Raw genomic sequence first — 230,686 nt, 5'->3', positions numbered from 1 at the left:
TGAAATTAAACACTTTAGCTACAGTTTTCTTTTTGGAAGAAATTGCAATCCACACCGTACCTACCGGTTTATCTGCTGTTCCTCCATCCGGACCGGCAATGCCGCTTACAGCAATGGAATAATCGGTTTTAAAATGTTTTATTGCACCTTCGGCCATTTCTGTAACGGTTTGTTCACTTACGGCGCCGAAAGTGCTTAGCGTATGCGCTTTTACACCCAGGATAGATTCTTTTAACTCGTAAGCATAGGCTACTGCCCCGCCCCAATATACTGATGAGCAGCCCGGATGTTGGGTAATTAAATGTGCAATATAACCACCTGTACAACTTTCTGCTGTCGATAGAGTTAAACCCTTACTTTCCATGAGGTTCAGTATCGCTTTTTCAAGGGCAATATCTTCATCAATTACTACAAACTTATTTACTTTGGTAATAATCTGTCGGGCATAAACTTCAACTTCTGCTTTTAGTTTTGCTTCATCATCTCCTTTGGCCGATAAACGTAAACGAACATGGCCTAATTTTGGCAGATAAGCCAGTTTAATATGTACTGGAAGGCTATTCTCTATTTCCTCTATCTCTTTGGCTAAAAATGATTCACCTATATTTGCTGTAAGTATTGTTTTATGCACAATAAACGGCAGCTTAAACCTGGTTTTGATTCTGGGCAGAATCTCATCATCCATCAGGTACATCATTTCGTAAGGTACGCCGGGCATCGATATAAAAATAGTGTTATTTTGCTCAAACCACATACATGGGGCAGTGCCATTTTTGTTTACAATAACCTCGCAACCATCCGGAACATCAGCTTGTGCAATGTTAACATCCAATAAAGGGCGTTTGTATTTTTCGAAAATCTGACGAACCATTTCCAATGCACCGGCATCATTACGAAAGCCCATGTTAAAATATTTTGCCAAAGTTTTCTTGGTAATATCATCTTTGGTTGGCCCTAATCCACCAGTAATTAAAACAATATCTGCACGGTTTTCGGCAAGTTTGAGCGCTTCCAAAATATGTTGCTCATCATCAGAAACAGAAGTAATCTGTTTAACGGAAACACCAATTAAATTTAACTGCTTTGCCATCCAGGCAGAGTTTGTATCAACGATCTGGCCAATGAGAATCTCGTCGCCAATGGTAATAATTTCGGCTAGCATAAATTTATCGGTATGTATTGTAAAAACCTTGTCTTTTGCTCAATTTCAAATCCTGTAATATCGATGCCTTAACTTTTATGGTCAGAGAGTAACTTCTATAGGCGCCAAATGGAACCCAGTTTACACTCATATCCCAGCAGTGCAGATCACGGTAAATGGCTAAATTCATTGGCGTTAAACCATTATTCTTGAAATCGTAACCCGAATTAAATGTAACTTTCCATTTAGGGGTTAAATTAACATCGCCATTGAAATTTAGCGTATTCGATATTGTACTGATATTCCCATCGTTCGCATATTGAAAGCTGTAGGAGAACGAGAAATTCCATGGAATGTTAAAATCAACAAAAGCATTCGGGTCGCGGCTTATGGCAGCCAACTGCTCCGATTGTATATCCGTCATTCCTTTTTTGTTTGCTGCCTCTCCCAATTTATCGTTTGCCGCATTTTTACGTTTTAATGCCTCTGGGTTTAAACTGTAGTCAAATGAGAAACCAAAATTGGTTAAACGTGGCAGAAATTTATTCTTTTGGAAAAATAAGCGGTCTTCTCTTATTTTCATGATCTGGCCGTTAACCGTTGTGTCTTTTAAAGCATAGGGATCTAATGTTCCGTTATAGTTTATCCCTAGCTTATCGGTAAACTGCGACCGGCCACTAAAGCCAATTGTAGATAATTTATAAGATGGGGCCAGGAAGTTGTAGGAGCCGCTAAAACTCAAACCCTGAATAATCGGAATCTTTTTTGAGCCTGTTCCGGTTGTATCGTTTTTATTCCTCACCTTTAATTCTACTGTATTATCCAGTCCGAAACCAATAGATGCATTGGGGCCACCAAAAGAACCTGGTTGTGCCATACCATCAAAAATAGAATATTTTAAAGGTTGCCCGCTGGTATAAATTTGATTACCATTCTGGTCTATTGCCGGTCTGAAAGGCCCGGCTCCTGCTTTGGTAAAATCAGGAGAGTAAGAGAAGGAAACATTGGGAGTCATTACATGCCTCAACGCCTGTATTTTACCGGTAGGGCTAAAATCTCTTCTTCCATAAATTTTAGTAGACATACTTGTTGAGAAGCTGTAACTGCCTGCTCTTTTAAACCCACTGATGGTATCTTCCCTGAAAGAATAAGTATTATCGGCATAACTCGTATATCTTCTGGTTACACTCTGGAAATTCCACACTTCATTATAGGTTCCACCCAGGCTAAAGTTTAGGTATTTAAGCGCGGTGAAAGACATATTTATAGGAATGTTATGCGAAAAACCACTCCTTAAACGCTTTAAACCATCATTTTGAAAAAGCAAACTATCGAAAGTATCAATCCGGTTGGTTCCCTGTAAACTGTAACCTACCGTAATTTTTTGATACCACTTTTGCTCTCCAACAGCATTTTTGGAACTAAATGGGTTAAATGTTGGCACGTTAAAGGTCATTTCGGGTAACCTTAACGATATGGCCCTTGTACTTAAAGTCTGATCACTTGAAGCAGCTAAAGAGAAGTTCATCCCGTTCGAATAGGCCTTTGCATAACTGATACTACTACTGGTTGAGTTGGTAGCGATGGTATTAATATCGTAGGTAGTACCTGCTGCTGTATTTTTATAGTATCCTTTTCTACCTGTCGACACCAATCTTACACTGGCACTAAATGTGGTACCGGGATTGGCATTGGCATTTTGACTATGGCTCCAATTGATGCTGAAGTTTTTGGTAGGGTTTTTAAAAGCTTCGGTGCCTTCAAGGCCATCCTTAAAACTAGCGTAGGCTAAATTAATATTACCATTATATTTATACCTTTTGGTGTAATTACTCAGTAAATTTGTTTCATAAGAGCCATTGGTATAGATGGAACCTAACAGTTTGGCATCCCAGTAATCGTTCAATCCGATATAATAACCACCGTTTTGTAGAAAGAAGCCTCTTGTTGCATCTTCACCGGGGGTGGGAAGTATAACACCAGATGTTCTTTTATTTTGTTTTGGGAAAAAAGCAAAAGGTAGACCCAAAAAAGTCGGAATATCTTCAATAATCATGTAAACCGGCCCTGTAATAATCTGTTTCTCGGTTACCACTCCTTTCGAAATCATTAATCCGAAGTGTGGGTGCGGAAGATTACAGGTACTGTACATTACATTTTTAATGTGCAGTTCATCATCTATTTGTTTTTTACTCTGTCCGCCAGAGAAAAAACCTCCCTCTTGCTCGGAGAAAACCCCATATACCTTAGCCTTGGTTGTTTCTGAATTGTAAAAAATAGAATCGGCAATTGCTGTTCCATCTGTGCCCGATTTGAAGATTGGTCTTCCGGCGTACCTGCCGGTTTTCGGATCTTTTACACCACGGGCGAAAATCGAATTTTGCTTTTTATCGTATCTGATATAACCTGCATCCAACTCAAAATCACCGTATACAACCCTTGCGTTTCCATATAAATAAACAATGTTTTTATCAGCGCTCATTTTAACCGAATCATTCGCCTTGTATTCTACTTTCTGGTCGAGACTGCTATTGTTTTTGCCGGTCTTATTAGACTTATCCTTTTTGGTAGTATCCAGTTTGATTATCTGTTGCAATGAAAATCGCGAAAATGCGTTAGCTTTACCAACAACAAGTGTTAATAAAATGACAGAAATTAGTAAAATAGAGCTCTTAAGAAGTTTCAAATTCGTATTTGAATGTTATTTTTGCACATATGTTTAATCAAAAACGTTCAAAATTAGTGAAAAATATACCATTGATGTATCTTAAATCTATTTTAACAATTATTATTTATTTAGTGTTATCAAATGCAGTTGATAATCAGTTGTTTGCGCAAGAATATAAAATTAAAACAATCGTGATTGATGCCGGTCACGGTGGTAAGGACGGTGCTACACATGGCCTGTATTCCAAGGAAAAAGATGTGGCGCTTAAAACAGCATTGAACCTTGGCCGTGCGCTCCAGGATAGTTTGAAAGATATCAGGGTTATTTATACCCGCGAGTCGGATGTATTTATCCCTTTATATGAGCGTATTAATATTGCAAATAACGCAAAGGCCGATTTATTTATTTCCATTCACTTAAATGATATGCCTGTTAGGGTATCGAGAGTTGTTGATTATTACAAAAAAGTAAGAGGCAGGAAAGTACCGGTTTACAGAACGGTTACTTCCAAAAGCACTTCAACACGAGGAACAGAAACCTTTGTATCCGGAACCGGTCGTTTAGGCGAACAGGATGAAGTAATTAAGAGGGAGAATGCCTCTATGTTTTTGGAAGACAATTACCAGAAAAATTATGAAGGATTTATTGCTAACACACCTGAAAGCGACATTATGTTATCTTTAATGAAACAAACCAATAGAGATAGGAGTTTAAAGTTTGCTTCAATGCTTCAACAGGAATATGTTAATGCCGGCCGTATCAACAGGGGTGTGCAAGAGAAAAGCCTCGCGGTATTGGCCCGTGCAGCTATGCCCGCGGTGTTAACTGAAATAGGTTTTGTGAGCAATCCGGAGGAAGAAGATTACATGAACTCTGCTGAAGGACAAAATGAAATCGTAAGGGGAATCATTAAAGCAATTAAAAATTATAAACGAATAGCTGAAACATCATTTTAATATCCTTCATGAATGAAGATTAAACTTCTGATTACCATACTTTTACTTTCGTTACTGGTTACTGAAAAAGTGCCAGCTCAGGGTTATAGGATCAAAACAATTGTGATTGATCCGGGACATGGGGGGAGAAAACCGGGAGCTTCTGGTAGTTTTTCAAAGGAAAAAGATGTTTCGTTGAAGATCGCATTAAAATTAGGTGCATTGCTGAAGGAGGAAATGCCCAATATTAAAATAATTTTCACGCGCAAAACAGATATAGATGTTGATTTGTACAGACGTGCTGAAATAGCAAACGAAGCCAATGCAGATCTTTTTATATCAGTACACTGTAATTCAATGCCTCCAGGCAATAAGCATATTAAAGGAGTAGAAACATTGGTTGCAGGTTCGCATCGTTTAAAAGAACAGGATGCAGCTATAAGGGAGAATGCGGATATTAAATTGGAAAAGAATTACAAAAGCAAGTACGATGGGTATGATCCGGCCGATCCAAGTAGCTTTATTCTTTTGTCGCTTTTAAAAAATACCTTCAGAGATAAAAGTATTAAATTTGCCAAATTAATACAGAACAGTTATATCAGCAGAGATAAGCGCTTGAGCCGTGGAGTTAAAGAACAGGGAGTTTTGGTATTGCAGCGCTGTGGCATGCCTGCCGTTTTAACAGAGGTTGGTTTTATCTCGAATACGGAGGAGGAAAAATACATTAATTCGCAAAATGGACAAAACGAGATCGCTGATTCTATTTTAGAAGCAATAAAAACATACAAAAAAAATATTGAGGTTAAATAAGTGGCATTATAAATGATAGTTATTTTAACTTTACAAAAAATATAAACAGGGACCAGACAAACAATTGCGTATACTTTGTGTATATATAGAGTTTAACCTAAAAAAATTGCGCTCCAGCAGATTCTAAAAAAATTAATCTGCAGCCACTAAATAAAAACACTTATGAAGATTAAGAACGAGACCAAAGTAGGTATTTTAGCTGCATTTGCGATAGCTTTACTAATTATTGGATATAATTTTTTAAAGGGTAATTCCATTTTCTCAAGCGAAACAACATTATTTGCAAGATATACAAGGGTTGATGGTTTGACGGTTTCTAAACCGGTACTAATTAACGGTTACCAGATTGGCCGGGTAGCAAAACTGCAATTGGAACCAGGCGGCACTATTTTGGCTACTTTGAGCATCAACAGCAAATATGAAATTCCTGAAAATAGTATTGCCCGTTTAGAGGGTACGGATTTATTGGGAAGTAAAGCAATTGTGATGTCATTAGGTAACTCCAAAAAAATGGCTGAGGATGGTTACACCCTAAATGCCAACGTAGAAAAAGGATTAATGGAGCAGGTTCAGCCGGTACAGAAAAAAGCTGAATTGATTATTGGCAAAATGGATTCGATTTTGAGCAGTGTTAATTCCATATTGAACCCTAACTTCCAAAAAAATGTAGATAAAAGTTTTAACAGCATTGCAGGTACATTGGCTTCGTTAGAAACTACTTCTAAAAAGGTTGATGGCCTGGTAGGATCAGAAAGTAAACGTATTCAGGCAATTCTTAAGAATGTTGAAGGTATTACTGCTAATTTAAATAACAATAACCAAAAAATTACCGATATCTTGGCCAATATCAACACGGTTACTGATAAGTTTGCTGCTGCTAATTTTAAACAGACCTTAGATAACGCAAACAATGCCATTGCCGATTTACAAAGTGTAATTTCGGGTATTAAGAATGGAAAAGGTAGTTTAGGCTTATTGCTGAACGATGATAAAATGTATCAGAATTTAAATAACGCTTCCAAAAATCTGGATGAGTTAATGATCGATTTAAAGGCAAATCCTAAACGTTATGTACACTTCTCTGTATTCGGAGGCGGAAACAAAAAAGATAAGTAATTAATTTTAATCAAGTTGAAAGCCTTACATTTTTAAATGGTAAGGCTTTTTTTATGGTTTTTTAATTTATGTACCTGCTTTTTTGCCACACATGCACAGACAGCACGGAAGATTGAATATTAATATTTTATTCTTTAGTCATCCTGAATGCCATGATGGTCTTAAACTATCGAAAAATGTAAGTTAGATAGAATTAATTTAGCGACGATTTGCGTTATCAGCGGGAAAATCTCTGATTAGATCCCGCAGATTGTATTAACAACTATTTTGCCGCCAACCCTGTAACTCTTCGTGTATGCCTTAGTATACTCTGTGGTAAAAAATAATATCTCTAAAGCTGAAAGGTTCTCCCTTCTACTGCCAGTTCTGTATTTTCAAAAACAGACTGCGCTTCTTCCAAAAGCATCTGTAAAGTTTTATAACGTGAAGAAAAATGCCCGATTAATAATTTCTTTGCCCCGGTAATTTTAGCCACCTCTCCTGCTTGTAAAGCTGTGGTATGGTGTGTTTCAACCGCGCGGTCTAAAAGGTCATGCATAAAGGTGGCTTCGTGGTATAGCGTATCGCAATCTTTTATGACAGGAAAGTACTTCTCATCAAATAAAGTATCAGAACAATAAGCATAACAGCGTGGAGGATCGGCTTCCGTGGTATAATCATTACTACGCAAAATATCACCGTTAGGAAGTTCTACATCAATTCCTTTTTTTAATGCAGTATAGTAAGCCATAGGTACTTGGTCTGCTTTTTCCTTGATGAGTTTGCGCTGCCTTTTCTTTTGTTGAAAAATGAACCCCGTAGTTGGAATACGATGATTTAAAATTATGGTTTTTACGATCAGATCGCTATTTTCAAAAATCTGCTTCGGTTCATCTGCCTCAATTGGAAAAAATGAGATGGGGTAGCGTAAAACGGTGTCGGAGTATTTAAACTGGATCTCGAGGATTTCTAACAGAGGCTTGGGACCGAATATCTGTATAGGTTTTACCCTTCCGTTTAAATGCAAGCTTGAAAGTAGTCCTATCAATCCAAAATAATGATCGCCGTGTAAATGGCTGATGAAAATATAATCTATCCGCGCCGCCTTCAAGTTAAATTTGGCCAATTGTTGCTGTGTACCTTCGCCACAATCAATTAGATAACATTTTTCGTTACAATTTAAAAGCTGTGCCGATGGATTCCGGTTAAAAACAGGAGTGGCTGAACTGCTTCCTAAAATGGTAACTTCAAACTTCATAATGATGAGATATAAAAAGCCCCGTAGATTTTTAAAAACTACGAGGCCATAGTATTATTGGATAATATAGATTATTTAGCGCCTCTGAATTCTTTTTCCAGTTCATCCATAAAGATGAAATCGGTTGCCTCTTCTATTGTATTAACAAACGTTACAGATTGGAATATGTTTGATAATTCTATAATTGTAGCCAGTTCATCGCTGATTCCGGTTACGATAAACAATCCACCGGCTGCTTTGCAAAGCCTGTCGCCAACCAATAAACTGCTCAAATCTTGCGCATCATTACATTCGGTAACATGGCTAAGATCAACTATAATATTTTTAAAACCTTCTGCATTAAGTAAATACAGCTCAGATTTTAAACCAGGTGCATTATCGTTGGTAAACTTGGTTTCTTCTAAACTCAGGCTTACATATTTATCGTGTTTATCTACTGAAAATTTCATCTCTCTAATCTTTATTGCACTAATGTATAAATTTCTTCCGGATTTTATAAAGTTTCTAGAGCCTTTAATACATTGCTTTCGATACGGCTCGAAATCTCATCAGCATCGGCTTTTATAAACTTCTCTCCTACAATATGCTCGTAAAGTTCGATATAACGCTCAGAAATAGAGTCTACAATTTCGGGTGTCATTTTTGGGACTACTTGTCCGTCTTTGCCCTGAAATCCGTTTTCGATTAGCCATTTACGTACAAATTCTTTAGATAGCTGTTTCTGTGGTTCATTGTTGTTTTGACGAGCTTCATAACCTTCGGCATAAAAATACCGCGACGAATCTGGAGTATGAATTTCATCAATCAGGTAAATTACGCCATCGGCCTTACCGAATTCATATTTTGTATCTACCAGGATTAATCCGCTTTTGGATGCAATCTCTGTTCCGCGCTGATACAGTGCATAGGTATATTCTTCCAATTTTTCGTAATCAGCAACAGAAACAATGCCTTTGGCTAAAATATCTTCTTTTGAGATATCCTCGTCATGCCCTACCGAAGCTTTTGTTGTTGGTGTAATAATGGGATGTGGCAGCTTATCATTTTCTTTCAAACCTTCAGGCAATGCAACGCCACAAACAGAGCGTCTTCCTGCGCTGTATTCTCTCCACGCATGTCCGGCTAAATACCCCCTGATAACCATTTCTACTTTAAAAGGCTCGCAGATTCGCCCGATTGTTACCATTGGATCCGGAACAGCTAAAACCCAGTTCGGAACAATATCTTCTGTAGCAGACAAAAATTTAGCTGCAATCTGATTCAAAACCTGCCCTTTAAAAGGAATAGCCTCTGGCAATACAACATCAAAGGCAGAAATACGGTCAGATACTACCATCACCATCAATTGATCGGCAATTGTGTATACATCACGTACTTTTCCTTTGTAAAAATTACTTTGATTCGGGAAATTGAAATGGGTTTCTTTTAGTGCTTTCATGAGGACGTAAAAATAGGAAAAAAGTCGGAAAGCCCGAAAGTCTTTAACCCCAAGACCGGAATATGAGGCACAAACATAAAATACGATAAAGAATCCCGCAGTGCATAAACTGCGGGATTCTTTATTTCAGATTACTTAATGCTTGCTTAAATTTTTCTACTGTAGTGCTACCCACGTGTTTATTTTTAACCTGAATCTTGATTTGGTTATCCGATTTAACGAGCTGAAGTCGTCCTTTAAAAGCATGGGCCTCATCAATATCAATAAATGTCAACAAATTTTTAAGCTTTTCTTTCCTGCAAACCCACTCCTCGTTGCTTTTTGAAACAATTAACCGAATAGTATGCGGCAATTTCTCAAAAGAAAGGCTAAGATCATTCTCAAAAAAAATACTTTCCATATGTTTTAACCATTAAATGAAAAAAGATTTATTCCTTGCCTAATAACTGCAAACTTGAGGCTTTTAACCTTGCTACTGAATATCTCCGTAGGCTTTCAGGATATCTTTTACCAGCTTGTGCCTCACCACGTCTTCTCCGCTTAAATAAATAATATCTATTCCTTTAATATCTTCTAAGATCCTTAAGGCGTTAAATAATCCCGACATTTGTTTTTTAGGCAAATCTACCTGTGTAACATCACCTGTAACAATAAATTTAGCAGTTGGCCCCATACGCGTCAAAAACATTTTGAGCTGCATATCAGTGGCATTTTGGGCCTCATCTAAAATCACAAAGCAATTATCTAAAGTACGGCCACGCATAAATGCCAGCGGGGCAATTTCAATGGTGCGGTTTTCGATATAGAATTTCAATTTCTCTGCCGGGATCATATCGTCCAGCGCGTCGTAAAGCGGGCGTAAATACGGATCGATCTTTTCTTTTAAATCACCAGGCAGGAAACCAAGATTTTCGCCTGCTTCAACCGCCGGACGTGTTAAAATGATCCGTTTAATCTCTTTATTTTTTAAAGCCCTAACTGCTAAAGCCACTGCTGTATAGGTTTTACCTGTTCCGGCAGGACCGATGGCAAAAAGGATGTCATTTTTAGCAATACTGCTTACCATTTTACGCTGATTTGCGGTTCTTGCTTTTACCAGTAAGCCGTTAGTGCCAAAAACAATCACTTCTCCACCACCTCCGGTTGGTTGTTCTGCATCTTTTTTTGCAACACCTGTTGCCTTTGCACCGAGTATTGTTTCTACATCATTATTGCTCAACGAACTATATTTTTCAAGGTGTGCAATCAGTTGGTTAAACTTTTCTTCGAAAGCCTTAAGTTCTTGTTCATCACCAAGAACCTTAACATCACTGCCTCTCGCTACCAGTTTTAACTTTGCGAAAGCACCTTTAATCATTTCGTAATTCTCGTTGTTAGGCCCCCAAAAGTGAGCAGGATTTACGGTATCCAGGGTTAATTTTAATTCGTTCAAACTGTAGTATTTTAAAAAGTTATCGGGGTATATTAATTAAAATTTGAATATTTGCAGACGCTTAGGTCTGTACACAAGAATAAGCAATAATAATGAATTTTTAATGGCGATAATTACTTTAACAACAGATTTAGGTTCAAAAGATTTTTACCAGAGCGCACTAAAAGGTAGCCTGTTGAGTCTTATGCCTGGTGTTAATTTAATCGACATTACCCATGAAGTTCCTTCGTTCAATATCTCTTATGCGGCTTTTGTTTTAAAAAATGCTTATCCGTATTTTCCAAAAAATACCGTACACTTAATTGGAATCGATTCTGTATATAGTGAAAACACCAAATACATCGCCGTAAAGCACCGCGATCATTATTTTGTAGGTGCAGACAATGGTATTTTCTCACTTTTGTTTGATGATGTTCCTGAGGATGTGGTAGAACTGAACATTATGCAGGATCTAAAATATCTTCATTTCCCACTCGTTGATATTTTTGTTAAAGCAGCTACACACCTGGCCAAAGGAGGCAAACTGAAAGAGATTGGTTTACCTGTAGCGGAGATTGAACAGAAGATGCTTTTGCACCCTGTAATTGAGCGGGATGTGATCCGTGGAAGTGTCGTGTATATCGATACCTTTTGCAATGTGATTACCAATATCACCAAGGATCTTTTTACCAAAATTCAAAAAAACCGCGATTTTACCTTACACTTTAGGAAAAGTGAAATCATTACCCAGCTGAGCTGGCATTATAACGAGGTACCGGAAGGTGAAAAACTATGCTTGTTCGGTATCAGCAATCACCTCGAAATCGCCATTAATAAAGGTAAGGCAAGTGGCTTACTCGGATTGCACTTAGGCGATATTGTGCGGGTTGAGTTTCATTCTTAGAAAGGTAAAGATAAAAGACCAAGCTGAGAAAAGATTTCCACTTTAGCCAGGATGAAGAATATTTTTGGCGCTTTGCATTACCAATGAATCAACGACGACTGAACCAGTAAAACAACTTTCACTCTTTTCACGTTTATATACACATGAAAAAATATTCTTATCTGCTCTTGGGTATCTTATTAAGTTTTCAGGGCTTTGCTCAACAGGATACTGCTGCGTATGCAGCACAACGTCTAAAAATAAACGGCCTACTTTCCGAAAGAAGTACAAGGTTTGGACAATATGAGGAAAGTTTAAACCAGCGAACCGGAATATTTGGATGGCAAACCAAACGTGACATTAAAAATTCCAATGAAATTTTGCGTCAGGTTGTATTAACGGATAACAATATTTTTAAAGAGTTGAAAATCCTGATGGATTATAAAGATCTGCAGAACCAGCAGAAAGTTGCCATTTCAGAAAATTCCCAGGTAAGGATTGAAGCTTATATGGGCACTATTAAAAGACTCCAGGATCAAAATGCACAGCTTAAGGAAGATTTAGATAAAAGGAATAAAGGAAATTTATCAAACTACATCATTGTATTTCTGATTTTGGTGATGGCTGGTGGATTTTACTTCTTTTATAAAAAACTACAGCGATATAAAAGGTATGAAAAAAGCACTGTTTAAAATCTTGGCGAAGATAAATAAACTGATTTTGCCAAGTTTGTATAAAAAGGACCCAAATAAGCTAACTACTTTTCAGAAAGCGATATTGGGTTATCGGTATTGGGTATTAATGAAAGCGTTGGATTAAAGATGTAAAGACCAATCGATTGATTGGTCTTTACAAAATCCGTCAAGCTGAATTTATTTTAAAAAGTAGAAAGTGTGTTATCAATTATCTTATAACTACTTTGCAGTCAGCGCCTATCTTGAGTGAAAAACCCTGAAACAAGTTCAGTTGACGAAAAGAATATTATTTCTTAAAATGCTCAATAATCAATGTTGCCAGTTCTGTACCAATACGTTCCTGTGCTTCATTTGTTGAGGCACCGATATGCGGTGTTAAAGAGATTTTTGGATGGGTTAAAATCTCTGCCAGTGGCGTAGGTTCATTGTCAAAAACATCTAAACCTGCAAAAGAAACCTTGCCTGAGTTTAAGGCTTCAATTAAAGCCAGCTCATCAATTGTTCCTCCGCGTGAGCAGTTTACAATACCCACACCATTTTTCATTTTTGCAAATTCTTCTGCGCCTAAAATTGGCTTATCAGCAAATGGGGTATGTAAGCTAAAGAAATCACTACCGGTAATCACTTCATCTAATGAAACCGTTTTAACTGGAATACTTACTGATTTTCCTCCCTGAAATTCTAAAGTAATTTCAGACTCAGATGGATATAAATCATAAGCCAAAACATTCATTCCCAAGCCTAAAGCCACTTTAGCTGTTGCCCGGCCAATACGCCCGAAACCTATAATACCAATGGTCTTGCCACTTAATTCGGTTCCTTTGGCATAAGATTTTTTTAGGTTATTGAATTGCGTAGCACCTTCAACAGGCATTTTACGGTTAGCATCCTGTAAGAACCTGATACCGGTGAATAAGTGCGAAAACACAAGTTCGGCCACTGATAATGAAGATGCAGCCGGTGTATTTACCACTGCAACGCCTTTACTACGTGCATATTCAACATCGATATTATCCATACCTACCCCACCTCTGCCAATTAATTTGATATTTGGAACGGCATCAATTAATTCTTTTCTCACTTTTGTTGCACTACGAACGGTAATGGCGTCATAGTTTTTTAAGGCTTCGGCTAGCTGATCTTGTGGAATGGTTTCGGTATCAACCTGAAAACCTGCTTTTTCTAACAATTCTTTTCCGATCGGATCAATCCCATCGTTTGCTAATATCTTAATCATGGTATATATTTCACTTAGTGGATTAATAACACGGATTAACGTGAATCAATCACCTATTAAATTTAAATTAGTTTGCTTTTGCTTGTTGTTCTTCAAATGATTGCATGGCGTCTATCAAGGCATGAACACTTGTAATTGGCAGTGCATTATACATCGAAGCGCGGAAACCACCTACACTTCTATGGCCTTTAATGCCTACAATGCCTTGCCCTTCAGCGTATTTCAAAAATGGTTTTTCCAGCTCAGGGTTTTCCATTACGAAACAAACATTCATTCTGGAGCGGTCTTCAACTGCACATGTTCCTTTAAATAAGGAATTGCGGTCAATTTCTCTGTAAAGTGCTTCAGCTTTTTGTTTGTTTTCTTTTTCAATTTCGGCAACGCCACCTTTCGATTTTAACCAGCGAAGATTTAATAAAGCCACATAAATAGAGAAAACCGGCGGTGTATTGTACATTGAACCATTATCGATATGCGATTGATAATTCAACATAGAAGGGATTTTACGGTCTATTTTAACTAAAATCTCATTCTTAACAATAGCAATGGTTAAACCGGCAGGACCTACATTTTTTTGAGCTCCGGCATAGATTAAATCGAATTTAGAAACATCGATAACGCGGCTCATAATATCAGAAGACATATCGCAAACAACAGGAATGTTCGTTTCAGGTACTTCGAAAAGCTCGGTTCCGTAAATGGTATTGTTTGAAGTATAGTGGAAATAAGCACTATCTGCAGGGATTTCATAATCTTTTGGAATGAAGGTATAATTTGCATCCTTAGATGATGCAACTACATTCACGTTACCGATAAATTTAGCTTCTTTTAATGCTTTGCTTGCCCAAACACCAGTATCTAAATAACTTGCTGTTTGTCCATCGCCTAATAAGTTCATCGGCACCATGGCAAACTGTAAACTTGCACCGCCCTGTAAAAATAAAACGGAATAACCCGACGGCACATTTAATAATTCCTTTACCAACTTATCAGCCTCGGCAACAACTGCCTCAAATTCGGTTGTTCTGTGCGAAATTTCTAAAATTGATAATCCATCGTTAAAATCTAAAACAGCCTGAGCTGCTTGTTTAAACACTTCTTGAGGTAAAATACAAGGGCCTGCGCCAAAATTATGCTTCATCTTATTATATAATGTTTTATGGGCGTAAATGTAAAATTTTTAAAGCAGTTATGCCCATAAAATCGTTACTTAAAAAATTAAATTTTGTTAAAAAAAGACCATAAATCGATCAATTTATTGCTGTTTTCGCAAAAGAATTCATTAATCAGAAAGGCCAAAAGATAAAGATTGTTTTGTCAAGCCTATCAGGTTTTTAAAACCTGATAGGTTTAGTAGCTTACAGCTTATTTTTTCAGTTTCACAATCAACTTTAAATTAAATTGCCTGCCGGTTAAATAATTTGGAATGGCATATTGTACGTTATCTACATCTTTTAGCCAAAGGTAGGAAACCGTATTATTAATATTCAGCATATTGAAAACCTCAAAGAACAGGATAACTGAGCTGAAATTTTTATCCAGAAATTTAGGTTTGTGCAAGGCTGCATCGTCGAGCAGATCTTTTGAAAAACCAATATCTACCCGTTTATATGAGGGTATAAAAAACTTATCTAAATAACGGGGTGTTTGTGATGGGCCGATCGGCAACCTTGAACCATAAAGTGCATTTAAGTGTACTTTATAAGTTGGGCTGTTGAGCAGTTTATCTTGAAAGAATATAGAAAAATTTAAGCGTTGATCAGTTGGCCGTTTTAAAAATCCCGGGTAAAAGGTCGTTCCGTTTTCGACATAACTATCGCCGATAATATCTTCATTGGCATGCATTACCGACATCCTGAAATAAGAAACCAGGTCCTTTACAAATTCGCCGCCTATACTGAAATCGGCACCATAGGCGTAACCCCGTGATACTTCGTTTGCGAGGTATTTAATCCTAAGGTTATCAATTTTATAGGGAATCAACCGGTCAGAATATTTAAAATAGGCTTCTGAAGTAAATTTTAGTCGTGTTCCAAAAGCATCAAAGGCATATTCGTAACCCAAGGAGGTATTGTAAGAACTCTGTGCTTTTTGGTCAATATATAATTTTCCTGAAAAGTCCCTTATGGTACGGTAAGAAGGCGGTTGTTTGTAAACCCCTGCCGTAAATCTTAAAATTTTATTATTTGAATTTGGACGGTATGCGAGCAGTAACCTTGGGCTCACCAACAACTGCCTGCTTAATGAATTATAGGTAGCCCTTGCCCCCAACTGTAATTCGGCATAATCGGAAAGCGAATAACTGTCCTGGATATAGGCACTGTAATTTTTGATATCGATGTTGTTTTTTACATTGATTACATTCTGTAAAACGATGTTCTTTGAGTTGTTGGGCAGAATGAAACCAGCAGAATCGGTATAATTATATTCATTTAACTGATCGTTGTATTTAGATTTATCGAATTTTAAACCCCATGAAAAAACATGACTGTTAAAATTCTGATCAACCTTTATTTCTGATGCAAAAACCTGTGTGTTCAGGCTGTTTCTTCCATAATTATAGTAGCTTCCAATGCCCCTGTTTTTAGTTACCGGTCCAAAATTTTCCCCTTGAAAAGCATTATCTACCTCGGCAAAAGTGTAACTTCCCTTAATATCAAAGCGCTCTCTTTCTATGGTATTGAAATAGCTGTTTATAAACTTGATTACCAGATTAGGTCGTGGAGAATAAGTAGCGGTTATGGCATTTCCTAGGCTTTGGTAATCATCAATTTCCTGCCCCGTATAATCAACATTTAGCCTTAAAGTGGTGTTTAATGTTCCAAACTGTGTTTCCCTGTTGGTTGGCACCAGTTTAAACTGGCCAAGGTTAAAACTTCCGAGATAACTGATATTGAATTTTTGAGAGAAATCGTATTGATACAACAGTTGTGCATCGGCAAAATTAGGATTATAGCTTCCCTTTTCATCCTGTTTGATTAATACGCTCGAATTGTTCTTATATCTTAAACCTGCCAATAAAAAACTGTTTTTAAATAACTTTTTTGTGGTTAACGAAGTGTTTAAAAGACTGGTACTAAGGGTGGTCTGACTACTATCGGGTTTATCATATTTAATATCCAGCACAGAAGAAAGCTTATCGCCATACCTGGCTTCAAAACCACCTGCAGAAAACTTTGCCTTACTCACCAGGTCCGAGTTGATAAAGCTTAACCCCTCCTGCTGTCCATTACGGATCAATACGGGCCGGTTAATTTCTACATCATTAATATAAATCAGATTTTCGTCGAAATTACCTCCGCGAACGCTATACTGGGCACTTAACTCATTATTGGTAGATACTCCCGGAAGGGTTTTGAGCATGGTTTCAAAATTTCCAGAAACCAACGGCATGGAAGGTACATCGGCAATATTGATGGTAGTAGTATTGCTTAACTGATTTTGTTTGTTGGTGATGTTCACCTGCTCTAATTCGTTGGTGTTGGCAATTAAATTTACTTGTTTGACGATTCTTGCGCCAGAGCGTTCGTTAAATTTGATTGTTTGAGGCAGATAGCCCAGGAGTGAATATTTAATACTAAAAGTTTTTGTTTTGGAATAAATGGTGTAAACCCCGAATTCATCCGTAACTGTTGTTTGTGCCTGACCTAAAACAATAACCGTAACCTGCGATAGTGGCTGTTTCTCATCGCTGTAAACTATTCCGGAAACCCTAACCAATGGCTGTGCCACAGCAAAACTGTAACTAGCAATCAAAAAGAGAAGGATTAGCCGAAATTTGAGCATTTTTAGTATCAAGGCAAAAGTATAAGGCATTAAGACTGTATGCGCCTTATCCTAAAAACAATTTAGCAATAAACATTCAACAATTTAAATATTTATAGCGGTAGTTGTCAAGCTTTTCATTTTAGAAATGGTTTCTGTTGGATTATCTGCTGCAAAAATTGCATTTCCAGCCACGAAAGCGTTGGCACCGGCAGATACTAATGCGGCAATATTCTGCAACCCTACACCACCATCTACTTCAACAACTAACTCTTCGTTAACCCCCTGCATTAAAGCCTTTAAATCCTGTATTTTTTTATACGTGTTATGAATAAAAGCCTGACCGCCAAAGCCTGGATTAACTGACATGATGAGTACTAAATCCAGGTCTTCAATTACATCCTGTAGCAGCGTAACCGGTGTGTGCGGGTTTAAAGCAACACCAGCTTTACAGCCCGATGCTTTGATTAATTGGATAGTTCTGTGTAAATGAGTACAAGCCTCATAATGTACCGTGATCCGGTCTGCCCCTGCTTTAGCAAAGTCCTCAATATACTTATCAGGCTCTACAATCATTAAATGTACATCTAGAGGTTTGGTTGCGTGTTTTTTAACTGCAGCCATAACCGGAAAGCCAAAAGAGATATTGGGCACAAAAACACCATCCATTACATCAACATGGAACCAATCGGCTTCACTGTGGTTAATCATTTCAATATCGCGCTGCAAATTGCCAAAATCGGCCGAAAGTATGGATGGGGCTATAATGTATTTCATTTAATTATCTTTTAGTCTTTTAATTTTAAATTCCACTATTAGTTTTTAAAGCAGTATTTATCAACGGTCATCACCCTGAATTGATTTCATGGGCTTAATAGCATGAAAGATGCTGACCATGAAGTAGCTACAAGACAATTGAAAATACTATTTCTACTTGTAATAAATTCAGCATGACGCTACGATGCAAGTTACAAAAGATGTGCGAATCTTTTTAGTCAGAAAAGCCGAAGTTATATTCTATAAACGAAAAACCCTTTCAGATTACTGAAAGGGTTTTATTATGGTGATGCCGAAACAGGTTCAGCATGACGATTACCAATTAAGCTTGTGGCGCAGCTGGTTTTTCTGGCTTAGGTAATAAAACTTTACGAGAAAGTTTCATTTTACCTTGCTTATCGATGTCTAATAATTTAACCTCGATTTTATCGCCTTCTTTCAGTACACCATCCATGGTTTCTAAACGCTGCCATGAAATTTCAGAGATATGCAATAAACCGTCTTTACCCGGCATAATTTCCACAAATGCTCCAAATGGCATAATCGATTTCACTTTACCCTGGTAAATTTCGCCAATTTCTGGTTTGGCTACAATGTTACGGATACGGGTAACAGCTGCATCGATTGATGCTTTATTATCGGCAAATACTTCAACTATACCTTTTCCGTCAACTTCCTCAATTGAGATTGTTGCACCGGTTTCACGTTGCATTTCCTGAATAATCTTACCTCCAGGGCCGATAATTGCACCGATAAATTCTTTATCAATAGTTAAAGAAACAATACGTGGTGCATGTGGTTTGTAATCCTCGTTCGGCTGGCTGATGGTTTTCTTCATCTCGTTTAAGATGTGTAAACGACCATCTTTAGCCTGCAATAAAGCTTTAGTTAAAACTTCGTACGATAAACCATTGATCTTTAAGTCCATCTGACAGGCAACGATACCATTTTCAGTACCGGTTACCTTAAAGTCCATATCACCTAAGTGGTCTTCATCACCTAAGATATCAGAAAGAATAGCATATTTACCTGTTTTTTCGTCGGTGATTAAACCCATTGCAATACCTGAAACCGGCGCTTTGATTTTAATACCGGCATCCATTAATGCTAATGTACCTGCACAAACCGTTGCCATTGACGATGAACCGTTTGATTCTAAAATATCAGAAACTACACGGATGGTATATGGATTAGCTTCGCCCTGAGGTAAAACTTTTTTCAGTGAACGTTGTGCCAGGTTACCATGTCCGATTTCGCGACGACCAGCGCCTCTGTTAGGTCTAACCTCGCCGGTAGAGAAACCTGGGAAATTATAGTGCAATAAGAATTTCTGGAAACCATTAAAGAAAGCGCCATCAATCATTTGTTCATCATCTTTACCACCTAAAGTAACCGATGTTAAAGATTGAGTTTCGCCACGGGTAAATACTGCTGAACCGTGTGCTGCAGGTAAATAACCTACTTCACTCCAGATTGGACGGATTTCGGTTGTTTTACGGCCATCTAAACGGATACCTTCATCTAACAATAAATTTCTGATGGCATCGTACTGAACATCATGGTAATAATGTTTAGCCATTGCTTTGGTTAAATCATCCGTATCTTCAGGCATCGCTTCGAAGAATTCGTTAATAATAGCTGTAAAACCCTCTTTGCGAACATCTTTATTGCCACCAGCTTTTGCCACAGCATAAACTTTATCGTAAGTATCAGCGTAAACCTTAGCTTTTAAATCAGCGTCGTGTTCTTCATGACTGTATTCACGTTTTATGGTTTTGCCAGTAGCTTCGGTTAATTCAACCTGAACAGCGCATTGAACTTTAATTGCATCATGTGCAAATTTTAAAGCCTCAACCATTTCATCTTCCTGAATCTCGTCGCTTTCACCTTCTACCATACAGATATCGTTAGCAGAACCGGCAACCATAAATTCAAGTGTGGCACGCTCCAGATCGCTGGCATATGGATTGATTACCAGTTTACCGTCAATTTTAGCTACACGCACTTCAGAAATTGGACCGTTGAAAGGAATATCAGAAACTGATAGCGCAGCTGATGCAGCTAAACCAGCCAAACAATCTGGCATGATATTTTTATCAGCAGAGATTAAAGAAATCATCACCTGTGTATCAGAGTGATAATCTGAAGGGAACTGTGGACGCAAAGCCCTATCTACCAAACGGGAAATTAATACCTCATAATCAGATAATCTTGCTTCACGACGTAAAAAGCCACCTGGGATACGGCCTGTAGCTGCATATTTTTCCTGATAATCAACCGATAATGGTAAAAAATCAGTACCTGGTTTAGCACCAACAGTAGATACGACTGTTGCCAACAACATGGTATCGCCCATTTTTACTACAACCGAACCATCAGCCTGTTTAGCCAGTTTACCTGTTTCAATTTCTACAATTCTGCCATCGCCCAAATCGAACGATTTTTTTATTACATTCATTTAATTAGAATTATGGTGTGTTTTCCTCTTTCTACACACCGTTGTTTATATATGTTTTTGTTTTTGCAAACGAAGATAAGATTAAAAAAACCTATCTGTAATAAATCCCGCTAAAAAAAAATATTGGGGAATTAAAAAGCCATTCTCTAAAGAATGGCTTTCGCTGATAAAATTCGCTTATTTTTGTTTAATGATATCACGAAGCGATAAAGCTTTGATGATAGCACGATAGCGCTCAATATCTTTTTTGTATAGGTAAGCTAAAATACCGCGGCGTTTACCTACCAATTTTTGAAGTGACAACTGCGTAGAAAAATCCTTGCGGTTTTTCTTTAAGTGTTCTGTTAAGTGCGCAATACGGTATGTAAATAACGCTACTTGACCTTCTGCAGAACCAGTATTGGTTTCTACTTCGCCGTGTTGTTTAAAGATTTCGGCTTTCTTTTCTGGACTTAAATACATTCTTGAATAATATTAAAGCAATAAATTAATTAATTGTGGCGCAAAGATAAGGTTATTCCTAATTATAAACAAATGATGAGGCAGATAATTTTATGATCTTAATGTCTTGATTATTAAGGTAAATATTAATAGTGTTTAAGAATCAATCCTGAAGTTTTTCTTACTTTAGAAGTGGATATACTAATTTAAGAAAATGCAGAAACCCAAAGTTAACAAAGAATCCCGATTATCATTAAACAACCTGGTAGGTGTGTGTGCCATTGTAACCAGTATTTGTGCAATTATTATAACACTATATCAAACAAGATTACAGCGAATACAGCAATATGCATCGGTAAAACCGCTATTAATGAGCTATTCAAATAGCTTTTCTGATAATAAAAACTCCAGTGGCCAAACTTATCATTACGAGCTGGTGATTACAAATCAAGGTTTAGGGCCGGCAATTGTATCTGATTATGCATTTTATTATAAATCAAAATCTTATCAAAACATAGCTCAAATTCTTAAACAAATCAAAACTGAAAATAAATTAGATTCAACCAAAACAGTAATACTTACCAATTTATGGAAAAATGAGGTGCTGCCAGTTGGTGAAAAATTAAGCTTGATAAAAATAGAGGATGAACGGCTAGGGCCATTGGTTGAAAAGTATGATATTAAAATAATGGTTCAATATAAATCTTTATATGGGCAAGAATGGCGCTTTGTAAACAACGATAAATCGGGACCAAAGGAAGTTGAATAAGTTTTTTCTTTTGAAAAGCAATTTTCAGTTTCAACCAGTTAGCCTACTCCCACCCTTGCTGCAATCTTTTAAAAATTTCTGTCATGCTGAGGTGCGAAGCATCTGTTTCATAGCCTGCAAATGCTTCGTACCTCGGCATGACAGTTTATTCAGGGTTACTGCATATTTTAAAAGGATTTCCGCTAAATCGGGTTTAGAAAACTTAATGCCGAACAAAAAACTTAGTTTTTTTTATTAATGCGTTCCAATTCTAAAACATCGAGCTGATCTTTAGGCCTGTTGGTGGCTCGCTTATTATCCAAAAGATGATTATAATGCAGAAATCTTGCTTTTATTCCATTAATTTCATCTACGGTAGCCATTTGAAAATAATCATCGAACTTTTGTTTATCCAACCCAGGAATATCTGTCATCAAATCGGCATACATGCCATCATCCATTAAAACTTCACAATAACCAGCAATTATAGGTACATCTAATAACATATCATATCTGCCATAGCCCATTTTATCAAGAGCATAAATTAGATTTTGTCTGTTATCTTTAGTATCCTTAAGATAAATATCTAAATCACCTGTAGTACGATTATAACCATATCGGTTAACAGCAAAACCTCTAACAATTAGATAATTAACATTAAACTGCTCAAATGTTTCCAACAACAAAAGCATTTCAGGATTTTCTTTATCAAAAGACATAAAGCAAATTATATGGCAGGCTTACGGATTACAAGTCCTTTGCCTTGAGGAGATTTTAATGGCTTACCACCATTCATGGTAACTGAAATGTAATTAAGCTGTATAACGTTAAAAAAACGCTGCTCGGGGGTACGATTCAAATAAATGGCATCACGTTCCTCAACAATTGTTTCGCGTGGAGTATTTATATCATATATTTTAAGTTTCCCCATTTCATGTCAAAAATACGAAAAATAGACGATATATCTTTACGTCAATACATCTTTATATAAAGATATCAAAAGCTTACTTTTGCACAAAACATTTACCCTTGGAAAAGAATCAATACAGCATTTTCGAAAGCGAATTACGTGTCCGCCCAGATGATATAGATATGTTTAACCATGTGCATAATAGCAAATATTTAGATTATGTACTGGCAGCACGTTATGAGCAGATGGAAAAGTTCTATGGTATGACCTGGGAGCATTTTACCCAACAAGGTTTAGGCTGGGTGGTAAGCCATGTTGATATCAAATTTAAGCGGCCACTATTGATGAATGATTTAATGTTGATCAGGACCGGGGTGTTATCCATGAATGATAAAGGTTGTTCGGTTCAGTTCGAAATTATTAACCAGAAAACCGGAAAAATTGCTTCAGATGGTGTTTTTGATTATGTTCTCATTGATTTAAATACGGGTAGAAGTACACCGGTTACCGATGAAATGATTAAAGCCTATAGTATATAGCAGGATGTTATAAAATTGGCGTTTTTTTGCCTACATGGTAAAAAAACAACAGGAAGTTAATCAATTTCATAAAATCAGTCATCAAAACTTGACAATTAAAAATTTTCTCTATATTTGGTTTATCAAAAAGACCAGAGCCATGAAAGTATCTGCAATCCGTTTGAGGTTCTAAATAACCGAGGATTCCCCTCCCGATTTTAATTTAGGTATGTACGCTTAATGGCGTACCGTTTGGTTTATTACACACAATTATTTATATTTATATGTCACAGTCTACAAAGACAAAGGGCAAGTTATCGTCTTTTTTCGATATCCTGATTCAGTCTTTAAAAGGTCATGAAGTAGACCTCACTTCCATTAGTATTAAACGCGCAATTATTTTATTGGCCATCCCGATGATGTTGGAAATGGCTATGGAATCGGTTTTTGCCCTGGTAGATTTATATTTTGTCGGCCACCTAGAAAACAGTAGTAATGCCATCCAGACTGTTGGTTTAACCGAATCGGTTTTAACTATTATTTATTCGCTGGCCATTGGTTTAAGTATGGCGGCTACAGCTGTTGTTGCCAGGAGAATTGGTGAGAAAAACCCGGAAGCAGCCTCGAAAGCAGGTATGCAGACCATTGTAATTGCAGTTGCGGCTAATGTTCTGATCAGTATCGCCGGATTGGTTTATGCACGAGAAATTCTATTGTTGATGGGTGCTTCAGCAGAAACTGCAGATCATGGTACCACCTTTGTTCGTATTATGATGGGGGGAAGTATTATTATTGTCCTCCTGTTTTTAATTAACGGGATTTTTCGCGGTGCAGGTAATGCGGCTATCGCAATGAGAAGTTTATGGATCGCCAATATTGCAAACATCATCCTTTGTCCTATTTTTATTAATGGCTTAGGACCAGTGCCTGCATTTGGTTTAACAGGGGCTGCAATTGCCACTACCATAGGTCGCGGTTTGGGTGTTACTTATCAGGTTTACAATTTGTTTAGCGGCAAAAACATACTAAAAATATGTATTAGCCACTTTTTACCTGATTTTACACAGATTAAGGCTATCATAAAAATTGCAGCTCCAGCCATTTTTCAATTCGTAATTGCAAGTTGTAGCTGGGTGTTTTTAGCCGAACTGGTTGCTACTACGGGTGGCGATATAGGATCGGCAGGATACCAAACATCATTACGCCTGATGATGTTTTTTATGCTACCGGCTTGGGGTTTAAGTAACGCAGCTGCTACTTTGGTTGGCCAGAATTTAGGTGCTGGTCACATAGACCGTGCAGAAAAATCGGTATTTCAAACCTTGAAATACATCATCATCTTCATGGCCGTGGTGAGTGTACTGTTCTTAACCTGCGGACATTTGTTCGCGGCATTTTTTACAGCCGATGAAAATGTGATTGCCGTTGCAAGTCAAGCATTAAAAATTTTGAGCATTGGTTTTGTGATTTATGGTGCCGCTATGGTATTCAGCAGTGCATTTAATGGTGCCGGCGATACCTGGACGCCTACTAAAATTAATGTTTTTGCTTTTTGGCTCTTCCAGATTCCTTTAGCTTACTTTTTAGCTAAATATTTGGATATGGGTCCGACAGGAGTCTTTATTGCCATCCCCATTGCCGAGGCGGGTATTGCAATAGCTGCATTTATTCACTTCAAAAAGGGTAAGTGGAAGAAAACAATGGTTTAATTTTTTAACCACATATAGGTGCTGATAAACACAGATGTTTTACTAAACTGAAGATTGTTATACCGCCTATTTGTGGTTAATTTAAGCATCAGGCATGCCCCACTTCAAAAGAATTGCTGCTATTGGTTAAATAAACCTGATTGAAACGAACATCCCGGTTTTCTGCCGCCCGAACACCATTGAACCAGTATTGGGATAAAGTGGAAAGCAGGACTATAGTAACCGAAAAACCATTGCTTTTGCTTTTCAAAACAGTAAAAATTCAGCCTTTTCAGCATTCCATTTTCCCTCTTATATTTTCCATTAAAAACTATATCTTTGCGCAAAGATGAAGCATATACGTAATTTTTGCATTATTGCACACATCGACCATGGTAAAAGTACCCTGGCTGATCGGTTATTAGAATATACAGCGACAATTTCGCAGCGTGAAGCTCAGGCGCAATTGCTCGATAATATGGATTTGGAGCGCGAGCGGGGCATTACAATTAAAAGTCATGCCATACAAATGAACTATAAAGTTGGTGGCGAAGAATATATTTTCAACTTAATTGACACACCCGGACACGTAGATTTTTCGTACGAGGTTTCGCGTTCAATTGCCGCCTGCGAAGGTGCCTTATTAATTGTTGATGCTTCTCAAGGTATCCAGGCACAAACCATTTCGAACTTATATCTGGCTTTAGAGCACGATCTTGAAATTATCCCGATCCTGAATAAAATGGACTTACCAGGCGCCATGCCAGAGGAAGTTAAAGACCAGATTATTGATTTGATTGGCTGCGATCGCGATGATATTATTCCTGCTTCAGGTAAAACAGGGATGGGAATTCCTGAAATTTTACAAGCTATTGTAGATAGAGTTCCGGCTCCTGTTGGTGATACTGAAGCGCCATTGCAGGCATTAATTTTCGACTCTGTATTTAATTCATTCAGGGGGATCATTGCTTATTTTAAAGTAGTAAACGGCGAAATTAAAAAAGGCGACAAAGTAAAGTTTATTAATACCGGTAAAGAATACCTGGCTGATGAAGTTGGTATTTTGAAACTGGATATGGCTCCAAGGAATGTGGTTAAAACCGGTGATGTGGGCTATATTATCTCGGGAATTAAGGAAGCACGCGAAGTAAAAGTTGGTGATACGATAACAACAGTTGCCAGGCCAGCAGATGATGCCATTCAAGGTTTTGAAGAGGTTAAGCCAATGGTTTTTGCCGGTATTTATCCTGTTGATACTGATGATTTTGAAGAACTACGCGAAGCGATGCATAAACTGCAGCTAAATGATGCATCTATCGTTTTCGAACCGGAAAGTTCTGCAGCTTTAGGCTTTGGTTTCCGTTGCGGTTTCCTGGGCATGTTGCACATGGAGATTATTCAGGAACGTTTGGAACGTGAATTTGACATGACGGTAATTACAACCGTACCTAACGTTTCGTACATTGCACATACGACCAAAGGTGTCGAAATTACTGTAAATAACCCGTCTGATTTACCAGATCCAAGCAAATTGGATTCTGTTGAAGAGCCTTTTATCAAAGCAAATATTATTACCAAAGCAGAATTTGTTGGCCCGGTAATGTCGCTTTGTATTCAAAAACGTGGTATTATCGTTAACCAATCGTATTTAACGTCTGATCGTGTTGAATTGATTTTTGAAATGCCAATGGGCGAGATTGTATTCGATTTTTATGATAAACTGAAGACCATTTCCAAGGGTTATGCCTCATTCGATTATCATCAGGTAGGCTATCGTAAATCGGATCTGGTTCGTTTAGATATGTTAATTAATGAAGAGCCTGTTGATGCATTATCTTCATTAATCCATCGCAGTAACGCTTACGATTTCGGCAAGAAAATCTGCGAGAAATTAAAAGAACTGATCCCACGTCAGCAGTTTGAAATTAAAATCCAGGCTTCAATCGGTGCTAAAGTTATTGCCCGCGAAACATTAAGTGCTCTACGTAAAGACGTAACCGCGAAATGTTATGGCGGTGATATTTCCCGTAAGCGTAAATTGTTGGAGAAACAGAAAAAAGGTAAAAAACGCATGCGCCAGGTGGGTAACGTAGAAATCCCGCAATCTGCATTTATGGCGGTGCTCAAACTTGATTGATGAGAAATAAAACGAATCCTTTAACAACAATTTTATCATGTTTAGTCCTAGGTACAATTTGTTATTTAGGGTATTTCCTTATAATTAGGTTAAAGGATTATTTAAAGTTAATAGACCCAAACATAATTGTAGCAGTTATAGCTGGTTTAGTTACTGTTACAGGATATTTTCTTACACGTAATTTCGAAAGAAAAAAGATAATTGAACAACAAATTAGAGAGAAGAAACTCCCTGTATATGAGGAGTTCATTTCTTTCTTATTTAACGTTTTAATGGCTTCTAAATTAGAACAACCAATTTCAAATATTGAAATGGAAAAATTTATGGTTGATTTTAATAAAAAAAGCATAGTTTGGCTATCCGATAAAAGTTTGAAAGCTTATGTTAAATGGAAAGAATCAGCTGCTATTGCATCAGATGATAAAGAATCATCTATAGCTAATCTATTTATACTCGAAGAACTTCTATTGGAATTCCGTAAAGATATTGGCCATGAAAACAAAGATTTTAAAAAGGGAGACCTTTTAAAATTATTTGTTAATGATTTAGATAATCATTTATAAGTAACATAATGAAATTATTAGACGGTAAATACGTATCAGAAAAAGTTAAGATCCAGATTGCAGAAGAGGCAGCTGAGTTTTTAAATAAAACAGGCCGGAAACCGCACCTTGTAGCCATTTTAGTGGGTAACGATGGCGGCAGCGAAACTTATGTGGCCAGCAAGATGAAAAACTGCGAAAAGGTAGGTTTTAAATCTTCACTTCACCGTTACGATAACTCGGTAACAGAAGCAGAATTATTGGCTAAAATTGAAGAAATTAATCAGGATGATGATGTGGATGGATTAATTGTTCAGTTACCGCTTCCAAAACACATTGATCCCGAAAAAGTAACCGAAAAAATAGATTATCGTAAAGATGTAGACGGTTTCCACCCGATAAATCTGGGCCGGATGATGCGCAATTTACCTTGCTTTATCCCGGCAACACCTTATGGCATTTTATTAATGTTGCAGGAATACAATATTGATACAACCGGTAAACACTGTGTAGTAGTTGGCCGCAGTAACATTGTTGGAAGCCCGATGAGTATTTTAATGGCACGCAATGCCAATCCAGGCAATTGTACCGTAACACTTACCCACTCACGCACAAAAGACTTAAAAGAACAGGTATTACAGGCCGACATTGTAATTGCGGCAATTGGTAAAAAGAATTTTGTTACAGCCGATATGGTGAAACCTGGCGCTATTATTATAGATGTTGGTATTAACCGCGAAAATTCAACTGAAACCAAATCAGGCTTTAAGCTATATGGCGATGTAGATTTTGAAAATGTGGCTCCAAAGTCTTCTTACATTACCCCTGTTCCGGGTGGTGTGGGTTTGATGACTATTGTAGGTTTATTAAAAAATACGCTGGCATCGGCCAGGAAAGAAATATATTCTTAAGATCAAAGGCGAAAGCTTAGAGCATTAAAAGCGGTTCATTTTTGAACCGCTTTTTTTACGTATGAAATTTATTTATTACACGTATTCTTTAGTATATTTGTTTATAATACAATTCGAAAATGGATGCTAAACTAACCTTGAGCTTTAATCAGGATGTAGTAAATAAAGCTAAAAAATATGCTGCTGATTACAACATCAGCCTTTCGCGCTTAATTGAGCATTTATTAATTCAGGTTACTGCCAGCAACTATAAATCATTAGAAGATTACCCCATTTCTGATTGGGTAAGTATGGTAGCGGAGGGTGAGGTAGAATATAAAAAAACACCAAAAAAAACACGCAAAGGCTCAAAGAATGAATTCTTCTCTCTCAGAAGTAATAAATGAAAGTGTTTTTAGATGCCAATATTTTAGTTTCGGTATTAAATAAGGAATATCCGCTTTATACCTATTCATCAAGAATTTTAAGTTTGGCTTCTCATCCAAAATTTGAAGTTTATACTTCCCCATGTGTCTGGCCATAGCATTTTATTTTGCTGAAAAAAAACATAAATCCCAGTTGGCCAAACAAAAAATCGATTTGCTTTGCCAGCACATAAAAATTGCAGAGAATTCCTCAAAAAGCGTTTTAGATACATTATCGAATAAGAAAATACACGATTTTGAAGACGGCTTGGAATATTACGCTGCCAAACAACAAGATTGCAATTGTATTATTACCGAAGAAGTGGAGGATTTTTATTTTTCTGAGATTGAAGTTTTAAACTGTCAGGATTTTTTTTAAAGACATTTACTCCCTTAGTTCTCCACTGATCTGTCATTCTGAATGCAATGAAGAATCTTTAGTAAGTAGATTTTCTATTTCGCTCCACTCCCATCTGAATGCCACTTTTCTTTCTACTCTTGTTATTTCGTCAGCCATTCATCGCTGAACAAATGACTAATAAACCAATTGCGAATGAACTAACCTAATTATCCCCAAAGTTTACTCCACCAGCTTTCTTCAAAACCGATATAAAGTCCGTCTTCGCGTAATTCTGTCGGATAGATGTTGATATAATCTCCCTGACCTTCTGCTCCCCTCCCCGTTTCCAGACTGTATTCATACCGGTGAATCGGACATACGAGGTTCCCGTTTTTGCACCAGCCTCCGCTAAAGTGACCGCCGGCATGGGGACAATGTGATTGGGTAGCGCTAATTTTATCCTCGTTGTTGATTATGCACAGCTGTTTCCCGTTAACCGAAATGGTTTTAATGTTACCGGCATGGGGAATCTGGTTGTTGTTTAACGCTTTAAACCATTTCATTCTGCTAAAATACGGCAAATAAATATCACTATTATTTCATCTTTCTATTAATTTTTGAATTAGGAACAGCTTCACCATATTTTTTTAGGATATTTGCATCCTCAAAAATGAAACAGGAAATTCCAGACGACGGCACATTACTTCCTTTAATGGAAGAATTTTACACTATACAGGGCGAAGGATTTAATACCGGAAAAGCGGCTTATTTTATCCGTTTGGGCGGTTGTGATGTGGGCTGTCACTGGTGCGACGTAAAAGAAAGCTGGGATGCCGAAATGCACCCGCTTACCGCTTCGGATGTGATTGTTGAAAATGCTGACCGCTTTCCGGGCAGAGCCGTAGTAATTACAGGTGGCGAACCTTTAATCTATAATCTCGATTACCTGACCAATAAACTTAAAGAAAGGGGAATCCTGACATTTATTGAAACGTCTGGTGCCTACCCGCTTTCGGGTAACTGGGACTGGATTTGTTTATCACCTAAAAAATTTAAAGCACCACGGCCAGATATTGCACCCTTTGCCAATGAGCTGAAGGTAATTGTTTTCAATAAAAGTGATTTTAAATGGGCAGAAGAATATGCGGCAATGGTATCTCCTACCTGTAAATTATATCTTCAACCCGAGTGGTCTAAATCAAAGGAAATTACTCCAATGATCATTGATTATGTAATGGCAAATCCTAAATGGGAAATTTCTTTACAAACACACAAATTTTTAAATATTCCTTAAAAACAATACATTAGCTTTATAACCAAATGTTAATGTAATGAAATTTTGCCTTGTCCTCTTTTTTAGTATACTGAGTATTTATTGTTTAGGGCAAAATTCCCCTAATAAAAAAGCACAGGTTTACTTTGAAAAAGCAGGCCCGCTTATTGATAAATTAGACTACGCTGCTGCCGAACAGGTATTAAAAAGTGCAGTTGAAGCTGATCCGTTATTTCAGAATGCCTATATCGTACTTGCCGGCGTTTATAAAGCACAAAAAAAATATCCCGAGTCCAGAGGCGCTTACGAAAAGGCCATGTTAATTAATAAAACAGCGGTACCCGCTGTAATTTATGGCTTGGCTGAAACCGAATTTGCTACACAGGATTATGCAAAGGCTAAACAGCATTTTAATGAATTTTTAACACTTGATGAGGCATCAGATAGAGCTAAAAAAGCAAAAAAATACCTTTTGGATTGCGATTTTGCCTCAGCAGCCATAAAAAAACCGGTAAAATATGCACCAATCAATTTAGGCCCTGGTGTTAACACAACAGATGCTGAGTATTTCCCTGCTTTAACTGCCGATGGCGAAACCCTGGTTTTTACGCGTCAAATGAATGGAAATGAGGATTTCTGGACCTCTCAGCTTAAAAATGATAAATGGAGTGTTGCTACTCCTTTATCCAGCAGCATAAATACTACCCGGTATAACGAGGGCGCCCAAACTATCTCTCCGGATGGTAAATATTTATTTTTTACCGGTTGCAATCGTCCTGATGGATTAGGCCGATGCGATATTTATGTTTCGCACCGCGAAGGCAAAGATTGGGGTGAACCTTATAATATTGGGAAGCCTGTTAATTCAGAATATTGGGAATCGCAGCCGGCAATCAGCCCGGACGGTAGGACGTTATATTTCATCAGTAACCGGCCAGGCGGATCAGGTGGCTACGACGTTTGGAAAAGCACTATTACTGATGATGCCAAATGGGGACCAGCGATAAACCTGGGCCCTGATATCAATACCATTTACGATGAAAATACCCCTTTCCTGCATGCCGATGGCCGAACTTTATACTTCTCTTCAGATGGATGGCCAGGGTTCGGAAACAAGGATATTTTTTATAGCCGGATGGACAACGATGGTAAATGGCAAAAACCAGTTAATATGGGGTATCCAATCAACTCCTTTGAAGATGAAAGCGGTTTAGTGGTAAGCGCTGATGGAAATTTCGGGCTGTTCTCTTCAAATTTAAAGGGTGGTTTCGGCCTGCAGGATATTTACAGCTTTGCTATTCCCGAAACAGCCAGGCCATTAAAAGTTTCTTATGTAAAAGGAATTGTTAGGGATAAGGATACCAAAAAAACGATCGAGAGCAATGTACAGGTAGTGGATTTAAAAACAAATAAAACAGTTTTTGATGACTATACGGACCCTGAAACAGGTCAGTTTTTAGCCGTAATGCCGGTCGGGAGCGATTATCTGTTCAATGTAAATGCAGAGGGTTATATGTTTTATTCAGAAAATTTCGAACTTAAAACGGGAGACATTAATAAACCCTATCAAATCGAGGTATACATTGAAAAGATAAAACAAGGTGGAAATGTTACGCTTAGAAATATATTTTTCGATACCAATAAATTTAATCTTTTGCCTGCTTCCATTCGTGAGCTCGATTTACTGATCGATTTTCTGCATCAAAATGAATCGGTATATATTGAAATTCAAGGACATACCGATAATGTAGGAGATGATAAGCTGAATGAGAAATTATCTTTTAACCGCGCCAATGCAGTTTACGATTACCTGATTAAAAACCAGATTGATGCCAAAAGACTTACCTTTAAAGGTTTTGGTGCAAGTAAGCCGATTGCTGATAATAAAACTGAACTGGGTAGGAAAAACAACAGAAGAACATCTTTCGTGATTACGAAAGTTTGATTTTTTATAGCTGTCATTCTGAACGCAGTGAAGAATCCTTCCATATGGTGATCGTTTCAATTGAAGCTAAGCGAAATGCCCGCCTGCTACGGGCAGTGAGAAATCTATATACAAATCCCTCCGCTATGGTCGAAATGAAGATTTCAATTAAAATTTCCTCTTTTTTAATACCCTGATCGCCGATCCTTCTGCAAGTATTACTGAATCGGGTTTAGCATCGTTTAAGAAAGCGAAATCACTTCCATAATTTATTCCAAAATCAACATTGATTTTATAAGATTTTATTGGGTAAGCCTTCCAGCGCGGATGCTCAACACCATATTCAGATGTATTGTTTACACCGATTTTAGTGTAACCCCAATAATGCTCTGTAATAAATTCTTCTTCACTACCGGTTAAAATGTCTTTCGCTCTTGAGCCAGCAGTTACAGAAAAATTATGCCAACTACCGTTCTTCCAGATGTACTCCACTTCGAGCTGTTGATCTTGTTCAGTCCAAACGTGTTTCATCGGTAAAGTTTGGTAATTTTCTTGGTAAAAGGTATTGGCTACAAAGGTAATTGCTGGCTTTGGTACAAATTCTTTAATAAAAACTACCCCCCGTTTCCAATTATCACCTTCTTTAAACTTAACGTAAAACCTTAAGTTAACCTCTTCAAAATTGGTATGGAATGGGATATTGAAACCCAGTAATTTCACGTCAATAAACATAAAACCAACCAAACTAACATAATATTTTCCCTGCCAGTCATCCAGCTCGGTATGTGGGGGCAAATATCGCGAAAGTATTTCTTTGTCTACGGTATATTGTACCAAAGCCAGTTTTCGCCATTCGGCAGTGAGAAATACTTTCGGATGAGTCAAAATTATAGTATGGCTTGTCTGATACGGATCAATTTGGTCAAAGTTTCTTCCAACAGATCTAAGTGTAACATATTGGCCCCATCTGATTTCGCATTTGCAGGATCAGGGTGAGTTTCAATAAATAAACCATCGGCTCCCACTGCAATTGCAGCTTTGGCAATAGTAGAAATCAATTCCGGTTTACCTCCGGTAACTCCGCTGCTTTGATTGGGCTGTTGTAAGGAGTGCGTACAATCCATCACCACAGGCACACCAAAACTTTGCATTTCTGGTAAACCACGATAATCGACAATTAAATCCTGGTAACCGAAAGTATTACCTCTGTCTGTTAAAATTACTTTGTTGTTGCCTGCTTCCTTAACTTTTTCAACCGCAAATTTCATTGAACCTGCAGAAAGGAACTGTCCTTTTTTAACGTTTACCACTTTACCGGTTTGTGCAGCTGCAATCAATAAATCTGTTTGGCGACATAAAAATGCGGGAATCTGCAATACATCAACATAAGCTGCAGCCATTGCAGCTTCGCCACTTTCGTGAATGTCGGTAACCGTTGGCACACCAAATTCCCTGCCTATTCTTTCTAAGATCCTTAAGGCTTTCTCATCGCCTATTCCTGTAAAAGAACTGCCTTTACTTCGGTTCGCTTTGCGATACGAACCTTTAAAAATATATGGAATCTGTAATTTATCGGTAATGGTAATAATCTTTTCAGCAATTCTCATGGCGATATCCTCGCCTTCAATAGCGCAGGGACCTGCCATTAAAAAGAAATTTCCTGAATCTGTATTTTTTAATTTATCTAAGTAGTTAAGCATAGTTGAGATATGAGACGTGAGATATAAGACATGAGATTTGAGGGATGAGTTGTTCTCAAATCTAATGACTCATATCTCAAATCTAGTTTTTAGTTTCCAAGTTCTGACATGAATTTAATCCGCATCAGTTGAATTTCTTCGCGGGTATAGTCGGTTTCGCCTAATTCGTTCAGGGCCTCATCAATAGAATCGCTCTCTGCTGCCCTGAAATAATCGAAAACTTCGTCCTGCCGGTCATCATCAATGATCTCATCGATGAAATAATTCAGATTTAGCTTGGTGCCGGAATTTACAATTGATTCTACTTCTTTCAGAATTTCCTCGTAGGTAATACCTTTTGAATCAGCAATGTCCTCCAAACCAATCTGCCGGTCGATATTTTGAATAATCGATACCTTCATTTGCGATTTATTGGCCTGGGTTTTAATAATCAGGTCAATAGGACGCTCGATATCGTTGTCTTCCACGTATTTTTTGATCAATTCGATAAAAGGACTTCCGAATTTCATGGCTTTACCTGAACCTACACCCGAAATCTGGCGAAGTTCTTCCATCGTAACCGGATAATGTGTACACATTTCTTCTAGAGACGGATCCTGGAAAACAACGAAAGGCGGAACACTTTTCTGCTTCGCAATTTTCTTGCGTAAATCTTTAAGTAACGATAAAAGATGCGTGTCTAACGCGCCGGTGCCTTGTTTTACATCGTCATCATCATCATCGGCACCACTTTCTATCGGCTCGTTTAATATAAATTTAAGGTGATAAGGATTTACGATAAAATCTCTCCCCTGTTTAGTTAATTTTAAGAGGCCATAATTATCAATATCTTTATAGAGGTAGTTGTTTAGTACAGCCTGGCGGATAATCGATTTCCATACCAGTTCGCCTTCTTCCTTTCCGATGCCAAACTCTGGCACTTTGCTGTGTTCATAAGCAATAGTTTGTGCGGTTTCTAAACCTAGAAAAACATTTAACAAGTGTGCATCATCAAATTTTTCCCCCGATTTTTCTATAAACTTTAATAAGGTTGACAATTGGTTTTCGGCATCAAACTGTTTTTTAGGTTTTTTGCAGTTATCGCACATGCAGTTACAACCTGTTTCGTTAAAGTTTTCGCCAAAATAATGCAAAATCTGTTTACGGCGGCAAACACCGGATTCGGCATAATCAATCACCTCTTTTAATATCTGGGTACCAATTTCACGTTCCGAAACCGGTTTATCTTTCATAAACTTTGCCAGCTTATCTACATCTTTTTGAGAGTAAAAAGCGATACACACGCCTTCGCCACCATCACGTCCGGCCCTGCCAGTTTCCTGATAATAGCCTTCCATGCTTTTAGGCACATCGTGGTGGATTACAAAACGTACATCGGGTTTATCGATACCCATACCAAAGGCAATGGTTGCTACAATTACCTCAGCATCTTCCATCAAAAATTTATCCTGAGTTTCTGCCCGTACTTTTGGATCTAAACCCGCATGATAAGGCAAAGCACTGATTCCGTTCAGGTTAAGGGCTTCGGCAACTTCCTCTACTTTTTTACGGCTAAGGCAATAGATAATCCCTGATTTACCTGGATTCGATTTGATATACTTAATAATTTCTTTGGTTATATCACGTTTCGGGCGGATTTCATAAAACAGATTTGGCCTGTTAAACGACGATTTGAACAGTGTTGCTTCCGTCATGCCCAGGTTTTTCATGATGTCATGCTGTACTTTTGGCGTAGCGGTAGCAGTTAAGGCAATAATTGGGATATTGTTTCCTAAACCTGCAATAACCTGTTTAATCTTACGGTATTCTGGTCTGAAATCATGTCCCCATTCAGAGATACAATGTGCTTCATCAACCGCTACAAACGAGATTTTAATTAGATTTAAAAACTCAATATTGTCCTGCTTTGCCAGAGACTCGGGTGCAACGTACAATAACTTGGTCTGACCGCTTAAAAGATCAGATTTAACCTGGGTAATTTCAGATTTGTTTAGGGATGAATTAAGAAAATGTGCAATACTGTCATTTCCACCAAAAGCCCTTAATTGGTCTACCTGGTTTTTCATCAATGCAATTAATGGAGAAATAACAATTGCTGTTCCTTCGCTCATTAAAGCAGGTAACTGATAGCAAATAGACTTCCCTCCACCTGTAGGCATAATAACAAAAGTGTTATTGCCTTCTAAAATATTTGTAATGATCGACTCCTGATCACCCTTGAAATTATCAAACCCGAAGAAATTTTGCAGGTTATCAAATAACGACTTTTTCACGTCCATTTTGTGTAATAAAATATGCGATGCTATTTTTGTATCCAAAATAACATAATTTTACAAGAATTTCAAGTATTAACAGACAATTATTTTCTCTTTGAAAAGTAAAAAATCAATAATTCAATCGGCTGTACGCACATTAGAGCTCGAAGCAGCAGCAATATTAAATGTTGCCAGGAATATCAATCACGATTTTGAAAAAGTCGTGTCAAGTATTTTACAGGGTAAAGGGCGGGTGATTGTAACGGGTATAGGAAAAAGTGCCATCATAGCACAAAAAATTGTAGCCACTTTTAACTCTACTGGCACGCCTGCTATTTTTATGCATGCTGCCGATGCCATCCATGGCGACCTGGGTATGATACAGGTTGATGATATTGTAATCTGTTTATCCAAAAGCGGTAATACACCCGAAATTAAGGTACTGGTTCCGCTGCTGAAAACTTCAAACAATCTTTTAATTGGAATGGTTGGCGAATTGAATTCGTTTTTGGCTGAGCAGGCTGACCTGATTTTAAATACTTCATTTGAAAAAGAGGCCTGTCCGCACAATTTAGCCCCTACCACCAGCACTACCGCACAGTTGGCAATGGGCGATGCACTGGCCATTTGCCTGTTAGAATGCAGGGAATTTAATGAAGCCGATTTTGCAAAATACCATCCTGGTGGATCGCTAGGAAAAAAACTTTATCTAAAAGCCCGTGATTTAGCCTTATCAAATGAAAAACCATCTATAAGCCCTGCTGCTTCCGTAAAAGATGTATTGATTGAAATTAGTAAAAACCGTTTGGGGGCTGTTGCTGTTGTTGATTCAGCTAACCAGGTATTAGGGGTAATTACCGATGGAGACATCAGGAGGATGCTGGAGAACAATGATTCCATAGCCGGTTTAAAAGCAGAGGATATTATGGGTAGAAATCCAAAAAGCATACAATTTAATGCGCTAGCTGTTGAGGCTTTAGATATAATTAAACAAAATAACATTACCCAGTTGTTAGTTCTAGAACAAAATACTTACTTTGGCATCATCCATTTACACGACCTCCTTAACGAAGGCATTGTGTAATTTTTAAAATATAAAATGAATAAAAATTATTATGCATTAATTATGGCGGGCGGTGTCGGAAGTCGCTTTTGGCCAGTAAGCAGAACAGAGTATCCAAAACAATTTATCGACTTTTTCGGTGTAGGCAAAACCCTTATCCAAAGCACGTATGAAAGATTTTTAAATATTTGTCCTCCCGAAAATATTTTCATCGTTACAAACGAATTATACTCAGACCTCATTAAGGAACAATTGCCTCAGTTATCCGATAACCAGATTTTGGCAGAACCTTTAATGCGGAATACCGCACCTTGTATTGTTTACGGTAGTTTAAAAATAGCTGAATTAAATCCAAATGCCACCATAGTAGTTGCACCTTCAGATCATACCATTGCTAATCTAGATGGCTTTGTGCAATCTATTGAGCAATCATTAGATGCTGCTTCCAAGAACGACTGTTTAATTACTCTGGGAATTAAACCTAACCGGCCAGACACAGGTTATGGTTATATTCAGCATACTGATTACGTGCTCAATACAGATACTGATCTGCACAAGGTTAAAACCTTTACCGAAAAACCAAACCTGGAACTGGCAAAATCATTTTTGCAGAGCGGCGATTTTTTATGGAATGCCGGAATTTTTATTTGGTCGGCAAAAACAATTCTGAGCGCTTTTGAGAAACACCTGCCTGATATGTATGAAATATTCAATGTGGGTAGATCGGAACTTAATACCGAAAATGAAAAAACATTTATCAATAATGCCTACCTGCAATGCACCAATATTTCAATCGATTTTGGCATTATGGAAAAAGCAGAAAATGTGTATGTGCTCCCTTCTGATTTTGGATGGTCTGACCTGGGAACCTGGGCGTCTATTTATGAAATGGCAGAAAAAGATTATGTTGGTAATGCTGTTATTCCTCCTGACCAGGTAATTATGTTCGATTCGTCAAACTGCATGGTAAATGTACCAAAAGATAAATTGGTGATCCTGCAGGGCTTACATGACTACATTGTAGTAGAAAATAACAATATGCTGATGATTTGTGCGAGAAACGAGGAGCAACGCGTTAAAGAATTTGTTGCAGAGGTTAAATCGCGTTTCGGAAATAAGTTTATCTAGAGATGGGTGATATAAGATGTAAAATGGACATGTAGCCTAGTTGCCGATGATCCATTTTACATCTCCCGCTTTCCATCTTACATCCTTTGCCTTACTGCTTCGTATAAGATTACGCCTGCAGCAACAGAAACGTTTAATGATTCGATTTTGCCCGACATCGGTATTTTAGCCAGATGATCGGCTACACGTAAAAGCTCATTAGAAATACCTTCATCTTCTGATCCCATTACAATTGCAGTAGGGACGGTATAATCTGGTGTATAAATAAAATCGTTGGTTTTTTCGGTACAGGCAACAATCTGTAAACCACTTTCCTGTAAAAAAAGGCAGGTTTTATGGAGATTGCTGTGTCGGCATATAGGAATACTGAAAAGTGCGCCAGCCGAAGTTTTAATAGCATCAGCGTTAATTTGTGCAGCATTTTTTAAAGGTACTACAATGGCATGTACGCCTACGCACGCAGCTGTACGGGCAATTGCTCCCATATTACGTACATCGGTTACACTATCCAAAACCAATATCAACGGCACCTCTCCTTTTTCGAAAACCGCCGGAACAATATCTTCAATATTTTGATACGTGATTGGTGAAATAACTGCAATTATACCCTGATGGTTTTTCTGCGACATCCGGTTGAGTTTCTCTACCGGAACCGAATTTAAAGGGATCAGTGTATCTTTTAAAAGCGCTTTTAACTCTAAGAACAATTCGCCGCTCAAACCACGCTGCTGATAAATGGTTTCAATGTCTCTTCCTGCTTTAATGGCTTCTATTACGGCTCTGATGCCAAATATAAACTCATTATTCTCTTTTGCGCGTTGCGGTCTTCTAAAATTATCCATGTTTTGAAATTGTTAGGCAAAAGTATTCAAATAAATGTTTTAGCCCTAATCTATTACCTCCCTTATTAACATTTAATTGTTTAAAAAAATATTAAGATCATAAAACCTTAAAAAAATAATCTGATTATACTTCAATTTGTTAACAAACTACTAGTAACTAATTCAAACAACCACGTCAAAATTTGATTACTTTTGTTGAATGAGTATCGATAATGAACAAGGCGGAAAGAACAGTTTGGCTGCTAGAAAAAGCAGGTTAAGTAACACCATTAGTTCACAGGGAAAAATCCCTCCACAGGCACTTGACCTGGAAGAAGCCGTTTTAGGTGCATTGATGCTCGAAAAAGATGCCCTCTCTGCAGTAATCGACGTTCTAAAACCAGAAGTTTTTTATAATGTAGCGCACCAGAAAATTTTCGAAGCCATCCATATTTTATTCCAGAAATCTAAACCGGTAGATATTTTAACCGTAACTTCGGAGCTGCGTACCTTAGGGGCTTTAGAAATGGTTGGTGGAGCTTATTATATTACCCATTTAACCAACCGCGTTGCTTCGGCAGCGAATATTGAATTTCACGCGAGGATTATATCCCAAAAATATATTCAGCGCGAACTGATCCGGATTTCGACTGAAATCATTACCAATGCCTACGAAGACACTACCGATATTTTCGACCTATTGGATCATGCTGAAAAAGGCCTTTTTGAAATCGCCCAAAATAACCTGCGTAGAGATACCCAGAAAATGGACGATATCATCAAGCAATCTTTGGCTACACTTGAAGAACTCCGTACCAAAACAGATGGTTTAACCGGTGTGCCAACAGGTTTTACCGGGTTAGACCGGATTACCGGTGGATGGCAAAAACAGGACCTGGTAATTATTGCAGCCCGTCCGGCGATGGGAAAGACCGCATTCGTATTAACATGTGCACGTAATGCTACAGTTGATTTCCAGAGGCCTTGCGTGGTATTCTCGCTCGAGATGTCGTCTGTTCAGTTGGTTAATCGTTTAATTTCAGGAGAAGCCGAAATTGAGCAGGAAAAAATCAGGAAAGGGAATTTGCAGGAATGGGAATGGCAGCAATTACACAGCAAAATTGGCCGTTTAACCGAAGCACCGCTCTTAATTGATGATACCCCGGCGCTCAATATATTTGAGTTCAGGGCGAAATGCCGAAGATTAAAATCCCAGTATGATATACAGCTGGTAATAGTCGATTACTTACAGTTAATGCATGGTAAAGGCGAAGGAAAAGGTGGTGGTAACCGTGAGCAGGAAATTGGTAGTATTTCAAGGGCATTAAAATCAGTTGCAAAAGAGCTTGATGTTCCTGTATTGGCACTTTCGCAGTTAAGCCGTGCGGTAGAAAGCAGGCCTGGTTTACAGGGAAAAAGACCAATGTTATCCGATTTGCGTGAGTCGGGTTCAATTGAGCAGGATGCAGATATGGTATTATTCCTGTACCGTCCTGAATATTACGGTATTACCGAGGATGAGCAAGGAAGATCTCAGGCTGGTATTGGTGAGGTAATTATCGCCAAACACCGTAACGGTGAAACCGGAATTGTTCCACTTAAATTCGTAGGTAAATTTGTGAAATTCCAGGATTTGGAAGATGATTTTAACGCGCCGCCAAGTTCATTTGCAGCCGATCCATCTGCAGGAATGTACCCTTCACAGGATTTTGAAAAGCAGAGCAATGTAATTATCCGCCCGTCAAAAATGGATGATTATAACGATGATGATCCACCATTTTAATAAAAAATCAGCGTAAAGAAACCTTAAAAAAGGTATCCAACCAGGATTCCGGCCAGTACAATTAATGGAGGGCTTACCTTAGTGAAATTGAGCAATAGAAAAGTTGCCAACATAATGCCTAAAAACAACCAGTTAAAACCCATAGGGATTAATAGCAGTACAAATGCAGCAATAATGAAACCTACACTCACTGCGTTGATTCCAGATAAGCTATAACGGATCCTCGATATCTTCTTCAGATCGTCCCAAAATGGTACAATAAACAGCACTAAGATCAATCCGGGTAAATTAATCCCGATTACACCAATTAGTCCACCTAAAACCTGCCCCCAGATACCGTAACCAAAATTTTTCATACTCAGCGCGCCAAGGTAGCTTGTAAAAGAAAAAGTGGGGCCTGGTAGGGCTTGCTGGAGTGCAAAGCCAGATAAAAAACCAGATGAAGGCAGATAATGTTTCATCTCTACAAACTCTGTAAACATCAAAGGCACAAGCACCTGTCCGCCCCCAAAAACCAGTATTCCGTTACGGTAAAAGTTTTCAAGTAAGCGGATCGGTAAACTAAAAGGTGATGTTCTATTGATGATGGCACCAACCAGTGCAAATAGCAATAGTGCGCCTAAAAAATAAATCAATTTTTTAGGGTTGATGTTCGAAAAAAGTTTCACCCTTAATTCTGTTTCTTCCCGTGGTGTTTCTATAGCGGATGATATCATACCACCGATCAAAATAGAAAGCGGAAATACATAGGCATTTCTTAAAACCAGTGTGGCAATTACCGATGCAATAGCTAAAAAGATGGAAACCTGCGTAGACAGCACTTTTTTCCCTAGTTTCCAGGCCCCGTAGGCTACAATCCCCAAAGCAATAGGCTGTATGTATTCCAAAATCGCATTAAATTTTTGTTTCTGATCAAGCAGCGCATAGCTAATGGCTGCAAAAGTCATGATTGCTGCCGTTGGCAAAATCCATATCAGGAAGGTAATAATAGCCAGTTTTAGCTTACCAACCTTCCAGGCAATCCCTACCAGCGTTTGAGTGGATGCCGGGCCGGGTAAAACCTGTGCCAGTGCATTCAGTTCCAGAAGTTCTTCTTCAGAAATAAACTTTGCACTTTGAACAAAATACTTTAATAACAATGCCAGGTGTGCCTGTGCACCGCCAAAAGAAGTGAATGTAAAAAAGATTACGTTTCTAATAAACAGCCACTGCCTTTTAGCAGCTATGGGTTTGTTTTGCATTAGTTCAAAGCTAATAACTGTACATTGAAAACTGACAACTGATAAAATGGTTTAATCATCTTCATAATCTAATCCGGCGGCAGAATTGTAAGCACCCTGTAATTCAGAAAAGGCATGCATATCGCGTTTAGTCCGGGCTACCTGCATTCCTTTCTGATAGGTTTCGATTGCTTTCTCTTTTTCTCCGTCTTTTTCCAACAATTTTCCCAAATGGTAGTAAGTACCTACATAATCGGGATGTTTATCAGTTAACTGAAGGTAAAAAGAATAAGCTTTTTCCTTATCATTTAGATTGTTATACTCTGTGGCTAAGGCATATAGTATAAACGGATCGTTAGGATCACTTTCCAAAAACTCCAATAACTTGCTTAAACGGGTAGATGACATTTTATTTCCTTGCTTTTTTAATTAAATTTGCAGAAAGACCTTATATATAATAATGATATCATATATGAATAAATTAACAGCGAACAATTGTCGTTGTTAATCGTTCATTAAACAAAAACCACTATTAACATATGAAAATATTAGTTTGTATCAGTAACGTGCCAGACACGACGACAAAAATAACTTTTACCAACGATAATACCGAATTCAATACATCAGGAGTGCAATATATTGTTAATCCTTATGATGAAATTGCTTTATCAAGGGCGATCGAGCTAACCGAGGGCGGTAAGGGGACAGTAACGGTAATTAATGTTGGTGAAGCAGCCAACGATCCTACCATTAGAAAAGCGCTGGCAATCGGTGCTGACGATGCTGTTAGGGTAAATGCAGCGCCTAGAGATGCTTATTTTGTAGCCAAACAGATTGCTGAATATGCTAAAGATAAAGATTTTAATGTGATTTTAACAGGCCGCGAATCGATTGATTATAATGGTAACCAGGTTGCTGCCATGGTTGGCGAATTTTTAGATATCCCATCAGTATCCATCATCAAAAAATTAACATTCGATGGCGATACCGCAACTATCGAAAGAGAAATTGAAGGTGGTAAAGAAGTATTAACGGTTTCCGGTAAATTTGTGGCAAGCTGCGCCGAAGGTGTTGCAGAGCCAAAAATACCGAATATGCGTGGTATCATGAGCGCCAGGACTAAACCTTTAACTGTTGTAGAAGCAGTTGCTGTTGAAGAAGTGAGCAAAGTAACAAAATACGAAACCCCTGCCCCACGTGGTACGGTAAAGTTAATTCCAGCCGATCAAACAGAACAATTGATCAACTTGTTACACAGCGAAGCTAAGGTGATATAATTGGCAGATAGGAGTTTCCAGTTGCCAAATAAATAAAGAGATAATTAATCGAATTAATTCAATATAAAATTTAATTCCCGTATAAGGGAATTCAGGGATAAATATATGTCAGTATTAGTATATGTAGAACAGGCTGAAGGTAAATTCAAGAAATCTGTTTTTGAAGCAGTTTCTTATGCCAAAGCTATTGCCGATCAGCAATCAACCAACTTAACAGCTATTTCCATCGGTGATGTTGCAGAGAGTGATTTAAAAGAATTGGGTAAGTATGGTGCGTCCAAAGTATTAAATGTAAGTGCCGATCAGTTAAAAACTTTTGTAAACCAGGCTTATGCAAGTGTTATTGCAGCAGCTTCAGAAAAAGAAAGTGCTGATATTGTTGTTTTGTCTAACTCCTTCTCAGGAAAAGGTTTAGCGCCGCGTATTGCAGTAAAACTTAAAGCAGGTTTGGCTGATGGCGCTGTTGAATTACCTAGTACCGATGGAAAATTTACGGTAAAGAAGACCGCTTTTTCAGGTAAGGCATTTGCGATTACCGAATTAACTTCTGCAAATAAAGTAATTGCTTTAAATCCAAATGCTTTTGGTGTTAAAGAAAATGCAACGGATGCAGTTATAGAGAACTTTGCTGCTGATATTAAACAGTCAGATTTAGGCACTGTTATTAAGGATATTGTAAGGGCTACAGATAAAGTATCGCTGCCAGATGCAGAATTAGTGGTATCAGCAGGAAGAGGATTAAAAGGACCGGAAAACTGGGGAATGATCGAGGAGCTTGCTGATTTATTAGGCGCAGCTACCGCATGCTCTAAACCCGTTTCAGATGCAGACTGGAGGCCTCATTCAGAGCACGTTGGCCAAACGGGTATTGCTATCAGTCCAAACCTCTACATTGCAATCGGTATTTCGGGTGCCATCCAGCATTTAGCTGGTGTAAGCTCTTCAAAAGTTATTGTGGTAATCAATAAAGACCCTGAAGCGCCTTTCTTTAAAGTGGCTGATTATGGTATTGTTGGCGATGCTTTTGAAGTGGTACCAAAATTAATTGAAGCATTAAAAGCACATAAGGGATAATTCATTCTTGTCATCCTGAGCTTGTCGAAGGCTCTAACTAAGTTTTTTCGACAAGCTCAACATGACATCCACAAATATGAAAAAAGTTAAATTAGATATTGTAGGTTTATCTTACAGCCAGACTCAATCTGGTGCTTATGCCCTTGTTTTAGGAGAAGTAAATGGTCGCCGTCGTTTGCCAATAATTATTGGTGCTTTTGAGGCTCAGGCCATTGCAATAGAAATTGAGAAGATGACTCCTAGTAGGCCATTAACGCACGATCTGTTTAAATCGATGGCTGATACTTTTCATATCAATATACAGGAAGTTATAATTTATAACCTGGTTGATGGTGTCTTTTACGCAAAACTGATATGCAGTGATGGCAAAAACACCCACGAGGTTGATGCCCGTACTTCAGATGCTATTGCCTTGGCTGTGAGGTTTAATGCCCTAATTTATACCTACGAATTTATACTTGCCTCTGCAGGGATTGTTATTGAAGGGAATGATTTCCTTTTCCTCGAAAACATGGATTCCTTAACAAAAGAATCTGAAGCAGATAGCTTGCCAAGCGCCAGCAAACAACAGGGCTTTGGCGATCTTAGCCTGGAAGAACTTCAGCAAAAGCTGAAAGAGGCTATAGCAGAAGAAGCCTACGAAAAAGCGGCAAGGTTGCGCGATGAACTTAATAAGCGTGGCATATCCTAATTTTTTTTGAGAAATCATTTAACAGTTCAAAATTCCTGTAGATTTTCCTAAAAATCAATAAATAAAAAGCTAAACACCAAAATGAGCCCCGATTTTTCAAAATAATTTAAGCTCATTTTGGATTATGACTTAAAATAATTCTATATTCAGCTTTTACTTTCAATAATCAAACTAAACAACTATTATGAACGTTAAGTTTCGCTTAACTATAATGAGTTTCATGCAATTCTTTGTATGGGCTGCCTGGTTAATTACGATTGCAAATTACTGGTTTGGAACCAAACAATGGGATGGTGCAGATTTTGGCGTTATTTTTTCTACAATGGGTATTTCATCCCTTTTTATGCCCACCATAACAGGTATCATAGCCGATAAATGGATCAATGCAGAAAAACTCTATGCTATTTTGCATATTCTTTATGCCGCCGCCATGTTTTATCTGCCACAGGTAGATGATCCTCATACATTTTTTTGGGTAATATTGGTTGCCATGTGTTTTTATATGCCAACCATTGCCTTAAGTAATTCGATCAGTTATACTACATTAAAAAATGGCAATTTTGATGTAGTAAAGAACTTTCCACCCATCCGTGTTTGGGGTACGGTTGGTTTTATAGCAGCCATGTGGATTACCAATTTAACAGGAAGCAAAGCAAGTGCAAATCAATTTTACATTGCGGGGGTTAGCGCTTTGTTTTTGGGCATATATTCTTTTACACTCCCGGCTTGTAAACCACAAAATCTAATCAGTGATAAGAAAACATTTGCCCAAAAATTGGGCCTGGAGTCGTTTAAGCTGTTTGCTGATTACAAAATGGCCCTGTTTTTTATTTTCTCGATGTTTTTAGGGGCTGCCTTGCAATTAACCAATGCCTATGGCGATGTGTTTTTAGATGAATTTAAATTGTTTCCTGTTTTTGCAGAATCTTTTGTAATCAAATATTCAACCATTATTTTATCTATTTCGCAGATATCTGAAACACTTTTCATCCTTGCCATTCCATTCTTTTTGAAACGGTTTGGTATTAAATGGGTAATTGCTATCGCCATGTTTGCCTGGGTACTTCGTTTTGGTTTATTCGCTTTTGGCGATCCTTCAGCAAATTTATGGATGATTATTACTTCCTGCATTGTTTACGGAATGGCTTTCGATTTCTTCAATATATCCGGATCGCTATTTGTTGAAACGTCAACCACACCAAAAATACGCTCATCGGCCCAGGGGTTGTTTATGATGATGACAAATGGATTTGGTGCTGTATTCGGAAGCTTGATATCAGGATGGATGATTAGTAAATATTTTACCACTTATTATACCAACATCGGCTCCTTATCAAAATATGTCAATAGCGAAGCTGACAATGCCCATTTGTTAACATTTTTAAAAAATAAGGGGATTACTGTCTTGCAAAATGGTGATTTAAGCAGGGCTTTGGATGTAAAAGACTGGCACAATATCTGGCTTGCCTTTACCATTTATGTTTTAGTCATTGCTATTGTTTTTGTAGTTATTTTTAAGCACAAACATACCCGTGCAGAAGTAGAAGCCATTAACCATTTATAATTTGTGATTAACCTCTTATGTCAGCTGGTAAGTATAGAAAAGAACATAACTGTTTAAACTGCGGTTTTCACGTTGAGAAACATTATTGCAGCAACTGCGGTCAGCCTAACTTAGAATTGAAAGAAAGCTTCTGGACTTTTATTAGTCACAGCATTGCACACTATTTTCATTTCGACAATAAATTTTTTCAAACCCTCACCCCTCTTTTAACAAAGCCTGGCCAGGTTACGCTCGATTATTTGGCAGGTAAAAGAGCACGTTATATCAACCCGGTGAGTATGTACATCTTTGTATCCATTGTATACTTTTTGGTGGTTTATTCTCCAAAACAGCATACAAAACAAAAGGAGCACCATGATGTAGAAACTGTAGAGAATTTTAAAAAAGGCGAAAAGGTAAGCGACAGTGTAAAAAATGCACTGCAGCAAGCCGGTGTACCTAACAATGACATTATAAACAGAGCAGTAAAGTCTATCGATAAAGAGCTTGAGGTTAAAAACTTTAAAAAAATGAGCTTTACCGATCAGGAAAAAGAACTGAATAGATTAAAAACGGAGAATACTACACTCAAATCAGATTCATTAAACGAAGTTATCGAAGATTTTGAAGACATCCATATCCAAAGAAATGACAGTACTTATTCGGCGTACCTGGCCAGGCAGAAAAAGCTACCTGCCGCTGAACAGGATAGTTGGTACCAGAGACTGATTAAAAAGAGAGCAATTACTATCGGTGAAAAATCGGAAGTGATACAGGAAACCCTTGAACATAACCGCCCTAAGCAGTATTTTCTGCTAATGCCTTTATTGGCCTGGTTTATCATGCTCAATTTCAGGAAAAACCACATCTATTATTTGGATCACCTTATTTTTACGATCCATGGCATGATGACTTATTTTATTGTATCGATTTTCACTCAGCCCATAATGAAATATGTTTTTGGAGAAGATTCGTGGGTAAGCAATATTTTTGAATATGCAGTTACCATTTACCTTGCCTGGTATATGTTCAAAGCGTTAACTGTTTTTTACAAACGTAAAACATGGAGTACCATCTTTAAAATGTTCTGGATATTGATTCTGTATTCAGTTGCATTTAAGATCTCTGAAATGGTAATGATCAACCTCATTTATTACGTAGCTACGTAATATTTCACACCGTCTCGCCTGGAATGCCTGCCTTACAGGCGGGGAGAGATCTATTTCAATAAATCTCCNGGTTGCACTCCTCCGGAGATGATGGTTAGTGCATAAAATAACCGCATAAAAAAAACACCCGAAAATTTCGGGTGTTTTTTTTATGCGGTTTATAGCCTTATTTTCTGTCTTTCAGCTCAACGAATTCCCTGCCCGTTTCACCAACATAAATTTGACGTGGACGACCAATAGGTTCTTTATTTTCGTGCATTTCTTTCCACTGAGCAATCCATCCCGGTAAACGACCTAAAGCAAACAGAACTGTAAACATTTCTGAAGGGAAACCTAAAGCACGGTAAATAATACCTGAATAGAAATCTACATTTGGATATAGTTTGCGTTCAATAAAGTATTGATCGGTTAAGGCTGCTTCTTCCAGTTTTTTAGCAATATCCAGGATTGGATCATCGATACCTAAATTTTCTAAAATATCATCACAGGCTTTTTTAATGATTTTAGCCCTTGGATCGAAGTTTTTGTACACCCTGTGCCCAAAGCCCATCATACGGAAAGGATCATTTTTGTCTTTGGCTTTGTTAATCCATTTCTCTGTATCGCCACCATCAGCTTTAATCAGCTCGAGCATATCGATAACAGCCTGGTTGGCACCACCGTGCAGTGGCCCCCAAAGTGCTGCAATACCTGCTGCTACTGAAGCATACAAATTACAGTCAGAAGAACCAACAATACGTACCGTAGAGGCTGAACAGTTTTGCTCATGATCTGCATGCAGGATCAGTAATTTGTTCATCGCATTTACGACGATTGGGTTTACATCGTAATCTTCCGTACGTTGACCAAATGTCATCCAAAGGAAATTGGTCACATAATCGTATTTGTTTTTTGGATAAATAAGCGGGTGGCCTAATGATTTTTTATATACAAAAGAAACAATAGTAGGGAATTTAGCCAATAATTTAATGATGGTTAAATTCTGCTCTTCTGCAGTTTGGTTTGGCTTTAAACATTCAGGATAAAATGTAGACAGCGAGAAAATCAGTGAACCCAGTTGCCCCATCGGGTGCGATCTTGAGGGATAACCATCGAAGAATTTTTTCATGTCTTCGTGAATCAGCGTATGTTTGCTGATTTCAGCCTGCAGGTCTTCCAGCTGTTTCTGTGTTGGCAGGTCGCCGTAAATAATCAGATAAATCACTTCTAAAAAACTTGATTTTGCTGCAAGCTCTTCAATAGAATAACCCCTGTATTTTAAAATGCCTTTTTCACCATCTAAAAAAGTGATTTTACTTTTTGTAGAACCAGTATTTTTAAAACCAGTATCTAAAGTTACAAAGCCTGTAAGATCTCTTAATTTCGAAATATCAATGGCCTTCTCATCTTCCGTTCCTGTTATTACTGGCAATTCTATTGTCTTACCATCAACTTTAATCTCTGCAATATCTGACATATTATTGTATTGTGTTTATAGCTTTCTAAATTATATAAAATTAATATACATGCATAACAAATCTGTTAAATTAATATGAATAATTGGTCAAAATGACGTAACAATCATGCTTAATTAAACATCTTTTGTAATCTTATTTGGCCTTAATCTCTTCGGTTACCCTTCCACATTCCAGCATCTCTTTTCCATAATAAGGATTTTTGATTTCCTTTTCGGTTGATAACCAGTCTCCTCCATCCCCTTTGTTGGCCATTAGGCAATGCTGTACATAAATTGTGCCTTTTTCAATATCGGCACCTTTCAGCAACGCAATTAAATCTGCACTCAAAACCGTAAAATCTTTTCTTTGCGAAACAAGATCATTGCTTGTTGAAATTTTAGCTGCTACTGCTGCAGTTGGTTCGCATCCTTTATAAGCTGCCAAACTGGTTTGTAATAGAGCGGCCGATTTCTGTGCACTCACCGAATCTGATTTTACCAAAGCATCTTTTAAAGCCACGTATTGGCCAAAAATCTCTGATTTCTGTTTGTCTTTAATCGCAACTTGAGGCTTAACAGTGGTGGAGTCTACTTTTGTTGAATCTTTGCTTTCTGTAGAATTTTTATTTGCCTGGTTGCAGGCCATTAAAGCAGTAAGTATGGCTATTCCGAATATCCTTTTCATTGTATTTGGTTTTCGGCTCAAAATAGCAATTAAAATATTAAATCAATAAAAAAGTCCCGATTTTCATCGGGACTTTAGAAATATATGATGTTTCCATTATAATTTGAAATTATAACCCAATCTAAGGTTAAACTGACCGGTTTTCATGAAATAAAGATCCGAAGCACTATTGTTTACATAACCTTCATATTTAATGCCCAGATCCAAGCCGTTTTTCCATTCATAACCCAAACCGCCGGTGTAAATAAAGTTCATGTTAGCACCTTCTTTAATGGCCAAACCAGAACCAAGCTCTGTAGATAAGTACATTCTTTCAATCGGGAATACCCTAACACCACCCATTACCGGGATGAATTCGAATTTCAGTGGGCTGCCTTTCCATTTTAAACGGGTGTAACCGCCAGAAGCTGTAACGGCAACGTAAGGACTTAAATCATACTGAAGTCTTACATCTGCACCATAACCGTAATCCATTTCAGAACGGTCTGGGAACAACCCACCGTTTATACCTACACCAATTTTGAAAGCCATGCCACTTCCGGTCGTCATTGGTTCTGTAGAACCCGTTGTTTGTGCTTTTAAGTTTGAAGTGGTTAAGATGGCAAGTGCAGTTAAGCTTGTTGCAAAAAGTTTAGTAATTGTTTTCATTGTTAGATATTTTAAGTTATCAATTAAGGGTTTGATATACTTACGTTAAAATATCTGTTACGGATTTTTAAATTTTCATTTTTTTCAGGATATTATGAAATAAAAAAGCCTCCGTTAAAGGAAGCTTTTTACATTATTTTGGAATAGACTGATTATAAGCTGAATCCGTAAGCTAAACGCAGACCAAAAAATCCGGTGCTTGTTCCATTTTGTGCTAAACCTTCGTATTTAACACCTAAATCTAATCCGTTACTCCAAGCATAGCCAACTGCTGGTGAATATACAAATGAAGTTCCACTACCCGATTTAGTACCAAAGCCGGCACCAAGTTCAGCTAAACCATAAATACCAGAGCCAGAATCGTTAAAGAAATATTTAACACCCGCTTTTACCGGAATGTAACCGTAACTTGGGTAATCAACACCTGTGTTACCGATTTCTTTACCACTTAAATGTGTGTAACCCGCTGTAATTGGAATAGATAATTGTTTATCAATATCAAATTGGTAACGTAAATCCGCACCTAATGCAACGCCATAAGCGTCGCTGGTTGGGATACCAGCTGTTATTCCTACTCCGAGTTTTTGTGTAGATTGGGCGTTGGCATTTGTGGTAAAGAATAAAGCCACAGCAGCTGCTGATGTAGCAATAATTTTTGTAATTGTTTTCATGTTTAAGATATTGTTCTTGAGTTAAATTTTAAACCATAACAGGAACAAAGGTTGTGCCAAAAGGGCTTTTTTGATACTGTTTTGGCCTTAATCCAACGTTAAGATGACCAAGTCGAGTTAATTTTCGGTAAGTAAAACTTTTTCAATTACCAGCTGTTTTATTAGGTTTGAAGGTGCAGAGGCATCAAGCCAAATGATCTTAACATTATCTTTTTCCATTTTCCTGAAAAACGTATTTTGCCTCTTGGCGTATTGACAAATGGCAATGCCGAGCCTTAGCTTTAATTCTTCAAAAGTTAATAACCCATCCAGGTAATTAACAATGAATTTATATTCCAGTCCGTAGAAAACCAATACTTCTTTACTAATACCCTCTTTAAGTAACTGGGCTACCTCTTCTATTAAGCCTGCTTTAAATCTTTCTTCCAATCTGGCCAGGATTTTAGCCCGGGTTATTTCCACTTCATTCTTTAATCCAAAGATGATGGGTTTAATTTCAGGCCTTTCAACTGTTTCTAAATCATGACCTTTTAAATATTCAGCTATTTCTATGGCCCTGATCAATCTTTTTTTTGAAGATAGATCGACATGCTCCGTATTTTGATTTTTTTCATGCCGTATTTTCAATACCAGCTCTTCTTTGGATAATAAATCCAGCCTGTTTCTTAACGCCTGGTTAACAGGTATCGATGTAAAAGTTTGATTTTGGAGCAGGCTATGGATATACATTCCTGTACCGCCACAAAGGATAGGCAGTTTTTGTTTTGCAGTAATGGTTTCAAAGGCTTTATAAAAGTCGTTTTTAAAAGCATCTACATGATAACGTTCGCCCGGCTCTAAAATATCGATCAAATGATAAGGAATGATTTTTCCGTTTATTTCATATTCCTGCAGGTCTTTACCCGTACCAATATCCATCCGTTTAAAAATCTGGCGGCTATCGGCACTGATAATCTCTCCATTTAAAGCATCTGCTATACTAACCGCCAGCTTAGTTTTACCTGAGGCTGTTGCCCCTAAAATAATGATAAGGTTATGTTTAGCCATTAAAATTTGAGAATAAATTTTAAACTTCCTGTATTGAACACTTCCGTGGCCGAAAGTTGATTATCTTTTTTAAGCTGACGGTTTAAATTCCCGTCGAGCATATAAATTTGAGGTTCCAAAATGGTGGTTTGAATAAATCCCAATGCAAGGTAGGCCTCTCCTGCCGACCAATCGCGGTCTGCATAGGTCATCACATCATTTGGCTGGTGTTTTTCTACAAAATAAGCAATTAATTTACTCAATCCGCCAGTAATAGAATAACCTGCTTTAACCGAAAACCTGATCAGTTCTGCCGATTTGTAATTTTCGCTATGATTCATTTTACGCAGTGCCGAAAAAGTAGCAACAGCAACAAGATCTTCTTTTTCGAAAAGCCCAATTTTATAACGGCTGCTTACCGGGCCTTGCAAATGATTTTCTTTCAAAAAAGCATCGGCAACGGGTTTTGTTATTTTAGTAGCCTTTGTTTTACGTCCATGTATCCTGGTATTTAGTCCAAGCAGTGATTTAATCCTGGCCAAAACCTGATCTGGTTTCGATAGCCAGACATCCTCCCAAAGGTGAATGAGCCTGATGTTTTTTTGATGATAATTTTCCTGGAGTGCGATTAAATCGTCCGGTATAAATTGGTTGTCCAATTTCACCAGGTTTATAATTAGGTTTCGACTGGTCTTTAAAAGCTGGAATTCATTCTCCCAAAAAAAATGGCATTCAATTTTATAGTCAGCCAATGCTAAACTTAATTGATGATGCCAGTTATAATTAAGACTTAAAATGTTCAATCAGCAGTTGGTTATTCAGAATAAATTATCTGCTGCAAATTTAACTATCAAATTTTTAAATCCATTCTTTTTCTTTAAAGTGGGTATGGATGATCTCCACCAATGTTTCTACTTCCTTTAATTTAGTATCATCCAACTGTACAATTTTTAATCCTGCGGTGTTTTCTCCGAAAGGACTAAGCTGTTGGTTCTTCGCAGAAAATTCTTCTGTATTCACCTTAACTTCTACCTCGCTGCCGTTAATATAAACCCCGGTAAAAAAACGCTCAGTGATCTTTTTACCATTTAGTTCTATATTTTTCTCACTGTATAAATCGTAACCTGTTTCAGAATTTTCATGTACAGTATATCCCCTGGTTGCGTAAGGTTGTATTCCCGCCCTAATGGTCTGAAAAATTTCTACAAGATCAGTTTTCATAATTGCATTTGATTTTAGAATTAAACACCATAGTACAATTATTGTTTAACTTTATTCTTTAATCCCACCAATTTTCTGTTGGTAAATATTCATTTATAATTATGGTTTCACCCAATTTCGGGGTAACCAGGGGAAGCTGCTTTGCCGCTGCAGCCAAAACCACTCTTTTAACAGGCTCATTCCAGGGGTGCATGGCCAGGCTAAATTTGCCCCAATGCACAGGCATTAAAACCTTGGCTTTTAAGTCGATTGCAGCCTGCACAGTTTCTTCAGGAAACATGTGGATATAAGGCCAGTAAGCATCGTATTGTCCGCACTCCAGTAAGGCTAAATCAAAAGGACCAAATTGCTCACCTATTTTAGCGAAATGGGCATCATAACCAGAATCGCCACCTAAAAATAGCTGGTAATTTGGAGTTTTCAGTACGAAGGCCGACCACAGGGTTTGATTTCTTTTAAACTTCCTGCCGGTGAAATGTCGGGAAGGAACAGCCGTTAATTGCAGGTTGTTAAACAATATTAATGATTCGTTCCAGCACAGTTCATTTATCTTTTCTTTTTTAATCCCCCATCGCTCCAGGTGTGAACCTACTCCAAGGGAAGTGACAATGCTTTTAACCTGTGGAGCAATTTTTAAAACACTTTTGTAATCCAGGTGATCATAATGGTCATGTGTGATGATCAGGATATCGATATTGTTAAATTCTTCTGCTTTTATGACATCAGTACCCCAAAAAGCCTTACTGCCGATAAATGAAAACGGAGAAGGAGTTTTGCTAAAAACAGGATCGACCAGTATCCTTAATCCGTTTATTTTGATCAGGTATGATGAATGTCCAAACCAGATAATTTCAGGAGCATTGCTTTTAGGCTCGCCGTTTAAATTTGGTGAAACATAAGGAAGTGCTTTATCTGGAGTCTTATCGGGGTGTTTTTCGAAAAGGAATGCCCTTAACACCTTAAAAAAGCTCACGCCTTCAGGTTGCATTAATGTAACCGACTGGTTTTGCAGGGCCCCATCCCGATAATTTTCCAGGTGACGGATTTTTTCCAGGCGTAATCCCTTTGGCAAACGCCCAAAAACAGGAAGATTGGTTATAATGAAGAATGCGGTTATAATAAAAGGTAAAATGTATATTCCTGTCATTTTTAGAATTAATAAAAACCAAATTATGAATATGATTTTAAAAAAACAGCCCGGATGGTATATATGACTTATGGATTACTTCTTAGGGTTTAAACAGCAATGCCCCAATTGACTGGGACATTGCTGCAAAACTTAGCAGAATAAGGCACAACTTTATTTATAACATGCGTAAATTTTATACCTTTGAAAAGGGTTAAACATATAGCTTAGATAACTTTTGTACCTGCATGCAGGAAAATAACCCAATTTGGCGGGGAGTGGTACGAACACTTCCCGTCTTTTTGTTAAATACCCCTCCAAATTGAGGGGTACTTCTGTTAATCATTGGGGGTGTGCTTTACTTATTGTCTATCAATTTTTATTTTTTTCAACACTAAAATTGCTTACCATTCATAATTTTTATATAATTATTTTTTAGAACGGCGCATCATTAGTTTTTCCGAAAATATTGATATTTGTATAACCGGGAAAAGAAATGAGGAAAAAAAACAACGCAAACGTTTGATTAATTTTGTAATATTATATATTGAAGAAATTTAATGTAGTTTAGCACTTGCAATGCAATCGAAACCAATCACCATAAAAGAAATAGCCAGGATTTTAAACATTTCGCCATCTAGTGTTTCAAGGGGATTACATGATCATCCCAGTATTGGGGCGGTAACGAGGGAGAAAATCAAACAACTGGCCAAGTCTCTAAATTATGAGCCCAATAATGCTGCAATCCTTTTTCAAAAAGGCAAGACCTATACTATTGGTGTAATTTTACCAGAGCTTTCTGAGCACTTTTTTTCTATTGCCATATCAGCAATCGAAGATGAAGCAATCAAAAAAAACTATACGGTTATTTTTGCCCAATCGCACGATAATTACGAGCAGGAAGTAAAGCTGGTTGAAAAAATGAAAAATCAGCGGGTTGATGGCTTATTGGTGTCCATTAGTAAAGGTACTTCCAAATTTGATCATTTTGAGAAACTGAATTCTTTTAATATCCCGGTAGTATTTTTCGACCGCATCCCTCCTTTTAAAAATGTACATTACGTTGCCTGCAGCTTGGAAAGTGCGACCATAAAGGCCGTTAATTATCTTCTTAAAAAGGGTCATCGGAGTATTGGCATGATCAATGGCCCGGGCACTTTATATGCCAGTGAAGAACGTAAAGACGGTTATATGCAGGCTATTAATTTTAACCGTTTAAAATTTGACCCTTCTCTGGTTGTAAATTGTGATTTAACCGAACAAGGTACTATTGAGGCTGCCGATCAGTTTTTAAACCATAAAAGAAAACCAACTGCAATTGTTGCTTTTAACGATTATGTTGCACTCTTCCTGATCAAATATTTTAAAAAACTGAATGTGATCAACGATTTTGACATAGTGAGTTATGCCAATTTACCCATTATCAGTTATTTGGATAATTCGCCTGTTGCTTCAGTAGAACAATATCCATATTTGCAGGGACAAAAAGCAGCGAATATATTGCTTGATCTGATTCACAGTCCAAATTCGGAGAAACAGGCTTACTACAATACCATAGTAGAATCAGATCTGATTGTAAACGAAGTAAAAGAATAAACAAACGTTTGCGCGGCTTTTTATTTTTTATTTAAACTGCCAGGTAAAATGTGATACTTCTTTTTAAAGGCTGCAATAAAGTGCTGTGGATTTTTATATCCTACTAAAAAGGAAACTTCATTTACACTCTTTTTTTCCTTGGAGAGAAAATAGTGTGCCTTTTCCATCCTGATTTTATACAGGTAACCAAATACTGTATGCCCTGTTAACTCCTTAAAGTATTTTTTGAGCTTATAGTCGTTAATACCAACTTTGCGAGCAAGTTCGATCAGCGAGCCCGGCTTTTGCAGATCCTGTCCTATCAACTGCTTCGCCAGCATAATCTTATTAATATCTTCCTGCTTAAAGGTAATATTTTGCTTTTCCTGGTGCTGGTTAAGGTACACGATAATCAGTTCAAATATCCTGGCTTCCAGAAACAACCTTTTAGATCTTCCCTCCTGTTTATAATTAATAATATGCGCTAATATTAAACTGGTTTCTGCTTTAATGGATTGCTGAATCTGCTTTGGCTTCAGGTTAACCGGTTCAATAGCGGTAACCTTATTAAAATAGCTTTCTGTAAATTGTATATACAGAAGTTTGCATTGCCCGGCTGCCCTAAAAACGATGGTATCTGTACAACCCAGATTAATGTCCTGTTGGTTCTTATAAAGCGGGCAGAAATTGTTCTGCAAAGCGCCAGCACGATAACTGATTGCTCCATAAAGACAAAATAAAAAGCCAATATGTGGCCGGCTGGATTCAAAAAGAAAATCTTCAGGCAAATCAGGGTCGATTTCTATTAAAGTGATATGGATCCCTTTAAACCACTTTTCTGTTACCGCTAAGCGTGCGCGATCGCTTTTATGGCAAAAAACAGTTTCGCCAATGGCATCGCCAACTTCAAAATTATCAGGATATGTTTTTTTGTAAATGATATTTCCATTTGCTGAGCGCTTAAGTTCCATCATGATTTAATCCGTTTGGCGGTATTAATTATCCGTTTACCGTTATCTGCTTTTAGTGAATATCCACAAATTTGCACAATTATTTATAATTAGTCTAAATAAATGAAAATATATTTATCAATTGTCTTATCGGTTTGTGGATTTGTGGCAGTGGCTCAGGGAATTAAAATTGACACCACCAGGGCAAATGAACTAAAAGACGTGGTAGTAACTGCCCAATATGGACCTCAAACTTTACGGAATTCGGTTTATCATATCAGGACCATTACAGCCGAACGGATTAAATTAAGGGCGGCAACCAACGTGCAACAAATTTTAAATACTGAACTGGGTTTCCGTTTCAGCAACGATTTAACTTTAGGTACCACTGATGTTTCATTAATGGGAATGACAGGCAGAAACATCAAAATTCTGCTTGACGGTGTGCCTATGGTAGACCGGTCTGATGCGCGGGAAAGTTTAAACCAGATCGATATCAACACCATCGACCGCATTGAAATCGTTGAAGGACCTATGTCTGTAGTGTATGGAACTGATGCTTTGGCTGGTGTAATCAATATTATTACCAAACGTGGTAATACAAAGTCGCTTTTAAACGTATCGGCAAGGATCCAGGAAGAAACGACAGGTAACGAATATGAAGCTTTATCGGGTAAAGGCAGCCATATTCAGAATATCAGTGTCAATTGGAAAAACAATAACTGGAGTGTACTCGCAGGTTTTACGCATAACGATTTTGGCGGTTGGAACCTGGCTTCAAAAACGGCTACCATTGCCGAAGTTAGCGCTGTACCAAACCGTTGGAAACCCAAAGCGCAGTATATGGGCAATACTAAAATCGCTTACCATAATGATAACTTCAATATCTGGTACAGGTTAGATGGATTAAAAGAAGACATCGACGTGCGTTATGGTTTAAACCCGAATACCTATAAGGGTTTGTTGCAAACCTATACTACACACAGGTATACCCAGCAGCTTCAGTCGGAATATAGATTTAGTAATCACCTTCAATTATCGGCCGTTGCCGGTTTCACCAATCTAGACCGAGCAACCAAAACGGTTATTCACAATTTCACCGATAATACTGAAGAATTGTCAACCGGTGCGGGTGAACAGGATATTGCCAAATTTAATTCGGCAATTTTCAGGGCAACCGCCGTTTATATCCTCAATAAATCGGTATCATTTCAGCCGGGTTTCGAATATAACCGCGATGCTGCCAGCGGACAAAGAATAAGTGGTTCACCTGTAATTAACGATTTTGCAGTTTTTATTTCATCAGAACTTAAATTGGCTGATGGCATCAACATCAGACCAGGATTAAGATTTATCAAAAATTCCATTTACCACGCACCTCCGGTAATTCCATCGTTGAATACCAAATTTACACTCACCAACAACCTAGACCTCCGTTTGGCTTATGCCAGGGGCTTCCGTTCTCCGGCATTAAGGGAATTGTACTATGATTTTGTTGATGCCAGTCATAATATTTTGGGCAATCCCAATTTAAAAGCAGAAGAATCCAACAGTTTTAATGGCTCATTGGCCTGGGTAACTGCTCGGATTAGAAATTTTCAATTCCGTTCTACCCTATCGGGATTCTATAACCTTTTTAAAAACAGGATCGAATTTGGTTTCGATCCAACAAATCCAAGCACTACTACGCTAATCAACATCTCTAAATACAAAACAACGGGCAGTACATTGGAAAATACTTTGGTATTTAAAAACCTTCAGGCAACACTAGGCGTATCGTACATAGGAAGATATAATGATTTAAGTGAAAACGACAACCTGCAAACACCCCAGTTTGCTTGGGCTACAGAGGTAAACTCGAACATCACCTACGCCTTTACCAAGCTAAATGGAAGCATCAGCCTGTTTTATAAATACACTGGCAGTTTACCGAGCTACCAGCTAGCCAACAATAATACTGCAACACTGGTGAGAATTGGAGATTTCCATACCGCAGATTTAATGCTGACCAAAAATCTGCTCAACTCTTTAACGATTAGTGCAGGTGCTAAAAACCTTTTTAATGTAACGCAATTAACCAATAGTTCAACAGCTTCGGGCGGTGCACATAGCACTGGCGGTGCAGCAGTACCCTATAATTACGGACGCTCTTACGTGCTTGGCCTGATTTATAACTGGGATAAACGCTAATATTTAAACAACATAAATACGATAAACATGATTAAATTTAACTCAATGATCGCTATCGCCCTTGTAGCGATAACCTTTACAGCTTGTAAAAAAGATACTAATGAACCTATAGTGGTTGTTCCGCCATCAGATGGCAGCACTTTAACACTTAATGGTTTAATCGCCTCTGAACTTGGGAGTGCAGCTGGAAACAGCGTTTATGTAGATTTTAGCAGGGATAAACAAACATCAGTTGCGAGAGCATCATGGGATTTGGGCTTTTATTGCGGGGCCGATTTTAGGGTTATTTTAAACAATACAACCAGTGCCGGTGCCAAAGTAATGACTACGGCAAATGCCAGTCTTGCAACAGTTAATGAGGCTGATACCTTAGGTCTAACCCTAGCAGTTAGTCAGGCTGATCCGGCTCCGTCTCATTTTGCTTTTTTTGATGCCATAGACGGAAATCTTTCTAATACCGTAATTCCCGCAATATCTGCTACTGCAGCAGATAATAAGGTAATTATTTTAAACCGCGGTACTGGTGGTGGCATTGCTGCGAAATCGTGGATAAAACTAAAAGTAACCCGAAATGGTTCAGGTGGTTATACTTTACAATACGGTAAAATTAAAGAAACTACCAATTTCACGACAGTTGATGTTCCTAAAGACGCAAATTTTAACTTTAAATTTGTATCGCTTACAAATGGCACTGTTGTAAGTGCTGAACCTGAAAAAACAAACTGGGACCTGGTATGGACCTATTCCGTTTATCAAACTACATTTGGTAGCACCCTGGTTCCTTACAATTTTTCTGATCTGGTATTCATTAATAAATTAGCTGGTGTTACTGCAGCCGTAGTTTCTGCAAGTACAAAATCTTATGCTGCTTTTGGTGAATCAGATTTATCAGGTTCTATAACATTTTCATCTGCACGAGACGTAATCGGTTCAAACTGGAGACTTACACAACCTGTTACAACTAATGGTGTTACTGCACCAATAGGTGTTAAAGCTGATACTTTCTTCCTTGTTAAAGATGCTTCAGGAAATATTTATAAATTAAAATTCAACAGCTTCATTTCTAATGACGGTGGCACACGTGGTAAACCGGTTATCGAGTATAAATTGCTTAAAAAAGGACAGTAGCCCTTGAGGACACCGGAGACGGATTTGTATTTCGTTTATAAAACTCTGGCGTTTCAAATAAAAAATATGTTTTGTTAGTTGGATAAGAGCTCTCCGCGATGGGGAGCTTTATCTTTTTAGGGAAGCAAGACCTCATAGCTTTCTAAGCATATTGCCTATTGAACTTAAGGTCTGATCACGATTGCCATAAACGCAAAAAGGGCCCCGGCATACCAGAACCCTTTTTGTTTCTACTCGCGAAATATTATTTTCCAGAGTTTTTCTTTTCAGTTACTTCTGCACGGATTTCTTGTGCTAAAACTTTAAGATCTTGCATTGCTTTACGCACACGAGTACCAGCAGCTGCATTGCCAGCATTATAAAATTTTTCTACATCTGCTTCAATAGCAGCAACAGCAGCTTTAACTTTTGAGAATTTTTCCATCGCTAATTGATGTTTTTAAGGTTTAAAAAATTTATTTTTTCAATAATACATATTTACCTTGAATTAACAACAGAAAGCAAATATTTATTTGAAATAAGTTTTGCACATTTTCACAATCAAAAAAATGCCCTGGCACTATTGCAGGACCATTTTTTACACTCAGGAGATCAAACTCAGTTAGACTAACCGAGTTGTTTTGATAAGTTGATGAGGTTATTAAAGGTTTGATTAGCGCTGTTGATACAATGCTCATAATCGGATTCTTCAACACGTTCGTTCAGTACAGAAACGAATATTTTCCATTTTGTACTCAACTCTTCGCCATAAACACCGTAATAATTTAAGCCATCATCTTTGTCTTTAAAGTTTGGATTAGCCAAAATATGTCTTTTAATTACTTTTCCGCCTAATGTAGCGCCTTCAAGCACATATAAAGCCCCTAAAATTTCTGCTGTGTTTTTTTGAGGAAGATAAAGTTCAAAATCTAAACCGGGCAGCGTCAAACTATCGATTCCCCAATAATTCAAGTCTTTTTCTAACGCAGAAAGTTTTAACCTGCTGTTCATTTCAAGGGCTGCCGCAATATCGGCATCGAGCATATTGGCTAAAGTATTTTCTAATTTTTGATGGATAATGTAATTAACGGTTAATAATTTTTTATACTGTTCAATGCTTAATGAATTGTTCATAATTTCATTTACAAACATCAGTGATTCTAGTTTTTTATGGTTTTCTGCTGTTTCTGTTCTCAATAAATTGGCAATCATACCGGTATATATTATTTTAAAAATGATCTTAAAAAGAAAAGATCCGGGTTTAATACCCGAATCTCCCCATAAATGTTTTATAAATTCTAATTTAGCCTTAAATGTGTGTTAAACCAAAAATCGTGTACCGAATGTACGCATTTAAGCAGGTTTTCGTAACCATCGGGTTTGGTAAGGTAAGCATTGGCACCAAACTCAATTGAAGCTTTAACATCATCAGGATTATCTGATGTTGAGAACAAGATTACAGGTATTGTTTTGAGATAAGGAATCTCCCGTATAAATTTCAAAATGTCTAACCCTGATAAACCAGGCAGGTTCAGATCTAGCAATATTAATTTAGGCCTGGTTTTACTTTCTGCAAAATCACGAAGTTTTTGCAATGCTTCAGCCCCATCATCCATGATGGTTAAATTAAGCGTATCCTTAACTTCTTGTACTGCGCTTCGCATAAAAAAAGCATAATCTATATCGTCTTCAACGTAAAATATATCCGGTGTTTTCATTTTATCTGTTTTTAAAAGCTACAAAAAAGGTCGACCCTACATTTAACTTACTCTCAAACCAAACCCTGCCATTGTGTTTTTCAACAATTCTCTTTACAATGGCTAGCCCCACTCCTGTTCCTTCTATTTCCTTAACATTATCCATACGCTTAAAAAGCTCAAAAACCCTGTCATAATAACGGTTGTCTATTCCTATTCCATTATCTTCAACTTTGTAGATAATTTCTCCTCCATCTATGTACGAAGATACCCCGACTTTAGGTTTATCTACCATGGAAGAATATTTTACTGCATTACCAATCAGGTTTGTGAACACTTGAGCTATTTGTATTTTATCTCCTTTTATATTAAATAATTGTCCTAAAACTAATTCGGTTCGATCTGCTTTAAAGGCCGACCATATCTCGCTCCTTATTTCCTGTAACAAAGATTCCATATCAACTGTTTCAGGATTTATATCAGAACGGCCCACTCTCGCTAAATTAAGGATTTCTTTAATTAAGAAATTCATTTTATCAGCTCCTATCAAGATCCTGCTTAACATTTTCTGACCATTTTCATCAATAGTCTTGTTCTTAAGCATTAATTCGGCATAAGTTTTTATCGAGGTTAATGGTGTTCTTAAATCATGCGAAATGGTATAGCTAAAAGTATCTAATTCTTCGTAGGCTACCTGTAATTTTTCATTAAGTGACCTGATTTCATTAGCTTTCTTATTAATATGGGTAATAATAATTTCGCGTATCCTTAAAACCGAGGTAATTTCTTCAGCTATCCACTTTTCAGAAGTATTATTAACAACCTGCGTCCAGATTTCGAAAGATTTACGCGGAGAAAGGTCCAGTAAGCCATTTTCGGAAGGAGCTGTTGGTTTTTCAGGGTTTCCGGCCCAATTTACTGTTGAAATCATTTCGGGTTTAAACCAAATGATCATTTCGCCAATTTCTTTATTTAACATACAGGAAAGAATTCCGGAGGCGATTGACTTGTATTTTTTAGCTGGCGAATAAATTTCAGGTAATTGATGTGTATAATACAACGATTCGTCGGTGTTCGTTTTCAGCCATTCAGAAAGTTCCCTTATCTCTTTTTCTAATGGCACATTACCAATGGTTTTCAGCTCGTTTTCAAACATAACAGCTACTCCACTGGCTTTGGTAGCCTCTAATATAGTTCTCTTGTGGGTGGTTATCGCTTCGACTAAATATTTATCGCGTGTTAAATGCTCCGAAAGTACATTTGCTGTATTTTTAAATTGCTCAATAACCTTTGCATCTTCTTCTTCCTGGCGGTATTCCAGTGCTGAGGAAAGAATCTGGCCAATCAGTTTTGCGCCCTCTCTGGCTTTATAATCTATAAACTTAGGGCTGTAGTTATGACAGGCAATTAGTCCCCATAGCTCACCGTGAGAGATCAAGGATATACTAAAACTTGAGTGTACACCCATATTTTTTAGATATTGAATATGTATGGGCGATACCGCGCGTAAACTGCCGTTGGTTAAATCGAGTGCTTCATTTTCTTTATGTGTAAGAATTGGCGAATCGTCGATGTTTACATCGGCAATTAACCGGGTTAAATTTAATTTATAAAGCGCCCTGGCCTGTTTAGGAATATCAGATGCGGGATAATGTAATCCGAAAAAAGGTTCTAAATCAGGCTCTTTTTCTTCTGCTACAACTTCACCATGACCGTCTTCTAAAAATTTATAAACCATAATCCGGTCATATTGGATCAGTTTTTTTATTTCCAGTGCAGCGCCTTTTAACAAAGCCGAAACACTTTTTCCCTGGAGCATTGATGAGGCAGAGCGACCTATAGAACTTTGGATATCAAATTGCAAGGTTACCGGTTCAAATTCCAATAACCAATCGTTCTTTGATGAAGATATAATCAGATAAAATGGAAGGCCATTAATTTCAACAGGGTGCGGACTGATGGCATCAAAGCTTTTACGGATGATACCCAGTTTAAGCAGGTCTTCGATATTAAACTCCAGATCTTGCTGTTTGATAAAGTAATTTAAAGACGAAAGTTCTTTGTTTAACAATTTTTTGGCTTCTTCTAATAAAAAAACACCTGCATTTTCGCTAATGTATGTAATTGATAGACTGCTCTTATCAACAGCTACCAAAAAGCCGTGTGATTGAATTTTACCAGGAATGTGAATGGGCTCTTTGTCGCAATTGTTTAGGTCTACAGAAAATTTAGTCATATAAGGTTGCTATTCCAGCTGATTTAATTTTACGAATTAACAAATATTAAGCCTATTTTTTTTAGAATGTATCTAATTTGATGAATTCGGATTTGGAAATTGTTTTTTATTATATATTTGCTTCACTTAAAATCATTGCAACTTTGGCTAAGAAAAATATTTTGGTTATTGAAGATAACCATGCAATTCTAGATGTTATAACTCTTATTTTAGAAAGCGAAGCTTTTAACGTTGATGGACTAAACAAAGGTGCTGATTTTATTAATCATGTTGAGGAATTTAACCCAGACATCATCATTATGGATATTATGCTGCCTGATACTGATGGAAGGGTTCTTTTAAAAGAACTTAAGGATAATTCGGCTACACAGCATATTCCTGTTTTAATGATTTCTGCCCGCTATAACGCCAATAATTATGCGTTGGATGGAATAGAGGCTGATGATTTTATGTCTAAGCCTTTTAATATCGACGACTTAATGGATAAGATTTACGCGTTATTGAGAAAATAGATTTTTCTAATCGAGCCTGTAATTTTATTCCTACCAGTTTTGCGTTTTTTGATTGTCAGGTAAAAAAACATATTCAAATAAGAGTACGGTTTAATACAGTATTTGAACCAGATTAGATTGACTATCTTCTAAAGCATACAGATTATCCTTCTTTCAGGTCTTTTAATAAACCAGGTTATATTAATCAGGCACTATTGCCCTCTTCTTGTAGTCGGTAATAGTTAAGTTTCTTCTAACCATTATCCTTATTAAATCATTATGGTTTTTTATGTTTAACTGGAATTTGTTTAGTTACATTTACCTTTTTGGCATCTTTAGCTGATGTTACTTTTTCATCAGCACCCTTGGCTTTAGTGTTTTTCGGTGCGGTAGCCTTGCTACTTTCTTCCGATGTTTTAGAATTTTTCATCTTTTATTTTTAATCTTCAGCATTTAGCCAGTTTTTTGCCTCTTCCAGTTCATCAGGCTTAAAACCTTTTGATTTACGGGGTGTTGCTAACGTAAAAACATCAGTAAACCATTCTACTCCTTTTTCAGCACTAACCACTGCTATTTTTTTCCACCTGTTAAAATTTTGCAAACCCGCTTTAACATCCTGTACCCATGCGCCAGCGGTAAAATTTTTCACATCAGTCTCTAAAACAAGTAGATACCTGATTTCCTTAAATCGAGATGCAGTTCTTTTCAAACCTGTTATTAAAACACTTTTTATATCGTCACTTGTTACTTCACCGGTAGCCCTCACACCAAAGATATGATCTGGTAACCCTGTTATTTCTGTTAGCATAGCTGTTTCATTTCTTTAAGAACACATTAATTCATCAAGAAGTTTGCTATTTAAATAAATTCTGAAAAGTTGTGTGGCCAGAAAAACATTGCCTTACTGATTGTGTTATAACAACAATAGATGTAAGACAAAAACAATCTCATGAAAATCAACATGTTAAAACCTATTGCGTTTGTGTGTGGAGTGGCCGCTTTACTAACAGCCTGTATAGATGAAAGTAAAAATACTTCGACTAGCGATTCGACTATAACGGATTCGACAGTAGCGGCGGTATTAAGGCCTGTCGGACCTGCGCCAGAATGGGGTAAAACAATAAAGCCGGAAATGCAGACAGTAATAGAAAAACTGAATGGTTACGGGGATAAGCCTTTAGAAACTTTAAGTGCTACCGATGCGCGTAAGAACCATACTCCTACAGATGCAGTAACAGATTTAATAAAACAGAACAATATGGTAATACCCACACCTCAGGTAGATACTTTGGGTAAAGATATTGATGTTGCCGGGGCTAAAATTCATTTGCGTATTTACACCCCTAAAAAAGGAAACGGACCTTATCCGCTTATTGTTTATTATCATGGAGGTGGTTTTGTTATTGCAAATTTAGATGTCTATAATGCCTCTGCTCAGGCTTTAGCCGAGCAGGTTGGTGCAATTGTGATTTCTGTAGCTTACCGCTTAGCACCAGAAAACAAGTTTCCAACGGCGCACAACGATGCTTTTACGGCATATGAATGGGCAGTGAAAAATGCAGTAGCGTTAAAGGCAGATCCGGCCAAGATTGCAGTGGCTGGCGAAAGTGCCGGCGGAAATTTAGCAGCAAATGTATCAATTATGGCCAGAAACAAACACATTATGCTTCCTGTTCACCAAGTTTTGATTTATCCTATCGCCCAGGCAGATATGAATACTAAATCTTATAAAATGTATGAAAATGCAAAACCATTAAACAAATCAATGATGACCTGGTTTACAGAAAAATACTTAAATACCTCGATCGAAATGCAGGATCCTAAAATATCCTTGATAAATGCGAATTTAAAAGGACTCCCTTCAACAACAATTATTACGGCAGAAATAGATCCTTTGCACGATGATGGGGTAATACTGGCTGATAAGCTTAAAGCTGCCGGGGTAAAAGTTGACAGTAAAAATTATGAAGGCGTAACACACGAATTTTTTGGCATGGCATTGCTGGTACCTGAAGCGAAAGCAGCTCAGGCCTATGCCGCAGATCAGTTAAAAGCTGCTTTTAAATAAGCATTTTTAACCGCAGGCGGACACAGATAAACATGGATCTAAGTATCTGTGTCCATCCTTTACATCTGCAGTTAAATTATCTTTCGCATTTGACTAACTACTGCATTGCGCAAGCCATATCCCCTTTTATACTGACTTCTAAACCTAACTATGCTCCTTTCTTCGATCCCAAACTTTGCATCAATTGATCGTACAGATCATCGCTTGTAGCTTTTTGAGGCTTCATCTTTTTAACCGTTGCCCGTTTTCCTTTGGCTTTGGCTTTAATTATCTTCAATAATTCGTTACTGTAATCGTCCTTAAATGCACTTAAGTCAAATTTTGAACTATATTGCTTAATCAAAGCCAATCCTACATCCATTTCTTTTTTGCTAATGGTAACATCATTCACATTTTTAATTTCAGACAAGCTCCTGATTTCCTGCTCAAACCTGATTTTTGTGATTACAATTACATCTTCAAGGGGATGGATAACACAAAGGTTTTCTGTATTCCTGAGCACAAACCTGGCCACACCGGCTTTACCTGATTTCTCTAAGGCTTTTAATAACAAAGCGTATGCTTTTTTGCCCTGCTTTTCAGGCTCGGTATAATAGGAAGTTTCGTAGTAAATGGGATTAATCTCCTTTATATCTACAAAATTTTCCAGTTCTATAATTTTAGTTTTTTCAGGAGCAGCCTCTTCAAAATCATGTTTATCTAAAATAATATACCTGTCTTTTAAAAAATAGCCTTTAACTATTTTCTCATAAGGTACCTCTTTATGGGTATTTTCATTCACCCTCAAAAATTTAATCTTAGCATGGTCTCGCTCATCAAGCATATCAAGATCGAGTGTACTGTTTTGGACACCTGAAAACAATTTAATAGGGATATTTACCAAACCGAATCCGATAGACCCCTTCCATATTGATCTCATAGTTAAATATTTATTGGTTAACAGGTGCCTGAATCATATTGTTTTGAGTTTATTGATCGAAATAGATTAAATGGCAAACTATTTAGATTATACAATGTTATTTAGCTATCAACCTGATGTAAATCAGATAAAACCATTATGATTATCCAGTAAAAAGGAATAAAAGGATCATAATTTGTTCATTACCATTTAAAACATTAATTAATAAAGATGAAAATAGCCTATATTTCTACCTATCCTCCCCGTGAATGTGGTTTAGCTACCTTTAATCAAAATCTAGTTAATGCTTTAAGCTTAAACCCTACTTATGATTCGCAAAAAAGCTTTGTAGTTGCGTTAAATGAATCAGACGATTTGAACGAACATCACTATCCGGAGGAAGTAAAATTTGTTATACGTCAGCAAAATCAGCAGGATTACCTCAACGCCGCTGATTTTATCAATAACAGTGATGTAGATACCTGTATTATTGAGCACGAATTTGGTATATACGGGGGGAATAGTGGCGTATTTTTACTGTCATTAATCAATAGATTAAAGAAACCATTTATCACGGTTTTACACACCGTTTTAAAAGAGCCAAATTTTATGCAACAAACCATTATCAAGGAAATTGCATCTAAATCGGCTAAATTGGTCGTGATGAGCAAAAAGGCAGTAATGTTTTTAAGCAGTATATATCATATTCCGAAAGTATCTATTAAACTGATAGAACACGGGGTTCCAGACTTAGAGCCCGTAGTAAATAATAAAATTGCACAGAGTGAACTGTTCAGAGGTAAAAAAGTGCTTTTTACATTTGGCCTGATTAGCAGAAATAAAGGTTTGGAAACTGTAATTAAAGCTTTGCCCAACATTGTAGCCCAACATCCGGATGTTTTGTATTTGATTTTAGGTAATACCCATCCTGGTGTAGTTAAACATAATGGAGAAGAATATCGTGATAGTTTGAAAGCATTGGCAAAAGATTTGGGAGTAGAAAAAAATATTGCTTTCGTTAATAAATTTGTATCTGAAGAAGAATTACACCAATATTTAACGGCCTGCTGTTTATACATCACACCTTATTTAAATGAAGCCCAGATAACCAGTGGTACTTTATCATATGCTATTGGTGCCGGTGCTGCAGTAATTTCTACTCCATATTGGCATGCACAAGAGCTTTTGGCCGATAACAGAGGTAAATTATTCGACTTTAAGGATGACACTAAACTCGCAGCCATAGTAAACGATCTTTTAAGAGATAACAATAAATACCTGAAACTAAAGCAAAATGCTTACGAATATGGCTTGAATCTTCGGTGGCCTGCTATAGGTAGTGTTTACCTTAACGTATTAAATGAAGCATTATCAGCCGAAACCAAAGCGGAGAGAACTATCCCACCTATTATTGATGTGGAAGCGATGCCTGTATTGAATTTAAACCATGTTGCTTTATTAACTGACGATACTGGAATTATACAGCATGCCCGTTTTGGTATTCCAAATTTGAAGGAAGGATATTGCATTGATGATAATGCCAGGGCATTAATTATGTCTATAATGGCTGTTGAACAGGATAAAAACCCAAGGGCTTTAGCGTTTATGCCGGTGTACCTGAGTTTTATCCAGTACATGCAGAGAGAAGATGGAAATTTCAGGAATTTCCTGAGTTTTAACAGGCAATATTTAGATGAAATAGGATCTGAAGACTCATTTGGCCGAACCATTTGGGCATTAGGCTATTTGGTTAATAGTGCCCCAAATAATTCTTACAGGGAATTTGGTCGCGAGTTGTTTTCACATTCTGTAAAGCACTTTAAAGAATTAAAATATTTACGGGGTAAGGCCAATACCATTATCGGATTATCTTACTACTTGTGTGCTCATCCCGGAGATGAGCTGATCAGTAACGAAATCAATATGTTAGCTAATTCATTGGTGGTTGCCTATAACGGAAATAAAGATGGCGACTGGCATTGGTTTGAAGACATTTTAACCTACGACAATGCGATTCTGCCTTTAGCCTTGCTTCATCATTATGATGTTAGCGGAAGCCTTGAATCATACAGGGTGGCAATGGAAAGTATTAAGTTTTTAACCGGTTTTTCTTTTGAAAACGGATACTTCAATCCTATTGGAAATGCCGGTTGGATGAAAAAGTATGGCAAAAATCCGGTTTACGATCAACAAGCTATAGAAACAATGGCCATGGTTTTATTGTATGCAAAAACTTTCGAAATTACCAAGGATGATCAATATTTGAACCTCATGCACGTGAGCTACAAGTGGTTTTTGGGCGAAAATAGCCTTCACATTCCTTTATACGATTTTGAAACGAATGGTTGCGCTGACGGATTACAGTTTAATGGCGTAAACAGGAATCAGGGAGCTGAAAGTACACTGGCCTATTTCATCTCGCATTTAGCCATTTTGAAAGCAGCAGCAGTAGAATATGAAACATTGTCTTCGCCATTGATGGAGGCAGATAAATGTAGTTAGGTTAAATCGACTTAAAATGATAAAAAGGCTGATTGTGAAGTGAATCGGTCTTTTTTGATTTTTTCTTAGAGAAATTAAGTTAAAACGAATGTTGCCTCGCACCTACTGCAGAGCACGTCCTGCCTTTTAATGATAGATTCTGAAACAAGTTCAGCTTGACGGATTTTACTAACCATTACGTCACCATGAATTTATTTCAGGTCATTGTAGTTCTTCATGATTTAGGTTCAAATTAATTGTTTTCCAGCAATTTCGTCAATAACAGTTCTAAATTTACGGTAGCAAACGATGAACTGTAGTCAGATAAACCATACGGAATAATTAATTCACCATTACTAATAATTGATCCACAGGAATAAACAACATTGGGCACATATCCCTCACGCTCATCGTTATTAGGAATAATCAACGGTTCTTTCAAATGGCCTATTTCTATATTCGGGTTTTCGAGGTCCAATAAACTCACTCCGATACAGTATCTTCGCATGGGACCCACTCCGTGTGTAATTACAATCCATCCTTTTTCTGTTTCTATAGGAGAACCACAATTGCCGATCTGTACCAGTTCCCAATCGTACCGGGGCTGCTTTAAAAGCACCGGGTTTTCCCAAACATTAACTTTATCAGAAAACATCAGGTAATTGTTCCACCCATCTATCCGGCTCATCATTACGTATTTACCTTTAATTTTTCGTGGAAATAAAGCCAGGTTCTTGTTTTGTGCACCATCCCCATAAAGTGGAATCACTTTAAACTCATAAAAATCTTCAGTTTGCACTAATTTTGGGATAATTAAAGAACCGTCGAAAGCGGTATAGGTAGCATAGTATAATACTTTCCCATCATCTTTAGTAAATTTTACGAAACGGGCATCTTCAATTCCCTTGCGCTCAAATTCTGAAATAGGAAAAATTACCCGATCAGAAATATCTGTATCTTTCGAAAAAGTTATGGTATGATAAGTATCTGATAACCAAAGTATTTTATCGTATTCAATTAAACGCGACGGATCTTCTCTATGTAAACTTTTAGAATCCTTAATGATATTGCTTAAACTGGTGTATTCGAATTTATCATCCAGCTTTGATTCAATTTCTTCCAAAACAGAAGGATCGATCTGCGCATAAGCTGCTTTTTTCAGAAACAGTTTTTTAACGTAAATCGCATTTTTTACAACCTCAGCTTCATCAACATAATTGCCTACAGGTAAGACCTGGATATTATTGTCTTTATCAATCAAAGCGCGGCGGAAGACAATAGATGAAATATGTCCCTCACCTACGGCCCTAAAGCTGATGATAACTCTTTTTTCGCCTTCAACTAAATCTGTTTGATCGGGATCATCAACAATACTCGGATTAAAAAAAGCAGCTGATTCGATGGAATATTCATGCGTAAAGTAGGCCCCAATCAGCAACCTGGTATATTCATCAATGTCTTCAAATTGGATACCTAAGGCTATAAATTGTTTTTTTAATTTTTTACAGTGCCGGGTCAGGATTTTGGTAATATTACGGTGCCTTTTAGAATACTCCTGTAATATGGGCGATATCAATGAAAATACTTTTTCATCAGAAAATTCTAAAACTTTCCTGATAACTTGTAGTGCTCTTTCTTCTCCATTAAAAAAAAAACGGGCAATAACTCTTTTGGTATCCGGGTTAACCTTAACAGGTTTACGTTCAATGTATAATCTCATTCTTAAGTTGTTTTTGAAAATAATTTTAACGCTTCCGCCCCATATCCGCCAACCTTATATTAACGAAATTTACTTCTTAATTGTTTATAGTATTTGCACATAATTTTTACCTTTAGTTATTCATCCCCTATTAACTGTATCATAATGCAATACGAAAAAATAGAACATGATATTTCTTCAGAAGAAACCTTGCGTTTAGAAAAGCTGAGAAATTATGAGATTTTAAATACGCCAGCAGAAAAGGATTTTGATCAGATTTCGCAATTGGCCGCCGAAATATTTAATGTTCCCTATTCAGGTATCTGCTTCCAGGGCGATGATATTTTTTTTGTAAAATCAGAGATCAGTGGGATGGGTTTAAAAACTGTTCGGGATTTAAATCACAATAGATTTGCTTTTTTTGCATCAGTGCCAATAGTTTCACCGGATGGTTATCATATTGGTCTGATTTACGTTGCAGATACTACCTTTAAACCGGTCGATGAGCATAAGTTAAAATTGCTGCAGCTTTTAGCTAACATGGTAATTGAAAAATTAGAGGCCAGAACAGCAATTAGGAGAACGTTAAGGGCCTATGATGATCGCTTACACGTACTTGTGCATGATCTTAAAAACCCGATGACTACCATTTCACTTCAATCTGAGTTATTGGGAAGTATTCCTGGAATTGACGATAAGGCCACTTTAATTGCAGGTAAGATTAACGCGCAATCGAAAAAGATGATCGATAAGCTGAATGGTATTTTAAGTGCTGCCCGTAAAGAAGCTACCTCATTTAAACCCAAAAAAGAGAAAGTAGATTTAAAACAAATACTTGAACAGGTAAAACAAGGCTTCAATTTATCGCTCAAACGCAAAAATCAAACAGTTTTAATTGACATCCCGGAAACTGTCGAAATTTTTGCTGATCCTGATAAAATCGCCGTTATTTTTAGTCAATTAATAGATAACGCGATCAAATTTTCGCCAATGGGAAATGAGATAACCATCACCCATCAAATAGCTGATGATGAAGTGACTATTTTGATAAAAGACAACGGAGCAGGCTTAACTGAAGAAGACCTGGGTAAAGTTTTTATAAAATTTGCCCAGCTGAGTTCAGCAAGTACCAATCAGGAAAATGCCTATGGATTAGGGCTGATTACTGCAAATGCACTTGTTGATATCCACAAAGGGAAACTTTGGGCAGAAAGCGACGGAAAAGATTTAGGCACAACATTTTACGTGAAATTACCTATAAGGTAGGTTGAGGTCAGATAAGTCGCTAAGCTTCATTTCTTCGAGTAAAACCCTTTCTGATATAGCATTTCTATGGTCCGACCATTTAATTAGCCTTATAAAACCATTATCAATTTCAATACCGGTTATATCTCCGTCACTAAAACAACAGCAACCGCTATTAAAATAGCGCGGGTTATATTTGCCGAAATGTGGTGCTTTATCTCCTTCTTTTATCCGTTTATGCAGCTCTGCATTAAAAAATGCAATATCATCAGCGTTTTTTTCTTTTTTAGCCCTGTTTAGTTTTAAGTAAATCCGTTCCAAATGTGTTAAGGATGCAAAAACAGGCTGGTGTGTATGCCCAGTAATTAAAGCTATATTATTTTTTTTAACTACCCAATTGTACATTAGTGCATTGTGAGCTGTTTTAAGCTGATTATCGTAAGCTGGTGTATTGGGGTTAATTTGCAGGTATGACTGTAATGGTGCCCAAATGGTACTCACAAACCACTTGCTAAACCAGTTTCCATCGCTCTGTAAATCCCCTTGGTGCCCGTGGGTTAGAAAAATATCAAATTTACTTTCTCCTATTGGCAGTCTTAATATTGCTCCTTCATAGATATGGATTTTAGTCCCGTAAATTCTATTTAGGTTAAAGCCAGCTAAGGGGTCGTTATCCCAATACAGGTCGTGGTTGCCAAATATCTTAGTAAAATGATTCTTTAAGATAAAGGCTTTTTCTGCTTCGAATGTTTCTTTATTGTGTTTTATTACGGATTCGAGTAAATTCTCCCAGAGCTCCTCGCTGTCGCCCAGGTTTATATAGTGGAAATCCTGCTGGTTGTAATATTCGAGAGCCTTTAGGTAGTTCTTTTCCGCTAAAGTAAAATCATCGGCATAATCGCGGGTACCTTTATGCTGGTCTGATAAAATGATAAATTTATCCGTATCGGCAACTTCAAAAATAAGCCCGCGTTTTCCGGGACTTGAACTGATCGTTTTATAAAGTTTATTCAAAGCGGCATGGATGCGTTTACGGCTGGGCCTTGAGCCGAACTTATTCGACATGCGGATAATCCAGGCACTAAGTAAACGTTGTAAAAATTTTCGCATTAATCTGTTGCTGCATTAAAGTTTAAACTTAACAAAATATAAGTTCAAACGTTTCATCATCGGCTCAACTATTCCATATATTTACGTTAATGAAATTTCTAACCTTAATTTTTATATGCTGTTTTACCTTAAGTCAGGCGCAAAAAACACCTGCTGATACTTCATTCAGTATATATTCTACTTATATTAAAGAGAAAAAGAAACGCCCTTACATTACTATTGCCTTCCCATTAGGAAAGGATAATTTTAAAGTCAAACGCAATATTGTTTATGCCAAATATTCAACAGGGAATTTATTGCTCGATGTAATTTATCCAAAGAAATCCAGAAAACCAACACCCGCAGTTTTGTTTGTTTTTGGTGGTGGCTGGCGTTCCGGTGATCGTGCTCAAAACATCCCATTGGCTCAAAAAATGGCTCAAAACGGTTATGTTGCCATTACTACTGATTATCGTTTATCTACCCACGCACAATTCCCGGCAGCAGTTTATGATTTGAAAAATACAGTGAGATGGATAAAAGCAAATGCGGGAGAATTTAATATAGATACCAATAAAATTACGGTAGCCGGATTTTCTGCAGGCGGACAATTGGCTGCTTTAGTTGGTACAACCAACAATGATTCTCAGTTCGAGAAGGAAAAAATAAATAGCCATAATAGTAACGTCCAGGCTGTAATTGACGTAGATGGGATACTGGCTTTCGATCATCCTGAATCTGCTGAAGTGAGTAAAGATCCTAACAGGAAATCTGTTGCGGCGATTTGGCTTGGTGCAGATTTGAAGGAAAATCCAGCGTTATGGCATAATGCATCACCATTATATCATGCGGGACAAAATTCCGTTCCAATACTATTCATCAATAGTTCTACCACTAGATTTCACGCAGGTAGAGACGATTTAATTGCAAAAATTAAACCTTTTGGTATCTATTCTGAAGTACATACACTTCCTGATACACCCCACCCCTTTTGGTTATTTAATCCCTGGTTCGAAGAGGTTTCCAAAATAATGATAAAATTTTTAGATCAGCAGTTTAAAGATTAATTTAATTGGTTCCTAACTAAATTTCAATTTAACAAAATATTTTGCTAAATTTGTTAGTATTGAAAAGATCAGGAAGCGCAGATTTACCCCTACATTACGGCCATGTACCGCCGTGGCTCGCACAACGTATGGCTACACTTGGTTTAGCTATAACGGAAGCAATACTATTGGAATATGGCAAGGCAGAAGTAATACGCCGCCTAAGCAGTCCGTTCTGGTTTCAGAGTTTAGGTGCAGTAATGGGTATGGACTGGCATTCTTCAGGAATTACCACATCAGTAATGGGTGCTTTGAAGAAATCGATCAATCCCTTATCAAAAGAGTTAGGAATTTACATCTGTGGAGGCAAAGGAAAGTACAGCAGGGAAACACCGGATGAACTCTTAAAAATTGCCGATAAAACGGGGTTAAACGGTACAGAACTGGTTCGGGCCAGTAAACTCAGTGCAAAGGTAGATAACACTGCCATACAAGATGGGTTCCAGCTATATCTCCATAGTTTTATTTTAAGCAACGAAGGCGATTGGGCAGTGGTTCAACAAGGCATGAGTGATAGCAGTGCAACAGCGAGAAGATACCATTGGCATTCTGAAAACCTAAAATCTTTTGTAGAAGAACCGCATACGGGCATCTGTGGCATTAATCAAGGTCAGATTCTGAACCTAACGGCTAATGAAGCTGTTAAGACAAGGCAGAGCATGATGAGTATTGCGGTTGAATCGCCTACTCGGATGCTTAATGAGATCCAAAAATTGGTACTTCCCAATCATCATGAGGTAAAATCTAAGGATGTTGATCTAAAGCGCCTGGGAAGCATATTGTGGTTGGCTCAGGAAAAGCAGCCGAAAGATTTTGAGGAATTATTATTGCTTGAAGGCATGGGGCCAAGAACCTTACAATCTATGGCTTTAGTGAGCGAGGTAATCTACGGTACACCTTCCCGATTCACCGATCCTGCCCGTTATTCTTTTGCACATGGTGGCAAAGATGGTCATCCTTTCCCTGTCCCAGTAACGGTTTATGATGAAACAATAACTGTTTTGCAAAAGGCAATTGAAAAAGCGAAGATTGGAAATACCGATAAGCAACAAGCAATAAAATCATTGCATCAAATTGCCCGGAATGCAGAAAAAGGCTTTGTTCCGAATATGGATTTTGAGAAAGTGATTCAAAAGGAACGCGCTCAAAGCTGGAAATATGGTGGCAGAACAGTCTTTGGTAAAGAAAAGCCACCTAAAAACGATCAGCTCAAATTATTTTAACTCAATAGCTGTAGCTTAATGCTATTACTTTATATCATAAAAGTGCTGAAATATGTTAGATAATGGCGATATTTAGGAACGTTATGCAAACTACAAACATACTATACAGCAACAGTATTGACATTCAAAGCAGCCCTTTTAAAGTTTGGAAGGCCTTGACAGATACAGAGATCATGCAACAGTGGATGTCTGAATCGCCTATAAAAATCAGCACCGACTGGGTTATCGGAGCTCCAATTACCATCAGGGGTGTATTATCACAAACGCCGTTTGAAAACAAAGGAAATGTTCTTCAGTTCAAAGCTGGAGAGCAATTAAAATACAATCATTTAAGCTCTCTATCTAACCTGCCAGAGGAACCAGAAAGTTATACGACCATCGAATTTCAGCTCCGTCCAAATGAAAAAGGAAGCCATTTAACGATCAATCTGAGTAATTTCCCTACAGATATTATTTATAAACATTTGGTCTTTTACTGGAACACCACCCTAAGTACCTTGAAAACATACGTAGAGCGAGAGCTTTGATCAAATCTTAACTCTACTGACAGTATATAAAATAAAAAAGGTCGTGGTTTGAACCACGACCCTAAAAATATAGAATTTAAACCTACTAAGCATACGCAACTGCATCTTTCGAAGCCAGTTTGGTTGTTCCCATTAAGTATTCGTCAACTTTACGGGCAGCCTCTCTGCCCTCTGAAATGGCCCAAACCACCAATGATTGCCCCCGGCGAACATCACCCGCGGCAAAAATCTTTCCAATATTGGTTTGGTAAGTTTGTTCAGAAGCTTTTACGTTTCCACGGTTATCTAACTCCACGCCCAGTTTCTCAATTAAACCTTCTTTTTGAGGATGTAAAAAACCCATTGCTAAAAGTACCAGTTCGCACGGAAGGTCTCTTTCACTCCCAGCCACTTCTTTAAAAGTAACCGGACGCCCGTTTGCATCAATTTCCCATTCCACATCTACCACCTTTAATGCTTTAAGGTTTCCATTTTCATCAGCAATAAAGTTTTTGGTATTAACTGACCAGGCTCTCTGTGCACCTTCCTCATGAGAAGAAGTGTTTTTTAGCAACATTGGATAATTTGGCCAAGGCATATGTTCATTACGTGTTTGAGGTGGCATTGGCATAATCTCAAATTGTGTAATTGATTTGGCACCATGACGGTTAGAAGTACCGATACAATCAGAACCCGTATCGCCTCCACCAATTACAATTACATTTTTACCGGTAGCCATAATATCTTCTGTTTCAACAGTCCTGTTCGCTACGCGTTTATTCTGTTGCTTCAGGAAGTCCATGGCAAAATGCACGCCTTTAGCCGAGCGGCCTTCAATCGGCAGATCGCGGGGAATGGTAGAACCACCAGCCAGTATGATGGCATTAAAATCTCTCAATAAGGTACCTATTTCAACATTTTCACCCACATTGGCATTGCATTTAAAAATGATACCTTCTTCTTTCATTAAATCGATACGGCGATCGACAACATTTTTCTGAAGTTTAAAATCAGGAATGCCATATCTCAATAAACCACCTGGTGCATCATCACGTTCGAAAACGGTAACTTCGTGTCCAACCTTATTTAGTTGAGCTGCAGCAGCTAACCCTGCCGGACCTGAACCAATAATTGCAACCTTTTTGCCGGTTCTGATCAATGGGGCTTTTGCTTTGATAAATCCTTTTTCGAAAGCAATTTCGATAATATGCTTCTCAATTTCCTCAATAGAAACAGGCGGACGGTTAATGCCCAGTACGCAAGCAGACTCACATGGTGCAGGGCAAATCCTGCCCGTAAATTCAGGGAAATTGTTTGTGCTTAATAAAATATTGGTAGCCTGCTCCCATTTGCCCTGATAAACCGCATCATTAAATTCCGGTATTACGTTACCCAAAGGGCAACCCGACTGGCAAAAAGGTACGCCGCAATCCATACAGCGTGCAGCTTGGTTATTTAATTCTTGTGCGGGTAATTCGTTTAAAAATTCCCCATAGTGTTTTACACGTGTTGCAGCCTCTTCTCTAGTGGGCGCAACTCTATCGTATTCTTGAAATCCTGTTACTTTTCCCATGGCTTAGTGTGTTTTTACTTGTTGGTTACGTTTTGCTAAAACTGCTTTGTACTCTTTAGGGAATACTTTTACAAAATGAGCTGATTGTGTTATCCAATCACTTAAGATAAATTCAGCTACTTTACTGTCTGTTAAGCGAATATGGGCTTTAAGTAAAGCCAAAATACGCTCTTCATCTTCAGCTTGTAACGGATCTAAATCAACCATTTCCTTGTTGCATTTACGTGCAAAAGTTCCATTTGCATCGTAAACCCAGGCTACTCCACCACTCATACCAGCCGCAAAGTTGCTTCCGGTATCACCAAGAATTAACACCTCGCCACCGGTCATGTATTCGCAACCATGATCGCCAACTCCTTCAACTACGGCAGTTGCACCAGAGTTACGCACCGCAAAACGTTCGCCAGCTTTACCACGTGCAAATAACTCGCCCGAAGTAGCACCATAAAGTGCAACGTTACCGATAATGATATTTTGTTCAGGTACAAATGTTGAATTTGCAAACGGGTAAACGGCTAATCTTGCCCCCGACAATCCTTTACCTACGTAATCGTTTGCCTCACCTTCAAGTGATAAAGTGACCCCACGGGTACTGAATGCACCAAAGCTTTGTCCGGCAGAACCTACAAATTTAAAATTGATCGTATCTGGAGGTAAGCCTGCACTTAAATGCACTTTCGAAATTTCGTTAGATAGCATAGTACCTAATGAACGGTCGGTATTTTTAATTTCGAAGCTTGCAAAAACCGGTTCGTTATTAGCGATAGCGGGTTGTGCCGCTTCAATTAGTTTATGATCTAAAACGTTGTCCAATCCATGATCTTGCTCTTCAGTATTGAATAAAGGCAAGCCATTCTCTTCTGCTTTAAATAGGATTGGTGATAAATCAAGGTGTTTTAATTTCCAGTCGGTTGCCGGCAACTCACGTACTTTTAATACATCAGCCTGGCCAATCATTTCGTTAATGGTTCTGAAACCTAGTTCGGCCATAATTTCACGCAGCTCTTCTGCAAGAAAATAAAACAGGTTTACGACATGATCCGCATCACCGGTAAATAATTTTCTTAATTCAGGATCTTGTGTAGCCACACCAACCGGACAAGTATTTAAATGGCACTTACGCATCATGATACAGCCTGAAGTTACCAGGGCAGCAGTAGCAACCCCCCATTCTTCGGCACCCAATAATGCTGCAATAGCAATATCTCTACCTGTTTTTAACTGGCCATCTGTTTGTAATACAATACGGTTACGCAGCTTGTTTTTTACCAAAGTCTGGTGTGCTTCTGCCAAGCCCAGCTCCCAAGGTAAGCCGGCATGTTGGATTGAGGTTAAAGGAGATGCCCCTGTTCCACCATCAAAACCAGATATCAGGATCACGTCGGCATGTGCTTTGGCAACACCCGCTGCAATGGTACCCACACCAGCTTTTGAAACCAATTTTACATTGATCCTGGCAGCACGGTTAGCATTTTTTAAATCAAAAATCAGCTGGGCCAAATCTTCGATCGAATAAATATCATGGTGTGGCGGAGGTGAAATCAAACCAACCCCCGGCGTAGAGTGACGAACTTTTGCAATCCAGTCGTCCACTTTGTGTCCCGGTAATTGACCACCTTCCCCTGGTTTAGCACCTTGAGCCATTTTAATCTGTAACTCATCAGCATTGGTTAAATAATAACTTGTTACACCAAAACGTGCGGAAGCCACTTGTTTAATAGCCGAACGCATGCTGTCGCCATTTGGCAATTTAGTATAACGCATTTCATCTTCACCACCTTCTCCGGTATTGCTCTTTCCGCCGATACGGTTCATGGCAATTGCCAAAGTAGAGTGTGCTTCATGAGAAATGGAACCGAAAGACATGGCTCCTGTTGCAAATCTTTTTAAGATTTCAGCTACAGGCTCTACCTCATTTAAAGGTACCGATGGGCGGTTATAGTTAAATTCGAACAATCCACGGATGGTGTAAGCCTGTTGTGTTTGCTCATTAACCAGTTTAGAGTATTGTTTGAAAATATTGTAATCGTTTTTACGTGTTGCATTTTGCAACAAGTGAATGGTTTGCGGATTAAACAAATGGGCTTCACCTTTGCGACGGAATTTATAAGTTCCTCCTGCTGGCAACAGGTTTTCTGTCTCTGTTAGCGGACCAAAACTGCGGTGATGTTTAATTAACGTTTCTTTCGCAATTTCATCCAGTCCTAAACCTCCAATACGCGAAACCGCACCAGTGAAATAAGTATTAACCACTTGTTTGTTTAAACCCAAAATCTCAAAAATTTGTGCACCCTGGTATGATTGCAGGGTTGAGATGCCCATTTTAGAGAAAATTTTAAGCAAACCACTGTTTACTGCGTAGATATAATTTTTAGTAAGCTGTTCTGTTGATAAACCAGATTCTTCTTTAAATTCATTAATGGTCTCTAAAGCCAGGTAAGGGTTAATTGCGGTAACACCAAAGCCCAATAAAGTGGCAAAATGGTGTACTTCCCAAATGTCACCGGCCTCGATCACTATACCCACTGCGCCACGGTAACCTTTACGGATGAGGTGATGGTGTACAGCAGAAACGGCCAATAAAGAAGGCATTGCAGCGTGTTCAGAATCAATGGCCCTGTCACTTAATACAATTACCTGGAAACCATCCTCAACTGCATCAACTGCATAGCGGCATAAACGGTCTAAGGCTTTCGCCATCGCCCCTGGCTTGCCATCAGCCCTGAAATAAGTTTGCAGGGTTTTAGCCTGGAAAACACCAGTATCGATACTTCTCAGTTTCTCTAATTCCTGGTTGGTTAAAATAGGATGTTTAATGGCAACACAATGTGCCTGGCGTGGGTTTTCATCTAACAAGTTACCATTGCTACCCATAAAACTGGCCAAACTCATTACCACTTTCTCACGGATGGGATCGATAGGTGGGTTGGTAACCTGGGCAAAAAGCTGTTTAAAGTACGAAGATAAATGTTGCGGACGTTGTGATAAGATCGCCAGTGGCGTATCAGTACCCATAGAACCAATCGGTTCCTTACCCTCAAGGGCCATTGGTTTAAGTAAAAGCTCTACGTCTTCCCTGCTGTAACCAAAAACCTGCTGATATTTAAAAATAGATTCGGAAGATAAACCGGTAAACATCAAACGTGGCTCAGGCAATTCTTCTAAACGAATCTGATATTGGTTAATCCAGTCGGCATAAGGACTGCCACTACAAACCTGGTTTTTAATTTCTTCATCGCTGATGATCCGGCCCTGTTCCATATCTACTACGAACATTTTGCCAGGGGTTAAACGGCCTTTTTCAATAATCGTACTTTGATCAATGGCCAAGGCACCAGCCTCAGAACCCATAATTACACGGTCATCGGAGGTGATGGCATAACGCGAAGGGCGTAGACCATTACGATCCAGAGTAGCACCAATTAATTTACCGTCAGTAAAGGCAATCGCAGCTGGCCCATCCCATGGTTCCATCAATGTAGCGTGGAATTCGTAGAAGGCTCTTTTAACCGGATCCATATCATCGTTACCATCCCATGCTTCTGGCACCAACATCATTAAAACATGTGGTAAGGTTCTGCCTGCATGAAACAATAATTCGATCACATTATCCAAACAGCCTGAATCTGAGTTGGTTTCGTCAATAACAGGCAATAACATATCCAGCTCTTCAGGGGTAAAATGTGAAGAAGCCAATGATTTAACACCTGCCCTGAACCAGTTTAAATTTCCCTGTAGGGTATTGATCTCGCCATTATGGGCAATGAAGCGGAATGGCTGGGCTAACCTCCATGAAGGGAAAGTGTTGGTTGCAAAACGTGAGTGAACCAAACCTAAGGCAGAAACCATGCGCTTATCGGTAAGGTCAGTAAAATATGTACGTACCTGTAATGAGGTAAGCTGACCTTTATATATAATGGTTTGCGCAGAAAGCGAAACAATATAAAAATCTTTACCACCGTGAACGGTGTTTACGATCAGTTTAATCAGGTAGTTCTTAAAAATATAAAGCTTACGCTCGAAATCTGCACCCGGTGCTATTGCATAAGGGCGGGCAATAAATACCTGCTCAATTTCCGGCTCAACAGAAAGGGCCATATTGCCAATATCTGTTGTGTCAACATCAACTTTTCTAAAGCCTAAAATTTCAAGGCCTAGTTTTTCGGCGGCACGATAAATCAATTCTCTACACTCTTCTCTGGATCTGATATCCTTTGGCATAAACAGCATACCTACACCATAATTATTGGTTTCTGGTAAGCTGAAGCCAGCTTTTAAACATTCATCATAAAAAAATTCGTGGGGAATCTGAATCATAATACCAGCGCCATCGCCTGTATTTGGTTCTGCTCCACAAGCCCCTCTATGATCTAGATTCTCTAAAATAGTAAGTGCATCAGAGATGATTTGATGCGATTTTCGCCCTTTCACATGTGCAACGAACCCAATACCGCAGGCATCGTGTTCAAATTGCGCATCGTACAATCCACTGTTTGGTTCCATTCTTTGCTCGTTAGTTGTTAGTGTATAGGAAACACTAAGATATGGAAAACATATCTGAAATTACAGAGTTGACACGATTTTTAGAAAAATTTTAGTCCTTAAGTAATTTAAAGTGTTTAGATTAAAAAAATGACAAATATTAGCTATAATATTTGTCAAATTCATAATAGCTATATTTTGCAATAAATGCCCTTTTTATGCTAAAATCAGATCTAAATCAGTTGAAGAATTGTTTTATTTATGAATGCATTTTTAAACAAATATGGCATTCAAAAACTTTACCTCATTAAAGTAGTCGAAAAAATACACATTTTGATTTTATTAATTTACTAATCAGTCAGATAGCAACAATCTTCAAAAAATTAAAGAAATGGGTTTTGCAAAACAACTTCTTTTTCTACCTTTGTGCCCGGGCAAGTCTTTTACGACCAGCTCCCTTTGAACTCCCCCAGGGTGGGAACGCAGCAAGGGTAGAAGGTTGTAGCGGTGCGATAGAAGGTGCTTGCCCTTTTTTACCCCCTTAATCCCCTGAAGGGGGGATACTAAATTCTTCAGGGGTTCCAACAGCAGAACCTAATAATCATTTTAAGAATTTATAAACATGAAATTTTTTATTGACACAGCAAATCTTGATCAAATCAGAGAAGCGCAAGATCTTGGCATTTTAGATGGTGTAACCACCAACCCTAGCTTAATGGCTAAAGAAGGTATTACCGGCGATGAAAATGTAATTAACCATTATAAAGCAATCTGCGATATTGTTGATGATAACGTAAGTGCAGAAGTAATTTCGACCACTTTTGACGAAATTGTAAAAGAAGGTGAAGCTTTAGCCGCTTTAAACCCTAAAATTGTGGTTAAAGTTCCGATGATTAAAGATGGTGTTAAAGCCATTAAATATTTCTCATCAAAAGGCATTAAAACCAATTGTACCTTAATTTTCTCGGCAGGTCAGGCTTTATTGGCCGCGAAAGCCGGAGCAACCTATGTTTCTCCGTTCTTGGGTCGTTTAGATGATATTTCAAGCGATGGCTTGGTACTGATCGAAGATATCAGGACTATTTTTGACAACTATGGTTACGAAACACAAATCCTGGCAGCATCAATCCGCGGACCATTACACATTGTAAACTGCGCTAAATTAGGTGCAGATGTAATTACAGCTCCTTTGGCCGCAATTGTAGGTTTATTGAAACACCCATTAACTGATACCGGTTTGGCTACTTTCTTAGCTGATCACGCTAAAGCAGCAGGTAAGTAATTTTGGAGTTTTGAGCTTGGGGTTTTGAGTTCCAGGCGCATAAAAAAGTCCTGAGTTAAATAATAACTCAGGACTTTTTGTTTAATAAATATTTTACACGAATAAGATGAATCTGAATCTCGCTGGTTGAGGACTTTGCTTACTCTAAACTCCCAACCCTGAACTCCAAACTAAACTAAAGATTCTCTTTTTAATACCTCTTTAACCTTCTCATAATCAATCTGCTCATCAGGTTCAATCAGGATACCCTTCACTCCTGCCCCGTTTGCAGCTTCAACATCGCGGGGTTTATCACCTATCATAACAGACTGTACCGGGTCAATATCGTACATATCGATGGCATCAAGGATCATTCCCGAAGCTGGTTTTCTGCATTTGCATTCGCCGCCAACAGTTGGGTGATGCGGACAATAATAAAACCCTGCAATATCTGCTCCTTTGGCCACAAAAGCATTTCTTAACATCTGGTGCATAATAGCCAGTTCCTGTTCTGTATAACGTTTCAGTGCAATGCCGCCCTGGTTAGTGATGACGATTAACAAATACCCTTCGTCGAAGAATTTTTTGAGTACAGGAATCTGATAATCTAATATTTTAAAATCTTCAACCCGGCAGATATAATCATAGATTTCGTGGTTAAGTACGCCGTCGCGGTCGAGAAAAATAGCTTTATTCATTATTGAGATATGAGTATTGTGACACTAAGAATCAAGATTAAGTCATTGTTATAATTTCGCCAAAATAACTGAAAATTAAGGACAAAAGAAAGCCCAATCTGATTAAAGACCGGGCTTAACTTACAAAATTTATTTGGTTCGTTTATTTGAGCTTTAGTCCTACTTTATGGCCTTTTATTGCAAAAAACAAAATATAAAGGTAGCATGGCAATACCGTTAGCAGATAGGCCAATTGGAAATTGATGTGTAATTTTTCATTTAAAAAAGCATACAATAACGGCATTATAGCTCCTCCTGCAATGCCCATAACCATAATGGCTGAACCAATTTTGGTGAATTTCCCTAAATGACTAATGCCAAGCGGGAATATAGCTGGCCACATTAATGAGTTTGCCAAACCAAGCAAGGCTACAAAAATTACCGCAAACCAAGTGGATATGGCAAAAGATAAAATGGCGAAAATGATACCTAAAATAGCACAAACTCGCAACGCCTTTTGCTGAGAGATGTATTTTGGAATGGTAATAATACCTACTATATAACCTATTAACATACTAAAAAGTGTAATCGACGTTAATTTTCCACTGATTTCAGGACTGATTCCCAATTCACGACCGTAAATTCCGATAATATCACCAGCCATCACTTCTGCTCCCACATAAACAAAAATACATAATGAACCTAAAAACAAGTGCGGAAACTGGAAAACACTGTTGTGTTTGATCACTTCGCCCTTGGTTTCGTCAACCACATCCTCTTCAACCTCTACTTCTGGTAAATCGGTAAATTTAATCACCACGGCAAAAACACAAAAAACAATAGCCAACACGATATATGGTATATTAACACGACCCAAAACCTCATTTAGCAATTGTTCGTGTGCAACGCCGGTTGCGGCCTGGATCTGCTTTTCAACCTCCGATGCATTTTTTAAGAACAAACTCCCCATAATTATAGGCACTATCATTCCTGCAAATTTATTGCAGATACCTGCCATACTGATTCGTTTTGCAGCACTTTCTATCGGACCAATAATGGTTAAATAAGGGTTAGAAGCAGTTTGAAGCAAAGATAAGGCAGCACCCTGTACAAAAATACCGGTTAAAAATAGACCAAAAGTACGCGTTTGGGCTGCTGGTATAAAGATCAGCGAACCTAATCCTAATATCACAAGGCCTAAAACAATTCCGTTTTTAAAGCCAACTTTTTTAAGTATCCAGGATGATGGCAGTGCTAAAAAGAAATAAGCCATATACGAGGCAAAAGTTACAAAGAATGCCTGTAAGTTTGACAATCCGAAAGATAATTTAAAGAAAGGAATTAATGTTCCGTTTGCCCAGGTTACAAAGCCAAAAATAAAAAATAAGGCGCAAATAATAATAAGTGGCTTTGGCCCTTGCGTATGACCTGATTTTGTTGTTTGTTGCATAAAGTTTTTGGTTCGGTTAATTGTTTTGGCCAAACTAAACAATATTATTTAATAAAAATAAATCAAACGTTTGTGTAATTTTAAATTTAACAAAAAAAGCTTTAGTTAGTGCTTACGCACCTAAATCCTGTGTGTTCAAGGCCAGTATCAACAGAAGTTTTCATACGAGAAGTTACGCGGTAGCCTTTACAGTAGGAGGCGTTACACATAAAAGAACCACCCCTTACCACACGCTTCGGTACAGTCGGCTCCATCGGATCGTAACTATCAGCCGGTCCCTTTGGGTTATTGGCAATTCCTGAAAGTGTAGCATAATAATCTGGGCGATACCAATCGCTGCACCACTCCCAAACATTACCGGCCATATCATAAAGGCCATAGCCATTGGCTTTAAAGCTTTTTACGGCTGCAGGGCCCTTGAAACCATCCCAATCTGTATTTTTTATGGGGAAATTGCCCTGCCAGGTATTGGCTTTAGGTTTACCTTTTTCTATATCTTCATTGCCCCAAGGGTATTTTTCATTTTTTAAACCACCACGTGCAGCAAATTCCCACTCGGCCTCGGTTGGTAAGCGTTTGCCAGACCATTTGCAGTAAGCCATGGCATCATCCCAAGATATATGTACTACCGGAAAATTTTCCTTTCCTTTAATATCACTGTTAGGACCATGAGGGTGCCTCCAATTCGCACCTTTAACCCAACGCCACCACTGTGATGCGTCATTTAAAGAGGTAATACTCTTCGGTTGATAAAAGACCAATGAGGCGGCAACAAAAACACTGTCAGGTGGTTTAGGTGTGCCTGCCGGAAGCTGTTTTTTCATTTCTTCCCAATCTGGCTTGCGCTCAGCAGTGGTCTGATACCCGGTAGCATCAACAAATTTTTTAAAACTGGCATTGGTTACTTCGGTAACATCCATCCAGAAAGAAGCTACTTTAACCTGATGTTGTGGATATTCATCTTCCCTACCCTCTTTATCACCGGCCCCCATAGCAAATTCTCCCGCCGGAATTAAAACCATACCTTCATGGCTAAGCGCTTTACTGGCGAAACCAGAAGTATCTCTTACTGCGCCAAAACGGCTGGGCATATTCTTTTCGCATGATGCCAGCGAATCTTGCTGGTACCTTGCCTCTTCTTTAGTTTTTTTGGATTGGCAGGATAACAGGGAAAGGGTAAACAAAAAAAGTAAGGCAAGAAGTGATCTACGCATGGGTGGACTTAAATTTATAGCGATAAAAGTATCAAATCTATTTAAAAAAGAGAAGGCAGATAATTAATTCGCCTATAAATCAATATACTAAGGCGTTCCATGATTTTTTATTTGCATGAAACAGTCTTTAACTCTATATTTGCACCACTTTAAAGGAAACGGACAACGTTTTAAATAAAGTAGATTCCGTAGCTCAGCTGGTAGAGCATTACACTTTTAATGTAGTGGTCCTGGGTTCGAATCCCAGCGGGATCACAGAGAAGCCTCACAGAAATGTGGGGCTTTTGTGTTTTATAAGATCAAAATATCCGTTTAATTTGCAATAGATTCTTCCTTAGCATTTGAATTTATAAATGATAAAAATTATGATTAAAATAGTTTATAAATTAAATCGGAAATTTAATTTATAAAAAACTTAACGATCTCTCAAGGAAGGATTACATCTTTTTACTTCGTATTGTTGTTTTTTTTGTGCAAGAACGAACCATGCGATGGCGGCCTTTTGCAACAGGGGAAATATCCAAAAAATGCCTATAAACTAGCGGATATGGCTTATGATGTTATTTCTTTATTGGATGCATTGAAAGTCGAAAAAGTACATATATTAGGTCGTTCTTTAGGTGGAGTAGTTGCACAAATCATCGTATCAGATTTTCAGAACGAATAAAGAGTGCCAACCCAAACCTACCTTTGGCCTGTAACAAAAATGCCCTTGTTACGTCAAAAAAGAATTAACCCGAAGCAAAATATTCTCATCATGTCCAAGAACAGCCTTTTATTTTTTATCTTGTTTCTATCAATAGGCACCGTCACAAAAGCCCAGCATTCTTTTCAGCCAAAAGACCCTGCTTTACAGCAGACTATCTTCAAGCAGGACAGCCTGCTTTTTGACGCCTTCAACAGGCAGGATATCAAAGCACTGGGCACTTTCTTTTCACAGGAATTGGAGTTCTACAACGATGGTGGCGGAAAAACAGATCTCAAAACAACCATGGAAAACTTCAAGGGCCTTTTTGCACGCAACAAAATCTCTAACCTACGCCGGGAACTTGAAAAAGCCAGTCTGGAAGTCTATCCCATTCCAGGGTACGGCGCAATTGCCCTTGGTAATCACCGTTTCCTGCACACCGAAAACGGAAAGCAGGAAATAGGCAAGCAAAAATTCATCATCACCTGGAAATTAGACAATAACCAGTGGCTGGCAACACGGATCGTTAGCCTGGGACACTAAACCAAACCGCTAATTAATGAAAGTAAAACTACATACCTATAAAATTTCTCTCTTTACGTTACTTATTTTTTGCCAGCTATCGACTTTAGGCCAAGCTAAAAACCAGAAAACGGTAAACAACGATAAACCTTTTGTACTTGGTGTGATTGACGAGATCCAATCAAAAGCACTGGCAGAGAAAAGAATCCTGAATATCTATCTTCCAGAAGGTTATAAACAAAATGATACGACGAGATATCCGGTAATTTACTTGCTTGATGGTTCTGCTGATGAAGATTTTATCCATATTGCAGGGCTTGTACAGTTTAATAGTTTTGAATGGGTAAATCAGGTTCCAAAATCGATTGTGGTAGGTATTGCAACAGTTGATCGCAGAAGGGACTTTACATTTCCTACCACTATTGAAGCGGATAAGAAGAAATTTCCTACCACAGGTCATTCCGATCGGTTTATGGCTTTTTTAGGTAATGAACTGCAACCTTACATTGAAAAAAAATATAAAACAACAACCAGTAAAACCATCATCGGACAATCGTTAGGTGGATTATTGATTACCGAAATTTTGTTTAAAAAACCCACCTTATTTAATAAATATGTAATTGTTAGCCCCAGTTTATGGTGGGATAATGGCGCTTTGTTAAATCAGGATTCGAAAATCAGTGAAAGGAGTTTTAATCAACAGACTAAGGTTTACATCGCAGTTGGTAAAGAAGGGTTAACGCCAACTGAAATCCCCCGGGTAATGGAGGTAGATGCAAATCTACTGGCCGAAAAGATAAAAGGTTTTAATAATCAAAACGTAAAAGTGTATTTCGATTATTTACCACAGGAAAATCATGCAACTATCCTTCATCAGGCAGTTTCCAATTCGTTTAAGTTTTTGTATCCCGTAGAATTAAAAGAATAATTATTAATCTGTTTTCAATTCCAGATGTATATCTTCAGGTTCTTGGGTAAATAGTTCCTGATCTAATTCCTTTACCGGCAATGCTCCCCTTTTTAAATAAAAATCGACTGTATTTTTCGTGGGGGTGGCAGAAATATACAATTTGTCGGCACCAAAGTTTTTTGCGGCCTGTTTACATGCATCTACGAGCTGGCTGGCCACTCCTTTTCCCTGGTAACGTTTACTTACGTAGAGGATATCCATTTTACAATAGTTTAGCAACAAACCTCTTTTTTTATTTTCAACTGAAGCAATTGCAATCATTTTTTCTGCATCAAAAGCACTAAAAACCTGCCCGCCGTTTTCTATTAATTTGATTTGGCGGTTAATAATTGCTTTCAATTCATTATGCTCAAAGCCCAAAACGCTTTCACGATGCGAGACAAGGTTCAACTGGTTGTTGCGAAACAGGTAAATTCCGAAAATCTCTTCTGAGCGGTCGATTTCCCTCATGCGCTCTACTTCGTGTTTTTCCAGATTTCTAATAAATACCATCGATTTATGTAAGTAGATTTGTTTACTCAATTTATAAATATTTTCTATATTTTTTTATTTAAGATAAGCCAGGTATTAATGGTATAATTTTGTACAGAATTAGTGCATAATTGTACAGAAAAGAAGGCCAGCTTCTACTCTACTTTTGTATTGCTCATAAACATGCTTTATCAGCAACACACAATGAAAAACACTAAATTTATAATATTCATGCTATTTTTTACGGCATGGAACTTATGTGTAATGGCACAAGGTAGTAATAGTATAAGCGGAAGACTTCGTGATGCAAAAACGAACGAAATTATACCATTTGCAACCGCTTCTTTATCTATTGACGGTACAAATGCACTGATTAAAATATCGGAAACAGATTCGGCTGGTAATTTCAACATTACAGGTATTCCTAATGGTATTTACCGACTTAAGGCAGAATATATTGGTTATAAAACGCTTATCAAAGATAGTATTAAAGTATCAGCAGAAAGTAATCAGGTAAATCTGGGTGAACTTAAAATGATTGCATCCAAGCAGAATATACTCAAAGAAATTACTGTAAATGCAACAAAAAACAATGATCGAGTCGGTCTTAATAAAAAGAAATTTTCGGTAGAGCAAAGCCTCATCAGTAAGGGAGGTACAGCTACCGATTTATTACAGAATATTCCTACAATTAGTATTGATGGTAGCGGGAACCTGAGTTTGCGTGGTTCTTCAAAATTAAATGTATTGATTGATGGCAAGCCTTCGTTAATCGGAGGTGGCGATATTACGCAGGTTCTACAGTCTATTCCAGCCGCATCAATTGAAAGTATAGAGTTGGTAACCAATCCCTCCGCTAAATATGAAGCCCAGGGCGATACAGGTTTTATCAATATTATTTTAAAAAAGAACCAGAAATTAGGGTTTAATGGTTCAGCAAATGCTTCAACAGGCACAAGAAATAATTATACAGGTGGATTAAGCTTGAGTTTTGAGAACAGCAAAGTAAATGTTTACACGAATTATGATTTTCAGCACAGTAATATATTTAGCAACGGGCATCAGCACCTACAGTTTTTAAATCCAACAACAGATGTGGTATTCTCTAATGAAACCTTTCCATCTGCCACCATAGCCAATACCCACAACATAAAAGCCGGAATCGATTATTACATCACGCCCAAGAGTTTGTTAAATTTCTCTGGTGGATACAACCTCAACAGCAATAATAAAAATGAATGGCTTGAAATAACACAGTTGAATGCAGCCAGCTCTCCCCTGCAGTTAATCAATAATGCCAATAAAACAAAAGGGAACGGCAGAACGTATAACCTGAACCTTGATTTTGTAAAAACATTTAACAGACCAAAAGAAGAGCTTACTTTTAGTATCGGTTATGCGCATGGTAATGGAAATACCGATCAGCATTTTTTTTCGGATATTTATAATCTACATGATCAGGCAACAACCCTGGCTACGAGTACCGTTCATCCTGTTAACAACAATCGTAACAGTTATTATAATGTGCAGATAGATTACACATTGCCGGTTAGTAAGGGAACTTTAGATGCTGGCTACCGGAGCCAATGGAGGCTGGATGAACGAAACCAGGTAGTTTACCGATTGGATGACAATGCATTGAGTTATAGCAAATATTATCCTTACAGCGCATATTTTAAGGGGCTTAATCAAATTCATGCATTTTATATCAATTATCAGAATCAAATAAAAGACTTTAGTTATTTAGTTGGCCTAAGAACTGAATATGCCAATCTGGATGGATATGTAAATGGATACAATTTTTCGGGCGATCCATTATATACTCCCGTGAAAGTACTTAATATAAGGTTATACCCCAGTATAACACTTACAGAGAAAATTGAAGCAAACAGCCAGTTACAGTTAAGTTACGCGCGCAGGGTTACACGGCCTACACCACGTAATTATAGCCCCATACCCGATATTTCAGATCCCGTAAATTATGATGTGGGCAATCCTAATATTTTACCCGAAGATATACATGCTTTCGAGTTTGGCTACCGTAAAAGCTGGAACAGGGTAAATCTAAGCTCGAGCATATATTACCGCAAAACAAACGATTATATTGCACATGTAGAAAGTACACCTGTAAATGGAGTAATTACCACAACTTCTACCAACATAGCAAATGCTTATACCGAAGGATTTGAAATAATTAGCCGCTTTAATGTGGTAAAAGGCTGGGATTTTCTTGTTAATGCCAATCTCTACAATAACCACACCGATGCGGCGCCTCAATTTAATATAGCAAAGAGCAGTGGTTTAAGCTGGAATGCCAATATCACCAACAATTTTGCTGTAGTTAAAAATATTTCTTTACAATTACGGGGAAGTTACCAGGCACCTTTTAAAACTGCTCAAGACAGAAATTACGGCAGTTTTACATTAGATGCAGGTAGCAAAATCAATCTCTTTCACAATAAAGTATCATTATCCATAAGTGGCAGGGATATTTTGGCAACAAGGAAATGGAGCTTTTTAAGGGATGGCAACGGGGTTTTGCTTGATTTTGAAAGAAAAACAACCGGTGCAAGGGGAAATATTAGTTTTGCATATAATTTTGGAAAAGAGATCTTCCAGAAAAAGAAAATTGAGCATAGTGCCGAAAAGCAGGAGAATTAAGAGCATATTCCTGATCCTCATCATTTTTATTTTATCGTTATCTTTAATATATGGCAAGAGAACATTTATACAGGCTTTTCGAAATTAGTTTTAAAAAATTCGATATTTTTCCTAAAGCGGTATACAAAAATAATTTTTTTAAACTGGTTTACATTATTGAAGGTACCGGGGTTCATACCATGAACGGGCACAGTTTTAACTACCGGCCCGGCAATATGTTTTTAAGCACTCCTGCAGATCAGTATACTTTTAGTACCCATTCTTCTACTACTTTCTTTTTCCTTCACTTTAATGATATATATATCAAGCCAAAGATGGATAAGGATAACGACTGGGTGCAGCGGATGGAACAGATTCTTCAAAATGCCAGCCATAGGCCAGGCTGTATTTTAAAAAATGGCGTAGATAAACCTTTGGTTGCGGCAATGATTGATTGCATCAGAAAAGAAATGGACTATGAACAGATTTATCACAATAAAATTATTCAGCAGATTGTAAATACACTGTTGCTCATTATTGCCAGGAACATAGCCTTAAAATTGCCAAAAAAAGTAAAAGAAAATACCGGCGAGCCTGTACTTGATATTCTTCATTACATCCAGGAAAATATATGCAGTCAGGAAAACCTAAGGGTGGAAAAAATAAGTGATAACCTTAAAATTTCAGCGAATTATTTAGGCCGTTACTTTAAAAAACAGACGGGCGAAACCTTACAACAGTATATTTCTAACTATAAAGTAAGATTGATAGAGAACAGGTTGTTAAGCAGCGATATGCGAATCAATGAAATAGCATATGAGTTAAATTTTACCGATGAAAGCCATTTAAACCGGGCATTTAAAAAACTCAGAGGGATTAGTCCTACTGCTTATAGAAAGAAATTTGCTTCTTAAAATACCGCGTTTACCTTAAATGTACCGAGTAAGTGAAGAATAGTACAGAAATGTACCGGTTCTACACTATATTTTCGAAAACATAAATTTCAAATTAAACACCATTAACATGAGAAAATTAAAAATTGCAACCATAACCCTTCTGATTATATCAGGAATTTGTGGAGAGGTATCTGCACAAAACAAAAAGCCAAGGGTAAGCCTCCCCGACACCGTAAAATCAGTGATTGGAAAAGCCAATATTACCATCGCATATAGCAGGCCATCAGTAAAAGAAAGAAAAATATGGGGAAGCCTTGTTCCATTTGATTCTGTATGGCGTGCAGGTGCCAATGAGGCTACAACTTTTGAAACAGATAGAGATATAAAAGTTCAGGGGAAAAATCTTCCTGCCGGTAAATATGCTTTCTTTATTATCCCAAAGGAAAATCAGGATTGGATTGCCATATTCAATAAAGAACCTAAGCAATGGGGAGCATTTAAATATAATATAAAGCAGGATCAGCTGCGCGTTCCTGTAAAACCAATTAAAAATAAAGAAAAGGAAAATTTACTGACGTATCAGATTACAAATAAGGGTTTTTTATTAAAATGGGAAAATATTGTGTTACCAATTGTAATGAAGTAGGTACACGTAAAATACTATTTTCAACCAAATTTAATAGCCTTCTGATCACCTGCCAGAAGGCTTTTTCTTTTAACGGCGATGTGGGAGTATTTAAAAATTCAATAAAATTTTTTAATTCAAATAAATAAACGTTAATTAGACATTTATTTATTGTTATGAGCAAAGCAAACTATGTAATTGGAGTAGATTACGGGTCAGATTCTGTCCGGTCTGTTCTAGTCGATACCGCAAACGGGAAAGAATTAGCCTCGTCGGTTTTTCTTTATCCAAGATGGCAGAAAGGTTTATATTGTAAACCCGCTGTTAATCAGTTCCGCCAGCATCCCTTAGATTATATTGAAGGTTTAACCCACACCATAAAAGACTGCCTGGCCAAGGCCGGCGGAGCAGAAATTGCACCTTTAGTAAAAGGTATTTCGGTTGATACAACCGGTTCCAGCCCGGTTGCTGTTGATGCAACAGGTACCCCTCTTGCTTTAACAAAAGATTTTGAAGAGAATCCAAATGCCATGTTTGTACTTTGGAAAGACCATACCTCAGTTAAAGAAGCGGCAGAAATTAATGAACATGCTACAAAATTCAGCACCAATTACCTTAAATATGTTGGTGGAATTTATTCTTCAGAATGGTTCTGGGCTAAATTGTTACATATTTTAAGAGTTGATTCAAGTATTAAAAAAGCAGCAGCATCATGGGTTGAACACTGTGACTGGATTCCGTTTTTACTTTGTGGTGGAAAAGATATAAAAGAAATGAAACGCAGCCGTTGTGCTGCTGGCCATAAAGCACTTTGGGCCGAAGAGTTTAACGGTCTTCCACCTGAAGATTTCTTTAGCAGCCTTGATCCTATTTTAGCTGGCTTTAGGGATAAACTTTTCGTAGATACCTATACTTCTGATATCGCTGCAGGAACCCTGAGTGAGGAATGGGCATCAAAATTGGGTTTAAGTACCGATGTGGTGGTGGGTGTAGGCGCGTTTGATGCACACATGGGAGCCGTTGGCGGTCAAATTGAACCCTATTACCTGAGTAAAGTAATGGGTACCAGTACCTGCGATATATTGGTGGCCCCTAACCAGGATCTGGATGGCAAACTGATCAGCGGTATCTGTGGACAGGTAAATGGCTCGGTAATTCCAGGTATGGCCGGATTAGAGGCCGGACAATCGGCTTTTGGCGATGTGTATGCCTGGTTCAAAAATTTAATCAGCTGGCCTTTAAATCATTTGCTAAGTGAATCTGATTTAATTGATGAGGCAACAGCAATTGCTTTGAAAGATGAATTGGAAGGGAAAATTATTGCAAACCTGAGCAAACAGGCCGAAGCTTTGGAAGATGTGGATTATGCCGAACTCGCTATAGACTGGTTAAATGGCAGGAGAACACCTGATGCCAACCAGGAATTAAAAGGTGCAATAACCGGATTGGGGCTGGGAACCGATGCGCCAAGGTTTTTCCGTGCGTTGGCTGCAGCAACATGTTTTGGAGCCAAAGCCATTGTAGATCGCTTTAAAGAACAGGGGGTTCCGGTAAAAGGTATTATAGGAATCGGTGGTGTAGCTAAAAAGTCAGCATATATTATGCAAATGATGGCTGATGTATTAGAAATGCCAATCAGGATTCACCGTTTCGAACATACCTGTGCTTTAGGTGCGGCCATGTTTGCTGCAGTGGCAGCAGGTATTTATCCAAATATCGAAGCAGCTATGATAGCCATGGGAACAGGCTTTGAAAAAGAATACAAACCAAATGTGAAAAAGCAAAAGCTTTACCGTCAGCATTATCAGCAATATTTAGGTCTGGGTCGTTACCTGGAGAAATACAATAAAAAAGAAGTAAAACCTTATTTATCATGAGCAATTATCAGGATATAAAAGTGCAGGCCTATCTGGCCAATATGCAATTGCCCAAATTGGGATTAGTACTATTTACTTTTGGTAATGTAAGTGCTGTAGATCGTGCTAAAGGTGTTTTTGCCATTAAACCGAGCGGTGTTCCTTATGAAGATTTATCTCCGGATGATATGGTGATTGTGGATTTCGACAGTAATGTCGTTGAAGGCCGTTTAAGGCCGTCGTCTGATACTAAAACCCACGCCGTTCTGTATAAACATTGGGAAGATATTGGCGGCATTGTGCATACACATTCTACCTATGGTACGGCCTGGGCACAGGCACAAAAAGCGATTCCTATTTTTGGTACCACACATGCCGACCACTTAACGGTAGATATTCCATGTGCCCCACCCATGGCAGATGAAATGATCAAGGGGAATTATGAGTATGAAACAGGTTTCCAGATTATAAATCATTTTGAAAATTTAGGGCTGAGTTATAAAGAAGTCGAAATGATTTTAGTCGGAAATCACGCGCCTTTTACCTGGGGTAAAACTGCTGAAAAAGCGGTATATAATAGTGCCGTATTGGAAACTGTTGCACAAATGGCACTGCTAACACAACAGATTAACCCCCAGGCCCCGAAATTAAAAGATTCGTTAATTAAAAAGCACTTTGAACGGAAACACGGCGACGGTGCTTATTACGGACAGGAATAATTCGCGAGTATATTGCCGGGTTTAACATGGTTAGGTTTACCTCGGTAACCTAAACCTGATTGAAGTGAACATGAGCCCAACCGCAGGTAGGCGAATAAAACGGAAAGCAGGACTAGCCTAACCCATGAAAAACAGAACCTTGCTTTTCAAAAAAAAAGAAAATGTATAGCGGTCTGTGAGCACACAGGCTACAGAAAAGAATTGAATAAATTAAAAATAACATAAGTAGTAATGATTGATTTAAAAAAATTACAAGTTTGGTTTATTACCGGCACACAGCATTTGTACGGAGAAGAAACCTTAAAACAAGTGGCAGATCATGCAAAACAAGTTGCCGATTCCTTAAACCAAAATGGAAATATTTCAGTTTCTGTGGTTTATAAACCGATAGTAAAAACAACGGAAGAGATTTTCGAAACTTTACAAAAGGCCAATACCGATGAAAATTGTATTGGTGTAATTACCTGGATGCATACTTTTTCTCCAGCTAAAATGTGGATAAGGGGATTAAATGTACTGCAAAAACCTCTATTACATTTACATACGCAGTTTAACCGCGATATTCCGTGGAATACCATCGATATGGACTTTATGAACCTGAACCAAAGTGCTCACGGTGACCGCGAATTCGGCTTTATAGTTAGCCGCATGCGTAAAGACCGTAAGGTAGTTGTAGGACATTGGCAGGATGAAGAAGTGGCAAAACAGATTGATACCTGGTGCAGGGCCGCTGCCGGATGGAATGACTGGCAAGGTGCCAAATTTGTACGTTTTGGCGATAATATGCGTTACGTGGCAGTTACAGATGGCGACAAAGTAGAAGCAGAAATGAAATTTGGTTTTGCAGTAAATACCTATGGTATAGGTGATTTAGTGGCCGTAATTAATGGAATAAGTGAAGAATCTATTCAGGCATTGTTAAAAGAATACGAAGAGACTTACGAAATGGCTGCTGATTTAAAAGCTGGCGGGGCCAGACATTCGTCTGTTTACGAGGCTGCTAAAATTGAACTGGGTTTAAGAAAATTCCTGGAAGATGGTGGCTTTAAAGGTTTCTCTGATACTTTTGAAGATCTGCACGGCATGATCCAACTACCAGGAATTGCGGCACAACGGTTAATGGCCGATGGTTATGGTTTTGCCGGTGAAGGCGATTGGAAAACTGCAGCTTTGGTGCGTGCCTGCAAAGTAATGGGTGCTGGTCTGTCTGGTGGAAACGCATTTATGGAAGATTATACATATCACTTCGATCCTTCAAACTCAATGGTGTTAGGTTCGCACATGCTAGAAGTTGATGCTTCACTGGCAAGTGGTAAAGCAAGTCTTGAAGTTCATCCTTTAGGTATTGGCGGTAAAGCAGATCCTGCGCGTTTGGTATTTAATGTTGCCGGCGGCGATGCCTTAAACGCATCTCTGATTGATATGGGTAACCGTTTTCGTTTACTGGTGAACGAAGTAAAAGCTGTTGAGGCCGAGCATGATTTACCGAACTTACCGGTAGCCCGCGTGCTTTGGAAACCATTACCTGACATGAAAACAGGCTGTGCAGCCTGGATTTATGCCGGTGGTGCCCACCATACTGCCTATAGCCAGAATTTAACTACCGAACATTTATCGGATTTTGCTAATATTGCCGGCTTGGAATATGTAAATATCGGTGCTGACACCAAAATCAATCAGTTCAGAAATGAATTGCATTGGAATGAGGTTTTTTATAAATAACCTTAATAAATAACAGGTTAACAACTTGTTGTGTCCTAAATAAGGATTTGTTATTCCCCTGAACCTGCCGAAAATTCTGCCATACCTTGAGCAGGATATTTTCGGCAGGTTCAACCTGATTTTTTTATAGAAAACTGTTAACAAATTTTATAGGCTGGATTTATTCCTGAAACTTTCATTTTAAACGCTACTACATACTTTTCCAAACAATTAATGTATTGGGAAAAAATTACCTTGTATATTTGCGCTTTAAAATAACACCATGAATAAAATCACTGCCTGTTTAGTTACTTTAATTTTTGCTACTTGTATGTTTACAGCCTGTAAACAAGAGAGAAAACTTCCTTTTTATGGTGAGCGTCATGCCGAAACCGTTAGAGATGCTGCCGGGATAGAAAAAATTGATACGGTCTATCAAACCATCCCTGATTGGTCTTTCTTAAACCAGGATAGCGTTATGACAACGAACAAGGTAACGGATGGTAAGGTTTATGTAACCGATTTCTTTTTTACTTCATGCACCACCATCTGCCCTACCATGCATCGCAATTTAATGACGGTTTATAATGATTTTAAGGCAAATCCTGATGTCATGTTTGTATCATATACTATCGATTTTAAATACGATAAACCTCATGTTTTAAAAAAATATGCGCAAAAACTAGGGGTCGATGGTCCGAAATGGCAGTTTCTTTATGGTACAAAAGATAGCGTATATACATTAGCCGAAAAGAACTATTTGGTGGCTGTTGGAGAAGACAGTACCGCTAAAGATGGTTATATTCATCAAGGGTACCTCGTTTTAATTGATAAAGATAGGCGTATTCGCGGCGCGTATGATGGTACTAAGCCAGAACAGGTGGCGCAATTAAAAAAGGATATTCCGGTTTTATTAGCGGAATATAAAAAGTAGCATTGTAATTTTATTTGTTATTTTCCATGCGCAGGTATCTCATCTATTCAATCTTTTTTCTTTCCATTATAGGCATCATAGTATCTTGCCAAAACCAAGAGACCATTGACTTGCAAAACTACATGTCGAACGGAAAAGATATTTATAAAGCCAAATGTCAAAACTGTCATGGTGAAAATGGTGAAGGGCTTGGCCAACTTGCGCCTCCCCTAACCGATTCCGTTTTCCTCAAGGCAAATAAAACACGTTTAGCCTGTTTTATTAAAAACGGAGCCAATGAATCTTTGATCATTCACGGAAAAGAATATAAGGAGAAAATGCCTGCATTTCCAGAACTGGCAGATATTGATGTGGCGCAGGTAATGGTTTATATTACCAATTCATTTGGCAATAAGCAGGGATTTGTACCTTATACGCAGGTTTCAAAAGATTTGCAGAACTGCAAATAAAAATCGTGATCCCCAATTTACTTATTCATTATATTGTGCTTCTCTTTTTAGAAAGAACCCATTAAGTTTTACAGGATTGACCTTAAGCACTACAGTTTTTACCATACAATGTTGTGTTTAATACAACGCATTCCCTGGATTTCTATTAAAAGTTATGGCAACTGATCTCAAAGTTCGCCTGCTTCGTCGCAGCATTTCCGATGTTGGTCTCAATTGCTAAAAAACGGCCTTAAGCGGATATATTTTTGTGTTGGATAGCACTATAGACACAAATTTATTCGCCATGAGCAGATACATCAAATACATTGTCGTAATCATCTTGCTTATTGCATCCCATGCAACTGAGGCTCAGAATATACCCCAGGTTTGGGATCTGAAAACCTGCATTGAGTATGCCAAAGAAAAAAATATAAGCATTAATACTTTAAAGCTAACTTCCCAGACTGCTGAACAGGACTTAATAGCTTCAAAAGCTGCAGTACTGCCAAATTTAACCGGAAATGTATCGCAGGCCATTACCAATTATAAATCTGGTCTGCAGAATACCAGCGGTTTTGGCATAAGTTCGGATATTACGCTATATAATGGAAGTTATTTAAAAAACGATATCAAAGCGAAAGAGCTTAGCTTGCATGCTGCAAACTTATCTGTAGAAGCAGCCAAGAACGACATCACCATTTCCATTACTCAGGCCTACCTTAATATTCTGCTGGCCAGAGAAAATATTACCTATTTAAAAGATTTGTTAAACACCAGCGAGGCGCAGGTTAAACAATCTGAGCAGCAGTTTAAATTCGGAACTATTGCTAAAAAAGATCTTCTACAATTACAAGCTACCTATGCCAACGATAAATATACGCTGGTTGCCGCTCAAAACACCTTACAGCAGAATATTTTAACCTTGAAACAACTGTTGCAATTACCTACAGCAACCCCTTTTGAAATAAGTACAACCGATACAATAGCGGTAGCACCGGCATTAGATAATTTAGCTTCGGCACAGGACAAGGCATTACATACCCGTCCGGAAGTTAAAAGTGCCGAATTGAATATTCAGCTTCAAACCACCGAACTGGCCAAAGCCAAATCTACCTTACGTCCGACTTTAAGTTTAGGCGGATCGTTAAACACGGGTTATAACAACAATAACGTGGGAGGTTATGGTTACCAACTGAACAATAGTTTTTATCAAAATCTGGGTTTAACATTATCAATCCCAATTTTTGATAGAAAAGTAACCAAAACCAATGTGGCAAAAGCCAATATAGGCATTGAACAGGCGCGTTTAGCACTTTTGGATACCAAAACAACGCTGACACAAAATGTAGAACGGGCTTACATCAACGTGCAAAATGCCAATAGCCAATATGAAGCCGCACAAGAGCAGTTTAATTATACCGGCGAAGCTTTGCGGATTTCGAATGCAGCCTTAAAAGAAGGCACCAACAATATTGTAGAAAACCTGCAGCAGAAAAATTTATATGTACAGGCTTTACAGGCTTTTATTCAGGCCAAATATACCGCCAGCCTTTACACTAAGATCTATAATTTTTATACGGGTGTACCTATTACCAATTAAATGCATAATGAAGGCTATTACCCGCTCTATTTAATATTTGAATTATGAAAAAGAAAACAATATTTATTATAATCAGTATCTCAGCTGCATTAGTTGCAGTTTGGTACTTTGCTTTGCGCAAAAAAGAACAAGTGCTCGTTCTTCAGACCGAAAAACCTAAAATAGGTTACATTTCTGAAAATGTTACAGCAACAGGCAAGGTTCAGCCGGTTGATACGGTGGCTGTAGGTACCCAGGTTTCTGGAACCATTAAAACCCTATACGCCGATTTTAACTCGAAGGTTAAAAAAGGTGAACTATTGGCCGAACTGGACAAAACCTTGTTCGAGGCTGCCGTGAATCAATACCAGGCCAACCTCGTAAGTGCCCAAAGTGCATTGGTTTACCAGCAGGGCAATTTTAGCCGGCAAAGTAACCTGTATAAAGTTGGTGCAGTGAGCAAAGCTGATTATGATAATGCACTTTACACCTATAATGCCTCAAAAGCATCTGTTAACAGCATTAAGGCGCAGCTTGCCTCCGCACAAAAGAACCTTTCGCTGGCCAGTATTTATTCACCTATTGACGGGACTGTTCTGTCCAGAAGCGTGAGCGAAGGCACCACCGTAGCGGCCAGTTTCAGTACACCAACCATTTTCAGTATTGCTAAAGACCTTACCAAAATGCAGGTAGAAGCTTCTGTAGATGAGGCTGATGTAGGCGACATCACAAAAGGCGAAAGGGCAACTTTTACCGTAGATGCCTTTCTGAACGATACTTTTAAGGGTACCATCCAGGAAATCAGGTTAAGTCCGTCGGTATCATCTAATGTGGTTACCTACAAAACCATTATCAATACCTCGAACGATGCAAACAAGCTTAAACCGGGCATGACAGCAAATATTACCATTTTTGCCAAAGAAGTAAATAATGCACTTCTTATTCCAACCAAAGCCATTAAATTTTCGCCAGACTCTACTTTAGCAGGCAAATATCAAATGACCTGGGTTAATCCCGACAGGAAACCTGCAGGCGCAGACGAGGCTTACGTTTGGGTACAAAAAGGCCCGAAAATGCTGATTCAGAAAAAAATTAAAACCGGTATAAACGACAATACACATGTTGAAGTTTTATCCGGCTTAACAACGCAAGATATAGTTATTACAGGTTCACAAAGCATGGGCAAAAGTGCAGCAGCAACCCAAGGTCAATCTAGTCCGTTTATGCCAAAACGCCCAGGAGGTAACAGAAGAAGATCATGAAACAGAAAATATTGGACATCAGCGATTTAAAACGAGATTTTGTAATGGGCGATCAAACCGTTAGGGCCTTAAAAGGAATCACTTTTGATATAAAATCCGGCGAGTTTGTAACCATTATGGGCAGCAGCGGATCGGGCAAAACTACGCTTTTAAACATACTGGGCTGTTTGGACAAACCTTCTGGCGGCAGCTATCTGCTTGATGGGGTTGATGTAAAAAGCTTAGACCGCGATGAACTGGCCGGTTTGCGTAATACTAAAATTGGTTTTGTTTTTCAGGCCTATAACCTGTTGCCAAGAACATCTGCTTTGGAAAATGTAGAACTGCCTCTTTTCTACAACAAAACCATTACTGCGGAAGAACGCAAAGAAAGGGCCATTAAATCGCTCGAATCGGTTAAGCTGGCCGAGCGCTTCGATCACACCCCAAGTCAGCTTTCAGGCGGACAGCAACAACGTGTAGCCATTGCAAGGGCTTTGGTAAATCATCCCGTTATGATTTTGGCCGATGAGGCTACCGGTAACCTGGATACCCGCACCTCTTATGAGATTATGGCTTTGATGCAGGAATTAAATGCGGAGGGAAAAACCATTGTTTTTGTAACCCACGAACCAGATATAGCGGCCTTCAGCACCAGAACCATCATGCTTAGAGATGGTAAAATCCAAAAAGACAGCATTAACCAGAATCAGCGTTCGGCCAAAGAGGCACTGGCCAGTTTACCAGAAACAGACGATTATTAATTAAAAAGGTCATGAGCATTATAAATTTATTGAGGATTGCCTTTAGGGCACTAAAAAGAAATAAGCTACGTGCTTTTTTAACCATGTTGGGCATTATTATCGGTGTTGCAGCAGTAATTGCCATGATGGCCATTGGTGAAGGCTCGAAACAGAGTATCAGGTCTCAGTTATCAGGTATGGGGTCAAATATGATTACCATTATGCCCCAAAGTAACGAGCCCGGTGGTGTACGTTTACAGGGAAGCAGCATTCAGACCCTGAAACTGCAAGACATTACAGCCATTAAAAAACTGCAGTCTAAAAACATAAACGGACTATCTCCCGTGGTTTCTACCAGCGGACAGGCTATAAAAGGGGGCTATAACTGGCCAACCACCATTACCGGGGTGAGTCCCGATTATTTAAATATCCGTCAGTTAAAACTTCAGGATGGTATTCTCTTTTCCGAAAACGACGTGAAACGTTTCGCCAAGGTTTGCCTTTTGGGTAAAACTGTAATCGATAATTTATTTCCTGATGGAAGCAATCCTATTGGTCAGATTATCAGGTTTAAAAACATTCCTTTTCAGGTAATCGGTACTTTAGTACCTAAAGGGCAAAGTAATTTCGGACAGGATCAGGATGATATTATCATTGCGCCTTACACCACTGTACAAAAGAGGATTACGGCTACCAATTACCTGCAAAGTATTTATGCCTCTGCAACCACTGAAGCTTTGAGCGATGCGGCAACCACCGAAATTTCGAATGCAATACGGGAAAGTCACAGGTTAACCGCGGCAGAAACTGATGATTTTCAGGTACGTACACAGGCCGAATTAATCAGCACCATCAGCTCTACCAGTAGTATGCTTACCGTTCTTTTAACTGCCATTGCAGGCATTTCGTTGTTTATAGGTGGTATTGGAATTATGAATATCATGTACGTTTCAGTTACTGAACGAACACGTGAGATAGGTTTACGAATGTCTATAGGTGCCCGCGGACAGGACGTTTTAATGCAATTTTTAATAGAGGCCGTTTTAATCAGTATCACCGGTGGTGTTATAGGGGTTGTTTTGGGGGTAAGTTCTGCTTATCTTATCTCCTACTTCTTGAACTGGCCCATTTTAATAGCCGAATCGTCGATCGTAATTTCCTTTGTGGTATGTGCCATCACCGGTGTTTTCTTTGGTTACTACCCGGCAAAAAAAGCATCCAATTTAGATCCGATTGATGCATTAAGATATGAATAACAACCAGTACCTGGGTGCAGGGTTATGCTATGCCAGACTGCTATGGCCTTAAAATATTTAATGTCATCGCCCCGGATAAATTCAGCTTGATGAAAACGCTGAAAGAACATAATAAATAATAACTTAGTGATGCAAAGCGCCAAAGAAAAAATAATGACGATTAATTTCTCCAAAAAGTGGATAAAAATTTCACTGCACATATTGGTATGGGTGGTTTTAATCACACTACCATATATTGTTAATGTGAACAGAAGCCGCCCGCCGCGTCCATTAAATAACGATGAGGAAACACAGTTTTTACGCTTAAATTTCATCAATTACTTTTACCTGATCGCTGTATTTTATTTAAACAACAAAGTTTTAATACCATCATTCTTTTATAAAAAGAGATATGTATGGTACGGTTTATTGTTTATCGGTTGTTTACTCCTGTCTATTAGCATTCATTCTATATTATTCAGGATTTTACTGCCCGATCTTAATTTCAACCTCGGCAGAACCCTTTGGTTTAACACCCCTTCTTTTTTATTGACCATTGCAGCCAGCACCGCTTTTACGATGATTTCTGATCGTATTAAGGAAGAAAAACGATCTTTACAGCGCGAACAGGAAAATATGAAGACAGAACTTTCTTTTCTGCGTTCACAGATCAGTCCGCATTTTATTTTCAATGTGCTCAACAATATTGTGGCACTGGTAAGGTTAAAAAGCAACGAATTGGAACCCACTGTAATGAAATTATCGGGTTTGATGCAGTATATGCTGTACGAAACCGATGAAGAAAAGGTTTCAATCAAAACAGAAACAGAATATCTGCAGGCTTATATCGATCTTCAGGAACAACGTTTCGGCAAAAAAGTAGCGGTAAAAGCAAACATTGAAATTGAAAGTGAGTTTGATGAAATAGAGCCGATGTTGTTGATACCATTTATCGAAAATGCCTTTAAACACGGTGTCGCGATGATCGAAAGGCCAGAGATATTTATTGATTTAAAAACAGAAGATGAGTTTTTGACCTTTGTGGTGAGAAATAAATTCAACGAAGATGAAAATGAAATAAAAGATGGCGCATCGGGCATAGGCCTTGCAAATGTGAGCCGGCGCTTAAATCTGCTATATGGAAAAAACCATCACCTGGAAATTGAAAAAGAAAATGGCTGGTTTAATGTAAACCTCAGTTTAAAATTAACCGTATGATAAAGTGTCTAGCCATTGATGATGAGCCTTTGGCCCTGCAGTTACTCGCTGATAACATTAGCCGTATTCCGTTTTTACAGTTGGTAGCCAGCTGTGATGATGCTTTTGCAGCCAATAAGATTATGCAGGAACAATCGATAGATCTCATTTTTATAGATATCCAGATGCCTGGTATTACCGGGTTACAGTTTATACAAAGTTTGATCAAAAAACCCATGGTGATTATTGTAACCGCCTATAAACAATATGCTTTAGATGGTTTCGCACTTGATGTGATAGATTATCTGATGAAACCCGTATCACTAGAGCGTTTTATGAAAGCCTGTAATAAGGCAAAAGATTTTTACGAGCTTAAACAAGCTGCCAAAAATACCAGCCTCCCCAAGCACGATTACATGTTCGTAAATGTGGGCTACAGTTTAATGAAGATCAGTTTCGGCGACATTACCTATATTGAAGGACTCAAAGATTATATCCAGATCCATACTTCAATCAGCCCTAAGGCCGCGGTGGTACGCATGAGCATGAAAAATGTAGAAGATCAGTTACCACCGTATTTTGAGAGGATCCATAAGTCCTTCATCATAAATATCAACAAAATAACTGCAATCCGGAAAAATTCATTATTTATCGCAGAAAAGGAATTACCTGTAAGTGAAACTTATAAACAGGTAATCGAAAAGTTGTTAAAATAAGTACATTTAAGAGATACAGTAACTGAAGAAATATTGCGACCTAAATTCCTTAAACCGTTTTTACTTCATCTTCACTATAATCCTTAATATCAGTAATATACCCATTTACCAAAAGAAAATCGAATAAAGGTTTTGCCTCGGTTGTAACCGGCATATTTGCAGTGGTAATTACCTGATTGGTCTTTTTATCGAGAAATGGATAGGCAAATAGGCGTACATTGGTATTAAACATATCGTTCACATAGCTCAACAACTGGCCCGAATAGTTTTCACCAGTAAAATTCTTCGAGTTAAATACAAACTTCAAGTTGTTTATATTCGTTGCTAAACCAACACTTTTCGGTTTACATCTTGCTAGATATTTTGCCAAACGGTTATGTCTCGTAAAATTAGAAACAATTACAATATTTCCTGTGTCGCACATTTCCTGAGTACGCCTGGCAACGCTTTCAAGATCTACATCATCAGGGGTTTCCTGTGCATCTGTTAAAACGTTAGTAAGCAATACCTCTATCATTACTGCCAAATTCCCTTCCTCTACTTTGTTGGTTCGTTTAAACTGGTCAGTAGCTTTATTGAATAAGTTGAAGTTAGGCAACGATTTCTGGCCGTATTTGGTACGCAGGATCATGATGTCTTTCTTGTACAAAAGATCTTTAGCCTGCCGCGGATGTGCATCTGCATCAAAAATAGCCGCTGCAGAGAAATCTTTCATAATCATATAGAGATTGAGCAAGATATTATCCACACTAGGGAATGCCGGACCTTTAACCGAAATCAGGTCAATTTCTACCGAACCGATGGTTAAGTTGTCTGCCAGCGATTCTACCATCAATTTGGGGTCCTGATAATGGTAAAAAGCCGCATAAAGCAAATTTACACCAATAATGCCCAAAACCCGTTGTTGCATGTTTACGTCGGTATCTAGCAAACGTACATGAAAGAATATTTCGTTTGGAGAGCCACCCGGATCACTTTGAAAACGGAGCCCAACCCAGCCATGTGGTTCGTTGGTGCGTTTGTAATTCAGTGTGGTAACGGTATCGGCAAAGGCAAAAAAAGTACGGCTTTCGTATTTCTCGCCTGATAAACGCTCGTTGAGCAAACCAAATTCATGATCAAGCATCCTTAAAAGCCGGTTCTGGCTTACATAGCGCCCATTGGTTTCAGCTCCATAGATAGCGTCGCTAAAAGTCATGTCGTAGGCCGACATGGTTTTGGCAACCGTTCCAGATGCGGCGCCAGCATTAAAAAAGTTTCTTGAAACTTCCTGCCCTGCCCCGATCTCGGCAAAAGTACCGTAAATCCGCGGGTCGAGGTTTATTTTTAAAGCTTTACGTTTAGTGTCCAGAATTTCTCTCTCCATGCCGCAAAAGTACAAAAAATGCCATTAAGGTAATTTTATGAATGTAACTTAAAATCGATCTAAATACTGCGCCCTTTCTATCGGTCATCTCTACCAAGGCGTCATCTCAACTGAAGCGCAGCGAAATGGAGAGATCTATGTTTTAAGGCTAAACAGCAGATTTCTCCACTACGGTCAAAAGGACGGTCTGGAAGTAAAAAAATAAGGTTAATGCCATCCAGCATTAACCTTATAAAACCTAAACCTAAATTATTATGAAACCTACATCAGGCACTCCAATCACATCTACCCTTCATCGGCCTGATGTAAGCTTCATAATCTCTAAAAAAAACTAAACTATTATGAAAAATTCCCTCAGGGAATATCTTTATTACGATACTACAATTTCTCTGTGCTGTAATTTAGCATCGTCTTTTTTGCTCACATTAATCGATAAGATACCATCTTTATATTCAGCGGTAATGTTATCTCCATCGGCACTATCAGGTAAATTAAATGATCTCGCAAATGAGCTGTAATCAAATTCTTTACGTGTAAAATCTTTAGCTACCTGGGTCTCATCTTTTTTAACTTCGGCCCAAACTGAAAGCGTATCTTTTTTTAAATTAATCTGAAAATCTTCTTTTTTTAAACCTGGCGCAGCCAATTCGATCACGTAAGCATGTTCATTCTCGTAGATGTTCACATTTGGCGATTTATCAACCATTTTATTTTTACTGATCGCATCGCTAAACAATGAATCAAAAACATTGTTAAAGTAAGGAGCCGTGTTACGTGTTCTGTTGTTAAAATTTACTAGTGTCATATCGTTTATTCTTTAATTTTTAAATTGATAATACACCATATTCAACTTATGTACCAAACCAAATATTTATGATTTTAAAGACATTTTGGCAAAATAAATCAAAAAACAAAGACAAATTGGCAGTTTTAAAGTCTTTTTCAGACAAATTCAACTATAAAACCAATATTCATTTACGTTTTATAGATTTTGATATGATGGGGCATGTAAACAATTCCGTTTATTTTACTTATCTCGAAATTGCAAGAACAAAATATTGGGAAGAAATCATAAAATGGGATTGGAAAAAAACCGGTATCGTGATTGCCCATGCAGAGCTTGATTATATTTTACCTATTGTAATGGATGATAAGATTGCCGTTCATGTAAAAACATCAAGAATTGGTACTACAAGTTTCGATCTTGATTACCAGGTTGTTAAATTAACAGGAAATGAAGAAGTAATCTGCAGCAAAGGAAAAACAGTTTGTATTGCCCTTGATTATAATACAGGCAAACCCACCGCTATTCCGGAAGAAGAAAAACAGAAAATGCTGGATTTTGAACAATTGTAAAAAAAGTAAATCGTCATCTCGGCTGAAGCGCAGCGAAATTGGAGAGATCTACATCAAAAGTATTCATGAGACAGATTTCTCGACTACGTTGCACTCCGCTCGAAATGACGGCAATCTTTCGGTGTTTACGAAGAACTAGAAACATCAGGCATAATCTTCCCTGGATTTAATATCCCATTCGGATCGAAAACTTTTTTAATCCCCCGCATTAAATTAAGATGGATTTCGGAATATTTAATCGGCATAAACTCTTTCTGCACCAAACCTATTCCATGTTCACCAGATAGAGTTCCGCCCAGAGCCGTGGTTAATTCAAATATTTCTGCAATACCAAACTTAAGTTTGTTTTTCCAATCATCGTCACTCATTCCGGCCTTAATGATGTTTACATGTAGGTTTCCATCTCCGGCATGTCCGTAACAAACACTTTCGAAACCATATTTTAAACCAATTTCCTTAATCCCTTTAATTAATTTTGGCAAGGCTGCACGTGGCACTACTGTATCTTCTTCCTTATAAACTGAATTAGACTTAACAGACTCGGCCATGGTTCGGCGCATACGCCAGAGTTCTTCTTTTTGGGCGGCCGTATCTGCAAATAAAACCTCTGTGCAGTTATGATCTTCCAAAACGATATTGGTTTTTTCGCAGTTTTTAAAAATATCGTCCAGGTCATCTCCATCAAATTCAATCATCAACAGTGCTGCGACATCATTTTTTAAATCAAACTTTATATCATCGAATTTAATTACCCATTCCACACCTTTCCGCTCCATAAATTCTAAAGCAGATGGTGTAACGCCTGCCTTGAAAATAGCCGAAACGGCAGCACAGGCATCTTCATTGTTACTAAAAGAGCCCATCATTAAAACCGATTGAGTAGGCTTAGGTAAAAGCTTGGTCACAATTTTAGTCACCACACCCAAAGTGCCTTCAGAGCCGATCATCATTTGGGTTAAATTATAACCCGATGCATATTTCAGGGTATTTGCACCTGTCCAGATAATGTCGCCATTCGGCAACACCACTTCCAGGTTCAGTATATATTCTCTGATCGTTCCATATTTTACCACCCTTGGTCCACCAGATCCATGAGCCACGTTACCACCAATAAAGCAAGAACCTTTGCTGCTTGGATCAACCGGGTACAGCAATCCTTTTTCTCCCACTGCATTGATAAATTCTTCGGTAATTACCCCTGGTTCAACAATGGCCTGTAAATTTTCGGTATCAATGTCGATAATGGCCTTAAATTTTTCCATTGATAAGGAAACACCACCGTAAACAGGAAGGGCTGCACCGCTCAGCCCCGTACCACCTCCCCTTGGGGTTACCGGAACATGGTTTTTATTGCAGATTTTCAATAAAGCAGAAATTTCTTGCGGAGAAGTTGGTTTCACAACAATTTCCGGCTGGTAATGCAAATCTTCTGTTTCGTCGTGACTGTAACGATCTAAACTTTCTGCATCAGTAAAAACTTTTTCTGCTCCGATTGCAGCTTTAATTTCTGCTAAAATTTCAGGATTTATTTTTGTAAAGGTCATTTTATTTGGCTGATGTATAAGATAGTTTAACGAATGAATGCCCGATCTGGCCCGGCATAGGCGGATTTAATTTTTTAATACTGACCTGAACAGTTTCTACAAAAGGATACAGCTTAATTACTTTTGAAATCATATTATTCAAAACCGTTTCCAAAAGTTTCTGTGTATTTTTCATTTCTGCAAGAATGATATTGTTCAGTTCCTCATAGTTTACCGTTTGTGCCAGCTCATCATCAAAGCCCTGTGGTGTAAATTCTGTTTCCAGATCTACAACAAAATGATTTCCGGTTAGTTGCTCTTCTGGGTAATACCCATGTAAGGCAAAGCATTTTACATCTTTTAAAGCTACGGTTTGTTTGAAATGGCTCATGTTTGTGCTGTAAGCTGCAAAAATAATTTTTTATTCACGAATATAATGCCCCTTGCCGTAAATTGTTACCTTTGAAATTAACGCGATTTCTTAACCAGATAACACGAAATTACATGAGCAAATCAGCAAAAAAAGACCTTTACGAAGCGCCAGATTATTATTTATTAGATGAATTGTTAACTGACGAACATAAATTGATCCGTGCAACAGCCAGGGATTGGGTAAAAAAAGAAGTTAGCCCCGTAATTGAAGATTATGCACAAAAGGCAGAATTTCCAAAGCATTTAATAAAAGGCCTGGCTGATATCGGTGCATTCGGACCAACTATACCGGTTGAGTACGGTGGTGCAGGTTTAGATTATACTGCTTATGGAATTCTAATGCAGGAAATTGAACGCGGTGATTCTGGCATCCGCTCTACTGCATCTGTTCAGGGTTCGCTGGTGATGTACCCGATTTACACCTATGGTACAGAAGAACAGCGTAAAAAGTACCTGCCAAAACTGGCCAGCGGCGAAATGATGGGCTGCTTTGGTTTAACAGAACCTGATCATGGCTCTAACCCTGGTGGAATGGTAACGAACATTAAAGATGCAGGAAGTCATTATATATTAAATGGTGCCAAAATGTGGATCAGCAATGCCCCTTTTGCAGATATTGCGGTGGTTTGGGCCAAAGATGAATCGGGCAAGATTAGAGGAATGGTAGTAGAACGCGGCATGGAAGGGTTTTCGACCCCCGAAACGCATAATAAATGGAGTTTACGTGCTTCTGCAACGGGCGAACTGGTTTTCGACAACGTTAAAGTGCCAAAAGAGAATGTTTTTCCTGAAATAAGCGGATTAAAAGGTCCATTGGGTTGTTTAAACCAGGCCCGCTATGGCATTGCCTGGGGGGCATTGGGCGCTGCAATGGATTGTTATGATACCGCTTTACGTTATTCAAAAGAACGTGTACAGTTCGGCAAACCCATTGGCGGTTTCCAGTTGCAGCAAAAGAAACTGGCCGAAATGGTGACCGAAATTACCAAGGCCCAGCTGTTGGTTTGGCGTTTGGGTGTATTAAAAAGTGAGAACAGGGCTTCGGCCGAGCAGATATCGATGGCCAAAAGAAACAGTGTAGAAATTGCACTTGATATTGCCCGCAATGCCCGCCAAATGCTTGGTGGTATGGGCATTACCGGCGAATATTCGATTATGCGCCACATGATGAACCTAGAGTCGGTAGTAACATACGAGGGTACACACGATATACATTTACTGATTACGGGAATGGACGTAACGGGATTAAACGCTTTTAAATAAGACAGGTTGAAAGATTTTAGGATTTTCATGATAAGAGTTAATTAAATAAGATACATGGATATTGAAGATTAAACTTATCGAGTAAATGGCTTGTGTTTAATTTAGAAAACTATCATTTATCATAAGCTAAAAATTATATTGTAGCCTATAATTTCAATGTGGGATTATTGATTAATTTTGCCGCAACAAGTCTCCAATTTAAAAAGATATATAATCCTACAATAAATAAATATAGATCAGGATTAAATAAGACCTAAGGATTGGGATGATATAAACTTAATCTTAACTAATAAATTAATTGGATTTGATTTTCTTGAACTGTGATCATGAAAATCTTTAAATCCTAACAAGCACGATACAGAATGGACTTTAAAAAATACACCTACATACCTGCCCCACCTGAAGAAGTTTATTTAGCCCTTACCAAAGATATCAGCATAAAATTATGGACAGGAGCCGAAGTAGAATTTGAAGAAATACCTGGCACCGAATTTTCTTTCTGGGATGGTGATATTACCGGTAAAAATATCGAATTTATTTACGGCAAACAGATTGTACAACAATGGTATTTTGGCGAAGAAAATGAACCCTCTATCGTAACCATTAAACTACATGAAGATAAAAAAGGGACCTCACTGGAATTTAGACAAACCAATATCCCTGACGAAGATTATGAGGATTTTACCGAAGGGATCCAGGAATATTATATAGGTGGACTGGTAGATTTTTTCGACGAATAAAGCAAAATCAAAAAAATGAAAATTAAAATTATCGCTCTTTCATCTTTACTTTTCTTTACCACCTTTACTTCTTGCACCTCTTATCTTACCCCTGCAATTCTTGGCAATAATATGGGCTATATGCCAAAAGCAATGGTTGCAGACAGCGTTAAAACATTAATGCATGTATCAGCAAGTTATGCCTCCTCCATTTCTCCCAGTGCCGGCACTAATTTTTCAATTGGAATGGCAAATGTAAACCGGTCGAACACTTTCGAAAAATGGAACATCTCTTATGGTATTTTTGGTTATGCCGGAAGGGCATCCGGAGGGGATATTGATAATAGTCCCAAAAATTTAAAAAATTACTTACCTCCATTCAGGAAATCAGTTGGTGGTGCAGGCTTAAGGCTTTCTGCCGGACCTCACCGCAGTTCATCTAATGGAAATACAGATTTCAGGTATTTAAACATTGAAAATGCGCTTAGTTTTGAGAGCGGAGACTATGCAAAGTTTAGAAAGGAGGTTTACAACGGCCCTATTACAGATTATGTAGCTGTTACAAACATGAAAGTCCTTTGGACCACCGGAATATCTAACGAGATCGTATGGAGGGCAAGAAACAATCACGATTTCAGGCATGCTTTCAGGCTTTTTATTGGAGGTACACCTAACTTCAAAAGTAGTTTCAGATCTGGAGCCGAAACAAATGAAATCATCAGGGGGAAAAATTCGCTGGGCTGGATTTTTAATTACTTCTTGTACATCAAACGCTTTTCGCTTTCCTATGAATTGGCTGATAACGTGAACTATGCACAAAAAATAAGTTTCGGCTATTCATTTCAATAAAACATAATAGATCAGTTACTGTTCTGATATAAATAAAATATTATGAACAGAACATTGGGACTTATATTGATCGTTGTGGGCATTGCTATGCTCATCTGGACAGGTTTTACCTATACAAAAAAAGAAAAACTAGTTGATGCTGGCCCTATTCAAATATCTGCTGACAGAGAAAAGTCAGTTAATTGGCCACCATATGCAGGCGGGATTATTTTGATTGCCGGGGTAATTGTATTTGTGGTATCCAAAAACAGGAAATAACATCCGAGATCTTTCCTGCGATCGTAACAATTAAATTCAGTAATCACCTGAATATCACATCTTTTTGCTAGGACTTTAAAGAATTGATTTACAATTAGTTAAAATTGAGTTAAAATATTTACGCAACATAGTTGCAAAATTATTGCTCTTTATTTTGCAACTATGTTGCAATTAACTAACTTAGTGCTGTTGCAACCGGGGATAAGCCGAAACCCCGTAACCACCAGTAGGCATCAACATTAATCAATTATTTTATGAAAAATCAATCAGAAAAAATCACCTTAAGCCTAGAAGACCTTCAATTAGAGAGTTTTGTAACCAGCATTGACAGCGAAGTGGCCATGCGTTTATCAGGCGGTTTGGGTAACCTATCTGAACCTACCCACACTGAACAAACAGATGATCATCACACTCCTCCTGTTAGATGTACCACAGTTATCTGTTAATTGATAATGGTGTTTTCATCTCAAGGCGCTTTAGGGCGCCTTGTTTGTTTAAGAACCATCACAAAGCCTGCTTTAATCAATAACCTGATCTGCTTAACTACTTTGTTTTCTAGCTCAATGGAAGGTTTTTCAGGTGGATTTTCTTCAAAAAGAAGAGCTTGAATTGACTTTACAAGCTCCACTCCTGTTAATCTTTTCTTAGCAATTGCATTTAAAATCATAGCGGCAAACACACCTACATTTAACTCTTTTATTCCACTCCCTTCACTGATCAGTAAAAGAACATTTTGATCGTTTAAATCATCGTGGTGATGATAAAGTTCTATATGCCCGCTTAAGCCAAAAGATTGGGCCATCAAAGCCTGATCGGTTATAGAAAGGCTTTCGTTGGACATTTTATACAAATACTTGCATTTCTGTTCGAAACTGAAATAGCCTTTGTGCTGTTTCCATAAGTCAACCAGCTTGTTTTCCAAATCGAATATTTTTTGAGTTTTTATATTATTGGATGCCAATACCAGCAATTCCAGTTTCATTTTAAACTCATTGATATCCTTCACATCAAAAACTTTTGAATCAACAACTTTTAATTGCTCTAACGTTCTTGCGTAATATTTTGAAAAAACTGATTTTTTAATTGATTTTTTGTTGTATTTGCCTCTAAAAACAGATTCCCCATAGTTTTTAGGTAATGCTGGTGTTAATATGCTGTTGATATTTTTATTATTCAAAACATTCAGGATGATATAACCAACACCCGATTTTCCGGAGAGTAAGCCATAATCGTCACATCCGCATGAAACGTAGCCATTATAACTATTCGTTTTTTGGTAAAGCATCCTGGCTTTATCCAGGATCAAAACAATTTGAGCTTTCATCTCATGGCTTAGTAAAAGTGGAATCATACCACAGTAACCACTCACCAAAGTAAAATCTGTGCGGTCTAACTTCTCCAAATCATCCAAACACCGTTGAAGCGCACTGCTGCAGCTTAATCGGTATTGTTTCTGTTTTGTAAGTTGCAGTGCCATTTGCCTTGTAATACCAGCGCCGGCCGCACCATGGGCCCAGGCATTTACATCGGTCATTTCAGGTAAAAAGGTTTGCAGTTTCCACTCATGTACATCGGCCTTATTTAAGCGGTGTGGCCCAAGGCGCAGATCTAACCAGTTTTTGGCTCCGCTGTCATAATATTGCATCTCATATTTTAAGGCTTCTTCCGCAAGATAGATCAATCCGGTAGCTTTAAAATATTGTGCAACCTGCATTAAAACCCAGGCGATACCAGCTGCGCCATGCGAAAAACCAGTCATGCTATCATAAGCTTTTTTTGAACTGGAATAATCCCATTTTAAACCCTGTTCTGATATGCGCGCTTCAGTAATCAGCCTATCAATCAATAAACTAACCATGCTTAACACCTCTTTATCATCGGTATGATGGTAAAGCGAGGTCAGCATCAATAAATTACCGCTATAGCCGCTTAAAAGATCTGCCTTCGATAAACCTTCTGTTAATCCCTGTTTATGGATCAAACTAAGTTCAAGTGCTTTTCCCTTGTAAAAAGTATTGCCGGTAACCTCAAAAACCTTTAAACAGGTATAAATTACACCACCTAATCCGGTATAAAGTGCAAAAAACTTTGGATGCTGTACGGCATCGGCATTTAAGATGCGGTGCATCCCTTTACCCACTATCTTTAAGTGATCGATGTTCCCATCAAATCGGTATAATTCCAAAAAGAACAGGATGATGCCGCAGTTACCATTAAAAAGATCATAACTTTCCCTAAACTCATACTCATCCGGGTTGATGTAAAATGGCGTTTGCCACCAGATTTCCTGTTCATTTTCTTTAAAAGCGGAAATTAATTCGCCATAAATTTCATAAAGCTGAGCTTTCAGTCTTTCGGTCTCTTCTACAGTAAACATTTCAGAATTGCTGGATTGAATTTTCATGTATAAACCGGAGGCATACGGTAATAACATACATGATATAAGCCTCCTCATCATTAGAAATACCCAAACGGTTATTGTTCATATGCATAAAGCTGGAAATCACCTGAAATACCTTATCTTTCTCAAAATCAACATTTTGATACAAACAAATTACTTTAGTAGTTTTTGACAGGTATTCCATTAAATTATCATCCACAATACCTTGGTCAAGTTGTTGCCAAAACTGCTTACCTGCCTGGAGCGTTTGATTTTTCATCGGATCAAAAACCTTCTCAAACTGGCTTAACCAAAATATACGCTGTTCTTCCTTGGGATCAGTGGGGTTGTACAATTTTGGCAACCAACCTTCTAAAAAGAAATTACAAACATCCTTCAATGCTTCATTATCCCATTTTAAAGTATGAAGTAAGATGAGGTGCAGTTTTATCGCTTGGGTAACGGCCGACTGATTTCGCTCTCTTTTTACAAACCAATTCAATATATATTGAGACGAACATTCAAAATATTGTTCGGCCCAGGTTATACTTTCATAATTTCCGTACCTCTCTATTTCTGGTTCATAGCGGGCAGTCTGAATAGTTTTAACAGCTGCATTGCCCGAACTTAACGTTTTAATGATAGACTCATGTTCATTCTCTGCTGCTTTTAACCTCAAACGGATATGATTCCCTCCGTCCCAATAACGGATAAAAAACCAGGGCCTGTGCCATTGCCGGATAAAAGGATAAATAAGTTCTATCAAAATCCTGTCAGCATTTTCATGATAAAAAATGTATAATGACAACCATTTTTCTTTCTGCTCTTCCATAAGCCAATCAGTTATTGTACCATTGAATAAGATATTCGCGCACCGTGTTCTCATCAGGTTTGGGAAAAACCTCTTCTAAAGTGATGTATTCTCCTGCTCTTAAAAGCAGTTTTTTGAACATCCCAACCAATAAAGGATGTGTAAAAGAAAGATATTGCGGTTTATAATCATCATGTAATCCTTCCCTTTTTCCGTCTCGTTTTGCCTGGTAGGTCCTTTTTCGTAAAAAAATAAAAATCTCTTTGGGTATTTTATTCCGGTCAAGCCAATTATTTAGCCTGATAAAATAAGTGAAATCTGCTTCGGAAAGCGCCTGAACCGGGATGATTTCGGTTTTTATCCGCCACGTTTTTCGCCTGATCACCACATTTTCTGCATAAACAATTCTTGGCAAGACAAATATATCTGGTGCCGGAACAGGGTGTTTATCGAGATAAAACCGGTCAACCAGCTGAATAAAAGGTTGTAACGATACGCGCGCATCGGGATTGAAATGTGCAAGTAACTGGTAAAGGTTAGATCGATTATAAAACGACTCCAGGCTTAAATCGTAGCTATATAATTCCAAATCGGCAGAATGTAAGCTAAGCGCCTTTCTTTCCTTATTATAGCTAACTTTTAAGTCGCGGATATTAAAACGCCGAGCTAAGGGATATATATTATTCCCCCCGGGAAGCTCAAGTTCGTGCGCCAACAGAGGCGGGTGAACGTTGGCATTGAATGTTGAAGCGTCGTTAAGCTCTACCTTCATCTGAGCTGGAAAAAGCTTTTCGTTATACTGAACAAAACTTCGGGTAACTTCCGGATCAAATAATGACAAAAACCTGCCGCTTACTTTGCCCATACCGGGTAAAAGTGAATTGATCACACCGGAAAAACCATCTTTGTTGTCTGAAAACTGAACGAACATACCCAGCGATGATTTTTGAGCCAAATTTTGGCTTTTGGGCAGATCAGCAAAAAAATCGGCATTAAACCTGATCAGATCTTCGCTGGCATGATCTAATTGGGCAATTTTTGTTAAAACAGCCTCTTTCCAATGTCTGAGTGCTAAAAAATCATGTTCTTCTTCCGTTTTATGTTCTTTTTCGGGCTTTTTAACGTATAGATAATAGTCTTTATAAAAAGTAGTCAAAGCTAAGGCATCATCATTTGGATATTGTTTTAGAAAGAAACTGATCATTTTTTCCCTTTCTTTCCGCATTACATCGAGCGGAAGCAAATAACTGATCAGTTCATCGATTTTCGCTACAAAATCTTTAACGGGTTGAGCCGGAAGCACCAAATTCTCTGAAATAAAACAATCTTCGTAAAAAATATGCCTCGCCGAAAAATAATAAGGTACAAATTGATGCATTGAAAAATTAGTTATTTCTGGAGGTTCAGCTGCCAATTTTCCATCTGATGTGGCGTTATACAAAGGAAGACCAGCTTCATTCTGCAGTTCTGCAAAAACGGTATTCAGCTGCTTCTCGGCTTGCTGTAGAAGATTAAACCGCTCAATAAGATTGGTGCTTTGGTATACTGTTCCATAATCTTTTAGGCTTTCAAAAAGCGAAATGATCGCTAAAACCGAGGGTTCTTCACTTTCTAAGTTTTTGAGAAAAAGCAATAGCTTATCGTCCCAATGCTCATCCATCCCGGAAAATCCGGGATCCATTTCAAGCATGCCGCTTTCAACCAGCTTGATCAGGTAAATCTTTATGCTTTCGTGACTGGGATTTTCCAAATACACGGCACATTGATCGATCAGATTTTTCAGGTTAACAGGTTTGTGACAACTTTCAAGATGTTGGTATACAATTAATTGCAAGGAATTTGCATTGATCTGCTGAAAAGATTCGATATTATTGAAATTGCTTAGAAAACAGATCTTATCTCCCTTTATTTCTGCCGTTAAATTTAATTTAACAAACAAATGCTCATTTAATAAGGGATGCTTTTTGATAATGGCTTTAAGATATTCGAATATGGAGTTGTTTAATTTTAACCGGCTTTTAACCTGCACGGCAGCTGCAGGACTTTCAGATGTACCCGACTGCTCTAAAGTCATTAACCCTGTATAGGTGAAACTGCTAAAAGGCGAGGTTTTAAAAGCCATCCTGCTGAGATACCTAAGCAAACTGAACAGGATACGCTGCTCCTTTTGTTTAAAAACCTGACTGTCTTTTTTTACAAAACTTTTCAACTGTTCGTAAAGCAGCGGACTGGAAAGCAAGAGCCCGTTCTGCAGTTCTGGATGGAGTGCCATTTGCTGCATCCATTTCCGGTTCTGATCCTGTTCTGCTTCAAATTTTAATGTCTTTTCTTCTAATAAAAACGCCAGCTCCTTAGCTTTATCCAGGTAACTTTTTAGATCATTTCTTACCGCCTGAGGCAAGTGAATAATATGCTCAATATTTATCTTTTTATCATTGAATATCTGCCTCTTAATATTAATCAACTGCTGTCTTACTTTATCATCTTGCTGTTCAGTAATGATCGGATATAAAGCATCACAAAAGCTGTTTTTTAACTGCTCTTTTTCATCAATGAGCGCTCTTAAGGATTTCAGCAGTTTTTCAGTATCATTAAACTTCAAATTGTCAAAAAGTTGATGGTGTAATCCGGCATAGCGCACCAATGAATAAGAAAAAATCTGTAAGCTCATATTAATTAGGTATTTATTTGCCTAGTTCGAGTTGGTTTTTGATCAGCTTATAGTAGCTTCCTTTTTTAAGAAGCAAACTTTCATGGGTACCCTGCTCCTGGATTTCGCCCTGGTGCAACACGATAATCTGATCGGCATGTTTAACGGTACTTAACCTGTGTGCTACAATCAGCACCGTTTTGCCTTTAAAAAAAGTATTCAGGTTATTTACGATCGATCGCTCATTCTGTGCATCAAGTGCGTTGGTGGCTTCATCCAGGAATACATAATCGGGATTACGGTAAATCATCCTGGCAATTAACAAACGTTGCTTCTGTCCTTCGCTAAGCCCATAACCGTCCCTGCCAACCACAGTGTCGTAACCAAATGGCATTGAAGAGAAAAAATCGTGCATATTAGCCATTTTAGCAGCCTCATAAAGCCTTTCGTAATCTTTTGTAACCGCGCCTGCAAAAATGTTATTCGCAATAGAATCCATAAATACGTAACCATCCTGCATAACTACCCCACAATGTTTCCGCCATGATTTCGCATTCACCTGAGCTAAATTTTGTTGTCCAAGGCTTATTTCGCCCCCTGTTAAGCCATAAAATTTCAATAAGAGCTTAATGAGTGTTGTTTTACCGCTACCGCTCGTGCCCACAATCGCTGTAATTTTGCGGGCTGGAATGAAGAGGTCTATATTTTTCAAAACAAAAGCAGAATGCCTGCTGCCGTACTGAAAAGAAACCTTTTTCAGTGAAATATCAACCGGGCCAGGGTTTTTCAATTCTTCTTTCTGTTCGAGGTCTTCTTCCTCTTCTTGCTGAACTTCCTCCATCCGCATTAAACTGAATTTGGTGTTTTGAGATACCCTCGAAAATTCGACCAGCTGATTTACCGGCGCATTAAGCTGACCGCACACATAAGTAACGGCAAGCATACCGCCCAGTGTAATCTGATCATTGATCACCAGCATCGCTGCAGCGTAAGTGATCAATACGTTTTTTACCTCATTGATAAAAGAACCCACGCCTTGCATGCGCTGATCGAGCTGAAGCGCTTCAAGCTTTAAATCAAACGACTGATCCTGAAGGCTTTCCCAAAGGTCTTTTTTATCTTCTTCGCTGCCGGTGAGTTTGATTTCCTGCATGGCATAAAAAATTTCCAAAAGCAATTGCTGATTGGCAGAAAGCACTTTAAACTTCTTCTGATCGATGATTTTACGTTTCTGCTGAAAAGAGTTGGACCACAAGATGCTGATCCCTGCCCCTATAATGAAAAGCAGGCATATCTGCCAGTTATAGTAAAATAATACCCCACCAAGTACCAATAAGGTAATAGCTGAAAGAATAAAATTGATAAGAAAATTAGTTAAAAACTCTTCTATGCGCTGGTTATCATTTACCCTTTGCATATTATCGCCTGCCTGGCGGTTATCAAAGAAAGAAAAAGGCAGTTTCATTAATTTGGCCAAAAAATCTTTTAGCATGATGATGCTGGTTCTGGCTCCAATCCGAAACAATATCCGCGCACGCATAAAATCCATCAGCATCCGGCCCGAAAAAAGCATTAACTGACCAATGCATATAAGCAGAAGCAGGTTCGTATTTTTTGCACGAATGCCTTCGTCAACCACCATCTGCGTAAGTAAGGGGATAATAAGCGAAAAGCCGCTGGCCAGTACTAAACTCACCAGTATCGGCAACCAGCCTTTACGGTGCATTTTGAGGTAAGGCAGCAATGACCATAGCGAAGTTTTATGCTCAGGGACTTCTTTTAAATCATCAAAAGCATGATCGGGCTGCAGCAACAAAACCCTTCCAGTCTTATTTTCTGTGCTGATTGCCCAGCCAGCTAAAAAATCCTCAATACTGAGTTTAACCTTACTGCTTAAAGCGGGATCGGCCAGATAAACGTAGTGATCTTTTACTTCATAAAGAACAACATAATGTTCTTTATACCAGTGTAATACACTGGGCAATGGAACATTGCCGAGTTTATTAAAAGGCAGTTCAGCAGCAAGGGTTTTAAAGCCTATGTTATCAGCAGCATCGATAAGATCGAGCAGGCTTGTTCCCTGCTTGCCTATCCGGCACAGCTTCCTTAAATACTGCATGGAAAGATTTTTGCCATAATAAGCTGCAACCATTTTTAAACAAACCGGGCCACAATCCATTGCATCGGGCTGCTTATAAAACGGGTACTTATTTCTACGGATAAAATCTTTAAACATGGCGTAAAGAAAATTTGTAAATGCAATATAGTTGCAAATATGTAAAATATAATGCAACTTTGATGCATTAAAAAATCATAAAATTTCAGATGCATAAAAAGGATTTTGCTGATTGGTTAATGCTGATCAAAAAAGAATTATTGCTGAATTACCGGAATAAGACGGTTATAATTTCTACTATTATGATATGGGTATTGTTTATAGCTGCCACTATATGCACAATTTTAAATTATCAGACTGATCATAAGCAACGCCAGGCTGCAAATACACTTTTCAGGCAACAATGGGAACACCAGCAACGAAATCCGCATGATGCAGGTCATTTCGGAACCTACCTGTTTAAGCCCGTTAACCTGCTGAACGCTTTTGACACAGGCATTAACGATTTTACAGGCAGTAGCTACCGGGTTGAAGCCCATATACAGCACGAAATCAGCGATGACGAAGCAGTAAATAATGATACAGCCATGCGTTTCGGGAAACTCACCTTTGCGCTTATTCTACAATTACTAATCCCCCTATTTCTACTGTTCAATACATCTACCAGCATTACCAATGAAAAGGAAAACGGAACACTTAAAATGCTTTTAGCCCAGGGCCTGAGTAGCCGAAAGATTATCTGGACAAAAGTTTGGGCTAATTACCTGCTCATTGCAGCGATTGTGCTGCCTGTTTTTATATTGATGGCTGCTGCAGTTTTATCTTCATCCGATTCTGCCCTCTTACTGCCCAGATTGGGATGGATCCTGATTACTTTTTTATTGTATTTCCTAATCATTTCCTTAGCCGGCACGCTTATTTCAGCCATCAGCAGCCACTCTGGCAAGGCATTGTTAATGGCTTTATGCCTATGGATTTTTACCGGGATCATCTTTCCCAAAATAATTACGGGCATTGCAAACCGAAGTTATCCATTAATGTCGCGCGCTGCTTTTAGCGACCTGGTTGAACAGGGCTATAGAAAGGGTTTAAACGGAAACGATCCTTATGCAGTACGCGGCGAGCGCTACATTAATAGCTTGTTAAAAAAATATCGGGTAGACAGTGTTGCGGCATTACCTTTTAATATCAATGGTTTAACACTTCAGTTTAATGAAGATTACCGAAGCATGGCCTTTAATCATTATTTTAAATCAGTCGAAAAGAGCTTTGATCAACAACAACATTTTTTAACTATAGCTGGTATTTTCGATCCTTTTCTATCTACAAAGCGTTTATCGATGGCTTTGGCAGGATCTGATTTCTACCATCACGGACAATTCTTTAAGCAGGCACAAACTTACCGTAACGAGCTCATCAGACGGCTGAACATGCAACTGGCCATGCATGGTAAGGGTGTTAAGGGCGAATATATTGTTGGTCCGGAATACTATAGCCAGCTTAAAGATTTTAAATATCAACTGCCTGAGCTTAGCCAGGTATTAAATTTAAGAAAGGTAGCTTTTTTATCACTTGCGGGCTGGATTTTGATCCTTGTATTGTCTCTTCAGTTTATTGCTTCACGTTATTTAGCCTATCATTATGCAGCTGCTTAAAACCATCTTTTTATTTGAACTCAGACTGCTTGCCAGGCAAAAATTTATCCTGTTATTGATCAGTTTTTTCTTCCTGACCGGAATTTATAGCATTTACTACGGCTACCATTTCACTGAAAAGCAGTTGGCAACAATAGACAGCCTGGAAAACGGATATCAAAAAAAATATAAAGAAATAGAGGCCGCTTTTTCGGCAGATACCACCACTGCTGACGGTAAAATCCTGTTTAATCAGGCTGGCATTCCTTCGGTAATTGAGTATAAAAATCCTTTAAATGCCGTATATAAACCTCAATCAATAAGTATTTTATCGATCGGTCAAAGTGACCTGCAACCTTATTATGATGTGATTACCCGCCGACGCAATTTTATGCAGGGTTCTAATGCTGAAATCTCAAATCCGGAACTGTTAGCTTCGGGAAATTTTGATCTGGCTTATGTGATTATTTTCCTGCTACCTATACTGGCCATTGCATTAAGCTACAATACATGGTCTAAAGAGAAAGAGCAACAGACCGATAAATTACTTTCATTACAGGGAATCTATTTCGGGAAGATTATCGGTTACAAACTCGTTTTTCGTTTTCTCCTGGTTGGCTTAATGGTTTGGCTATTGAGTATCATTGGATTTATCAGTTCTGCCTCACTTATTCCATTTGATCTTGGTGCAGCTGTATTTTGGCTGTTGATCACCAGTGCTTATCTTTTCTTCTGGTTTGCTGTTACCTTTTTTATATTGAGGCTGGGGAAAAGTTCCGTGCATAATGCACTGTATCTCTTGGGCTTGTGGTGCACCCTGTTGATCTTATTACCGGCTTTATGCAACACAGTTGTACGCTTGTACTACCCCATTCCTTTAAAAACCGGGGCTGCAGTGGCTTTGAGAGAAAACAGTGAAGCCATTTGGGCCATACCACCTAAATTATTAATCGATACCTTTTACCTGAACAATCCTAAATACAAACCTTTAAGGGAAGCAGCAGATACAAGCGAGACCAGTAATAAACGCTTTGCAGCTTATTACGATCTTTTGGGCAGGCGTATGACCAGGGCTATTGAAAACTACAACCGGTATCCTGCTGCACAAAACGAAGCCAATCTATGTTTGAGCTGGTTTAACCCGGCAATTAAAACACAATACCTACTGAATAGAGTAGCTGGTACAGGCCTTAACGATTATCTCTCTTACCAAAGACAGGTAAACGATTTTCAAAAAACATGGGTTGATTTTATGACCGGCTATATTATTTCTGATAAAAAATTAAGCTTAAATGATTTAAAAGATTTACCTCAATTTAAACTTAAGTATTCAAAAAATAAATACCGGGAAATTGTTACAAGTATTTTATACCTCTCCGGCATCAGTTTCTGCATCATGTTCCTTTCCAGGAAAATCATTGTTAAAATATAATTTAAACGATAATACATCCCAATCACACAAAAAATGAAGAAAACACTTTACCTGATTTTACTCTTATTTATTTCGGTACAACATGTTTTTGCACAACATGAAAAACGGAATAGATCAACGCAGGATTCTGTTATAAAAACACGCCAGCTTAACGAAGTGCGCATTGATGGTCAGAAAGCCATTAAACTTAAAAAAGATACCCTATCTAACACCTTAAGGATGCAGGTCCCGCTGTTGCAGATGCCACAGAATATCATCAGTATTTCTTCAGCCCTGATACAGCAACAGGGTGCATTGCAGTTAAAAGATATGGCCAGAAACGCCAGTGGTGTTTATTTTGGTTATAACAGCTCTCCTTTTGATAATTCTGCTTCTATAAAAGTAAGGGGATTTAATGCTGCTACCACAATTAATGGTATGCCAAACCGCCTGGTTTTGGGCGCAACGCTAGATGATGAATCATTAATCGAAAACCTTGAATTTATTAAAGGTCCGGCAGGCTTTATAAGTGCTTTAGGAGAACCCGGAGGGACTTTAAATATTGTGACCAAATCGCCAAAGGAAAAACTATTGAATGTACAGCTTACAGGTGGTAATTATAATCTTTTGCGCGCTACTGCAGATATTGGAAGTGCTTTAAAAAGCAAAGGCTTTTCTTACCGTTTTAATACGGCGTTTCAGCACCAGGATTCGTACCTGAATTACATGAAAACCACCAAATATGTATTTGCACCCGTGCTTCAATACAATTTCAGTCCCCGCACTTACCTCATTGCTGAATACAATTATATCCGTGGAGAGGTTAAAAACGGCTCATCCATTAACAAATTACGCCAGGATAAAGATATATTACAGGATCCGGTCGGTCTAAATTTCAGTGCAGGCATCGGATTGCCATTGAGTGTTTCGCAAACCCATACGTTCAGGTTTAGTGCCGTTCATAAGTTCAACGAGAACTGGCAACTTACTTCCCAGTCAAATCTTGTCAAATCGCCAGCCAACCAATGGTATATGGTATCGGCAAATAACAGAACATCCATCAGTTTTAACGATCAGGGCAAAACCAACCGCATTGCAAGCAACTCAAACCTGTTGGGCGAAACTTATAATACCAATCTGTTTTTATCAGGAAAATTTAAAACCGGTGCATTTAAGCATAATTTACTGATCGGAAGTGATTACACTAAAGGAAACGACTCTTTATCTACCTATTACGGCACCATTTCTTCTCCATTTGACAGGAATAATCCTAATTTTTATATAGACCCGAATACGGTAAGCATTACCAAAAGATCAATCAGGCAGGAAAATCACATCCACTATTCTGCAGCTTATATTTATGACAATATCGCATTGGATAAATTTCTACTCACTGTTGGTGCGCGTTATACAGATTACCGCAACCGCAATATTTTAACCACTACCAGGGGTCCGCGTGTGCCCGACTATTATAAACAACATGCTTTTTCGCCCAGGGTTGCATTAAGTTTTATGCCTGATTCTACATCTTCCGTTTATTTTCTATTTGACCAATCCTTTGTGCCCAAAACAGGTCAGGTAGTTACCGAAACTGTTGATGGTCCGCAGGCCGGACAAAAAACGGTTACAGCATCAAAGTCTGTTGAACCTGAATTAGGCACCAACCTTGAACTTGGACTTAAAAAGAACTGGTTTAATGGTCGTTTGTTGACAACAATAAATGGTTTCCATACGGTAAAAAGGAATGTAGCAGCAAGAGATTTCAGGAATTATGCCGCCTCTGCAGGGGCAATTGCCTATTATCTTCAGTTAGGCGAAGTAGTGAGCAATGGTTTTGAAGTTGACGTAATCGGAAATATTACCGATTGCCTTTCACTGATTACCAATTACACTTATGTAGATGCCAAAGTTACCAAAGAGAATAACCTAAATCCTACAGCCGATGATCCTTCAATTGTTGGCCAGAAAATGCCCGATGTGCCTCAACAGGTGTTTAATACCTGGTTGCAATACAGCATTCCTTTAAAAGGCTATAACAAAATTTCAATCAGCGCAGGCCAAACCACCATTATCAAACTTTCAGCTATTAGCCAGCGCGATACGTACTTGCCCAATTATACCAAATTTGATGCAGGGTTGAGTTTTAGCAATCCTAAATATATGTTCAGGCTTATTGCCGATAATTTAACCAACAAACGTTATATGGCTTCAGGCGATATTACTACTGATTTCCCTTATCCGGGCAATAATTATTTCTTTATAGAGGGCGAGCCTTTTACCATCAGGCTTTCTTTGGGCGTAAAATTTTAGTTTTTGATATGTTAGAAGCGATTGGATTAACCAAGAAATACCAGGACCACGTTGCCTTAAATAACCTGAATTTAAAGGTAGAGGCTGGTGAAGTATTTTGTTTGCTTGGACAGAACGGTGCGGGCAAAACCACTACCATCAACCTTTTTCTTGGCTTTACAGCGGCCAGTAGTGGCGAAGCCAGAATAAACAATATATTGGTTAGCCCCAACAATGAGCAAACCAAACAGTTTTTAGCCTACATTCCAGAAGTAGTAATGCTTTATGGCCACCTGAGTAGCATTGAAAATCTCGATTTTTTTAGCCGTATTGCCGGCTATACTTACAAGATAAATGAGCTTGAGGCATTTTTGCTTCAAGCTGGTCTTCAGCCTGATGCTTTTCATAAAAGGCTGGGCAATTACAGCAAAGGCATGCGGCAAAAGGTAGGTATAGCCATTGCAGTAGCTAAAAATGCCAGGGTTATTTTGATGGATGAACCAACGAGCGGTCTTGATCCTAAGGCAACTAATGAGTTTAGTGAAATTGTAAAGCAACTTTCGCAGGATGGCCGGAGTGTTTTTATGGCCACACATGATATTTTTAACGCGGTAAACGTAGGGACCAGGATTGGAATTATGCGGCAGGGATCTCTTGTGCACACCCTGGATGCTAAAGATATTTCAGCCGTTGATCTTCAGAAACTGTACCTGGAGACGATTTAATAGAAAACCGTCATCTCGACCGGAACGCAGTGGAGCGGGGAGATCTATCTCGAGACAGATTTCTCGACTCCGTTGCACTTCGCTCGAAATGACGATCTTTTTTTAAAATGGTTAACTATATCTCGTAGCTATAAACCGATTTTATTGCATCTCTTAAGTTGTATTTTGAAGCCATTACTTCTCCATAAGCACCAGCACTGCGGATGGCAAAAATATCACCCCTGAAAGATTCAGGTTGTTCTACTTCTTTGCCAAAACAATCGGTACTTTCACAGATTGGCCCTACTATATCGTACTTAACCAAGTTTGAAGTTTTGGGTTCGGAGTTTGGAGTTTTTGAAAGATTCTCGATTTTATGATAAGCCTGATATAAGGCTGGGCGCATCAATTCGGTCATACCTGCATCTAAAACGACAAAATTCTTCTTCTTTCCGTTTTTAATGTACAGTACCCGCGTAATTAATGAAGCCGATTGCCCTACCAATGCTCTTCCCAGCTCGAAATGTACTTCCTGACCGGGTTTAACCGTCAAAAACTCATTAAAAATCTTAAAATAAGATTCAAAATCAGGAATTTGATGATCAGGATGGTAATAATCGATGCCTAAGCCACCACCAACATTTAATACCTTAAGGTTAAATCCTTTATCTTCAAACCAGGCTGCAAATTCATTTACACGTACACAAAGATTTTTATATACATCCAGGTTGGTAATCTGCGAACCGATATGAAAGTGGATACCGATAAATTTCAGGTTTGGCGAAGCTTTTAAAGTTTCGGCACATTCTGTCAAATCCCAGGAGTTGATTCCGAATTTATTTTCATCCAGGCCTGTAGTAATGTTATGGTGGGTATGCGCATCAACATTAGGATTGATGCGGATGGCTACCTGGGCTATTTTGCCTTTTTTACCGGCAAGTTCGTTAAGCACTGCCAGTTCCTGGATAGATTCTACATTAAAGCAGAAAATATCAAGATCAAGTGCTTCATTTATTTCTTTATCTGATTTACCGACTCCGGCAAATACGATTTTTTTATTGTCGAAACCAACCTCAACAGCCCTTCTCACCTCCCCGGCACTCACGCAATCTGCACCGAAACCGATTTCTTTGATCTGGTTTAACAGTACAGCATTGAAATTTGCCTTTAATGCATAGTGGATATGGAATTTATACGGAGCTGCAGCAGCTGCACAGGTTTGCAAGGTTTCCTGTAACAGATCGGTATCATAGTAGTAAAAAGGCGTTTCAATATTGTTAAACTTTGATATATCTTTATCGGCGAACATGTTCAGATTCCTTATTATAATTTTAATTTTATTCTTTGGGCTAATTTATTTAGGTAACTACCTGGATTTGAAGCATGGAAGAATTACCCGGAAGCAATACAATGGAAAAATCAGGTTTTTTATTGTTTTACTTCTTATTGTATTGTTTCTTTTATTTATCAAAAAATGAAGATCGCGGCTGCCATATTTATTATTCTTATTCTCTCTGCGGGATTATTCAATTCCTACAAAAAACATAAAAATGGATTATTACCAGCAAGCTTTTTATTTTTTCATTTCCTAATCGGCCTGCTGGTTGTTATCGGAGCCTTTTTCCTCTTATTCGAATAGCCTGTTATGCAGGCTCCTTAAAGCTTCGGTTTTATATTCGCTCAAAATCAAAAGCGATACATTATAGTTACTTCCACCATAAGAAATCATGCGAATCGGAATGTGTTTTAAGCTTTCCAAAACCCTGCTGGCAAAACCATGTTTTTCCGAACCGAAATCGCCTACCACACATACAATGCTGTGATCGGTATCTACTTCAACTGTTCCGAAGCTTTCCAGTTCTGCTATAATCTGTGGCAAATGAGCGGTTTCATCGATGGTTAAAGATACGGCAACCTCCGAAGTGGTAATCATATCAATTGGGGTTTTATAACGCTCAAAAACCTCGAAAACCCTACGTAAGAAACCATAGGCTAACAACATACGGCTCGATTGGATGCGGATTGCTGTAATGCCATCTTTGGCTGCTATTGATTTGATCTTTCCTTTTTCGCTATCGTGTGTAATCAAAGTCCCAGCAGCAGAAGGCTCCATGGTGTTTAATAAACGAACAGGAATTTTATATTTCTGTGCAGGGAAAACAGATTGGGGGTGTAAAATCTTTGCACCAAAATATGCCAACTCAGCTGCTTCATCAAAAGATAACTGAGCAATAGGCTTAGTACCTTTCACGATACGCGGATCGTTGTTGTGCATGCCGTCGATATCTGTCCAGATCTGAACTTCCTCAGCCAGAATTGCAGCACCTAACAAAGATGCGGTATAATCGCTTCCCCCACGGCGTAGGTTGTCTACTTCGCCAAAACTGTTACGGCAGATGTATCCCTGGGTAATGAACAACTTATTATCTTTATGCTGCTCAAGTAAAGGCGTTAAATGTTTGGTGGTAAAAGGAATATCAGGCTCATTGTCTTCATCCGTTTTCATAAAATCGAGCGCCGGCAACAATACCGATGGAACACCGATTGATTTTAAATAAATATGATATAAAGTTGTAGACAATAACTCACCTTGTGCCAACACTACTTTTTCTTCAATTGAAGTGAAAATATCATTCGCTAAGCCTGCTAAGAAGCCAAAGTGATAATCGATCACTTCATTTCCCTGCTCATGAAACTCAGCAGCAGGTAATAATTCAACAACAAAAGTTTTATATTTTTGATACAGATTTTCGACGCACTCGCTTCCCTTCTTCTTATCTCCAGCTAAAAAATAATTTGCAATTTCTACTAAACTATTTGTAGTACCAGACACGGCCGATAAAACTACAATCTGCTCTTCATTTGGATTAATAATATCCAACAACTTCGTCATGCGCTCGGGACTACCTACAGAAGTACCCCCAAATTTTAATATTTTCATTTTTAATACTGGAATATGTAATTTTTTTTATTATTGTATCGGGGCGTGAAAATAAGCAAAAGCAGCTTAAAAGCAACACCCTCAACAAAATAAAATTTGGATGGATTAAAATAAATGGCTTTAAACCAAACATCATCCGTTAAAATTTGTTCAACACCAGAAATTAAATTAAATAAACAGCTCAATGCAAGCAATTGACCAGTCAACGCAAACCACAATCAATCAGTGGTTAAGTGGGAATTATGATGAAAATACCAAGGCAGAAATACAGGCCCTTGTAGATAAAGATGCAACTACCGAATTAACTGATGCATTTTATAAAAGTTTAGAATTTGGTACAGGTGGCTTGCGCGGCATTATGGGCGCAGGTTCCAACCGCATCAACAAATATACCATTGGTACTGCCACACAGGGGCTTGCCAATTATTTAAATAACAAATATCCTGGTGAAAAAATCAGCGTGGCCATTGCCCACGATAGCCGTAATAATTCTGATTATTTTGCTAAAATTACAGCAGATGTTTTCTCTGCTAACGGTATCCAAGTTTATTTCTTTTCTGCCTTAAGACCAACACCGGAACTGTCATTTGCAGTACGTTATTTTGGTTGTAAAAGCGGGGTAATGCTAACAGCATCACATAACCCTAAAGAATACAACGGCTATAAGGCTTATGGTGCCGATGGTGGTCAGTTTACTTCTCCTGACGATAAACTGGTGATTGATGAGGTAAATAAAATTAAAAGTATAGACGAGGTTAAATTTGACCGTGTAGATGCCAATATCCAACTCATTGGCGAGGATGTAGATAAAGCTTACCTTGATGGCATTACTGCACTTTCTATTTCTCCGGAGGCCATTAAAAGACAGCACGATTTAAAAATTGTGTACTCTCCTATCCACGGAACAGGTATCACCCTGGTGCCTAAAGCACTTGAACAATTTGGTTTCACCAATGTAACCATTGTGGAAGAGCAGAGCAGACCGGATGGAAATTTCCCTACGGTAGTATATCCTAATCCGGAGGAAAAAGAAGCTTTGACTTTGGCCATGAACAAGGCAAAGGAAATTGATGCCGACCTGGTATTGGCAACTGACCCTGATGCTGACCGTGTAGGTATTGCCGTAAAAGATAATAATGGCAATTGGGTATTGCTTAACGGTAACCAAACCGGTAGTTTACTGATCAATTATTTGTTATCAGCCTGGCAAGACAGTGGTAAATTGGATGGAAACCAGTTTATTGTAAAAACCATTGTAACTTCCAACCTGATCGAAGAGATTGCCAAAAAGAAAAATGTAACCTATTATAATACGTTAACAGGATTTAAATACATTGGCCAGTTAATGACAGAACTGGAAGGTAAAAAATACTTTATCGGAGGTGGAGAAGAGAGTTATGGTTACCTGATCGGTGACCTGGTACGTGATAAGGATGCCGTGGTTTCTGCTGCTTTCATTTCGGAAATGACAGCCTATTACAAAGATAAAGGTGCGAGCTTATATAATGCATTGCTTGACATGTATGTAGAATATGGCCTTTACAAAGAAGATTTAGTTTCGTTAACCAAAAAAGGCAAATCAGGAGCCGAAGAAATTAAAGCGATGATGGTTAAATTCAGAGAAAATCCTCCTGCGAGTTTAGGCGGATCTAAAGTTTCGGTATTGAAAGATTACGAACTAAGCCAGGAAACTGATTTAGCAACAGGTAAAGTAACTAAATTGGACTATCCAACTTCTGACGTTTTACAGTTTATTACCGAAGATGGCAGTATTGTTTCTGCACGTCCGAGCGGCACAGAACCAAAAATTAAATTCTACTGCAGTGTTAATGCACCTTTGGCTGACAGAAAAGACTTTGATGCAGTTAACGCGCAACTTGGAGAAAAGATTAAAACAATAATGGCCGATTTGCAGGCATAGTTTTACCCTAATTTGCCCCGGTACACCGTACATTAAAGAATAAGCACAGGTAAATAATTTTTACCTGTGCTTTTTTGTATCGTTCCATTATCCCTTCAGGATAGCTGTCAGATAAGGAAGGACCAAAAGAACCCACAAAAAAAGGTCTTAGCATATACTAAGACCTGTAAATCAAGTTAATATATGATCTATAAATACTAATCTGAGTTCGATAATTGATATTACCTTTTAGCAGCTTAAATTGGATTTTTAGTTTAAAGCGCTCGTCACCCTGAATTTATTTCAGGGTCTTTCCTGCTAAAAAGATGCTGAAATGAATTCAGCATGACGAATCGGCCTAGTCAGTGGTATTTATAAAGCAATTTTTCACTAAATAATTATCGAGTTCAGGCTACTAAGCTTTATATTTTTTAAAAATAGTACTCGCTGCATGCCCACCGAAACCAAAAGTGTTATTTAGTACATAATTGATTTCTTTTTTAATCGGCTCAGCCAATACAATCTTTAGTCCTTCCGGAATGTTTTCGTCAAGATTTTTAGTGTTAATGGTAGGTGGAATTACATTATCCCTGATGGATAAAACACTGATTAAACTCTCAACGGCACCGGCAGCGCCCAATAAATGACCTGTCATGGATTTAGTTGCACCAATTACCACGGGTAGCCCATTAAAAACAGTATTAATTCCCTGTAATTCACTTAAATCGCCTAAACCGGTTGAAGTGGCATGTGCATTAATATAATCGATTTTATCTGCAGTAATGCCTGCATCCTTTAATGCTTTTGTCATCCCCAAAGCAGCACCTATCCCATCAGGTGGCGTTCCGGTAAGGTGATAGGCATCTGCAGCCATTCCACCACCAACAATTTCAGCATAAATATGCGCACCACGTTGTAAAGCATGTTCCAGTTCTTCTAAAACCAGGGCCCCAGCACCTTCGCTCATCACAAAACCATCCCTGTCTTTGTCAAAAGGCTTGGACGCACCTTGCGGATCCTCGTTATTTTTAGATAAAGCCTGGGCAGCATTAAATCCTCCAAATGATGATTTGGTCAGGGCCGCCTCCGAACCACCAGCTATCATTACGTTTGCCTTACCTAAACGGATGGTATCAAAAGCATTAATAATTGCAGTATTTGATGAAGCACATGCCGAAACCGTACAATAATTCGGTCCGCGTAGTTTATGGCGGATAGAAATCGCTCCGGCGGCAATATCAACAATCATTTTAGGAATGAAATAAGGATTAAACCTTGGTGTTCCATCTCCGGCATGAAATTCTTCCAATTGCGATTCAAAAGTACCAATGCCGCCGTTCCCTGTTGCCCAAATTACCCCAACTTCGGCTAGCTGGTCATCGTTCATATTACCGAAATCCAACCCTGCATCTTTTATTGCCTGATCACTCGAGCCAATCGCATATTGCGTAAAAAGGTCGTACTTTTTAATTTCTTTTTTCTCCAGGTATTCTTCAGGATTAAAATCCTTTACTTCGCCTGCAAATTGCGTTTTAAACTTAGCCGGATCAAATTTTGTAATCGGGCCAATACCACTTTTACCAGCTAAAATCTGCTGCCAAAACTGCTCAACAGTATTGCCAAGCGGGGTTATAGCGCCCAAACCTGTTACTACTACTCTTTTCATTTTATTTTTTTTAGTCACGAAGCTCAAATGACCACACCATGTAATAGATTTGATCATTTGAGCTTTTTACACTTATTGCCGCGAAAGTAAACATTCCTGCGGTGAAAAATGTCATAATAAAAGCAAAGGAAATCCTTGCCTGTTATTAGAAGTTAATGCTGGATAGAATCAATCGCGGCCTTTCTGCTGGCATTCATTACATTTAAAGCATCAATGGGCGACTGCCTGAACAATTCGTATATCTTTGCCGTATCGCCCACCCTAATTTCATATTCGTCATTGGCCAAGGCAGCCAATAAATCATCTGCTACAACAGATGGTTTGATACCATTGTGTCCACCTATTTCTTTTGAAAATTCAGTATCTACCAAAGGAGGCATCAATTCAAAAACCTTTACAGGCGTTTCCTCTAAACTTAATCTTAATGAAGTACTATACGAATGAAGTGCGGCTTTACTGGCTGCATAGGTAGGCAAACTTATTCCCGGGACATAAGCCACAATTGATGAGACATTAACAATTGCAGATGATTCCTGTGCTAACAAAACAGGCAATAACTTTTGGTTAATCCTGATGATAGATAGGTAATTGGTAAGCATCTCATCTTCAGCATTAGTAAAAGCATCCTGGTTTGGATCGGCCAGATTGTAAAGAATTGCCCTACCCGCATTATTGATCACGATATTCAATTGAGGAAATTCAGCTTTGATTCTTTCTACCAATAGATCTACATCTGCGGCCTTACTTACATCAGATAGAATAGTGGTAACATTTTGGAGTGATGCAGCAACTGCGTCCAGTCGTTCCCGGTTTCTGCCGGTAATAATGACATGGTTGTTTAAAGCAGTTAATTGTTTGGCAATTTCTAAACCAATGCCAGCGGTGCCGCCGATCAATAAAACGGTATTTTGTGAAGTTTTCATTTTATATTTTTTTTAAAATTTTAAGATTAAACAAGTGCTCACTGCGTGAGCATAGACAATATTATTCTCATCAAGTAATTGTGCTTCTACTAAAGCGGTACGGCCGCCGAGGTTGATCACCTTACCCAGGGTTTTTAGTTTCCCGGTTTTTACGGTAATGGCTTTCAGGAAATTTACCTTCAGCTCTAAAGTGGTATAGCCTTTACCGGCAAGTAAAAGTGAATGGACCGAACAACCCATAGCCGAATCCAAAATAGCGGTGATTACCCCACCATGCACGGTGCCAATCGGGTTGTAATGAAATTCCTGAGGCGTAAATTCAAAAACTACGTTTCCCGCTTCAATTAGGCTAACACTAAAATCTAATGTATGCAGAAGCGGTGGCAAAGGAAGTTTATGATCGCTCATGGCTTGTAAATAAGCAATTCCATCCATTTGCATGGCTTCTTTTGCGCCATCCATGGGGTCTTCCCAGGTAATTGTTCTACTTCTTTTCATATTAAAATACCAATCGGTATATTTTTAGTTAAAAATTTTTAGCTGAGGCTATCAACATATTTTTTTAATGAATCCATAATTAAATTCCAATGGGCAGGTTTTGCGGTCAACCTTGAAATCATAATTCCCCCTTCTACCATGGCAATAATGGTAAGTGCAACCTGCTCGGCATTATGCGCAGCATTTATTTCTTTGGCAGCGATACCAGCTTCAACCAGTTTCATAATGCTGTTCTTCCAGGAAATCACAGCTTTCACAGCCCTTTCTCTTAATGCCGGGTGGGTATCATCGGCATCAATTGCGGTATTTAAAATCGGACAGCCACCTTCTGTTACCTTACCGCTAATCACATTTTGATAAATATTAATGTAAACCAATAATTTATCCTTTACGTATTTTTGCTTGTTAATTTCCTTTTCTACCCTCGATAAAACATTTTTCAGGTTATAATCGAAAGCAGCCAATGCCACTTCGTCCTTATTGGCGAAGTTGCCATAAATACTGCCTTTGGTCAGGCCTGTAGCAGCGGTGATATCATTTAAAGAAGTGCCCGCGTAACCTTTCATATTAAAAATTGGTGCGGTTTTCTCTACAATGAAATTTCTCGTTTTTTCTGCCTTGTTCATCTTCTTTGAAATTAACGTTACAAATATATACCGATCGGTATATTAAATACAAATATTTTTATCATAAGAATCTCCTTTTAATTACATCATGGGGTTTCTTCAAATTCGAAAATTCATTTTAGGTTTGAATTTTGTAACTTTGACTTATGAACAAGCCAGAAACGATTGAGGACTTTTATCAGAACAAATTCAGTTTTCTCCCAGATAACCTACAGAATGGTGTTGGCCACTTTAACGTTTTTAAGCTGGAAGATTGCTTAAGGGATGATAGTAAGCCGATGAGCTATAACCGCAGGGATTATTACAAAATCTGCCTCACCCGCGGCCATAATGTTTACCATTATGCCGATAAAAGCATTGAGATTAACGGCACAGCTTTAATTTTTTTCAACCCACTTGTACCTTATACCTGGGAGCTTGCCAGTGGTAAACAAAGTGAGGTAACAGGTTATTTCTGTATTTTTACTGAAGCTTTTTTCAAGGAAAAGATCCGTGGAAATATAGGCGACCTGCCTATGTTTACCCCAGGTGGAAAGCCCGCATATATTTTAAATGAGCAGCAGGACAAACAGATTGAGGCCATTTTCGCTAAAATGTTTGATGAAATTAATACCGATTATATTTATAAATATGATCTACTCCGCAATTACATTACAGAAATCACACATTTTGCTTTAAAAACAGAACCTTCAGAAAATTTATTCAGACATACCGACGCCAATGCACGCATTACCTCAGTATTTACAGAACTGTTGGAGCGCCAATTCCCAATCGAAACCACTACCCAAAGGTTTACCATGCGTTCGGCAAAAGATTATGCCGCACAACTTTCGGTGCATGTAAATCATTTAAACCGGGCTATTAAAGAAACTACCGGCAAAACTACTACAAACTATATCACAGAGCGTTTGTTAAGTGAAGCAAAGGCCCTGTTAAAACATACCGACTGGAATATATCGGAAATTGGTTATTGCCTGGGCTTTGAAGAACCGACACATTTTAATAACTTTTTTAAAAAATTGACCAACCATACTCCTACTTCTTATCGAATTGTTTGAATTTCGTAATCATACGTTTGATTAACGTAATAAACTGAAGCCACCTGTACTGTAATTTTGTGTTAAGAAAAACAATAAAATTATGGGCATGAAAAAAGTTTGGTTTATTACCGGGGCTTCAAAAGGCTTAGGATTAAGTCTGGTAAATCAATTGCTTAAAGCTGGCCAGTCTGTTGTGGCTACTTCAAGAAATATTGATGAACTTAAAAAAGCTGTAAATACAAATGCAGAAAAATTCCTTCCACTGGCTGTTAACCTGGCCGATGAAAAAAATGTGGAAGAAGCAGTACAGGCCACCATTGCAAAATTCGGAAGGATTGATGTGGTGATCAATAATGCCGGTTATGGTATCGGGGGCAGCATCGAAGAATTGACTGATACCGAAACACGCGATAGTTTTGATGTAAATGTTTTCGGAACATTAAACGTGATCAGAAAAGCTTCGCCTTATTTAAGGGCGCAACACTCTGGACATATTATCAATATTGCATCAATTGCAGGCATTGCCGGCGCAACAGGCTGGGCTGTTTACGCTGCAGCAAAATCGGCTGTTATTGCTTTATCTGAAGTATTGGCCGAAGACCTTAAAGAATTTGGTGTAAAAGTAACTGTTGTGGCACCAGGAGCTTTCAGAACCAGTTTCTTAACTCCTGATTCGTTGATTTTGGCAGCCAATCCTATTGCCGAATATGAAGAAGTAAGGGCCGTACATGCTAAATATTTAAAAATGGATGGCCAACAGGCCGGAGATCCGGAAAAAGCAGCAGCTGCCATGATTTCTCTGGCCAGTATGCCTAATCCACCACTACATTTACTTTTAGGGAATGACGCTTTTCAAAGGGCAAACAATAAGGTAGAGGCTTTAATAAAAGAGTTTAAAGACTGGAAAGCCATCACAATTTCGACAGATTTTGACGAAAATTAATTTTACACATACAAAAAATTATCATGGAAAATCAAAAAATTTGGTTTGTAACAGGTGCATCAAAAGGCCTGGGACTTACCTTAGTAAGAACATTATTAAACAATGGCTTTAAAGTAGCCGCAACTTCAAGAAATTTAAGCGATTTAATCAAAGCTGTAGGTGAACACGAAGACTTCTTACCGCTCAGTGTTGATTTAATAAACGAAGATAGTGTAGAAGCTGCAGTGAGCCAGACCATTAGCAAATTTGGAAAGGTAGATGTGGTAGTAAACAATGCAGGCTATGGCATGCTTGGTGCGTTGGAAGAGTTAAGCGATAAAGAATCGCGGGAGAATTTTGATGTAAATGTTTTCGGTTCCTTAAATGTGATCAGAAAAGTGCTTCCTCAGTTACGAAAACAAAAATCAGGTCACATTTTCAATATTTCATCCATTGGTGGCTTTTCAGGCAATTTCCCAGGTTTTGGTATTTATTGCGCCACTAAATTTGCGGTAGCGGGCTTTACCGAATCGCTGGCTGCTGAAGTAAAATCAATGGGGATAAAAGCAACAGTTGTGGAACCGGGCTATTTCAGAACTGCGTTTTTAACCGAAGGATCTTTAGCTGTGCCAAATGAACCGATTGAGGCTTATAAAGAAGTACGTGAATCGCAGGCTGCACACCAGAACGACATCAATAACCAACAGCCTGGCGATCCGGCCAAAGCAGCTGAGGTGATTATTGAAGCTGCAAAAAGCGAAAATCCGCCAATTCATTTATTCCTTGGACCTGATGCTTACCAGGTTGCAGATGCTAAAATTGCAGATGTACAAAGAGATATGGCCAATTGGAAATATTTAGCAACTGCCACCAATTTTGATGAGGTGAATGCTTAAATTTAGTTTATCACGGATTAATCGTCAATTGATCCGTGATAAATTACCTGATAACTATTTTTAAATTACTCCATTTGTCCATAAAAAATTTAATCACCAACATGGCCATTAAGTAAATCCACAAGTTTATCAAATAAAAAACAAAAATATTTAATTCCGGGGTGATGAAATATGATAATGGGAAGCGCCATCGAACCGCTCCAATAAACTAGTTATAAAAGAAATTGGAATTATAGCCAATAATCCATTAATAAGCCTATACCATCTGGATTTTAAGAAAAAATTAATCCAAATTAATTGACTTAATAAAAGATACCATATCAAATCTATATAAAAATGGATCAGGTCATTTCCGAAATAATAATCAATATATCTGTCTCTATCCTTAGAATTGTAAATATAAAACAAGGCGGTACTCATTCTCACAACTAAGTAAATAATCCCTGTATATCTAATTACTAAAACAGGTGTCCTATCTAATCTCTGTATGGTTGGCGATACATGAAAGATGCTATACCAGATACTCCAGAAGCCAAAACCTATAAACTGTGACTGTACAAAAAACAATATTAGCAATTGGGACATATCAATTAAGTTTAATGAAGATAAGCTAGTGTTGTTTTATTTATTATGCTGCCAGCAATAACCGCTACCATCGCTGCTTCTTTTGCATCTAGTGCCTTTTTTGGTTAACGCCCTGCATTGTCCAACATAAACTGAAGCAGAATTACCAGTTTTATTCGGTCTGCGATACTGACTTTTAAATCCTGAACTTTTCGAGCTACAGATGCCGCAAGATCCACCATTATTGCAGTATTTACAAGCCGAACAGTTAGAACATGCACCGCAAGGATTTAGCCCGTAACAAGTAGCAACTGGCTCCTTTAGTGTATTTGTTTTTGGAGAAAAGCTATCGAATAACAATAAGCTGCCCAATAGGAAAGTATAAAATATCTTCAATGATTACAGGATTAAGAGCTTGTATTAAATTTAGATTTCTAATTTATGATTAAATATTGAAAATCTTAAACACTAAAATATCTCCTGCTGAACCATTTCGCTAAATTCACCAAAGCAATTAGAGCAGGAACCTCTACCAAAGGGCCAATTACACCGGCAAATGCCTGGCCTGAATGGATGCCGAATACACCAATGGCCACAGCAATAGCCAATTCGAAGTTGTTGCCTGTGGCGGTAAAAGCAATAGCGGTACTTTTGCTATAATCAGCGCCAAAATATTTACCTGTGAAGAAACTGATTACAAACATTATCACAAAATAAATGATTAAAGGTAAGGCAATCCTCAACACATCAAGCGGGATCTGCACAATTAATTCTCCTTTTAAACTGAACATCACCACAATGGTAAATAGCAAAGCCATTAGCGTTACAGGGGAAATTGCAGGAATGAAGATTGTGCGGAACCATGTTTCTCCCTTCCATTTAATAAGGATTTTTTGACTTAAAATGCCTAATACAAACGGAATACCCAGGTAAATGCTTACGCTTTTTGCAATCTCTAAAATTGAAATAGATACCATTAAGCCTTTTAAACCAAACACAGGAGGTAAAATGGTGATAAAGAAATAAGCAAATACACTGTACAACAATACCTGAAAAATACTGTTGAGGGCAATCAAACCGGCAGCATATTCGCGGTTTCCCTCTGCCAGTTCATTCCACACCACAACCATTGCGATACATCTTGCCAGGCCGACCATAATTAAACCGACCATGTATTCGGGATAACCATGTAAAAAAATAATTGCCAGAAAAAACATTAAAAATGGTCCAATAACCCAATTTAAAACCAAAGAAGCCCCTAAAATCCTAGTGTTTTTAAATACTTCGCCCAGGTTTTGGTAATTCACTTTTGCTAAGGGCGGGTACATCATCAGAATTAATCCAATTGCTAAAGGAATGTTCGTGCTTCCGCTGGAAAAGGAATTGATCAATATGGCAGATGAAGGGAATAAAAAGCCCAGTGCTACACCTAAAAGCATTGATAAGAAAATCCAGATCGTTAAATACCGGTCCAAAAAACCTAGCTGTTTCCGTTTAGCTACCGGAGTACAATTATTTGCCGACATCTTATTTTTTTAAATTTTCATTTACAAAATTCTCGATGTAAGCTTTAACCAAATCTCTCGTACTTCTGAATTGTGCCATAATTTCTGCTTCAGTACCTACGGCTTTGGCAGGGTCGGGAAAGTTATGGTGCAGCTTTATGGCTTGAGTTGGAAAATACGGACAGCTTTCTCTGGCATGATCGCATACCGTAATCACATAATCAAAAGGAACATCAAAGTATTCTTCGATGTTGTTTGATGCTTGACTGGAAATATCAATCCCATCTTCTGCCATTATTTTTATTGCCTTGGGGTTTACCCCATGCACTTCGATACCCGCGCTATAGATTTTTGCTTTGTTTTGAGCGAAATATTTTAAATATCCTTCTGCAAGTTGACTACGGCAGCTGTTTCCGGTACAGAGTACTAATACATTTTTCATTACTTTAAAATTTAAATTCTTAACAACAGCCGCTGCCTGGTGTACAACTATTTTGATCAGCAACAAGGTTCACCAATTCAATTTTTCTTTTTTCAGGCTGAGCGGGTGCACAACATTCTGCACCAGTTGTAGTTGTACCACAACTTCCACCGCGGTTTATCGCCTTACATTGTGTAGCATCCGGTATTAGGCTTATAACCAGGTTTTTACCCTCTACTTTAAATTCACCAGGATACATCTGTCTGGTATCAAATCCTGAATTACCGAATTCAATTTTCACAATACCTTTGGGATTTAAAGCCAGTTTACTTTCTACCAGGTCTATGATTGACAGTGCTTTTTTAACCTGCATTGCCCTGCCCTCCTCCTCTTGTGCAGGCTCCCATAACTGCACAATAATTTCTGTCCAGGCATTCATTACGCCTCCACAATCTACCGAGGTAATCGGTGCTTGTTTAATTTCAGTAATGTGGTAATTCGCATTTACCCACTTATCAGTAGCATATTGGAACTGCAATAGCAATTCTGGACGCTGTTGAAGTTCAGTTTTGAAGCTGCTCCAATCTATAGAAGAAGTATTAATCATAATATTGCAATTTAACGATTGATTTATATAAAAAATTTTAACAGCAGTTTTGTTCGCCTTTATACGATGAGAAGAAATTACCCAACTGATTCTGGAGCAATTTCCAGGTTTTAGGTTCGATGCAATAACAAACGCTTACCCCTTCAATAGTGCCCTGTATAATGCCAGCATTCTTAAGTTCCTTTAAGTGTTGAGAAATGGTTGCCTGTGCTAAACCCAATTCATCAACCAGATCGCCACAAATACAGGTGCTTGATTTCAGGATACGCTGCAGAATGGCTATCCTGGCCGGATGGGCCATCGCTTTTAGCAAAGCAGCCATTTGGTTCTGCTCTTCGGTAAAGATTTCAGTTTTGGTAAGTCCCATAATTTATATCGCAATATTACGATAAATAAAACATGTATCAAAATTTATATTTAACTTGTCCGAAAACGCTAAAGAATTCCTATCGGGATGTATAAATATTCGTATTTTGAATTAAATTTTAAATCATGTGGAAATTTTATGCAATACTCTCTGCTTTATTTGCAGCCGCAACAGCCATTTTAGCTAAAGTTGGGCTAAAAGGTGTAAATGGAAATATTGCAACAGCTATCAGGACTATAGTCATTCTTTTTATTGCCTGGGGTATCGTTTTAGCAACAGGAGAAATTTCCCAGCTTAAAAATTTGAGTAAAAACAACCTGATATTTCTGGGATTATCTGGATTGGCAACAGGGTTATCATGGATTTTCTATTTTAAAGCACTCGAAACGGGAAATGTTTCTAAAGTAGCTCCGATTGATAAGTTAAGCGTGGCCATTGCAATGGGCCTGGCTTTTTTGATCTTAAAAGAACCCATTGATGCTAAAACATTAATCGGCGGCAGTATGATTGTAGCCGGTAGTCTGGTGATTTTGCTTTGAAGATTTGGTGCTAGTCTTTTATCATTAAGAAGTTAAGAGTATTAAGCTTTACTAAATAAGTTAATTTAAGGTTAATATTCCGAAATCGGCAGTACCGAAGTATATTATAACTTCTGGCTATCAACTATCAACTTATTACCCATTGACTAATGGACCATAAAACAAAACGCCGGTTAAAATTGGCCGGCGTTTTTGTTGTACAGGATGAGAAGAAATTATTTCTTAGGCTTTGCGCTCATGTAAAAAGTAAGCTTTCCACCGTTAGTGATATCTGCGTGTTTAATTCTATGATCGGTAATTTCTTTTCCGTTCAATAAAACTTTCTCTACGTAAATATTTTTATCACTTTGTTTAATGGCTTCAACCGTAAAGGTTTTACCATTTTCTAAATTAATTACGCCATGGTTTACTAATGGGCTACCTAAAGAGTATACATCAGAACCTGGTGCTACCGGGTAAAAACCTAATGAAGAAAACATGTACCAGGCACTCATTTGTCCGCAATCATCATTTCCGCCCAAACCATCAGCAGTAGGTTTATACTGCATGTTTAAGATGTGGCGAACCTGGGCCTGTGTTTTCCAAGGCTGATCGGTCCAATTGTAAAGATATACAATGTGGTGTGCAGGTTCGTTTCCATGTACATAACCGCCAATAATGCCTTCGCGGGTAATATCTTCAGTATGCGCAAAAAACTCATCGGGCAAATGCATGGTGAACAAAGTATCTAAACGCATGGCAAATTTTCTTTTACCACCCATCATCTCGATCAGTGTGGCTGGGTCTTGCGGCACAAAAAAACTGTAGTTCCAGCTGTTCCCTTCAATAAACCCCTGACCCTCTGTGTCTTTTGGATCAAATGACTTTTTAAAAGTGCCATCGGCCAATTTCGGTCGCATAAAACCGGAAGCACTGTCATAGTTGTTTTTCCAGTTGTTTGAACGTTTAATAAATTCGTCGTAAATATCCATGCGGTTCAATTTCTTAGCCAATTGCGCAATTGACCAGTCATCGTAAGAATATTCCAAATTATTGGAGACCGAAATTCCAGATTTTTCGGCAGGAATGTAACCTTTATCCATATAATAACCAATTCCCTCATAATCGCGATGTTTAGCTGTAGCAACGCAGGCATCCAGTGCTTTATTGGCATCACCGGTATAAGTACCTTTAATAATGGCATCAGAAATTACCGAAACACTGTGGTAACCACTCATACACCAGTTATCGTTGGCATAATGCGACCAGATCGGCAACATGTGCAGGCTGCTCTGATCATAATGTGCCAGCATTGATTTCACCATATCGTTACTACGTGCAGGCTGCGTAATATTAAAAAATGGGTGTAAAGCACGGTAAGTATCCCAAAGAGAGAATGTGGTATAATTGGTGAAACCGTCTGCTTTATGTATTCCCTGATCTAAGCCTTTATATTCACCGTTTACATCCGTATAGGTGGTCGGATTGATATAGGCATGATATAAAGCAGTGTAAAAATTTATTTTATTATCGTTAGAAGTACTTACCTGAATTTTATTCAATTCTTTATTCCATATTGCCTGTGCCTGTGCTTTTACTTTTTCAAAATCCCAGCCCGAAATTTCTGTGCGCATATTCTGCAGGGCATTTTCCTGGCTAACCGGCGATAAAGCAAATTTAATTTTGATCTTCTCTCCTTCCTGCGTATCAAAATCGAAGAACATTTTTATTTTTTTGCCTGCAATTTCCGGGAAATTCTGTTCCTGGTTAAATTTACCCCAAAATCCCCTGTATGCCTGCTTTGCATCATAGCTTTTACGTCCGTAGCTCTTAAAAGGTTTAGAAAAACTCATTGCAAAATATACGGTTCGTGTTCTGGCCCATCCATAGGTTTGACGGTAACCGGTAACCAGGGTATCGTTTACCACCCGAACGTAAGTCCACACGGTTTTATCTTCGTAATTGTAGATACCTGCCATTAAATCGAGGATAATGTGCGATTGATCAGATTTAGGGAAAGTATATTGGTGCATGCCTACTCTAGTGGTTGAGGTCAGTTCTGCCGTGATGTTATCGTCATCGAGCTTTACCTTATAGTAACCTGCCTCAGCAACTTCATTGGTATGAGAGTAGGCAGAACGGTAGCCGCCCTTAGGATTTGAAGCTACACCGGGATTTAACTGTAATTTGCCCTGTGTAGGCATAATGAGAAAATCGCCCAGGTCAGAATGGCCGGTGCCGCTAAAATGGGTATGGCTAAAGCCTGTAATGGTTTTATCTTCGTATTTGTAGCCTGCACAATATTTATATACATCGCCATTATATTTGCCATTTACCTCGTAAGATAAAGTATCTGTTTCGGGGCTTAACTGCACCGCACCAAATGGAACGGTTGCTCCGGGGTAAGTATGCCCCATTTTTGAGGTGCCGATAATGGGCTTCACATACTGCACCAGGTTCTGCTGTGCCGATGCCATCATCGATGAAAGCAAAAGACAAGGCAGGATAACTTTTTTGATCATATTGGTTTAAAATTAGCTTGTTTTGTTGAAAATTCTAAGGTATAAATTTATCTTCAAATATGCATAAATCACAAGACTAAAACGTTTAAGTAAGATAAAAAATACATTTTAGATTCCTGAAGATACATTTTATTGCGGTATCAGAGTCTACAGATTTGAAAAACAGGTTCTGCGGTTCGTGGATTGCAGCAATCCCACCTCCTGCTTAGTCCCTATTGAATATGTTTTTCAATTAAAACTGATCTTTAGATCGGGATAACGTGGCCGGTCGGGTTTATTGAATCCAAAACCATCGTTCTTTTTTATGGAAAACCCCCGCAGGTTTATGCCCCCAACTTTTGTTTAATAAACCTGATAGAACGAAAAAACCGGAGCGAAGTATGAGTGAGGATTTGTAGTGATAGCAGGACTACAGACCGCCATTAAAGCAGAACCGCTCATTTTCAAAAAAATATTAACCTCCTTAGTGCTCCCTTTTACAAACTACCTCATTTAGCAACCGCTTTTTACAAGTAACTGACTTCCTTTAAATAATTTCAGCTAAATAAACCTTATTTTTGCATCCTTATATTTTTAAGATGAGTAAACACGGTAGAATTCTGGTTGCCATGAGTGGCGGGGTTGATAGTTCGGTAGCGGCTGTAATGTTGCATGAGCAGGGTTATGAAGTTATTGGTTTAACTATGAAGACCTGGGATTATGCCAGTTCTGGCGGTAGCAGTAAAGAAACCGGCTGTTGCTCGTTGGATAGCATTAACGATGCACGTACACTTGCAGTAAATTATGGTTTTCCGCATTATATTCTGGATATACGCGATGAATTCGGCGATTATGTAATCGACAATTTTGTGGATGAATACCTTGCCGGAAGAACGCCTAACCCTTGTGTATTATGCAATACCCATATTAAATGGGAGGCACTTTTGAAACGTGCCAATAAACTCGACTGCGAATTTATAGCCACAGGACATTATGCTAACATCCGCCAGCAAGATAACGGGCGTTATGTAATTTCGAAGGGAAAAGACGAAAACAAAGATCAGTCTTATGTATTGTGGGGTGTTTCTCAGGAAAATCTATCCAGAACGAAATTCCCTTTAGGCAGTTTTGCCAAGTCTGAAATCAGACAGATGGCCCTGGATATGGGACAGGAAGAACTGGCAAAAAAATCAGAGAGTTATGAAATCTGTTTCGTACCTGATAACGATTACAGGGCATTCTTAAAACATAAAGTGGAAGATTTAGAAGACAGGGTTGCCGGCGGAAATTTCATTTTAAGCAATGGAATGGTAGTTGGACAGCACAAGGGTTATCCTTTTTACACCATAGGGCAGCGTAAGGGCCTTGGGGTAGCATTCGGCGAGCCAATGTTTGTAACCCAAATCCTTCCCGAAAGCAATACCGTAGTTTTGGGCAGAGCTGAAGAACTGGAACGTAAAGAAGCGATGGTGCGCAATATAAACCTGGTTAAATATGCCAGTATTGAAGAGCCCATGAACGATGTTATTACAAAAATACGTTATAAAGATGCGGGGATGTTGAGTACCATTGTACAGGAGAAAGATAAAATGCGCGTGGTATTCGACCACCATGTTTCAGCAATTGCTCCCGGTCAATCAGCTGTATTTTATGAAGGTAATGATTTATTGGGCGGAGGCTTTTTAGTATAAAAAAATTTATATACAGCCCCTAAAAGCCAGAGGGGTGACTACTAATAAAACAAAAAACGAGTTGCCGGAAGGTAACTCGTTTTTTGTTTTATCGATTACCAGACATGATGAATTTTGTTCAGCGTCTTTTAAAGGTCATTGAAATAATGAAACTATACCATATAGTTATTCATTCCCCTTAAAAACATTAATTGCAGCCGTTTTCCATTCTATATAACCTAAATTACCACAAATTTGGGCTACAAACCCCTCTACTTCTTCGGGAACATCATTAACCACACGCCACCTAATTTTATATTTTGGATTATAACTTATATAAACCACTAAATCATCATTACGCTGCCCAATTGCATGTAAATGCTGTAAATGGATATCCTGTAAATCTGCTGCAGCAATCCTCAGTCTTTCATTCATGATCTTGCCTAATGAAAGATCTGGTTTAAAATCTGTTTCGAATATGGCTAAAACGGTAACTGTCATAAAAAATAAATATATCAGCAAGCAAACCGAGCTAAAAAACTGAGTAAAAATCTTCAACTAATACAAGAAATAATCTTTCCGATATTTCCAGTATCCTTGTCTCTCTAAAAGCAAATCTATACTAAAAAAATTAGTATTAAAATTTATTTTCATATTTTTTTTAGTTAAAACAAAAATTATAGAAATGCATGACATAGCCCTGCTATCAGGTTAATAACTCTGAAATTGTGAATAAATACCTTAAACAACTGACAGTTAGGATAGTTATACATATAGTAAACAATGAAGATTATGAAAAAGTGCATTTATGTGGTAGAAGACAATCCCAGCATCAGGGAAATCATCGAATTTTTATTAATCGAAGAACTTTACGAGGTAAAGACCTGCCAGAATACAAGCGATTTTTGGTTTCAAATGAGCAAACACCTGCCAGATATGGTAATTCTCGATATTATGTTACCTGATGGCAGCGGGGTGGATATCTGCAATACGCTGAAACATAATATCAAAACACACCATATTCCGGTAATGATGATGTCGGCCAATAACCATTTGAATGCTGTTAAGGCAAAATGTGATGCTGAAGATTTCATTAACAAACCTTTCGACCTGAACGATTTTGCAAACCGGGTAGATAAATATTTACTCAATTAAAAGAAATCGTTACAAGGCCTGGCATTAAACACCAATCTTTTGATGAATTCTGGCATCAAAGTTTTTCAAAATTACCCGTTAACCACTTCGCCACCGTTGACATGTATCACCTGTCCGGTGATAAATGAAGCATCATCAGAAGCGAGGAATACATAAGATGGTGCTAGTTCTGAGGGTTGTCCTGCCCTTTCCATTGCCGTTTCAGCTCCAAACGACTTAATCTTTTCCTCATCAAAAGTAGATACAATAAGTGGTGTCCATACTGGTCCCGGTGCCACAGCATTTACACGGATGCCTTTTTTGGCCAGGTTTGTAGCTAAAGAGCGGGTAAAAGACGTGATCGCTCCCTTTGTTGATGAATAATCGATCAGGTTTGGCGAAGAACGGTAAGCTGTTACAGAAGTAGTATTGATGATGGTATCGCCTTTGCTAAAATATTCCAATACTTCATGTGCAAAGTAGAAGTAGCCAAATATGTTTGTACGGAAGGTATCCTCTAATTGTTTATTGTCGATCTTTTTTGGATCTTTTTTAGGAATCTGCATCCCGGCATTATTTACCAAAATATTGATTTTGCCCAACTTTTTAACCGTCGTTTCTACTGCCTTTTTGCAAAATGCAGGCTTTTTAACATCTCCTTTAATCAATAAACACTTTTTACCTTCAGTTTCAACCATTTTCTGCGTTTCCATTGCATCTATATCTTCATCCAGGTAAACAATGGCTACATGTGCACCCTCTCTGGCAAAATGTACTGCAACTGAGCGACCAATCCCACTGTCTCCTCCGGTAATCAACGCAACCTTATCATTCAGTTTACCCGCTCCCTTATAAGTCGCCTTAATTACTTCAGGTCTAGGATCCATCTTAGCCTCTATTCCTGGCTGTTTGTTTTGTTTGGCAGGTGTTTTTTGAGTTTTCATCGCTTCTTTTGTCTAATTAGGTTCTAACACAATACTGATCTTTAAACAAGGCTAACTTCTTCAAAGTTTTAAGAACTTCAACCTTACGCACCAGTATTTAAACCAATTTAACTTAATATTTTGCTCATATTCCATCATTTTGAAAGGATATACCTCAGTAAATTAGCCCATTAAATGCTAACCAAAAGAAACTGAAATGAGAAAGACAATTTTATCTGCTTTGCTCCTGTTGGGCTTAACCTTACCCGGCCTGGCCCAAAAAAGATTAGGCAATGAAACCGCTGCTCAAAAAACCAAAAGAATGGAATGGTGGACAGATGCCCGCTTTGGCATGTTTATCCACTGGGGCTTATATGCGCTGCCAGCCCGCCACGAGTGGGTTAAAAGCTATGAGCACATTAGCGACGAAAACTACCAGAAATACTTCGAGCAGTTTAATCCCGATTTATTCGACGCCAAAAAATGGGCTAAAGAAGCGAAAGCCGCTGGAATGAAATATGCTGTACTGACGACCAAACACCATGAAGGCTTTAATTTATTTGACAGCAAATACACCAATTATAAAGCAACCAATACACAAGCCAAAAGAGACCTGGTAAAGGAATTTGTTGATGCTTTTCGCGCAGAGGGCATTAAAGTAGGTTTTTATTATTCGCTTATTGATTGGCACCATCCTGATTTTACTGTTGATAGGTATCATCCACAAAGGCCCAATAATGATAACGAAGCTGAATATGCGGCACTGAATAAAAACAGGGACATGGCCAAATATCGTAAATACCTCTATGATCAGGTAACGGAGCTTTTAACCAAGTATGGAAAAATCGACATTCTTTGGGCCGACTTTTCATACCCTGGTAAACATGGTAAAGGCCGTGATGATTGGGGTTCGGTAGCGCTGCTTAAACAGATCAGAAAGCTGCAGCCACAAATTATTGTAGATAACCGTTTGGATCTTAATGATTATGAGGATGGTACAGATTTCGAAACACCTGAACAGGTTAGTACAAAAGAATTGGAAAAATACCGTGGAAAAGTTTGGGAAACCTGTCAAACCTTTTCAGGATCCTGGGGATACCACCGTGACGAAAATACCTGGAAGAGCAATAAAAAATTATTGGATCTACTCATTACTTCGGTGGCCAATGGAGGTAACTTATTGCTCAATGTTGGTCCTACCGCGCGAGGTGAATTTGATAACCGGGCAAATATTGCTTTGGATAGCCTAAGCCTTTGGATGCACGCCAATTCGAAATCTATTTACCATTGTACATTTGCCCCTGCAGAATTTAAAGCGGCTGAGGGAACAAAACTCACTTATAATAACGACACCAGAAAATTATATATACACCTGTTTGAATATCCAAATACCGGCTACATTACGCTTGATGGATATAAAAACAAGGTAAAATACGCACAGTTTTTACATGACAACTCTGAAATACAGATCGATACCGAAAAATCTACCGGAAACACACTTGTATTAAAACTACCTAAGAAGAAACCGGATTTCCAAATCCCGGTAATTGAATTGGCACTGAATTAATCTACCTATATTCATCAGCGAGTTAACTGCATATAGTATTCAACTTGTATTTATCACGTTGAGCGCAGTACAAACTGAGTTTAACGTGATAAATTCGATGTAAAGTTGTAATTTATGTTCAAACGCTGACTAAACATATTGAACGCGATAAATGTTAATGTTTTATGAAGTTTATTGCATTGCCATTTTGCCTTTTGCTATGCTATTTTAAATTATGTGCCCAATATACGGATAGCACCAGTTATCATGTCGTGCTCACTTCAACCGGATCCATTAACCGTACCAATGAAGACCGTGCTTATTTATTAAACAATGCGCTTAATTTTGGCATGAAAAAGAAAAGCTTTGTTCTAAATTCCAATACTGCATGGCTTTATGGCAAACAGAACAGTGATTTAACCAATAATGATTTTTCTACCACGTTAAACTTTAACCTCTACAAAACTTTTCCGCATTTTTATTATTGGGGTTTGGTGAATTACAACACGAGTTATTCGTTAAAGTTAAAAAATCAATTGCTTGCAGGCGGAGGTATTGCCTACAGCATATTAGACAAACCTAATGCATATATTAACCTGAGCGATGGTGTATTATTTGATCAAAGCAGCTTAATTGTAGGCGATAGCTACCACACTTACCGTAACTCATTAAGGCTGCAATATCACTTTGCCATAAGGGAACTGATTACGATTGATGGCAATTATTTTTTGCAAAATGCTTTCGATAGAAAAGGCGATTATATTATCCGCTCAACCACCACACTTGGATTAAAACTCCGTAAATGGATAAGCCTTACCACTGCATTGAATTATAATAAACTCAATATTACCCATAGCGAAAACCTGAACCTCACGTATGGGTTAACGCTTGATAAGTATTTTTAGAACAATCGGGAATCATCAAAATCTTGAGTCGATAGTCACTGATTAATAGTTAAAGGGCATACATCAATTATTACGGAATTAAGAGGGTAAGGTTATGAAAGTTACCAGGTAATTACTCATTAATTTCCTCTTGTGAATTAAAATTACCGAAACACCTATAATCCTGTTTTTCGAGGGCAGCTTCGCAGACCTTTAAGTTACTTAAAACGTATTTCATACTGTGTTTGGCCAAAGCATCCGTTTGAAGTAATTGTACAATTTTTTTCAACCCTTTGGCTTTATAAAGACCACATAAAGGTTCTTGCTGGCCATCTTTGCTGAAAATATAAGCCTCAAAATTGTCATCCGGCTCAAACAGATTTATAAGTTTTTCTATTAGCCTGATTTCCATCAGTAGCATATCGCAGGCCAATAAAAACAAATCTTCTTCCGGGTTTGAAAGGTGAGCAGAAAGTACCCCCAATAAAGGACCTCTTACGCCAAGCAAAGTATCGTCAATGATTAACTGCCCTTTTCCAAGATAAGCAGCATAAACTTCCTGTTGAGATGGATTGACCGAGAATTTTACTGGAAGATTTAGTGACGCGAGTTTGTCAGCCGCTACTTGTACCCAAAGCTTATTTTGATGTTTGAGCAAGCCTTTATCGCTACCCATGCGCAAACTCTGTCCACCACATAAAACGATTCCTAACATATTTAAGATCTAATACTAAAAAACTTATTGTCCATCGCAACTACTATTTTCTTCATAATTTATAACGGGTGCTGGATAAAAATAGCAAATGATTATAAATTTTATCTAATTACACACAGATTCAGTATTTCTTCACCATTGTTGAAAATTTTATAAGAATAAAACTCATTGAATTAGAACACATAGCATTTTTTATGTGTTGGCTTGGCCTAAAGAAGTTTAAAGATATCTCATCAAATCATAATTTTGTGTTATGGCAAATACTAACGTTAGAAAATCAATCCAAAATAAGATCGAATCAATAAGTAAGGAAATTGAAACCTTGCAAGGAGAACTCAAAAGATGGGAAAAAATAGCGACCGATTATGAAACAAATTCGGAAAGTATTGATTTGATTTTATCGATACAATTACCTGAAAAATCTGAACCAAAAGCGAAAAAAGTAAAGTTGTAAAGAATTTTTAAAAAGAAATGTCGTCAATTGTGAGGAAGAACGACGAAGCCTACCTGCTGCAGGTAGGCTTCGTTTGGTGAAAAAGCTTTTTCGTAATGATTTTATACAATAAAATTATCCCTTCAGGATTGATAATTCTTTATTTACCTTAAATTTCTGGCGGGGTATGCCAATCGACAAAGGTTTTCCTGCTTATCATTTTTAAATAAGGGTAATTTCCGTTTAATTGTTTACGCTGCTTTAATTCGTACAGAAAATGACCACCTAAATCAATAATAATTTTAGCTGTGGCCGAATACCATACGCTATGTGGTTGTTTCCAGCAAAAAGAATATAGGTTTGAGGTAAATTTAATCCCCTTAAGTTCGGGATGATAAAAATTGAGTATTTTCGGATTGGGTATTCCCTGTATAATCTCCGTTTTCCTGACCATCGAAAGGTGATCTGAATGGCAGAATTCATATTCATCTAATTTCGGATCATCCACATCCGGTAAATGTTTCAATATCTTAAAGCCCTTAAATTTTTTCCCGTTTAATACCCATATCAAATTTGGATAAAAAGCCTCCCTGCTATTGAGTTCTGCAAGTGTAATTGGCGAATTTTGAAACTCGATGGTGTAACCTGAGGGCGTAAAAATGTCTGCCCGGTGAATATCGGTATTGGCTAAATCATAAAAAGCAACTTCTCTAAATGATTGAGGGAAAGCCAATTTCCAATCGCGGTGCCATGCGGTTTCTTTTCGGTAATATTCTTTTCGACGTGAAATACCTGGAACAATTTCAACACCAGGAATATCTTTTCTCATTTCGCTATTATCCATTCTCTGGCCACACCATAAAAAACAATTAGTTGGGAACACAAATTTAAACTAAAATTTTCAGTACTAAAATTCAAACTTGGGGTATTTATAACCAGGGCTAAAATTTATTTAGATTGAACACGAGACACATACTTAATAATGCTTTATTTTATTTAGCCCAATTCATCACATAATGATAACTTTGCAGCATGACTATCCAAGAAATACAGCAGCTGGAAGATTATTTTACCCAAGCCGGAAAGCAACAGGTTCCAATTTATCTAAATCAGGCTACTGTGATTACCGATTATGCTCACTTTTTAGAGAGTCATTTTACGCCATTAAAGCTTAATCCTGATGCAAAAGTGAATCTTCCGCTTATTCATCGTTTAAAGCTCTTAAAGCTCCTGATTGAATCTAATGGTTAAGAATGTTTGTAAAAACCGTTGATCTACAATAACGTAGTAAGATGTAGAGGTATATGAACCGTAGCTAAATATTTTTTTCAGCAGAAATAGAGCAACTGATGGCAATTCGCGGCGATCAGTTACTAAAAACCTTCCCCCTTTTATTGTATTGATTTATAAACACAATGCACTAAACTTACACCGTTTAGTATCCAATTTATTCGCAAAGAACCATCAGATTCAGGTTTTTTAGTCGAGAAATAAAAACTTAACCTGCTTTAGTTTTTAAAGTAAATATTTCCAACTATATTGAGCATAATTGGTTATTTCTCTACATTGATCCTTATTTATGACTAAAAATATATTTATTGCTTCGGCCGAACCTTACACTGGAAAATCAGTAATTGCATTCGGGATGATCAATATGCTATTGGCAAAAACCCAAAAAGTGGGTTATTTTAAACCCATTATTGCGCAAGACGACCAGGATAAAAAAGATGAGCATGTGGAAGCCATGCTGGATTATTTTTCGCTGCCTGTTAACTATGAGGATGCTTTCGCCTTTACCCGGCAAGAAATACTGCATCAATCTGATGATAGTGGCGCGATTATCAATACCATTATCAGCAAGTACAAAAAACTCGAAGACAACTATGATTTTACCGTAATTGAGGGAAGTGATTTTTTAGGTGAAGGTATGGCATTTGAGTTCGAATCGAATGCACTCATGGCCAAAAACCTGGGGGCTCCTGTTTTAATCGTAGTGTCAGGAAAAAATAAAACAGCAAGTCAGCTTTTTAAATCAGCCATCAATATCTACCGAAACTTCCTGTTGCGTGATGTACAGGTGTTGGGTGTAGTAGCCAATATGGTAAATCCGGAGGAAGCCGAACGGATTAAGCAAGCTTTGACCAATCAATTGCCAGCTGAATTACTTATTGCTGTGATTCCGACTGAAACAGGCCTTCAAAGCCCGACAATGAAAGAAATTACATTGGCACTTGGTGGCGAAGTGCTATTTGGTACTGAACTGATGGATAACCAGGTTGATAATTTTGTAACCGGCGCCATGATGCTGCCTAATTTTTTAAGGCACATAAAAGATAACGTGCTGATTGTTACCCCAGGCGATCGTGGAGACATTATTATTGGTGCACTCCAGGCCAATTTATCAGCCAGTTACCCGAAAATTGCAGGCATTGTTTTAACTGCAGGGAGCTTACCTGATGAACCGATTATTAAACTGATTGAAGGTTTGCAGACCATTATCCCGATTATTGCCGTACAAAAAGGAACTTTCGAAACCACTACAACCATTGGAGGTATCCATTCGAAAATTACAATTGAAAACAAAAAGAAAATTGCCCTGGCCATAGAACTTTTTGAAAAGTACGTAGATATAAAAGCACTTGATGATAAAATTATAACCTTTAGTTACCAGGGTATTACACCGCATATGTTCCAATACCAGCTGGTTAAATGGGCCAAACGTGATAAAAAACACATTGTATTACCTGAAGGAAATGATGAACGCATCCTGAAAGCAGTTGAAAAACTTATTGCACAGGATATTGTAGACATTACCCTTTTGGGAGACCCAGTTGAAATTACCGGCAGTGTAAAAAGACTTGGGCTAAGTTTAGATCTTAATGCTATAAGAATACATGATCCTAAACAATCAACACAATATAACGATTATGTAGAAACCCTGTATGAGCTGCGTAAAGCTAAAAACGTGAATATGGAAATGGCGAGGGATATGATGACAGATGTTTCCTATTTCGGAACAATGATGGTTTACAAAGGCGATGCCGACGGAATGGTTTCTGGTGCAGTACATACTACTCAACATACCATCAGGCCGGCCCTGCAGTTTGTAAAAACCAAGCCTGGGGTATCGGTAGTTTCTTCTATCTTTTTTATGTGCCTGCCCGAGCGTGTAGCCATATTCGGCGATTGTGCGGTTAACCCCAATCCTACTGCCCAGCAATTGGCAGAAATTGCAATTTCTTCTGCTGAAAGCAGTGCCAAATTTGGTATTGAGCCGCGTATAGCCATGTTGTCTTATTCTTCCGGCACATCAGGCGAAGGTGAAGATGTAGAACGTGTAAGGGAAGCAACTGCCATAGTTAAAGCCAGGCATCCGGAATTAAAAATTGAAGGACCGATACAGTATGATGCTGCAGTAGATCCATTAGTAGGTAAACAGAAATTACCGGGATCGGAGGTGGCTGGCAGGGCAAGCGTACTGATCTTCCCCGATTTAAACACAGGAAACAACACATACAAAGCCGTGCAACGCGAAACCGGTGCTTTGGCCATAGGCCCGATGTTACAAGGCTTAAACAAACCAATAAACGATTTGAGCAGGGGTTGTACAGTAGATGATATTTTTAACACCGTTGTCATTACAGCAATCCAATGTCAAGACATTTAAATATGAACATTTTAGTAATCAATTCGGGAAGCAGCTCTTTAAAATACCAGCTTTTTAAAATGCCCGAAAAAAATCCCATTTGCAGCGGATTGGCAGAGCGGATTGGCATTGAAGGCTCTTTTATAAAACATACCGTTTATATCCATAACGAAAAATACAGCATAGAAGAAACCGGTTTTATATCCAATCATGGTGAAGCACTAAAACAGGTATTAGCATTATTAACCCAGGGAGAATACGCTGTAATTGCAAGTCCGGATGATATTGCAGCGGTTGGTCACCGCGTAGTACATGGTGGCGAGCGTTTCTCTGGTCCTACAATTATTACTGACGAGGTAAAGCATCAGATCAAAAGGCTATTTTCTCTTGCCCCATTGCATAATCCTGTTAATTATAAGTGTATCGAAGTGGCTGAGCAAACTTTCGTAACAGCTAAACAAATTGCAGTATTTGATACAGCTTTTCATCAAACCATACCAGAACAGGCTTATCGTTATGCCATTCCTGAGTGGTACTATAAAGAATACAGCATCCGGGTATATGGGTTTCACGGAACCAGCCATAAATATGTAAGCGAACAGGCCATTAACTGGCTTGATAAAAAAGACAGCAAAATAATCAGCATTCACTTAGGTAACGGCTGCAGTATAACGGCAATTAAAAATGGCAGATCGATAGATACCAGTATGGGTTTTGGCCCTTTAAGCGGGTTAATGATGGGTACGCGTTCAGGAGATATCGATCCGTCGGTTATTTTTCATTTAATGGAGCATTCCGGATATACCTTAGAACAGCTGAGTACCCTGGTTAACAAACAGTCAGGACTTTTGGGTGTGGGTGGCTCTAGCGATATGCGCGACATCAGAAAAATGGTAAACGAAGGCGATACAGCTGCAGCTTTGGCTATTAAACTATATGCTTACAGGATCAGGAAATTTATTGGTGCCTATGCGGCTGTTTTGAACGGTATTGACGCCATTATATTTACTGCAGGTGTTGGCGAAAACGACAGCAACATGCGTGAAGCTGTATGTTCAGAACTCAGTTACCTGGGTATTGAATTGGATCCAACTCGTAATACCGATTATAAAGGCGAACTAAAAGAGATTAACACGACAGATTCAAAGGTTAAGATATTGGTTATTCCGACTAATGAAGAATATGAAATAGCGCATCAATGTTTTGGGCTCTTAACTTGACATCTGAATTATTTTTTTAGTGCAGAATTCCTTTAAATTTGAATATGAACCTATCTTTCCCGATCCTCAAAGAATATACCTACCTCAATACTGCCAATTCAGGCATTTTATCGACTAATCTGGCTGAGTGGCGAGCGCAACATGACCAAGCATTTATTGCAGACGGAAGCATTTTCAGAATGGAAAACCTGCCCCTCATTACCGATCTCAAGAACAATATAACGACACTTTTTGGCTCAAAACCAGAAAACACCTATCTCGTTCAGAATTTTTCAGTGGGCTATAATATTTTATTGAACGGACTGGATAAAAGTCATCGTTTTTTGCTTTTAGAAGAAGAATATCCATCGGTAAGTTACCCGGTAATCAGCATGGGTTTCGATTATTACAGCATCAAAATTGATGAAAAACTGGAGGAGAAAATCATTCATGCCATTGAGAAATTTAAACCGACCATACTGGCATTTAGCATGGTGCAGTATATTAGTGGTTTCAGGATGGACGATGATTTTATCCAGCAACTAAAAACAACCTACCCTAGCCTGTTATTGGTTGGAGATGGTACCCAGTTTTTGGGTACTACTGCCTTTAATTTTGAAAAATCAGGTTTAGATGCATTGATTGGCAGTGGATACAAATGGCTTCTAGCAGGATATGGAAACGGATACGCCTTTCTTTCCGATCAGATGAAAGATGTTATATATGCAAAAAACAAATTGGCTGACCTACCTACAGCACCTTTTTTAAAAGGAAAAGATCATTTATCGATGTGTTTCGAACCTGGACATCTGGATACTTTAAATTTCGGCACATTAAATGAAAGTTTAAATTACCTTGATTCGGTCGGCTTTGATCAGATTGAAAAAACTACGCAAAAGCTAAGTAATCAGGCAAGATTGGAGTTAAACTCAAGAGGGTTAGTACCTGACTGGACGCTTGACAGAAAGTATCAATCAACGATTGTGAGTATGCCCTTGAACCAAAATACAGTAGATAAACTTTCCGCCGCCAAAATACTTTGTTCACCACGGGGAACTGGCACAAGGATTTCTTTTCATTATTATAATACAGAAGAAGACTTAAATTATTTATTACAGGTTTTGGATAAGCACAGGTAATCTATTTTCAGGGTGATACAAGCATAAAACGATTGATTTAAGCCAACAATTAAAAAAGTTACAAACTATATCTAAAAAGAGACGTTAAATAGTTTTAGACAATTAATTGATAAACATAAATCAGCCCAATCTAGTATGTACACCCAAGCCACAGAAAACACAAACCTAACCGTTTATATCCAGGACGATATTTCTATTGAAGATAAAAGAGAAATTTTATTGAATGGTTTATTGGATGACCTCAATAACGAAACCGAATCTTTTAATTAGAAGGCCGATTGTTAGCTCCAATTTTTTAATGCGGGGTATAAATGTAAACCCGTTTCGCACCATACCGTTGCACTGAACCTGGCATTGGTGAGCTCATCATAGGGATGCTTAAACAAGTTAAGCATGATGGTTACAATGATTTAAAAAAGAAAAGGGCAAACAACTTAATGCTTACCCTTTTCAAATCTAAATTAACGCTCTCGCGACAAAAGTATAAATTCTTTTCAAACCTGCATGTAACAAATTTAGTTACGTTCAGTGCATGATCTTCTGTGCACGCGCAAGGTTATCCGTAGTTTGCAAAATCTTATTTTTCAGTTTTTGATTGTATCCTGGATGGGATTTTAAAAAATCCTGTACCACTGCATTGGCTTCTTTGCTGTTATAATTCGAGAAGATAGCGGCCAGCCACGATTGTGGGAAAAATATATCCCCTGTTTTCTGTATTTCTGCCAGCAGGTCTAAACTCTCTTTCAGGTAACGAACAGATGTTTTTTGCCTGATGGGGTGATGCAGATAAGATAAAGCTGTGGTTACCCATGCTTCTTTTTGGCGGTTTTTCCGCTCCTTCAAACCATCAAAGAAATGATCTCTTTCCTTAACGTCTAAAGATAATGCAGGCATTAAATAAATCAACCGGTTTTTACGGTCTTCATTTTTGGTTCGTGCCAACTGCTCTTTTAAGATGGTATTGACCGTATCTGTTTTAAGTGCCAGTGTTAAAGCCAGCGCACTGTAATCATCTTCCAACAATTTAATTCCATCAGGTGCAATTTGCTTAAGCCAGATATCATACATGCGCTTTCCGGCTCCGGCACTCAGATATACATTTTGATAGGTATTAAACAAAATTTTCTTGTTATTTTGTGTTTGCTGTTGTTCCATTGCACTCCATATCGTTTTCTCAACGCTTTCATGCATGGTATGGCGTTCTTCAGTAGTAAGAAAAGTCCAGTAAATATTTGCCAGATAACCTACAATGAGCCTGAGGTTCATTTCGTTTTTCTCAACTGCCAGCCCCTTTAAAAATACGGTTAAAAGCTCTTCAGTTTTATTGCTTTTGCCCGATAGCATATTTTCGTAGGTATTGATATAGGCAGCAGCCCGTTCTAATGGTTCAGTAATATGATAAAGATTTGCCATCACTTCCTTATCAACAGGGAAAAGACCATAACCTGCCCCATTTGCATTAAATAAAATATACTGCGGTTTTGGAAGTCCTTTTGCTTCCATTAAATCTGTTTTAGCAGTGCTGGTATTTACAACCAAAAGCTTGCTATATGTTGGGTAAACCAACTTAACGGTAAAAGACTGTGGCCATACACGGGCCTCTCCCATCTCACTGTTTTGGCTAATGCTTAAACTGCTTATTTTATCTTTGTCATAATCAATATTATAACTAAAAACCGGCCTTCCAGGTTCATTTACCCAAACCTTATTCCAGCTTAGGAGATCACTTTTGGTATATTTACTTAAAATGGCAATCAGGTCGTTCCAGGTGGCGTTGCCATAGCTGTACTTTTTCAAATATTCCCTTATTCCCTGTTGAAAATTTTGCTTGCCCATTAATAATTCCAATTGACGCATCATAATTGGGGCTTTATGGTAAATTATATTTCCATACATCGATCCCGCTTCCTGTAAATTATCCAATTGCTGTCGAATAGGGTTAGCCCCTAAGGTTCTATCCACCCCATACGCTGCCGGATAGTGGTCTTGTAAAAATTTAAGATCGAAGGTGTTTTTACCCATTAATTTTTCGGTTACCTTATCGGCCATAAAATTGGCAAAAACCTCTTTCATCCAAACATCGTTAAACCATTTCATGGTAACCAGATCGCCAAACCACATGTGTGCCGTTTCGTGTGAAATCAGATTCGAACGCGAAATAAACTGGTCTTTAGTAGCCCCCTGATCTAAAAACAACGACGATGCTTTGTATTGTACCTCACCAGGATGTTCCATGCCACCAAACTGAAAATCAGGAATGCTCACAAAGCCTATTTTCTGAAAAGGGTATTTTATCGCTGTCCAATCTTCCAAAAAATCGATAGCATCGCGGTGTGCAAGAAAAACAGAATCTACGCTGAACTTTATTTTAGCAGAATCGGTTTCACGGTGAAGAAACTCCATCTTATTGTTTTTCATTTCCCGGTTTATCAGGGTGTATTTCCCAGCCGTAAAAGAGAACAAATAGGTGGGTAATTTATCCGAATTATTAAAATGATAGGTAATGGAAGTACCTTGTACCAATGAATCTTTTTTAACAGCATTAGCCATTACTTTCCAATCAGTTGGAACGGTTAATGAAAGTAAAAAGTTAGCTTTTAAATCTGGTTGGTCAAAACATGGGAATACTGTTCTGGCATGATCAGGAACAAAAAGTGCATATAAAAAATCCTTATTTCTGTTTAGTGATTCGTTACCTGCTATAAATTCAATTTCGACATGGTTATATCCTTTCTTTAAATACTCTGGCCTCACTAAAATATGTTCTGCCCTAAAATCAATTGGTATAGCTTTTCCATTAACCGATACCTGTTTTATGTGATCTGCATTTTGTTTAAAGTCTATCTGTAATTCAATTACGTTATTCACCTTAAAATCAATACTTTCAGAAGCTAAAATTGCTGCTGTTTGCACTTCAGGTACAGTAAAATGAAGCCGGTATTGAATATTACTTATGGCTGCGCTTCTGGAGTTTGCCAGGGTAAGAGAAACTCCAGGTTCAATGGTTACGGGATTTGTACCCTGCTGCGCAAAACAGGTTGCACTCAATAGTTGCAAAAAGCAAAAGTATTTGGTAATCGTATTCATTTTATAAAAATTTATTCCCCGTTTATCATTTGTATAATCGTACCATAACTCATCCAAACCATCGTTAATACGACAGCTAAGCCCGTTAAGGTTAACCAAAACGGTTGTTTATAACTTGCGATAATTTTGGTTTTATAGGCAGCAATAAGCATAATACCTAGTGCAATAGGCAAAATAAAACCATTTATGGCGCCTACGGCAAGTAGTATTTTAACAGGTTTACCGATAAGAATAAAAATAATACAGGAAATAGATATAAAAGCAATGATAATCTCTCTGTTAAACTTTAATATGAGCGGATGAAAGCTTTTGATAAAAGAGATGGAAGTATATGCCGATCCCACAACCGAAGAAATCCCTGCAGCCCATATCACTACCCCGAAAATCTTATAACCTATTTCGCCGCTGGCCAGTTTAAAAACCGAAGCCGCCGGATTAGCTGGATCTAAAGTAAAACCTTTACTTACTACTCCTAAAGCGGCAATAAATAACAACAAACGCATAATAGATGCAAGTCCGATGGCACTTAATGCCCCTTTATTTACAGCGGGTAAATTCTGTATTCCGGTTTGCCTGGCATCCAATAAGCGATGGGCGCCCGAAAACGTAATATAACCACCAACTGTGCCTCCAACTATGGTTAATACTGCCGTAAAACTGAACTGTGTAGGGTTTACAGCCCTTAGTGCCGCTTCTGCCAATGGCGGCGAGCTGGTGTAGGCGATAACCAAGGCAAGAATAATTTTAATGAGCCCCATGGTTTTGGCAAAAACATCCATCGCTTTGCCAGCCTCTTTGTAAATAAAGATTCCGATGGCCATAATGGCACTTATTACTGCGCCCTGCCCTACACTGATGCCAAATAATACATTTAAGCCCAGGCCAGCGCCGGCAATATTTCCAATATTGAAGGCCAGCCCACCTAAAAAAACCAGGAAAGAAATAAAGTAACCCAGGCCCGGAAATACCTTATTGGCAATGTCTTGTGCAGGTTGATCTGCAACTTCAATAATCCGCCAGATATTTAACTGTGCAATGGCATCCAATATGATGGATAACAATATCACAAACGCAAAGCTTGCCCCCAACTGTTGAGTAAAAACTGCTGTTTGTGTTAAAAATCCCGGACCAATGGCCGATGAAGCCATTAAAAATGCAGCTCCTAAAAGTACACTCCAGTTATATTTTGCTTTCATATTGCCGGGGCTTTAATTACAATACCTTCTTTTTGCAGCCTTTCGGTTATTAATCTGGCAAAAGCAACGGCGTGCTCGCCGTCGCCATGCAAACAAACCGTTTCGGCCTTAACCCGAATGTGGTTCCCATTTACGGTTCTTACTTCCTGCTTTAAGGCAAATCTCAGTACCTGGTCAATAGCCTCTTCTTCTCTGGCAATCAAGGCGTTGTCTGCAGATCGTGGGGTGAGTAAACCATCATCCTGGTAGCTGCGATCGGCAAAAACTTCTGATGCGGTTGCAAGCCCTTTTTTTTCAGCTTCATCTATCATCTTGCTTCCTGCTAAGGCGTATAAAATTAAACCAGGGTCGAAATCAGAAACGGCCTGTACAATAGCTTTAGCCAAAGCCGAATCCTTTGCGGCCATATTGTATAATGCGCCGTGGGCTTTAACGTGATGCAACTTACTGCCGGCAGCTTTTACAAAACCGCTTAATGCGCCAATCTGGTATAAAGTAAGCTGATAAGCTTCGTTTGGGGTAATTTTCATTTCTCTACGACCAAAACCTTGTAAATCTGGCAAACCCGGGTGCGCACCAATGGCTACTCCTTTTTTTAAAGCTAAAGCCACAGTTTGCTGCATGACAGCAGGATCGCCGGCATGAAAGCCACAGGCAATATTAGCTGATGAAATATAGTCCATCAGTTTTTCATCATTGGGCATGGTATAATTCCCAAATGCTTCTCCCATATCACAATTAAGATCGATCATTTTCATGTTTTAATATATTTAAGGCTTATTGCCATGCTAATCAACAATAAATCGTGTTCACGCTCAAGGTAAAGTTCTTCTGCCTCATCTCTCGAAATTTCAGAAAATTGAATTACATCGCCAGGTTTGAGCTGTGCACATAAAGGCAAATCTACTGCTGCAACATGAGCAATACGCGGGTAGCCGCCCGTTGTCTGACAGTCGGCCAAGAGTATAACCAAATCGCCACTCCCCGTTACCTGAATAACCCCTGGTGTTACTGCTGTACTGAGCAATTCTTTTTTAACCTTCCTTACCAATGGCTTTCCGGATAAATGATAGCCCATACGGTTACTCTTTAAATCAATGGTATAGGTATTGGTTAAAAACGAAATGATGGATGGCGCGTCGAACCAACTGATTTCATTGGCCAGAACAACCCTAAGCTCTTGCCTTTTCACCGTTAATAAACTTTCGCGCGAAATACGCCAGTTTGGATAAGTCAACGACCGTTCGATCAACTGATTCAATATTCGATTTGATACTTCGCTAAGCAAGTCGCCACTAACCAAAATATCTCCTTTTTGTAATGCCCTTCCCTTAAAACCTCCAAAAGCGGCAGTAAGATAGGTACTTTTACTTTCCATTACCTCAGGTACATCCCATCCACCGGCAATAGCCAAATAGGTACGCATCCCCACGGGGTTATTAATCAATGTTATAACAGAGCCTGCCAAAAATAACAAGGGCTTTTCTGCGGGCATTACGTCATTATTGTAAAGCAAAAAAGCACCATCGCCAGAATAAGAAATCAAAATTGTTGTTTCTGCTTTAAATGATGCATCGGCATAGGTAAATTCGATAGTAGCATCATGATCATCGTTTCCAATGGCTTTATTGGCTAAACGGTGAGCCAGCTCATCCATGGCCCCAGAAACAGGTACAGCTTGCGAAAGATACCTATACCGCCCCATATCCTGAACGGTACTTAACAAACCCGGTTTAATGATGCTGATTTTCATACTCATATTTCAACATGGCATTAAACTCTTTTATATCAATGGCTTTAAAAGTAACCCTATCGCCTCCCTTTAAAAGCGACGGCTGCGAACGGTTTACATCAAACATTTTTAACGGTGTTCTTCCAATAATCTGCCATCCACCCGGTGTTTCCATGGGATAGATACCGGTTTGGTTGCCTGCAATACCGACCGATCCGGCAGGGATTTTAGCATTGGGAATCTCCTTTCTGGGAGTTGATAATCTGGCATCCATTCCACCCATATAGGCAAAACCTGGTACAAATCCGATCATAAAAACGGTATATTGTCCGGCCGTATGCATATCCATTACCTCAGCTTCGCTAAGGTTACACGTTCTGGCTACTGTTAAAAGATCGCGGCCTAAATCGCCTCCGTAACATACCGGAATAATCACTTCATTTGCTGTTACTTTAGATTTTTCTCTTTTAACCTGTGCAATCTTATGTACATAAGCCGATACCTTTTCGAAACAACCTTCGCCAGGAAGATCGGATAGCATAACACTTAATGGATCAAAAAAAACAGTCAGCGTAGTGTAGGCCGGAACGGTGGTTATTAAACCAGCAAAAGGATCTTGCAACAGCAATTGATTAAAATCGGTAATCAGGTCAAGCAAATCGTTTTCAATCGCTGTTCCGAATGTTATTGTAATTGATTTTTCACTTAACCCGTAAATTTTTATGGGAATGTTCATTCCAAAAGACCCTACCTGCTCATTCATACAAAAACGGTAAGATTTAATAATAAGTGATCATCATAGGGCGTACATAACAACTAAACCATTGCTATAAAAATGACTATATAATCCTGAAATCGCAAAGATTTCGATAATAGGTCATACAATACTATTTTATCAGCCACAAATTACTAAATTACTGATTAATATCAGTCTATTTTTTTGCCTCTTCAGGGCCTTTTATTAATTTCGATAACTCATCCCGCTCCTCAGCTTCTAATTCGATCATGCCGTTGAACATTTCAAAAATTTCATCGCGCAGGTTAGAGTGCATTAAAAGATCGATCAAGCGCACAAAAGTTTTCTTCTGATCGGTATTTAAATTACTAAATAATTTAGGTTCCACTTCATATAATACCTTAATTAAATCAACCAACACGGGTTTTCTTAATTCTTTTTCTCTTTCCGTAGCATAAACCGGAAATATCTCATCCTCTTCATAAGTTTCAATCAGGCGGTTAGCATATTCTTTTAAAAAAGGCTTACGTTTACTTTTAAGATATTCTGTTAAGGCTTTAATTAGAAAACGGTACTCTGCCGAAGATTTAGCGGCACCAAATATGGCCACCTGTCCTTCATTTTCGAAACTCTTAAAATCGAAGTCACGGAAAAAATCACTATCGATATAAACGCTGTGGAAATAATCGTCGCTCTTTTTATTTAAAGTGGTGTAATCTTTATAAATTTCTTCCCCACCGGCCAAAAAATAGTATTTAGACAGTTCTTTGTGCAGGTTCTCTTTCCAGTGAACATATTTAATCTTAAAAGTAACAGCGGTATCGGGATAAAAAAGACTAAATTCTTCTATGGTTTTAACATTGCTGCTAAAATCTAATGCTACTCCATTTACAATAATCGAGTAATTTTTGTGTTTGTTTAATTCTATAAACCAGCAGAATTCGTTTATCAAAAAGGGAATTACTGTTTCTTCTATATCTTGTTGGCTGATCTTTAAATTAGTAAAAGAAACACTTGTTCCGGTTTCACCGGTATTGCTCGGAACAGTGGAAAAATCGTAGCTATAACTGTTTAATCCACCCGTATTAATGTATATTTCGCCATGACGGAAGCGTTTTTCTGATTGGTAAGTGGTATGCCAAACCGCATCGTGTGCAAAGGTAAAAAAGGTAAGCCGCCCCACCCCATTACGGCCGTGCATTTTAGAGGTATGCTTTGGCGTAACGATCTGAATGGATTTTTCGGATTCGAAAAACGGATCGAATTTTTGTTGTAGACGGTCGAAATTAATTCCATAACCATTATCAGCAATAGTTAACTGCGCTAAAAGGCCAAGTGGGTTAGTCACATAATCTACACGAACCGTATTGGCATTGGCATCAAACCCGTTCCAAATATACTCAGCTATAGCCTGTTTTTCATTGTAATTTTTAAGTACCTTTTGTATTCCTTTCGAAGTGATATTAACTTTTACTGACATGATTACTAAATTAATTAGCAAATATATCATTATATTTTAATCATTTAGGATGTTACTTATACTGAGTTATACACACAAAATAAATTAGCCAGTTTTTAGTGCGCTAAAAGAGTATTTATACACCTCTATGAAAAATGCCTGCGAAGTTTTTCTTCTTCAAGATCGAGCAGCTCTAGCTGTTCTCTGATCAATTCATCATTAATCTGCTCTTTTTTATTTAATCCTTTCAGTAAAATACGCTGTTCGGCCATAATATCTTCAAGTGCGACGCGATAGTCGTGATAAAAGCCTTCAGACCTTGAAATATTCTCTTCTTTTTCCCAATCTCTCAATAATTCCATTTCTGCTTCAAGACGGATTTTTATCGACCTGATCATATCGTTATGCAATAAAGCTTCGTGGTATTTTTCATCCAGGATTTTAAGCGATAGCATAGATAATTTCTTTCTTACCATTTGTTTTTGCTGTTCGAAAGAAACAGTATAATCGGGATCAGGCATGTCTACCCATTTTATTAAAGCAGGTAATGTCAGGCCTTGTAAAACCAAAGTAACCAATATCACACTGAAAGTGATAAACAGGATTAAGTTATGCTGAGGAAAAGCTTCACCTGATTTTAAAGCTATCGGAATAGAAAGCGCTGCAGCTAAAGAAACCACTCCCCTCATTCCCGCCCAGCCGAAAAGTAAAGGAGCTTTCAAATTTGGATTGGGGTCGGCAGTAGTGATAAAACGGCTAATGAAACGCGTAAAATACAGCGCACCATAGGTGCTCGCGAACCTTGTTACGATTAAAACAAAGCAAATGATAGCACTGTAACGGATGGCTGGCCAAAGACCGTCAGTACCCAAACCACGAATAATTACTGGAAATTCTAAGCCAATTAACAAAAAAACAAAGCCATTTAGTACAAAAGCTACGGCTTCCCAAACATTTATACCCTGCAAGCGGCTTCGATGGGTAAGAATTTGGTCTCTTCGGGCAGAAAGAAACAGACCACCACTTACTACAGCCAAAACACCGGAAAACCCAAATTCCTCTGCGGTGATGTACATTACATAAGGCGTTAAAAAAGTAAGAATAATATCAATATTTGTAGTGGTGGGCAACCATCGGTGCAAAGCATAAAAAACTAGAGCTACCGCTATCCCTATTAAAATACCCATTACAATAACCAGCACAAAATTGCCGGCAGCCTTACTAAATACAAAACTTCCCGTCATTACTGCAGCTAATGCAAAGCGGAAGACCACTAAACTGGATGCATCGTTTAGTAAACTTTCGCCTTCTATAATTGTGGTAAGCCTTTTGGGCACTTTAACACTTTTAAGTATAGCTGATGCCGATACCGCATCTGGTGGAGAAATAATACCACCTAGCAGAAAACCAAGCGCCCATGTAAAGCCTGGAATTAAACTTCGGGAGATTAAAGCAACAATACTAGAAGTAAGAATAACAATTGGAAAAGCAAAACTGCTGATCACTCTGCGCCACTTCCAGAAGTCTTTCCAGGAAGTATTCCATGCAGCTTCGTATAACAATGGCGGTAAAAAGATTACAAAAATGAGTTCTGGTTCAATCTCAATATTGCGGAGTATAGGCAAAAAACTTAATGCTAAACCCGCAATTACCAACAAAATAGGATATGCCACACGGATTTTCTGTGCCAGCATTACTACAAACAGAATAATTGCAAGCAAGAAAGCGTATTGTATAATCAGTTGGTGCATATAATTTCGGGCTTGATCTAAAATACAAATTTGAAGCGAATGCCAAGTCATGAAGATTGCATTCTTTTTTCATATAAAATTTGGATTTTCTATTATAAAACTATAATTTCTACTTTGTAATAAGTCATCCCAGCTTTTTTACATTGGTTAATTAATGAAGACCATTTTTATTCTTATCGCCTTCGTATTAGAAGGTGGCCTTTGCGTAGCTCAACCCTTAATTCAGGTAGAAAAACAAAGTTTTGTTAACGTTGGTAAAGCAGGATATTTTTGGCAGGACACGCTCAAAACAACGTCTTTTGAAAAGGTAGAACAATTTAAGGCAGACCGTTTTTCGAAAGGTAAATCAGCAATTTTTAATGGCGGATCAAGTGGAAAAGTGTGGTGGATGAAATTCCGTTTTACAAAGAACAATCAAACCACGCCCTATCTTTTTATCGATTACGCCAATATCGACACCATCAACGTATTTTACCGTGATGAAAACGGAAAGATAAACCAGATTAACGCTGGTATGTTTAACCTGAAAGAGAATGATAACATTCTGGGTACCGGTTTTGTATTTCCTTTAAGGCAAGTAAAAACACCTATTGGCGAAGTGTATATAAGGCTGAGGGCAATGAACACTTTACTTGTACCCGTAAAGCTTGTTACCGAATCGGTATTAAACCACGGTTTATTTAAAGCGAATAGCGTGCAGCCTATTTATATAGGAATTGCATTGATGATTGTTATTTTCCATGTTTTTATGTTTGCTGTTACCCGGAGTAAACTCTTCGCACTTTATATAGCGCGGATCATTTTGCTTTATTTCATCGTAATGGTATGTTACCTTCAGGGCTATGGATTATTGCTCGGCCTGCCAATAGCCAGGTTTATTCTGGTGCATGCCCATTTTTTTATTGCAGTGGGTTACCTTTCAACGATTTTGTTTAACAGTTATTTTTTAAAGCTTAAGCGTCAACTTCCTCAACTCAATAAATTCTTCAAGGCTTTAATGGTTGGATGGGGGTTAATCCTGATCTGCTCTTTATGGGACGCCAGAATCCTCACGAATATACTCACCCACGTTTTATTTTTATTAACCTCATTGCTTTTTCTGTTTAGCAGTGTTAAAGTGATTATCGTTCGCGGATATGCCAAAAACAATCCCCTCATCTGGTGTTACGTACTGGGATGGATTCCGGTAGCCATTGCTTCCATTTACCTTGTTTTTTGTTTATCGAGGGTTATTCCTTTTCAGTCATATAGTTATAGCTTACTCTCTTTAGCAGGAATAATTGAAGGCATACTCATCAGCCTTGGCCTTTACGGGCAACGGCTGAGGTTGCTAACGAGGCATAACGCACATTTTCGGAGACAACGTATCCTGCTTCAAGAACAGGTAGAGGGTTATCGTAAACAACTTGATGCAAAAAAAGAAAAAGTAAGTGAACCGATTTCTTTAAAAGCACTGATCGAACTTGCACGCGCCGGAGACCCATCATTTATGAAGAAGTTTTGTGAAGCTGAACCGGTTTTTATCGAAAAACTTCGTCAAATCTCACCTCAATTGCTACCTGCAGAATTAATGCTTTGCGCTTACATCAGGTTAAATTTTGACACTAAAGAAATTGCCAGGGCCTGTAAGCTCAGTGTACGTGCCGTAGAAAGCAGAAAATATAGAATCCGCAAGAAACTTGGAATAGACAGCGAAACAAATGTGCATACCTGGATGTCGGCGATCGCTAAAACGTCCTAAATAATATACAAAAGAAGTCACTGATTTTTTTGAGCGATAAGTTAACAAATAAATTGCATAAACAACACAACAGGCTTTATTACAAACACTTGTGAATTCATGCGTAGAAATGCGTATTATCAAAATCAACCTGCCGCACCCTCTTTGCATATAAGCATTAGAGTGCAAGCGGTGCGATACCGTTATTTAAACAAACAAGCTTAATGCTTTTGTCTGATTTGTACTTACATTTTAGCCATGTCGACAGAAACGGTCTTTTCCGGGATGATTTGTTACACGCCTGACGGCATGGCTTATTTAAAATGATAATTGATCAAAAATGATATATAATGAAACGAACAACAATCACATTTTATTTCCTGCCTTAAATCCAAACATTTAAAGCTGAGCCATTACTACCCGGACAAAACTTTGATAGACCGTAGTACGCTATTCTTTGTCCCCAATTATTTAAAGAAAATATTTAAAAATAAAATGCTGTGTCGCAGGAGGTCTAGACAATGGGCGATATACCCTTCTGCACAACAGCATTCGCAAAACCAAGCATGAAAACGAATAACACCCCTGCTATAATTATTGGCAGCATACAAGAATTTTATAACGGTAGAGAACCCGAGGAAATTTATACTGCATTAGAAATTGATAAGAATTGCTTTGACGGCTGGATTAGAGATTTTGGCGACATCGCTAATGAACTTTTAAAGCTCAAAGATGAAAATGAAACACTGAGAACGATGTTTACCAATTTAAGCCTGGTAAATCATAGCCTACGCAACTCCCTCGACAGCCTCACCAGAAAAGATGCGAATGTACTTGATCTGTTGTTAAAAAAACGAAGTAAAGCTAACCTTAGCTATCCTTAATTGCTAATAAAAAATGTTCTCACTATCCCAACCAAAAATATTAATTATCGAAGATCACCCTGCAACGCTTGATGCCATAAAGATGATCTTCGAATTTGAAGGCTATATTACGATGAATCTTTCCGATGCGATAGATTTACATGCCAAAATTGCTGCCTTCCAACCTGATATTATTTTAATCGATACTTTGCTTGGCATGACTGATGGAAGGGCGATATGTACAGAGTTAAAGTTATCTGTGCATGGATCCATTCCTATTTTACTCATGTCGGCACGCAATGGCATTAATAATAGCGTTTATTACAGAACACATTGGGATGATTATATAGCAAAACCCTTTGCAATGGATGCCATTACCCAAAAGGTTCGGATGCTTTTATCAAAAAAGGCCCAACAAGATTGATAATTTTTGCTCAACCAAAAAGATCGCTGCTTAGGTAGCGATCACCCCGATCGCAGGCGATAAAAACAATGGTTCCCTTATCCAATTCGCCGGCGAGTTTCAGAGCAGCAGCGCAGGCACCGCCAGAGCTCATGCCGGCAAATAAACCTTCTTCTTTAGCCAATCTTCTCGACATTAAGGTTGAATCTTCCTGTGCAATATCAATGATCCGGTCTACCCGTAACGGATCAAATATTTTTGGCAGGTACTCTTCAGGCCAGCGCCTGATACCTGGAATGGACGAACCTTCTGTAGGCTGGCAGCCTACAATCTGAATATTGTTATTTTTTTCCTTGAAAAATCTCGAACAGCCCATAATGGTCCCTGTTGTTCCCATAGCACTTACAAAATGGGTAATCTGCCCATCCGTATCTCTCCATATTTCCGGGCCGGTTGTTTTATAATGGGCCATGTAATTATCCGGATTAGCAAATTGATTTAACAAAAAATACCCTTTTGAAGTGCCTTTTTCTTCTGCATAATCGCGGCATTCCTCTATACTTTCCAGCAAGGTAACCTTTGCACCAAAAGCTTCCATCGTTACTTTACGTTCGCGCGTTGAGTTGGCTGGCATAACCAGTTCGATTTCCAGATTAAATAAACCTGCAATCATGGCCAATGCAATTCCGGTGTTACCACTTGTTGCTTCCACCAATTTGGTTCCCGGAGTTATTTCACCACGCTCTATTGCACTTCGGATCATGTTGAGCGATGCTCTATCTTTAACACTGCCGCCCGGGTTGTTTCCCTCTAATTTGGCAAATATCCGCACAGCTGGATTAATATTCAGCTTTTGAAGTTCAGCCATTGGTGTATTCCCGATCAGATCTATTATCCCTGCCATATTTTAATGTATTTAATTCGTTTCCTTGTGGTTTCTAATGTTAATTACTGGCGAATGGTAAGCTGTTGAAAAAGCTGGTATACTTTCGGTAAGCCACACGTTACCACCAACAATACTATCATGTCCAATAACGGTTTCGCCACCCAATATCGTCGCACCAGAGTAAATCACAACCCGGTCTTCTACCGTTGGATGGCGTTTGCTGCCGGCTAGTGTTTTCTTAACACTCAATGCACCTAGTGTTACCCCCTGGTATAATTTTACATAACGTCCAATTGTGCTGGTTTCGCCGATAACAATCCCGGTTCCATGGTCTATATAGAAGTATTCCCCAATACTGGCTGCCGGATGGATATCAATGCCAGTTTTAGAATGGGCATATTCGGTAAGTATTCTCGGGATAAGCGGTATTCCGAAATTATACAGCATGTGAGCAATCCTGTAAAAACAGATAGCATAAAAACCTGGATAAGTCCTGATTACTTCATACCTGCTCTGTGCCGCCGGATCGCCTTCATAAATGGCTACGATATCGGTGTTTAAGACCCGGTATAGTTCGGGTAGCTTTTCAAAAAACTGACCAGCAGCATTTTTACATTCGTTATTCTTAAGTTTGCAACTGGCTGATATAATATCATAAAGCTCAAGCTCCAAAAAAGCTATATATTCCTTTACTTCTGCAATTGTTAAAAATACCCTAGGGGAATTTTCCTGAAAAAGTACCTGAATTAACTTTTCGGCCCAAAGCGATACCGTTTCATTGGATGGAATATTTGGTTGTTCAAGAGGATTCCTGATAATTTGTTCAAAAAAATGGTCTTCCATAACTGGTGGTCATACCTGCCCGATCTGCTCATCGACTAGGTATATAGATTTAATCGCTAAATGTAAGTTTTGTTTTTTTAAACCGAAACAACCAGTGCAATTTTATTGATAAATATTGCCTAACGATAACAATAAAATATTGATGAATATCCTCTTAAAAAGAATTACAGATAATATTAAGCTTCAGCACGCAGCATTGAAATACGTCGGCGATTACGCTTATTTATTTTTGGGCCAGCCGGCTATTGGTTTAGCCGAAAAGCTTTTTTGTGGAGGATTCCCGGCGTCCAGAAAAACGGATATGGCCTGTTTGCTATTGGCTTTGAGTTTTACTTCGAATCCTACAATAGAAGTTCCAGGATTCTTAGCATCATAAGAGGTACCCGGATCAGTTGACCAGGTTTTTAGTTTAACTTCACTTTCAGCATCTACCGAGAGGTAACATTTTTTATTTTTATAACTTAACTCGATAGTATGCCTGTCAATAATTTGTGCCGTTGCAGGTGTAACCATCGACCACCGGAGTGTAACATCCGTATCTCCTACCGTTATTTCATCCCGGATTAGTACCATAGTCTGATCAACCAGGGCTACCCCCCGAATTGATTTTTTTAATTTATCGGTATATAAGGTGCTAAGATCGGCAACAGCATTCATAAACCGGTTATCATCAGAACTACTGACAAAAGTGGCATTTCCCTTAACATTCTGCAAAGTACTGTCAATTGAAAGGGTATTGTGTGCAAGATTATTATAACGGAATATTTTCCAGCGCTGTGAATTTTGTTTACTGTCCCAAAGGTTAATACCCTTTGATTCGAGCGATTCGTAATCCTGCATCCCAAAATCCATTGCCCATCGTACACCTTGCGATTCCATGATGAAAGACCCTGCATCCATATGGCCATGACTAACTGATGGCGAACCACCTTTAAAGCCTACAAAAGTAGCCAGGGGATCGGTCCACGAACTTCTCATTAAAGCAACCGGATTTGGACCATTTCCGATCCAAAATTTAGCATTTTCAGGCTGAATGTTACTTAGTGATAGTTTTGCCCCCCAAATCATTGCCGATGGCAATAACCTATTCTTTAATCGCATTTGCTCATCAAGTTGTTTCTGGGTTATCCAGAGTAAATGAGGATCGTTCAATTTTGATGCAAACCAAAAAAGCGCAGGATTAAAATCAGCATTGGTCCCACAGTCAGAATAGTTAAATGGCTTGCCCGAAGGCGCCATCATATTATCCAGATAATCAGCTGTTTTAAGAAAACCAGGCTGGGCACTTAAACCGAAATCCTGATGAAAAATTCCTTCCAACGCACTAATAAACATCACATTAAAAGTGGTACCATACTCCCAGTACCCATAACCCTCGGGGTATGCGCCGTCAGGGGCGTATTGTTTCATCGGTAAGGTTACACTTTTTATTGCCCGGTTAACAATTTTGGCAGACAAGCCCGTGTGTTCTTCAAAAGTAGCTATTGCCCCAAATGAAATCCCTGTATTGCATACCTGATTCCAATTGTTGGTAACATTTAACCAGTTATTGTATTTGTTATCGGTTGAAGGCTGAATTCCCTTTTCGAGAATGGCAAGGGCAACTGTATTTCGGGTTGATTGGGCTAAATCCTGATATAACCAATCGTAACCTATTGACAAAGCCATTGTCATTTCACCCACATCAAGAAAATGACTGGGGTTCCAGTCTTTAAAGCCAGATACGGCAAGCATTTCTTTTTCTGCCCTGGCAGCATATTTTTTATCATGGCTGAACCTAAAAGCATAAGAGAGGTAATAAATCCTTTTAAGTGCTTCTCTTGATACATCCAGTAAACGTTTACCGATCATCACCCGTTCCAATACAGGTTTGTTTAAAACATCATCTGCTCCTGATAGTATGGCTTGATGGATCTGTTTAAACTTTGCATCGCGCTTTATGTTTTCCGAGATCTGTTCTTCAAGGTCATGGCTTATCAATAACCGGGGATGCGGAGGCATCTTAAAAGTTGAATCAATTTCCTTGTTTTGCCCAACTGCAAGCGTTGAGCAAAACAAGGTTATACTGGTACATATAATAGTGACAAGTTGATTTTTTTTAATAAGCCGTATCATCCTTATCAAGTTTAAGTACTGGGAACTATTTTTTCTGTTCAGACAAGAAAGAAACCAATGAAGCCAGCTCTTCGTAAGACAATGAATTGGCCAAGCCTTCAGGCATCATAGAGTTTTCCATTTCTTTACGTGATAAAATATCGCCTGTTTTAATGGTAAAAACTTCACCGGCAATATTGCGCATAACTATTTTAGCTGCAGTTTCTTCGGTAATAAAGCCCATATAAGTCCGATCGCCCTTTGCGGTAATCATTACAGTGGCAAAGCCCTGAGATATAGAGGCACTAGGTTTTAAAATCGATTCAGCAATTTGTTCGCGGTTCATGATCGAACCAATTTGCCCCATAAACGGCCCCTTCATTTTTTCTGTTTTGCTTAAGCTGTGGCAGGCAATACAACCCTGGTTATTAAAGATATTTCTTCCCTTTAATGGATCGCCCTGTAATTTATTGATGGCCAAAAGCACATCTTCTATTGACGATTTACCAACCTGTCCTTTTTTGTTTTTAATTTTCTCCAAATCAATTTTAGGCTCTTCGGCTGTGGCAGTTTTTTCTTCTTCGGCAAATTCGGGAATATCCATCCTTTGACGGGAATTTAAATCCACGTAAAATTGTTTTCCCTGTGCCCCGGCTTTTGCAGCCTCCTCTTTCAGAAATTTCTCAATAACAGGAGAACCTTCCCATGAAACAGCCTTGAAATACGGACCATGAGAATCAGGCCGTGTACCCCACCACCATGAAGCATCATAGGCGATTTCTTTTTTATACAAACGCCCTAAGGTAACCAGGATCTGTTGCTTCAATTTCTCATCTGTTGATTGTTTGTAATTGGCAATTAAACCATTAACCACTTTTTCGTCATGCATGTAACGCAACGCCCAAAGTGCAAGAGTTGAATTTTCAGTTTTAAGGGCAGCGAGTAGCGCATCAACAGCATTAAGCTCAACTAAAGCGCGTACTGCAAGGTGCGGCAAAATAATGGCTGAATTTGGTGTGGCATGGGGTCCTTCTGTACCTTTTGCAGGCGCTACAAATGAAGCCGGAACTTTGGTTTGTAAAAGTGCATTGGCAACTTCCGGCCTGCCTAAACGGTTTAAACCAATAATCGAAGCGGCATGAACACGCGGTGAAGCATCTTTTAGCCCCTCTAAAAATGGTTCAACAGGTACCTTATCAATGTAGGTTTTACGGTCGGCAAGTGCTTTTAAAGCAAACTCTTTTAATGCACTATCTTTCGTAAATCCGATTAAAGTTTCAATACCGTTTTCTTTGGTCAGCTGTGCATAAGTATACAGGCCAGCAACACGCACATCCAGTGCTAAACTTTGGTCGGCAGCAGTTTTTAAAGCGGCTTCGATTGCCTGTTTATTATTCCGCGAAACCAGTTCCTGCGAAGCATTTAAACGCGCCACTGCACTGTTTGACTTTAACAGTTCTGTTAACTTTTTAATGGAAAGTTTCTTAACATCCGGAAAAGCTTTATAAGTCCAGTTGTTAGGTACAGCGCGAACGATATAACCTTTATCTGGGCTTCCTGAATAACCTGCACCATCCCAGGCCGAAAGATAAAGCCTTCCTGATCCATCTACATCCAGATCGGTAATCTGTGCAAGTTTGATAAACTCTTCGTCTTTTTGCGTAAAAGTTGGCCCATCGGTTGTAACCCTGTGGATATAAAGCATACTTCTGCCCCAATCGGCCATCATGGGTACGTGGTTATATTTTTCAGGCCAGTTCGGCTCATCCATAAATAAGGCGCCTGTTCCCGATCCGCCACCTAAATCTGCCAGTGCCGGAATAATTTCGTCAGTAAAATTCTGGAATAAAACTGGGTAACCATATTCTCCAGATTGGATATGATGCGAAAAGCGAACGTTCCATCCCCCGCCATCGTTGGTATTTTCCCTGGTAAAAACATTCATATACGGATCAATGGCTACATCGTATACATTACGTGTGCCATGGGTAAAAACCTCCATCTCTGTTCCATCGGGGCGTACACGCAAAATACCACCACCCAACATGGTAAGTTTTTTACCTGAGCGATCTACTGCATCGTGAAAACCAAAATCTCCAACAGAGATGTAAATCCACCCGTCGATCCCCATCCTGATACCATTGGTGGCATGGTCGGTACCGCGCTCGCGGATATATTTTGCATTACTAATGTGTTCAATAAGTGGTTTTTCAGGACCATCGGCTTTTCCATCGCCATCTTTATCTTCGAAAACAACTAAATTCATGCCTGTGGCCTGCTTAGTTTCTTTTGAAAAAGTAGTATGTAATACAAATACCTGGCTTCCCTGTACAATGATACCACGGGGATTATCCACCTCAGCAAAATCGATATGTTCATCCATTTTACCATCATTGTCTTTATCAATGAGTTTAAGAATATGGCCTTTGCCCGGCTCTTTACCCAGCGAGCCGATCATATCAACACCTACATACACCTCACCTGTAGGGGCAACTGCCAGACAAGCGGGGCTGGGTGTAACATCGGGACCTGCAAAGTTGGTTATGGTTAATTCTGATGGTGGTACAGGCTGTACCTTTGGTTCGTAAAAAAAGCTTTTTATTCCAAAAAAGAACAAAGCGAAAGAAATTAAGCTAAGAGAAAATTTGATCATTTGTGTGTTATTGTTTCTTGGTTGGTTGTGTCGGTAAACTTACAAAAAAATATAACTCTCCCAATGCCACAATTTTATGATGTTCTACCCAATTATTATCCAATTACTCCCCATTTTCATCAAATTCAAACAGACTACATGTTTTTAATCTGTCAATAGCATTACAATTCTCAATTTCAAATTAATTTTCGCTTAATTTTAAAGTAAAACCGCTTTATATACGTCTTCCAAACTAAAGCCCGATTTAAATTCAGCTTAGAACTGAAATGTAAACATTTCAACACTGCAATCTTAAGTTATCAAGCTCTCAACCAATTAAAAAACAGATAAATGAACATAAAACATCATACAAAAGAGATAATTAAGCCATTTTATCACATTCTGGTAATTTATTTCTATAAAAAATTGATTCTAAGGAGATATTTTATTATATTTACTAAATCCAACATTCAATAAATCAGTACGTTATGAAAAATATTTTTTATTTCTTCCTGACTGCCCTGATCTCCTCCATTGCGTTGTTACTGACCAGGGATTCATTTGATCCTGAATTGGTTTACAGCACCGTGGTGTTAATATGGATTCTGTACATTTGGTACCATGTTTATGCTGCTGATAAGAGGAACTACAGTGAGTAGTCTTTAACCAATTAAAGTTTAAAATCTCTGCTTAAAATAGCTGGGGACGGAAATCTGGTGGGTTTAAAAGTCTACGATCGATTAGCCCTTTGGTAGTTTCAATTAGCAATATTCAGTTAACCAATTTCGACGATTGACTAGTTAGCAATTTCAATTAGCACTTCACAGTTAAGAAGCAGTTCTGGCATTTCCTTTATAATGGCGCAACAGCTAACGATAATAAACTTCAATCTATTCTCTATGACCATTAATAAATTAAGGGGTTAAGTTTTGTTTTTTTATGAATTTACTAATGAACAAATGACTAGTGAACCAATAAGCCAGTATCTGGTAACATAAACTTAACCTATAATACATTTCTTCGAGAAGCAGATCTTTTTATCTTTAGCCGCATGTACTGGTACGAAGAAGAAGTTAAACAATTGGAAAGACGGCACCGCTTAGACAGGGAGCATCCGGGCGTTATTTTTTATGGCAGCTCATCTATCCGTTTATGGCACACTCTCGAAGATGATTTTGATTACATGAAGGTAACTAACTTAGGCTTTGGTGGCGCTACATTAGCAGCATGCGTATGGTTTTTTGAGCGGATTATGATTAACTACAGGCCCAAGGCACTTGTGATGTATGCGGGCGATAATGACCTGGGAGATGGAAGAAACCCTGAAGAAATATTTATCTTTTTCCAGCAGTTGATGGTTAAGGTTAACCAGCAATTTGGCGCATTACCATGCTATTTTATTTCTTTAAAACCCAGCCTTAGCCGTTGGCAGATGGCAGATCAGTTCAGGTATACCAATAACCTGATCGAAAGCGAAATTATTAAACTCGACAGCAATTGGAAATTTATTGATGTATTTAAAAAAATGCTCGATAAAGAAGGCAAACCAAATCCTGCACTTTACGATCATGACGGATTACACCTGAGCGAAGAAGGTTATCGTTTATGGGCAAATACTGTTAAAGAGAAACTTGGTTAATCATTACGCTTAATTAATATTTCGATAACATACATGCCTTAATTTTCGCCCAAAGAATCGAAACCGATGAACAGGGAATATCATAAATGGTTCAGTCATAATCTTCAACGGGACATGGAACTCCTGGTTTTTGGTCATGCCGGAAGAGCAGTTATCTTTTTTCCGACCAGAATGGCCAGATTTTACGATTACGAAAACTGGGGAATTATTGCTTCATTAAGTGCACCGATTGAAAACGGCGAACTTCAGGTTTTCTGTGTTGATAGTATAGATGGGGAGAGTTTTTATAATGATGAGGTATTTCCATCAGCAAGAATAGACCGGCACTTACAATATGAAAAATATCTGCTTGAGGAGGTATTATCGCTTATCTATGAGAAAAACCATGGCGATTACATAGAAACTGCCGGCTGTAGTATGGGCGCTTACCATGCTATAAACCTGGCCATGAAATACCCCTGGTTGTTTAAAAAGGCCGTAGGTATTAGTGGAAGGTATGATCTTACCGATAATATAGGCGATTTTAGAGATCTGCTTAACGGATATCGTAGCGATGAGGTTTATTTTAATATGCCCGCGCAATATATTGCAAATTTAAATGACGACCGATTGCTATCGGCAGTCAGGAACATGGAGATTATTTTAGCGGTAGGTGAAACCGACCCATTTTTAAGCGGAAACCAGCACCTGAGCAACTTACTGTGGCAGAAAGGTATTCCCAACCAGTTTCATACCTGGGAAAGTAACGCACACCGTCCTCATTATTGGCGCAAAATGGCCCCTATATACATCTAATTACAATAATCACTTTATTTAAGTGCCTCATCTTACTTTACCATCAAATTAAAATAATGGTATTTACAGGCTTTTCCGTTTGCTTCAGCGATACTGGGTATCCGGCAGCTATTTTTCTACTTAGCCATTAGAGTAGATATTTTAAATTCCCTGAATACTACCTGCAATTGTATTAAGTTTGAAATAATCGCATGAAGTGCAAAACTGACTGCCCGAACATTTTATATTAACACTGATTGAACAAGAAAACATTAAGTTTGCACATAAACAGATTAAAAACTAAAACATGAAACAAGGATTATTAATAGATATGGATGGGGTGATTTATAGTGGAGAGGCACTTATATCAGGAGCAGACAAATTCATTAAAAAACTAATCGATGAGGCTATCCCTTTTGCATTCATGACCAATAACAGTCAAAGAACCCCATTAGAGGTTGTCAGGAAATTAAAGGGGCTGGGAATAAAGGTTGAAGAAAGCCACGTATATACCAGTGCCATGGCCACCGCTAAATTTCTTTCAGACCAAAGTCCAAAAGGTACCGCTTATGTACTTGGAGAAGGTGGTTTATTGAGCAGTTTACATGATCATGGTATTACGCTGGTAAATACAGATCCGGAATTTGTGGTATTGGGAGAAGGCAGAAATTTTACGCTCGAAATGGTTCAAAGGGCAGTTGACATGATTCTTGCGGGAGCAAAATTTATTACTACCAACCGAGATCCCTCGCCTAAAAAACCGGGCTGGAACAACCTGGGCATTGCAGCCACCACAGCCATGATCGAAGAAGCAACCGGCAGAAAAGCATTTGTTACCGGTAAACCAAGTCCGGTGATGATGCGTTCGGCACGTAAATTTTTAGGATTGGAAACCAGCGAAACAACCGTTATTGGCGATACCATGGAAACCGATATTCAAGGAGGTGTTCAAATGGGCTATAAAACTATTTTAGTGCTTTCGGGCATATCAAGCAAGGATACTTTAGGCCATTATGCCTTTAAGCCCGATATGATTGCAAGTTCCGTTGATGAAATTAAATTTCCGTTGACCTGGTGGGAAGATAAGTAGCTATGGGTTTTCGGCCCTGGGATTTTCAAATTTAAAAGCGTTGTTTGATGACATTGAAAAAAGTTAAATTAAGATTGCGTAGAAACATCCATCGCTACGCAATCATTAATTAACCAAATAAATGCACTTACCAAGGTAAATATCAGATAACCGATCTGATACATAGTAAATATGATAATTCAGGAACTAATCCAAAACCTGTAACTACCATGTTTTTTTTTGCATTTAAATCTTAAATCAAATCCAGGTTTACACTTCCTTAGCTAATTTTTTCATTTACGAGGAAGTACGGTTTGATCTCTTATAAAAACAAGTTTTTTCTACCACTTACAAAAAAGAAGCAAGCAGCCTTTCATTCAGGCTACATTTTAGCATCCATTAATTTTGCTGATTTTGCTTTTGGAGCTACCAATTTCATTTTAATTACAAAGGCCTTTTCGAGTTGAAAATTTTTTGGCAGTGTCAGATCATAATAAGTATTTTTATCCAGATCCAATCCGATGTCTGATTGTTTTACTTCCAAACTTTTACCCGTAATTAAAAGTGCAGCCGTACCCGGAACCTGTGAGGCATTTTTAGGTACTGCAATACGTATAATGCTATTTACCGGCCTGTTAAATACAGTTAAGTATAAATTATCTTCCTTTTGTGTAAAATACCCCAATTTTGATGGTGGTAATGTGGCATGCCTTACTCCATAAACAGCTTCTGCATTCTGTTTCGTCCATTCGCCGATCTCTTTGGCAATTTTATCTTCTTCAGGATGCATGTTGCCATTGCCGTCAGGACCAAAATTTATCACAAAATTACCGTTCATTGATACCGAATGCATCAGCATATTTAATAAATCATCGGTGGTTTTGGTATAGATTCCCGACCAATCTTTCATATAACCCCAGCCATTTGGCGGAATAGTCATTACTGCATCCCAATCATTACCGTTTAGCCATTCGAACTCAGCGGGCAGTTTACGCTCCCAGCCCTGTTCATAATCGCCCAGGATATTCCCATTTGAATCGAAATGACGAGATCCATGCTCATCATTACGAAAACGCGACCCGATAATTAAACCCGGGTGTTTCTCACGGAGTTCTTTCTCCAGGTTGTAAGTAAATTCATAGGCACTTTTCCATGAAGCATCCCAGGTACCATCAAACCAAAAGCCTTTAATTTTAGGATAATTGTGCAGCTGTTCCAATAGCTGGTTACGGGTATATTGGAGAAATTTATCGAATTTTGCTTTTTCTTCGTCCGTCTTGGGCACTCTGCTCATGTAGTTTGGATTATTCCACTCCAGGATGGAAAAATACAGGTACACATCAATACCTTCGGCAGTATAAGCATCTACAATCTGCTTTACGATATCTTTTTTATAAGGAGATGCCGAAATGTTATAATCAGAATATTTTGTAGGCCAAAGGGCAAAACCATCATGGTGTTTAGTGGTAAAAATAACGTACCTGGCTCCCATCTCTTTTGCCTGTTTAGCCCAGCGTTTTGCATCGAAATTTTTCGGATTAAACTGTTTATAAAGATTGTCGTAGGTATTTGTCCAATTTTTAGGTGCCGTTGGTCCGCTCCATGAACGGATCCACTCAGAAGCAGCAGCACCTCCCCTTGCACTTACTCCATTCCATTCATTACCAGCGATAGAATAGATCCCCCAATGGATAAACTGGCCTAAACCATAACTACGGAAAGCCTGCATATCTGCATCGGTACGATGAGGAGGTGTTAAGCTACCATATTTTACTTCAACTTCTTTTGCCGGTTGTTTTTTAGGCCCCGTCCACTGTGCATCTGCCTGGCTTACAACAGTTGTGATCGTAATTGCAAGCCATATATATTTTAGTTTATTTTTCATATTCAAATTTTGCGTGTTAGTCTTTATAATTCAGTGGCTTCCTTCGTTTTACAGGAATTTCTGGATGCAACAATATTTTCGAAGGATCGTAGTAATACAGTCCGGCTTTACTGTACAGTGCCAGGTGCCCGGTTAAATTGGTACTGAACGTTTTAAAATCTTTCTTTTTCTGAGGTACCCAGGCCGCTTCGGCAAGGGCCGCAATTCTCGGAAAAAGCAGAAAATCCAGTCTACGGTCATTATCTACTGTCTCGGTCCACAGATTAGCCTGAATGCCTAAAATAAGTGATTTCTGTTCGTTATTTTTGGCGTATGAGTATGCATCGAAAGCGTAAACCTGCTCAATGGGATTGTATAATTTATTCCATTTACGGCCATATTGATGCGTACTATCCTGAACAAAATCGAAATAAAGTGGCAGGCGTGGGCATAAAACAGTACTGTAGCCTTTGCTTAATGCTGTATGCAATTGTTCAGGCTTTTCCTGTCGCCACCAGAACATAATGGTTTTATCTTTTGGGAGATCGGCATCGGCCATTTCATCCCATAAAATGGCTTTTGCATGGAGCTGATATAGTGAATCGGCCATGCGTTTTATAAAATAATGTTCTACCGCAGCATTGTCTTTCAGGTTTTCTTGCTGACGGAGTTTTAATATATCCGGGTTGGTATTCCACTTTTCATTGCCAAAACTCACTTCATCTCCCCCAAGGTGGATGATTGCGGAAGGAAAAAGGATATTGGTTTCTTTTAAAATATTGGTAAGGTAAGTGTATGTTTTCTCTAAACCAGGGTTAAAAGTAAATTCAGGGTGACCCGCCGATCCGCCGCCCGAATATTCTGGATAGGCTTTATTGGCTGCAGTAGCATGTCCGGGCATGTCAATTTCCGGAATAACCTCGATATAACGCTCTGCAGCATATGCAATAATTTCTTTAATATCAGCTTGCGTATAAAACCGCGCAGGTAAATCAGGATTAAGGTAATCGCCAATGCCTCCAATAAGGGCCAGGTTGGGGTATTGCTTAATTTCTAAGCGCCAGCCAGGCTCATCGGTTAAATGCCAGTGAAAAATGTTGAGTTTATAAAAGGCCATCCAGTTTAAAATGGACTTTACCTTTTCTTTACCAAAAAAATGCCTCGATTCATCCAGCATAAAACCACGCCAACTATAAGCTGGAGCATCGCTTATTTCGGCAGCCGCGATCTGATTGTTTTTACTGGTGAGGGCAAGTTGCAGCACTGAAATGAGGCCATAAAAAATTCCCTGTGGATCATTTGCCGAAACGATGACCTGGCCTGGTTTAATACTGACCTGGTAGGCATTCGATTCGTTTTTTTTTCTTGCAGGTTTTAACACCAGCAAAATATTGGCTGAGCCTTCTTTTTGTTGAATGGTAATACCTTTCTGGCTCAACAGTTCATGCTGGAAGTAATAGGCAACAGTTTTTAATTGAGCGTTGTTATAACCAATGGTAACCTTGCTGTTCAGGGTGAAAAAGCCCTTCCCGGCAACAAAACTTGCAGGCATAGGAATAATAGCTGCCTGCTGTTGTGCCTGCGCAGAAATATAAATAAACAGTGTAAATAATGTATATAAAAACCTCATTAATTGGTTGTTATTTTTAAAACGTATATAGGGATTTGATTTCCTTTTTTAAAATCTACGGGCAGGTTTAAATTTAGTTCCTGATCGTTTGTTTTCCATTGAACTTTGCGCCTATTTCCCAATAATTCGATATTTTTAATACTTAAGTTATTTTTATTGATCTGTTTAAGTGTTACTTCTCCTGTTTGCCAGCTCCTTAAAAAAACATACACGGCTTTATCTTTTGCCGTATAATACACATCAGGCGTAATGTTTTTTGGGGTGCCATCAAAAACAGCATCTTTTGTGGTATTCTTACTTTCTTCTATCGATATATTTTCTTTGGCAGCAGTCATATTTTCTTTAACCACAAACCATGGTTGACTTTCGTAAATGGCTTCATGATTAACATCCATCCACTTACCCACAGCCTTGAGTCTTTCGGTAGCCCAATCAGGAAAACTTCCGTCACCTTTGGGACCAACGTTTAATAAAAGGTTGCCTCCATTGGCAACCACTTCTACCAGGTGCCTCACTAATACTTCCGGCGATTTCCAAAGGCTATCGTGACGGTTATAGCCCCAGTTCTGCCCAATGGTCAGGCATGATTCCCAGGCTTTTTTTGATGAGGGTGTTAAGGATTGTTCTGAAATGGAAAAATCGCCATATCCATTTCCAATCCTATTGTTTACCAAACAGTTGGGTTGTAATTTATTAACCAAAGCTTTAAGTTCTGCACTTTCTTTTTTACTGATGAGTTCGGGAGTATCGAACCACAATACACCAATCGGGCCGTAATGGGTTAATAATTCTGTAACCTGTGGCTTAACCTTTCTTTCGAAATAGCGGTTAAAAACCTTTGCATCTTCATTGGGGTAATCCCAGGTATTACTCCTGCCTGCCTTTACGGGCCAATTGGTGGGTACATCCGGATCTTGCCAATCTCTGCCCAGGGAGTAATAAAGGCAAAGGGTAATTTTATATTTTTTGCAGGCTTTAGCGAGTTCTGCTATCGGATCAGGTTTAAAAGGAGTTTTTTTTACGATATTATAATCACTACTGGCTGAATTGTACATGGCAAATCCATCGTGATGTTTGGCTGTAAAAACGATATACTTCATACCTGTTTCTTTGGCTTGCTTTACCCATCTATCGGCGTCAAAATTAACAGGGTTAAACTGGGTGGCAATGGTTCCATATTCCTGCACTGGAATACGTTCATACAGCATAAAATGCTCACCGCCCTTTACTTTATGACCTTTCCAGTCGCCTGCAGTCTGGGCATACAATCCCCAATGTAAAAACATGCCGAACTTTTCGTTCTTAAACTGTTCCAATGCACTATTTTGTACAGTTTGCCCAAACAATACTTGGGCAAACTGTACAAATAACAGACTAAAAAAAAGCGCTTTTCTCATTTTCTATCCGGTTTTGAAACATTTATCAAAAAGTCTGTTTTAAATATACTCATTAAAGGGCAATCACTTTTATAGAAGATGCCTTATCGTTAAAGGTAGAAAGATATGAACTCGAAGAAGTTAATTCGATGCTGCTTCCGGTAAAGTTATCACCATCATACAGAATTACTTTCACTCCCAAACCTACATTAACGGATGAAACGTCGTTATTACTGATGCCACGACTGATCAGATCGGCAGTTGTATACTGTCCTACCGGTAAAGATACTCCATAACCGCCATAACTTGCATTCTGGCAAAATTTAGCAGAACCGTTTGCACCAATCTGCGGTACACCATTCAAAAAGGAGAAGGTATAGGTTTGTGTAATTACATTTCCATTTTTGAGTAAAAGCTTGGCTTTTAACTCATAAGGTTCATTATTTTTATAGTAAAGCTCGCTTAACGGAATGCTTCCGGTTATCGTATTCCCTGTTCCGGGTGTAAACCTCCAGGTAACAGCATTATAATCTTTGTTCACCCCTGTACCTTCGTTGTTCACGTTGGGATCCATATAAATCAAAATATCGCTCACATCCTTATTGCTTGTAAAACTACCCGATAAGTTAAAGACCTGGGTGCTACTATTGAAAGTGGCATTGGCATTAATCGTAGTTGTAGCACTTTCGTAAGGAATTTCTATTGGTAATGGATTTTGAAAAACCTCATTACGGTTTAAAATGGCCGCATCAACCTCGGTTAAAAAAGTAGGCTGACCTTTGCTAAAACTTACGTTTCCTGATCCCATTAAAGAAGTACCTAAGGTAGGTTCTTCAGAAGCATATTTGGCATGATCGTGTGGTAAATTTAAACCATGCCCCAGTTCGTGCAGCATTCCACCCAGATAATTAGAGTTCGGATTAGGGATTTTATCAACCGCCATATTTGCATTATCCAATGCAAAGCAATTTTTACCCAAGCCATAAAATGGCTGACCTCCTCCGTCGGTTCTTTGCGGCAATAAAATGAGCATGTGTGAAGAATTCGAAAATTCTGATGCGTGAGTTGCTTTGTATGCATTTATCTCATTTAAGATTTTGCTTCCTGATATGCTCGAATCATAAGGATAATCTGCCTGCGGTCCTGCGGCAGGAATCTCTATAAATTTAATGAGGTTAGTAGAATCTTCCTTCGCTAAGCCTAAATATTTGTCGTACCCGTACCTGAGCATTTCGGTATGGAACCAGTTTTGAAAATGTGTAAATAATGCCGTTAATCTTGTTTTGTAATCAGGAAGTGCCGGGTTATCGGTAGGCACAAACATCACGATGTTTAAGTTTTTGGTATTGGTTACAAAGCTTGGAGTGGTTGTAGAACTTAATTTCGATTTGGTCAATGTTGCATAATTAGTTTCTGGTTCTGCAACCTGCGCTTTTTTACAGCTACTCATTAAAAGCCCACTCGAAATTGTACAAAGCAAGGCCATGCAAAGTTGTTTTTTGTTTTTCATTGTTAATAATGGTTTAAGTTTTATGGTTAGTTGATTATTAGTTTAGCGATTTGATTGGTTCATTTGTCATTGGTTTATTAGTTCAGTGATTGATAGCCGAAGTGCTTACAGCGATCGCCTAAATCTTAATTTTCTTAACTTCTTAATGGTCGCCTTATGTTTGTGGTTCATAACATTTAGGCCAAAACCAGGTTCTAAAAGTATTCGCCTATAGTATAAGCTCCCCGTTCAGGGTCAGTTCCATCAAAACCGGTTTGTGCCGTTAAGGATACGCTGTAGCGTTTATAGCTCTGCGATGGAATATCGAATATGATAAATGAACCATAAACTTCGTAGGCTGATAATGAACAACCACCATACGTGCTATCAATAGTCACATAAGCATTGTTAGAGGTGTTGTTTGGATCTTCAATCAGTACGGATTGGGCTCCTGTTGTCGGATTCAGCGTCACCGTTACATAGTATTGCGACTGATCGTAAGCTGTAGTTAAAATTTGTGTAGGCGGCTGTACACACTGTGCCTTTACCGAATTGGAAATAGCAAAGAAGCTTAAAAATAAGGATAAGATTAGAATAGACTTTTTCATAATATTATTGTTTAAAGGGTTATTTTTTTGATAAGTTATCTTAATAATTTAGTGTCTTTTATTTTTCCCCCAATTGACTGTAATTGTTGGCTGATAGCCATAAGCTGGATCAAAAATCCCTGTCCAAACAATGTGATAACCTGGAAACGAACCTACAAACTCGGTTGCGATCGAACTAGATGCCCCATATCCGCCGCCATAAACTTTAAATTCTATATTTAGCGGCCATGTGTTAAATTCGGGATCCATGATCAATACATGATCAACACCATTATTCTCGGTCATGTACAGCCAGATTTTAAAAGTGCCCAAGTCATTGGTAATTTCATGATAATACTCTTGCGTAGGCTCCTGGGCTTTTGCCTTAAGAGGTTTAATGGCGACAAAAGCTATAATAATTGCAAAAAGGATTAGTGCTTTTTTCATAATTTTTAAGGTTTATAATTGATTTTAATGATTACCATCCTGGGTTTTGCACCAATAGGCCTTTTGATTTCAATACTTCACTTAATGGTATTGGCACAAAATACATGGCAGGGGCTATGAAATTCATTGACAAGACATTTTCGTATGTGTAAGCAAAAGGATAGGCACTGCCTGCTGCATTTTGCCTCGCCTTGGCCAGTAATAAATTACCTTTTTCTGTAAGTTCCGCTGTTTTCCATCTGCGCGTATCGTAATACCAATGGCCTTCACCATAAAACTCTACACGGTATTCGTTCCTGATTAAGGTTCTTAACTGATCCTTTGTAACGCCTGCAGGAATGCCATAACGGTTATCAGATCCAGCTATAATACCAGCCCTGTCTCTGATTTTATTTACCTCTATTACCGCTTCTTCTACTCTACCGAGTTCATTCAAAGCTTCAGCATAGCCCAATACCATTTCGGCCAGACGCATCATGGGTAGGGCCCTTGCAACAGTTAAGCTGGCAAATGGTACGCGATCATTACACATTTTTCGGGTATAATAACCAGTTTTAGTATGATAAGGCTGTATACCATCGCCTACAGGATTGTTATTGGCATCAGTATAAATATTGATCGTGGTTAAAGCTGTTGTAGACCTGCTGGTCATGGTAGCCTGATTGTAAATAATAGAATTATAAAACCTTGGATCGCGGTTTTTATAAGGATCTAAAATATTATATCCCGATGAAGCATCACTGATTAACTTTCCATTTGCCATTCCAAATGCATCTACTACATTCTGACTTGGGTTCATAGAGGTGGTACTTCCCGCTCCCCTGGCCGTAATAGACCATGGAAAAAACGGGCGTTCCAGTCCCCCATTAGTATCAGAAGCACTAGCCGCTGCTAGGGCCAGGTTATAAACAAAAATAAACTCGCTGGTTTTTCTACCGCTTGTAAAAAGTTTAAAAAAGCCATCGCCTGCTTTAGTTGCATTATCTACAATCAACGCATATTCCGGTAAGTCCATCACTGCTTTGCAAGCATCAGCAGCCTTTTGCCACAGCGTAGCATCATAATTGACAGAATAACATATAAATGGAACTACGGTTGCATCAGTACTCGCCGGGCTGCCATTAAATAAAGTGCTTGCAGCTGTTACCAACAGCCGGGCTTTGTAGGCCTTACAAGCTCCTGAAGTGGCTCTGCCATAATTAATGGCTTCTAATGTTGCCGCGCTTGGCAAATCAACTGCTGCTTTATCGTACTCTGCAGCAATGTAATCCACACATTCCTTATAAGTATTACGTTTGTAATCGTAAGTTGGAAAATCATCGCTCACATTATCACCTACTAATTGTACCCCACCATAATACCTGACAAGCATCTGATAATAAAATGCCCTTAAAAATCTGGCTTCGGCAATCATAATCTTTTTCCGCGATGCCGAAATAGGTGAATTAGGAACATTGTTCATAAATTTATTTGCTGCTCTTATTTTTTTGTACATCAAAGTCCACATGGCAAGCAAAGGATGACTTGAACTGGTTGATGTACCTTTTAAAAAGGCATCTTGACCAGAAAAGCCGCTTGCAGCATTAGATGTTAGGGTTTCGAAGGCATCGTTCCAGTCGCTTGACCCCGGGCCTGCACCAGAGAAACCGCCGATCGTATTACGGTAAGGATGGATATCCAATCCCGTGTTCCAATAAATGTTATTGAGGAAATTAAAGGTCATTGTACTATCAGCAAATACATTTTCTTCCGAAAGCACTTCTACCTGTGAATCGAGGAAACCGCCTTTTTTGCAGGAGAACAATAAACCAACTAATGATGCCAGTGCTATTGTAAATATTTTAGTTTTCATATCTTTTAAGTTTATAGTCCAAATTGTATCCCGAAATTCAATACACGTTGTTGAGGATATTCACCTGCAGATGCATTTAATGCCGACTCTGGATCAATAAATGATGGAATTTTAGTATAAACTATGCCCATATTATAACCGTTGGCATAAACACGGATATTATTTACATGTAGTTTCCTGGCAAAAGCGGAAGGAATCCTATATCCAATTTCAAAATTCTTCCACCTGATATAATCACCTTGAACATACCAGAAAGTAGACCAGTAATTCCCTGAACCATCAAAACCATTTTGTGCACTGCCTGAAAGTTCTGGAAATGAAGCCGAACCTGCCGTTACCGGTGTCCATCTACCCAGGTTCCAGGGAACCGAAACCCGGTCTGGACGCGCATATGCCAATGCTCCCCTATTCATATTAATGATGTAATCGAACGAACCCTGAAACAGGGTTGAAACATCAAAACCTTTATAAGAAAATCCAAAACTTAAACCTCCTGTATAATTTGGATTATTATTGCCGATGTATTGCTTGTCGTTGGCATCAATTATGCCGTCACCGGTTAAATCTTTATATTTTATAGACCCCAACTGTAGGGTAGATAATGGAACTGAAGCTGCTAAACGGGGTGCATTATATAAATCGGATAAACTTTCATAATAGCCATCAGCAGTGTACTGGAAAACAGCTCCTACAGGTTTACCTGTTAAGGCTAATCCATCATAGAGGAAAGCTGGTTCATCTCTGTATAATACCTTATTTTTTGCGTAAGTAACGTTTCCATTTACGAAAAATTCAAAATTGGCTCCGATTTTATCACGATAAGTTAAATCGATTTCGTATCCGGTATTATGTACGCGCCCTAAATTATAGGGAGGCAATGTTGCACCAAAAGATGCCGGCACCAAGCCTGGTGTAGTAAAAATATCTTTAGTTGTTTTATTAAAATAATCCAAAGTTAAAGACAGCTTGCTTCCAAAGAACTTAGCATCCAAGCCAACATCCAGATCATTCACGGTCATCCATTTTACGTTTTGGTTAGAAAGGGTTGGCTCAACAATACCAGAGTAAGATTGTGGCGTTTCGCCAAAAACAATACCGCTTGCACCAGTAGAATAACTTTTTTGGTAAATTAAACTTGATACCCCAATGTTGTCGTTCCCGGTTATACCATAAGAAGCCCTAAGTTTTAAGAAGCTAATAAATTTTAAATTGTCCTTAACAAACTTTTCTTCGCTGATGTTCCACCCGATACTTGCAGCCGGAAACCAGGCAAACCGGTTGTTTTCGTTAAACCGATCCGAGCCATTATATGCCGCAGTTAAATCCAGCAGGTACTTTTGTTTGTAGGCATAGCTGGCCTTACCGGTAAAACCTTGTATATTGTATGGATCGATCAAAGTCACAGTACTTGCACCCACAGGTAAAATATTGGTGCGCGTTTGGTTAATTAGCGCTACAGCACTCACATTATGATCTCCAAAGCTACGGTTGTAATTCAACCCTCCGCGTATGGTAGTTGTTCGTCTTGTATTGTTAAAAACAGTACTCCTGCTTAAAACCCCCATCCGGTAGAGGTTGGGTGTAGTTGGATTGTATTTCTGTGTAGCAGGATCATAACTATATGCCAAAATTTCGTTTGATGCACGCGTTAGGTTCCGGGTAAAATTGTAATCGCCCGTGTAAGATACCAGAACGTTGGCCGATAATCCGGGTGTAACCATATCCAATAACTGGTTGGCACTTGTTGCTGCCGCGATATTATTGTTATAACTTCGGTTGTAACCCGAATACATTAAGTTTGCTACCGGATTTGGCTTGGTTCCTGTTGCTGCAGAACTGGCAATTAAACCGTTTGGCCAATATATCGGATAGAGGAATGAAGAAAGCTCACCGTTCCATAAATATTGAAATATGGTACCGCCATTGTTCCATGGTTTATCATTAGGTTCGTTGGTTACGCCAAATTTCCCTGACAGATCAATCTTGATCTTTAAATTTTTGTTTGGGGTGATATCAACGTTCGATCTGAAGTTATACCTGTTATATAAATAGTTGGAATTATAACCCTGACCATCAGAAAAATCTTTAAATAATCCACCTTGATATAAATAACCGAGGTTAACAAAGTACTTTACTTTTTCAGTACCGCCAGATATGTCAAAATTTACCCTATTCTGTAAACTCACTTTTTTAATCACTTCATCCCACCAGTTCACATTTGGATGATTATAAGGATCATCGTTTGTAAGGTAATGTTGCAGATTATCCCCTGAAAAGAAATTTGGATATAAGGTAGCAGGATTGTTATACAGACCTGCCAAGCGCTCGCGAAATAAATTTAAGGTGGTATAACCCGAATTAACAACCGGACGCTGGGTAGGCATCTGAAGACCGCTTTCGTTCTTTATATTCAAGGCTGGCTTGCCACTTTGGCCCCTTCTTGTAGTAATGATTACAACACCATTTGCCCCCCTTATCCCATATACTGCTGTAGTTGAGGCATCTTTCAGTATCGTTACACTTTCTACCTCATTATTATCGATAGAACTGATCTGATCGGCACTTACTTCTACGTCATCAACAATTACCAATGGCGTGGTACCACCTGCATATGTACTTATGCCCCGGATCTGGAAAGCAGCACCATCATTACCTGGCTGCCCGCTACGTTGCTGGGAGAAAAAACCCGGCAAACGACCTGCTAAACTATTCTGTAAGCTTGCGGCCGGACTCTGACGAATTTTTTCACCAGAAATTGAACTCACCGCTCCTGTAACGGTAATCTTTTTAGCCGATTGACCAACACCCAGAACCACAACATCTTCTAGGCCCTTGGCATCATCTTTTAAAATAACACTGATGCTGGATTTTGCTGAGACATTGATTTCCTGTGAAAGATAACCTACTGATTTAACAACGATAACAGCTTGCTTACCCCTTAGTTTTAAAGTAAAACGCCCATTTTCATCAGTTGAAACACCATTGCTGGTAAACTCTTTCTCAAAAATAGTGGCTGCAGGAATTGGTCCATTGCCATCACCAACGGTTCCTGTTATTATTTTACCGGTTTGTGCGAAGGTCTTATTGCAAACCATAAGCGCGACAAACAAGATTATTGCTTTTATAATTTTTTTCATGTGCTTTGCGCTAATTTTACCAGTTAGGGTTTTGAACCATCGATTTATTTGAAATCACCTCATTTAATGGAATCGGAAACAGATAGCCTTTATTTGCATCAAATTTGGTCGTGGCAGCGTCTACAGTTTTGTAGGTAACTACTCCGCCTGTAATTGTACCCTGAACACCATGGAGTGTTCCATTAAGTACCGTTGCGGCAATCTTCCATCTTCTGATATCCCAAAAACGGTGTTCTTCGAAAGCAAATTCTACTCTTCGCTCATGCCTGATCTTATCGCGCATCTGCGCTTGTGTCAGGCCCGAAGGTAAAGCTGGCATACCCACGCGTGCCCTGATGGCATTTACCGCCGCATACACGTTAGCATCTGCTCCTACGGCCTCGTTTTGAGCTTCTGCATAGTTTAACAGAATTTCTGCATACCTAATGATCGGGAAAATATGAGGATAGTTTGAGTAAGATGTTCCGCTAGAATTACTTGTCATGAACTTACGCATATAGTAACCCGTACGTGTTTCGCCTTTTGTTACCCTTCCGTAACCAAAGGGCCTATCCAGCCCGCCATCATAAGTCTGTACTTTTCTGTTCAACCAGTAAAGCCCGTCAAAAGTGATGGTTGCAGGAAAACGCGGATCTCTATCGTAGTATGGATTGGTAGCTACATAACCGGAGCCTGTTTCGGTAATCTGCTTACCATTAGTCATTTCATATTCGTTTACCAGTTCCTGAGTGGGATTGGTTTTACCTGAAAGTGAGGCACGTGTATAACCTACCGGATCATTAAGTGCTTCCACAGTAGAGTTATTCGCCGTCATATAAGGCAGAATAATTTCGTTGTTGCTCGCTGTGGTAAAAACACTTAGGAACTTATTCACGTTGGTAACATAGGCGGCAAGTGTTGCACTTGGCGCTACCCCGGCAAGTGTAGTGGTGGTATAATGTGCTGTTGTTGCAGCGTTGTTTAAAGAATAGGTAAATTTAGCTGCCGTCACACTATCCATTATTGCTTTTGCAGCGGCAGCGGCGTTTGCCCATTTGGCAAGATCATTACCCGGATTATTAAGTGGACTGGCAGCATATAAAAGCAATCTGCTTTTTAAGGCCATTGCTGCACCACGGCCAAAACGCCCATAAAAGTTTGCTGCAAAAGTACCATTGGTTGATGAATTTGCAGTTAACAGATAAGGCATCGCTGCATCTAGTTCGCTTAAAATATAATCTACACATTGCTGGTAAGTATTGCGTGAAACATTTATGGTTTCTTCTGCAGTAAAAACCTTATCACCAATCAAGGGAACACCTCCCCATCTCTTAATCAATTCGAAATACGACATTGCTCTTAAGCAACGCGCTTCGGCTTTCCACCTGTCTTTATAACCTTTAAGGTTTAAGGGAACTACATCAATATTGGCCAGAAAGATATTCGTTTTGCGGATGTTGGCGTAATTTTTTGCCCATACATTATCCACTACATTTGAAGGACTTATCCCGTCGTTGCTAAAGTATTGCACGGCATCACCCACGGCATTGGGTAAGGCATCATCCGTGCCGGCATCAAGTATATTATTCGAGATCCTGTTATTTCCGTTTGGCAGACCTGCATAAATACTATTCAGGAATTTCTCTGCATTTACCCCCAGCGAATCTGTTTTATCAAAAATAACATCCTGACCAATCAGTTCTAAAGGTGTATCTTCGCTTAATTTTTTACATCCCCATGCGCCAAACAACACAGCAGATACGAAGGCAACTATTAAATATTTTTTCATAAATCTGTTTTCTATAAGGTTAATGATACACCACCGTTGATTACCCTTTGGTTAGGAAAGCTGTTCACCAATGATTCGGGATCGAAGTCCAGTTTTGAAGTGGTAAGCATATTGTAGCCGTTCACAAAAAACCTAAGTTTTTTTATTTTTAACCTGCTTACCAGACGGGCTGGAAGCGAGTAACCCAGCTCTACATTTTTCAACCTGAGGTAATTGCCGTTTCTTAGCCAGAAAGTAGAAGAAACATTGTTATTTAAATTGGTTCCCAATGTTAAACGGGGCAAAGTGGCGCTTTCCTGATTGCTTGGAGTCCACCTGTTTTGTGTGGTATAATCCAAAACATAACCGGTATTATTATTCAGGGCCAGCATAGACCCAGTATTCAGCAAAACCTCTCTATTAAAAACGCCCTGTACCAATGCCAAAAAATCGAATCCTTTGTAGTTGAAGGCCATATTTATCCCCCCATACACAAGTGCTTTATCGCTGGTAATTTTCTTTTGGTCGAGTGATGAAATTACACCATCACCATTCAGATCTTGGTATTTAATATCGCCGGCAACGGGTGTATAGCCCAACAATGTTGGTGTATTACCCGCATTTTCTCCTGTTTTATAAAAACCAATGGCCTGGTAGCCAAATATTCCTGAAGCCTGGCCTGCTGTGTACATCCAGCTATATGGATAATCTGGCTCCCCGGCATATAAAACTTTATTCTTTTGCAAACTAACGTTTAAACCTATCTTGTAGCCAAAATCTCCTGATCTTCCCACAAAATCAACTGTACCTTCTACACCTGAAAATCTGTTCTCGCCAAGATTCTGATCAGGGTAATCGGTACCGATAATGGTACTGGCATACGGCCTGGAAATTAATAAGTCGTAATATTTATTGTTGTAATAAGTTAAACCTACATTTAGTTTATTGTTTAAAAATGCAGCATCAGCACCAACCTCGAACTTTTTGGCCTTTGCTGCGCCTACGTTTGAGGTTGCCAGACTACCTTGCGCCGCTGTGCCAACAGTAGTTTGTCCTGTGCCAAAAACATAACCTGAGCCACTGATCGAATACCGTTGGATGTAAGAGAAATAATCAGACAGGTTTGCTTTAGCTGTTAAACCATAAGTAGCTCTAAATTTTAGAAAATTAACTATAGAAGGATTAAACCATTCTTCTTTTGATGCTACCCAACCTAAGCCCACTGATGGAAGAAATACCCATTTTTGCGATTCAGTATATTTGTTAAAACTGTTATATGAAGCAGCAGTCTCAGCAAAATATTTCTCCTTGTAATTGTACTTAGCAGACAAACCTGCGGTTTTGAGAATATTATTTAACTGACCATTGTTTAACAGGCCGCTAGATAAACTGTTATCGCCGTTATAAGCCCCTAATAAATCCAGATGATGGCTTCCAAAACCCCTCGAATAACCTAGCATAAAATTGTAATAGGTCTGCTTTAACTGGTCGGTTACATCCGAACTGCCGCCACCTAAAAGCACTTTGCTATCCGTACCCGATTTGGTATAACTAACGGTTCCATTACTTATAGTTGGGTAATAAATAGCAAATGTTTTTGTTTTTAAAGTAGCTTCGCTGTAATAGTTTGCTATCGATAAACCTGCTTTAGCCCATAAACCTTTGGTAATGTCGTCTAATTTATATTTTAGCGCTACGTCAGAATTTAAGGTACGGTTGGTGGTCATCACGTAGCCAGAATTAATCGTACTTGCCAAAATATTATTGGTTAAAGAAGCGGTACCACCATAAGTGCCATCTGGATTTTTTACAGCATAGGCCAATGGTGATGTTGAATAAACCTGGCTCATAATGGTTGAGGCATACCCTCCAGGCTGATTGTTATTTTCTACTGAACCGAAGATATTTAACTGTAAGGAAATATCTTCATTAAAGTTAATTTCTGCATTGGTACGGATATTATAACGCTTATAAAAGTTATTCGTGTTATAAACATTGTTATCATCGGTTACAAAATTACCGTCAGATGCGAAATGCTCTAAACTCACGTAATATTTATAAGCATCTGAATTGCCAGCAACACCTAAGTGATAACGCTTTTGAGCACTATTCTTTTTATAAACCAGATCATACCAATTATTATTAGGCTGTAAAAACGGATTATTGGTGTTGTTATCATAAGCACTAATTACGGCGTCGCTGTATACTGGCGTACTGCCAGGGTTTGTGTTTAACTGTGCTTCGTTGTAAATACGGGCATAATCGCCACCTGTAATAAATTTTGGTGAAAACAAGTTTTGAAGGGCGCCGTATTCTGCCCCGAAATTAATTTCGAAAGGATTGTTTTTTGATTTCTTCTTCGTGGTAATGTAAATTACACCACCTGATGAACGCATACCATACATAGAAGTTGACAAAGCATCTTTCAATACCGTAATACTTTCTACATCGTCAGGATTGAAATTGGTAAAGGATCTGGGCACTCCGTCAATTACAATAAGCGGCGATTGGCCACGCAGCACCAATTGCGTTACATCAAAACCTGTGCGCGCCGAAGATTGTAGCGTATACAAACCAGTTAAACGGCCAGCTACCGTATTCGTCACATCAGATACCGGAGTAGAATTAATATCATCACCATATATCGTAGCAGCACCTGCTATCAGGTTGGCTTTTTTAGTTGTTCCATTCCACTTATCAACTTTATTTTCAAGGAAGTTTTTTTGATCAAATTTCCTGATCAGCGAACTATCCGTTTCTATGGTAGTGTTGACTACCGGTTTTTGCTGCGCAAATGCAAAAACAGGCAATAGGTTTAATAAGCCTATCATCCATTTCAGCCTTATATTTGTGTATTTTTTCTCCATAATATCGGCTGTTAATTAATATGATGTTAATGTACCCCTTACCAAACCTGTAGCCTGTTGGCTTGAGGCAATCTGCAGGTAAAGTGGTTTAGAATTTAAGTCTGCTATGGTCTGAGCCGATAGCTCAACAGAACCCTTTACTTCCCTGGTAGAATTAAAGGCTCCATTATTCAAATCGATTAAAACTGTACCATTGGCTCCGGCAGTCCCACTATAAATAGTTGCCTTAGTAGGCGTATCGCCATTGTTTAGCGGTGTATCAAAATACATGTAATAATAAAGTTTGTTATCGGTCATTAAATAACATACCGCTACTGCATGATCAGTTCTGCCTGAAATCGCCGGCACAACATTGTTTACAGATAAATCTGATTTCCATTGCCTTATGGTATAGATATCTGATACTACTTCCTTTTTCTTACAGGAAGTAAAAAACAGCATCGCAAGCGCAGGCATTAGGCAATACCTTTTTAATGTAAATAGGTTCATAAAATTTAGGTGTTGATAGTTAACAATCTTTTATTAACTGGTTATTTGTTTCAGTTGGCCATTCTGCAGGAGCAGGTTGTGCCGGCACATCAACGTTAAATGCCTAAACTTAAAAGGCACTGCTTTTGGTGAAAGTAATTTTTGTTTCATGATTGGTTTGGTTAATATTTACTGTCGGCTTTCAGATAGGTACTATCAGATTTGCTTTCAGTTTTGGTTGTTGTTTAAATTTGGCTAAGTCAATACAGGAATGGTTAATTCCCACTGGTGATTGCTCTTTTTATCACCTTGTATTCGCTATACCAAAACTAGCTGGGTGTAAAATGAAAAAGGTCGAAAATTGTAAGTGAAAGGATAGAAAAATGGCAATCCTTCCGTATTTTAATCAATTCGCCCTATATTTAATGGAAAAAACAACGATTCATAAAAACCCTATACCAAATGATGAAACTGCGTTTAAATGCGATAGGATTCTGCTTGGCGCTTTTGATATGCACATCCCTTTATGCACAGAAGCCTATTGTATTTAATCACCTTAGCATTGAAAATGGTCTTTCACAAAATTCGGTGATGGCCATTGCGCAGGATAAAAACCAGTTTGTTTGGATGGGTACCCGGCACGGACTCAACCGTTATGATGGTTATCGTTTTAAAATTTACGATAGCAGCTCCGATAACGGTAATGGCATTTCGGATAATGTAATTACCAGCTTGTTAAGCGATAGTAAAGGACGTTTGTGGATAGGCACTGAAAATGGCTTGAATATTTACAATGAAAAAACCGACCGTTTTTTCCTCATCAACAAAAAAAATTCGGCAAAATCTTTCAGCTGCGATTCGATTGAATGTGTGTACGAAGATCCGCAAAAGAATATCTGGGTTGGCACAGAAAATGGATTAAACCTGGTAATTGATGCCGAAAAGCGGGTTTTTAAAAAATTTCTTTTTGGTCAACCCAATTATAAATCGGAACTCAATCATATTTTCTCTGTTTTTAAAGATGACCAGCAAAACCTTTGGGTAGGTACATTTAACGGTTTGGTACGTATTTATCCAGATAAGGGCAAATATCGCTTTGAAATTTTCAGACACAAGGCCAACGATCCTAACAGCATCAGTTCCAACGCTGTAAAAAGCATCTTGATCGATAAACAAAAACGGCTTTGGCTGGGTACTTATAACGGCTTAAACCTGTTCAACTATAAACGTAAAACCTTTACCCGTTACCAAACCAGTGCTACAGATCCCAACTCGATCGTAAACAACGACATCCGCAAACTTATGTGTGATAGCACAGGTAACATCTGGATCGGCACGCAGGAAGGATTGAGCATACTTGATCATAACACACTGAAATTCAGAAATTACCGTTACGATCCTGAGCAGAGTAACGGACTAAGTCAAAACTCCATTCACAGTATTTTTCAGGATCGCAACGGTTCAATGTATATAGGTACTTTTTATAAAGGTGTAAATGTGGTTTATCCATCCGCTACGCCGTTTACCGTATATAGGAATTCGAAAAAACAACAGGGCCTGAGCAGCAATATTGTAAGCGTGATGGCCGAAGATAAGCTCCATAACCTTTGGGTTGGTACCGAAGGTGGCGGTTTAAATTATATCAACCGCAGTACCCATACATTTACCTATTACAAATCAGAACCGAATAACCCCAACAAACTCAATTCTAACCTGATCAAAACATTATGCCTGGATAAAAGCGGGCAGTTGCTCGTGGGTACGCACCGCGGCGGACTGTATGTTTTTAATCCATCTGCGCAGAATTTCAGAAAAATAATTAATGTTAAGGATACTAAAAATACACCTGGCGGTGCAGAAGTAATCGCAATAACAGAAGATAGTAATGGAACTATTTGGGTGGGTTCAAGAGACGGTTTATCCACCCTCGCCAAAACCAATGGCATTTACGCCGGCACAACCGTTAAAAGCATTGTAGAGAAAAACTTGCGTAACAAATACATACAGGTAATTCTGGAAGACAAATCCAAAAACCTCTGGATCGGCACCAGGGCAGGATTATATGTCTACAACCCCGCATCAAAAAGAATTTTCGCATATTATCAGAATAATGCCAAAGGCCTAAAGTCAGACTATATCAATTGTATCATGCAGTTACAAAATGGGAATATCTGTATTGGAACAGCTTTGGGTGGGTTGAGCATCTTTGATAATAAAAGCAAAACGTTCAAGAATTATGGTCAAAAAGATGGTCTGCCAAGCAGTAATGTGTTTGGGGTAATAGAAGATGAAGAAACAAATTTATGGATCAGTACCGATAAAGGTTTATCTAAGTTGCTTACCCACACCAGAAAATTTATTAACTATACCAAAAGCGATGGGCTTGCAGGAAACGATTTCAATGTAAATTCTTTCTTAAAAGATAGTCGTGGCGAACTGTTTTTTGGTGGATATGATGGCTTAACGGCTTTTTATCCTCACCAGATCAACATCAACAAAAATGTTGCGCCCATCACCTTTACCGGCCTTAAACTTTTCAATCAGCCTGTAGAGGTAAATGGTGGCGATGGAATATTAAAGGAAGCTATCCAAAATACACAACAAATTACCTTTAAACACGACGAAAACAATTTCAGCATTGATTTTGCACTGCTAAATTATATCAAACCCGAAAAAAACAGTTACAGTTATATCCTTAAAGGCCATAGTAAAGATTGGATCAAAACCGATATACCGAGTGTAAATTATTCAGATCTGCCTTCGGGCGATTACACCTTTATCGTTAAAGGTATTAACAATGACGGGAATCCAAGTGGTAAAGCTGCATCACTTAAAATTACCGTGCTTCCACCCTTTTGGGCTACCTGGTGGGCCTATGTTATTTATCTGGTCTTCTTTTCGGGACTATTGTTCCTGATTGTACGCTATCTTTTTGTACGTGCACTGTTAAAACGTACCGAAGATATGCAGAAAATGAAACTGAATTTCTTCACTTATGTAGCACACGAAATCAGAACACCACTTACCCTTATTCTTGGCCCACTGGAAAATCTTTCTAACCAGTACCAAACGGATACAGAGCTGAGCAGGCAGATTATTCCCATTAAAAACAATGCCAACAGGCTCATGCGTTTGATTACTGAGCTTATGGACTTTAGAAAAGCCGAAACCGGACACCTTACACTACATGTTGCTGAAGATAATATCGTTGCATTTGTGAACGAGATTTTCATTTCCTTCGCTCACCTGGCGCAAACCAATGGTATCCGGTATGAATTTATACACGAAAAAGAAAACATCAACCTGTTTTTTGATAAACGGCAGCTTGAAAAGGTAGTATTCAACCTTTTATCTAACGCCTTTAAATTTTGCGATAAAGGTGGCCAGATTTCGGTTTCCCTGCTCGACTCGGATGACGAAGTAATCATCGGAATTTCTGATAATGGTGTGGGTATCCCTGCCGAAAGCCTTAAAAGTTTGTTTAGCGATTATTTTCAGGTAGATGAGCAGCAGAGCCAAATTGGCTCGGGCATTGGCCTTGCCTTATCAAAAGCCATTGTAGAGGAGCACCAGGGAAGTATTACAGTAGAAAGTACTTCTGCCGAAAATGGTTCAAGGGGCTTCACCAAATTCACTGTAAAGTTAAAAAAAGGGAAATTGCATCTCAAAACGGCACTTTTTGATGGTGTAAAAGATTATCCTGCCCACTCTAATCTTTACACCCAAAATACTGAAGAAGGAAATATAGCTATAAACCCTGAAAAAGAAATTGATCCCGCTGCCAAAACCATTTTAGTAGTGGAAGATAACCGGGAGATCAGGTCGCTGATTGGCTCATTATTGAGCACACATTATCAGATCGTTGAAAGAGAAAATGGTTTATTGGGCTGGGAAATGGCTGTAGAAACCTTGCCCGACCTGATCATTTGCGATATTATGATGCCGGTAATGGATGGCATCGAGCTTTGTAAAAGACTTAAACAAGATGAACGTACCAGCCACATTCCGGTCATTATTCTCACTGCCCGATCCTCGCATGTACACCAGGTAAGCGGATTAGAAACAGGGGCTGATGCCTATATCACTAAGCCATTTAGTCCACAGTTACTTTTACTGAATGTACGCAATCTATTGATGTCAAGAGAGATAATGCGGCAAAAGTTTTTAAAACATATCCATTTGCAGCCAAAAGAGCTTACCATTAATGCCGTAGATGAAGCTTTTATGCAAAAACTACTGAGCTATATCGATCAGCACCTGGCCGATGAGCAGTTCGGGGTATCAGAACTTGCTTCAATGATCGGTATGAGTAAGCCGGTGTTATACAAAAAAATCAGGCAGATTACCAACCTTTCGGTGAACGACTTTATAAAATCGATCCGCTTAAAAAAAGCCATGGAGCTGTTTAAACAAAACAGGTTTACCATTTACGAAGTGGCTTATCAGGTAGGTTTTAACGATCCGAAATATTTTAGCAGGGAGTTTAAGAAGCAATTTGGGAAAGGGCCAAAGGAGTTTATGAAAGGTGATGAATAGTTTGGAGTTTTTAGCTGGGCGTTTGGAGCAGTCCAAAGTCATTAGTCCGTAACATGTCGTTATTGTCTTCACGAACCACGATTAGTTTTTAATTTAGTTACAAATAGCCCTTTGCAAATTGGTCTTGTCAAAGGGCATTTATAAAACAATTTTTGATTAAATAATTGTCGATTTCAGGTTATCAGACTAAAGACTTCTTGCCCCCTCCCTCCCCTCAATAACGAATTTTATTATTTCACCTCCGCAAATTTCAATACTACACTAGTCCTGTCGGTATTTAATATCGGGTTAAAGCCAACTTTCATTAAAAAATCGCCGGTATAGATTTTGGTACCGTCAATCGGCGATTTAGTGCCGGGAAATAAATTAATCTCTTTGATCTGATATTTTTTCGTGGCATCCAAACCATTTAATTTAACCGGGTATTTACTGCTCTCGCCATAACGATAATTCACGAGGTAGTTGAAAATCACCCCCTCTGTTTTCTGCTCATTTACATATAACATGGAGGCCAGGTTTCCGGAACGGGGATTGGCCAAACGGTATTGCTCGCCCTGCCATATAATGGCTTTCACCTCGTTATAGTTTTTAATGGCCTCCTGACAAAACTGAAGTTCTTTTTCGGGCAGTTTATTTACCACAATATCAAAACCCAGTTTACCCATCATGGCTACATCTGTTCTGAACTTTATCGGTTGTTTTCCCCAATCGGTTACGTGGTTAGAAGAACTGATTGCCGGATAAAAATAAGAATATTCCCACTGTATAAATATCCTTTCCAAGGGGTCGGTATTATCGCTAGGCCAAAACTCAGTAAAATATTGAAGGGCTGCATAATCTACCCTACCGCTACCACCAGAGCACAACATCATCGGTACGGTCGGGTATTTAGCACGGATTCGTTGTAAAACACTATATAGTCCCCTTACATAATCGATATAAAAATGCGATTGATTTTTTAAATAGGCAGAATAAGCGTTATAAATCACCGCATTACAGTCCCATTTGATATAGGCTAGTTTCGGATTTTTGGTAAACAGATCATCTACCACACCAAAGACAAAATCCTGTACTTTTGGGTTGCTCAGATCAAGTTCCAGCTGGTTCCTAAAGTAGTATTCTGGGCGGTTCGGCTGTTTTACCACCCAATCGGGATGTTTTTCATACAGTTCACTTTTGGGGTTCACCATTTCGGGTTCGATCCAGATCCCGAACCTGGTTCCAACCTTATCAGCTTCCTTTACCAGCGAAGCGATACCATTGGGTAATTTCTTTTTGTTTTCCTGCCAATCGCCCAAGCCTGCACGGTCATTATTCCGAGGATATTTATTTCCGAACCATCCATCATCTAATAAAAAGAAATCGACACCCAATTTTTTAGTATCTTTTAACAAGTCGGCTAGTTTTTGTTCGTTAAAATCGAAATAAGTAGCCTCCCAGTTGTTCAGAAGGGTTAACCGACTGCCTTTACCGTCTAATATTTTATAGTTTCGCGCCCAGTTCTGCAATTTTCTGCTTGCATCACCCTTTCCATGGTCAGAAAAAGTATATAAAAAGGCCGGTGTGGTAAAAACTTCGCCATTTTTCAAGCTGTAAGGTGAAGCGTAATTGTTCATTCCGGCAATAATCCTCAGGTTATCCTGGTAATCGAGTTCCAGATCGATTTTAAAATTACCGCTCCATTCCATGGCGCCATATAAAACATTCCCTTCATTTTCTTCAGCAGGTTTATCCAGCGAGATCATAAAAACAGACGGCTGGAAAAGGTTAGCCCTGGTGCCAAGTTTGCTATCTAAAGTTCTAATGCCGTGGGTAATTTCACTTTGCTCGGGCTGCATCTCCTTAGCCCAATCGCCATGATACTGGTTTAGCCAAAAATGAGGCGATTTTAAGTACAGGTTGGCTGAGGCGTATTTATGCAGTACCACATTACCTTTTTCGCTGTGTTTAATTTCAGTCCATTGTTCTATTACATCCTGCTGGTAAAAAGATTTATAAAACAAGGTTACTTCAAAGTTGTACACCGGGTCTTTTAGCCTGATTTTTAGCAGGCTTACATTACCATCAATAGCGGTAAGCGTATGATCTACATATTTCAGATCAAGTGAATTATTGCCATCTGCATGCGTAACACTAATGGCAGGCTCTACCAGGTTTCTTGTTCCTGATGGTGTGTAAACTGAATTTAACTGCCCGGTATAATCTTCTGTTTGTTTGTACTGACCGTTAATCTGTGCGTATTCCTCTTTATTGGCAAGTTTTTTTCCAAAAAAAATAGTGTTTACATCTTTTTTTGCATCGGCCTGTAAAACCAGTGCATTATGAGCAGTTTCGATGGGTATAATGGTTTGCGCATTTAGCTTGGTCAGGACCAAGAGCGAAAGGGCAATAGCCCATGCGCCCTGCCTGATGTAGCCTCTAGATTGATCTGATCTTTTCATCTTTGTCTTCAATAGTATCATGTATATTTTTTTGTAGATAGTGGGTTCATAAGGATTATTTTTCGGGCATAATTTTAAGAATAAGGGCATCTTTTCCAGCCAGATTGATGGTTTGGTTGTTTTTAAAAGCTTCTGTTTTTTGGTTAATCAGGTTTTGGGCATGGTATAGCTCATTTGCCTTCAAACCAATCCTCGAAAAATCGACAGTAAGATATTTTGCCTCATCGCCATAATTAAATGCGGCCAGGTATTTCACACTACCAAGGTCTTTTACAAATAATTGCGAAGCCGATTTCCCCTTGTTCCCTTCAACCGGAACAAATGCTTTTCCATCCTCCAGAATCTTTAAAATTTCGGTTTGATTCAATAATCGCTGTGCTGTACTTGTCCATTTCCCCTCGCGCGAAAAATCATCGCCTGTAATACAGGTGCCCGTTACAATGGCAGATAAAAACCTGGCGGTGTTTTCGCCATCTGATTGATCAGAAAAAACCACATGATCGGCATCGATATAATTGTACAGGTAACTTTGCCACCAACCATTGCTCACACTGTTTAAAGTGTATTCGGTATCTTTTATTGATTTAAAGGCATCACAGGCAATGCGGCGAACGTGTACGTAACGGCCAGAAGCCAGGTTTGGTGAAATGGCTGCGTAAACCAGCATTTTACCATCAAGCTGTTTCAATAAAAATTCCATTCCGGTTTTATAAGCCTGCATCCCTGTTGTAATTTTAGGATCAAAAAAATGATCCGATTCTATGGCCGCATGGCCCAAAAAATCAATCTTGATCATTTCGAAACCACATTCCTTAAACTTATTAATTACGGTTGCAATACGCTGCCGTGTACCCGGATGTGTAGGGTCTAATGCCCTTGCACCGTCTATATCGTGGTAACCAGTGCCCACTTTCGTCCACAGCTCACCAAAAGTATAATCTGTTCCTTCAGCTTTGCGATTACCTCCCCCAGCGAAACCCCAATCAACAAAAGGTGCCCAGTAAATACCCGGCTTTAATCCTTTTGATTTGGTATGATCGGCAAAGGCTTTCAGTTCGGAATAATCGCCCGCCAAACCACCTTTTAGCAGGTTGTCCCAATACGAATCGAGATCGATATAGGCTACTCCCCCGCTCCTGAAGCTTTTTAGGCTGTCGGCAAAAAAATCGCTTACCTGATTGGCTTTTTCGAGTGTGATTTTCTCCTGCATGGCACCCCAGCTGTTCCAACCTACAGGTGTGGTATTATTCCAGTTAAAAACGATGGGTGGTTCCGAAATCCTGTTTAGTTTAGCGTAGGTTTCCATCCCCCAACGCCAATCATCAAAAGCACCGAAAAATACTTTCGCCGAACTTACCGAATTGCCTTTTAAATAACCGTGCGCAATTTTATCGCGGGTAATACTTTGTTCTGTATAACCGCAAATGGTCTTTATACTGATTTTTTTATCGCTATCCATTGTGGTTATAACGCCCGTTTTCCAGTTGCTATGCTCAATAGAACCGATCACAAAACCTTTTCGCGATTGGTCGTGGTATAAAGCCGTTACCTCTGCACTTGGGTTGCTTACGTTGGCTATCAAAGGCACGGTATTATAAGAAATGAAGGTATCATTATCAAAAGGGACAAATAAACTGACAGGCACATTAGCATGTTCCTGATCGACCAGGTTTCCGTATATGGGAACGATATGGTTAATGGATAAATCTGCACCGTTCAGGATCAGATTCATCATGAAATAATCTTTACCGCTATAGGTATAAAATACCTGTAACATCTCCGGCAGACCAGTTTGCTTCAACAGAAAAATGTGTTTAAGTCCATTACCGAAACCATCCTTAACAGCCTGTTTACGGTAAGTAATTTCTTTGTAATCCTTAGAGCTGAACAGTTTTTTCTGGTATTCGGCCTGCGAAAAAGCTTTTAATAACCATGGCTTCGCTCCATTCACAACATTAAAAGTACCGGTTTTAAGGTTATACTCTATTTTTCCTGCCTTACCAAAACCGATAATAATTGCCGAAGCTGGTTTGGTGCAAAGGAATAACAGGCTTAAAATGAAAAACGTTTGATGCCTGAATAAAAATCTAACAATCATGTATCACTAAAATTTAACCGAAGTTATGGTTCTTTGTTTTCCGTTTATTTTAACTTTTACCTTTTGCGGAACCGTTGAAGCTATTTTATAGGAGGTGATTTTACCATCTTTCCAGTTCATATCAACAGTAAAATTACCCCTTGCTTTTAAGCCCTTAATTTCGCCAAAAGCTTTCCAGGCATCCGGAATGGCGGGCAAGAGTTCGATATAACCATCATGGCTCTGGATCAGCATTTCAGCAATAGCCGCAGTGGCACCAAAGTTCCCATCAATCTGGAACGGTGGTCCTGCCGATAACATATTGGGGTAAACACCGCCACCGGCACCATAATTGATATCGGTGCGTAAAGTGGGCTTTAAAATTTCCCTAAAAAGCTTAAATGCCCGGTTTCCATCCTGTAACCTTGCCCAAAATAACTGTTTATAAGCAATCGACCAACTTGGACCATCGTCACCCCTAACTTCGAGTGTTTTTTTGGCTGCTTCGGCTAATGCAGGGGTTGAATTTGGTGTAATTAAACCTGCCGGATAAACGCCGTACAAATGGGAAATGTGGCGGTGTTGAGGATCGGTTTCCTTATAATCTTCCAGCCATTCCTGTATACGTCCGTCTTTACTGATTACGCCTACCGGTGGGATCGATTTTAGTTTTTCCTGCAACGACGCACTAAAAGCAGCGTCAACTTTGAGCAGCCTGGCCGCAGTGATGACATGATTGAAAAGTTCCCGAACGATCTGGTTATCAATGGTTGGACCCATCGAAATACTCGCCGTTTTTCCATTGGGCAGGTAAAATGTATTCTCGGGCGAAACCGATGGCGAGGTAACCAGCCAGCCTGTTTTTGGGTCTTTGATCAATGCACTTTGATAAAATGCAGCCGATCCTTTCAAAACCGGGTAAATACTTTTCAGGTATTTTAAATCCCGGCTGTAAGCAAAATGATCCCAAAGGTTGCTGCACAACCAGCCCGAACCTGCATTTGATGCACCCCATGAGGCACTTTCTCCGGGTTCGGTAAAACCCCAAACATTGGTAATCACATGGGCAATCCAACCATCGGCATTGTAATAAGCTTTAGCGGTTTTTGCACCATGTCCGGTTAAATTCCTCACCAGTTCAGCTAAAGGAAGATTCAGCTCGGATAAATTGGCCGGTTCGATGGCCCAATGGTTCATCTGTACATTAACATCCAGGTGGTAATCGCCATTCCATGGGGTATTAATCTGATTGGCCCATAAGCCTTGTAGATTAGGGGGTAAAAGTCCAACCCTGGTACTACTGATGCTCAAATAACGCCCAAATTGAAAAAACAGGGCACTTAACGAAACATCATTTTTGTAATCTTTGTAGAAATGATCCAGCCTTACATCTGTAGGTAATTTGGCCGCCTCACCTTCGCCAAGATTGATCGTTAAACGGTTAAACAGTTTGCCAAAGTTTGCGCTGTGCCTGGCCAGTTCTCCGTCGTAAGTTTTCTCCTTTGCTTCCTGTAACACTTTTTTCACCCTGGCTTCAAAATCGGTATGCTTAAAGTCAGTTTCGGCTGCAACATAAACAATAATTTCTGTGGCATCTTTTATTTTCAGGTTATTGCCTTCAGTGGTAAGCGAACCGTCTTTCAATTTAGTGGTTACACGGCTGGTGTACTTCATACCTTTTCCATCTGTACCGTTATCCAATTGGCCAAACATTAACAGCTCGTTGCCCTGGGTGGCCAGGCTTGCTTTTTCAGGCCGGTTGATGGAAATGTTGCAGTTTAGTTTTTTAGGCTGATCGGCTGTGATGCGGATGACATCTACATCATCATCAAAACTGCAGAAATATTCTCTTTTATATTTTACGCCATTGAGAATAAATTCGGTTGTGGCTACTGCTTTATCCAGTGATAAAGTTCTTTTGTAAGCTTCAGGTTTTACCTCTTTACTGCCCGGATATTCATAATCGAGCTGCAAGTTGCCCAATGTTTGGTATTTACCCCAGGTTGCCCCTCCCGAGCCTTGCCCCCTGCAAACAAAATCGCGGTTAACCAATTCCTGCGCTTCGTCATTTTTGCCCTCCAAGATCAATTGCCTGATTTTCGGGAGGCTTTTATAGGCTTCATAATTGTTGGCATCCTGTTTTCCACCGCTCCATAAGGTAATATCGTTTAGCACAATATTTTCTCTCGTAATGCCGCCATCAGGTGTCATGCCGAGCTTACCGTTACCCAACGGTAGGGTTTCTTCCCAGATTCTGGCAGGTTTATCATACCAGAGTACCAATGGCTTTTGCTGAGCCGAGGTGTATTCACCTATAAAAAACGAGAGTAGCGAAAAAATAATCAGTTGTTTCTTATACATTTTTCATTTGAGTGTTGTACCATATGTGTTGGATCCGATTACATTTACTGCTTGTTCCAGAACCTGATCTCGCTCATATTGCTATAATTGCCATCTCCGGTAGTTACATGTTTAATCCTGATGCGAATATAACGAATCGGTTTACCTCCGTTATCTAATTCGGAAGTAAAGGCATTTTTGCCGTCATCCGATCTGATCACGTCTTTTAATAGCGTCCAGCCTTTACTGGTGGCCTCGGCTGGCCAACCGCTGTTACTTGCTGGCAAGGTAGTGACTGCATTGCTTAAATCGGCAATGCCCCAAACCTCAAAGCGATCAGGATTGTTACAGCAATCGCGCCCGGTTTCTTCAATGCGTGATAAATTGTTATAAACCTTACCCAAATCGAAAGTAATCACATGCGGCATACCGCTATTGCCTGAACTGTGGAAGATATTCGGATAGCCCTGCGGACCAACGCTCCCGTCCCATAACTTGCTGATGCTTGTACCCGATTCGTAGGTTTGTGCATCACCAGGCAAACGTACCTCTGCAAAAAGCGACCTGTCGCAGAGTACATAAGTAAAAATTTGAGGAAAAGTAGAAAAATCAGTTACTGAAAATATGTCTAAAGAACCTTTACCGGGAATATAAGATGACTTATACAATATGCTGGTCCCAGCTTTATAATCCGGAAGTGTAATGGCGGTATCCTTAGGCAAAAGGATTTTATCCACGCTGGCATCCGCTGTATTGGTGTACCTCACTATAGTATTGATGTTGATGGTATCGGGTGTATTAAAATTTAACTGTACCGATCCATTACTATTCACTACATAAGGGTTTGTGGCATTGTAAGGCCTGTTTAACAAACCTGATTGGTATAACGGACCAAAAACCCTAACATTTCTGGCTTCGATCGGAATTGATTTATGCCCCTGTGCATCATAAGAATAAACCGTAAAAGTGTAAGTATACTCTTTTAAATTGGGGATGGTTACTTTCATGGTATCAAGCGGATTGTGCGTAGTTGCATTAACCACTACCGAATCGGCATTGTTGTTCCAATACACCACATATTTGGTTACACTCGGGTCGGGACTTGTATTCCACCACAGTGCTGTTCTTAAATTACCCGGTTTGGTTATAATCTTGGCTACCCGGCCCGGATAAACGATTTCGCCGTCTTTTAAATATTCTTTAAAAGCAAGATCATCTTTGGTACAGCTGATGATTACTGTTATCAGCAGTAAGAGCAGGCCACTGATTTTATATATACTTTTCATATCTGAAAATTTATCTTTTTAAATTATCATTAATTATCGGGGATCGCCGTAAAAAGCCATTTCCATGGCATGTGCAAAAGTACCGTTAGACCACGTGGTGCTTACCGAGAGCCGGATATAGCGCACTTTAGGGTTGGTTAACGGGAAGTTGAAACTTACGCCTGCTTTTACAAAATCGTTATCGGCCGTGGTATGCGCTACAGGTGTTGCACCTGACGGCGGATTAGGATAGTTATAATTACCCATATTAATCCAGTCGCCAATTACGGTACCTTCTGGAGCTGACATAGGAAGCTGCGCATCACGCGGAGCTACAGCATCAGAGCCCCAAATTGAAAATACCTTCGGATTGCCATGGCCATAAGCAAATTTATCGCTGCCATCCGGCCTTTCCCATAAAATAAAACGGCTTAGTTTTGCACTCACCCCCAGACCAAAAGTGGCAATTGCTGGCATGGCTCCTCCCGGGGCAGTATGCCAACCGTTCGAGTTACCATCAGTTTTGCCATCCCACAGGTAAGGAAGATCCCAACCGTATGCAATTACACCATCGGAAGGAAGCCTGTATTGGAAAAATTTAGTCCTATCCAGTAAAGTTTCATAGAAGGGGGTAATGGTTTTGTAAGTGGTATCGGATATATTGCCGAAATTATCGGTAACATAATAGCCAATTTTTTTAGGCACGGGCGCAAAACCCCTTACCGAATAACCAATTACCCCGGCCTTATCGTAATGCTGATCAATAACATCAGAGGCATTGTTATCGCCAATACCAAGTAAAATAATCCCGAGGTTGCTTTTTGCCGGGTTTGTACCGCTAATTTTGAATCCGCCAAAATCGGGTTCGGCATTAATGGTGGGTTTTGCAAGCAGATATGGCGGCGTGTCAGGATTAACCCTTACCACCACCGGGTCTGATTTAACCTCCGCCCTGCTTACGGCGTACAACGTTACATCATAACCCTGTTTTTTTGCAAAACCATCAACCATAATCGAATCAGAATAATAACTCGATTTCGTTTCGCGGGTGGTTACACCATTTATTTTATACTGTGCCAGCACATACAAAAGGTTTTTCGAATTTGGCAAAGTATAGGTAATATAGGCACCGCCATTAAAGTTATCAACTTTAATATTGCTTACCACGCCAGGCTTCGTCATATCAGATGAAGAAGGATCGTTATAGCTTTCCATCTTTTTGCAGGCAGCAATACTGGCCAAAAGGGAAACTATAAGGATGAGGTAAATACTATTTTTAATATGTTTCATATCTTTCATATTTTAAACTACCAATAAGGATTTTGCACCAGGTTTGGATTTACAACCAGGTCGTAACTTCTGATCGGCCATAAATAATCTTTTAAACCAAAAACAGGGATAAACTGGGTGTTTGGGCGGTAATAGTTGATAGCATCCGGATTGTTGATGCTCCACCCCTGTATGGGTGCTGTTAAAACGGCCTGAAGCTCTTTCCATCTTCTTAAATCCCAACCGCTTTGCCCTTCAAAACAGAGTTCTATTCTTCGCTCCTGGTGAATAATCTGCCTTAAACCATCTTTAGTGTTAAACTTATTCGGGTTTCTGGAAAAGTTCGTCCATGAGGCTTGTACACCCTGTAAACCAGCCCTTTGCCTAACCTTATCAATATAAGTAAATACTTCTGTGGTTGGTCCGTTTACCTCGTTTAATGCCTCTGCATAAAGCAGGTATAAACCGGCCAGTCTGATTAATGGTAGGCGGAATGGCGATGCCTGGAAACCGTCATCATAAACCGAAGCATAACTAACCAGTTTTTTAGGCCAGTAACCGGTAATGTTTAACCTGATGTTATCGCTCGGTGCCGCAAATCCCGCTCCACGGGCCGAAACATAGTATAATGGATTTGACGGATCATCCTGGTTATTCCGGCCATTTCCAAACCAGATACCACCATCAAAAGCGATATCGGCATAAAACCGTGACTCGCGCGCAAAATGGCCTTTAATGGTTTCGTACCCCTGCTGGATGTAATAGCGGCTGGCATAATCACCTGTTTTAATGGTATTCCTGCCGGCATAATCCCAGGTTTTATCTTCACTGATCGGCACACCATTAACGGTATAAAAAAGTTCCTGTGTGCTTATCGGCGCAGAAAAAGTAGAAGGATTAGAGAAATTGTTTACCGCCGATTTTGCAGTAAGCCTTGGCGTTGAAAAACCCTGGTAGTTAAACTCCGGGTTGGAAGCCCAGATAATTTCCGAGTTCAGTTCCCATTTTTCCGTCACGGCATTCTGTACATCCAGCTCTCTTTTTAACGAATCGGATAGTTTACCCACGGTAGTTGGCGATTGGAAAGTGTACAATTTAATACCCTGAGTTTCTGCCGCGGTTATGGCTGCTTTTGCCGCATCAGCTGCTTTTTTCCATTTTTGCGCATCGAAAGCTGCCGGAAACAGGCTTACCCCATCCTTATCTTTAAAACTGATATAATCAGGATTGCCGTTAAAAAGCGGGCTCGCTGCTGTTGCCAGCACATCGGCTTTAACTGATAAGGCAATTATACTGGTAATTCTGCCCAGTTCTGTAGCCTGACTGGTAATTGTAGCAGGTAAATTAGGAATGGCTTCATCCAGCAAAGAAACAATATAATCAACGGTTTCGTCAACTGGTGCCCTTTTAACACGTACCTCGTCCGTGCTGCTGTTAATGGCCAAGTTGGTTTTAACCAGGGGAATAGGGCCGTACATTTTAAAAAGTACGTAATGATAATAGGCTTTTAAAAATTTGGTTTCGGCAATCCAGCGTTGTTTTTCAGCAGCGCTCAAATCAATTGGTTTATCAATATTTTCGAGCATGATGTTACAGATCCTGATCGAACGCCACAGGCTGTAACTTCCTTCACTACCGTCCCATGCATTCAATCCAGGGTTTGCGGCTGTTTGTGTTCCCCTTAACAGGTTGAATCCGGTACGGTTAAAACCCTGGTAATTATCGAGTGTGTTCGAATAAATCAGTTCTGATGAAGTGGTAAAACCCGGGTTCGACGCCACATCATTCATACGCTGCAGGTAAGCATAACAAGAGTATAAATAGTTTTCGGCTTCATTTCTGTTCCTGAAGGCATAATCGAGGGTACCTAAGTTATCGGGGGTAATATCAAGGTACTTTTTACAGGATACAAATGTGCCTAACACCATGATGATGCAGCCGAATGTAAAATATGTTTTTATCGTTTTCATTATAAGGTTACATTAAGACCAACATTGAATACCTTTTGGATAGGATATGCAAACCCGTTTCCACCTTGCTCAGGATCCCACATTTTAAATGGACTCCAGGTAAGCAGGTTCAAACCATTAAAATAAATACGGCAAGAGTTGAGCTTGATTTTACTGGAAATGCGCTGTGGAAGTGTATAACCCAGTTCAACTGATTTAAGCCTCAATAAACGGCCATTTCTCATCCACCAGGTGCTGGTTTGTGCATTGTTTTCGAGATCTGCAGCATTTACTGCCAACCGGGGATAAAGTGCATAAAGGTTCTGGTTTTCGGGCGACCAATGGTTATCAGCAAAATCTTTAAGCAACTGAGTATTGCCATAAATATACTGCTGATCACTCGGTACAAAAGGGCTTACCTTTCTGGGATCGATGAAGAAAGTCATCCTATCCTGTCCGGTAAAAAAGGCCGACAGATCGAAACCTTTGTAGGAAGAGCTGAAACCGAAACCATATACCACTTCAGGCGATTGCGGAAAACCGATGTAAGCTTTATCGGCATCATCTATTTTACCATCGTTGTTTAAATCGCGGTATTTGATATCGCCTGCTCTTGGGGGTTTACCACCTGTAGAGAAAATTTGCGTTGGCGAATTTTGCACCTCTTTATCATCTACAAATAAACGTTCGGCAATGTAACCGAAATTTCTGCTAATCGGCTGCCCCGTGGTGTATCGGTAAGCTTCTGCCCACTGTGGCTCTTCGTAATTGATGTATTTATTTTTGGCAAAAGTTAAGTTAGAGCGTACAGCAAAAGAAAATGCATTTACGTTAAACTTATAATCGAGCGATAAATCGATACCCCTTGATCTGGCCTTCCCGATATTCGCACCAATATCAGGTGCGCCGGTATTGGGATCAATAGCCTCTAAACCCAGGGTAGTCGGTACGTTTTTACGGATCATGTAAATATTATAACGGTCGTTATTATATACCTCCGCAATAATGTTCATGTTTTTGAAAAGCGTAGCTTCTAAAGCCAGGTTGGTTTGGCGGGAAGTTTCCCAGGTAATATCGGTGTTTTCATAACTGTTGATGTATACCCCTGGGCGTGTAGCGCCGCCATTATACCCAAATTGAGCATAATTACCACCCCCATTTAAGTTTACATCCGACTGGTAGAAAAAGCGTTGCGATCCAATGGCATCATTACCCACCAGGCCAAAACTTCCCCTCAGTTTTAAACGGTTAACCACATTGGCAATTCCGCCTGCCCAGAATTTTTCGTTCGAAACAATCCACCCCGCACCAATGGTTGGAAAAAACCCAAAACGATGGTTCTCCGAAAACCTTTCCGATCCGTTGTAACCGAAGTTGGTTTCCAAAAAGTAACGGCTTTTGTATGAATAAGTTAACCTTCCTGCTAAACCCAGGTTACGGTAAGGAAGTGAGTATTGAAGCGTACGCGTATTGGTTTTCGGATCTTTAGCATTGTTATACAGGTTCTGCTGGGCAGTACCGATCAGGGCACCGCTTACGGTATGATCCTGTCCAAAAGTATGATCATAGTTTACAGCAGCCTGTCCGTAAAGAAAAGTACTGATGTTCGGATCGCCCGGGTAATAACTTAAATATTCCTGGGCAATGTTAGGTGCCCCACTGGTTACCGATGAATTTAACCAGTTTAACACGTAAGTATTGCTCGCTTTATCATACGAGCCAACATTATAATAAAATGGCGAGTAAGCCATCGATGAATCGAAATAAGAATACCTGTTAGTACTAAAAATCGATTTGAACGAAAGACCTTCGGTAAGGAAATCGAGTTTCTGGTTAAGCTCTAACTGCGCCGACATACGTGATTCCGTTGAATTTTTATGTCCACGGAGCAACGCCGCATAAGGGTTGTTATATAAAATGCTGTTTACTCCTGTGCCGCCTGTATTTCCAAATAAAATGTGCTGTGCGTTTTGATTTGCGGCATCGGCAGGGAAATAAGCCGGGAATAAAACCGGACTGGTGTGCACGGCGATATTATAAAGATCGGTAGAAAAACCGCCATCGGTAGCCAGCGGACCATTGTATTCGCTAAAATTACCCGATAAACGCACCACCAGTTCGGTGGTTTTACCTAAATCAATATTGATATTGGAACGCAACTGGTAATTCCTGAATTTCACGTTATTATCGTTATTGTTCCGGTCGTCCTGATTCAGCACACCATTATCCAGGTTATACGAACCGGCAATATAATACCTGGCTACACCTCCGCCACCGCTTACGCTCATATTGGCGCGCTGGGTATTGGTCCGTTTTTTAAACAGCAGGCCCAGCCAATCAACAGCAGGGTAAACATATTCGTTATAACCCGGGCTTTTATTTATCGTAGCCTGGGTATTGATAATCTGGTTAGGCGTGAATTTGGGATCCATTCCCCTGCCGATAGACGCTTCGTTAAAAAGCTTCATATACGTAATAGGATCGGCAAGCTCAAGGTTCTGGGTAGATTGAGATGAAGAATTTTCCAATCTGAAACTGATTTTGGCTTTACCTTCCTTACCGGATCTGGTAGACACTAAAATTACCCCGTTTGCCCCGCGTGCGCCATATAGTGCTGTAGCACTGGCATCTTTCAGGATCGAGAAACTTTCGATATCATCCACCTGTAAACGCGCCAGATCAGAGCTCGTTAACTCTACGTTATCGATCAATATCAAAGGATCCTGCTTGTAACCAAAGGTAGTTACCCCACGGATAAAAAACTGCGAGTTATCCTGTCCGGGTTGCCCGCTGCGCTGATAACCGATCACACCCGCGATCTGACCGGAAAGTGCATTGGTTAAATTGCTCGAAGGTATTTTAAGATTGCCCACTTTTACTGTGGTAACGGAACCAACCAAAGCTTCTTTACGCTGTTTTTGCCCCAAGGCGGTAATCACCACCTCTTCTGACAGCATATTTTCTTCGGTTAATTTAATGTTGATCACATTAGCCGCACCAACGGTTGCCCGCTGTTCGCGGTAACCCACATAAGAAAACCTTAATATCTCACCGGGTGCTACATCAAGCACAAACTTTCCGTTATTATCGGTCTGTGTACCTACGTTAACCTTGTTCACAACAGCTACGGTTACTCCGGGCAGCCCTACTCCTAAAGTATCCGTAACCTTACCTGTAATGGTTTTCTTTCCTGTTTGGGAATAACCCTTTACCGGGATAAAAATCAGGAAAAATACAAGCATCGAACCTGTCAATGCCAATGCATTTTTTACCTTGTCAGACATCGTAAGGTGTCTGCAAAACAAAAATAATTGCTTCATTTGCCAATAAGCTTTTTAAATGATGAATTAAAAAATTGTAGATAGATGTAGATCGACAGGAATCAGCGCTCTTCATGAACCGGTAAACCTGCTGGCCATCCTTTAGCAATCGAAAGAAGGGTTTGCACTGCTGCACAATAATTTGTAAAATTTCTCATATTTTGGAATTATTTGGTTAATGGAAATTAGTTCGGGTACAGGAATGGCTTAATTATTATTTGCCGTTTTATGTCCTTTTCTAAAAGAAAATCAGATGCTAAAAGGCATACGATGTAAAATTTATCCTATCCTATCCTATCCTAGTGTTTCCAAATACAAGTATAGTCAAATAATTTAATATTCCAAGCGCTAAACACAAATATGTAAAGAAATGAATTGCGACTCTAGGCAAGTAGATAGGGAGAGAAAATAAAAAATACAAGTGCCATCAGTAAGATCAGTATGATATGGTAGTAGTACCTATTCTGCCAGGGAATAATATCAATTTTATTGGCGGGTATCAAATGGTAGGGTTCCTGATTGGGATACAGTTTTGAGATGCCCAGCATCAATAAAACCGTGCTGACGAATATAATGGCCAGCGTATGTAGATAATGCAGGTGGATGGAAAATACCCACTCGCTCATTACATAACAGCAAATGAAGAAAAACATCCCAATTTTAGCAGCAACAGGTGGCATTTTTTTGGTAATAAAGCCAATGAAGATGATGGTAAAGATCGGGAGGCTAAAAATAGCACTGATTTTTTGCAGGTATTCATAAAAACCATGTTTCGAAAAAATAATAAAAGGCGCAAAGAACATCGCAAATAAGGATACTGAGATCTGGAATAACCGCCCCGTCCGTAGCAAGCTTTTATCAGATAATACCCTGCCCTTTTTCTCCATAAACGGGCTATATAAATTCAGCAGAAACAGGGTGCTCGAACTGTTCAGTCCTGCATTAAAAGTGGTAATGGCCGCACCAAAAAGCACGCAGGCTGAAAGGCCCATTAATAGTGGCGGCAATACATCTTTAATCAGTAAAGGGAATACCTGGTTGGTATTGGTTAATACAGGATACAGGTGTACCGCGATTAAACCCGGGATATTGATCAGCAGCGGACAAAGTAATTTGGCAAAACAGGTTAATGCAATACCTTTCTGCCCCTCTTCCAAACTTTTAGCCGCCAGCACCTGCTGAATAATGTACTGCTCCATGCCCCAATAATAAAGGTTTACAATGAGCATACCGGTAAATAAGGTAGAAAAAGGCACAGCGTCGTGATTACCGCCAATGGCATTGAGGTGTTCTTTTTTGGTAGAAAGTACAGTAGAAAGTCCACGGAAAAAATCGCCGTGCCCCAGATAACGCAATCCGTAATATGGCAATGCGATAATCAGCACCAGCATACCGGCGCTCAATACCGTATCAGAAATCGTAATAGCCTTAAAACCACCCAGAATAGTATAAATTGAGCCAATAAGCCCCATTATCCATACAAATACCCAGATGCTCTCCCAATAGGAAAGGTGAAAACCCGAAAGATCGATCAGGTTACTAAAGGCTACTGCTCCGCCATAAAGTACCGCTGGCAGCAGGTTAATAATATAACTAAAGAGGAAAACCACCGAAACGAATGTTTTGGTCTGTTTATCGTAACGTTTCTCCAAAAAATCAGGAATGGTGCGGATACCCGTTTTAAAATATATGGGAATGAAAAATTCTGAAACAATAATCATGGCCAGGATAGATGAAATCCCCCAGCCAATTACCGACATGTTATTGATATAAACCGATTCGTTTTCACCAATAAACTGGTTGGCGCTGATGTTACTGAAAAATAAGGAAGCACCAATAATAATAAAACCATTGGTGCGGTTGGCAAAGAAAAAACCACTGATGGTAGAGCGCTGCGACCTACGGGTTTTAAAGTAAGATATCACCGCGGCCAATACCGTGAACAAAATAAAACTGATAATGGCTATGGTACCCACGCTATGGTATTAAAGTGAATTTCTCCTGATCAGTTGATTCTCCATTACATGTTTAATGGGTTTCAGACTGAGTACAAATTCGGCAGCGAGACGACCCATAAGTGCAAAATCTATAGAAAAAGTGGTAATCCCGTCAAAAATGATCTCTTTTACATTGTCATCATTATGCGAAAGGATACCCAGGTCTTTCCCCACTTTTAACCCTTTTACCTTCGTATCTTTCAACATTTCCCAAAGTTCGAGGTTGTGTATGGTAAAATAAACTTTATCTGGTGCAATGCTACCGGCTTCGTAACTATTTTTGACTACGCCATTGATGTTAAATTCCTTTATAAAACGTTTAAAGGAAGTTAATACTTCCCTGGGTTCGGCAGATGAAGGTTTGAAAAAGAAAATAAATTCTGAGAATTCCTTAATTCTTGGCGCCAGTTCTAAAAAGGCATTATACGAAGCCTTTTCAAACTCCTGAACAATGTAAGAATAATCGCCCTTTAATTTTACATAACGGTCAACGATCAACAGTTTTTCTTTGGGCAACTGTTCCAGCACTTCTTTGGCTTCTTTGCTTTCTATCGGAGCAATTACATACAAACCATACTGGCCTTTATTGCTGTTGATGATGGATTCGAAAACACTGAAATTGTTGTGGTGGAAATATACATCAACCTGGATGTTATCGCCTAAATGGTCGCGGAAGTTCTGATAAAAAGTTTCCTGGAAGGTGTCGAAAGCATAGATTAATAAACAAACCTTTAAATGTTGTTCGGTATCATCTGTAGCGACAAAATAGCCCATTCGGTTTTTCGATTCCAGTATCCCCCTGTTGATCAGCTCTTTGTAGGCTTTACCGATGGTTTCTTTGGCAAAACCGGTTTCCCTCATCATTTCATTAACGGATGGCAGCATATCACCTTTGCCAATGAGTTTATGATTCAGGCCATTGATAATTCCCTGTACCAGCTGTTCATGTTTCGAGAAAGAATTTATAATGCTTAAATCTTTTATTTCACTGAACAGCTTTTCCTTATTCATGCAACAATATTTGGTTTAATGGATTTACCGGAGGTTAACTGGCCGAAATATATAAATTTAATAGTGATAATTGATAAAAATTTAAGAATGATCGTCTATTCGACATCAAGTGGTTGCCACGGAGACACAGATTAATATAATAATATTTTCTGTGGCTTTCGTGCTTCCGTGAAAAAACCGAAAGGTTGATATAACCGCAATTAGCGTATTTGTAACAACTGTTATTTCGAATTGTCTAAAACTTTTAACGGTCTCAAAATGTTTAACTAAAAAAAGAAAAAACATGGGAATTTTAAAAACAGCAATCATTGGTGCTGCAGTATATGCCGGCGTAAAATATATCACCAAGAAAGATCCGGTTACCGGACAATCAATCGTTGATGAACTTTTAGATCGTGCTCCACAATGGGCCGATAAAGCAAAAGGTTATGCAGAAGACCTTAAAACAAGGGCGAGTAATGCCGCTGAAGATTTGGCGAGATGAATACCCTTTAGAGGTAAAGAGCCTGAAGAGGCTAAATTTCTATTTCTCTGATCAAAAAAACGTCCTAATGTAAAGTTAGGACGTTTTTTTTTTGCCTAAGTGTGTCGGATGGTAACACCTCGAATATTCACTTTTTTCTTATACAATCGTCATGCTGAACTTGTTTCAGCATCTTTCCTGCAATATAGACCCTGAAATAAATTCAGGGTGACGGTTCGGCATTAAAAAGCATCAAACCAAAGTTTGGTGGTTAATAAATCGGCACCCTGGCTGCTTACCGCATTTTTATAATTCTGTTCGTTTAACGATTGTTCCGTACCCGGATAAATAAAACGTACCGGAATTTTACCATTCAGCACGGTATTAACAGAAGCGGTTAACTGCGGATAATCTAACCTTCTCTGCTCGGCCCAGGCTTCTAGACCTTGTCCGAATAAGGCGATCCATTTTTGCTCACCAATTGACTTTTTATAATTGCTTGAGTCGTATTGTACTGCAGCTTGATTAATATAATCGTCTACTGCACTACCAGTTAAACCATATTGGTTAAACGAAGCCTTTATAGCCTGTTTATAGAGGTCACCGGCGTTTTCTGTAGTAAAACCACGGGCGGCTGCTTCTGCTCTGTCAAAAAGCACTTCAGCGTAGCTTAAAATTACCGCAGGTGCTTTCGGATCAAGAAAATAAACACCTGGTTTTGAAGAGTTTGCCAAGCCAATGGCACTTGCCTCAGAGTTGGTAGAACCGTTTGGTATCCCTACATAACCTTGCGGTGGATTTTCCGTTCTACTGGCATAAACTGGTAGCCTTGGATCATTCAGGGAAGTAAGTTTATCAACAATGGTTTTGCTGATCCGGTAATCATTCCTGGTTTCGAATGAAGCCGCTACAGGGTTCTGCTGTGGCGATACATCATATTTCAGCACGGCATTTTCTGAATTACTACCAATATAAGCGCCTCCCTCTGCCTGTATTTCGTCAATCACCTGTTTGGCTTTAACCGGATCTTTATCTGCAATACGCAAGGCAATACGAAGCCTCAGTGAATTGGCAAACTTTTTCCATGATGTGATATTATTGCTATAAATTACATCACCGGCAATCGCCTTTGCAGCAGGGTCTAAAGCCGCCTGCGCTGATTTCAAATCGCCTAAAATACCATAGTAAACATCCTTTTGCTTATCGTAAACCGGGGTAACAAACTGCTTTATTTTTCCCGCCTGCGAATACGGAACATCGCCATAAGCATCAGTAAGCAGTAAAAATGTCCATGACCTTAGTGCAAGCGCAACAGCTTTATAATTCGGATTGCCCTGCGCATCACCCAGTTCGATTATTTTATTAAAACCGGCAATACTTTGTGCATAACCTGTTGACCATAAAGCTGTAAAACTGCTGTTCGAAAAAATAAAACGGTCTTCTTCCGTATATTGTACTTTGGCCCAATGCTGGGCAAACAGCAGGCTCGAGTTCATGTTATTGGTTACACCCCAATAAGTATCTACTGTGGCTTTGGTTGTGCCGGTAAGCAAATAATCCGGCTGTGCAACTTCTGGTGCATTGGGGTTGATGTTCACCTCGTCAAGCTCTTTTTTGCATGATGAAAAGGCAATTGCCAGGATGGCCAGTATATAGAGTTTTTTATTTTTCATGATGAGAATATTTAAAATTTAACATTCAGGTTGATACCATAACTGCGTGTGCTCGGATTGGATAAACTTTCTAAACCCTGGCCATTACCGGTATTGAAGGCCACTTCTGGGTCAATATCGACCGTATTGCGGTGAATAATCCAAAGGTTACGCCCCACAAGTGATACCGAAACCCCTTGTAAACTTAACGGACGGAGCCATTTTGCAGGTAAATTATAGCTTAATTTCACCTCACGGAGTTTAACATAAGAAGCATTGAAAATATTCGCTTCGTCTATATTTCTGAAAGATTTGTAATACTGTTGGGCAGGCAATATTTTCTCGTTGCGTTTGCCATCGGCAGTTACCCCATCAAAAATAATCCCGTCGTCGTACACGGTAACACCTGCCGGAGCTGATCCGTTTACCCTTACCGTGCCATTTTCTTTTTTGTTATCAGGATAATAGTAAGAAATACCGCCATATTCTGCTGCCCTGCCCGGGAGTGTAGAAGCCAATACACCGGTATAGGTGCCTGTTGCGTAAGTACCATTGTAAATAGAACCTCCAAAGCTGGCATCAATTAATACACCTAAGCTGATTCCTTTATAGGTAAAAGTATTGTAAACCCCACCAATCCAATCTGGCGTATATTTCCCCAACACCTGTTTGGTTGGGTTTGTAGCGGGTGCACCTGTAGCGTTAACAATGATATTTCCGTTGGCATCCCTTAAAAAAGAGGTGCCGAACAATGATCCATAAGGCTGGCCCACTGTTGCAATAACCTGGGCAGAGTTCGAAGCCACTATATAATTGGTCAATAATTTTTCGGCATCCAATTCAATTACCCTGCTCCTGTTCGCTGCAAAATTAAAATCAACATCCCAGGTAAATGCTTTTTTAATCGGGCTAATGCCCAGTTGTGCCTCTATTCCTTTGTTATTGATTTTTCCGGCATTCAGTAATTTCGAGCTAAAACCTGTACTCTGGCTCACATCGGCTGCTAAAATCTGGTTGTAGCTATTGGTATTGTAAGCGCTTAAATCGAACCTCAATCTTTTATTAAAAAATACCGCTTCAACCCCCAGTTCTGTAGATGTGGTGGTTTCAGGTTTAAGATTAGGATTAAGATCAATATTGCTTGTAGTAAGCTGAGGGTTGCTATAAAATGGTGCACTGAACACATAAGTATTGATCAGACGGTAAGGATCGGCATCTTTCCCTACTTTAGACCACCCGCCACGTATTTTTAAATAATTAAGGGCTTCACTTTTAATATCGAATGCTTCGGTAGCTATAAAACTTCCGTTAAATGACGGGTAAAAGTAAGATCTGTTTTGCGCCGGCAAGGTAGACGACCAATCGTTACGGGCCGTGATGTTGGCAAAAAGGTAATTCCTGAAACCGATTTGTCCGGATGCATAAACACTGTAAGATTTTAACCTCGACAAATTATTGGATGAAATGAGGGGATCGCGCGAGTTTTTTAGTGTGTAAAGTCCGGCAATGGCCAGTTTGGGAGCGCTCTGATCGTTTTGTTCTATATACTGCCTGCGGATGTTACCCCCACCCAATAACTCCAGGCTAAAATCATCGTTCAACTGTTTGTTAAAGTTTAAGGTGGCATCAGTATTATTCTCGTTTACTGTGAAGGCGCTTTCCGTATAAGAACCAAAAGGTGTTCCATTGGTACCATAGGCAATCCTGATTTTACGCCTGTCGTTGTAATAATCCGTACCCGATCTGAAATTAAAATCAAGGCCATCAATAATTTTATAATTAAGGGCCAAACTACCAATAATACGACTGCGGTTTTGCGAAACCGTATTTTCATAAGCTACCCAATAAGGATTGCTGTAATAGCTGTTGTTCCAGTTAAAGGTTTTTCCATTTTCGTCCAGATAATTTTTCAACTGGTTAATATCAACCTGACGGCCAAACCAGGTAAACTGCAACATGGTACTGGTTGAACGGGAGCCGCCTGTACCCGGTAAATTATCAGAACTAAGCTTGCTATAATTTGCATTAGCCGTTACACTCAATTTCGGGGTGATTCTTAAGGTGGTATTCAGTACAAATGAATTTTTCCCCTGCCCTGAATTAGGCACAATACCCACTTGTTTCAGGTTATTGTACGAAATCCGGTAATCGTATTTTTCTCCTGCATCGGCAACCGATACCCCATTGTTTAGTGAATAACCGGTTTGAAAGAAATCGCGCACATTATCCGGGTGTGCAATAAACGGAACCGCCACCCCTTTCGAATAAAACTGGGGGATCAGCCTTCCATCCAGTTTAGGCCCCCAGCTCTCATCTACCCCGTCATTTAATCCTTTACCTGCACCATCTACATAACTGAATTTACCTTCCGATCCCTGTCCGAAAGCATTTTGATAAACCGGCAGGGTAAGTAAAGTTTCCAGTACTGCATTTGAGTTGATGGCAATACCCAATCCTTTTTTAGATTTACCCGTTTTGGTCTTAATAAGAATCACACCTGCCGCAGCCCTCGAGCCATATAATGCGGCAGCATTCGGGCCCTTTAGCACACTTATCGATTCGATATCTTCCGGGTTGATATCCGAAATGGTATTGGCATAATCCCTGGCTCCTGCCGAATTCAGCTGTGAATTATCAACCGGGATGCCATCTACCACAAATAAGGGCTGGTTGTTACCCGCAATGGAAGTTTCTCCCCTGATCACCACACGTGATGAACCCATGCTCCCCTGGCTATTGGTAACCCTTACACCGGCAATTTTTCCGGCAAGGGCATTTACCAGGTTAGATTCTTTAGCTTCTGCTATGCTCTGCCCTTTCAATTCCTGTACAGCATAACCTAACGACTTTTTCTCCCTTGAAATCCCCAAGGCGGTAACCACCACCTCATCAAGTGCATTATCACTGGATTGGAGAATCACTGCAATAGGACCGTTATTAGTGATCTGTACCTCTTGGGTTTTAAAACCGATATAAGAAAACACCAGGGTCCCCTTTTCTGGTGCACTGATTGAAAAAGCACCCTTGCCATCGGTAATGGTGGTTTGTTTGGTTTCTTTTATAAAAATGGAAACGCCTGGTAATGTTTCACCATCTGCCGACTTTACCGTTCCGGTAACCGTGGCGTTTTGAGCGAACAACTGCTGCGAGATTAAGAGCAGCAGGATAATCACCGTTGATTTAAAATTTGTGAACATGTGTATATATTTAATAATTAGAATTTGGATAAAATTTTGGCAAAACGATTTACTTACGGCTGAAAGCCATGTAATACGAATGAACTAAAAGAAATGGTTAGCTTAAAAGCCTGTTAAACCGTACTGATTTAACAGGACATGCACATTCGGGAATACGCGTTAAAGTATGCATCAATGGATTTTAGGTAGTCAGTTTTTTTCATTTCAATGGTTTTCTGTACAACATATTTACTGATCAAGAATGCATTGGAGGCAAAAAAAAGCACCCCTTAAATCAGAAGTGCACCATATATTTTTTAATAAGGATAATGCGAACAACTGACTTAACTGCCCCAGATTCATCCGGGATGGAATTAGCACCATTTCTAAAAATCAGATGGTTGCTAAGGCTTCACAGGGCCATTCCCTCCGCCTTTCTTGATAAGTATTTTAAAATAACTGCTGCAAAGGTATAATTAATTCCATTTATCCTATAGTTTTTATAGAATTTTATTTAAATATTTTTTCTTTGCTTATTTCGTTTGTATATTTGTCGACTAATTTAGTCGATTAACACACGTCCTGATGAATCTGAAATCTGTATTTACCGCCTTATTGGCTATATCTACCTCTTTAACCTTTGCACAGCAACAAGTGGTACTGGCCAATAGCCAACAAGCCAGAACCAAACCAAAAAATACAAAAGCTTTTATTGCACTGGGTACTTGGCGTGGCATTGCCAAAGTAAAAGAAGGATTGGACATCCCTTTTAATTTCGAAATCAGCGAAAAAAATGGGCAACAAAAGCTTTATTTCCGTAATGCTGAAGAAAGATTTGAAGGCGGGCTGGTAAAACAATCAGGCGATTCTTTATTCGTAAAACTCGATCAGTTTGATAATGAACTTGCATTTGCCATTGTAAATGGAGATCAATTAACAGGAATATTAAGGAAACAGGATAAAACAGGCAAACCTTTAAATATTGTAGCTGAGCGTAAGAATTATCGTTTCGAAACACTTAATAAGCCTGCAACAACCAACTATTCAGGTAGTTATGATGTGGCTTTTAAATCACCCAATGGTAAAGACGAAAAAACAGTAGGTTTATTTAAACAAACCGGAAATAAACTTACAGGAACTTTCTTACGCATAACTGGCGATTCGCGCTACCTCGAAGGTGTAGTAGAAGGAAATGAATTTCAGCTTTCGAGTTTTATCGGTTCTTCTCCTGCCTATTATAAAGGAACCTTCCAGGCAGATGGTTCAATTACAGGCGAAATTTTAAGTGCAAGAGGCAGTCAGCCTTTTACCGGGATCAAAAATAAAGATGCCGCCCTACCCGATCCCTATAAGCTTACTTACCTGAAAAAAGGCTACAAAACACTCGATTTCAGCTTTCCTGATGTGAACGGCAAAAAGATTTCATTAAAAGATGAAAAGTATAAAAACAAAGTGGTGATCTTAACCATTACCGGAAGCTGGTGCCCTAACTGTGTTGACGAAGCTAGTTTTATTTCGCCATGGTATAAAACAAATAAAAAGCGTGGTGTAGAAATCATTGCTTTACATTACGAACGTTCTACAGAGCCCGCATATGCAAAAAAAGTAATGAACCGTTTCCGTGAACGCTTTGGTATTGAATACGACCAGATATTAGCAGGTACAGCCGATAAACAGGTAGTAGCTGAATCGTTGCCTGCGCTCGACTCTTTTTTATCGTTTCCAACCACGATCATTATCGATAAACAGGGTAACGTAGCACAAATCCATACGGGCTTTAATGGTCCGGCCACCGGTAAATTTTATGACGAATTTGTGAAAGAATTTAATACAGAGATTGATGCGCTATTGAAGAAATAGATTTGGAATATTTGTCATTCTGAACGCAGTGAAGAATCTTTTAGCATTTAACATTGGCAGGTAAGGCATTAACCAATGGGAAAAAATGGCATTTTGTACTTTGTTCTTTGCAGTAACTGTGTTTTTAGCCCCGGGCGTAGCAGCATCCCTGAAGCGCAGCGAAAGGATATAGCGGAGAACGGGAACAAACTTTAATAGTGCCCCCCCGACACTGCGCTCCAAAAACATATAATGTCCTCTTTTTGGAAAGCAGGTGCAGTGCTATTCGATTCTGGTAGTCCTTCTTTCCGCTTCTATCTTTTTGTGAGAACAGCTGCACATACGATGGATGGTGCAGCAAAAAGGATAGCCGCTGCAATAAGGTTTAGTTAACCGGGGGCAGTGCTATAAAAATTGGTGTTAAAAAAAGAGCTGTCATTCTGAACGCAGTGAAGAATCTTTTATATAGAGCATTAAGTATTGGCCAGTGAGACACCAACCAATAGAATTAATCTATCATCGATAAATTTCATTAAAAAATACCGTCATCTCGACTGAAGCACAGCGAAACGGAGAGATCTACCTAATTAGATTTCTCGACTGCGTTATACTCCGCTCGAAATGATTGTTATGATAAAAACAAATTTTACGCAGCTATATTATAGTTATTTTTATAGCTGACTTGATTTTTAATAACTGCAGCAATTCTCAATGCTATTTTGTTTCTAACGGCATT

The 230,686-nt window shown here is 38.8% G+C and carries 190 protein-coding genes, 1 tRNA gene, 1 other RNA gene and 1 riboswitch (1 of these 193 cut by a window edge); of the genes, 89 read left to right on the top strand and 103 right to left on the bottom strand.

Annotated features, from left to right (window positions below):
• A protein-coding gene (locus tag ACFSR6_RS04900) for a competence/damage-inducible protein A (protein WP_379075726.1) crosses the window boundary here: on the bottom strand, positions 1 to 1,162 show its 5' portion. 83 nt of this gene lie to the left of the window's left edge; only the first 1,162 of its 1,245 coding nucleotides appear in the window; its start codon is at positions 1,160 to 1,162; its stop codon lies off the left edge, out of view.
• A gap of 4 nt (positions 1,163 to 1,166) precedes the next feature.
• A complete protein-coding gene (locus ACFSR6_RS04895; RefSeq protein ID WP_379075723.1) occupies positions 1,167 to 3,737 on the bottom strand; it encodes a putative LPS assembly protein LptD in 2,571 nt (856 codons plus the stop codon).
• Positions 3,738 to 3,901: 164 nt separating this feature from the next.
• Here ACFSR6_RS04895 and ACFSR6_RS04890 point away from each other — a divergent pair, with 164 nt between their 5' ends.
• The 3 genes from ACFSR6_RS04890 to ACFSR6_RS04880 all read left to right on the top strand — a co-directional run bounded on the left by ACFSR6_RS04890 (position 3,902) and on the right by ACFSR6_RS04880 (position 6,670).
• The gene (locus ACFSR6_RS04890; RefSeq protein ID WP_379076151.1) at positions 3,902 to 4,765 is read left to right on the top strand and encodes an N-acetylmuramoyl-L-alanine amidase family protein; all 864 of its coding nucleotides are present in this window, start codon (positions 3,902 to 3,904) and stop codon (positions 4,763 to 4,765) included.
• Positions 4,766 to 4,777: 12 nt separating this feature from the next.
• A complete protein-coding gene (locus ACFSR6_RS04885; RefSeq protein ID WP_379075721.1) occupies positions 4,778 to 5,554 on the top strand; it encodes an N-acetylmuramoyl-L-alanine amidase family protein in 777 nt (258 codons plus the stop codon).
• 162 nt (positions 5,555 to 5,716) lie between these two features.
• The gene (locus ACFSR6_RS04880; RefSeq protein ID WP_379075718.1) at positions 5,717 to 6,670 is read left to right on the top strand and encodes an MlaD family protein; all 954 of its coding nucleotides are present in this window, start codon (positions 5,717 to 5,719) and stop codon (positions 6,668 to 6,670) included.
• Between the two features lie 331 nt (positions 6,671 to 7,001).
• On the opposite strand, the gene ACFSR6_RS04875 is transcribed toward ACFSR6_RS04880, so the two are convergent.
• The 5 genes from ACFSR6_RS04875 to ACFSR6_RS04855 form a co-directional block, all read right to left on the bottom strand.
• Complete coding sequence (locus ACFSR6_RS04875) at positions 7,002 to 7,907, bottom strand: ribonuclease Z (RefSeq protein ID WP_379075716.1); 906 nt, start codon at positions 7,905 to 7,907, stop codon at positions 7,002 to 7,004.
• Positions 7,908 to 7,978: 71 nt separating this feature from the next.
• On the bottom strand, positions 7,979 to 8,356 hold the full coding sequence (locus tag ACFSR6_RS04870) for an STAS domain-containing protein (protein ID WP_379075713.1): 378 nt from the start codon (positions 8,354 to 8,356) through the stop codon (positions 7,979 to 7,981).
• Positions 8,357 to 8,400: 44 nt separating this feature from the next.
• Positions 8,401 to 9,345 (bottom strand): phosphoribosylaminoimidazolesuccinocarboxamide synthase, encoded by a 945-nt coding sequence (locus ACFSR6_RS04865; protein ID WP_379075710.1) that lies wholly within the window; start codon positions 9,343 to 9,345, stop codon positions 8,401 to 8,403.
• A 121-nt stretch (positions 9,346 to 9,466) separates the two neighbouring features.
• Positions 9,467 to 9,745 (bottom strand): hypothetical protein, encoded by a 279-nt coding sequence (locus tag ACFSR6_RS04860; protein WP_379075707.1) that lies wholly within the window; start codon positions 9,743 to 9,745, stop codon positions 9,467 to 9,469.
• A 72-nt stretch (positions 9,746 to 9,817) separates the two neighbouring features.
• Positions 9,818 to 10,777, bottom strand: a complete 960-nt coding sequence (locus ACFSR6_RS04855; protein ID WP_379075704.1) for a PhoH family protein — start codon at positions 10,775 to 10,777, stop codon at positions 9,818 to 9,820.
• Between the two features lie 103 nt (positions 10,778 to 10,880).
• Here ACFSR6_RS04855 and ACFSR6_RS04850 point away from each other — a divergent pair, with 103 nt between their 5' ends.
• Both ACFSR6_RS04850 and ACFSR6_RS04845 read left to right on the top strand, forming a co-directional pair.
• Positions 10,881 to 11,660 (top strand): SAM hydrolase/SAM-dependent halogenase family protein, encoded by a 780-nt coding sequence (locus ACFSR6_RS04850; protein WP_379075702.1) that lies wholly within the window; start codon positions 10,881 to 10,883, stop codon positions 11,658 to 11,660.
• A gap of 143 nt (positions 11,661 to 11,803) precedes the next feature.
• Complete coding sequence (locus ACFSR6_RS04845; protein WP_379075699.1) at positions 11,804 to 12,331, top strand: hypothetical protein; 528 nt, start codon at positions 11,804 to 11,806, stop codon at positions 12,329 to 12,331.
• 289 nt (positions 12,332 to 12,620) lie between these two features.
• Here the strand turns inward: ACFSR6_RS04845 and ACFSR6_RS04840 are convergent, their stop codons facing one another.
• The 6 genes from ACFSR6_RS04840 to rpsO all read right to left on the bottom strand — a co-directional run bounded on the left by ACFSR6_RS04840 (position 12,621) and on the right by rpsO (position 21,033).
• Positions 12,621 to 13,571 carry a D-2-hydroxyacid dehydrogenase gene (locus ACFSR6_RS04840; RefSeq protein WP_379075696.1) on the bottom strand — a complete coding sequence of 317 codons (951 nt, stop codon included), beginning with the start codon at positions 13,569 to 13,571 and terminating at the stop codon, positions 12,621 to 12,623.
• Positions 13,572 to 13,638: 67 nt separating this feature from the next.
• A complete protein-coding gene (gene serC, locus ACFSR6_RS04835; protein ID WP_379075693.1) occupies positions 13,639 to 14,712 on the bottom strand; it encodes a 3-phosphoserine/phosphohydroxythreonine transaminase in 1,074 nt (357 codons plus the stop codon).
• A 224-nt stretch (positions 14,713 to 14,936) separates the two neighbouring features.
• Positions 14,937 to 17,327, bottom strand: coding sequence for a TonB-dependent receptor (locus ACFSR6_RS04830; protein ID WP_379075691.1), 2,391 nt, complete (start codon positions 17,325 to 17,327; stop codon positions 14,937 to 14,939).
• A 114-nt stretch (positions 17,328 to 17,441) separates the two neighbouring features.
• A complete protein-coding gene (gene rpe, locus ACFSR6_RS04825) occupies positions 17,442 to 18,113 on the bottom strand; it encodes a ribulose-phosphate 3-epimerase (RefSeq protein ID WP_379075689.1) in 672 nt (223 codons plus the stop codon).
• A gap of 322 nt (positions 18,114 to 18,435) precedes the next feature.
• Complete coding sequence (gene pnp / locus ACFSR6_RS04820; RefSeq protein WP_379075686.1) at positions 18,436 to 20,571, bottom strand: polyribonucleotide nucleotidyltransferase; 2,136 nt, start codon at positions 20,569 to 20,571, stop codon at positions 18,436 to 18,438.
• Between the two features lie 177 nt (positions 20,572 to 20,748).
• Positions 20,749 to 21,033, bottom strand: coding sequence for a 30S ribosomal protein S15 (rpsO, locus tag ACFSR6_RS04815; protein WP_025146265.1), 285 nt, complete (start codon positions 21,031 to 21,033; stop codon positions 20,749 to 20,751).
• A 349-nt stretch (positions 21,034 to 21,382) separates the two neighbouring features.
• Here rpsO and ACFSR6_RS04810 point away from each other — a divergent pair, with 349 nt between their 5' ends.
• Complete coding sequence (locus tag ACFSR6_RS04810) at positions 21,383 to 21,781, top strand: hypothetical protein (protein WP_379075684.1); 399 nt, start codon at positions 21,383 to 21,385, stop codon at positions 21,779 to 21,781.
• A gap of 221 nt (positions 21,782 to 22,002) precedes the next feature.
• On the opposite strand, the gene ACFSR6_RS04805 is transcribed toward ACFSR6_RS04810, so the two are convergent.
• Positions 22,003 to 22,479 (bottom strand): hypothetical protein, encoded by a 477-nt coding sequence (locus ACFSR6_RS04805; protein ID WP_379075682.1) that lies wholly within the window; start codon positions 22,477 to 22,479, stop codon positions 22,003 to 22,005.
• Between the two features lie 310 nt (positions 22,480 to 22,789).
• Here ACFSR6_RS04805 and ACFSR6_RS04800 point away from each other — a divergent pair, with 310 nt between their 5' ends.
• Entirely contained in the window at positions 22,790 to 23,209 is a 420-nt protein-coding gene (locus tag ACFSR6_RS04800; protein WP_379075679.1) for an acyl-CoA thioesterase, read from the top strand.
• A 263-nt stretch (positions 23,210 to 23,472) separates the two neighbouring features.
• Complete coding sequence (locus ACFSR6_RS04795) at positions 23,473 to 24,897, top strand: MATE family efflux transporter (protein ID WP_379075676.1); 1,425 nt, start codon at positions 23,473 to 23,475, stop codon at positions 24,895 to 24,897.
• 88 nt (positions 24,898 to 24,985) lie between these two features.
• Here the strand turns inward: ACFSR6_RS04795 and ACFSR6_RS04790 are convergent, their stop codons facing one another.
• Positions 24,986 to 25,147, bottom strand: a complete 162-nt coding sequence (locus ACFSR6_RS04790) for a hypothetical protein (RefSeq protein ID WP_379075673.1) — start codon at positions 25,145 to 25,147, stop codon at positions 24,986 to 24,988.
• Positions 25,148 to 25,225: 78 nt separating this feature from the next.
• Here ACFSR6_RS04790 and lepA point away from each other — a divergent pair, with 78 nt between their 5' ends.
• The 6 genes from lepA (at position 25,226) to ACFSR6_RS04760 (ending at position 29,249) form a co-directional block, all read left to right on the top strand.
• Positions 25,226 to 27,013, top strand: coding sequence for a translation elongation factor 4 (lepA, locus tag ACFSR6_RS04785; RefSeq protein WP_379075671.1), 1,788 nt, complete (start codon positions 25,226 to 25,228; stop codon positions 27,011 to 27,013).
• Positions 27,013 to 27,576, top strand: a complete 564-nt coding sequence (locus ACFSR6_RS04780; protein ID WP_379075669.1) for a hypothetical protein — start codon at positions 27,013 to 27,015, stop codon at positions 27,574 to 27,576. Before lepA ends, ACFSR6_RS04780 begins: the two co-directional genes overlap by 1 nt.
• A gap of 8 nt (positions 27,577 to 27,584) precedes the next feature.
• A complete protein-coding gene (locus ACFSR6_RS04775) occupies positions 27,585 to 28,466 on the top strand; it encodes a bifunctional 5,10-methylenetetrahydrofolate dehydrogenase/5,10-methenyltetrahydrofolate cyclohydrolase (protein ID WP_379075666.1) in 882 nt (293 codons plus the stop codon).
• A gap of 119 nt (positions 28,467 to 28,585) precedes the next feature.
• Entirely contained in the window at positions 28,586 to 28,852 is a 267-nt protein-coding gene (locus ACFSR6_RS04770) for a DUF6364 family protein (protein ID WP_379075664.1), read from the top strand.
• Complete coding sequence (locus ACFSR6_RS04765; RefSeq protein WP_379075661.1) at positions 28,849 to 28,989, top strand: hypothetical protein; 141 nt, start codon at positions 28,849 to 28,851, stop codon at positions 28,987 to 28,989. Before ACFSR6_RS04770 ends, ACFSR6_RS04765 begins: the two co-directional genes overlap by 4 nt.
• Positions 28,990 to 29,024: 35 nt before the next feature.
• Positions 29,025 to 29,249 carry a hypothetical protein gene (locus tag ACFSR6_RS04760; protein ID WP_379075658.1) on the top strand — a complete coding sequence of 75 codons (225 nt, stop codon included), beginning with the start codon at positions 29,025 to 29,027 and terminating at the stop codon, positions 29,247 to 29,249.
• A 188-nt stretch (positions 29,250 to 29,437) separates the two neighbouring features.
• Here ACFSR6_RS04760 and ACFSR6_RS04755 read toward each other — a convergent pair whose 3' ends face one another.
• Positions 29,438 to 29,773: a Rieske (2Fe-2S) protein gene (locus ACFSR6_RS04755; RefSeq protein ID WP_379075656.1), complete on the bottom strand. Its 336-nt coding sequence runs from the start codon at positions 29,771 to 29,773 to the stop codon at positions 29,438 to 29,440.
• A gap of 107 nt (positions 29,774 to 29,880) precedes the next feature.
• Between ACFSR6_RS04755 and ACFSR6_RS04750 the strand changes: the two genes are divergently transcribed.
• Together ACFSR6_RS04750 and ACFSR6_RS04745 are read left to right on the top strand one after the other, a co-directional pair.
• Positions 29,881 to 30,504: a 7-carboxy-7-deazaguanine synthase QueE gene (locus ACFSR6_RS04750; RefSeq protein WP_379075653.1), complete on the top strand. Its 624-nt coding sequence runs from the start codon at positions 29,881 to 29,883 to the stop codon at positions 30,502 to 30,504.
• A 37-nt stretch (positions 30,505 to 30,541) separates the two neighbouring features.
• Complete coding sequence (locus ACFSR6_RS04745) at positions 30,542 to 32,428, top strand: OmpA family protein (RefSeq protein ID WP_379075651.1); 1,887 nt, start codon at positions 30,542 to 30,544, stop codon at positions 32,426 to 32,428.
• A gap of 147 nt (positions 32,429 to 32,575) precedes the next feature.
• On the opposite strand, the gene ACFSR6_RS04740 is transcribed toward ACFSR6_RS04745, so the two are convergent.
• The 3 genes from ACFSR6_RS04740 to recQ form a co-directional block, all read right to left on the bottom strand.
• Positions 32,576 to 33,292 carry a YqjF family protein gene (locus tag ACFSR6_RS04740; protein ID WP_379075648.1) on the bottom strand — a complete coding sequence of 239 codons (717 nt, stop codon included), beginning with the start codon at positions 33,290 to 33,292 and terminating at the stop codon, positions 32,576 to 32,578.
• 2 nt (positions 33,293 to 33,294) lie between these two features.
• Positions 33,295 to 34,107, bottom strand: a complete 813-nt coding sequence (kdsA, locus tag ACFSR6_RS04735) for a 3-deoxy-8-phosphooctulonate synthase (RefSeq protein WP_379075646.1) — start codon at positions 34,105 to 34,107, stop codon at positions 33,295 to 33,297.
• A gap of 89 nt (positions 34,108 to 34,196) precedes the next feature.
• Positions 34,197 to 36,386 (bottom strand): DNA helicase RecQ, encoded by a 2,190-nt coding sequence (recQ, locus tag ACFSR6_RS04730; protein ID WP_379076148.1) that lies wholly within the window; start codon positions 36,384 to 36,386, stop codon positions 34,197 to 34,199.
• Between the two features lie 91 nt (positions 36,387 to 36,477).
• Between recQ and ACFSR6_RS04725 the strand changes: the two genes are divergently transcribed.
• Positions 36,478 to 37,446, top strand: a complete 969-nt coding sequence (locus ACFSR6_RS04725) for a KpsF/GutQ family sugar-phosphate isomerase (protein ID WP_379075642.1) — start codon at positions 36,478 to 36,480, stop codon at positions 37,444 to 37,446.
• Positions 37,447 to 37,461: 15 nt separating this feature from the next.
• Positions 37,462 to 38,553 (top strand): mannose-1-phosphate guanylyltransferase, encoded by a 1,092-nt coding sequence (locus ACFSR6_RS04720; protein WP_379075639.1) that lies wholly within the window; start codon positions 37,462 to 37,464, stop codon positions 38,551 to 38,553.
• A 77-nt stretch (positions 38,554 to 38,630) separates the two neighbouring features.
• Here the strand turns inward: ACFSR6_RS04720 and rlmB are convergent, their stop codons facing one another.
• Positions 38,631 to 39,395 (bottom strand): 23S rRNA (guanosine(2251)-2'-O)-methyltransferase RlmB, encoded by a 765-nt coding sequence (gene rlmB / locus ACFSR6_RS04715; protein WP_379075636.1) that lies wholly within the window; start codon positions 39,393 to 39,395, stop codon positions 38,631 to 38,633.
• Between the two features lie 199 nt (positions 39,396 to 39,594).
• Here rlmB and dnaB point away from each other — a divergent pair, with 199 nt between their 5' ends.
• Complete coding sequence (gene dnaB / locus ACFSR6_RS04710) at positions 39,595 to 41,157, top strand: replicative DNA helicase (protein WP_379075634.1); 1,563 nt, start codon at positions 39,595 to 39,597, stop codon at positions 41,155 to 41,157.
• A 23-nt stretch (positions 41,158 to 41,180) separates the two neighbouring features.
• On the opposite strand, the gene chrA is transcribed toward dnaB, so the two are convergent.
• Together chrA and ACFSR6_RS04700 are read right to left on the bottom strand one after the other, a co-directional pair.
• Complete coding sequence (gene chrA, locus ACFSR6_RS04705; protein ID WP_379075631.1) at positions 41,181 to 42,398, bottom strand: chromate efflux transporter; 1,218 nt, start codon at positions 42,396 to 42,398, stop codon at positions 41,181 to 41,183.
• A 51-nt stretch (positions 42,399 to 42,449) separates the two neighbouring features.
• Positions 42,450 to 42,785, bottom strand: a complete 336-nt coding sequence (locus tag ACFSR6_RS04700; RefSeq protein WP_379075628.1) for a tetratricopeptide repeat protein — start codon at positions 42,783 to 42,785, stop codon at positions 42,450 to 42,452.
• A 131-nt stretch (positions 42,786 to 42,916) separates the two neighbouring features.
• On the opposite strand from ACFSR6_RS04700, the gene ACFSR6_RS04695 reads away from it, so the two are divergent.
• The 5 genes from ACFSR6_RS04695 (at position 42,917) to ACFSR6_RS04675 (ending at position 48,131) form a co-directional block, all read left to right on the top strand.
• On the top strand, positions 42,917 to 43,654 hold the full coding sequence (locus ACFSR6_RS04695) for an electron transfer flavoprotein subunit beta/FixA family protein (RefSeq protein ID WP_379075625.1): 738 nt from the start codon (positions 42,917 to 42,919) through the stop codon (positions 43,652 to 43,654).
• A gap of 105 nt (positions 43,655 to 43,759) precedes the next feature.
• A complete protein-coding gene (locus tag ACFSR6_RS04690) occupies positions 43,760 to 44,728 on the top strand; it encodes an electron transfer flavoprotein subunit alpha/FixB family protein (protein WP_379075623.1) in 969 nt (322 codons plus the stop codon).
• Positions 44,729 to 44,804: 76 nt separating this feature from the next.
• A complete protein-coding gene (locus ACFSR6_RS04685; protein WP_379075620.1) occupies positions 44,805 to 45,419 on the top strand; it encodes a bifunctional nuclease family protein in 615 nt (204 codons plus the stop codon).
• 184 nt (positions 45,420 to 45,603) lie between these two features.
• Positions 45,604 to 46,983, top strand: a complete 1,380-nt coding sequence (locus ACFSR6_RS04680; protein ID WP_379075617.1) for a nucleoside permease — start codon at positions 45,604 to 45,606, stop codon at positions 46,981 to 46,983.
• A gap of 17 nt (positions 46,984 to 47,000) precedes the next feature.
• Entirely contained in the window at positions 47,001 to 48,131 is a 1,131-nt protein-coding gene (locus tag ACFSR6_RS04675; protein ID WP_379075614.1) for a DUF3667 domain-containing protein, read from the top strand.
• Between the two features lie 166 nt (positions 48,132 to 48,297).
• On the opposite strand, the gene ACFSR6_RS04670 is transcribed toward ACFSR6_RS04675, so the two are convergent.
• The 8 genes from ACFSR6_RS04670 to ACFSR6_RS04635 form a co-directional block, all read right to left on the bottom strand.
• Positions 48,298 to 49,587: a citrate synthase gene (locus tag ACFSR6_RS04670; RefSeq protein ID WP_379075611.1), complete on the bottom strand. Its 1,290-nt coding sequence runs from the start codon at positions 49,585 to 49,587 to the stop codon at positions 48,298 to 48,300.
• A gap of 133 nt (positions 49,588 to 49,720) precedes the next feature.
• Complete coding sequence (locus tag ACFSR6_RS04665; RefSeq protein ID WP_379075608.1) at positions 49,721 to 50,251, bottom strand: DUF3347 domain-containing protein; 531 nt, start codon at positions 50,249 to 50,251, stop codon at positions 49,721 to 49,723.
• 96 nt (positions 50,252 to 50,347) lie between these two features.
• Positions 50,348 to 50,899 (bottom strand): hypothetical protein, encoded by a 552-nt coding sequence (locus ACFSR6_RS04660; RefSeq protein ID WP_379075606.1) that lies wholly within the window; start codon positions 50,897 to 50,899, stop codon positions 50,348 to 50,350.
• 152 nt (positions 50,900 to 51,051) lie between these two features.
• Positions 51,052 to 51,570 carry an outer membrane beta-barrel protein gene (locus ACFSR6_RS04655; RefSeq protein WP_379075604.1) on the bottom strand — a complete coding sequence of 173 codons (519 nt, stop codon included), beginning with the start codon at positions 51,568 to 51,570 and terminating at the stop codon, positions 51,052 to 51,054.
• Positions 51,571 to 51,687: 117 nt separating this feature from the next.
• Positions 51,688 to 52,617 (bottom strand): tRNA (adenosine(37)-N6)-dimethylallyltransferase MiaA, encoded by a 930-nt coding sequence (gene miaA, locus ACFSR6_RS04650; RefSeq protein WP_379075601.1) that lies wholly within the window; start codon positions 52,615 to 52,617, stop codon positions 51,688 to 51,690.
• On the bottom strand, positions 52,617 to 53,255 hold the full coding sequence (locus ACFSR6_RS04645; RefSeq protein WP_379075598.1) for a PDDEXK family nuclease: 639 nt from the start codon (positions 53,253 to 53,255) through the stop codon (positions 52,617 to 52,619). Before ACFSR6_RS04645 ends, miaA begins: the two co-directional genes overlap by 1 nt.
• A gap of 199 nt (positions 53,256 to 53,454) precedes the next feature.
• On the bottom strand, positions 53,455 to 53,817 hold the full coding sequence (locus ACFSR6_RS04640; protein ID WP_379075595.1) for a hypothetical protein: 363 nt from the start codon (positions 53,815 to 53,817) through the stop codon (positions 53,455 to 53,457).
• A gap of 58 nt (positions 53,818 to 53,875) precedes the next feature.
• On the bottom strand, positions 53,876 to 54,964 hold the full coding sequence (locus ACFSR6_RS04635) for an MBL fold metallo-hydrolase (RefSeq protein WP_379075592.1): 1,089 nt from the start codon (positions 54,962 to 54,964) through the stop codon (positions 53,876 to 53,878).
• Between the two features lie 558 nt (positions 54,965 to 55,522).
• Between ACFSR6_RS04635 and ACFSR6_RS04630 the strand changes: the two genes are divergently transcribed.
• Positions 55,523 to 56,539, top strand: coding sequence for a LacI family DNA-binding transcriptional regulator (locus ACFSR6_RS04630; RefSeq protein WP_379075589.1), 1,017 nt, complete (start codon positions 55,523 to 55,525; stop codon positions 56,537 to 56,539).
• Between the two features lie 20 nt (positions 56,540 to 56,559).
• On the opposite strand, the gene ACFSR6_RS04625 is transcribed toward ACFSR6_RS04630, so the two are convergent.
• Positions 56,560 to 57,492 carry a helix-turn-helix domain-containing protein gene (locus tag ACFSR6_RS04625; RefSeq protein ID WP_379075586.1) on the bottom strand — a complete coding sequence of 311 codons (933 nt, stop codon included), beginning with the start codon at positions 57,490 to 57,492 and terminating at the stop codon, positions 56,560 to 56,562.
• Between the two features lie 99 nt (positions 57,493 to 57,591).
• On the opposite strand from ACFSR6_RS04625, the gene ACFSR6_RS04620 reads away from it, so the two are divergent.
• The gene (locus ACFSR6_RS04620) at positions 57,592 to 59,658 is read left to right on the top strand and encodes a TonB-dependent receptor plug domain-containing protein (protein WP_379075583.1); all 2,067 of its coding nucleotides are present in this window, start codon (positions 57,592 to 57,594) and stop codon (positions 59,656 to 59,658) included.
• A gap of 27 nt (positions 59,659 to 59,685) precedes the next feature.
• On the top strand, positions 59,686 to 60,786 hold the full coding sequence (locus ACFSR6_RS04615; RefSeq protein WP_379075580.1) for an HmuY family protein: 1,101 nt from the start codon (positions 59,686 to 59,688) through the stop codon (positions 60,784 to 60,786).
• A gap of 244 nt (positions 60,787 to 61,030) precedes the next feature.
• On the opposite strand, the gene ACFSR6_RS04610 is transcribed toward ACFSR6_RS04615, so the two are convergent.
• From ACFSR6_RS04610 to ACFSR6_RS04595, 4 genes are all read right to left on the bottom strand, one after another.
• Positions 61,031 to 61,210, bottom strand: a complete 180-nt coding sequence (locus ACFSR6_RS04610) for a hypothetical protein (protein ID WP_056096518.1) — start codon at positions 61,208 to 61,210, stop codon at positions 61,031 to 61,033.
• Between the two features lie 182 nt (positions 61,211 to 61,392).
• Complete coding sequence (locus ACFSR6_RS04605) at positions 61,393 to 61,977, bottom strand: biliverdin-producing heme oxygenase (RefSeq protein WP_379075578.1); 585 nt, start codon at positions 61,975 to 61,977, stop codon at positions 61,393 to 61,395.
• An 86-nt stretch (positions 61,978 to 62,063) separates the two neighbouring features.
• Complete coding sequence (locus tag ACFSR6_RS04600) at positions 62,064 to 62,483, bottom strand: response regulator (protein WP_379075577.1); 420 nt, start codon at positions 62,481 to 62,483, stop codon at positions 62,064 to 62,066.
• A gap of 1 nt (position 62,484) precedes the next feature.
• On the bottom strand, positions 62,485 to 64,698 hold the full coding sequence (locus tag ACFSR6_RS04595) for an ATP-binding protein (protein WP_379075574.1): 2,214 nt from the start codon (positions 64,696 to 64,698) through the stop codon (positions 62,485 to 62,487).
• 143 nt (positions 64,699 to 64,841) lie between these two features.
• On the opposite strand from ACFSR6_RS04595, the gene ACFSR6_RS04590 reads away from it, so the two are divergent.
• Positions 64,842 to 65,210: a response regulator transcription factor gene (locus ACFSR6_RS04590; RefSeq protein WP_379075571.1), complete on the top strand. Its 369-nt coding sequence runs from the start codon at positions 64,842 to 64,844 to the stop codon at positions 65,208 to 65,210.
• Positions 65,211 to 65,466: 256 nt separating this feature from the next.
• Here the strand turns inward: ACFSR6_RS04590 and ACFSR6_RS04585 are convergent, their stop codons facing one another.
• Together ACFSR6_RS04585 and ACFSR6_RS04580 are read right to left on the bottom strand one after the other, a co-directional pair.
• Positions 65,467 to 65,619, bottom strand: a complete 153-nt coding sequence (locus ACFSR6_RS04585) for a hypothetical protein (RefSeq protein ID WP_379075569.1) — start codon at positions 65,617 to 65,619, stop codon at positions 65,467 to 65,469.
• Between the two features lie 9 nt (positions 65,620 to 65,628).
• A complete protein-coding gene (locus tag ACFSR6_RS04580) occupies positions 65,629 to 65,997 on the bottom strand; it encodes a SpoIIAA family protein (protein ID WP_379075566.1) in 369 nt (122 codons plus the stop codon).
• A 141-nt stretch (positions 65,998 to 66,138) separates the two neighbouring features.
• Between ACFSR6_RS04580 and ACFSR6_RS04575 the strand changes: the two genes are divergently transcribed.
• Entirely contained in the window at positions 66,139 to 67,257 is a 1,119-nt protein-coding gene (locus ACFSR6_RS04575) for an alpha/beta hydrolase (RefSeq protein ID WP_379075564.1), read from the top strand.
• A gap of 148 nt (positions 67,258 to 67,405) precedes the next feature.
• Here the strand turns inward: ACFSR6_RS04575 and ku are convergent, their stop codons facing one another.
• Entirely contained in the window at positions 67,406 to 68,176 is a 771-nt protein-coding gene (ku, locus tag ACFSR6_RS04570; RefSeq protein WP_379075561.1) for a non-homologous end joining protein Ku, read from the bottom strand.
• A gap of 210 nt (positions 68,177 to 68,386) precedes the next feature.
• Between ku and ACFSR6_RS04565 the strand changes: the two genes are divergently transcribed.
• Positions 68,387 to 70,657 carry a glycosyltransferase family 4 protein gene (locus ACFSR6_RS04565; RefSeq protein ID WP_379075558.1) on the top strand — a complete coding sequence of 757 codons (2,271 nt, stop codon included), beginning with the start codon at positions 68,387 to 68,389 and terminating at the stop codon, positions 70,655 to 70,657.
• Between the two features lie 232 nt (positions 70,658 to 70,889).
• Here ACFSR6_RS04565 and ACFSR6_RS04560 read toward each other — a convergent pair whose 3' ends face one another.
• Entirely contained in the window at positions 70,890 to 72,356 is a 1,467-nt protein-coding gene (locus tag ACFSR6_RS04560) for a glycoside hydrolase family 130 protein (protein WP_379075556.1), read from the bottom strand.
• Positions 72,357 to 72,500: 144 nt separating this feature from the next.
• Here ACFSR6_RS04560 and ACFSR6_RS04555 point away from each other — a divergent pair, with 144 nt between their 5' ends.
• Positions 72,501 to 73,601, top strand: coding sequence for a sensor histidine kinase (locus tag ACFSR6_RS04555; RefSeq protein ID WP_379075553.1), 1,101 nt, complete (start codon positions 72,501 to 72,503; stop codon positions 73,599 to 73,601).
• On the opposite strand, the gene ACFSR6_RS04550 is transcribed toward ACFSR6_RS04555, so the two are convergent.
• The gene (locus ACFSR6_RS04550; RefSeq protein WP_379075550.1) at positions 73,587 to 74,690 is read right to left on the bottom strand and encodes a metallophosphoesterase; all 1,104 of its coding nucleotides are present in this window, start codon (positions 74,688 to 74,690) and stop codon (positions 73,587 to 73,589) included. The genes ACFSR6_RS04555 and ACFSR6_RS04550 overlap by 15 nt on opposite strands.
• Before the next feature lie 89 nt (positions 74,691 to 74,779).
• Here ACFSR6_RS04550 and ACFSR6_RS04545 point away from each other — a divergent pair, with 89 nt between their 5' ends.
• The 3 genes from ACFSR6_RS04545 (at position 74,780) to ACFSR6_RS04535 (ending at position 77,525) form a co-directional block, all read left to right on the top strand.
• A complete protein-coding gene (locus tag ACFSR6_RS04545; RefSeq protein ID WP_379075548.1) occupies positions 74,780 to 75,736 on the top strand; it encodes an alpha/beta hydrolase fold domain-containing protein in 957 nt (318 codons plus the stop codon).
• Positions 75,737 to 75,795: 59 nt separating this feature from the next.
• Entirely contained in the window at positions 75,796 to 76,998 is a 1,203-nt protein-coding gene (locus ACFSR6_RS04540; RefSeq protein WP_379075545.1) for a DUF763 domain-containing protein, read from the top strand.
• Positions 76,999 to 77,081: 83 nt separating this feature from the next.
• Complete coding sequence (locus ACFSR6_RS04535) at positions 77,082 to 77,525, top strand: SRPBCC family protein (protein WP_379075542.1); 444 nt, start codon at positions 77,082 to 77,084, stop codon at positions 77,523 to 77,525.
• A gap of 85 nt (positions 77,526 to 77,610) precedes the next feature.
• Here ACFSR6_RS04535 and ACFSR6_RS04530 read toward each other — a convergent pair whose 3' ends face one another.
• Entirely contained in the window at positions 77,611 to 79,077 is a 1,467-nt protein-coding gene (locus tag ACFSR6_RS04530; protein WP_379075539.1) for a glutamate synthase subunit beta, read from the bottom strand.
• A 3-nt stretch (positions 79,078 to 79,080) separates the two neighbouring features.
• Positions 79,081 to 83,580, bottom strand: a complete 4,500-nt coding sequence (gene gltB / locus ACFSR6_RS04525) for a glutamate synthase large subunit (protein ID WP_379075536.1) — start codon at positions 83,578 to 83,580, stop codon at positions 79,081 to 79,083.
• Between the two features lie 411 nt (positions 83,581 to 83,991).
• Between gltB and ffs the strand changes: the two genes are divergently transcribed.
• Positions 83,992 to 84,091, top strand: an RNA gene (gene ffs, locus ACFSR6_RS04520) — signal recognition particle sRNA small type.
• Positions 84,092 to 84,181: 90 nt separating this feature from the next.
• Positions 84,182 to 84,841, top strand: a complete 660-nt coding sequence (gene fsa / locus ACFSR6_RS04515) for a fructose-6-phosphate aldolase (protein WP_183760583.1) — start codon at positions 84,182 to 84,184, stop codon at positions 84,839 to 84,841.
• A gap of 170 nt (positions 84,842 to 85,011) precedes the next feature.
• Here fsa and ACFSR6_RS04510 read toward each other — a convergent pair whose 3' ends face one another.
• The 3 genes from ACFSR6_RS04510 to ACFSR6_RS04500 form a co-directional block, all read right to left on the bottom strand.
• Entirely contained in the window at positions 85,012 to 85,518 is a 507-nt protein-coding gene (locus tag ACFSR6_RS04510) for a D-glycero-alpha-D-manno-heptose-1,7-bisphosphate 7-phosphatase (RefSeq protein ID WP_379075533.1), read from the bottom strand.
• Between the two features lie 142 nt (positions 85,519 to 85,660).
• A complete protein-coding gene (locus ACFSR6_RS04505; protein WP_379075530.1) occupies positions 85,661 to 86,947 on the bottom strand; it encodes a sugar MFS transporter in 1,287 nt (428 codons plus the stop codon).
• Between the two features lie 101 nt (positions 86,948 to 87,048).
• Positions 87,049 to 88,161 carry a formylglycine-generating enzyme family protein gene (locus ACFSR6_RS04500; protein WP_379075527.1) on the bottom strand — a complete coding sequence of 371 codons (1,113 nt, stop codon included), beginning with the start codon at positions 88,159 to 88,161 and terminating at the stop codon, positions 87,049 to 87,051.
• A 182-nt stretch (positions 88,162 to 88,343) separates the two neighbouring features.
• Here ACFSR6_RS04500 and ACFSR6_RS04495 point away from each other — a divergent pair.
• The 4 genes from ACFSR6_RS04495 to ACFSR6_RS04480 all read left to right on the top strand — a co-directional run bounded on the left by ACFSR6_RS04495 (position 88,344) and on the right by ACFSR6_RS04480 (position 90,299).
• Positions 88,344 to 88,416 (top strand) — tRNA-Lys (locus tag ACFSR6_RS04495).
• A gap of 214 nt (positions 88,417 to 88,630) precedes the next feature.
• Positions 88,631 to 88,828 (top strand): alpha/beta fold hydrolase, encoded by a 198-nt coding sequence (locus tag ACFSR6_RS04490; protein ID WP_379075524.1) that lies wholly within the window; start codon positions 88,631 to 88,633, stop codon positions 88,826 to 88,828.
• 90 nt (positions 88,829 to 88,918) lie between these two features.
• Complete coding sequence (locus ACFSR6_RS04485; RefSeq protein WP_379075522.1) at positions 88,919 to 89,392, top strand: nuclear transport factor 2 family protein; 474 nt, start codon at positions 88,919 to 88,921, stop codon at positions 89,390 to 89,392.
• Positions 89,393 to 89,408: 16 nt separating this feature from the next.
• Positions 89,409 to 90,299, top strand: coding sequence for an alpha/beta hydrolase (locus ACFSR6_RS04480; protein ID WP_379075519.1), 891 nt, complete (start codon positions 89,409 to 89,411; stop codon positions 90,297 to 90,299).
• 3 nt (positions 90,300 to 90,302) lie between these two features.
• On the opposite strand, the gene ACFSR6_RS04475 is transcribed toward ACFSR6_RS04480, so the two are convergent.
• Positions 90,303 to 90,833: a GNAT family N-acetyltransferase gene (locus ACFSR6_RS04475; RefSeq protein WP_379075516.1), complete on the bottom strand. Its 531-nt coding sequence runs from the start codon at positions 90,831 to 90,833 to the stop codon at positions 90,303 to 90,305.
• A 210-nt stretch (positions 90,834 to 91,043) separates the two neighbouring features.
• Here ACFSR6_RS04475 and ACFSR6_RS04470 point away from each other — a divergent pair, with 210 nt between their 5' ends.
• The 14 genes from ACFSR6_RS04470 (at position 91,044) to ACFSR6_RS04405 (ending at position 107,322) form a co-directional block, all read left to right on the top strand.
• Complete coding sequence (locus ACFSR6_RS04470) at positions 91,044 to 93,473, top strand: TonB-dependent receptor domain-containing protein (RefSeq protein ID WP_379075514.1); 2,430 nt, start codon at positions 91,044 to 91,046, stop codon at positions 93,471 to 93,473.
• Positions 93,474 to 93,523: 50 nt separating this feature from the next.
• On the top strand, positions 93,524 to 94,366 hold the full coding sequence (locus ACFSR6_RS04465) for an AraC family transcriptional regulator (RefSeq protein ID WP_379075511.1): 843 nt from the start codon (positions 93,524 to 93,526) through the stop codon (positions 94,364 to 94,366).
• A 109-nt stretch (positions 94,367 to 94,475) separates the two neighbouring features.
• Positions 94,476 to 94,994, top strand: coding sequence for a DUF2911 domain-containing protein (locus ACFSR6_RS04460; RefSeq protein WP_379075508.1), 519 nt, complete (start codon positions 94,476 to 94,478; stop codon positions 94,992 to 94,994).
• Between the two features lie 155 nt (positions 94,995 to 95,149).
• Positions 95,150 to 96,850 carry a ribulokinase gene (locus tag ACFSR6_RS04455; RefSeq protein WP_379075506.1) on the top strand — a complete coding sequence of 567 codons (1,701 nt, stop codon included), beginning with the start codon at positions 95,150 to 95,152 and terminating at the stop codon, positions 96,848 to 96,850.
• Positions 96,847 to 97,548, top strand: a complete 702-nt coding sequence (locus tag ACFSR6_RS04450) for an L-ribulose-5-phosphate 4-epimerase (RefSeq protein ID WP_379075503.1) — start codon at positions 96,847 to 96,849, stop codon at positions 97,546 to 97,548. The genes ACFSR6_RS04455 and ACFSR6_RS04450 overlap by 4 nt, the downstream gene beginning before the upstream one ends.
• Before the next feature lie 231 nt (positions 97,549 to 97,779).
• Positions 97,780 to 99,270, top strand: coding sequence for an L-arabinose isomerase (gene araA, locus ACFSR6_RS04445; RefSeq protein WP_379075500.1), 1,491 nt, complete (start codon positions 97,780 to 97,782; stop codon positions 99,268 to 99,270).
• Between the two features lie 262 nt (positions 99,271 to 99,532).
• A complete protein-coding gene (locus tag ACFSR6_RS04440; RefSeq protein WP_379075497.1) occupies positions 99,533 to 100,183 on the top strand; it encodes an SCO family protein in 651 nt (216 codons plus the stop codon).
• Positions 100,184 to 100,305: 122 nt separating this feature from the next.
• Positions 100,306 to 100,632 carry a c-type cytochrome gene (locus ACFSR6_RS04435; RefSeq protein WP_229685093.1) on the top strand — a complete coding sequence of 109 codons (327 nt, stop codon included), beginning with the start codon at positions 100,306 to 100,308 and terminating at the stop codon, positions 100,630 to 100,632.
• A gap of 283 nt (positions 100,633 to 100,915) precedes the next feature.
• A complete protein-coding gene (locus ACFSR6_RS04430) occupies positions 100,916 to 102,211 on the top strand; it encodes a TolC family protein (RefSeq protein WP_379075493.1) in 1,296 nt (431 codons plus the stop codon).
• A 44-nt stretch (positions 102,212 to 102,255) separates the two neighbouring features.
• Entirely contained in the window at positions 102,256 to 103,452 is a 1,197-nt protein-coding gene (locus tag ACFSR6_RS04425; RefSeq protein WP_379075490.1) for an efflux RND transporter periplasmic adaptor subunit, read from the top strand.
• Positions 103,449 to 104,195 carry an ABC transporter ATP-binding protein gene (locus ACFSR6_RS04420; protein WP_379075487.1) on the top strand — a complete coding sequence of 249 codons (747 nt, stop codon included), beginning with the start codon at positions 103,449 to 103,451 and terminating at the stop codon, positions 104,193 to 104,195. Before ACFSR6_RS04425 ends, ACFSR6_RS04420 begins: the two co-directional genes overlap by 4 nt.
• A gap of 11 nt (positions 104,196 to 104,206) precedes the next feature.
• Complete coding sequence (locus ACFSR6_RS04415; protein ID WP_379075484.1) at positions 104,207 to 105,430, top strand: ABC transporter permease; 1,224 nt, start codon at positions 104,207 to 104,209, stop codon at positions 105,428 to 105,430.
• A 129-nt stretch (positions 105,431 to 105,559) separates the two neighbouring features.
• A complete protein-coding gene (locus ACFSR6_RS04410) occupies positions 105,560 to 106,627 on the top strand; it encodes a sensor histidine kinase (RefSeq protein ID WP_379075481.1) in 1,068 nt (355 codons plus the stop codon).
• The gene (locus tag ACFSR6_RS04405) at positions 106,624 to 107,322 is read left to right on the top strand and encodes a LytR/AlgR family response regulator transcription factor (protein WP_379075478.1); all 699 of its coding nucleotides are present in this window, start codon (positions 106,624 to 106,626) and stop codon (positions 107,320 to 107,322) included. The genes ACFSR6_RS04410 and ACFSR6_RS04405 overlap by 4 nt, the downstream gene beginning before the upstream one ends.
• A 49-nt stretch (positions 107,323 to 107,371) precedes the next feature.
• On the opposite strand, the gene ACFSR6_RS04400 is transcribed toward ACFSR6_RS04405, so the two are convergent.
• Both ACFSR6_RS04400 and ACFSR6_RS04395 read right to left on the bottom strand, forming a co-directional pair.
• Positions 107,372 to 108,688, bottom strand: coding sequence for a nicotinamide mononucleotide adenylyltransferase (locus ACFSR6_RS04400; protein ID WP_379075476.1), 1,317 nt, complete (start codon positions 108,686 to 108,688; stop codon positions 107,372 to 107,374).
• Positions 108,689 to 109,058: 370 nt separating this feature from the next.
• Positions 109,059 to 109,493 carry an Hsp20/alpha crystallin family protein gene (locus ACFSR6_RS04395; RefSeq protein WP_379075473.1) on the bottom strand — a complete coding sequence of 145 codons (435 nt, stop codon included), beginning with the start codon at positions 109,491 to 109,493 and terminating at the stop codon, positions 109,059 to 109,061.
• 68 nt (positions 109,494 to 109,561) lie between these two features.
• On the opposite strand from ACFSR6_RS04395, the gene ACFSR6_RS04390 reads away from it, so the two are divergent.
• Complete coding sequence (locus ACFSR6_RS04390; RefSeq protein ID WP_379075470.1) at positions 109,562 to 110,044, top strand: acyl-CoA thioesterase; 483 nt, start codon at positions 109,562 to 109,564, stop codon at positions 110,042 to 110,044.
• Positions 110,045 to 110,169: 125 nt separating this feature from the next.
• Here ACFSR6_RS04390 and ACFSR6_RS04385 read toward each other — a convergent pair whose 3' ends face one another.
• Together ACFSR6_RS04385 and folB are read right to left on the bottom strand one after the other, a co-directional pair.
• Entirely contained in the window at positions 110,170 to 111,588 is a 1,419-nt protein-coding gene (locus ACFSR6_RS04385; RefSeq protein ID WP_379075467.1) for an FAD-binding oxidoreductase, read from the bottom strand.
• 1 nt (position 111,589) lies between these two features.
• The gene (gene folB, locus ACFSR6_RS04380) at positions 111,590 to 111,958 is read right to left on the bottom strand and encodes a dihydroneopterin aldolase (RefSeq protein ID WP_379075465.1); all 369 of its coding nucleotides are present in this window, start codon (positions 111,956 to 111,958) and stop codon (positions 111,590 to 111,592) included.
• A 113-nt stretch (positions 111,959 to 112,071) separates the two neighbouring features.
• Here folB and ACFSR6_RS04375 point away from each other — a divergent pair, with 113 nt between their 5' ends.
• The 5 genes from ACFSR6_RS04375 to ACFSR6_RS04355 all read left to right on the top strand — a co-directional run bounded on the left by ACFSR6_RS04375 (position 112,072) and on the right by ACFSR6_RS04355 (position 115,534).
• Positions 112,072 to 113,262, top strand: coding sequence for an acyl-CoA dehydrogenase family protein (locus ACFSR6_RS04375; RefSeq protein ID WP_379075462.1), 1,191 nt, complete (start codon positions 112,072 to 112,074; stop codon positions 113,260 to 113,262).
• A 362-nt stretch (positions 113,263 to 113,624) separates the two neighbouring features.
• Positions 113,625 to 114,002, top strand: coding sequence for an SRPBCC domain-containing protein (locus ACFSR6_RS04370; protein WP_379075459.1), 378 nt, complete (start codon positions 113,625 to 113,627; stop codon positions 114,000 to 114,002).
• A 15-nt stretch (positions 114,003 to 114,017) separates the two neighbouring features.
• Positions 114,018 to 114,830: a hypothetical protein gene (locus ACFSR6_RS04365; RefSeq protein WP_379075456.1), complete on the top strand. Its 813-nt coding sequence runs from the start codon at positions 114,018 to 114,020 to the stop codon at positions 114,828 to 114,830.
• Positions 114,831 to 114,872: 42 nt separating this feature from the next.
• Positions 114,873 to 115,088: a hypothetical protein gene (locus ACFSR6_RS04360; protein WP_379075453.1), complete on the top strand. Its 216-nt coding sequence runs from the start codon at positions 114,873 to 114,875 to the stop codon at positions 115,086 to 115,088.
• A 254-nt stretch (positions 115,089 to 115,342) separates the two neighbouring features.
• Positions 115,343 to 115,534 (top strand): pinensin family lanthipeptide, encoded by a 192-nt coding sequence (locus tag ACFSR6_RS04355; protein WP_183760636.1) that lies wholly within the window; start codon positions 115,343 to 115,345, stop codon positions 115,532 to 115,534.
• Between the two features lie 20 nt (positions 115,535 to 115,554).
• On the opposite strand, the gene ACFSR6_RS04350 is transcribed toward ACFSR6_RS04355, so the two are convergent.
• Genes ACFSR6_RS04350 through ACFSR6_RS04335 form a run of 4 tightly spaced genes read right to left on the bottom strand, consistent with a single transcriptional unit; the run spans position 115,555 to position 123,165 of the window.
• Positions 115,555 to 117,492: a lanthionine synthetase LanC family protein gene (locus tag ACFSR6_RS04350; protein WP_379075450.1), complete on the bottom strand. Its 1,938-nt coding sequence runs from the start codon at positions 117,490 to 117,492 to the stop codon at positions 115,555 to 115,557.
• Positions 117,467 to 118,300: a thiopeptide-type bacteriocin biosynthesis protein gene (locus ACFSR6_RS04345; protein ID WP_379075447.1), complete on the bottom strand. Its 834-nt coding sequence runs from the start codon at positions 118,298 to 118,300 to the stop codon at positions 117,467 to 117,469. The genes ACFSR6_RS04350 and ACFSR6_RS04345 overlap by 26 nt, the downstream gene beginning before the upstream one ends.
• A 7-nt stretch (positions 118,301 to 118,307) precedes the next feature.
• Entirely contained in the window at positions 118,308 to 120,950 is a 2,643-nt protein-coding gene (locus ACFSR6_RS04340) for a lantibiotic dehydratase (protein WP_379075444.1), read from the bottom strand.
• Positions 120,951 to 120,963: 13 nt separating this feature from the next.
• Entirely contained in the window at positions 120,964 to 123,165 is a 2,202-nt protein-coding gene (locus tag ACFSR6_RS04335; RefSeq protein ID WP_379075441.1) for a peptidase domain-containing ABC transporter, read from the bottom strand.
• Between the two features lie 89 nt (positions 123,166 to 123,254).
• Between ACFSR6_RS04335 and ACFSR6_RS04330 the strand changes: the two genes are divergently transcribed.
• Genes ACFSR6_RS04330 through ACFSR6_RS04315 form a run of 4 tightly spaced genes read left to right on the top strand, consistent with a single transcriptional unit; the run spans position 123,255 to position 129,104 of the window.
• A complete protein-coding gene (locus tag ACFSR6_RS04330; protein ID WP_379075438.1) occupies positions 123,255 to 124,700 on the top strand; it encodes an ABC transporter permease subunit in 1,446 nt (481 codons plus the stop codon).
• A complete protein-coding gene (locus ACFSR6_RS04325; RefSeq protein WP_379075435.1) occupies positions 124,687 to 126,111 on the top strand; it encodes an ABC transporter permease subunit in 1,425 nt (474 codons plus the stop codon). The genes ACFSR6_RS04330 and ACFSR6_RS04325 overlap by 14 nt, the downstream gene beginning before the upstream one ends.
• Positions 126,112 to 126,144: 33 nt before the next feature.
• Entirely contained in the window at positions 126,145 to 128,400 is a 2,256-nt protein-coding gene (locus ACFSR6_RS04320; RefSeq protein WP_379075432.1) for a TonB-dependent siderophore receptor, read from the top strand.
• Positions 128,401 to 128,408: 8 nt separating this feature from the next.
• Complete coding sequence (locus ACFSR6_RS04315; RefSeq protein WP_379075429.1) at positions 128,409 to 129,104, top strand: ABC transporter ATP-binding protein; 696 nt, start codon at positions 128,409 to 128,411, stop codon at positions 129,102 to 129,104.
• Between the two features lie 115 nt (positions 129,105 to 129,219).
• On the opposite strand, the gene lysA is transcribed toward ACFSR6_RS04315, so the two are convergent.
• Both lysA and ACFSR6_RS04305 read right to left on the bottom strand, forming a co-directional pair.
• Entirely contained in the window at positions 129,220 to 130,392 is a 1,173-nt protein-coding gene (gene lysA, locus ACFSR6_RS04310; RefSeq protein WP_379075426.1) for a diaminopimelate decarboxylase, read from the bottom strand.
• 318 nt (positions 130,393 to 130,710) lie between these two features.
• Positions 130,711 to 132,024 (bottom strand): aspartate kinase, encoded by a 1,314-nt coding sequence (locus ACFSR6_RS04305; protein ID WP_379075424.1) that lies wholly within the window; start codon positions 132,022 to 132,024, stop codon positions 130,711 to 130,713.
• 184 nt (positions 132,025 to 132,208) lie between these two features.
• On the opposite strand from ACFSR6_RS04305, the gene ACFSR6_RS04300 reads away from it, so the two are divergent.
• Positions 132,209 to 133,945: a phospho-sugar mutase gene (locus ACFSR6_RS04300; protein WP_379075421.1), complete on the top strand. Its 1,737-nt coding sequence runs from the start codon at positions 132,209 to 132,211 to the stop codon at positions 133,943 to 133,945.
• A gap of 394 nt (positions 133,946 to 134,339) precedes the next feature.
• Here the strand turns inward: ACFSR6_RS04300 and fabF are convergent, their stop codons facing one another.
• The 4 genes from fabF to ACFSR6_RS04280 form a co-directional block, all read right to left on the bottom strand.
• Positions 134,340 to 135,590: a beta-ketoacyl-ACP synthase II gene (fabF, locus tag ACFSR6_RS04295; RefSeq protein ID WP_379075418.1), complete on the bottom strand. Its 1,251-nt coding sequence runs from the start codon at positions 135,588 to 135,590 to the stop codon at positions 134,340 to 134,342.
• A gap of 152 nt (positions 135,591 to 135,742) precedes the next feature.
• Positions 135,743 to 136,513, bottom strand: coding sequence for an SDR family oxidoreductase (locus ACFSR6_RS04290; RefSeq protein ID WP_379075416.1), 771 nt, complete (start codon positions 136,511 to 136,513; stop codon positions 135,743 to 135,745).
• 12 nt (positions 136,514 to 136,525) lie between these two features.
• The gene (locus ACFSR6_RS04285) at positions 136,526 to 137,011 is read right to left on the bottom strand and encodes a PaaI family thioesterase (RefSeq protein WP_379075413.1); all 486 of its coding nucleotides are present in this window, start codon (positions 137,009 to 137,011) and stop codon (positions 136,526 to 136,528) included.
• A 38-nt stretch (positions 137,012 to 137,049) separates the two neighbouring features.
• Positions 137,050 to 137,637 (bottom strand): TetR/AcrR family transcriptional regulator, encoded by a 588-nt coding sequence (locus ACFSR6_RS04280; RefSeq protein WP_379075410.1) that lies wholly within the window; start codon positions 137,635 to 137,637, stop codon positions 137,050 to 137,052.
• Between the two features lie 146 nt (positions 137,638 to 137,783).
• Here ACFSR6_RS04280 and ACFSR6_RS04275 point away from each other — a divergent pair, with 146 nt between their 5' ends.
• The 3 genes from ACFSR6_RS04275 to ACFSR6_RS04265 all read left to right on the top strand — a co-directional run bounded on the left by ACFSR6_RS04275 (position 137,784) and on the right by ACFSR6_RS04265 (position 140,495).
• Entirely contained in the window at positions 137,784 to 138,695 is a 912-nt protein-coding gene (locus tag ACFSR6_RS04275) for a helix-turn-helix domain-containing protein (RefSeq protein ID WP_379075407.1), read from the top strand.
• Between the two features lie 88 nt (positions 138,696 to 138,783).
• A complete protein-coding gene (locus ACFSR6_RS04270) occupies positions 138,784 to 139,620 on the top strand; it encodes an SDR family NAD(P)-dependent oxidoreductase (protein ID WP_379075404.1) in 837 nt (278 codons plus the stop codon).
• Between the two features lie 23 nt (positions 139,621 to 139,643).
• Entirely contained in the window at positions 139,644 to 140,495 is an 852-nt protein-coding gene (locus ACFSR6_RS04265; RefSeq protein WP_379075401.1) for an SDR family oxidoreductase, read from the top strand.
• 621 nt (positions 140,496 to 141,116) lie between these two features.
• Here the strand turns inward: ACFSR6_RS04265 and ACFSR6_RS04260 are convergent.
• From ACFSR6_RS04260 to ACFSR6_RS04240, 5 genes are all read right to left on the bottom strand, one after another.
• Entirely contained in the window at positions 141,117 to 141,419 is a 303-nt protein-coding gene (locus ACFSR6_RS04260) for a DUF5763 domain-containing protein (protein ID WP_379076145.1), read from the bottom strand.
• A gap of 101 nt (positions 141,420 to 141,520) precedes the next feature.
• Positions 141,521 to 142,585 (bottom strand): ACR3 family arsenite efflux transporter, encoded by a 1,065-nt coding sequence (gene arsB / locus ACFSR6_RS04255; RefSeq protein WP_379075398.1) that lies wholly within the window; start codon positions 142,583 to 142,585, stop codon positions 141,521 to 141,523.
• 1 nt (position 142,586) lies between these two features.
• The gene (locus tag ACFSR6_RS04250; protein ID WP_379075395.1) at positions 142,587 to 143,006 is read right to left on the bottom strand and encodes an arsenate reductase ArsC; all 420 of its coding nucleotides are present in this window, start codon (positions 143,004 to 143,006) and stop codon (positions 142,587 to 142,589) included.
• Positions 143,007 to 143,025: 19 nt separating this feature from the next.
• Positions 143,026 to 143,592, bottom strand: coding sequence for a DUF6428 family protein (locus tag ACFSR6_RS04245; RefSeq protein ID WP_379075392.1), 567 nt, complete (start codon positions 143,590 to 143,592; stop codon positions 143,026 to 143,028).
• A gap of 37 nt (positions 143,593 to 143,629) precedes the next feature.
• A complete protein-coding gene (locus ACFSR6_RS04240) occupies positions 143,630 to 143,959 on the bottom strand; it encodes an ArsR/SmtB family transcription factor (protein WP_379075389.1) in 330 nt (109 codons plus the stop codon).
• Positions 143,960 to 144,084: 125 nt separating this feature from the next.
• On the opposite strand from ACFSR6_RS04240, the gene ACFSR6_RS04235 reads away from it, so the two are divergent.
• On the top strand, positions 144,085 to 144,498 hold the full coding sequence (locus tag ACFSR6_RS04235; RefSeq protein ID WP_379075386.1) for an EamA family transporter: 414 nt from the start codon (positions 144,085 to 144,087) through the stop codon (positions 144,496 to 144,498).
• Between the two features lie 215 nt (positions 144,499 to 144,713).
• Here ACFSR6_RS04235 and ACFSR6_RS04230 read toward each other — a convergent pair whose 3' ends face one another.
• Positions 144,714 to 146,999: a GH92 family glycosyl hydrolase gene (locus tag ACFSR6_RS04230; protein ID WP_379075383.1), complete on the bottom strand. Its 2,286-nt coding sequence runs from the start codon at positions 146,997 to 146,999 to the stop codon at positions 144,714 to 144,716.
• A gap of 578 nt (positions 147,000 to 147,577) precedes the next feature.
• Here ACFSR6_RS04230 and mnmA point away from each other — a divergent pair.
• Entirely contained in the window at positions 147,578 to 148,669 is a 1,092-nt protein-coding gene (mnmA, locus tag ACFSR6_RS04225; protein WP_379075381.1) for a tRNA 2-thiouridine(34) synthase MnmA, read from the top strand.
• 165 nt (positions 148,670 to 148,834) lie between these two features.
• On the opposite strand, the gene ACFSR6_RS04220 is transcribed toward mnmA, so the two are convergent.
• Positions 148,835 to 149,149, bottom strand: a complete 315-nt coding sequence (locus ACFSR6_RS04220) for a hypothetical protein (RefSeq protein ID WP_379075378.1) — start codon at positions 149,147 to 149,149, stop codon at positions 148,835 to 148,837.
• A 291-nt stretch (positions 149,150 to 149,440) separates the two neighbouring features.
• Here ACFSR6_RS04220 and ACFSR6_RS04215 point away from each other — a divergent pair, with 291 nt between their 5' ends.
• Positions 149,441 to 149,803: a response regulator transcription factor gene (locus ACFSR6_RS04215; protein ID WP_379075375.1), complete on the top strand. Its 363-nt coding sequence runs from the start codon at positions 149,441 to 149,443 to the stop codon at positions 149,801 to 149,803.
• A gap of 71 nt (positions 149,804 to 149,874) precedes the next feature.
• Here ACFSR6_RS04215 and ACFSR6_RS04210 read toward each other — a convergent pair whose 3' ends face one another.
• Complete coding sequence (locus ACFSR6_RS04210; protein ID WP_379075372.1) at positions 149,875 to 150,726, bottom strand: SDR family oxidoreductase; 852 nt, start codon at positions 150,724 to 150,726, stop codon at positions 149,875 to 149,877.
• A 196-nt stretch (positions 150,727 to 150,922) separates the two neighbouring features.
• Between ACFSR6_RS04210 and ACFSR6_RS04205 the strand changes: the two genes are divergently transcribed.
• On the top strand, positions 150,923 to 152,272 hold the full coding sequence (locus ACFSR6_RS04205; protein WP_379075369.1) for an alpha-L-fucosidase: 1,350 nt from the start codon (positions 150,923 to 150,925) through the stop codon (positions 152,270 to 152,272).
• Between the two features lie 164 nt (positions 152,273 to 152,436).
• Positions 152,437 to 153,156, top strand: coding sequence for a DUF481 domain-containing protein (locus ACFSR6_RS04200; protein ID WP_379075367.1), 720 nt, complete (start codon positions 152,437 to 152,439; stop codon positions 153,154 to 153,156).
• A 112-nt stretch (positions 153,157 to 153,268) separates the two neighbouring features.
• Here the strand turns inward: ACFSR6_RS04200 and ACFSR6_RS04195 are convergent, their stop codons facing one another.
• Positions 153,269 to 153,850, bottom strand: coding sequence for a molybdenum cofactor guanylyltransferase (locus ACFSR6_RS04195; RefSeq protein ID WP_379075364.1), 582 nt, complete (start codon positions 153,848 to 153,850; stop codon positions 153,269 to 153,271).
• A 253-nt stretch (positions 153,851 to 154,103) separates the two neighbouring features.
• Between ACFSR6_RS04195 and ACFSR6_RS04190 the strand changes: the two genes are divergently transcribed.
• Positions 154,104 to 154,304 (top strand): hypothetical protein, encoded by a 201-nt coding sequence (locus ACFSR6_RS04190; protein ID WP_379075362.1) that lies wholly within the window; start codon positions 154,104 to 154,106, stop codon positions 154,302 to 154,304.
• Between the two features lie 148 nt (positions 154,305 to 154,452).
• Here the strand turns inward: ACFSR6_RS04190 and ACFSR6_RS04185 are convergent, their stop codons facing one another.
• Positions 154,453 to 155,127 carry a competence protein CoiA family protein gene (locus ACFSR6_RS04185; protein WP_379075359.1) on the bottom strand — a complete coding sequence of 225 codons (675 nt, stop codon included), beginning with the start codon at positions 155,125 to 155,127 and terminating at the stop codon, positions 154,453 to 154,455.
• A gap of 188 nt (positions 155,128 to 155,315) precedes the next feature.
• On the opposite strand from ACFSR6_RS04185, the gene ACFSR6_RS04180 reads away from it, so the two are divergent.
• The 5 genes from ACFSR6_RS04180 to ACFSR6_RS04160 all read left to right on the top strand — a co-directional run bounded on the left by ACFSR6_RS04180 (position 155,316) and on the right by ACFSR6_RS04160 (position 160,537).
• Positions 155,316 to 155,534 carry a DUF6965 family protein gene (locus ACFSR6_RS04180; RefSeq protein ID WP_379075357.1) on the top strand — a complete coding sequence of 73 codons (219 nt, stop codon included), beginning with the start codon at positions 155,316 to 155,318 and terminating at the stop codon, positions 155,532 to 155,534.
• A gap of 328 nt (positions 155,535 to 155,862) precedes the next feature.
• Positions 155,863 to 157,950 (top strand): phosphate acetyltransferase, encoded by a 2,088-nt coding sequence (pta, locus tag ACFSR6_RS04175; protein WP_379075355.1) that lies wholly within the window; start codon positions 155,863 to 155,865, stop codon positions 157,948 to 157,950.
• A 2-nt stretch (positions 157,951 to 157,952) separates the two neighbouring features.
• Positions 157,953 to 159,149, top strand: coding sequence for an acetate/propionate family kinase (locus ACFSR6_RS04170; protein ID WP_379075352.1), 1,197 nt, complete (start codon positions 157,953 to 157,955; stop codon positions 159,147 to 159,149).
• 44 nt (positions 159,150 to 159,193) lie between these two features.
• Entirely contained in the window at positions 159,194 to 160,267 is a 1,074-nt protein-coding gene (locus ACFSR6_RS04165; RefSeq protein ID WP_379075349.1) for an aminotransferase class V-fold PLP-dependent enzyme, read from the top strand.
• A 135-nt stretch (positions 160,268 to 160,402) separates the two neighbouring features.
• Complete coding sequence (locus ACFSR6_RS04160) at positions 160,403 to 160,537, top strand: hypothetical protein (protein WP_255524619.1); 135 nt, start codon at positions 160,403 to 160,405, stop codon at positions 160,535 to 160,537.
• A 255-nt stretch (positions 160,538 to 160,792) separates the two neighbouring features.
• On the opposite strand, the gene ACFSR6_RS04155 is transcribed toward ACFSR6_RS04160, so the two are convergent.
• From ACFSR6_RS04155 to ACFSR6_RS04125, 7 genes are all read right to left on the bottom strand, one after another.
• Positions 160,793 to 163,354 carry a M1 family aminopeptidase gene (locus ACFSR6_RS04155; RefSeq protein ID WP_379075346.1) on the bottom strand — a complete coding sequence of 854 codons (2,562 nt, stop codon included), beginning with the start codon at positions 163,352 to 163,354 and terminating at the stop codon, positions 160,793 to 160,795.
• An 11-nt stretch (positions 163,355 to 163,365) separates the two neighbouring features.
• On the bottom strand, positions 163,366 to 164,550 hold the full coding sequence (locus ACFSR6_RS04150) for an NRAMP family divalent metal transporter (protein ID WP_379075344.1): 1,185 nt from the start codon (positions 164,548 to 164,550) through the stop codon (positions 163,366 to 163,368).
• Positions 164,547 to 165,302 carry a 5-oxoprolinase subunit PxpA gene (locus tag ACFSR6_RS04145; RefSeq protein WP_379075341.1) on the bottom strand — a complete coding sequence of 252 codons (756 nt, stop codon included), beginning with the start codon at positions 165,300 to 165,302 and terminating at the stop codon, positions 164,547 to 164,549. The genes ACFSR6_RS04150 and ACFSR6_RS04145 overlap by 4 nt, the downstream gene beginning before the upstream one ends.
• A gap of 2 nt (positions 165,303 to 165,304) precedes the next feature.
• Positions 165,305 to 166,303 carry a 5-oxoprolinase subunit C family protein gene (locus ACFSR6_RS04140; RefSeq protein WP_379075338.1) on the bottom strand — a complete coding sequence of 333 codons (999 nt, stop codon included), beginning with the start codon at positions 166,301 to 166,303 and terminating at the stop codon, positions 165,305 to 165,307.
• Positions 166,284 to 167,045, bottom strand: a complete 762-nt coding sequence (gene pxpB / locus ACFSR6_RS04135) for a 5-oxoprolinase subunit PxpB (protein WP_379075336.1) — start codon at positions 167,043 to 167,045, stop codon at positions 166,284 to 166,286. Before pxpB ends, ACFSR6_RS04140 begins: the two co-directional genes overlap by 20 nt.
• 169 nt (positions 167,046 to 167,214) lie before the next feature.
• Positions 167,215 to 168,498 carry an ATP-binding protein gene (locus ACFSR6_RS04130; protein ID WP_379075333.1) on the bottom strand — a complete coding sequence of 428 codons (1,284 nt, stop codon included), beginning with the start codon at positions 168,496 to 168,498 and terminating at the stop codon, positions 167,215 to 167,217.
• A gap of 125 nt (positions 168,499 to 168,623) precedes the next feature.
• The gene (locus tag ACFSR6_RS04125) at positions 168,624 to 170,228 is read right to left on the bottom strand and encodes a Na+/H+ antiporter (protein ID WP_379075330.1); all 1,605 of its coding nucleotides are present in this window, start codon (positions 170,226 to 170,228) and stop codon (positions 168,624 to 168,626) included.
• Between the two features lie 154 nt (positions 170,229 to 170,382).
• On the opposite strand from ACFSR6_RS04125, the gene ACFSR6_RS04120 reads away from it, so the two are divergent.
• The 3 genes from ACFSR6_RS04120 (at position 170,383) to ACFSR6_RS04110 (ending at position 173,235) form a co-directional block, all read left to right on the top strand.
• Positions 170,383 to 171,969 (top strand): 7TM-DISM domain-containing protein, encoded by a 1,587-nt coding sequence (locus tag ACFSR6_RS04120; protein WP_379075327.1) that lies wholly within the window; start codon positions 170,383 to 170,385, stop codon positions 171,967 to 171,969.
• A 545-nt stretch (positions 171,970 to 172,514) separates the two neighbouring features.
• The gene (locus ACFSR6_RS04115) at positions 172,515 to 172,832 is read left to right on the top strand and encodes a hypothetical protein (protein WP_379075325.1); all 318 of its coding nucleotides are present in this window, start codon (positions 172,515 to 172,517) and stop codon (positions 172,830 to 172,832) included.
• Between the two features lie 13 nt (positions 172,833 to 172,845).
• Positions 172,846 to 173,235, top strand: a complete 390-nt coding sequence (locus tag ACFSR6_RS04110) for a response regulator transcription factor (RefSeq protein WP_379075322.1) — start codon at positions 172,846 to 172,848, stop codon at positions 173,233 to 173,235.
• 10 nt (positions 173,236 to 173,245) lie between these two features.
• On the opposite strand, the gene cysM is transcribed toward ACFSR6_RS04110, so the two are convergent.
• The 4 genes from cysM to ACFSR6_RS04090 form a co-directional block, all read right to left on the bottom strand.
• Positions 173,246 to 174,118: a cysteine synthase CysM gene (gene cysM / locus ACFSR6_RS04105; RefSeq protein WP_379075319.1), complete on the bottom strand. Its 873-nt coding sequence runs from the start codon at positions 174,116 to 174,118 to the stop codon at positions 173,246 to 173,248.
• 12 nt (positions 174,119 to 174,130) lie between these two features.
• Entirely contained in the window at positions 174,131 to 174,943 is an 813-nt protein-coding gene (gene epsC / locus ACFSR6_RS04100) for a serine O-acetyltransferase EpsC (RefSeq protein ID WP_379075316.1), read from the bottom strand.
• A 219-nt stretch (positions 174,944 to 175,162) separates the two neighbouring features.
• Positions 175,163 to 176,944, bottom strand: a complete 1,782-nt coding sequence (locus tag ACFSR6_RS04095) for a heparinase II/III domain-containing protein (protein ID WP_379075314.1) — start codon at positions 176,942 to 176,944, stop codon at positions 175,163 to 175,165.
• A gap of 139 nt (positions 176,945 to 177,083) precedes the next feature.
• The gene (locus tag ACFSR6_RS04090; protein ID WP_379075311.1) at positions 177,084 to 179,690 is read right to left on the bottom strand and encodes a DUF7133 domain-containing protein; all 2,607 of its coding nucleotides are present in this window, start codon (positions 179,688 to 179,690) and stop codon (positions 177,084 to 177,086) included.
• Between the two features lie 467 nt (positions 179,691 to 180,157).
• Between ACFSR6_RS04090 and ACFSR6_RS04085 the strand changes: the two genes are divergently transcribed.
• The 4 genes from ACFSR6_RS04085 to ACFSR6_RS04070 all read left to right on the top strand — a co-directional run bounded on the left by ACFSR6_RS04085 (position 180,158) and on the right by ACFSR6_RS04070 (position 183,172).
• Complete coding sequence (locus ACFSR6_RS04085; protein ID WP_379075308.1) at positions 180,158 to 180,328, top strand: hypothetical protein; 171 nt, start codon at positions 180,158 to 180,160, stop codon at positions 180,326 to 180,328.
• A 392-nt stretch (positions 180,329 to 180,720) separates the two neighbouring features.
• Positions 180,721 to 181,308 (top strand): GDSL-type esterase/lipase family protein, encoded by a 588-nt coding sequence (locus tag ACFSR6_RS04080; RefSeq protein WP_379075306.1) that lies wholly within the window; start codon positions 180,721 to 180,723, stop codon positions 181,306 to 181,308.
• A 114-nt stretch (positions 181,309 to 181,422) separates the two neighbouring features.
• Entirely contained in the window at positions 181,423 to 182,103 is a 681-nt protein-coding gene (locus ACFSR6_RS04075) for an esterase family protein (protein WP_379075303.1), read from the top strand.
• A 286-nt stretch (positions 182,104 to 182,389) separates the two neighbouring features.
• A complete protein-coding gene (locus ACFSR6_RS04070) occupies positions 182,390 to 183,172 on the top strand; it encodes an HAD-IIA family hydrolase (RefSeq protein ID WP_379075300.1) in 783 nt (260 codons plus the stop codon).
• A gap of 361 nt (positions 183,173 to 183,533) precedes the next feature.
• Here the strand turns inward: ACFSR6_RS04070 and ACFSR6_RS04065 are convergent, their stop codons facing one another.
• The 11 genes from ACFSR6_RS04065 to ACFSR6_RS04015 all read right to left on the bottom strand — a co-directional run bounded on the left by ACFSR6_RS04065 (position 183,534) and on the right by ACFSR6_RS04015 (position 200,636).
• The gene (locus ACFSR6_RS04065; RefSeq protein ID WP_379075297.1) at positions 183,534 to 185,036 is read right to left on the bottom strand and encodes an alpha-L-fucosidase; all 1,503 of its coding nucleotides are present in this window, start codon (positions 185,034 to 185,036) and stop codon (positions 183,534 to 183,536) included.
• 16 nt (positions 185,037 to 185,052) lie between these two features.
• Entirely contained in the window at positions 185,053 to 186,645 is a 1,593-nt protein-coding gene (locus ACFSR6_RS04060) for a beta-N-acetylhexosaminidase (protein ID WP_379075295.1), read from the bottom strand.
• Positions 186,645 to 188,042 carry an alpha-L-fucosidase gene (locus ACFSR6_RS04055; RefSeq protein ID WP_379075293.1) on the bottom strand — a complete coding sequence of 466 codons (1,398 nt, stop codon included), beginning with the start codon at positions 188,040 to 188,042 and terminating at the stop codon, positions 186,645 to 186,647. Before ACFSR6_RS04055 ends, ACFSR6_RS04060 begins: the two co-directional genes overlap by 1 nt.
• Before the next feature lie 52 nt (positions 188,043 to 188,094).
• On the bottom strand, positions 188,095 to 189,531 hold the full coding sequence (locus ACFSR6_RS04050; RefSeq protein ID WP_379075290.1) for a zinc metalloprotease: 1,437 nt from the start codon (positions 189,529 to 189,531) through the stop codon (positions 188,095 to 188,097).
• Between the two features lie 194 nt (positions 189,532 to 189,725).
• Positions 189,726 to 190,118 (bottom strand): hypothetical protein, encoded by a 393-nt coding sequence (locus ACFSR6_RS04045; RefSeq protein ID WP_379075287.1) that lies wholly within the window; start codon positions 190,116 to 190,118, stop codon positions 189,726 to 189,728.
• Positions 190,119 to 190,166: 48 nt separating this feature from the next.
• Positions 190,167 to 190,544 (bottom strand): hypothetical protein, encoded by a 378-nt coding sequence (locus tag ACFSR6_RS04040; protein ID WP_379075284.1) that lies wholly within the window; start codon positions 190,542 to 190,544, stop codon positions 190,167 to 190,169.
• 31 nt (positions 190,545 to 190,575) lie between these two features.
• Complete coding sequence (locus tag ACFSR6_RS04035) at positions 190,576 to 192,396, bottom strand: RagB/SusD family nutrient uptake outer membrane protein (RefSeq protein ID WP_379075281.1); 1,821 nt, start codon at positions 192,394 to 192,396, stop codon at positions 190,576 to 190,578.
• A gap of 11 nt (positions 192,397 to 192,407) precedes the next feature.
• Positions 192,408 to 195,533: a SusC/RagA family TonB-linked outer membrane protein gene (locus ACFSR6_RS04030; RefSeq protein ID WP_379075278.1), complete on the bottom strand. Its 3,126-nt coding sequence runs from the start codon at positions 195,531 to 195,533 to the stop codon at positions 192,408 to 192,410.
• A 16-nt stretch (positions 195,534 to 195,549) separates the two neighbouring features.
• On the bottom strand, positions 195,550 to 197,301 hold the full coding sequence (locus ACFSR6_RS04025; protein ID WP_379075276.1) for a RagB/SusD family nutrient uptake outer membrane protein: 1,752 nt from the start codon (positions 197,299 to 197,301) through the stop codon (positions 195,550 to 195,552).
• Positions 197,302 to 197,312: 11 nt separating this feature from the next.
• The gene (locus ACFSR6_RS04020) at positions 197,313 to 200,147 is read right to left on the bottom strand and encodes a SusC/RagA family TonB-linked outer membrane protein (protein WP_379075273.1); all 2,835 of its coding nucleotides are present in this window, start codon (positions 200,145 to 200,147) and stop codon (positions 197,313 to 197,315) included.
• Positions 200,148 to 200,162: 15 nt separating this feature from the next.
• Complete coding sequence (locus tag ACFSR6_RS04015; RefSeq protein ID WP_379075270.1) at positions 200,163 to 200,636, bottom strand: CHRD domain-containing protein; 474 nt, start codon at positions 200,634 to 200,636, stop codon at positions 200,163 to 200,165.
• 441 nt (positions 200,637 to 201,077) lie between these two features.
• Here ACFSR6_RS04015 and ACFSR6_RS04010 point away from each other — a divergent pair, with 441 nt between their 5' ends.
• Positions 201,078 to 205,151, top strand: coding sequence for a hybrid sensor histidine kinase/response regulator transcription factor (locus ACFSR6_RS04010; RefSeq protein WP_379075267.1), 4,074 nt, complete (start codon positions 201,078 to 201,080; stop codon positions 205,149 to 205,151).
• 230 nt (positions 205,152 to 205,381) lie between these two features.
• On the opposite strand, the gene ACFSR6_RS04005 is transcribed toward ACFSR6_RS04010, so the two are convergent.
• From ACFSR6_RS04005 to ACFSR6_RS03965, 9 genes are all read right to left on the bottom strand, one after another.
• Positions 205,382 to 207,592, bottom strand: a complete 2,211-nt coding sequence (locus ACFSR6_RS04005) for an alpha-galactosidase (protein WP_379075264.1) — start codon at positions 207,590 to 207,592, stop codon at positions 205,382 to 205,384.
• 55 nt (positions 207,593 to 207,647) lie between these two features.
• Positions 207,648 to 209,690, bottom strand: a complete 2,043-nt coding sequence (locus ACFSR6_RS04000) for an alpha-galactosidase (protein ID WP_379075261.1) — start codon at positions 209,688 to 209,690, stop codon at positions 207,648 to 207,650.
• 6 nt (positions 209,691 to 209,696) lie between these two features.
• Positions 209,697 to 212,030, bottom strand: coding sequence for a glycoside hydrolase family 95 protein (locus ACFSR6_RS03995; RefSeq protein WP_379075259.1), 2,334 nt, complete (start codon positions 212,028 to 212,030; stop codon positions 209,697 to 209,699).
• Between the two features lie 44 nt (positions 212,031 to 212,074).
• Positions 212,075 to 213,295, bottom strand: coding sequence for a DUF4998 domain-containing protein (locus ACFSR6_RS03990; RefSeq protein ID WP_379075257.1), 1,221 nt, complete (start codon positions 213,293 to 213,295; stop codon positions 212,075 to 212,077).
• Between the two features lie 33 nt (positions 213,296 to 213,328).
• Entirely contained in the window at positions 213,329 to 214,564 is a 1,236-nt protein-coding gene (locus tag ACFSR6_RS03985; protein ID WP_379075254.1) for a DUF5000 domain-containing lipoprotein, read from the bottom strand.
• 17 nt (positions 214,565 to 214,581) lie between these two features.
• On the bottom strand, positions 214,582 to 216,513 hold the full coding sequence (locus ACFSR6_RS03980; RefSeq protein WP_379075252.1) for a RagB/SusD family nutrient uptake outer membrane protein: 1,932 nt from the start codon (positions 216,511 to 216,513) through the stop codon (positions 214,582 to 214,584).
• The gene (locus tag ACFSR6_RS03975) at positions 216,513 to 219,812 is read right to left on the bottom strand and encodes a SusC/RagA family TonB-linked outer membrane protein (protein ID WP_379075249.1); all 3,300 of its coding nucleotides are present in this window, start codon (positions 219,810 to 219,812) and stop codon (positions 216,513 to 216,515) included. Before ACFSR6_RS03975 ends, ACFSR6_RS03980 begins: the two co-directional genes overlap by 1 nt.
• 383 nt (positions 219,813 to 220,195) lie before the next feature.
• Complete coding sequence (locus tag ACFSR6_RS03970; RefSeq protein ID WP_379075246.1) at positions 220,196 to 221,788, bottom strand: solute:sodium symporter family transporter; 1,593 nt, start codon at positions 221,786 to 221,788, stop codon at positions 220,196 to 220,198.
• Between the two features lie 9 nt (positions 221,789 to 221,797).
• Entirely contained in the window at positions 221,798 to 222,820 is a 1,023-nt protein-coding gene (locus ACFSR6_RS03965) for a GntR family transcriptional regulator (protein WP_379075243.1), read from the bottom strand.
• A gap of 283 nt (positions 222,821 to 223,103) precedes the next feature.
• Between ACFSR6_RS03965 and ACFSR6_RS03960 the strand changes: the two genes are divergently transcribed.
• Positions 223,104 to 223,304 (top strand): YtxH domain-containing protein, encoded by a 201-nt coding sequence (locus ACFSR6_RS03960; RefSeq protein ID WP_379075240.1) that lies wholly within the window; start codon positions 223,104 to 223,106, stop codon positions 223,302 to 223,304.
• Positions 223,305 to 223,525: 221 nt separating this feature from the next.
• Here the strand turns inward: ACFSR6_RS03960 and ACFSR6_RS03955 are convergent, their stop codons facing one another.
• Both ACFSR6_RS03955 and ACFSR6_RS03950 read right to left on the bottom strand, forming a co-directional pair.
• Positions 223,526 to 224,956 carry a SusD/RagB family nutrient-binding outer membrane lipoprotein gene (locus ACFSR6_RS03955; RefSeq protein WP_379075237.1) on the bottom strand — a complete coding sequence of 477 codons (1,431 nt, stop codon included), beginning with the start codon at positions 224,954 to 224,956 and terminating at the stop codon, positions 223,526 to 223,528.
• 11 nt (positions 224,957 to 224,967) lie between these two features.
• A complete protein-coding gene (locus ACFSR6_RS03950; RefSeq protein WP_379075234.1) occupies positions 224,968 to 228,132 on the bottom strand; it encodes a SusC/RagA family TonB-linked outer membrane protein in 3,165 nt (1,054 codons plus the stop codon).
• Between the two features lie 320 nt (positions 228,133 to 228,452).
• Positions 228,453 to 228,559: riboswitch (SAM riboswitch) on the bottom strand.
• Positions 228,560 to 228,696: 137 nt separating this feature from the next.
• Between ACFSR6_RS03950 and ACFSR6_RS03945 the strand changes: the two genes are divergently transcribed.
• Positions 228,697 to 229,971 (top strand): peroxiredoxin family protein, encoded by a 1,275-nt coding sequence (locus ACFSR6_RS03945; protein WP_379075231.1) that lies wholly within the window; start codon positions 228,697 to 228,699, stop codon positions 229,969 to 229,971.
• Positions 229,972 to 230,686: the final 715 nt, after the last annotated feature.

Origin of the sequence: Pedobacter vanadiisoli (genome assembly GCF_042684385.1) — a bacterium.
GTDB lineage: Bacteria > Bacteroidota > Bacteroidia > Sphingobacteriales > Sphingobacteriaceae > Pedobacter > Pedobacter vanadiisoli.
This window is presented reverse-complemented; position numbering and strand designations above follow the sequence as displayed.

Coding starts and splice junctions, on each gene's coding strand:
- folB (WP_379075465.1), bottom strand. CDS start 111,958: ATGAGCCATTTCAAACAAACCGTAGCTTTAAAAGATGTAAAATGCTTT.
- ACFSR6_RS04040 (WP_379075284.1), bottom strand. CDS start 190,544: ATGAAAAAAGCACTAATCCTTTTTGCAATTATTATAGCTTTTGTCGCC.
- ACFSR6_RS04365 (WP_379075456.1), top strand. CDS start 114,018: ATGAAAATTAAAATTATCGCTCTTTCATCTTTACTTTTCTTTACCACC.
- ACFSR6_RS04195 (WP_379075364.1), bottom strand. CDS start 153,850: ATGTTAGGAATCGTTTTATGTGGTGGACAGAGTTTGCGCATGGGTAGC.
- ACFSR6_RS04130 (WP_379075333.1), bottom strand. CDS start 168,498: ATGTCAGTAAAAGTTAATATCACTTCGAAAGGAATACAAAAGGTACTT.
- ACFSR6_RS04620 (WP_379075583.1), top strand. CDS start 57,592: ATGAAAATATATTTATCAATTGTCTTATCGGTTTGTGGATTTGTGGCA.
- ACFSR6_RS04475 (WP_379075516.1), bottom strand. CDS start 90,833: ATGGTATTTATTAGAAATCTGGAAAAACACGAAGTAGAGCGCATGAGG.
- ACFSR6_RS04755 (WP_379075656.1), bottom strand. CDS start 29,773: ATGAAATGGTTTAAAGCGTTAAACAACAACCAGATTCCCCATGCCGGT.
- ACFSR6_RS04145 (WP_379075341.1), bottom strand. CDS start 165,302: ATGATCGATCTTAATTGTGATATGGGAGAAGCATTTGGGAATTATACC.
- ACFSR6_RS04320 (WP_379075432.1), top strand. CDS start 126,145: ATGAAGAAAACACTTTACCTGATTTTACTCTTATTTATTTCGGTACAA.
- ACFSR6_RS04530 (WP_379075539.1), bottom strand. CDS start 79,077: ATGGGAAAAGTAACAGGATTTCAAGAATACGATAGAGTTGCGCCCACT.
- ACFSR6_RS04865 (WP_379075710.1), bottom strand. CDS start 9,345: ATGAAAGCACTAAAAGAAACCCATTTCAATTTCCCGAATCAAAGTAAT.
- ACFSR6_RS04700 (WP_379075628.1), bottom strand. CDS start 42,785: ATGTCATCTACCCGTTTAAGCAAGTTATTGGAGTTTTTGGAAAGTGAT.
- gltB (WP_379075536.1), bottom strand. CDS start 83,580: ATGGAACCAAACAGTGGATTGTACGATGCGCAATTTGAACACGATGCC.
- araA (WP_379075500.1), top strand. CDS start 97,780: ATGATTGATTTAAAAAAATTACAAGTTTGGTTTATTACCGGCACACAG.
- ACFSR6_RS04070 (WP_379075300.1), top strand. CDS start 182,390: ATGAAACAAGGATTATTAATAGATATGGATGGGGTGATTTATAGTGGA.
- ACFSR6_RS04510 (WP_379075533.1), bottom strand. CDS start 85,518: ATGAATAAAGCTATTTTTCTCGACCGCGACGGCGTACTTAACCACGAA.
- ACFSR6_RS03990 (WP_379075257.1), bottom strand. CDS start 213,295: ATGAAAAGTATATATAAAATCAGTGGCCTGCTCTTACTGCTGATAACA.
- ACFSR6_RS04230 (WP_379075383.1), bottom strand. CDS start 146,999: ATGATCAAAAAAGTTATCCTGCCTTGTCTTTTGCTTTCATCGATGATG.
- ACFSR6_RS04055 (WP_379075293.1), bottom strand. CDS start 188,042: ATGAGAAAAGCGCTTTTTTTTAGTCTGTTATTTGTACAGTTTGCCCAA.
- ACFSR6_RS04420 (WP_379075487.1), top strand. CDS start 103,449: ATGAAACAGAAAATATTGGACATCAGCGATTTAAAACGAGATTTTGTA.
- ACFSR6_RS04350 (WP_379075450.1), bottom strand. CDS start 117,492: ATGAAAATTCAATCCAGCAATTCTGAAATGTTTACTGTAGAAGAGACC.
- ACFSR6_RS04035 (WP_379075281.1), bottom strand. CDS start 192,396: ATGAAAACTAAAATATTTACAATAGCACTGGCATCATTAGTTGGTTTA.
- ACFSR6_RS04505 (WP_379075530.1), bottom strand. CDS start 86,947: ATGCAACAAACAACAAAATCAGGTCATACGCAAGGGCCAAAGCCACTT.
- ACFSR6_RS04355 (WP_183760636.1), top strand. CDS start 115,343: ATGAAAAATCAATCAGAAAAAATCACCTTAAGCCTAGAAGACCTTCAA.
- ACFSR6_RS04440 (WP_379075497.1), top strand. CDS start 99,533: ATGAATAAAATCACTGCCTGTTTAGTTACTTTAATTTTTGCTACTTGT.
- ACFSR6_RS04750 (WP_379075653.1), top strand. CDS start 29,881: ATGAAACAGGAAATTCCAGACGACGGCACATTACTTCCTTTAATGGAA.
- ACFSR6_RS04120 (WP_379075327.1), top strand. CDS start 170,383: ATGAAGACCATTTTTATTCTTATCGCCTTCGTATTAGAAGGTGGCCTT.
- ACFSR6_RS04535 (WP_379075542.1), top strand. CDS start 77,082: ATGCAAACTACAAACATACTATACAGCAACAGTATTGACATTCAAAGC.
- ACFSR6_RS04400 (WP_379075476.1), bottom strand. CDS start 108,688: ATGGAGAGAGAAATTCTGGACACTAAACGTAAAGCTTTAAAAATAAAC.
- ACFSR6_RS04425 (WP_379075490.1), top strand. CDS start 102,256: ATGAAAAAGAAAACAATATTTATTATAATCAGTATCTCAGCTGCATTA.
- ACFSR6_RS04405 (WP_379075478.1), top strand. CDS start 106,624: ATGATAAAGTGTCTAGCCATTGATGATGAGCCTTTGGCCCTGCAGTTA.
- ACFSR6_RS04455 (WP_379075506.1), top strand. CDS start 95,150: ATGAGCAAAGCAAACTATGTAATTGGAGTAGATTACGGGTCAGATTCT.
- ACFSR6_RS04555 (WP_379075553.1), top strand. CDS start 72,501: ATGCAATACGAAAAAATAGAACATGATATTTCTTCAGAAGAAACCTTG.
- kdsA (WP_379075646.1), bottom strand. CDS start 34,107: ATGCTTAACTACTTAGATAAATTAAAAAATACAGATTCAGGAAATTTC.
- ACFSR6_RS04770 (WP_379075664.1), top strand. CDS start 28,586: ATGGATGCTAAACTAACCTTGAGCTTTAATCAGGATGTAGTAAATAAA.
- ACFSR6_RS04580 (WP_379075566.1), bottom strand. CDS start 65,997: ATGCTAACAGAAATAACAGGGTTACCAGATCATATCTTTGGTGTGAGG.
- rpsO (WP_025146265.1), bottom strand. CDS start 21,033: ATGTATTTAAGTCCAGAAAAGAAAGCCGAAATCTTTAAACAACACGGC.
- ACFSR6_RS04870 (WP_379075713.1), bottom strand. CDS start 8,356: ATGAAATTTTCAGTAGATAAACACGATAAATATGTAAGCCTGAGTTTA.
- ACFSR6_RS04345 (WP_379075447.1), bottom strand. CDS start 118,300: ATGGAAGAGCAGAAAGAAAAATGGTTGTCATTATACATTTTTTATCAT.
- ACFSR6_RS04185 (WP_379075359.1), bottom strand. CDS start 155,127: ATGGATAATAGCGAAATGAGAAAAGATATTCCTGGTGTTGAAATTGTT.
- ACFSR6_RS04065 (WP_379075297.1), bottom strand. CDS start 185,036: ATGAAAAATAAACTAAAATATATATGGCTTGCAATTACGATCACAACT.
- ACFSR6_RS04005 (WP_379075264.1), bottom strand. CDS start 207,592: ATGAAAAGATCAGATCAATCTAGAGGCTACATCAGGCAGGGCGCATGG.
- ACFSR6_RS04000 (WP_379075261.1), bottom strand. CDS start 209,690: ATGATTGTTAGATTTTTATTCAGGCATCAAACGTTTTTCATTTTAAGC.
- ACFSR6_RS04060 (WP_379075295.1), bottom strand. CDS start 186,645: ATGAGGTTTTTATATACATTATTTACACTGTTTATTTATATTTCTGCG.
- ACFSR6_RS04085 (WP_379075308.1), top strand. CDS start 180,158: ATGAAAAATATTTTTTATTTCTTCCTGACTGCCCTGATCTCCTCCATT.
- ACFSR6_RS04460 (WP_379075508.1), top strand. CDS start 94,476: ATGAGAAAATTAAAAATTGCAACCATAACCCTTCTGATTATATCAGGA.
- ACFSR6_RS04190 (WP_379075362.1), top strand. CDS start 154,104: ATGGCAAATACTAACGTTAGAAAATCAATCCAAAATAAGATCGAATCA.
- ACFSR6_RS04305 (WP_379075424.1), bottom strand. CDS start 132,024: ATGAAAATATTAAAATTTGGGGGTACTTCTGTAGGTAGTCCCGAGCGC.
- ACFSR6_RS03945 (WP_379075231.1), top strand. CDS start 228,697: ATGAATCTGAAATCTGTATTTACCGCCTTATTGGCTATATCTACCTCT.
- ACFSR6_RS04720 (WP_379075639.1), top strand. CDS start 37,462: ATGAATAAAAATTATTATGCATTAATTATGGCGGGCGGTGTCGGAAGT.
- ACFSR6_RS04235 (WP_379075386.1), top strand. CDS start 144,085: ATGTGGAAATTTTATGCAATACTCTCTGCTTTATTTGCAGCCGCAACA.
- ACFSR6_RS04265 (WP_379075401.1), top strand. CDS start 139,644: ATGGAAAATCAAAAAATTTGGTTTGTAACAGGTGCATCAAAAGGCCTG.
- ACFSR6_RS03960 (WP_379075240.1), top strand. CDS start 223,104: ATGGGAATTTTAAAAACAGCAATCATTGGTGCTGCAGTATATGCCGGC.
- ACFSR6_RS04015 (WP_379075270.1), bottom strand. CDS start 200,636: ATGAACCTATTTACATTAAAAAGGTATTGCCTAATGCCTGCGCTTGCG.
- ACFSR6_RS04090 (WP_379075311.1), bottom strand. CDS start 179,690: ATGATCAAATTTTCTCTTAGCTTAATTTCTTTCGCTTTGTTCTTTTTT.
- pnp (WP_379075686.1), bottom strand. CDS start 20,571: ATGAATGTAATAAAAAAATCGTTCGATTTGGGCGATGGCAGAATTGTA.
- ACFSR6_RS04245 (WP_379075392.1), bottom strand. CDS start 143,592: ATGATTAATACTTCTTCTATAGATTGGAGCAGCTTCAAAACTGAACTT.
- ACFSR6_RS04275 (WP_379075407.1), top strand. CDS start 137,784: ATGAACAAGCCAGAAACGATTGAGGACTTTTATCAGAACAAATTCAGT.
- rlmB (WP_379075636.1), bottom strand. CDS start 39,395: ATGGATAATTTTAGAAGACCGCAACGCGCAAAAGAGAATAATGAGTTT.
- ACFSR6_RS04395 (WP_379075473.1), bottom strand. CDS start 109,493: ATGACACTAGTAAATTTTAACAACAGAACACGTAACACGGCTCCTTAC.
- ACFSR6_RS04635 (WP_379075592.1), bottom strand. CDS start 54,964: ATGACAGGAATATACATTTTACCTTTTATTATAACCGCATTCTTCATT.
- ACFSR6_RS04010 (WP_379075267.1), top strand. CDS start 201,078: ATGATGAAACTGCGTTTAAATGCGATAGGATTCTGCTTGGCGCTTTTG.
- ACFSR6_RS04500 (WP_379075527.1), bottom strand. CDS start 88,161: ATGCGTAGATCACTTCTTGCCTTACTTTTTTTGTTTACCCTTTCCCTG.
- ACFSR6_RS04890 (WP_379076151.1), top strand. CDS start 3,902: ATGTATCTTAAATCTATTTTAACAATTATTATTTATTTAGTGTTATCA.
- ACFSR6_RS03985 (WP_379075254.1), bottom strand. CDS start 214,564: ATGAAACATATTAAAAATAGTATTTACCTCATCCTTATAGTTTCCCTT.
- dnaB (WP_379075634.1), top strand. CDS start 39,595: ATGAGTATCGATAATGAACAAGGCGGAAAGAACAGTTTGGCTGCTAGA.
- pxpB (WP_379075336.1), bottom strand. CDS start 167,045: ATGAATGAGCAGGTAGGGTCTTTTGGAATGAACATTCCCATAAAAATT.
- ACFSR6_RS04200 (WP_379075367.1), top strand. CDS start 152,437: ATGAAGTTTATTGCATTGCCATTTTGCCTTTTGCTATGCTATTTTAAA.
- ACFSR6_RS04615 (WP_379075580.1), top strand. CDS start 59,686: ATGATTAAATTTAACTCAATGATCGCTATCGCCCTTGTAGCGATAACC.
- ACFSR6_RS04270 (WP_379075404.1), top strand. CDS start 138,784: ATGAAAAAAGTTTGGTTTATTACCGGGGCTTCAAAAGGCTTAGGATTA.
- ACFSR6_RS04370 (WP_379075459.1), top strand. CDS start 113,625: ATGGACTTTAAAAAATACACCTACATACCTGCCCCACCTGAAGAAGTT.
- ACFSR6_RS04485 (WP_379075522.1), top strand. CDS start 88,919: ATGTCCAAGAACAGCCTTTTATTTTTTATCTTGTTTCTATCAATAGGC.
- ACFSR6_RS04050 (WP_379075290.1), bottom strand. CDS start 189,531: ATGAAAAACAAAAAACAACTTTGCATGGCCTTGCTTTGTACAATTTCG.
- ACFSR6_RS04765 (WP_379075661.1), top strand. CDS start 28,849: ATGAAAGTGTTTTTAGATGCCAATATTTTAGTTTCGGTATTAAATAAG.
- ACFSR6_RS04585 (WP_379075569.1), bottom strand. CDS start 65,619: ATGAAAAATTCTAAAACATCGGAAGAAAGTAGCAAGGCTACCGCACCG.
- ACFSR6_RS04605 (WP_379075578.1), bottom strand. CDS start 61,977: ATGATTGCCAATTTATTGAGAACAGAAACAGCAGAAAACCATAAAAAA.
- ACFSR6_RS04840 (WP_379075696.1), bottom strand. CDS start 13,571: ATGATTAAGATATTAGCAAACGATGGGATTGATCCGATCGGAAAAGAA.
- ACFSR6_RS04140 (WP_379075338.1), bottom strand. CDS start 166,303: ATGAAAATCAGCATCATTAAACCGGGTTTGTTAAGTACCGTTCAGGAT.
- ACFSR6_RS04325 (WP_379075435.1), top strand. CDS start 124,687: ATGCAGCTGCTTAAAACCATCTTTTTATTTGAACTCAGACTGCTTGCC.
- ACFSR6_RS04220 (WP_379075378.1), bottom strand. CDS start 149,149: ATGACAGTTACCGTTTTAGCCATATTCGAAACAGATTTTAAACCAGAT.
- ACFSR6_RS04205 (WP_379075369.1), top strand. CDS start 150,923: ATGAGAAAGACAATTTTATCTGCTTTGCTCCTGTTGGGCTTAACCTTA.
- ACFSR6_RS04240 (WP_379075389.1), bottom strand. CDS start 143,959: ATGGGACTTACCAAAACTGAAATCTTTACCGAAGAGCAGAACCAAATG.
- ACFSR6_RS04045 (WP_379075287.1), bottom strand. CDS start 190,118: ATGAAAAAGTCTATTCTAATCTTATCCTTATTTTTAAGCTTCTTTGCT.
- ACFSR6_RS04115 (WP_379075325.1), top strand. CDS start 172,515: ATGAAAACGAATAACACCCCTGCTATAATTATTGGCAGCATACAAGAA.
- ACFSR6_RS04415 (WP_379075484.1), top strand. CDS start 104,207: ATGAGCATTATAAATTTATTGAGGATTGCCTTTAGGGCACTAAAAAGA.
- ACFSR6_RS04025 (WP_379075276.1), bottom strand. CDS start 197,301: ATGAAAAAATATTTAATAGTTGCCTTCGTATCTGCTGTGTTGTTTGGC.
- ACFSR6_RS04665 (WP_379075608.1), bottom strand. CDS start 50,251: ATGAAAAGGATATTCGGAATAGCCATACTTACTGCTTTAATGGCCTGC.
- ACFSR6_RS04670 (WP_379075611.1), bottom strand. CDS start 49,587: ATGTCAGATATTGCAGAGATTAAAGTTGATGGTAAGACAATAGAATTG.
- ACFSR6_RS04170 (WP_379075352.1), top strand. CDS start 157,953: ATGAACATTTTAGTAATCAATTCGGGAAGCAGCTCTTTAAAATACCAG.
- ACFSR6_RS04595 (WP_379075574.1), bottom strand. CDS start 64,698: ATGACTAAATTTTCTGTAGACCTAAACAATTGCGACAAAGAGCCCATT.
- ACFSR6_RS03975 (WP_379075249.1), bottom strand. CDS start 219,812: ATGAAGCAATTATTTTTGTTTTGCAGACACCTTACGATGTCTGACAAG.
- ACFSR6_RS04465 (WP_379075511.1), top strand. CDS start 93,524: ATGGCAAGAGAACATTTATACAGGCTTTTCGAAATTAGTTTTAAAAAA.
- ACFSR6_RS04110 (WP_379075322.1), top strand. CDS start 172,846: ATGTTCTCACTATCCCAACCAAAAATATTAATTATCGAAGATCACCCT.
- ACFSR6_RS04250 (WP_379075395.1), bottom strand. CDS start 143,006: ATGAAAAATGTATTAGTACTCTGTACCGGAAACAGCTGCCGTAGTCAA.
- ACFSR6_RS04290 (WP_379075416.1), bottom strand. CDS start 136,513: ATGAAAACTTCACAAAATACCGTTTTATTGATCGGCGGCACCGCTGGC.
- ACFSR6_RS04390 (WP_379075470.1), top strand. CDS start 109,562: ATGATTTTAAAGACATTTTGGCAAAATAAATCAAAAAACAAAGACAAA.
- ACFSR6_RS04215 (WP_379075375.1), top strand. CDS start 149,441: ATGAAAAAGTGCATTTATGTGGTAGAAGACAATCCCAGCATCAGGGAA.
- ACFSR6_RS04600 (WP_379075577.1), bottom strand. CDS start 62,483: ATGAAAACACCGGATATATTTTACGTTGAAGACGATATAGATTATGCT.
- ACFSR6_RS04640 (WP_379075595.1), bottom strand. CDS start 53,817: ATGAAAACTGATCTTGTAGAAATTTTTCAGACCATTAGGGCGGGAATA.
- recQ (WP_379076148.1), bottom strand. CDS start 36,386: ATGGACGTGAAAAAGTCGTTATTTGATAACCTGCAAAATTTCTTCGGG.
- ACFSR6_RS04775 (WP_379075666.1), top strand. CDS start 27,585: ATGAAATTATTAGACGGTAAATACGTATCAGAAAAAGTTAAGATCCAG.
- fabF (WP_379075418.1), bottom strand. CDS start 135,590: ATGAAAAGAGTAGTAGTAACAGGTTTGGGCGCTATAACCCCGCTTGGC.
- ACFSR6_RS04560 (WP_379075556.1), bottom strand. CDS start 72,356: ATGAGATTATACATTGAACGTAAACCTGTTAAGGTTAACCCGGATACC.
- arsB (WP_379075398.1), bottom strand. CDS start 142,585: ATGTCGGCAAATAATTGTACTCCGGTAGCTAAACGGAAACAGCTAGGT.
- ACFSR6_RS03950 (WP_379075234.1), bottom strand. CDS start 228,132: ATGTTCACAAATTTTAAATCAACGGTGATTATCCTGCTGCTCTTAATC.
- ACFSR6_RS04745 (WP_379075651.1), top strand. CDS start 30,542: ATGAAATTTTGCCTTGTCCTCTTTTTTAGTATACTGAGTATTTATTGT.
- ACFSR6_RS04630 (WP_379075589.1), top strand. CDS start 55,523: ATGCAATCGAAACCAATCACCATAAAAGAAATAGCCAGGATTTTAAAC.
- ACFSR6_RS04680 (WP_379075617.1), top strand. CDS start 45,604: ATGAACGTTAAGTTTCGCTTAACTATAATGAGTTTCATGCAATTCTTT.
- ACFSR6_RS04165 (WP_379075349.1), top strand. CDS start 159,194: ATGAACCTATCTTTCCCGATCCTCAAAGAATATACCTACCTCAATACT.
- ACFSR6_RS04695 (WP_379075625.1), top strand. CDS start 42,917: ATGAAAATATTAGTTTGTATCAGTAACGTGCCAGACACGACGACAAAA.
- ACFSR6_RS04805 (WP_379075682.1), bottom strand. CDS start 22,479: ATGTCTTTTGATAAAGAAAATCCTGAAATGCTTTTGTTGTTGGAAACA.
- ACFSR6_RS04150 (WP_379075344.1), bottom strand. CDS start 164,550: ATGAAAGCAAAATATAACTGGAGTGTACTTTTAGGAGCTGCATTTTTA.
- ACFSR6_RS04020 (WP_379075273.1), bottom strand. CDS start 200,147: ATGGAGAAAAAATACACAAATATAAGGCTGAAATGGATGATAGGCTTA.
- ACFSR6_RS04030 (WP_379075278.1), bottom strand. CDS start 195,533: ATGAAAAAAATTATAAAAGCAATAATCTTGTTTGTCGCGCTTATGGTT.
- ACFSR6_RS04810 (WP_379075684.1), top strand. CDS start 21,383: ATGAGCTATTCAAATAGCTTTTCTGATAATAAAAACTCCAGTGGCCAA.
- mnmA (WP_379075381.1), top strand. CDS start 147,578: ATGAGTAAACACGGTAGAATTCTGGTTGCCATGAGTGGCGGGGTTGAT.
- lysA (WP_379075426.1), bottom strand. CDS start 130,392: ATGTTCGCCGATAAAGATATATCAAAGTTTAACAATATTGAAACGCCT.
- fsa (WP_183760583.1), top strand. CDS start 84,182: ATGAAATTTTTTATTGACACAGCAAATCTTGATCAAATCAGAGAAGCG.
- ACFSR6_RS04690 (WP_379075623.1), top strand. CDS start 43,760: ATGTCAGTATTAGTATATGTAGAACAGGCTGAAGGTAAATTCAAGAAA.
- ACFSR6_RS04860 (WP_379075707.1), bottom strand. CDS start 9,745: ATGGAAAGTATTTTTTTTGAGAATGATCTTAGCCTTTCTTTTGAGAAA.
- ACFSR6_RS04675 (WP_379075614.1), top strand. CDS start 47,001: ATGTCAGCTGGTAAGTATAGAAAAGAACATAACTGTTTAAACTGCGGT.
- ACFSR6_RS04280 (WP_379075410.1), bottom strand. CDS start 137,637: ATGAACAAGGCAGAAAAAACGAGAAATTTCATTGTAGAGAAAACCGCA.
- ACFSR6_RS03965 (WP_379075243.1), bottom strand. CDS start 222,820: ATGAATAAGGAAAAGCTGTTCAGTGAAATAAAAGATTTAAGCATTATA.
- ACFSR6_RS04360 (WP_379075453.1), top strand. CDS start 114,873: ATGAACAGAACATTGGGACTTATATTGATCGTTGTGGGCATTGCTATG.
- ACFSR6_RS04155 (WP_379075346.1), bottom strand. CDS start 163,354: ATGAATACGATTACCAAATACTTTTGCTTTTTGCAACTATTGAGTGCA.
- ACFSR6_RS04435 (WP_229685093.1), top strand. CDS start 100,306: ATGTCGAACGGAAAAGATATTTATAAAGCCAAATGTCAAAACTGTCAT.
- ACFSR6_RS04080 (WP_379075306.1), top strand. CDS start 180,721: ATGTACTGGTACGAAGAAGAAGTTAAACAATTGGAAAGACGGCACCGC.
- ACFSR6_RS03980 (WP_379075252.1), bottom strand. CDS start 216,513: ATGAAAACGATAAAAACATATTTTACATTCGGCTGCATCATCATGGTG.
- ACFSR6_RS04655 (WP_379075604.1), bottom strand. CDS start 51,570: ATGAAAACAATTACAAAAATTATTGCTACATCAGCAGCTGCTGTGGCT.
- epsC (WP_379075316.1), bottom strand. CDS start 174,943: ATGGAAGACCATTTTTTTGAACAAATTATCAGGAATCCTCTTGAACAA.
- ACFSR6_RS04885 (WP_379075721.1), top strand. CDS start 4,778: ATGAAGATTAAACTTCTGATTACCATACTTTTACTTTCGTTACTGGTT.
- ACFSR6_RS04550 (WP_379075550.1), bottom strand. CDS start 74,690: ATGCGAAAATTTTTACAACGTTTACTTAGTGCCTGGATTATCCGCATG.
- ACFSR6_RS04385 (WP_379075467.1), bottom strand. CDS start 111,588: ATGACCTTTACAAAAATAAATCCTGAAATTTTAGCAGAAATTAAAGCT.
- ACFSR6_RS04410 (WP_379075481.1), top strand. CDS start 105,560: ATGCAAAGCGCCAAAGAAAAAATAATGACGATTAATTTCTCCAAAAAG.
- ACFSR6_RS04875 (WP_379075716.1), bottom strand. CDS start 7,907: ATGAAGTTTGAAGTTACCATTTTAGGAAGCAGTTCAGCCACTCCTGTT.
- ACFSR6_RS03955 (WP_379075237.1), bottom strand. CDS start 224,956: ATGAAAAATAAAAAACTCTATATACTGGCCATCCTGGCAATTGCCTTT.
- ACFSR6_RS04335 (WP_379075441.1), bottom strand. CDS start 123,165: ATGTTTAAAGATTTTATCCGTAGAAATAAGTACCCGTTTTATAAGCAG.
- serC (WP_379075693.1), bottom strand. CDS start 14,712: ATGAAGCATAATTTTGGCGCAGGCCCTTGTATTTTACCTCAAGAAGTG.
- ACFSR6_RS04180 (WP_379075357.1), top strand. CDS start 155,316: ATGACTATCCAAGAAATACAGCAGCTGGAAGATTATTTTACCCAAGCC.
- ACFSR6_RS04075 (WP_379075303.1), top strand. CDS start 181,423: ATGGAACTCCTGGTTTTTGGTCATGCCGGAAGAGCAGTTATCTTTTTT.
- miaA (WP_379075601.1), bottom strand. CDS start 52,617: ATGGCTAAACATAACCTTATCATTATTTTAGGGGCAACAGCCTCAGGT.
- ACFSR6_RS04565 (WP_379075558.1), top strand. CDS start 68,387: ATGAAAATAGCCTATATTTCTACCTATCCTCCCCGTGAATGTGGTTTA.
- pta (WP_379075355.1), top strand. CDS start 155,863: ATGACTAAAAATATATTTATTGCTTCGGCCGAACCTTACACTGGAAAA.
- cysM (WP_379075319.1), bottom strand. CDS start 174,118: ATGGCAGGGATAATAGATCTGATCGGGAATACACCAATGGCTGAACTT.
- ACFSR6_RS04315 (WP_379075429.1), top strand. CDS start 128,409: ATGTTAGAAGCGATTGGATTAACCAAGAAATACCAGGACCACGTTGCC.
- ACFSR6_RS04285 (WP_379075413.1), bottom strand. CDS start 137,011: ATGAAAAGAAGTAGAACAATTACCTGGGAAGACCCCATGGATGGCGCA.
- ACFSR6_RS04610 (WP_056096518.1), bottom strand. CDS start 61,210: ATGGAAAAATTCTCAAAAGTTAAAGCTGCTGTTGCTGCTATTGAAGCA.
- ACFSR6_RS04685 (WP_379075620.1), top strand. CDS start 44,805: ATGAAAAAAGTTAAATTAGATATTGTAGGTTTATCTTACAGCCAGACT.
- ACFSR6_RS04095 (WP_379075314.1), bottom strand. CDS start 176,944: ATGCCTCCGCATCCCCGGTTATTGATAAGCCATGACCTTGAAGAACAG.
- ACFSR6_RS04625 (WP_379075586.1), bottom strand. CDS start 57,492: ATGATGGAACTTAAGCGCTCAGCAAATGGAAATATCATTTACAAAAAA.
- ACFSR6_RS04470 (WP_379075514.1), top strand. CDS start 91,044: ATGCTATTTTTTACGGCATGGAACTTATGTGTAATGGCACAAGGTAGT.
- ACFSR6_RS03995 (WP_379075259.1), bottom strand. CDS start 212,030: ATGTATAAGAAACAACTGATTATTTTTTCGCTACTCTCGTTTTTTATA.
- chrA (WP_379075631.1), bottom strand. CDS start 42,398: ATGCAAAACAAACCCATAGCTGCTAAAAGGCAGTGGCTGTTTATTAGA.
- ACFSR6_RS04795 (WP_379075676.1), top strand. CDS start 23,473: ATGTCACAGTCTACAAAGACAAAGGGCAAGTTATCGTCTTTTTTCGAT.
- ku (WP_379075561.1), bottom strand. CDS start 68,176: ATGAGATCAATATGGAAGGGGTCTATCGGATTCGGTTTGGTAAATATC.
- ACFSR6_RS04450 (WP_379075503.1), top strand. CDS start 96,847: ATGAGCAATTATCAGGATATAAAAGTGCAGGCCTATCTGGCCAATATG.
- ACFSR6_RS04300 (WP_379075421.1), top strand. CDS start 132,209: ATGCAAGCAATTGACCAGTCAACGCAAACCACAATCAATCAGTGGTTA.
- ACFSR6_RS04660 (WP_379075606.1), bottom strand. CDS start 50,899: ATGAAAACAATTACTAAACTTTTTGCAACAAGCTTAACTGCACTTGCC.
- ACFSR6_RS04430 (WP_379075493.1), top strand. CDS start 100,916: ATGAGCAGATACATCAAATACATTGTCGTAATCATCTTGCTTATTGCA.
- ACFSR6_RS04125 (WP_379075330.1), bottom strand. CDS start 170,228: ATGCACCAACTGATTATACAATACGCTTTCTTGCTTGCAATTATTCTG.
- ACFSR6_RS04340 (WP_379075444.1), bottom strand. CDS start 120,950: ATGAGCTTACAGATTTTTTCTTATTCATTGGTGCGCTATGCCGGATTA.
- ACFSR6_RS04330 (WP_379075438.1), top strand. CDS start 123,255: ATGCATAAAAAGGATTTTGCTGATTGGTTAATGCTGATCAAAAAAGAA.
- ACFSR6_RS04575 (WP_379075564.1), top strand. CDS start 66,139: ATGAAAATCAACATGTTAAAACCTATTGCGTTTGTGTGTGGAGTGGCC.
- ACFSR6_RS04375 (WP_379075462.1), top strand. CDS start 112,072: ATGAGCAAATCAGCAAAAAAAGACCTTTACGAAGCGCCAGATTATTAT.
- ACFSR6_RS04210 (WP_379075372.1), bottom strand. CDS start 150,726: ATGAAAACTCAAAAAACACCTGCCAAACAAAACAAACAGCCAGGAATA.
- ACFSR6_RS04880 (WP_379075718.1), top strand. CDS start 5,717: ATGAAGATTAAGAACGAGACCAAAGTAGGTATTTTAGCTGCATTTGCG.
- ACFSR6_RS04545 (WP_379075548.1), top strand. CDS start 74,780: ATGAAATTTCTAACCTTAATTTTTATATGCTGTTTTACCTTAAGTCAG.
- ACFSR6_RS04480 (WP_379075519.1), top strand. CDS start 89,409: ATGAAAGTAAAACTACATACCTATAAAATTTCTCTCTTTACGTTACTT.
- ACFSR6_RS04160 (WP_255524619.1), top strand. CDS start 160,403: ATGTACACCCAAGCCACAGAAAACACAAACCTAACCGTTTATATCCAG.
- rpe (WP_379075689.1), bottom strand. CDS start 18,113: ATGAAATACATTATAGCCCCATCCATACTTTCGGCCGATTTTGGCAAT.
- ACFSR6_RS04845 (WP_379075699.1), top strand. CDS start 11,804: ATGAAAAAATATTCTTATCTGCTCTTGGGTATCTTATTAAGTTTTCAG.
- ACFSR6_RS04850 (WP_379075702.1), top strand. CDS start 10,881: ATGGCGATAATTACTTTAACAACAGATTTAGGTTCAAAAGATTTTTAC.
- lepA (WP_379075671.1), top strand. CDS start 25,226: ATGAAGCATATACGTAATTTTTGCATTATTGCACACATCGACCATGGT.
- ACFSR6_RS04780 (WP_379075669.1), top strand. CDS start 27,013: ATGAGAAATAAAACGAATCCTTTAACAACAATTTTATCATGTTTAGTC.